This window comes from Mycobacterium kiyosense (genome assembly GCA_021654635.1).
In the GTDB taxonomy this organism is placed as follows: domain Bacteria; phylum Actinomycetota; class Actinomycetes; order Mycobacteriales; family Mycobacteriaceae; genus Mycobacterium; species Mycobacterium kiyosense.
Genome location: AP025179.1, coordinates 632,445 through 863,130 on the forward strand (window position 1 = coordinate 632,445; position 230,686 = coordinate 863,130).

Sequence of the window (230,686 nt, forward strand, 5' to 3'; positions counted from 1 at the left end):
CGCCCGCGCCGTGGCATGCGAAGAAACCGTCGGCAAGACGCTCTACATCGCGGGCGGAACGCAGTGTCGAATGACCTACCACGACTTCATCAATGCCCTGATGACCGCGATCGGGATCGGCCCGCTGCCCGCCGAGGCGTTCGCGCCCGGCGACCCGCCCCGCTTCGCCGGCGACTGGGTGGATACCGAGGAAAGCCAGCGCCTGTTGCGATACCAACAGCGTGGGTTGCGCGAACAACTCGACGACATGAAGAAAGACTTCGGCATCCTGGTGCCGATCATCCGGCTGGTGCGTCCGCTGGCGAATCGCTTTGTTGTCAGCAAATCCGCTTACCTGCAAGAGAATCGGCGCCGGGTCAGGTTATAGCCCGCCAGCCTGCTGGCACTCGCGAAATCTGAAGCCGAGGATTCTTGGGCCTCCGCAACCGTCATCGCAGGTTTCGGCGAACAGATCGGCACGTCTGAGTTTGTGTCCACGGGCGTCGCTCGGTGCTGTGGCTAGGCCACGCACTTCTGGGTGGCGTTGACGTCTCCATAACTCGGACCAACTCTGTCGTTAGTCCGAGTTATATCGATAAGTCGGACTGTCCCTCGGAGCTAATCGGGGTTTCGGGAGCATTGGCGCACCCGCGGTGGACTGCTGCGAAGCCACGTCTGTCGCGGTCGGTGACCTAGCGTCCACGTCGCTGACAGCGCGGTACCCAAACCGGCCGATTCGAACGGACCGAACCGCGCGTTGTCGCTGCTCAGCCGTGGAGCCGATGACGGGAATCGAACCCGCGTATTCAGCTTGGGAAGCCGTTTCTCGGACCGAACGGGTGAGCGATAAACGCTGGTCGGCGGGTTGCAAAGTGTGCGCGAATCCTGCTTCGACCTGCGGTTGCAGTCCGGCTGCGGGCGTTCTCGGTACGGGTCCGTACGACCGCAATACGGGTCCGGTCGGGGGTACAGCCGGGGTACGGGAAGACACGCACGCTGACACGCCGAGTTGTGTCGGTAGCCGCTGGGAGAATGCTGGACGTGAGCGCGTTGTCCGACTTCCTCACCCAGCCCGGCTTCTGGTGGGGTGTGCCGCTGGGGGCGGTCGTCACCGGAGTCATCGCGCCGCTCATCACGGCCCGGTCGGTGCGCGCCAGCGACGCACGCAAGGCGACGCAGGAGCGCGAGATGCTGGCGTTGAAGGCCGAGCAGGATGAGAAGGCTCAGGTGCGCAAGGAGGCGCGGGAAGACCAGGAGTCCAACCGCAAGATCATCCGCGAGACGGCGACGGCCTTCGGCGAGGTGTGCTCAGCGATCCTTGAGAAGGCGATGGACAACAAGAGCATCTTCAACGCCGTAATGGACGCGGCGCTGACGATGGAGGGCATGCCGGACAAGAAGGCTCTCGACAAGATCGAGTATTCGATCGACCTCATGGACGAGACCAAGAAGCTCACTACCGCGTACAACAACCTCCGCGTCGTCGCGCCGGTCTCGCTGCTCAGAAAAGCGACCGCGCTGAACGCGGCCATCATGGCTCTCGTCGGAGCGACGACGATGCCGCTGAAGAAGCCGCCACTAATGAACCAGGCGGGCAAAGCGTTCGATGAGTTCACCAATGCGGTCCGCGCAGAGCTGGGTCTCGACGCCTACACAGCCGAAGATGTTGAGCGGTCGAAAGCTACGTACCTTGACGCGCTGCAAAAGCAGGTGAGCGACTACATCAAGGAGACGCAGGACGAGGCCCGCCGCTTTGGTTTCCTGGAGCCTGGCTCGGTACCAATCACGACGATCCAGGCTGGCGACCTCACAGAGGAGCACGTCGGCAAGTTCGTTGGGTGCCACGATCCCGCCTCGGGGTTCAACTACGGCGCGAAGATTCTGAAGGTCATCCGCGTTGAGGAGGGGAGCCGACCGGGAATGCTCGTCCGCATCCAACACCCGCCGATTCCCGGCGGGAAGCCAGCGCATCAAGAGCGCATGCGGCTCCGGTTTGAACACGAGGTCCAGCTAGTGGACCTGCCGGACCTCAAACGGCCGAACGGGTCTGCCTAAGTTGACCGGTGATAGCGGGTTCGCGCTGCTGGCACCACTACCGCTACCACCGGGGTCATTGGGTAAGGCCTGGGCACAAGGACATCCTTCCAGCTTGCCCACGCTGGGCAAGCCAACTCAGATGACCTGACATACCTTTCGGGTTCCAGATTCGGTGACTAAGTGACGGCCTGTACGAAAGGTTGACTGTCATGCCACGCCCGTATCCGGCCGAGTTCCGTGCCCGCGCGATCGCGCTCGTGCGCGCCGGAAAGCCGCAGAAGCAGACCGCGGACGACCTCGGCATCCATCCCGTGACGTTGTCGAAATGGATCAAACAGGATGACATCGACCGCGGGGTGCGTCCCGGTGTCCCGACGAGCGAATCAACAGAGTTGCGAGCAGCGCGGCGAAGGATCCGCGAGCTGGAAACCGAGTTGGCCATCGTGCGCCAGGCCGCCGCGTTCCTTGGGGAGGACAAGCCCCGCCCAAAAGGATCTATCCGGTGATCGACCGACTGGTCGGCGCCGGGGCGCCTGCGGACCGCTGCTGCGTCATTCTTGGTGTGACACGCCAGAACTACTACAAACACAAGCGAAAACCGACCACAGCCACCCAACTGCGCCGGCAATGGTTGACCGGACTGATCCGCGAGATCCACGTCGCCTCACGGGGCACCTACGGCTATCGCCGCGTCCACGCTGAACTCACCCTCGGTATGGGGATCACGGTCTGCCCCCGCACCGTGTCGGTCCTGATGACCCTCGCCGGCATCTACGGTTTGCCCGGTCCAGTGCGGGTGAAACGGCTGCGCGGGGTGGTCACTGCTGATGATCTGGTCAACCGCAAGTTCCACCGACTCGCACCAAATGAGTTGTGGGTCACCGACATCACGCAACATAGGACCCGGGAAGGATGGCTGTACTGCTGTGCTGTTCTCGACGCGTTCAGCCGCAGGATCGTGGGCTGGTCGATGGATTCGAAGGCTGATGCCACGCTCGTGGTCAACGCATTGGATATGGCCATCCGTAATCGTCGTCCATCTCCCGGTGGAATAGTGCATGCGGATCACGGAACCCAGTTCACCTCTTGGGTTTTCGGCGAGAAGATCCGTTCTGCCGGGCTGGTGCCGTCGTTCGGGACGATCGGTGACGGCCTGGACAACGCGATGATGGAAAGCTTCTGGTCCTCGATGCAGATCGAGCTACTCGACCGCCAGACGTGGAAAACCCGGGTCGAGCTGGCCAACGCGATCTTCGACTACCTGGAGATCTTCCACAACCGTCAACGCCGCCACTCAGCACTCGGCTATCGCACCCCGATCGAGTACGAACTATCCTTCACCAACGACACCCTCACCGCCGTCAGTTAGCCACCGCGACTGGAACCCATTGGGTAGGGCAGGTCAAGATGTCACCTATTCGTGCAGCAGACCCATTCCTATTTCCTGGGGGAGCGTTCAGACCTACTACGTCGGCTACGCGGCGACTCAGCTCTGATCATCGCGGAAGGCCGGGCGAGACCAACGAGCATCCGAGAACACAGGATCAGGTTTGAGACGCTTTGGATTCCGGCCAGGTGCCGTCGCGCCGTTCTCGTTCGCTGCGTGGCCGGGGTCGGCGTCCAATCCCAGTGCGTACGCGAACGGCCCCGACGTCCGATTGACACATCGGTTCATCAATGGAAAGCCTGTGATTCGAACAATTGTGAGGATGTCCCGAGTTCCGTGGAACTTCGGTGGCGGCCCGGTGAACATCAGGCTGCGCTCCCCTGATCATTGTGCTGCACGACGGGTACGACAGTTTTGGCGACCTCGCGCTCGCCCAGGCTGAGCGCCGTGACCTTCGGGACTGAGCGGCTCCACCGGTCGGAGCACCGCAAACCGGAATAGCTCTTCCATTTCCCCAACCTAAATTAGATTAGCTTTGGTTAAATGAACACAATCCTGCCGCGCAGGGTCGTATTGTAGACGAGACGGCTAATCATTCCTAGTCCATCGACGTTGACATATGCGGAGATACTGTCGAATAAATTGCTCACTAGGTTTCCATCACGATCCGGTGCGCTGCTAAGGGACGTATCCCAGGCTAATCCTCCGTTGTATGTCCCCGTCGTTTCCATACCGTTGACGACCACGAATGTCGCCGGACCCGAATGAACCTGAAAAAAGGGAAAAGCCACTTCAGGCGGCGGGTACGCTATTCCGTAAAGATCCAAGGCATACGTCAGCGGACTCTGGAGGTCTTGATACCCGACTATCGGATAACTTGACCCAGGACGAGGATGTCCGTCGTTTCCCAGAAGGGTTAATTCATGCACACCCGACAGTGTGAGTATCCACTCCTGATTAGCAATTTGATCCGCAGGTAGTAACGGCGAAGCCGGCACGATGGTCCAGCTTGTCCCGGTCATGGGCACCCCATTCTACTTGAATCGTTACTCGCGCTCGGGTTTCCCAAGGAGTGAAATTTGTCCGACCATGGTGATGCTGTATGCGACTTCAGTAATGATGGACGGCAGTTCCACCGAGATATCTACGTCGATGCCTTGGAAGTTTCGATCTTGATTTGGAAGGAAGGGGGTGAGCCTCCATCCAGTCAGCTTAAAACCATTGTTGGCCTCTACGCCGGTCACAGCTGCGAAAGGTGCCCACATCTTTAGGTTAAGCGCAAGGGTCTGTCCGGCCAAGATCGGACCGCCAAATACGGAGGACAATGGACTATGCAGGTCTGGCACAATTCGCAATGTCTCAGAAATCCACGTCAAGGTCTCGCCATCTCCGCCAAAGCCCACGGAGCATAAGCCGGTAAGAACTACAAGCCATAGCTCGCTCGAATCGCCTGGCCGCTGTCCGCTGTCGGCGGCGGCCGCGGGAACGCCGACCGCAGGAGTAATCAGCCAATTCTGACTAGCAATAGGTACAACAACAGCCATCGCGCCTCCTACCGCCCGAATGCAAAATTTGAACCGCGATTATGCTTGCGCGCGCGGGGTCGACTTTACAGGACAACTATGGAACCCCCCGACGGTGACACGAAACCCAGATGCCTCAAGATGATCAGGACCCTACGGCGACGATGTGTAGCACGGGATCTCACCCCAACAGCGGCGAGATTACATTTCCAGCTGATTCACAGGGCGGAAACTGGTTCGTCGTATGATCGCCCCGGCGTGTTCTCGTTCAAGGTGTAGATGCCGGGACATCGAGATGGGTCGTGTAGTCGGCGAACGGGCGCATCGTGCCGGGGAACGAAATCTTGGGGTGCCGGAAGTACGTGTTGCCGGTGTAGAGCGTGATGCGGCTCCGGGTCGTGTCGAGAGGTTGCCCGTTTGCCGTAATGCGCGCCGGGCCACCTTGATGTCGACCGCGTAAAAGCCACCGGCGAACGCGGGTCCGTTGAGTTCAAGATCGGGATAGCCACGCTCAGTGCCCCGAGTCGCGTTGGCTCCGTCGAGCTTCTCTACTAAGTCAACAAGGGAGCTCACGCCTGAGTTAGGACATTTTGCTTAGTGCCCCGGTTGGGGGATGTTGAGGCTGGCCAGAATTTGTCGCTGGGGCTCGGGGACCTCGGGTGGGAATGTCTCGGTGGTCCCGTTGATGGCGATGGTTGCTGAGCGAAGGGGCCGCAGCTGCTTGATGACGTTGGCGATGGCCAGGCCGGTGCGTTCCTGGATGTTGTGGGCCACGGCCAGGGCGGTGACGACGATCGTGAGGTGGGCTTCGATGGCGTCGCGGGTGCGGTGGAACATCGGTCGGGCGCGAAGGTCGCTCTTGGACATGCGAAATGACCGTTCCACTCGCCACAACTCGTGGTAGTGGGCGATCACTTCTCCCGCGGGCATGACCGTGGTGGGGACGTTGGTGACGTATCCCTTGAGGCCGACCAGCGATTGCGCGCGGGCCAGGGCAGCCTCATCGAGCACGCGGTCTCCGGCAGCGGTCTTAACGAAGCGAGTGGATTTGGCGACACGGTCACCGTTGATCACCGCCCGCGCACGAGATTCTTGGGCGTAGAGGGTCTTCTGGTCGCGGCGTGCCCGTTTGGCCGAGTACGACCAGATCGCCCGCCAGGCGTTGGTGTGTTCGTCGGGATCCCAGACTGGCTCAGCGCGGTGCGTCACATCGTTGACGGTGCTGTTGGCGTGCCGAGGGCTGACAGTGTCGATGATCTGCCCGTCAGTGAAAACGTCGCCATGCCAATGGAAATGCGACTCCAGATCGCCGGGCGCTTTGGTCATCCGCGATCCGACGATGAACCCAGCGGCCTCTCATCCAGCGCGGCCAGGTTCGACGCCGACAGCATGCCGGCATCAGCGGCGTCACCATCGGCGTGTCACCGAGATCATGGCGGGCCGCAGACGCGGTAACGACCGGTCAGCGTGGTGGTCTCGGCGGTGTTTCCCTCGAAACAGCCGATCTCCAAAGGGAATCCGCTGCGGTCGACCAACAGCCCGACAACGATTTGAGGATCGACACGACGCTCCTTGGAGTTATGCCGAGCTCGGCATAATTCCAATTATCCCGAGGTCGTGATTATGCCGATCCCGGTGCCGGCGTGGCGATTCTCGTGCAGGTCGACGGAGGTTTCGGGGGCGGTTCGCGCGGCATAATCGTGCTCCGTGCTGCTGGTCGTCAGAGGTGTTGGAGGAAGTTGATGAGGTCATCGGCTGGCCGGTAGCGGCCGGGGGTGGTGTTCGGTCCGCTGACGCGGCTCAGGGCGCGTTCTTTGACGGTCATGTCGGCGTGCAGATAGATGTGGGTTGTGACCGGGCTTTGGTGGCCGAGCCAGAGGGCGATGACGGAGGTGTCGATGCCGGCATGCAGCAGCGCCATCGCCGCGGTGTGACGCAGCGTGTGCGGAGTGACGCGCTTGGCGGCGATCGATGGGCATGTATGGGCCGCTGCGGCAGCATGTTTGGTGACGAGCCGTTGAACCGCGTCTGCCGACATCGGTGTCGTGCGTTGGGTCGGAAAGGCTGGACTGCTGGCAGCAGTACCGGCCTCTGGCAGCCAAGCGCGCAGGACGGTCGTGGTGGGTTTGGTCAGCGGTGTGCTGCGTTCTTTTCGGCCTTTTCCGGTGGTGTGCACGGCGGCTCCCGGTGTCGTGGTGATGACATCGCTGATGCTCAGCGTGGTGATCTCTGAGACCCGAAGACCGGTCGTGACGGCGGTGAGCAGCAGCGCGTGGTCGCGTCGGCCGTACCAGGTGGTTCGGTCCGGCGCGGCCAGGAGCGCATCGGTCTCGGTGCTGGTCAGATACGACACGGTCGCTTGGTTATGGCGGCGTTGCGGGATCGCCAAGATCTGACTGGCCGTGTGAGCGCATTCTGGGGTCAGCGGCAGCGCATAGCGGTAGAACGAATGGATCGCGGCCAGTCGTGCATTGCGGGTTGCGGTGCTGTTGTGGCGTTCGGTGTCAAGGTAATTCAGGAAAGCTCCGATCATCGTGGCGTCGAGATCATCGAGTGTCAGCTGCGCCGGAGATCGCTTGGTCTGGCCGGCGGTGAAGGTCAGCAGGAGTTTGAAGGTGTCCCGGTAGGCCGCGATGGTCTGTGGACTGGCCTGCAGGTGGCGCATCAGCCGGTCGATGAAGAACCCTTGCAGCAGCGAACTCAGCGTCGGGGTGGTCATGGCGCCGGCTTTGCGGCAGAGGTTTGGGCGGCGTTGTCGAGGCGGTCGGCGGCAAGGGTGAGCAGTTCGGGCACTGCCTGCAGATACCAGTAGGTCGAGGCGGGATCGACGTGGCCGAGCCAGGTTGACAGCAGTGGCAGTCGCGCTTGAACGTCGTGGCCGTCGCGGTACCAGTGGATCATCGTGGTCACCGCGAAGGTGTGGCGCAGATCGTGCAGGCGGACTGGCCGGTGCCCCGGCGCGGTGGCCAACCCGGCGGCCGCGACGATCTCACGGAAGGTGGCAGTGAGCCGGTCCGGAGATATCGGTGCGCGCCGGGTGTTGAGGAAAACCGTTGCGCTGCTGTGTGTGCCGGCCCCGACCCATGCTTGGCGGGCCTGTAGGTAGTCGGCGATCACGGTGGCGGTGCTCGGGTGGATGAACACCAGCCGGGACTTGCCGAACTTCGTCTCCAGAACTTGAATCCTCCGCCGGCCAGGTTGACGTCGCTGACGGCCAGCCGACACGCTTCGCCCGGGCGTAGCCCGGTGGCGGCCAGCAGCCCGATCATTGTTCGCCACGTCAGCGCCTTGAACGCTGGCTCCAGGATGCCTGTCGCGGCCAGCAGCGCGCAGATATCGTTCTGGCTGAGAATATTTGGCGGCTTGGGCCGGTAGCGTCGCGGCCGGTGCTCTTCGGCTGGGATCTGGGTGAGCGGATCCAACGCATGCTGGTATCGGGCGAAGATCCGCACCGCGTCCAGTCGGCGAGCTATCAACGCGTCTCTGACCGGGACCTTGATCGGGGTGGTGGCCCATTGGACTGCGAGGTCGTTGTGGACCCGGGTGGCTCCACGTTGCTCGCAGAACTCGACGAAACTCCACAGCAGCTTGCTCAGGCCTTCGAGTTTGAATCCCAGCGCCCGGCGGGTCGCTAGGTAGTCAGTGACGTTCTCGCGCAATGTCTTCATGACCGTGCCCCCGGCCATGGGCGCGCCATGCCTTGACCGGCATCGGGATCTGTCTTCGCGGTGATCGTCGGCCAGGGCCGGGCCAAGGGCCGCAATGCGACGTCATCGACCTTGGCGTAGATGGCGGTGGAGCGCGCGCTGCGGTGGCGCAGCACCTGACTCACCTCCGGCAGTGAGGCCCCACAGCGCAGCATCTGCGTGGCCAGCGTGTGACGAACGGTGCGCGTTGATGCGCTCCAACCCAGCGTCTCGGCACGCCGCGGCCACCAGGTGAGCGATCACTGCGGTCGATATCGGACGCCCTGCGGGCTTGACGGTAGTGAACACCGATCGCGTCGCGCAGGCCGGCCTGCCGTCGACCAGCCACGCCGCGATCGCCTCACCGGGTTCCGATGGCAGAGGCAAACGCTCCACGTGGTTGCCTTTGCCGACGATGATCAGTTCTCCTGCCCGCCAATCGATATCGTCGAGACCAAGAGCGGCGATCTCGCCTCTGCGGAGCCCGAGTCGGGCCAACAACAGCAAGATTGCGTAATCGCGCCGATTGGTAGCAGTCCAGCAGTGACGCGACGCGACACCCAGGAGATGCTCAAGATCTGCAGCCGGTACTGCCTTGGGAAGCGACGCCAAATGCCATGCCGCCGACACTGGAACCGCCCCCGACAGATCGGCCGATATGCGGCCGGTCGCGTGGGCGAATCGCAGGAAGGAACGCACCGACCGCGCCATCGACTTCGCCGAATTCGTATTGCGGTCACTGCAGAACTCGACCATGAACTCAGTGACCATGCCGGCATCCAGAAGGCACACCGAGACCTCAGCGGGCTGAGCCAACATCCCGAGGAACTGCGCAACCGCCTTGCTGTAGTTGCTCACCGTCACTGGCGCCAAACCCCGCTGACGGTCCAGCCACTGCTCGTACTCGATGAGCAAGTCATCGATCCACGCCGGGCGATCACCGGCATCGATACTGCGTGTGCGATCCATGGGTTTCTCCTCCTGATAGGCAAATCAATGCACCATCAGGAAGGCACACCATGTCCTCGCGCAGCACGATTATGCCGCGCGAACCGCCCCCGAAACCTCCGTCGACCTGCACGAGAATCGCCACGCCGGCACCGGGATCGGCATAATCACGACCTCGGGATAATTGGAATACCCGACCTTGCGCAGGTCGTCCTCATTCTCGGCCTCGAAATACAGGGTGGTGACGTCAAGCAGAAGGCTCAGCCCGCCCCGATCCGGGGCGTGGGTGAAGCATTCGGCCGCGATCTGCTCCCGGTAGTTGCCGGTGTTGACCTTGGCGAGATGCCGTTGAACCGTCCTGTAGGACACGGTGTCTGCACCGAGGTCAGCGAGTACTCGAGGCAGCGTCGACGCTTGCTGAGTGGGCTCGACGTCGGGCGATCGCCAGTCCCGAAAGCACCACTCGACCCATCGAAGCCCAGCCAGTCATAAACCGTGCCGAGCACGTCGTAGAGCAACCGCGAATGTGTGGCCGCGGTACGCCCGGCCGGCACCGGAGCACCCTTGGACACACCTGGCGACAAGGACAAGGTGCCCGAGCGCCAGTCGGCGACGCCATCGATGGACTGGGTCCGAGCGGGCACCTCGATATCGAGAACGCCTTGATCCTCGGCCGCGATACGGCGGGCCTGCTCAAGCAAAATCCCCAGCTGAGCATCGGTGTGCGCCGATCCCACATGCGCCAGGATTGTCCGCTGACCTCGATGTTTCCGCACGACCTGCACCGCCACCGCGCCCGAGGCCGTGCGCACCTTCCGCACGTACGCCACCGCCCGAAACTACCCGCTTAGTGCCCCAAACAGGGCACTAAGCTAACAGAACTCGCAGGTCAGCGAATCGCAGTTTCAAAAGACGGCCGAAGGTGACCTAAGTCAGGCGGGACATCGAGATGGGTCGTGTAGTCGGCGAACGGGCGCATCGTGCCGGGGAACGAAATCTTGGGGTGCCGGAAGTACGTGTTGCCGGTGTAGAGCGTGATGCGGCTCCGGGTCGTGTCGAGAGGTTGCCCGTTTGCCGTAATGCGCGCCGGGCCACCTTGATGTCGACCGCGTAAAAGCCACCGGCGAACGCGGGTCCGTTGAGTTCAAGATCGGGATAGCCACGCTCAGTGCCCCGAGTCGCGTTGGCTCCGTCGAGCTTCTCTACTAAGTCAACAAGGGAGCTCACGATGCCGACCTCCATCACGTTGGCGAGTGCGGCGGGTTCCTTTGGGCAGCGGCAAGATATGGCAGCCGGTCTCCAGCCCCTGCTGGAGGTCCGCTTCGTCCTTCGCGACGAGCGGCCACTTGTACTCGCCTCGGAGGCGGTACACGCCGCCGATACCAAAGTCATATGCGCTGCACCGTGCACGAAGCCAATCCTCGACCGCCACCCGTTTCCCCACGGCTGGCAGCTTGCCGGCTTCGATTCAGCGCTACATAGCGAACCGGCTCACGGGACCGTTACGGGACCGTCCGCTTCAGCGGAGCACCTACTGGGCACGTCGGCCCTGCTAGACGTGGAGCCGATGACGGGAATCGAACCCGCGTATTCAGCTTGGGAAGCTGATGTTCTGCCATTGAACTACATCGGCACAGTGCTCAGAAAGGCTAGCACCGGCCGATCGAAACCGGGGCGGGGGTCGAACAATCCCGGTCGATTCCGGTGACTACCGGGAAGCCCTCCGCGGCCTCCTCGAGAGGGACGACCAGATGCCGATACGGTCCCGTGCGGCCGATCGTGGCCGTCAGCGGACGTGATGCTGGCCACTTGCACAGCACCGTCGGGCAGGCCGGGACCCACCCACCCGGCGGAGGCTCCGGGGCCCTCCGCGAGACCGTCGGCGAGGTCGACGAGCCCCGCTATCGCCGTTGAGATCTGCGGGGCCCACTGGACGCCGCTCAACCGGATCGACGGTGAATCCCCCTGCACTCCTGCAAGGATCCAAACGCGAATCACCTTGCGCTACAACATGTTTGCGCGCTCGCCCGTCGTCGCGCCGGCGCTGCCGGCCTCCGGTTGGTGCTGGCGAGGCTACGCGCGCCAGATGCCCAACGAGCTGTCGGAGCTGCGCGTCGACGTACCCCCGAAGCCGCCCGAATTACAGCGATGTAAGCCGCAACGACGATTCTCATAAATGGTCGAACATGAATGCGTTTACCCTTTCGTTATTATTCGTAACCCTCTATCGTGACCTTTTGTGGGCAGGCACGAGTTAGCCACGAAGAGGCGAAAGGCGCCAGCATGGCTGGCTAAGGCCATCGTCCCGGCGGCTGCGCTCTTCGCGGTGGCCGGCGCGCTCGGCGCCGACGTGAACCCCACCGCCGCCCGCGCAGAGATAAAGCCGGTCGCCACAAACAATTCCCGACCGCCATGCTGCATTCAGATTGCGACAGAAGAAGCGCAGGCGCTCGACACCTCTCGCATGCGGTTCGACATCGAAGAGATGGCCCCGGCGCAGCGCACCCGTGCCGACCGATCGCGTGTCGACCTGGGCAGCCGGGCGCTGCCCGCCGGACGCGCACCGGAGCAAGGCTTGCAGGTCAAGACCATCCTGGTGGAGCGCGCCATCAGTGCGATGTTCCCGGAGATCCACCAGATGGGCGGTGTTCGTCCCGACGCCCTGCGCTGGCATCCCGAGGGCCTGGCAGTAGACGTGATGATCCCCGACCCGAGCTCGGAGGAAGGCATCGAGCTGGGCAACGCGATCGTCACGTTCGTCATGCAGAACGCCGACCGGTTCGGCATCCAGGACGCCATCTGGCGCGGCACCTACTACACGCCCGGCGGCGGCGCACAGTCCGGCGGCTACGGGCACTACGACCACGTGCATGTCACCACCACCGGCGGTGGATACCCCACCGGAGACGAGATCTACGTCCGCTGACCCGGGGCGGCAGATACGCTCGTCGCGTGCTGCTCTCCGATCGTGACCTCAGAGCCGAAATCTCCGCCGGGCGGCTGCAAATCGACCCGTTCGACGACACTTTGGTGCAGCCCTCCAGCATCGACGTCCGTCTCGACTGCCTCTTCCGGGTCTTCAACAACACCCGCTACACCCACATTGACCCGGCCAAGCAGCAGGACGAACTGACCACCCTGGTGCAACCCGACGAGGGCGAGCCATTCGTGCTGCACCCGGGTGAGTTCGTGCTCGGCTCGACGCTGGAAACGGTGACGCTGGCCGACGATCTGGCGGGACGCCTGGAGGGCAAGTCCTCCCTCGGTCGGCTGGGACTGCTGACTCACTCGACCGCCGGCTTCATCGACCCGGGCTTCAGCGGACACATAACCCTCGAGCTGTCCAACGTGGCCAACCTGCCGATCACCCTTTGGCCGGGGATGAAGATCGGCCAGTTGTGCCTGCTGCGGCTCACCAGCCCGTCTGAACGTCCCTACGGCAGCGCTGGCGTGGGGTCCAAATACCAAGGTCAGCGCGGTCCCACGCCGTCACGCTCGTATCAGAACTTCATAAGTTCTACATAGCTCCCGAGGCTGCGCCGACATCGTTAGCAGGGCTACCATTTGAGGTTGAACCTGTCCTCCTCCAATTCGTGACGAGACCTTCGGGAGGGGTTGTGGATGTCGTACTAGGGGTGTCGATGGCCCCCAATGCTGTGCGCATCGCACTGGTCGAAGGCGAAGACGCGGACGGTGTCATCGTCGAGGAGGACAGCTTCCGCCTGGGTGACGATCCGGCCGCGATGCGGTCTTCTGACCAGGTGGTTCAGGCGATCCTCGGCACCCGTGAAGGCGCGGCCGACGCTGGACTGCGCCTAGCCTCTGTCGGCGTCAGCTGGACGGACCAGGAGCAGGCTGCGGCGCTGCGCGACGCGCTGGCGGCCCGCAAGATGGAAAACGTCATGTTGGTCTCGGCGTTTCTGGCCGCGGCCGCGATGGGTCAGGCCGTCGGGGGTTCCATGGGCTACCGCCGCACCGGCGTGCTGTTCATCGAGCCCGACACCGCGACCTTGGCGGTGGTGAACACCGCTGACGGCGCGCTGTGCGACGTGCTTCGCCAGCAGTTGGCCGCCGACGACGACACCGCGATCGCCGAGCTGCAGCAGCTGGTCGCGGGCGCCGAGTCGATGCCGACCCAGCCGGACGGCATCTATGTGATCGGTTCGGGAGTCGACGTCCCGCTGATCAAGCCGGCGCTGGATGCGGCGACGACGCTGGACGTGAGTGTGCCCGAGGAACCAGAGATGGCGCTGGCTCGCGGTGCGGCGCTGGCCTCGGGCAGTTCGCCGTTGTTCGCCGCGAGCACCGCCGCGCTGGCCTATGCGCAGGATGTCGATGCTGCGGACGCGGTCACCGGCCGCGACTTCGCCTACGACCCCTGCGCGACCGACGTCTTCGAGACCGTCGACGACTACGAGGACGACGACACCGCCGACACCGCCCGGCGCAGGCCCGCGCTGCTGGTCGGCAGCGGCCTGGCGGTGGCCGCCACTGCCGCCGTGGTGGCATTCGAGGTGGCCTTGGCGCTCGATATCCGCCCGACGGTCGCGTTGCAGCCGATACCCAGCCAAAACCACCTGGTCATGCCCACCCAGTCAGCGCCGGCACCGCCGGTGGTCGCCGCACCGCAGCAGCCGAAGATCAATCTGCCGAGCGTTCCGCAGGGTGGTACCCCGCAGGTGCCGGTCCGGGCCCCCGCTCCCGCCGCACCCGCTGCTCCCGTCGTGCCGGCTGCCCCCGCCATTCCGGCACCGGCCGCGCCGGCTCCGCGGGTGCCCGACGTGGTCCTGGCCCCGCCGGTAGTGGTGCCGCAGATCCAGGTACCTGGTCCCGCGACGCTGCTGCGGCCACCGGCGATACAGGCGCCCCAGCTGCAGGTGCCGGCCTCTCCGCCGCGCGTGGAGAACCCGGTGCCGCAGGCCCCGATCGTCAAGAGTCCGCCGGCTGAGAGTGTGCCCGGGCGCGGGCCGTCCAACCCTGCTCGGGGTCCGTTCGGTGGCGGCGGTCCCGGTGCGGCGGGTGTCCCCGGCATCCCCGGCAGGCATTCCCGGCATGCCGGGCGCGGCGGTGGTCCTGGGGGTGGGTTCGGTAGCGGTCCCCTGAGCGGGGTCCGTTCGGTGGTGGGCCCCCTGAGCGGGGTCCGTTCGGCGGGGGCCGGGTACCCGCGGTCCGTTCGGTGGCGGTGGTTCCGGCGGTGGTCCCGGTGGCCCCGCTGAGCGCGGTCCGTTCGGTGGCGGAGGTCCGGGTGGCGGCTTCGGCGGTGGGCCTGCTGAGCGCGGTCCGTTCGGTGGGGGCGGTCCGGGTGGCGGGTTTGGTGGCGGCCCCGGTGCCCGCGGTCCGTTCGGTGGCGGCGGTGGTCCCGGGGCGGCTTCGGCGGCGGCGGTCCCGGCGGTGGGTTCGGGGGCGGCGGCCATGGCGGCGGCGGCTTCGGCGGTGGCGGCGGTGGCTTCGGTGGCGGCGGCCACGGGGGCGGCGGCTTTGGTGGCGGTGGAGGCGGCCACCACTAGATAGCCCCAGGCCACAGCCGTGACTTTGCGGACAAAGCGTTCTCAGATGGATAAGCCGGGCCGCCCCTGGGTACCGTGGTGAACGGGTGGGGAAGCTGCGGAGTCGATTGGGGGAATTGTGGACACCGTCCTTGGTGTGTCAATGGCACCCTCGGCAGTCGGGATGGTCCTGGTAGAGGGCGAGAACGGTGACGGCGCCCTCGTCGACCAGGAAGTATTCGACGTCGCCGCCGACCCGGCGGTGGCCAACACCGACGCCGCCGAGCAGGTGATCTCGGCGATTCTGGGGACCCGCGAAGGCGCCGCCGAGGGCGGCTACCAGCTGGCGGCGACCGGTGTCACCTGGCGGGACCAAGAGCAGGCCGAGGCGCTGCGCGACGCGCTGGCCAACCGCAAGATCGAGAACGTCATGCTGGTCTCGGCGTTCCTGGCTGCCGCCGCACTGGCGCATTCGGTCGGCAACGAGACGAACTACGCGCAGACCGCGCTGCTGTTCATCGAGCCCGACACCGCGACTCTTGCCGTCGTGGACAGCGCCGACGGCTCGATCACCGACATCCACCGTCAGCCGCTGCCCGACGACGACGACGCCGCGGTGGCCCAGCTGGCCGAGCTCGCCGCCGGCGCCGAGGCGTTGGAGACGCGCCCCGACGCGCTGTTCGTGGTCGGCTCCGGCGTGGACATCCCGCTGATCAAGCCGACCCTCGAAGCGGCCACCACCTTGCCGGTGACCGCGGCCGAGGAGCCGGAGACGGCACTGGCCCGCGGTGCAGCGCTGGCGTCGGCGAACTTTCCGCTGCTCTCTTCGTCGACGACGGCGCAGGCCTACGCCCAGGCCCCCAGCACCGGCACTCTCGAGGCATACGCGCTGGAGCCCGCCCTGTTCGACGACGTCGACGACGGACTGGCATACAGCGCCTTGGACAGTGAACACGACCTCGGCGAGCAGGAGGACAGCAAGCCGTTCGCGCTGCTCGGCAGCATCCTGGCGTCGATCTTCGTCATCGGCGTCGCGTCCCTGGTGGTTTCACTGGCGGTGAGCATGCGTAGCACCTCCAGCACGCGGCCGGAGCCCGGGCAGGCCATCGTGGCACCCCACTCGCAGGCGCCCGAAGCTCCCGCGCCCCAGGCGCCCGCGCCGCAGGCACCCGCTCCCCAGCAGGTGCCCAGCCCGGCTCCCGAGCAGGCTCCGGCGCCGCAAGTGCCTGAGCAGGCTCCGGCGCCGCAGGCCCCGGTCAACGTCCCGCAGGCGCCGGCGCCGGTGCCCGAGGCGCCGGCCCCCGTCGAAATCCCGGCACCCGCTGCTCCCGCACCCGCGGCGCCCGTGCCGGTGCCGGTTCCGGTGCTGCCGCCGATCTTCACTCCCCAGCTCCCGATCAGTCCGCAGGGGCCCGGCGGTCGCGGTGGCGGGCCGCCCGGTTTCGGCAAGGGGCCAGGCGGCGGAGGCGGCGGCCACGGTGGCGGTCACGGTGGTGGCGGTCGTGGCGGGTTCAACATCCCATTCGTCCCCGGCATCTGATTTCGCCGGATAGCTGTCATCTGCCGTTCAGCGTCGCGATGCGGTCAGCTCATCGCGACGCCCTACACACGGTGGTATGAGGTGCACCGTTTTCGGCACGGGTTATCTGGGTGCCACGCACGCCGTCGGAATGGCGGAGTTGGGGCACGAAGTCGTCGGGGTCGACATCGACCCCGGCAAGGTGGCGAAGCTGGCCGGCGGCGACATCCCCTTCTACGAGCCCGGCTTGCGAAAATTGTTGACTGCCAACCTCGCTGCGGGACGGCTGCATTTCACCACCGACTACGACATGGCGGCGGAATTCGCCGACGTCCACTTCCTGGGCGTCGGAACCCCGCAGAAGAAGGGCGAATACGGCGCCGACCTGAGGCACGTGCATGCCGTCATCGACGCGTTGGTGCCTCGCCTGAGCAGGGCGTCAGTTCTGGTCGGCAAGTCGACGGTGCCGGTCGGCACCGCGGCCGAGCTGGCCCGGCGCGCGGCGGCGCTGGCGCCTGAGGGAGTCGACGTCGAAATCGCTTGGAACCCGGAGTTTCTGCGGGAAGGGTACGCGGTGCACGACACGCTGCACCCGGACCGCATAGTGCTCGGCGTCCAGGATGGCTCGGCACGCGCCGAGGCCGCGGTGCGGGAACTGTACGGGCCCCTGCTGGCGGCCGAGGTGCCGTTTCTGGTAACCGACCTGCAGACCGCCGAACTCGTCAAGGTATCGGCGAATGCCTTTCTGGCAACCAAGATTTCGTTCATCAACGCCATCTCCGAGGTGTGCGAGGCCGCGGGCGCCGACGTCAGCGTGCTGGCCGACGCGCTCGGCTACGACCCCCGCATCGGGCGCCAATGCCTCAACGCCGGTTTGGGTTTCGGCGGCGGCTGCCTACCCAAGGACATCCGCGCGTTCATGGCGCGGGCCGGCGAGCTGGGCGCCGACCAAGCTCTGACCTTCCTGCGCGAAGTGGACAGCATCAACATGCGCCGCCGCACCCGCATGGTCGAACTGGCCACCGCGGCATGCGGCGGCTCGCTGCTGGGCGCCAACATCGCGGTGCTCGGCGCGGCGTTCAAGCCCGAATCCGACGACGTGCGCGACTCACCCGCCCTCAACGTGGCCGGCCAGTTACAGCTCAACGGCGCCGCGGTGAACGTCTACGACCCCAAGGCACTGGACAACGCCAGCCGGCTGTTCCCGACCCTGAACTACGCGGTCTCGGTCGAAGAGGCCTGCGAGCGCGCCGATGCGGTGCTGGTGCTCACCGAATGGCGGGAGTTCGTCGACCTCGATCCCGCCGACCTCGCCGACCGGGTCAGGGCCCGCGTCGTCGTCGACGGCCGCAACTGCCTGGACGTGGCCCGCTGGGAGCGCGCCGGTTGGCAAGTCTTCAGGCTGGGAGCGCGTCGCCCGGCGCGGTGACCGGTTGCGGCACAGTGCGACTGCGCCGGCCGGCGCGCAGGAAGCCGCCGGTGCGCTGGCGCCCGAGGATCTCGGTGGGCCGACCGTCACGGAACACTTCCCGGCCGGAGACGAAGACGGCCTGCACCGTCGCGTCGTTGCGGTTCACCATCCGGGATAGTCCGTCGTAGGCTTCGACACCGGCCTCGTGGTAGGCGTCCAGCGAGTCGTCGAGGCGTTGCGGGTCGAGGACCACCAGGTCGGCCCAGTCGCCCACCCGCAGGTGACCGGCGTCCAGCCCGTACCAGTCGGCCAGTTCCCCGGTGAGCCGGTGTACCGTGCGCTCGGCCGACAGGAACGGCTTGCCCTCGCGCTCGGCGTCGCGCACGTGGCGAAGCAGACGCAGCCCGGAGTTGTAGAACGCCATGTTGCGCAGGTGCGCGCCGGCGTCGGAGAATCCGATCTGCAGGCCGTTCATCCGGGCCAGGCGGCGCAACATTTTGGGCCGGTGGTTGGAAATGGTTGTGCGCCAGCGGATCTTGGTGCCGTGTTCGAGAACCAGATCGAGAAAGGCGTCCACCGGGTGCAGGCCGCCGCGTTCCACGCCGACCTGCCCGAACGACTTGCCCACCACCGATTCGTCGGGGCACGACACGATCTCGGCGTCGAAGAAATCCCGATGCCAGGCGCGCGGCCCGAACTTGGTGTCGTAATCCTTGCGGAACTGCCGCCGGTACTCCTCGTCGCGCAGCAGCTCGTTGCGCTCCAGTTCGTCCTTGAGGTGCAGCGCGGCCGCCCCGGCGCCGAACTCCTCGAACACCACCAGGTCTATCCCGTCGGCGTACACCTCGAAGGGCACCGGCAGGTGCTGGAAGCGGAAGTCGCCGCCGAACCGGTTCACCATGGCCGCAAGGAAACTCGTGAGCCAGACGCTGCCCGGGGCGGACTTCATGTCGGCGGCGGCCAGCAGACTGGTTTTGAGGTGGGGGCGGCGAATACCCAGCGACTGCAGCGCCTGCGAGACGATGTTCTGCGGATGGCTGATGTCGGGCCCGGACTGCAGGGTTCGCCCGGTGCGGCGCAGCAGCGACTTCAGCCGCCGTAGTTCCCGTCCCTTCGCGTAAGTCGACGGCAGCGTCCGCGACCGGCAGGTTTCGCCGTCGATCTTGTCGAAAAGCAGTTGCTGCGAAGACATTCCGATGAAACCGGCGTCGAGTGCCTCGCTCAGCATCTGTTCCATCCGGTCCTGCTCGGCTTTGCTGGGGCGGACGTCGTGGCGGGTGGCCCGGTCCAGTCCCATCACCGCCGTGCGCATGTCCGAGTGGCCGATGAACGCGGTCACGTTGGGGCCCAGCGGCAGCGACTCCAACGCCTCGATGTACTCGCCGGCGTTGTGCCACGTCTTGTGTTCGCCGACGATGCGCACCACGTGCTCGTGCGGGATCGCCTCCACCCGCCCGAACAGGTCGGCGGCCTCGTGAGCGTCGACGTGCACGGTGGACAGCGAGCACGACCCCAACACGATCGTGGTGACGCCGTGGCGCAGCGATTCGGAGAGTTCCGGTGCCGCCAGCACCTCGGCGTCGTAGTGGGTGTGAATGTCGATGATGCCCGGGATAACCCATTTTCCTTGGGCATCAATGACATTCGGGCAACCCTCGGTGTCCAGTCGGGTCGCCGACACGGCTGCCACCCGGCCGTCGCGGATACCGATGTCCCGGATCGCCGACGGTCCGCCGGTGCCGTCGAACCATCGGCCGTTTGCGACCACTGCGTCGTAACTCACTGCCATCACCTCACTCGACTGGACAGCTTACCGAAGGCGTCAATTCGACGCCTGAGGTTCGGCCGCGCGATGCGGTGGCCGGCGATCTCGGCCGCGAGCACCGGCGCCACCCAGCGGCGCAGGTAGGCGCGCAGCACCGCGCCGGTGCGCGGCGGCCGGCCCGGGTCGATCATGAACGACTGCAGGATCCGCAGCGTGTATTCGGCCAGGTCGTCGAGGTCGGCGTCGTCGAGCCCGAGGCCGGCCCAGTCGACATCCAGGCCGGCCAGCAGGCCGTGGCCGAATCGGATGCCCAAATCCGACGTCACCCCGGTGGAGGCCCGGGTGAAGTCGTGGATCAGCATCAACTGCACGTGCTTGTCGCCGGGCAGCCACTTCCAGGGTGAACGCCAGGCTCTCCACCAAGGCGTCGATGGGGTCGGTGATCCCGGCGAGGTGCTCGGCGAGCCGATCGATGAACCGCATCCCGGACCGGGTGGCCGCTGCCTCCAGCAAAGTGTTGGTTCCGGGGAAGTAGTTGTAGACGGTCTGGCGCGAGACCCCCAGCGTTCGGGCTACATCTGCGATGCGGATGGCGCTGCCGCGTTCGTCGATCGCCTGGCTGGCCGCATCCAGGATGCGTTCGATCGCCTCTTCGTCCGACGCGGGCTTGGCGCCGCCCCACCCATGGGTGCGCATGGCTGAGACGTTACGTCCCCGGCCGGCTGGCGGTGCATGCGGGCGGCGCGTGGACGTCCGTGTCGTGGTCAAGCGATGGGGACGGCACGTCCGCGAATATCGCCGCTGTCGAGATCGTCTATGGCACACTGAAAGTCGTTCAGCCGGTATTTCCGGGTGAGCAGATTGACCGCACCGCGCGCGGCGCGCGCCATCAGGTCGCACAGGTCGTTGTACCGGTGGTCTGCGGCGCTGGGTGCTGCACTTTGGCGATACGCTCCCGCATCGGGTCTTAGTGAAGCGTCCACCCGATTTGCCAGTCCGAAAACTGCCCGTCCTGAACAGGGAATTCATTTCCGTCACGACTAATTCCGCTGTACTCGCAGTAATTCGCAGACGAGCCACCGCGTTGCCGCGCACCGGTGCTTTGTGAGACACTATCAGAATCCGTCTCACGACGGTTCGACGATTAGGCTCAACCTGCAACCCAGGAGGGAGTGGCGGTCATGGCCTTCGACACGATCATTCGCCACGGGCGCTGGTTCGACGGCACCGGAGCGCCGTCGGCGGTGCGCAATATCGGCATCAAGAACGGCAGGATCGCCGCGGTCACGCCGGACGAAATCGACGACGCCGGCTGCGCACGCGTCATCGATGCGACCGGGGCGTGGGTGGTGCCCGGCTTCATCGACATTCACACCCACTACGACGTCGAGGTGCTCAAGGGTCCCGGCCTTGCGGAGTCGGTCCGCCATGGCGTGACGACGGTGACGGTGGGGTCGTGCTCGATCTCCACCGTCCACGTCGACCCCGAGGACGCCGGGGACTTGTTCGGCCGAGTCGAGGCGATCCCGCGTGACCACGTCGTCAAGGCACTCGCCGAGCACAAGACGTGGGCCAACTGCGAGCAGTACATCAACGCATTGGAGTCATTTCCGCTGGGGCCCAACGTGTGTTCGTTCATCGGGCACTCCGACATCCGGACCGCGGTGATGGGGCTGGAACGTGCCACCGACCGTCGGGTCAAGCCGACCCGGGACGAACTCGAGCAAATGGAACGCATGCTTGCCGAGGCGCTGGACGCCGGTTTCGTCGGAATGTCGGCGATGAACCTGGAGTTCGACAAGCTCGACGGCGACCGCTGCCGATCCCGCGCGGTGCCCTCGACCTACGCCGGCGGCCGCGAGTTCCGCCGCCTCAAGGCGTTGCTGCGCCGCCGCGGCGCGGTGGTGCAGTCGGCGCCGAACATCCGCAAGCCCACTGACCTGCTGGCGCACGCACTGCACTCGACCGGTCTGTTCCGCAAGCCGCTCAAGACCAGCCTGCTGGCCGCCGCCGACCCAAAATCCAACCGGGGCAGCATCTTTGCGCTCAAGACGGTGTCGTCGCTGGCCAACGGACTCGGCGGGGACTTCCGGTTCCAGCACCTGCCGGTGCCGTTCACCGTCTACGCCGACGGCATCGACTTCGTCATCTTCGAGGAGTTCGGCTCCGGGGAAGAGGCGATGCACCTGGCCGACTGCGTCGAGCGCGACGAGCTGATGGCCGACGAGGCCTACCGTCGCCGGTTCCGCAAGGACTACGACAAGAAATTCGGCATCAAGGTGTGGCACCGTGACTTCTTCGACGCCGAAATCGTCGACTGTCCCGACCGCTCGGTGATCGGAAAGTCGTTTGGTCAAGTCGGATTGGAGCGTGGCGGGCTGCACCCGGTCGACGCATTCCTGGATCTGGTGCTCGAACACGGCAAGGCGGTGCGTTGGTACACCACCATTCAGAATCACCGCCCACACGTGCTCAACCGGTTGTCCAAAGATGCCCACGTGCAGATGGGGTTCTCCGACGCCGGCGCCCACATGCGCAACATGGCGTTCTACAACATGGGGCTGCGTCTGCTCAAACGGGTCCGCGACGCAGAGCGCGCGGGCACGCCGTTCATGACCGTCGAGCGTGCGGTGCACCGGATGAGCGGTGAACTGGCCGAGTGGTACGGCCTGGATGCCGGACACTTGCGTGTCGGTGACCGTGCCGACCTGGCCATCCTCGACCCCGAGCACCTCGACGAGTCCGTCGACGCCTACGCCGAAGCGCCCGCCGAGCAGTACGACGGCATGGTGCGAATGGTCAACCGCAACGACGACGCGGTCAAGGCGGTGCTCATCAGCGGAGCGCCCGTCGTCATCGACGGCAAGCCCACCGAACTGCTCGGCACGGTACGCACCGGAAGTTTCCTTCGCGCCGGGCGGCAATCACCGGCCGTTGTCCCCGACACCGCGCGGGCATGACGTCCGCACCGCAGGCCCTGATGTTCGATCTGCCCCACCTGCGGGTTTCGGCGCTGGCGTGGGGCCCGCCGGATGGTCGGCTGATCCTGTGCCTGCACGGCTATCCGGACACGGCCTGGACGTGGCGGCGACTCGGGCCGCTGCTGGCGGCGCAGGGCTATCGCGTAGTGGCGCCGTTCAGCCGCGGTTACTGCCCGACCGAGATCCCCAGAGACGGCGACTATCACATCGGCGCCCTGATGTTCGATTCGATCGCGCTGCACCGCCATCTGGACAGTCCCGCCGACGCGGTGCTGCTGGGTCACGATTGGGGTGGTTTCACCGCCGTTGCGCTTGCCGCGCATGACGATTCACCGTTCGCAACGGTGATCGCCCTGGCCACCCCGGTGCTCCACGGGTTCCGGCAGGGACTGGGAACCCGGCCGCTGCGGCGCCTGCCCGCGCAGACCCGCAACAGTTGGTACGTTGTCTACCAACAACTTCCGGGATTAACCGAGCGCACCCTGGACCGGGTGATCCCACGGTTGTGGCGGGACTGGTGCCCACCCGGATACGACACCAGCGCGGACCTAGAGTACCTGTGGGCCGCGCTGCCCGATCGCGCGCACCGCAAAGCCGCCGTCTCCTACTACCGTCACCAATTCCAGCCTCGGCGTCAGCATCCGGCCTACCGCCCGCTGCACCGGTCCTGGCGCAAAGCTGCGCTGCGGACCCCGATCCTGCTCGTGCACGGCGAAGTGGACGGGGCATTGGACGTCGAGTTGGCGTCGGCGAGCGCGGCCAGCCTTCCTGCCGGAAGTCAACACGAAATCATCTCGGGTGCTGGTCATTTCGTCCAACTCGACGCACCCGAGCAGTTGAGCAAATTGATCTCTCGTTATGTGGAGCGCTGACCACCACTGCGCGCCCGCAGTTGCCTGCTGAACTCCCGCTGCCCGGCGACGCTCCAGTTGTCGTGGTCCTCACCGAATGCACTGATGCCGTTCCAGTTCCATTCGGTGAGGCAGTTCCAGGTCCACAAATTCGGGTTGACCAGGAAGCCGAGCCGGTTCAGCGGCGTACCGGAGGCGGCCAGGGTGCGTCCGAGTTCGTCGACGGCTTCGACGCTCACCTTGGTCGGCGCCCCGGTCGACGGGTCGCGTTCGTCGACGCTGCGCCGGCCGCCGACCAGATTGGCTTTCTGGCCGCCGCGGATCAAGTACCCATGGATGACGATCGCCGATCCGTCGCCGAAGTCCAGGGTGATCGCCAGGAACGCCTCCTCGGCCGAGGCGGTCGCATAGCTGTAACCACCGGTCTTGCAGTGTGTTTCGTGAATTCCCGGGCCGTACTGAGTCCGTCGGCCCCATGACCGGTCGCGAAAGCCGAAGGAATCGACGGCGATCGACTCGCCACCCAAGACGATCTCGCCGACGCAGCGGCCGGGTTGATCGAGGTGATGCTCACCCAGCAGGTGTGGCGTGCTGAGCGCGGTGAAGGTGAGGTCCACGTGGAGCTCGTCGCCGTCGGGGTCGTCGTAGCCGATCGCGTAGCATACGCCCGGCTGCCGGACCCGATGCCGAATGCCGTTGGCCAGAGTCAGATCCGACAACGATGCATCGGGAAACGGCAGGTGCCAGAAGTTCTTGGCGTACCGGCAATTCCACACTTGATCGCCGGTGTCGTCCCAGACATACGCAGCCGCTGCGACGACTCCGAGCGTAGGTTTGAAGTAGCAGTACTGTTGACCGGACAGCCGGCGCTCGGGCACCGCGAAGGTGAACCAGCAGGTCTCCGCCCACTCGTGATCGTCGTCGTTCACCGGGGGATGGAACTCGTCGCCGGTGTCGGCATAAGGGCCCACTCTCATTGCTGCACCGCCGTCCGCTCGTCGAGAATCGCCGCGACCAGTGCGGTGGCCGGGTTATCGCGCCACAGCGTGTGGTCGTCGGGCAACTTTCCGTCCCGCACCCACCGGTCCATCACCGTCACGACGCTGGTGGCGAACCGGTAGGCCGCGAACAGTTCGTACCAGCCGAGTTCGCCCACCTGGACTCCGGCCGCTCGTTCGTACAGGGCGACTTGTTCGGGCCGGGTGGGTTCGCCGTCCAGACGCTCGGCGCCCGAACCCTCGTGCATCCAGCGGTCGGCCAGCAGCCACCAGCCCAGGTCGAGCTCTCGCTCGCCGACGGCGGCTCCTTCAAAATCGGTCACACACAACGGTTCTCCGGTGCGTGGGTCCCAGATGATGTTGCCCAGGCGGGCGTCGCCCCAGCTGAGCACCACCTCCTCGGCCGGCGGTGCCGATGGCACCGTCGCGTGCAGCGCTTGAGTAGCGCGCTCGAAGATGTCGGCACGGCGACCCCGTAACCCGCTGCGCAGCTTGGCTTCCCACAGCGCAAGCTGCCTGGCGGCGCCGGCGGGACGGGCTTCGTCGTGCAGGAACGACAAGCCGGCCGAGCGCCAGGGGGTGGTGTGTAATCGGGCGAGTGTCTCCAGTCCTGATCTGATCATGGTCGCACGTAGCCTCGGTGGCGCATCGGCGAAGAAGCCCTCGAGAGTGCACGCCGGGTACTCGATGGGCACAACGCCGGCCACGAAATCCATCACCATGAAAGGGACGCCCAGCACTGCCGGGTCCTGCTCGACCTGCACTCCGGTTGCCACCGGCACGATCCCGTCCAGTGCGCGCATCACCGCCGACTGCAGTGACACTCCGGTGCCCAGTCCCGGCGCCTGTTCGGGATACGGCGATTCGCCTTGACTGTCCCGGCGCAGGATGTGCTTGGTGGTGCGGCCGGCAACCGTAGCCGAGAAGACCAGGTTGTCGGCGGAGAAACCGCTGCCGGGTGCCGGGTGCGGTTGCAGTTCAACGGGACCGCCCAGGCGCTGCTGCAGCCAGGACCGCAACCGGTCGAGCAGTTCGGTGTCGTTCACGGTCGGGGCGCCGCCGGCGGCTAGATCTTGCCCCGCCGCAGGCTTGCCGCTGTCAATTTCGCGTAGTACCAGGCGGTCTTGGCGACCGTCGGTGCGTCGACGGTGCTGAAGACGGCGTCGGCGACGCCGAAGGCCATCATCGAGGGGATCGGGCCCCGCGCGTATTCCAGCATGTACGCCCCGCCCGGTGCGCAGTATCCCTTGACCCGACCGCGGCCCAGATAGGCGACGTCGCCGGGGTGATGTTCGGCCCGATCGAGTTCGCCCTCTTCGTAGCACCAGACCTGGCCGTCGAACACGAAGTCCCATACCTCGGTCGGGTAGCGCCCGGAGTGGCCTTCGGTGCCGATCGGGGTGCCGAACAGAATGAGGTATTCGGTGAGAGAGGCGTGCAGCAGCTTCATCTGCCCCATGGCGCCACCGGCGTTGTTCAGCAGCCAGGGGGATGTCGTCGCGAATGTGGTTGGGGTAACTGCGTTTCAGATCGGCGACGATCTGTTCGCATGCCGCCTTACGGTCGCCGAGTCCGACGGCGGCCTTGGCCACGCTGTGCAGGTCTTCGGGATTGAAGATGGTGGTCATCGGTCTCTCCTTGCGGCGCCGGATGCGCCGATAGTGGTGTCGGCGAACACCGTCGGCGTCCGTCGGTGGGTCGGGTGGCTGAACCGGTAGTCGGACAGGGGAGAGTGGCGGGCGAACCACCGCGAACCGAGGATCGTCTGCGGCCGGTAATAGAGCGTCTCGCCGTGGGAGTTGACGAAGTACGTCCGGAACTTCGGACTGCACTTGGTGACGTAGACGTGATAGGCCTTGGCGCGCCGGTCCATTCGCGCGTTCCACGCATCGAAGGCCTGCTGGGTGACCTCCACCGTGGCGGCGCCGATCCGGCGGGTGTGGTCGATCATCCGGACCGCGTGCAGAGCAGTCGTCTCCACCCAATCCGTCCACGCCAGTCCCACATAGCCGCGCGGTCCGACCAGATCCCAGCGGTTCGGGATGTTCGGATAGCAGCTGCCGGCATAGCTGCGCAGGCCGTGCGCGCGGAAATGCTCGGCCAGGTCGAACCCGTCGCGGCCGACAACCGTTGCGGGCCGGTAGGTCTCAGGGTCGGTGTACAGTTCGTATCCGGTTGCCAGCACCAGCAGATCGGTCGGGTAGTGCCGCGAATCCTCGGTCTTCACCCCGGATTCGGTGACGCGGCAGATCGGGCTGGTGACCAGCCGCACGGAATCGCGGTTCAGCGCCGGCAGGAACGCGCTGGAGATGACGGGCCGCTTGGCGTACATGCCGTAGCGGGGCAGCAGCGCCGCACGATAGGTCGCGTCCTTCACGACGGCGCGTAGCCAGGCGCGATAGAAGGCGCGCCAGCCGATGTCGTAGATCGGCAGGATTTTGGTCAGCCCCCTTTCGGGGAGCCGGGACAGCACGTGGATCAGCGGAGCCACGACGCCGACGTCCATGAGGATGCGGGCCAGCCAATTGAGCACCGCGACCAGTCCCGGGATGCGTTGCAGGCGTTTGAGGGCGGGTGGTACGTCGAAGTCGATCTTGGGCAGGATCCACGCCGGGGTGCGCTGGTAGACGTCCACGCTCGCGGCGACCGGCGCCAGGGCGGCCGCGATCTGGACGCCGCTGGAGCCCGTTCCGACGATGCCGACGCGTCTGCCCCGAACGTCGTAGCCGTCGTCCCACGCGTTGGGCCGCAGCACGGTTCCGGTGAAATCGTCGATCCCCGGGACTACCGTGGTGTGGTCGGCGTTGATGTAGCCGCCGACTGCATTGATCAGGAAGCGCGCCGAAATGGTTGGCCGGTCGGCGATTTCGAGTTCCCAGCGGTCGGTGTCGGCCGCCCAGGTCTGTCGGACGACGTTGCATCCGGGACGAAGGTGCGGGTAGAGGTTCAGCTCGCGCGCCGTCCGGCGCAGATAGGCATGAAGTTCGGGTCCGGTGGGAAACAGTCGCGACCAGTCCGGGTTTCGGGCGAAAGACAGTTGATAGAAGACGCCGGGCAGGTCCACGGCCAATCCGGGGTAGTGGTTGTCGCGCCATGTTCCGCCGAAGTCGTCGGCCCGTTCCAGGATCACGAAATCGGTGATACCGCGTTGCAGCAGCTGGTAAGCGGCGCAGATGCCGCCCGGGCCCGCCCCGATGATGGCGACTTCTACCTCGGTCGTCATCGCACCCCTTCGCTGTGAGACGATCTAGGAAAGAATCTCACGACGGCATCAAGCCGTCAACTGGGGGACCGCGGATCTGTTATCGTGAATCGCTCGCGGCGCAGGTCCGCGCCATAAAAGGGGAGATCGACCGGATGCCTGGCGACCTACGCGGCCGGCTGATCGCGGCCACCGCGGAACTGATCGACCAACGCGGCCCCCTGGGTGTGCGGGTCGACGACATCGCCGAGAAAGCCGGGTGCTCCAGGGCGACGCTGTACCGCCACGCCGCCGACAAGGACGAACTGATCCGCGAAGTCATCATGGCCCGCACCGCAACCATGGCCGGCATCGTCGCCCACCAGATCGAAGGCATCACTGACCCGACCGAACGAATGGCGCAGGGATTATTGCTGTTCAGCGACGCCTTGAGGTCTCAAAGCTGGTACAAGGCCCTGCAAGCGCACAGCCAGGGACCGCACGCTCTCGCCCGCGTGGGTGGCGGGCTGGAAGCGATGACATCGATAGTGTCTCCGCTGGTCGAAGCCCTGCTGCGGGAATACCGGGACGCCGGCCAATTGCGCGACGACGTCGACACTCACGACGCCGTCGAATGGCTCATCGGGATCCAACTCAGCCTGCTCGAGCCGTTCGCCGCTCACCCCCGCGAGCACCGATTGGCGATGCTCAAGCGCTACGCCATCTTTCCCCTGATCAAGCCGCTGTCGGAGTAGTCGGCTGCGCGCTGGGCGTGACTTGTCGCCTTGACAGCCGCCCGCGGCCTCCGCCATGCTGATGTGAGACGAAACAAGAAATCGTCGCATCCGGAGCCGCTGCGCCCATCGGATGTGCACCCGGGAGGCAGCGATGAGCACGTTGAAGATCCGAAAACCGCCGTTCAGCTTCGACGCGCAGTCCGCGCCTTATCTTTGGCAGCCGAACAACCCGGACTTCTCCGAGATGTGCAACGCGATCAGTTTCGCGGCGCCGGCCTTCGAGCGCTACATCGTGCAGGTGGTGCAGCTCGCCGCCCCCCGCCTGGCCGGCACTCCGATGCAGCAGGAGGCCGAAGACTTCCTGCGTCAGGAGGCCCAGCACGCTCGGATGCATCGCAAGCACGCCGCCACTCTGGTTGCGCGGTACCCGAAACTTGCTGAGACACAGAAGAAGATCGATCAGGCTTACACCGAGCTGCTGGAGAACGAGTCGCTGGACTTCAACCTCGCCTATGTCACCGATATCGAGGCGACCTTCACGCCGCTGTTCGGCATGATGCTCAACAACGAGCACACCTTGTTCCGGGGCGGCGCGGATCGGGTCGCGTCGCTATTCCTTTGGCATTTCATGGAAGAGATCGAGCACAGGTCCTCGGCGTTCGGCATCTACGACACCGCGGTGGGGCGGCGCTGGTATCGGGTGCGGGCCCTGCCGAAGGTCATGCGACACGTGACCGCGCTGATGAACACGATCATGGACGACTTCGTCCAGCACGTGCCCGAAGCCGATCGGGGAGCGGTGTCGGGGGCGGCCCTGAGCTTCGGATCGGCCGCCTTCCGCGACATTCCTCGTCGCCAGATGGCCGCCATGCTTTACCGACTTGCGTTGTCCCAAGCGCCCTTCCACCGCCCCGACCGCCAGCCGATTCCCCGCTTCACCGCCCTGTGGTACGACGCGGAGGACCAAGGCCGCGACATCACCCGGTGGTATGCGGCCCCGGCCGCTCCAAATTCCTAGTAAGCCAGGCGTCGATGTGGGCGGCCACCGCCGCCCAGCCAGGTTCCAGCATCATGTCGTGTCCCATAGCGAAGAAGGTGGCAGTGGTTTGGTAGGCGCGAGCGGTCGCGCTGACCTGCCGTAGCGAGAGCATCCCGTCCCACAGCGCACCGAGAACTAGCATCGGCGCGTCGATCAATTCGGTACGCACCATCTCGCCGCGGGTGACATCCACCGACAGTGCGCGATGGCTCTCCTGCTGCAGCCGTTCGCGACACCGACTGACGATCAGCTCGGGCGTGGCCGGGGTGAAGAACGCCTCCCGGGCCAGGCGCGGCGACTCGACCACCGCGAACATGTTGCGGCCCAACGCCGCCCGCAAGGTCTTCACCGGATGCGCGGCCGCGGTCCGCAACGCCGTGGCGTTCAGGCCGCCCGGCGGCGCCGACGCGACCAGGACAGCGGCGGGCGCACGGCGCACCTCGAGATACTTCTGGACGATGAAACCGCCCATCGAATGGCCGATCACGACGGGCGCGCTCGCCAGGGCGTCGGCCACCGAACAGATGTCTTGCACGTAGTCCGCGATCGAGCAGTCGTTGAGCCGCTGCGACAACGGGCTGCCGCCGTGCCCGCGCAGGCTCGGCGCCAGGACCCGGTACCCATGCCGCACGAAGAAATCCAGGAAGTGGTCGTCCCAGCACCAGGCAGCATGGTAGGCACCGTGCACGAAAAGCAAAGTATGCGGCCGTGTTTGGGTTTGCGCGCCCTTGTCCAGAATTTGGATTTCGTGAACCTCTGTCTATTTGCCGGTGAACCGGGGTTCGCGCTTGGCGGCGAAGGCGGCGAGACCTTCTTTGGCGTCGGCGGAGCCCATCACCTCGACGACGAAGCGCCGCTCGATTCTGCGGGCATCCTCCTCGTCGAGCCAACCGCTGCTGATCACCGAGGCCTTGGCGTTGCGGACCGCCAGCGGCCCATTGGCCGCGATGCGTGCGGCGATCTGCCGCGCTTTGTCCAAGGATTGACCGGTCGGCACCACATGGCCCACCAGGCCGAAGTGGTAGGCCTCGGCGGCGGTCAGCGGTTCGCCGGTCAGGATCATCTCCATGGCTTTGGTGTAGGGAATCTGGCGCTTGAGTCGCACCGTGGTGCCCGCGCCCGCGATCAACCCGAACTTGGCCTCGGGCAATCCGAACACCGCGTGTTCCTCGGCGATGCGAATATCGGTCTGCTGCAACATCTCACAGCCGCCGCCCAAACAAGGGCCGTTGACGGCGGCGATCAGCGGCTTGGTCAACGAACGGCTCAGCAACAACCCTTCACTGATGATGGTGCCCGTGGACTTGCCGGTCGGTGGCGCCGACTCGCCGTTGGCTTTGCTGCTGCGCACCATCCATCCGTCGGCAAGGTCGCCGCCGGTGCAGTACGACGATCCGGATCCGGTGAGGATGGCGACGCGGATCCCGTCGTCGGCGTCGATCTCGTCCCAGGCCTGCGCCATCAACGTGATCATGGCCGGGGTGAGGGCGTTCTTGCGCCGTGGGTTGTTCATCGTGAGCACGACGACTTCGCCGTCCCGCTCCACCTTCAAATGTGGTTCACCGGTTGCGGTTTCGTCCGGCATGTCCTTGCTCCGATCCGTCGCGTCCATCGTGTTCTATCATGTCGACGGTACGTCGTTGCGTGCGGTGATGGCCGCCGCCGGCACCAATTTCGCTGCGGTGCACTACAGGCCCGAAGGTTCACCGCATTGCTCGAGTCGCTGCACCCGCGCTGGTCGACGTTGACGGCGACGTTCGGGTTGTCCCAGGCGATGGGTGCCGTTGACCGCCCCGCGGCGGGTAGCGTCAACCGGGTGGACTACACCGCGGACTATCTGCAGGAAACCCGTGCGTTCGGGGAGCTGATCCGCACCGCCGACCCGTCGACCCCCGTGCCGACCTGTCCCGGCTGGACCCTGGACCAGCTGTTCCGGCATGTCGGTCGCGGCGACCGTTGGGCCGCCCAGATTGTGCGCGATCGGATGGACAGCTTCCTGGACTTCCGCAGTGTCGAGGACGGCAAGCCGCCACCCGGCCGCGACGACGCGATCGCGTGGCTGAACGGCGGGGCCCAGCTTCTGGTGGACGCCGTCGAGCAGACCGGCTCCGAAAGTCCGGTGTGGACATTCCTCGGCACCCGCCCCGGCGCGATGGTGGATCCGGCGCCGGTTGCACGAGAACCTGGTGCACCGAGCCGATGCCGCGCTGGCGCTGGCTGTCGGCTTCGATGTTGCCCCCGAGCTGGCCGCCGACGGCATCGACGAGTTCCTGGAACGCATCGTGATCCAGGCGGGCCGGGACGGCGCAGCGTTGCCGCTCGAAGGTGCCGATACCCTGCACCTGCATGCCACCGATCCCGGTTTGGGCGAAGCCGGCGAATGGACGATCGCTGTCCAGAACGCCGCAATCACGTGGTCGCACGAGCACGGCAAGGGCACCGCGGCGCTGCGCGGGGGCGCCACCGAGCTGTTGCTGGCCATGACCCGACGAGTCCCGCTCGCCGACACGACGATTGAGCTGTTCGGTGCCGAGCAGGTATGGCAGCGTTGGCTCGATCGCACTCCTCTCTAGACTTCTGGGTCATGACCACATCGGAGATCGCCACCGTGTTGGCGTGGCATGACGCGCTCAACAGCGGCGACATCGACACCCTGGTGGCGTTGTCCAGCGACGACATCGAGATCGGCGACGCGCACGGCGCCGCGCAGGGCCACCAGGCGTTGCGTTCGTGGGCCGAGTCGCTGACCGCCTCCTCCCAGTACAAGGCGGAGCCGGGCCGGATGTTCGTGCACGACGGCGTCGTCGTCGTCGAACAGACGATCCGTGACTCCGGCGGTGCCACCACGGCAGCCTCGGCGTTCCGGGTGGTCCACGACCACGTCACCTCCGTTTATCGGCACGAGAATCTGGCTCTGGCGCTGGCGGCAACCGAACTCACCGAGAACGACCTGGTCGACTGAGGCGGTAGGGAGTCACGCATGCGCGGGATCATCTTGGCCGGTGGATCGGGAACGCGACTGCATCCGATCACAATCGGCATCAGCAAGCAACTGCTGCCGGTATACGACAAGCCGATGGTCTACTACCCGCTGTCCACGCTGATGATGGCCGGTATCCGCGACATCCTGGTGATCACCACCCCGCACGATGCAGCGGGTTTTCGGCGGCTGCTCGGTGACGGTTCGCAATTCGGCATCAACCTGAGCTGGGTTACCCAGGACAGCCCGGACGGCCTGGCGCAGGCATTCGTTCTGGGCGCAGACCACATCGGCAACGAGTCGGTGGCGTTGGTGTTGGGCGACAACATCTTCTACGGCCCGGGCCTGGGCACCCGCCTGAGCCGATTCCAATCCATCAGCGGGGGGAGCGGTTTTCGCGTACTGGGTGGCCAACCCGTCGGCCTACGGTGTGGTGGAATTCGACGCCGACGGGATGGCGGTGTCGCTGGAGGAAGAAGCCGGAGAAACCGAAGTCCCACTACGCCGTACCCGGCCTGTACTTCTACGACAATGACGTGATCGAGATCGCCAAGGGCCTGAAGAAGTCGGCGCGCGGTGAGTACGAGATCACCGAGGTCAACCAGATCTATCTGGACCAGGGCCGGCTGTCCGTCGAGGTGATGGCCCGCGGCACCGCGTGGCTGGACACCGGAACGTTCGACTCGTTGCTGGATGCGTCGGACTTCGTTCGCACGCTGGAACTACGGCAAGGCTTGAAAGTCAGTGTGCCCGAAGAGGTTGCGTGGCGGCACGGCTGGATCGACGACGAGCAACTCGAGCAACGGGCCCGGACGCTGATCAAGTCGGGTTATGGGACGTACCTACTGGAGTTGTTGCAACGCCACTGAATTCGCCAGGTCTGGCCAGCAGCGCTGCGATACCCGTGGTCAAGGGCACCGAAAGTGCCAGTGCGATACCGCCGATCGCCGAACGAACAATCTCGATGGCCACGCTCTCGCTGGTCAGCACGTCGGCCAGGGAGCGGTTGGCCACGCTGAACAACAGCAGCAGGGGCAGCGAGCTGCCGGCGTAAGCAAGCACCAGCGTATAAACGGTACTGGCGATGTGGTCACGGCCAACCCTGATCGCCCCCAAAAAGATTGCGCGCCGCGACGTGTCGCTGCTGATGGCCGCGAGCTCGAACACAGCCGAGGCCTGGGTCACCGTGACATCGTTGAGCACGCCGAGCGATCCGATGATGAAGCCGGCCAGCAGCAGGCCGGTGATCGACACGTTGGCCAGATACGCGCTGACGTCGGAATTCTGTTCTTCGGCCAGACCGGTCAGGTGCACCATACCTATTGCCGCCCAGGATAATCCGCTAGCCAATAACAGCGCTGCCAAGGTGCCCAGCAGAGCGGCACTGGTACGCAGGTTGACGCCGTGCGCCAGGTACATGACCGCGTACAGGATTGCCGCCGAGGCGACCAACGCCACGGGGACGGCCGGAGCGCCGCTACGAAGCGCCGGCAGCAGGAACAACGCCAGCACCGTGAATGCGACGACGACACCGACCAGTGCCAGCAACCCACGCCAGCGGGCCACGGCGACGATCACGACCGCGAACGCGGCGGCGAGTGCGATCAACGGCCAGCCGCGCTCGAAGTCGTAGAACGCGTAACTGGTGGTGCCCTGCGCGTCCAGTTGCCGGATAACCCGGACCTTGTCACCGGCGGACAGCTTGGGCTGACCCGGCCCGGGGGTGAATTCGATCGCGGTGTTGGCGCCGGCATTCGGGCCGGAATCGATGGCAATCAAGGTGGATACGCAGGTGCCCGAGCCGGGGACGCCGGGCAGCGGCGGGCCGGTGAGCACCTGACCCGCCGACTTGCTGCCGCAGTCGGTGAGGCCACTGGACAGCACGTGCCCGGCCTCGGTGGTCACAGCGCCACCCGAGGCATTCTGGTAGGGCATCGGGATCTCGACGTGCTGCTTGCCCGGCCACAGCAGTACCGCCCCGGCGATCACCGCCACCCCGATCGTGACCAGCAGTCCGACGACGATTCGGGCGGTCAGCGGCGCCAGCGGCGACGGGCCCGCCGGCAAGTGCGAGTGTGCATGGGTCACCCGGTCCAGGTTAGAAGCAGGCGCCCACGCTACTGCCGGTAACTGGCCAGGAAGTTGCCCAGACGCTCGATCGCGGCCGCGAGGTCACGCGCCCACGGCAACGTCACGATGCGCAGGTGATCCGGTGCGGGCCAATTGAATCCAGTGCCCTGGGTGACCAGGATCTTCTCCTGCAGCAGTAGGTCCAGGACGAGTTGCTCGTCGTCTTCGATGTCGTAGACCTCGGGATCCAGCCGCGGGAACGCATACAGGGCGCCCTCCGGTTTGGTGCACGACACCCCGGGGATCTCGTTGAGTTTGCGCCACGCCACGTCGCGTTGCTCGAGCAACCGGCCGCCGGGCAGCACCAGGTCCTCGATGCTCTGATGGCCCCCCAGGGCAACCTGAATTCCGTGCTGCGCGGGGACATTCGGGCACAGCCGCATGTTGGCCAGCAGGCTGATCCCCTCGATGAAGCTGCTGGCGTGGTCCTTGGGGCCGGTGATCGCCAACCAGCCGGCGCGGTAGCCGGCCACCCGGTACGCCTTGGACAGGCCGTTAAAGGTCAGGCACAGCAGGTCGGGTGCCAGCGTTGCGACGTTGATGTGCTGGGCGTCGTCGTAGAGGATCTTGTCGTAGATCTCGTCGGCGAGCAGCAGGAGTTGGTGCTTACGCGCCAAAGCGACCATCTGCGTGAGGATTTCGCGGCTGTACACCGCGCCGGTGGGGTTGTTCGGGTTGATCACCACGAGCGCCTTGGTGCGCTCGGTGATCTTGGATTCGATGTCGGCGATGTCGGGTTGCCAGTCCTGGGTCTCGTCGCACAGATAGTGCACGGGTGTGCCGCCGGCCAACGACGTGGACGCCGTCCACAACGGGTAGTCGGGGGCCGGAATCAGCACCTGGTCGCCGTTGTCCAACAGCGCCTGCAGCGTCATCGTGATCAACTCGGAGACGCCGTTGCCCAGGTACACGTCGTCGACGTCGAACTTGGGAAAGCCGGGTACCAACTCGTAGCGCGTCACCACCGCCCGCCGCGCGGGCAGAATGCCTTTGGAGTCGGAGTAGCCCTGCGCATACGGCAACGCCTGAATCATGTCCCGCATGATCACGTCGGGAGCCTCGAAACCGAACGGCGCCGGGTTGCCGATGTTCAGCTTGAGGATGCGGTGCCCCTCGGCCTCCAGTCGCGCGGCGTGCTGGTGCACCGGTCCGCGGATTTCATACAAGACGTCCTGCAGCTTGGACGACTGCGCGAATGCACGCTGCCGGTGGTGCGCATGCGCGGGAAGCTGGTGAGTTGTCACGTCCACCATGCTCCCATCGCTGTCCACTGATATTTGCTGATCGATGTCGATCTGTGATCAGCGTTTACCCGGCGGACGGGCGCCGGGCGCCAGACCCAGGCCCTTCACCGGGGTCGCCGGCTCGGCGGGCGCGGCGGGCTCGGACTTGGTGGCCGCTTCACCGTTTGCCGGGGTGGACGGCTCCGACTTCGCGGCCGGCTCGGAGTCCTCGGGCTCGGCGTCGGGTTGCGGCGCGGGCTTCGCCTCAGCTTCGGCCGGCTTGGCCGCCGGGGTCTTCTTGGCCCCGGGCCGACGGGCGCCCGCGGCGATACCCAGACCCTTGACCGGCGCTTCCGGCTTGGCGGGCGCCTCGGGCTCGGCCGGCGTTCCGCTGGCCGATTCCTCGGCTTTCGCAGCCGGCTCGCCCGAGGTTTCGGCGGCCGGGGCGGACTCGGCCTTGGGCGCCGCCTTCTTGGCGCCTGGGCGCCGGGCACCGGCCGCTAAGCCCAGGCCCTTGACCGGGGCCTCGGGTTTGGCCGGTTCGGCCGGTGCCGCCTCGGTCTTCTCCTCGGCGGCCGGGGCGGCCTCGGCTTTGGCGGCCGCGGTTTTCTTCGCACCCGGACGCTTGGCGCCGGCCGCCAGGCCCAGGCCCTTGACCGGAGCTTCGGGGGTGGCCGGTTCGGCCGGGGCCGCTTCGGTCTTCTCCTCGGCGGCCGGGGCGGCTTTCTTAGCGCCGGGCTTCTTGGCGCCGGCGGCCATCCCGAGACCCTTTGTGGGCGCCGCAGCTTCCGTCGTCTCGGCAGCCGCGGCAGGCGCCTTCTTGGCGCCGGGCTTCTTGGCTCCACCGGCCACGCCCAGACCCTTGACCGGTGCGGCGGCGGCCGGCTTCTCGGCGGGCTTGGCCGGCGCGGCTTCCGTCTTCTCGGCCTGCGTAGCCTCCTCGGCGGGCGCGGTCGCCGTGGTGGCCTTCGGGGCAACTTTCTCCGCCTTGGCGGCCCGTTCTTCGGCTTCCTTGGCGGCGGTGCCCTTCTCGGGCAGCTTCACGCTGTCGCGGTCCAGCGACGCGAGCAACACCTGCGCCACGTCGAGCACCTCGACGCCTTCGCGGCCCGCTTCCTCCTGGCGGTCGTTGACGCCGTCGGTCACCATCACCCGGCAGAACGGGCACGCTACCGCGACCGTGGCGGCATTGGTGGCCAGCGCCTCGTCGACGCGCTCGTGGTTGATCCGCTTGCCGATGTGCTCTTCCATCCACATGCGCGCACCGCCGGCCCCACAGCAGAAGCTGCGTTCGGCGTGCCGCGGCATCTCGGTGAGGTTGGCTCCGGCCGCCCCGATCAGCTCACGCGGCGCCTCGTACACCTTGTTGTGCCGACCCAGGTAGCACGGGTCGTGATAGGTGATGTCCTGGGACACCGGGTTGACCGGGACCAGCTTGTCGTCGCGCACCAACCGGTTGAGCAGCTGGGTGTGGTGCAGCACCGAGTAGTTGGCGCCGAGCTGCCGGTACTCCCTGCCCAGCGTGTTGAAGCAGTGCGGGCAGGTGACGACGATCTTGCGGTCGACGCTTTCCACGCCCTCGAACACCCCGTCCACCGTTTCGATGGCCTGCTGGGCCAACTGCTGGAACAGGAACTCGTTGCCCGACCGGCGTGCGGAGTCGCCATTGCACGTCTCGCCGGTGCCCAGCACCAGGAATTTGACCCCGGCGATCGACAGCAGTTCCGCGACGGCCTTGGTGGTCTTCTTCGCCTTGTCGTCGTAGGCGCCGGCGCAGCCCACCCAGAACAGGTACTCGTAGCCGTCGAAACTCTCGACGTCCTCGCCGTAGACCGGGACGTCGAAGTCGACCTCGTCGATCCAGTTGGTGCGATCAGAAGCGTTCTGGCCCCACGGGTTGCCCTTGTTCTCCAGGTTCTTGAACAGCACCGACAGCTCTGAGGGGAACTCCGACTCCATCATCACCTGGTAGCGGCGCATGTCCACGATGTGGTCGATGTGTTCGATGTCGACCGGGCACTGCTCGACGCATGCGCCGCAGGTCACGCACGACCACAACACGTCCGGGTCGATGACGCCGCCCTGTTCGGCGGTGCCGACCAGGGGGCGCGCCGCCTGTTCGGGCCCATGCCCGGGGACTCGACCGAAGCCCGATTCCGGAACGTGGTGACCTTCTTCCTTGACGGTTTCGAGGTCCAGGCCCTCGAGTGGCTCGGCCGTCTTTTCCCCCAGCAGGTAAGGCGCCTTGGCCATCCAGTGGTCGCGGAGGTCCATGATGACGAGCTTGGGCGAGAGCGGCTTGGCGGTATTCCAGGCCGGACACTGCGACTGACAGCGCCCGCACTCCGTACAGGTGGCGAAGTCGAGCATCCCTTTCCAGGTGAAGTCCTCGATCTTGCCGCGGCCGAATTCGGCGTCGTCGGGCGGGTTTTCGAAGTCGATCGGCTCAGGCTTGCCGTCGACCACAGCCTCGATCGGCAGCAGCGGACCCAGACCGTCGGGCAGTCTCTTGAACGTGACGTTGATAGGCGCCAGGAAGATGTGCAGGTGCTTGGAATGCAGCACGATCAGCAGGAAGACGAGCGCCACCGCGAGGTGGCAGAGCAACGCGACCGTCTCGATCCATTCGTTGGCGGTGGGGCCCAGCGGATTCATCAACTTGCCCATGCCGTGCGAGAAGAACGCGCCCCAGCCGTAGGGGAAGTTGCCGGTGACCACCGAAGCACCGCGGAAGATCGCGAAGGTGAAGATGACCAGGAAGATCATGAACAGGATCAGCCAGGCGCCTCCGGTGTGCGAGCCGTAGAAGCGGGACTGCCGACCGTATTCCTTTGGCTCGGAACGCAACCGGATGATCGAGAACGTGATGATGCCGGCCAGCACGGCTAGAGCGATGAAGTCCTGCAGGAAGCCCAGGGCATTCCAGCGGCCGACGATCGGAATGTGGAAGTTGGGCTGGAACAGCACCCCGAAGGCCTCGACGTAGACCGTGGCCAGGATGAAGAAGCCCCACATGGTGAAGAAGTGCGCCAGGCCGGGGACCGACCATTTCAGCAGCTTGCGCTGGCCGAACACTTCGGCGATCTGAGTCCAGATCCGGGTACCGATGTCGTCGGTGCGTCCCGAGACCGGTTGGCCGGTCATCACCAGCCGGTACAACCACCAGACGCGCCTGAGCGCCAGCGCGCCCACCACCGCGGTCATGCCGAGGCCCACGATCAGCCGGATGAGGGTCTGAGTGGTCACCGAGGGTCACCCCAATTCGTCGTCAATCGGATACTGGTGCGCTCCCGCTGCGCTTTTGCTGCTTAACCTGCCCATACTGACACCCTTGTGGCATTCGCCGCGAGAAAGGCAAACCTAAGTTTGCGCAGATCACCAGCCCAGCGCAGCTGCGATGTGATCAGGCGTACATCAATTGCAGTTCGAGCCGATCGTCTAGCGCCACGTTGATAAGCGCCCGGCCGCGGGAATCGGCGAGCACGCTGTCGTCGCCCGCTCCGATGAGGCGATAGCTGGCGCCGGGCCGTAGCCGGGTGATCTCCAGGGTGGTCCGCACCGGGCCGGCGCCGGGGCGCAGTACCAGCTCCAGTCCGGTGCCGTCGGTCACGGCCTTGGCGACCAGCACGTCGGGGTAGGCCGCGGCACTCAACTGCGGGCCGGTCCGCCAGGTATGCGGCACCTGACCGGTCGCCAGGGCGCGCAGGCTTCCCTCGGTCACGAACTGCGTCAGGGCGAAGACGCCGTTAACCCACATGGACTGTCCGGCGAGTTTGCGCGCTCCCGAAGCGGAGTGATCCATGCTGAATTGTTCGGCGATGGCGGTCTGTGCAGCCTCGATCGCCTCACCGTCACCCATTTCCTTTGCGGCGCAGGCGATGTTGACCCAGGTCCAGGCGGTGCTCTTGCGGTAGGACCCGACGTCGACGCGGTCGACGGCACGGGTTTTCAGCTGTGCCACTCCGTTGTCAAGGCCTAAGCGGTGCTCACGCAACATCTGCCAGGTCCGTTCGGCCAGGTCGGGCATCACCCCGTCGAGCCAGTAGGCCATCACGGCGTCGTTGGACAGCGTGGGCGGCATTTTGAGTCCGAGCGGACCCAGGCCGAACCGAAAGCGTCCATTGGGCAACAAGTATTGGTGGCGATCGAACGACTCACGGATCTTGTCGGCCAGATCGCCGGTGAGATCGGTGCCGTGGATCCGGTCGTAGCCGCGGAGACCGTTGAGCGCGATGGTGTTGCACATCGGGTAAGTCAGGTGCGGCTCGCAGGGGTACAGCGTGAACGGACTGTTGCGCATGTTGCGCGCGATCGCGTGTGCGATCTTGGTGTACCCGTACTCATACCGACGCCGCTCGCTCCACACCAGCGGCAACGACCCGTCGGCGTCGAATCCGCGGTCGTCGTTGAGGGTCTCGTAGAACGCCAGCATGGCGGCGAAGAAGCCGGTGTACATGATGTTGGCGAACGTCATCGGATCGGGATTCCAGCGCCCGTACCCGAGCAACTGTTCGGATGCCCAGTAGCGCCAGACCCGTTTGTCACACATCTTGCGGATGGTGTTCGCCTGCGCTTCGGCGAGATATCCGGTGAAGGCAGGCGTGCGGGTGAACTGGGCCATCGACAGCGCGTAGCACACATAGTTGAGCTGATAGCGCAGGGCGCCGCCGCCGATCTGCTCGAGGCGGGTGAACCCGTCGAATCTATCCAGCGGTTGCAGTGCCAGATCCAGCAGAAAGCGCTGAGTGGCAAGGTCTTCCGGGCTGGACTCGACGACTTCCATGGTTCAGACCTCCTCCGAACGCTGCTGCGGTGACGGTAGCGCAACAGCTATTCCCGGCAACAGCAACCCGTAGCCGGCCAAGTGAATGGCATTGTGCAGGCTCGAGCTCATCACGTAGTAGGTCGACAGCAGATGCATGTCGAAACTCGTGCCTTCGATCAGCATGAGGCCCAACCCGATAGCCGCGTAGCCGGAGATCTCACGACCTGTCGAACGATCGGCGCCACGTCTGAAGATGTTGGTGGACAATGCCATTGCGATTCCGGCGACGGCGACCATGCCCAGAGTCCTAGCCGCCCAGATCGATACCGATGCGGTGGAGTGTGCCAGGCCAGATCGCAATGCCAGTGCCACGGCGGCAAAATAGACGCCGGCTCCAACCGCGACGAACCTGCAGATCCACGCCGACGCGGCCAGGTGCCGGGTCAGTGCGACCGATGGTTGGTGCTGCGGCATGCCGCACGACACCAGCCCTTCCCCGGGGGCAGGCCTGGTGGCCGGCGGAGCGAACCCCGCGACATCGGGCTTGCGTCGGCGCCACGGCGTCAGGCGATGCGCAATGGCCAACAGCAGTGCGGCGATGACGCAGCATGCCATGGCTTCCCCTTCCCGGTCCTCAGTGCCCGCGCTTGCTACACGCTATCCCTCGGGTGCCAGCATTGTCCGCAGCATCGACAGCATCTCCGAGCGCGAGCCGGCGCCGAGCCGACCGCGGATCCGGGCCACATGATGCTCGACGGTCTTGGCGGAGATGAACAGCCGGTTGCCGATGTCTCGGTAAGGCAGCCCCAGCAGCAACAGTTCAGCGACTTCGCGCTCACGATCGGACAGCCGGGTGCCCGACGTCGGCTGACGAGGCGCTGGCGCACCGGGCTTCGATTCGACGGAGGCCTCGCTTATTGCTGTGGTTTCACCAAAACCTGTGCTCAACTTCAGGTCTCTGGCCAGCTGCAGCATCGCGCCGGACACCCGCGCATCGGGCGTTTGCAGTGCGGCCTGACCCGCCAGTCGGGTGGCGTCCGAAGTCAGGCCTACGTGCGCCAGAGCTCGCGCCGCGGCGGTGACCTCGTCGGCGTCGACCTGATCCGCGAGCACCCGCAGCCAGGTACGGCCCGCACCGGAAAGAGCCTGTGCGAAAGCGCTGTCGGCGGCCGCTGCGCTGAGCGCCTGACCATGTGGCGCAACGGATTCCGGAGAACTGGCCAGGATCCCGGCGTGGACACCGGCCCAATGCAGCGAGTTCGACCACAGCGCAGGATTTCCCAACGAGTCGAGGAGTGCGAACGCCTGTTCAAGCTGGTGTCTCAACTGGCCCACCTGTCGCATTCGCGCGGCCGCGACCCACAACTCACCCAGCGGCAGCAGCGCGAACAGGTCCACAGAATACTCCGCGAGTACCTCCATAGCCGCGTACCAATGCTTTTGGAGCGCACCGGCCTCCCCGCTCCGGCGGGCAATCGCGGTCTGCAGGGCGGCGGCCCACAATGCGTCCCGGCGATGTAGGTCGGTGTCGGCAGTCGCCGCCGCGACGTCCGCCGCCGCAGCAGCCAGTTGGCCGTCCTGCATTTTGATCCACCCGGCCAGCAGGAGGTGCCGACGGTCGAAGAGTGCGTTGCCACCCCCGCGCACCGCCCGTCCGATCACACTGTGGGCGCGTACCGGATCGCCGCCGTGGATGGCGGCCAGGGTGATCAACGCGGTCGGACTGTCCGGGAAGGCCTCACCGATCGCTTGTTCGGCTCCGGCCTGGCTCAGCTTCGCCATTGCGGCGGGATAGGGCTGATCCATGGTCTGTAACAGGCCCTCGGCCAGCCCACGCGAAGCACGTGCGGCCATTGTCGGCGGACCGGAGTCCTTGAGGCGCAACGCAACTCGTGCGGCTGCGACATCACCCGTCGCAGCGATCACAATTGCGGCAGCGGAGCTGATCACGGCGTCCGGATAGGGTCCGAGCCAGGCGAACAACTCGGCCGCCTGGGCGGCGTTGCCGTCGTGCGTGGCGATGCTGGCCGCGATCCGAACCGCCGCGGCCCTTTCGGTGGAGTCGGACGAGCTCAGCAGCTCATCGGCCAACGCGGCGGCAGCTGCACAGTCACCGGAAAGTGCGAGCGCATCGGCCAGTCGCGACGTCAGACCCGCAGCGCCGGCCTGGACGGCCGCCCGGTACAGCCGCACGGCCTGAGCCGGATCGGTGCGGGTCTGGGCGGCGTGGCCGGCCAGGACGCCTGCCAGCCGGTCATCGCGTAACCCGTGTTCGGCCAGTCGTAGCGCGAGATCCGTTGACAACGTGGAGATGTCGAGCTGCGAACGCAGTAGCGAGGTTTCCAGCTCGTGGTGCCGCGCATTGCCCAGCACCTGGGCGACTGCTTCGTGGACGAGCTGCAGAAACGCCCGCGGGTGCGACGGCTCCACCAGCCCGCCCGCGCGTGTCCGGTCCACCAACACTCGCGCCTCGGAAACCGAAATCCCCAGTGCGCCGGCAACATCTGCGCCACCCAACTCGTGGGTCAGCGACATCAGCAGCAGCGTGTCCAAAGTGGGTTCGTCGATTCGGCGAATCCGGTTGCCGAGCGCGAGTCGGGCAGCGTCGACCGGCGGCTGACCCGCTGTGGAGACCGCGTGAACCAAGAACGTTAGGCCGCCGGTGCAATCTCGCAGCCGCTCCTCGACCGGCAGCGGCGATAGTGAGATCCGCGGGCGATGCCGTTCGATCGCCGTCACCAAGGACCGCAACCCCGGTCGCTGCTCATGGACCTCGGCGGCCACCACAACGGTGCCACGTCCGTCGGTGACCCGTTCGGTGAGCCGGGCCAGGTCGGCGTCGGCGAGCAGTTGGGCGTCGTCGACGACGAACGCGTCCTGGGGTGGATCGTCCTCCCGCGGCACGCGGCTGTGCGCGGCGAGCCCGGCGCGGTGCAATGCGTCGCGGACGGCGGCGAGCACGGTGGTCTTACCGGTCCCGATGCCGCCGCCGATCAATGCATGCACCGGCGCCGTCGCTGCGTTCGCGAGATCGTCGATCACAGCGCGCGCGGCTCGGGGAAACGTCGGGATGGACGCGCCCACACCGTCGCTCACCCGTCCGCCCCCCGCGTCGCATTCGCGGTTTCCAGCGGGCTTTCCCCACCACGCGGTCGTTCCATGCACTCCTGCCCGCTGCTCGGCCCCGCAACCCTATATTTCCCCTAACGCCGCACCCCCTAATGATGCCCTGGGGCCGGCGGGTTTCATACCGAACACGGCGGTCGAGTGAACCGATAGCATCTTGCTAGCGCGTGACGAATAGGCTGAAGAGGCAGAGAGGTGCGTGGTGGCAAACTCGTTACTCGACTTCGTCATCGCCCTTGTCCGCGACCCCGACGCCGCTGCCCGCTACGCCGCAAACCCTGCGCAGGCCATCGCCGACGCTCACCTCACGAACGTGACCAGCACGGACGTCAACAACTTGATCCCCGTCGTGTCGGATTCGCTGTCGATGGCCGGGCCGGTCGGTGGCGGTACCGGGGACCACGTCGGTGAGCACGGCAACGTCTGGGCGAGCGGTGCGGCCACCGCTGCGCTCGACGCCTTCACCCCGCACAACCCAGCGGTCGCCGGTTACGAGCATGCTCCGCTCAGTGGTGTCAGCGGCGTGATAAACCATCCCGCCCCCGTCCTTCCCCACGAATCGCCAGTGCACTCGCAGCCGGCGGCGATCGCCCATCACGAGGCATCCTCCCTGATCACAGGCATTGAAGGTGCACAGCCCGGCCTAGATCACGGTGGCTTACCGCTGAGCGATCCCAGCATCTGGGATCACGCGATCATCCATCCGGATGCCCATCAGCACGACCCTCAGCCCGATCACCACGGCTTCGGCATCCACGGCTGAGCTTCGCCGTTATCTATCGGCCCAGTCGTCTCTTGTGGTGGCCCGTGGGGGGCTTGATCTGCAGAAACGCGTCGCTGGGGTCGGTTTTCACGCAGTCTTTGGGGTACCCGAATTTCCCCTAATCCCCTAACGGGGTGGCCCGCACCATCCCGATGGGTACCCCCAAGGCTGGGGGATCTGACCCCGATTTGGGGAAACGGCGAAATCCATACCGTCTATGGCAGAGCGCCGGTCACTTCGGCGGAGAACTTCACAGTTTCGATTGAAGGGATAGAAGAATGACCTCGCTTATCGACTACATCCTGAGCCTTTTCAGCAACGAAGAGGCCGCGCAGTCCTTCGTCGCCGCACCCGGGCAGGCCCTCACCAACGCCGGACTGGTCGACGTCTCCCCCGCGCAGGTCGCCTCGGTGGCCGCCAACGCGGTGCCCGGACTGGCCCTTCCCTCCGACGACCCGATCGCAGGGCTGCAGGAAGCGGTTGCCGCGCAACACGGCTTCGCTCCGGCGTATGACCCGGGCTTCGCTTCCGGGTACGACCCCGGATTTGCGTCTGGGTACGACCCCGGGTTCGCGTCCGGGTATGCCCCGGGTTTCGTTGGACAAGAGGCAGCGCCGGTCCTCGACGAGGCCGGGTACGCGGCGAGCAGTGTGGTCGGAGCGGTGGCGAACGACGCGGCGATGGCAGTCAACGACGTAGGACTGGCCGGCACCGTTGCCAGCGACATCGGGTTCGGATTGGCCAACACGGTCGCCAGCGACGTCGGTTTCGGGTTGGCGAACGGGTTCAACGCCGGTTTCGCCGGACCTGGATTCGTGGGGCCTGGATTCATGGGCCCTGGGTTCGCGGGACCCGGTTTTGGGGCCTGGTCTGAGTTCGGGCCGGGGTTTGCGGGGCCCGGGTTCGGAGGGCTTGGGTTTGCAGGGCCTGGGTTCGGAGGGGGTTTGAGGGGCCTGGGTTCGGAGGGCTTGGGTTTGCGGGGCCTGGGTTCGGAGGACCCGGTCTGGCCATGCCGTTTACCGGTCCGGGATTTGCTCCGGGCCTGGCCTTTGAGCCCACCGGGGGTTTCGGCACCGGAGTGGGACTGGGCGCACAGGCCGGCCTGGGCTTCGGGTTTGGTGTGCAAGCCGGCTTCGGAATCGGCGCGGGCGTGCAGACGGGACTCGGCGTGCAAACGGGTCTCGGCGCGCAGACGGGTCTCGGCTTCGGGCTCGGCGGTCAGGCCCAGCTCGGCGGCGGTTTCGGTGTCATCGGCGGTGCCGGGCTTGGTGGCGGTGCCGGTCTTGGTCTTGGTGGTAGCGCCGGGCTTGGTGGTGGCGCCGGGTTAGGGCTCGGTGGCGGCTTGACCGGCCAGGCCGGCTTCGGCGTTGGGGGTCAGGCCGGTCTTGGGCTCGGCGGCGGTCTCGGTGGTGGCGCTGGATTGGGTCTTGGTGGTGGTTTTGGTGGCCAGGCCGGTTTGGGTCTGGGTGGCCAAGCGGGACTTGGTCTTGGCGGTGGAATCGGCGGCGAGGCAGGTTTGGGCGGTCACGTCGGCGCGGGGGTAGGCGCCGGTGTCGGTCTCGGCGGTCAGGCAGGGCTTGGTCTCGGCGGTGGAATCGGCGGCGAGGCGGGTCTGGGCGGTCAGGTTGGCGGCGGCTTCGGCGCCGGGGCAGGCGGTGAGTTCGGCGGCGGTCTCGGTGGTGTTGTCGGTGGTGGTGGTCAGGTTGGTGGCGGCGTTGGTGCTGGTCTCGGTGGAGGGCTTGGCGCTGGCGGTCAGGTCGGTGCCGGTGTGGGTGGTGAGTTCGGCGGCGGTCTTGGTGGTGCTGTTGGTGCTGGTGGTCAGGTCGGTGGCGGTCTTGGCGGTGGCCTCGGTGGTGGGCTGGGTGCTGGTGGCCAGGTTGGCGGCGGCTTTGGTGGCGCGGTTGGTGCTGGTGCTCAAGCTGGTGGTGGTGTCGGTGGTGGGCTTAGTGCCGGTGGCCAGGTCGGCGGCGGTGTCGGTGGTGGGCTTGGTGCCGGTGGCCAGGTCGGTGGTGGTCTTGGCGGCGGCTTTGGTGGCGCGGTTGGTGCTGGTGCTCAAGCTGGTGGTGGTGTCGGTGGTGGGTTGGGTGCTGGTGGCCAGGTTGGCGGCGGTGTCGGTGGTGGGCTTGGTGCCGGTGGCCAGGTCGGTGGTGGTCTTGGCGGCGGCTTTGGTGGCGCGGTTGGTGCTGGTGCTCAAGCTGGCGGTGGTGTCGGTGGTGGGCTGGGTGCCGGTGGCCAGGTCGGTGGCGGTCTTGGCGGCGGTGCCCAGGTCGGTGGCCGTCTTGGCGGCGGCCTCGGTGCTGGTGGCCAGGTCGGCGCTGGGGTCCAAGCGGGTGGCGCTATCGGCGGCGCTGCCCAGGCCGGTGGCGGCATCGGGGGCGTTATCGGTGCCGGGGGTCAGGCCGGCGGCGCTATCGGTGCTGGCGCTCAGGCTGGCGGGGCCCTAGGTGGTGGCCTCGGTGCCGGTGGTCAGCTCGGAGGCGGGCTCGGTGCTGGCGGTCAGTTCGGAGGCGGGCTGGGTGCCGGTGCTCAAGCGGGTGGCGCACTCGGTGGCGGATTAGGCGGCCAGGCCGCAGTCGGAGCTGGTGGTCACGCCGCTGTTGCGAGCCAAGCGGGCCTTGCGAGCCAAGCAGGTCTTGCGAGCCAAGCGGGATTTGCGAGCCAGGCCGGTCTTGCGGGCCAAGCGGGTCTTGCGAGCCAAGCAGGTCTCGCCGGCCAGGCGGGACTTGCCAGCCAAGCCGCTCTCGGCGGACAAGCCGCCGCGGGTAGCCAGGCCGGACTGATTGCCAGCGAAGGCGCGGCGCTCAACGGCGCCGGCACTGCTCACGTGGCGGGTCCGCTGGGCGGGGTCGGTGTGGGCGGTCAGGCCGGCGCCGCGGGGGAGCGGGTCTCGGCATCGGCGGCGGCGGCAACACCCCGTTCGCTGGTCACCCGAGTCCACAACCGGCCACTGTCTCCGGTGCTGCCGGCGCAGGCGCCGGCGCACAGGCCGGACCGGGCGGTGTCGCAGCCGGCGGAGCCGGCGGCGGAACGATCAACGCCGGAACAGGCGGGCCCGGCGGCGTGCCGACGGGTCCGGGCATCCACGCCGGAGCCGGAGCCGGAGCTGGGGCCGGGGGGCACGGCGACATCCTCGGACAGGAGGGCACGGTGCTCGGCGGCGGAGGTGCGGGCGCCGGCGCCGGCGTCGGAACCGGCCCGGGCGGGGTCACACCGGGAAGCCAGGGGCCAACCGTTCCCACCAGCCACGGCCCAGCCGTCCAGACGCCCGGCGGCGGCACCGGTGCCGGGACACCCCCTGTCGGCGGCAGCCACGGCCCGGTCATTCAGTCGCCCGGCGGCACGACGGGCCAGCCGGACGTGAGCCACGGCGGTGGAACTCCACCGGTGATCCACGCGCCGGCGCCGACGCAGCACACACACCGGCACCGCACGTGGACACGCCGACACCGAGTCACTCGCCGGCGCCGGTCGAACAGCACGCTCCGGTGTACACGCCGCAGCAGCACGAGCCCGTGCAGCAGCCGACTCACCAAACGCCGCAAAGCCCGTCGGTGTTCGGCCACGAGCCGCCCGCGACGCACGCGCCCGCGCACGTCGACCCGCCGGCTTCCCACGGCCCGGTCCTCGGCCACCACTGACGCTGATCGGCATCCGCGGAGCGACCGACCGGCGGGGACCTTCATGGTCCCCGCCGGTTTGTCCGCATACCGTGATCTCAAAGCACACGATCGAGAGAGGAGGGCATCACCGTGACCCAGGCCGATGACCCGCGCCGGGTCGGTGTGATCGTTGAACTGATCGATCACACGATCGCCCTCGCCGAGCTTCACCAACGCAATGATCTGGTGCAACGGCTGCGGCGTGCCCGCGATCGGATCGCCGATCCGCAAATCCGCGTGGTGATTGCCGGACAGCTCAAGCAAGGCAAGAGCCAATTGCTCAACTCGTTGCTGAACCTGCCGGTGGCGCGGGTCGGCGACGACGAAGCCACCGTGGTGATCACCATCGTCAGCTACAGCGTGCAACCGTGGGCGAGGCTCGTCGTCAAGGCCGGTCCGAACGGTGAAACCGCCACTGTCGACATCCCCGTCGACGACGTCAACTTCGATGTGCGTCGGTCGCCGCAGGCCGCCGGGCGTGAAGTGCTGCGGCTGGAGATCGGTGCGCCCAGCCCGCTGCTTCAGGGCGGTTTGGTCTTCGTCGACAGTCCCGGGGTTGGTGGACACGGCCAGCCTCACCTGTCGGCGACCCTCGGGCTGCTACCCGACGCCGACGCGATGCTGATGGTCAGCGACGCCAGCCAGGAGTTCACCGACCCGGAAATGTGGTTCCTGCGCAAGGCGTACCAGATCTGCCCGGTCGGGGCGGTGGTGGCGACCAAGACCGACCTGTATCCGCACTGGCGAGAGGTCGTCAATGCCAACGCCATCCACCTGCAGCGCGCGGGCGTTCCGCTGCCGATCATTCCGGTCTCCTCGCTGCTGCGCAGCCACGCCGTGAGCCTCAACGACAAAGAGCTCAACGACGAATCCAACTTCCCGGTGATTGTGAAGTTCCTCAGCGAACGGGTGTTGACCCGTGAGAACGACCGGGTGCGTGACGAGGTTCTAGCTGAGATACGTTCGGCGACAGAGCAATTGACGATGGCTATCAGTTCGGAGCTGGCGTCGGTCAACGACCCAGCACTGCGTGAACGTCTCGCCGACGACCTAGCCCGGCGCAAGAAGGAAGCCCAGGACGCAATCGAGCAGACCGCACTGTGGCAACAGGTGCTCAACGACGGATTCACCGACATGAGCAACGACGTCGACCATGACCTGCGGGCCCGGTTCCGTGCCGTCACCGACAACATCGAGCTGCAGATCGACTCCTGCGATCCAACCCTGCACTGGGCCGAAATCGGCCACGAGGCAGAAGATGCGATCGCCACCGCGGTCGGCGACAACTTCGTGTGGGCATACCAGCGCGCTGAAGTGCTGGCCCTCGAAGTCGCGCGCTCCTTCGCGGACGCCGGACTGGATTCGGTGATGTCGCCCGAGCTGACCTCGCGCCTGATGGGCGGTAACTTCGGTGCGCTCAAGGCCCTGGCGGAGCTGGAATCCAAGCCGCAGGGCAAGGGGCAGAAGGCGCTGTCCGGATTGCGCGGCTCCTACGGCGGCGTGGTGATGATCGGCATGTTGTCCTCGGTGGCCGGACTGGGGTTGTTCAACCCGGTCTCGGTGGGGGCCGGGCTGTTGCTGGGCCGGATGGCGTACAAGGAGGAAAAGCACAACCGGCTGTTGCGGGCACGCGCCGAGGCCAAAGCGAACTTGCGCCGCTTCGTCGACGAAGTGTCGTTCGTGGTCGGTAAGGAGTCCCGGGACCGGCTCAAGACCATCCATCGCACACTGCGCGACCACTACCGTGACATTGCCATCGAACTCAGCCGATCGCTCAACGAGTCGCTGCAGGCCATCGTCACCGCCGCACACATGGAAGACGTCGAGCGCGACACCCGGGCACGTGAGCTGGACCGTCAGTTGAACATCCTCAATCAGGTCGCCGACAACCTGGACAAGTTGGGAGCCCCGGAGACGGTGGGACAAGCGTGACCACCAGCGCCCGGGTACGCGCGATTCTGGGCGGAACCATCCAGGCCTATCGGGGCGAGCCGGCATACCGCCAGCGGCCCGACGTCTTCTACGAGCTGGACCGAATCGGCGCAAGGCTGAACGAGCCCATCCGCATCGCCCTCGCCGGCACCCTCAAGGCAGGCAAGTCCACCTTGGTCAACGCCCTGGTCGGCGATGATATCGCGCCGACGGACGCGACCGAGGCCACCAGGATCATCACGTGGTTTCGGCATGGGCCGACTCCGAAGGTCACCGCCATTCACCGTGGCGGACGGCGCAGCAACGTGCCGATCACCCACCGCGACGGGTTGAGCTTCGATCTGCGCAATTGCGATCCCGCCGACGTGATGCACCTGGACGTCGAATGGCCGGCCGAAGAACTGACCCAGGCCACGATCATCGACACTCCCGGTACGTCGTCGCTGACGCGAGAGGCGTCCGAGCGCACCCTGCAGTTGTTGGTTCCGCCCGACGGGGTGCCGAGGGTGGATGCGGTGGTGTTTTTGCTGCGCACCCTCAACGCGGCCGATATCGCGCTGCTCAAGCAAATCGGCGGGCTGGTGGGCGGATCGGCCGGGGCGCTCGGCATTATCGGCGTGGCCTCGCGGGCCGACGAGATCGGCGCCGGCCGCATCGATGCGATGCTGTCGGCCAACGACGTGGCCAAGCGGTTCACCAGCGAACTGACCCAAACCGGCATCTGTCAGGCGGTGGTGCCGGTTTCCGGGTTGCTTGCCATGACCGCGCGCACCTTGCGGCAGGGGGGAATTCGTGGCGTTACAGAAGCTGGCCGGATCGGAAGCGACGGAACTCAACAAGGCGCTGTTGAGCGCGGATCGATTCGTGCGGCCGGACAGCCCGTTGCCTATCGACGCGGCCATCCGCGCGCAACTGCTGGAACGATTCGGCATGTTCGGTATCCGGATCTCGATTGCGATGCTGGCCGCGGGGAGTGACCACCGCCGCCGGGCTGGCCGCCGAACTGTTGGAACGCAGCGGGTTGGTGGCGCTGCGCAATGTCATCGACCAGCAATTCGCGCAGCGTTCCGACATGCTGAAGGCGCATACCGCACTGGTGTCGTTGCGCAGGTTCGTGGAGGCGCACCCGGTGCTGGCCACTCCGTACGTCATCGCCGACATCGACCCGCTGCTGGCCGACACCCACGCCTTCGAGGAGCTTCGGCTGCTCAGCCTATTGCCAACGCGCACAATGACTTTGAGTGACGAAGACATCGTGGCGCTGCGCCGGATCATCGGCGGCTCGGGCACCGATCCGGCCAGCAGGCTGGGCCTGGACCCCCAGGAGTGCGCGGCCAACCCGCAGGAGGCCCCGCGGGCGGCGTTCGCCGCGGCGCAATACTGGCGCCGGCGCGCCGACCATCCGCTCAACGATCCGTTCACCAGCAGGGCGTGCCGCGCCGCGGTGCGTAGCGCCGAGGCGATGATCGCCGAGTTTCTCCGCTCGGCGCTGACGGTCTGGTCGCGGTGCTCAGACCACGCTTGGCTCAGCCCCAGAGGGTTAGCGGCCAGACGATTAGCGGCCCGGCGCGTTCGGATTCACCGGGAAGAGAGGTTGCCGGGTCGGCGGCTGCCTGGTGGGTCCGGGGGCGGGTGGTGGTCGGAGCTGTGGTGGTCGGCGGATTGGTAGTGGTCGGCTGGGTGGTCGTCGGTTGAGTGGTCGTCGGCTGAGTTGTCGTTGTGGTGCTCGAACTCGTTGTCTCTGAGGTCGACTGCGTGGTCGAGGTGGTGCTGGGTTCTTCGGTGGTTGTCGGGGTGACGGTTACCTCCGTCGTCACGACGACGGGCGGCGGTGTGATCACCGCCTGCGTGGGACTACCGTCCGGCCCCGTAGTGCTAGTGGTGATGGGCGGCGGCTGCGACGTGGTGACGACCGGCTTGGTATTGGTGCTCTGGCCCATGGTCAACGCCAGCACCACGGCGACCAGGATGGCCGCCGCCGCGCCGGCCAGGCTCAGCAGAATGGCCAGCCGCCGGTACCAAACCGGAACGTCGGTGTCCTCGGGTTCCGACTCTGGCCGGGCAGCCGGCGCATAGTCCGGGGCGGGTGCGGGCTCGTTCGGGCTGGTGTAGTCGGCGGGCCCGGTGTAGGGGACCGGCTCGCCGCCGGTGCCCGAGTCCTCGGACCAGGCCAGCGCGCGGTCGGTGCTTTGTCGGGTCTCGTCGGGGAAGGCTTCGGTAGGCACCGCGCTGGTAGGTTCGCCGGACGGCACCGCGGGCGCCGCCACGGTGGCCGGCGCGACTGCACCCACGACGCTGGTCGGTGCTCCGGCGGCGGGGGCCATGCCGGTGGCTGCTCCCGCCGACGTCTGCTCCTGCCCGAGCGCCGCGGCACCGATCGCCGCGCTGAAAAGCGGCTCCGGGGTAGTGAATACGGGCACCCGCAGACCGTCGGAGAGCCGGGTGGTGATCAGCGGGATGCTGGCGCCTCCACCGACCGCCCCCACGGCTTCGAGGCGGGTAACTCCGTTGCGCTGCAGCACATCTGCGATCGCAGCGACGAAGCGATCCAGCGGCGTGGCGATGAGTTGCTCGAACTCGCTGCGGGTCAGCTGCCGATCGCCGCCGGGGGTTCCGGTCGCGACGCTGGCCACCGTGGTCGCCGAGAGTTGTTCCTTGGCGGCGCGGCAGCCGCCCAGCATGCGCGTCACCGAACCCATCGACGTCGCGGTGTTGGAGACGCTTGAGTCGTCGACGCCAGGGGAGACGGTCAGCAGGTGATTGAGGATGAGTTGGTCGATGTCGTCGCCGGAGAACTCGCTGTAGCGGACCGTGCTGCCGACCTGCCGGAATTCGGGACCCGCGTCGGCCAGGGTGATGCTGGTACCGCCGGCGCCGAAGTCGCACAGCGCGATCACGCCGCTGGTGGGAAAACCGGGCCTGGCCCTCAGCGTGGCCAGGGCGGCGGCGGCGTCGGAGATCAGGGTCGGGGTCCCGCCCTTGACGGCAAGGTCGGGTTGGGCGAACAATTCCTGGCGCAGCGCGGCGACCTGGGTTTCCGACCAGTAGGCGGGGAAGGCGATGGTGAGCGGCGCTCCGTAACCGACGATGCGCGCCATCGCCTCGAGCGCCTCGATGGTCAGCGCCTGGCCCAAATATTTGGTGCCGTCGGCGGCCACCAGCGGTGACGGGTCGCCGACCCGCTCGACAAACCCGCGTAACACCAGCCCGGACTCGTTGAGGTTCGGGTTCTCCGCGGGCAGACCGACCTCCGATGGCCGGTGGTCGAACAGGGTAAGGACCGGTGTGCGGGCCACCGGGACGCTACCGCCGCGGGCCGCGACCAGGTTGGCAACCCCGATCGACAAACCGAGCGACTCGCTCATATCCACACCCCTGTGTCTCTCTTTTTGCTGGCGGTCGGCGGCCGTCCCCCACCATAGCCGCCGCCGATCGGGCGAGGACGGGTCACAGGCCGGGCGGCAAGTTGATGACGGTTGGTATCGACGGCAGCTTGATCTGCGACGGCAGACGGGGGATCAGGCCGGGCGCAGGGGAGTTGGCGGGCGTCGTTGTCTGCGAGCCCGACGTGGTGGTCGGCGACGTCGTCTCGGTGGCGGGCGTCGTCGTGCTGGTCGTCGTCGTCGTGGTCGTGGGCTGAGTCGTGGTGGTGGACGCCGGTGCCGTGGTGGTCGTCGTCGAGGTCACTGACGCCGGACTGGGGCGGCCTCGGGATAACAGCACGATGCCGTAGATGATCAGCCCGATCAGCACCGCGATCAGCACTCCCCACCCCACCAGGGCGAGCGGCTTGCGCCAGCCGGGGGTCGGCTCGGTTGTCGGGTCGTGCCCGTGCCCGCCGCCGTAGCCGTGGTTGCCGTACCCGGCCGGGTCGTGGGGGCCGAGTTGCGGCGGGTCGTACCTTGTCACGGCCGCTGATGCTAGCCGTTACGCGTTACCCCCAGACGCAGCCACGCGGGCCCGTTGCCGATCGGTGACCTGCGTCAGGGCAGGTGCGGCACCGTGATTGTCGGCCCGCCGGGAATGGTGATCGTCGACGGGATGGGGGGTAGATGCGGGGCGCGGTGCGTCGGTTGCTGGGTGGGCTGCGGACCGGGTGGCTGGCTGCGCGGCGGGTTGGCCGGTGGCGGTTCGCTGGCCGAGCTGCTCTCGGTGCTGGGCGACTCGGTGGTGGTCGTGGTCGTGCTGGTGGTTTCCGTGGTGGTCGTGGTGGTGGTCGACGTGGACGTGCTGCTCGGGGCGGGGCTGGTGCCGCCCCCGCTGCCGAACAGTTGCAGCACGCCGTACGCGATCAGTCCCAGCAGGATCAACACCAGTAGCGCCCAGCCGATCAGCGCCGCGGGCTTGCGGTACCACGGTCGCGTGCCGGCGACGGCGTCGGGATCGTCAGGGTCCAACGGGCCGAACTGGTCCGGTGGCGGGCCTTCCACAGTCGGCTGATACATCAGGGACGGATCGTCCTGCGGGTAGGCGCCAGACGGCGGCGGACCCTCCACCGTGGGCTGGTTCATCACCGACGGGCTCGGTGGCTGGTATGGACCGGGCGGCGGTCCCTGCACCGTCGGCTGATGCTGCAGCGGTGTGCCCGGGGCGGACCGTACGGGGGCCGCCGGGGGCGGGCCCTGAGGGGTGGCCCTGCGGTGGCGGGCCCTGCTGCGTCGGGCCCTGGGGAGTCGGGCCCGGATAAGGCGGCCCCTGCGGAGGTGGCCCCTGCGGAGGCGGACCTTGCTGAGTCGGGCCCTGGTGAGTCGGGCCCTGGTGAGTCGGGCCCTGGTGGGGCGGACCTTGTGGCGGCTGTGAACCGTAACCGCCGTATTGGGTCGGCTGCTCGTTGAAGTCGTCTGGTGGGCCGTAGCGTGCCACCGTTCGATCGTATAGGTCGCGGGGACCGTCGGCGCAGAACGTGTCGACCTTGGCGATGTGGAAAATAGTGACGTTGGGCAATCCCGTGCGTGTACGGCTGGGGAACGGCGATCCTGTGCATGACTGAAGCAAGCGTCAGCAAGAGGTTGTGGCGCACCTGCGCCGCGGCCGTCGTCGCGCTCTCAGCCACGGGATGCAGCGTCGTGGATTCGTTGACAGGACAAGTGTCGAATCCCCTGACGCCCGCACAGTCCAGAGCTCAGGTGGTGGACGCGGCCCAAGAGATCGTCCATGCGCTGGGTATTCAGGTCGTCAAATCATACTTCTGGCGCGCCTCCTGCAACGATGACGGTGATCCCCCTTTCCGGGGTCGAGCCAACATCACGTATCCGCTCGCGCCGAGTTTCGAGCAGTCCGATGCCGAGGTCGCCCATATGGTCGAACATCTCCAAACCCTTGGCTGGACTGGCGATTCCGGGTTCCACAGTCACTCCCCGGCGGTGAAGAAGGACAACGTGGTCGTTGTGTTCGACGTGCAGGCCGTCAGCGACCGCGTCAGAGGAATCGATCTGTACGGCGAGTGCCGGGACACCACAACGACCAAGGACACCAAAGGTTCGGACGAATTCCTTACCTACAGCTAGGTCCCCTGTTGACCGAGGCCCGAAAGTTTCTTGCGCGCAGCATATTTCGATCTGATCAACCAGTCAGAACGTATCGACCTTTTCGATGCTGACGAACATGCCGTGGTGGGTGTCGTTGTTCTCGAAACGCGTGCCGTCCTTGGTGGCAACGATGGTCCAGCCCTGCGCGTCGTAGGTCTTGTAGTCGATCTGGACGGTCGGAATGGCGCCGAGGTTGCCCAGAATCCACTGCACCTTGCCGGCAGAGGTGATGTGCACGCCGTTGGTGTGCTCGCCGTCCTGCATCGGGGAGTTGGTGAACGGCGCCTCGCAGCCCACGCTGTCCTTATTGATCTGGCAGCGCGTCACACCGGTCTTGGTTTCGATGAAGACGTACCCGTTGTCGTCCGGCTTGAGCGGGATCGCCCGGGGGCCGGGTTGGGGGTGGGTCCGGGGTTGGTGGGCGGGAGTGCCACAGGTGTCGAGGTTCCCGCCGGCGGCGGGATGATGCTGGGCCGGGGAGTCGGAAACGCGGGTTCGGCGGGTCCGACGGTCCCGTGCCCGCCCGGCGCGGCGATCGGTCTGCCGTCCACGGTGGTACTGCATCCGGCAAGAAGCACCGCGACGGCCAGCAGGCCGACTCGTGCCTTCGGCAACAACCGCACGCGCACTCCCCGGAATCTCAGATATCAGGAAGCCAGCGTAAGCGCGCGGGCATGCAAGTTGGTGCAGTGACGCGCGTTTGGAACGGCGCCGTAGGCAAAGTGTGACCAGTGCCCCGGCTACTCCGGTGGCAGCCCGGCCGCCGCGGCCCGCACCCGGTTGCGCACCAGGAACCAGCCGCCGATCAGCGCCGGGATGCCGACCGCCATCGCGGCCAGCATCCATTTGCCGTAGGTCTGGTCGAACATCATCAGCACCAGCACCGCCGCCAGGAACACCAGGGTGGCCCAACCGGTGTACGGCGACAACGGCATCCGGAAATTGGGGCGTTCCAGTTCACCGGCCTTGGCCAGCTGGTGGAACCGAAGCTGGCAGGCGACGATGGTCGCCCACGCCACGATGACGCCCGTCGCCGCGATGTGCAGCACGATTTCGAAGGCGTGCTTCGGGGTGACGGCGTTGAGCGCGATGCCGAACAGGCCGATCCCCGCGGTCAGCAGGATGCCGCCGAACGGCACCCCGTTCTTGGACATCACGGCGGTGAACTTGGGGCCGCTGCCGTTGATCGCCATCGACCGCAGGATCCGCCCGGTGGAATACAGGCCGGCGTTCAGGCTCGACAACGCGGCGGTGAGCACCACGAGGTTCATAAGGTCGTCGCCCCAGGAAATGCCGAGCTTGTTGAAGAACGTGACGAACGGACTCTCGCCGGACTTGTAGGTGCTGTAGGGCAGCAGCAGCGCCAGCAGGACCGTCGACCCGATGTAGAAGACCGCGATACGGAACACCACCGAGTTGATCGCGCGCGGCATCATCTTCTCCGGATCCTCGGCCTCCCCGGCGGCGATGCCCACCAATTCGACTGCGGCGTAAGCGAATACCACCCCCGCGGTGACTAGGACCAGGGACAGCAGGCCGGTCGGCAGCAGGCCGCCGTGGTTGGTCCACAGCGCCAGCCCGGTGTCGTGCCCGTCGATCTTGAACCGGCCGGCCAGAAACACCGTGCCGACGACCAGGAACGTCACCAGCGCCAGCACCTTGATCAACGCGGCCCAGAACTCGAGCTCGCCGAACAGCTTGACCGAGATCAGATTCATCGAGAGCACCGCGACCAGGGCGATCAAGGCGAGCAGCCATTGGGGGACAACCTGGAACGCATGCCAGTAGCGGCAGTACTGCGCAATCGCGGTGGTATCCACGATTCCGGTCATCGCCCAGTTCAGGAAATACATCCACCCGGCCGCGTAGGCCACTTTCTCACCGAAGAATTCGCGGGCATAGGAGACGAACGACCCCGACGACGGCCGATGCAGCACCAGTTCGCCGAGCGCGCGCAGGATCAGGAAGACGAAGACGCCGCAGATGCCGAACACGATGAACAGGCCTGGCCCGGCCTTTGCGAGCCGTTCGCCGGCGCCCAGGAAAAGGCCCGTGCCGATCGCACCGCCCAGCGCGATCATCTGCAACTGCCGGTTTTTGAGGGCCTTGTGATAACCCTCGTCTTCGCGGCCGAGTGTGCTTTCCGACGGTGTCATCCAGTTCCTTGTCGCCGTAGCTAGCGGGGGACGCCGCGAGACTGGGAGTCAGGCTATCCCACCGCCGCCCTTCGGGCCGCTCACCGGCCGGAATCGGAGCCGATAATGGCTGCGTGGAGCACGGTGTGCGGCCCGGCGAGGTACGCAATCTCGGGCCGCTCGCCGGAACGGGCGCATCGGGTGGAATACCAGGTATCGGTGCTGCGGACCTCGGCGAGGTGGTGCGGCTCCCGAACGGTTCGCAGGTGGCCGTTTTCGGCGATTGCTTCGGCGGCGACCGAGTGGGCGCCGGCCCGCACTACCCGTCGACGGCGGTGCCGGTGACATTCGACGAGGGGGGCCGGCCTGTGTTCGGTGCGCCGCTGACCGGCCCCAGGGGAAGCCGCAATCCGCTGTTCGTGCCCCCGCGCCGGGCGCGGGGGTTCAACACCCTGCCGGCGGGAGCCGTCGACCTCGCCGATCGGACCTACCTGCTGGTGGTCGGCACTCATGCGCTGAGACCAGCTGGTGGTTCCTGGCTGGTGAAGGTCACCGACGATCCCTCCAGCGGCTGGAGACCGGTCCGCGGGTCGTGGCGCCCCGGCGACTACGCCGGCGGCGGACAATCACAGATCAGCGGCTACCGGGCCGAGGACGGCTACGTCTACATCGTCGCCGACTCGTTCGATCGCACCCGGCCGGTCACCCTTTACCGCACCGAACCCGCTCGATTCACCAACCGTTCCGCCTGGCAACCGTATGTCCGGTTCGCGGACGGCGGCCTCGGTTGGGGTACGCCCAGGCAGGCGGCCGTCGGCCTCAGTGCCACCAACTTCGGTGAACTGAGCTTCCGGCAGGTCGACGGCGCCGCGGTGCTGGCCGGGTTCAACGTCCGCAGCGGTCCCGACGGTGCGGTGGAGATCTGGGTGGCCGACCACCCCACCGAGATTTTCCGGCGCGGCCGCAGGACCGTGCTCATGCAGCAGAGCGACCCGCACGGCCCGAACTTCGTGCCGCAGAACTACGGCGGGTACATCCTGCCCGGTTCAAGTCTGGATCGAATGAAAATCTTTGCCAGTCAATGGAATACGCTGACCGACGAACGCGGGGTGCCGCTGGGCGCGCCGTACAACACGCAGCTGGTCGTCGCCAACGTGCGCCGCTTCAGGAGTTCACCGCTGTGAGTGCGCGGGCGGCGGGCCCGAACATGGTGTGCTTGATGGCGCCCAGTGTGCCGCGGTCCTTGTGCCCCAGCGGTCGCAGCAGCTCGGTGGCCGCAGCGGTCACCTCGTCCGCACCGGCGGCGGCGTCCACGATCCCGATTTCTGCGGCGTCGGTACCGCCGAACCGCCGCCCGGTGGTCATCGAGGCGACGGCTGCGCCCGGGGTGAGTTTGGCCTGGATGATCGCGGCCATGCCGGGGGGTGAAGGGGATCCTGATGTCGACCTCGGGGAAGCAGAAGTAACCGCGGTCGGCACGCATTACCCGAAAGTCGTGTGCCAGGGCCAACATTGCCCCCGCGCCGAAAGCATGGCCCACGATCGCGGCGCATGTCGGTATCGGCAACGTCAGGATCCGCGCAAGCAGGGGTTTGGACCCGGCCGACGTACCACTGGGTCTGCTCACCGTGCGCGCCGAGCCAGTCCAGGTCCAGCCCGTTGGTGTAGAACTTACCGGTCGCCGTGGTGACCAGGCCCTGCGCGTCGCCGGCTTCGATGTCGTCGAGACGGGCGTTGATGTCGTCGAGAAACTCTGGTGAGAAACGGTTTTCGTCGTCACCGAGGTCGAGGACGGCGATCTTCTCGTCGTAGTCGACGGTGATGGTCATGGTTGTCTCCTGTTGCGGGGTGGTGGGCCGACGTCGAGCACGGCGTGCACGGCCGCGCGCAGATGCGCGCGGGCTGTCTTGCTGTTCAACCGATTACGGCTGAGCAGGATCGCGGTGGGAAGGTCGACTATGCATTCGGTGATGGTGTCGACCGCCTCGGCGTCCTTGCGGTCCCATAGCCTGACGGCGAGGCGGATCATCAGGTCAATCAGCTGGCCCTCGAGTTCTTCGATCGCACTGAGGGTTTCACCGGGCAGATCTATGTCCACCAAATCGGCGCGGGGCAGGGTCAACAGAAGACGGCCGGAGTTCGGATGGTGACTGACGAATTCCGCGGGCGCGTCCGCGGCGGCCAGCGCGGCCTTGACGCCGGCGTCTTGGGCGCGCGTCGACAGTGCGTCATCCACCAAGGCGGTTTGTGCGTCCCGGAATCGGCGGGCCGCCCGCAGCCATGCCTGCGCCAGCATCCGGCCCGCGACCCGAAGCTGTGGTACAGCGCGCCGTTGGAGACACCGACCGTCGTGCTGATCGCGCGGATGGTCACCGCTGCTGGGCCGGGGCTGACAGCCAGTGCCGCCACGGCATCGAGAACCCGATCGAGCTCATGGACGCGGGGTTGAGCTGCGCTGCGACGAATCACTGCGCTGGCGACGCTGGCGGGCGAGCGCCAAATTGGCGCTGCCCACCATCAGGCAGATCCCGGCCGGAACGATCAGCGCATACCCGTCGAACTTCGCCCCCGCCACCAAGCCGCCCACCGCACCGGTGATGAACAGCAACAGCGTCGCGGCCAGGACCGCAGCCTTCCACTTGTCGAATCCGTGCTGGCGGCTGCGGCCGAGCATCAACCCCAGGTCGGTGACCGTGCCGGTGAAGTGCGTGGTGCGGACGGCCATCTCGCGGAAGCTCGAGGTCAACCCGTTCTGCATGCCCAGCGCGGCTGCCGCGAAGAGTGCTTGCACCGCGGTTTCCTCGATCCCGAACAGAGCGATCTGGGTCTTGTCCGCGGTCACGCCCGCCGCGGCAGCAAGCAGGAGTACCGCCTCAAGGGTCAGCACCGTGGCGTGGCGAGTTCCCAGTGGCGTTCGGGGGGACACCAGCACGGACCCGGAAATGGCCGCTCCGATGAGGAATCCGAGCAGGATCGCCCCGAGCACATGGCTCTCGTAACGCCACGGATGGGCGGTGTCCATGCCGATCTGGGTTGTGACGCCGGTCAGGTTCCCTACCGGAACCGCCAACGTCAAAATGGCCACCGCATTTACCCAGCCCGCGGTCAGCGCCAGGACGGCGCTGTAGACGAGAATGCGCGCCGGCGCCGACAAGCCACGCATGCCGCGATCCCGCAGCCCCATGCCAACCCCACTCTCGGCGTTCGAGTTCGCCGACCCCGCAGCTATCTAAACAGCAGTCCAGCGGGTAATTCCGTGCTTCTGGTCGTCTTCATAGAGACGCACGAGCAGCTCCGCCGGCATCGGAGTGGCTGCGCACTGCCCGCGCAGGCTCGGCGATCGCCGACGCGGCGGCAGAGTTGGCCGGCGGGTGGCGTTCTTCAGCCGCCGCCAGGATTGTTGAAGAATGACCAAACGCATCCTGCATGTCGTCAGCAATGTCGCCCACTACGCGGATCCCGCCGAGCCGACCGGTCTGTGGCTCTCCGAGTTGACCCACGCCTACCACGTCTTCGCCGACGCAGGCTACGAGCAGAAGATCGCCAGCCCGAAGGGCGGCCGATCACCGCTCGAGCCGCGTTCGCTGAAGTTTCCGTACTACGACAAGACCGCGAAAGCGTGGCGCGCCGACGACGCCAGGATGGAACTGTTGGCCAACACCGCCTCTGCCGAGCAGATCGACTCGTCGGACTTCGATGCGATCTACTTCACCGGCGGCCACGCAGTGATGTTTGACTTCCCCGACAGCGAAGGTCTGCAGCGCATCACCCGGGAGATCTTCGAGCGCGGCGGAGTGGTGTCGTCGGTGTGTCACGGCTACTGCGGCCTGCTCAACACCAAACTGTCGGACGGATCGCTGCTGGTCGCCGGCCGCAAACTGACCGGGTTCGCCTGGGTGGAGGAAATCCTGGCCCGGGTCACCAAGTTGGTGCCCTACAACGCCGAAGAGGAAATGAAGAAGCGCGGCGCGCGGTATGAAAAGGGGCTGGTCCCCTTCCTGTCCCACGTCGTCGTCGACGGAAAACTGGTGACGGGACAAAACCCTCGCTCCGCCAAGGCGACGGCCAAGAAGGTCGTCTCCGTACTGCAGGGCTGAGCTGCAGGTAAGGGATGATGCGTGACCCGGGGAACAAACCCCGCCACGCTGCCGTTAGCATGATCGACAAGTTGAGTGCATCGGACTCAAGTCTCGGTTGACAGCCAAGCGTCGCCGGAGCAGGCTTGAGCGGGGTTCACTCAGCATAGTGCAGTAAACGAAGCTCAAGATATTCAGGAGGAATCACCATGGCTCGTGCGGTCGGCATCGACCTCGGGACCACCAACTCCGTCGTCGCGGTTCTGGAAGGTGGCGAACCAGTAGTCGTCGCCAACTCCGAGGGCTCGCGCACGACGCCATCCGTCGTCGCGTTCGCGCGTAACGGCGAAGTGCTGGTTGGCCAGCCCGCCAAGAACCAGGCGGTCACCAACGTCGACCGCACCATCCGCTCGGTCAAGCGGCACATGGGCACCGACTGGTCGGTGGATATCGACGGAAAGCACTACACCGCGCCCGAGATCAGCGCGCGGGTGCTGCAGAAACTGAAGCGGGACGCCGAGGCGTACCTGGGCGAGGACATCGCCGACGCGGTGATCACCGTTCCCGCCTACTTCAACGACGCCCAGCGTCAGGCCACCAAGGACGCCGGCCAGATCGCCGGCCTCAACGTGCTGCGCATCGTCAACGAACCGACCGCGGCCGCGCTGGCCTACGGCCTGGACAAGGGCGAGAAGGAACAGACCATCCTGGTCTTCGACCTTGGCGGCGGCACCTTCGACGTCTCGTTGCTCGAGATCGGCGAAGGCGTGGTCGAGGTGCGGGCCACCAGCGGTGACAACCACCTCGGTGGCGACGACTGGGACCAGCGCGTCGTGGACTGGCTGGTGGAGAAGTTCAAGGGCACCAGCGGCATCGACCTGACCAAAGACAAGATGGCGATGCAGCGGCTGCGTGAAGCCGCCGAGAAGGCCAAGATCGAACTTTCGAGCTCGCAGAGCACCTCGATCAACCTGCCCTACATCACCGTCGACGCCGACAAGAACCCGCTGTTCCTCGACGAGCAGCTGACCCGCGCGGAGTTCCAGCGCATCACTCAGGACCTGCTGGACCGCACCCGCAAGCCGTTCCAGTCGGTCATCGCCGACGCCGGCATCTCGGTCGGCGACATCGACCACGTGGTGCTGGTCGGCGGCTCGACCCGGATGCCCGCCGTCACCGATCTGGTCAAGGAGATGACCGGCGGCAAGGAGCCCAACAAGGGCGTCAACCCCGACGAGGTTGTCGCGGTGGGTGCCGCGCTGCAGGCCGGTGTGCTCAAGGGCGAGGTGAAAGACGTTCTGCTGCTTGACGTTACCCCGCTGAGCCTGGGTATCGAGACCAAGGGCGGCGTGATGACCAAGCTGATCGAGCGCAACACCACGATCCCGACCAAGCGGTCGGAGACCTTCACCACGGCCGACGACAACCAGCCGTCGGTGCAGATCCAGGTCTATCAGGGTGAGCGCGAGATGGCCTCGGCCAACAAGCTGCTCGGCAGCTTCGAGCTGACCGGAATCGCCCCGGCTCCGCGTGGTGTGCCCCAGATCGAGGTCACCTTCGACATCGACGCCAACGGCATCGTGCACGTCACGGCCAAGGACAAGGGCACCGGCAAGGAGAACACGATCCGCATCCAGGAGGGCTCCGGCATCTCCAAGGAAGAGATCGACCGGATGATCAAGGAAGCCGAAGCGCACGCGGACGAAGACCGCAAGCGTCGCGAGGAAGCCGACGTTCGCAACCAGGCCGAGACGCTGGTCTACCAGACGGAGAAGTTCGTCAAGGAGCAGCGTGAGGCCGAGGGCGGCTCCAAGGTCCCCGAGGAGACCTTGAGCAAGGTGGAATCCGCTGTGGCAGAAGCCAAGACGGCTCTGGGCGGCGACGACATCGGCGCGATCAAATCGGCGATGGAGAAGCTGGGCCAGGAGTCCCAGGCGCTCGGCCAGGCGATCTACGAGGCCGCTCAGGCCGAGGGTGCCGCGGCAGGCGGCGGCCAGCCCGGTGGTGGTTTCGACCAGGCCGGCTCGGCCGACGATGTCGTGGACGCGGAGGTGGTCGACGACGACCGGGAGTCCAAGTGACCGCGCGCCGCGACGATGCAGAGCGAAGCGATGAGGAGGAGCGGCGCCAATGACCGACGGGAATCAGCAACAGGAACCGGTGACGGTCACCGACAAACGGCGGATCGACCCCGAGACTGGTGAAGTGCGGCACGACCTTCCCGGCGCTGGTTCAGCGTCGGGAGGGCCGTTCGCCGGCGAATCGCCGGAAGAGGCCGGCAAGGCCGCCGAACTGCTCGGCGACCTACAGCGGGTGCAAGCCGACTTCGCCAACTATCGCAAGCGGGCGCTGCGCGACCAGCAGGTCGCGGCCGACCGGGCCAAGGCTAACGTGGTCAGCCAATTGCTGGGCGTGCTCGACGATCTCGAGCGGGCACGCAAGCACGGCGACCTGGAGTCGGGGCCGATGAAATCGGTCGCGGACAAGCTGACGAACGTGCTGACCGGGCTCGGGCTGACGGCATTCGGTGTCGAGGGCGAGGATTTCGACCCCGCCCTGCACGAGGCCGTGCAGCACGAAGGCGACGGCGGCCCGGGCTCCAAGCCGGTGATCGGCACCGTCATGCGGCAGGGCTACCAGCTCGGCGAGCAGGTGCTGCGGCACGCGATGGTCGGAGTGGTCGACACGGTCGCCGGCGAGACCGGCGAAACCGGGCCGGGCGACACGAGTGATAACGCCGACGACTCCGGTGACTAGGACACACAATCAACGAGAGAGCTAAGGAGGTGACGCGATATGGCCCAGCGTGAATGGGTCGAGAAGGACTTCTACAAGGAGCTCGGCGTCTCCTCTGATGCCAGCGCCAAAGAGATCAAGACGGCGTACCGCAAGCTGGCTTCCGATCTGCATCCGGATAAGAACCCCGCCGGAGCCGACCGGTTCAAGGCAGTGTCCGAGGCGTACAGCGTCTTGTCTGATGAGGCCAAGCGCAAGGAGTACGACGAGACCCGCCGGCTGTTCGCCGGCGGTGGTTTCGGTGGCGGCCGCCGCTTCGACACGGGCGGCTTCGGCGGTTTCGGCGGTGGCGGCGACGGTGCCGAGTTCAACCTCAACGACTTGTTCGAGGCGGCTGGGCGGTCCGGCGGCGCCAACATCGGCGACCTGTTCGGCGGCTTGTTCGGGCGCGGCGGTAGTCAGCGTCCCAGCCGGCCGCGCCGCGGCAACGACTTGGAGACCGAGACGGAAGTGGATTTCGTCGAGGCCGCTAAAGGCGTCGCGATGCCGCTGCGGCTGACCAGCCCGGCTCCGTGCACCAACTGTCACGGCAGCGGCGCACGCCCGGGCACCAGCCCCAAGGTATGCCCCAACTGCAACGGCGCCGGCGTGATCAACCGCAACCAGGGCGCGTTCGGTTTCTCCGAACCCTGCACCGAGTGCCGTGGCAGCGGCTCGATCATCGAGCACCCCTGCGAGGAGTGCAAAGGCACCGGCGTCACCACCCGCACCCGCACCATCAACGTGCGGATCCCGCCGGGGGTGGAGGACGGACAGCGGATCAGGCTGGCCGGCCAGGGCGAGGCCGGGTTGCGGGGGGCCCCGTCGGGAGATCTGTACGTGACCGTGCACGTGCGTCCGGACAAGGTGTTCGGCCGCGACGGCGACGACCTCACCGTGACCGTGCCCGTCAGCTTCACCGAATTGGCTTTGGGCTCAACGCTTTCGGTGCCCACGCTGGACGGCAAGGTCGGAGTCCGGGTGCCCAAAGGCACCGCCGACGGCCGCATCCTGCGGGTGCGCGGACGTGGGGTGCCCAAGCGCAGCGGCGGTGCCGGCGACCTGCTGGTCACCGTCAAGGTGGCGGTGCCCCCGAACGTGGAAGGTGCCGCCCAGGAGGCGCTGGAAGCCTACGCCGAGGCCGAGCGGGCCAGCGGGTTCGACCCGCGGGCAGGTTGGGCGGGTAACCGCTGATGGCTCCGATGTCCAACAACAACGAGGAATCGCGGACGTTCCTGATCTCGGTGGCCGCCGAGCTGGCCGGTATGCATGCGCAGACGCTGCGCACCTACGACCGGCTCGGCCTGGTCCGCCCGCAGCGCACCCCCGGCGGTGGGCGCCGGTATTCCGAGCATGACGTCAACTTGCTGCGTGAGGTGCAGCGACTGTCGCAGGACGAAGGCGTGAACCTGGCCGGCATCAAACGCATCATCGAGCTGACCAATCACGTCGAGGCGCTGCAGTCCCGGCTCAAGGAGATGTCGGAGGAGCTGGCCAGGCTGCGGGCCGGTCAGCGCCGCGAACTTGCGGTGGTGCCGAAGAACACCGCCCTGGTCGTCTGGCAACCGCGCCGATAATCCGGCCGGCGCCATCCGTGTCAGACGCGGATGGAGAAGACCGCTTCGGCCGGCTCGCCCGGACGGGCGCAGCGGTAGCCGGAGCGGCGCAGTGCGTCGGTCGGGGCGGCCATCGGCTCGAAGCACACCACGTCCTCACCCGGCGGCGCGAAGATCTGCGCCGCCGGGTAGCCGCGGTCGAAACACACTTCCAGTCGACGATCCCCGCCGCGCACCGCGAACACCGACCCCTCGGCAACCTGATCGTAGGCGTCGTCGAAACTGTTGTCGCCCAACCGTTCTGAGCGGGCGGTCTGCTCAGTGGTGCGGCCGGTCGGCAGGCCGTGCTGGTCAAGAGACAGGTGCCGCAGCGCCGGTGTCTCGATGACCCAGTCTGCGCGCTCGGTACCCGGCAGCTGAAGGTAGGGGTGATACCCGAAGCACAGCGGCACGGCGCGCTCCGCCGTCGCCGTCACGGTGGTGCACACCGTCAGGGTCCGCTGCGCGAGCCTGACGTTCACGGTCAGCAGGTGCGGGAAGGGAAAGCTGGCCAGCAGCCGCGGATCGGCACCGAAATCCACTTCGGCGGTCAGTTCATTCTCCGATTCGGCTGTCACGCGCCAGCCCGGGTACGCGGCCAGTACGCCGTGAATGGGCAGTCCGGCGGGGTCGGTCCGCACCCCGTTGGCGCCGGGCGTCAGCGTCACCGTCACGTTCTCGGCAGTAAAAGTGTTGCCGCCCAAGCGATTTGCCCACGGATACAGGATGGGGATGCCCATCGTCTTGCCCGCGCTCAGGTAGGCGTCTAGGCCGCGTCGCTGGCCGAGCAGTTCGACCCCGGCATCCTGCAGTGACGTGCCGATCATGCCGGCCTCGGGCACGAACTGCGCCGTGACCGGCGGGTCGCTCACGGTGATGACGCGCACCGGGCCAGCCTAGCCTTCAGCGCGACAACGGATCGTGCTGAATGCGTTCCGGGGGGGCGCCTTTGGCCATCAGGGCGGCCTTGGTCGCCTGCACCATCGCCGGTCCGCCGCAGATCAGGATCTGCCGGTCACCCCAGCTGCCGTACCGGGCGACGACGTCGGGCAGCCGTCCGGTTTGGCGCACGTGCAGTCCGCGGGGCGGGGACACGTCGGGGTAGTCGGCGGCCCAGGACGGGTCGCTGTTGTACTCCGATACCGGCGACACCGACAGCCAGGGGTTGTGTGCCGCGATCTGCCACAGGGTCCGCAGGTCGTAGAGCTCGCACGGGTAACGCGCGCCGAAGAACAGGTGCACCCGCGGATTCTCGGCGAAGCGACTGAGATCCATGATCAGGGCTCGCAGCGGCGCCAGGCCGGTGCTGCCGGCGACCATCAGCACGTCGTCGCCGTCGCGGTCGACGTGGAAGCCGCCGTGTGGACTCGACAACCGCCACCGGTCGCCGGGCCGCGTTTCGGTGACGACGGCGTTGCTGACCAGTCCGCCCGGCACCACCCGCACGTGGAACTCGATGCCGCGCGGGTCGGCGGGGATTGCGGGGGACAGGTAGCGCCAGCGGCGGGGCACTGCGGGACATGCACGTTGACGTACTGCCCGGGGTGATAGTCCAGGGGGCGGTCCAGGCGCAGCCGGACCACCGCGAGATCGCGCGACACCCGGGTGTGCTCGACGACGGTGCCGTCCCACCAGGCGGGCGAGTCGTCGGAATCCGCCGCCCCGCTCATCACCCCGACGAACAGGTTCAGCGACTGCTCGGCCGCCGCGGCAACGGCATCGGTCCAGGCGCCGGCCAGGTGAGCGCGCAGTGTTGCGTACAGTGCCCGGCGCAGCGTCTGGTAGTGCGCCGGCCGCACCCCGTATTTGCGGTGGTCGCGACCCAGCTGCGCCAGGAAGGCCACCGGCTGCTCGGCGCGCTGATCGACCAGCTCGCCGTAGAGCCAATGCATCGCGTGCGCGAAAGCGGCTCGCTGGCTGTGCATTTCGGGTGGGAACAGGTCGCGCACCGAGGTGTCGATGGCGAACCAGTGGGTGTAGAAGCGGTGCACCAGTTCTTGGTCCTCGGGGCCGAAGGCGTCGCGCAGCACCTGCAACGCATGCCGATCCTCGAGGCTCACGGACGCCGATTCTAGGCCGGGCCGCTGGGCCGCGGGCGCGCGCCGACAGCGGAGAGCCAGGTCGGGGGCAGGCCCCGGCGAACCGGCGGAAGTTGAGCGGAATAGACTCAACCTTGACGCGGTTCTACAACGCGACAAGATTTTATTAGCTACTAGAACGGAGGTGTCGTGGACTCTTTCAACCCGACAACCAAGACCCAGGCGGCTCTGACGTCGGCGCTGCAGGCGGCATCAGCCGCGGGCAACCCCGAGATCCGGCCCGCTCATCTGCTGATGGCGCTGCTGACGCAAAACGACGGCATCGCCGTGCCGCTGCTGGAAGCTGTCGGGGTCGAGCCCGCCACTATCCGCACCGAGAACCAGCGCCTGCTGGAGCGGTTGCCCCAGATCAGCGGCTCCAGCTCGCAGCCTCAGCTGTCCCGGGAGTCGCTGGCGGCGATCACCACCGCACAGCAGCTGGCCACCGAGATGGACGACGAGTTCGTCTCCACCGAGCACCTGATGGTCGGGCTGGCCACCGGTGACTCCGAGGTCGCCAAGCTGCTCACCGGCCACGGCGCCTCCCCGCAGGCGCTGCGGGATGCGTTCGTCAAGGTGCGCGGCAGCGCCCGCGTCACCAGCGCCGACCCCGAGGCCACCTACCAGGCGCTGGAAAAGTACTCCACCGACCTGACGGCCCGCGCCCGGGAGGGCAAGCTCGACCCGGTCATCGGGCGCGACAACGAGATTCGGCGGGTGGTGCAGGTGCTGTCCCGGCGCACCAAGAACAACCCGGTGCTCATCGGCGAACCCGGCGTCGGCAAGACCGCGATCGTGGAAGGCCTGGCCCAGCGGATCGTGGCCGGCGACGTGCCGGACAGCCTGCGCGACAAGACCGTCGTCTCCCTCGACATGGGCTCGATGGTCGCCGGCGCCAAGTACCGCGGTGAGTTCGAGGAACGGCTCAAGGCCGTGCTCGACGACATCAAGAACTCGGCCGGGCAGATCATCACGTTCATCGACGAACTGCACACCATCGTCGGCGCCGGCGCGACCGGCGAGGGCGCGATGGACGCCGGCAACATGATCAAGCCGATGCTGGCCCGCGGCGAACTGCGACTCGTCGGCGCCACCACACTCGACGAGTACCGCAAGTACATCGAGAAGGACGCCGCGCTGGAGCGCCGCTTCCAGCAGGTGTTCGTCGGGGAGCCGTCGGTGGAGGACACCGTCGGCATCCTGCGCGGCCTCAAGGACCGCTACGAGGTGCATCACGGCGTGCGCATCACCGACTCCGCGCTGGTCGCGGCGGCCACCCTGTCCGACCGCTACATCACCGCGCGGTTCCTGCCGGACAAGGCGATCGACCTGGTGGACGAGGCCGCCAGCCGGTTGAAGATGGAGATCGACTCCCGGCCCGTCGAGATCGACGAGGTCGAGCGGTTGGTGCGTCGCCTCGAGATCGAGGAAATGGCGCTGTCCAAGGAAGAGGACGCAGCCTCCAAGGAACGGTTGGAGAAGCTGCGCGCCGAACTGGCCGACCAGAAGGAAAAGCTGGCCGAGCTGACCACCAGGTGGCAGAACGAGAAGCACGCCATCGACGCCGTCCGCGAGCTCAAGGAACAGCTGGAGGAGTTGCGCGGCGAGTCCGAGCGCGCCGAACGTGACGGCGACCTGGCCAAGGCCGCCGAGCTGCGCTATGGCCGTATCCCCGAGGTGGAGAAGAAGCTCGAGGCGGCGGTGCCGCAGGCCGAGGCTCGCGAGAACGTGATGCTCAAGGAAGAGGTCGGTCCCGACGACATTGCCGACGTGGTGTCGGCCTGGACCGGCATCCCGGCCGGCCGGCTGCTGGAGGGTGAGACGGCCAAGCTGCTGCGCATGGAGGACGAGCTGGGCAAGCGCGTCGTCGGGCAGCGCAAGGCCGTGCAAGCGGTGTCCGACGCGGTACGGCGGTCCAGGGCCGGTGTTGCCGACCCGAACCGCCCCACCGGCTCGTTCCTGTTCCTCGGCCCCACCGGTGTCGGCAAGACGGAGCTGGCAAAAGCGTTGGCGGACTTCCTGTTCGACGACGAACGCGCCATGGTCCGCATCGACATGAGCGAATACGGCGAGAAGCACTCGGTGGCCCGGCTGGTCGGGGCGCCGCCCGGTTACATCGGCTACGACCAGGGTGGTCAGCTGACCGAGGCGGTGCGCCGCCGGCCCTACACCGTGGTGCTGTTCGACGAGGTGGAAAAGGCCCACCCGGACGTGTTCGACGTGCTGCTGCAGGTGCTCGACGAGGGCCGGTTGACCGACGGCCAAGGCCGCACGGTCGACTTCCGCAACACCATCCTCATCCTGACCTCGAACCTGGGGTCCGGCGGCACCGAGGAGATGGTGATGGCCGCGGTGCGCTCGGCCTTCAAGCCGGAGTTCATCAACCGCCTCGACGACGTGCTGATCTTCGAGGGACTCAACCCCGAGGAGCTGGTGCAGATCGTCGACATCCAGCTGGCCCAGCTGGCCAAGCGGCTCGCTCAGCGGCGCCTGCAACTCGAGGTGTCGCTGCCCGCCAAGCAGTGGTTGGCCCAGCGCGGCTTCGACCCGGTATACGGGGCCCGTCCGCTGCGGCGGCTGGTCCAGCAGGCGATCGGGGACCAGCTGGCCAAGATGCTGCTGGCCGGCGAGGTGCACGACGGCGACGTGGTGCCCGTCAACGTCAGCGCGGACGGCGACTCGCTGGTCCTGGGCTGACCCGGACGGGCGGATCCGGGCCGGGGCGTGCCCCGGCCCGGATTCTGGCCCGTCGACCGTGAACCCTGCGCGTCCCACCAGCGCGTCGCGTCGTGAATTCCACAAGTCGGCGGGCAACGGCCTGTCGGGAAGGGTTACCGAGGGCCGCCGACCTCGAAGTCCCTGGTCTGAGCACCGGCGTCGATCACGGCCTGCAGCCGTTGCCGGGCAACGGGCTGGGCCAGAGTCTGGCGGAACAGCTGATCTTCGGTGCGCAGTCCGGCGGCGAGATCGGTGGACAGCGCGGCGTCGACCGCGCGTTTGGCCGCCGCGATGGTGCCCACCGGCGCCGCGGCGACGCGGGCGGCGAGCTTGTCCACGAACCGCCGCAACTTCTCCGGTGGCAACGCGCGATTGACATATCCCCAGGCTTCGGCGGTCGCCGCATCGACGTCCCGGCAGCCCAGGATGACCTCCAAAGCACGCCCCCGGCCGACCAGCCGGGGCAATCGCTGGGTGCCACCCCCGCCGGGGATGATCCCCAGCGCGACCTCCGGCTGGCCGAAGACGGCTTGCCCGAGCGCCGCATAGCGCATGTCGAACGCCATCGCCCACTCGCTGCCGCCACCCCGGCAGATGCCTTCTATGACGGCGATGGTGGCCTTCGGCATGGTCCGGAAGTCCTCCATCACGGTATGGAAGAAGCTCAGCTCGTCGTGCAGTCCGGTGTCGTCCGTAGGTAGGTCCAGGATCATGCCGACGTCTGCGTGGGCGACGAAGAAGTCCGGGTCGGCCGAGTCGACCACCAGCACGCGCACGTCGTCGTCGGCCGCCACCTGCTGCGTGAGGCGGACGATCTCCTCAGCCAGCGGCACATCCAGCAAGTTGATCGGCGGATTGTCGATGGTGGCCCGGCAAATCCCGTCGACACTGGAGACGCGCAATAGCCGATAATCGGCGTAACTCATGACCGTCAACACTACGCAGCCGCCCCGCGGGGGTATTCACTCCTGTGATTCGGTTGTGACCTGCTCGGATTCTGTGTTCGGTACTGAGAGCAGATAGGCTGTTCGGGATGGTCCCGCTCTGGTTCACGCTCTCCGCGCTGTGTTTCGTCGGCGCGGCGGTGCTGCTGTACATCGATATCGATCGACGTCGCGGCCGCAGCAGGCGCCGCAAGTCCTGGGCCAGGTCGCACGGCTTCGACTACGAGCGCGAATCCACCGACATCCTGCACCGCTGGAAGCGTGGCGTGATCTCGTCGGTCGGCAACGTTCCGGCCCAAAACGTCGTCCTGGGCCAGATCCGCGGTGAAGCGGTCTACATCTTCGACCTCGAGGAAGTCGCCACCGTCATCGCGCTGCACCGCAAGGTCGGCACCAACGTCGTGGTGGACCTGCGGCTCAAAGGCCTCAAGGAGCCCCGCGAGAGCGACATCTGGCTGCTGGGCGCGATCGGCCCGCGGATGGTGTACTCGACCAACCTCGACGCCGCCCGGCGCGCCTGCGACCGGCGCATGGTCACCTTCGCCCACACCGCGCCCGACTGCGCCGAGATCATGTGGAACGAACAGCACTGGACGCTGGTGGCCATGCCGATCGCCAGTACCCGCGCCCAGTGGGACGAGGGCCTGCGCGCCGTCCGCCAGTTCAACGACCTGCTGCGGGTGCTGCCGCCGCTGCCCGCGGACACTCCCCAAGAGGTCGGCGAATCCGAGGGGCGTCGCGCCCCCGGCCGTCCGTTGGCCCCGGCTGCCCGTGCGGAGTTGCCGGCGCGGCGCACGCAGGCGGACCCGATCGCGGGCGTGCTGCCCGACCCGGCTCGCCGGGTGGCCGAGCCCGTTCCGTCGAGGAGAGCCGCTCGGAAGGCGTTCGGCGTCCACCGCGGACGGAACGCAACGGCCACCAGGCCAGCAACTACCAGCACTGAGAGCACATGCCCCGTCCTGTTGCGCTGATCACTGGGCCGACGTCGGGCATCGGTGCCGGGTATGCCCGCCGGTACGCCCGCGACGGCTACGACCTGGTTCTGGTCGCTCGCGACGCCGAACGGCTGAAACAGCTGGCGGGCGAGCTGGAGTCGCGGGTGGGCAGCATCGAGATACTGCAGGCCGACCTCGCCTTGGCCGCCGACCGCGCCAAGGTTGCCGAACGGTTGGCCGAAGGCGTGCGGGTGCTGGTGAACAACGCCGGGCTGGGCACGTCCGGTGATTTCTGGACGGCCGATCCCGCATTGCTGCAGCGACAACTCGACGTCAATGTGACCGCGGTGATGCACCTGACCCGCGCCGCACTGCCGGCCATGCTGGCCGCGGGTACGGGCACCGTCGTCAACATCGCCAGCGTCGCCGGCCTGCTGCCGGGCCGCGGATCGACCTATTCGGCGTCCAAGGCTTGGGTGATCTCGTTCACCGAAGGACTCGCCAACGGCTTGCAGGGCACCGGCGTCGGGGTGCACGCCGTGTGCCCGGGCTACGTGCGCACCGAGTTCCACAGCCGGGCCGGGCTCGACATGGCCGGGGTGCCGTCGTTCATGTGGCTCGAGGTCGACGACGTGGTCAACGAGAGCCTCGCCGACGTGGCGCGCGGCAAGGTGATCAGCATCCCGGGCCGCGAGTACAAGTTCCTGGTCGCCACCGGCCGTGCGATGCCGCGGCGGCTGGCGCGTCTGGTCACCAAGCGATTTGGCAGTGGCAGTGGCCGAACCTGACCCGCGGTCCGATGACCGCGCCGAACTGGCCGACCTGGTGCGGCGGCTGTCGGTGATCCACGGCCGCGTCACGCTGTCGTCGGGCAAGGAGGCGGACTACTACGTCGACCTGCGCCGTGCCACTCTCCATCACCGCGCGTCGGCGCTGATCGGCCGGCTGATGCGCGACCTCACCGAGGACTGGGACTACGCGCTCGTCGGCGGCCTGACGCTGGGGGCCGACCCGGTCGCGACTGCGATCATGCACGCTCCGGGCCGTCCGATCGACGCGTTCGTGGTGCGTAAGTCGGCCAAAGCGCATGGCCTGCAACGACTTATCGAGGGATCCGAGGTGGCCGGCCAGCGGGTGCTGGTGGTCGAGGACACCAGCACCACCGGGAATTCGGCGCTGACGGCGGTGCGCGCCGTCCAGGACGCCGGCGGCGAGGTCGTGGGCGTCGCGACCGTGGTCGATCGCGCGACCGGTGCCGCGCAGGCCATCGAAGCCGAGGGGCTGCCCTATCGCAGCGTGCTGGGCCTGGCCGAGCTGGGGCTGGGCTAGGTCGCTGGCGGTGCGCGTTCTCCTGGTGTTGGCTGTGGTCTTGGCCTGCCTGGCCGGATGCTCGAATCCGGGCCGTCGCAACGACATCTACGGAGCGCCTGACGCCCATATCGGCGAATCGCAGGCGGTGCTGGGCTGGAACGTCGCGGTATCGAATCTGCGCTGGTCGGATGACTACGTGCTGGTGGACGTCGACGCCTCGCCCACCGACCTCAAGGCGCCGCACGCCAAGGCCGAGGACATCCGCTTCGGCCTGTACGGCGCCCTGTCGCATCCGATGGAGGCGACCGGGCTGGGCAGCTGTGACGACGCGATGACCAAGGTGCACGACATCGGCTCGCCGCTGAACGCGCCGCCGGACCGGCTGACCGGCACGGTGTGCCTGGGCCCGCTGAAGGATCGCAGTGCGGTGCGCGGGGTGTACGTCTACTCGCCGCATGACCGGATCGCCGGCACCGTTGCCGCCTACCCGGCCGCGTTCCCGGTGGGGCTGCTCCCGACCCCGGAGAGCGACACCGGGCTGGTAGTGCAGAGCACCAGCGTGTCCGCTTGGCGCGCCGACGGCATGCCGGTGACCAAGGCCCAGCTGGGTGACCCGGCAGCGTTCAACGGCAACGGCTACATGCTGCTGGGCCTGCAGGCCGGCGCGGTGGCCGGCCGCTACCGCGACGACTCCGCCAAGCGTGGCGGGCCCATGATGCTGGCCGCCACCCCGACGCTGCCCGGCAAGGGGCTGAGCCCGGCCTGCGCGGCCTACGGCTCCACCGTGCTGGTGCTGCCCGACACGTCGCGCGACGCCGTCCAGGTCACCGCGTCGCTGTGTACGCAGGGCGAGATCAACCAGGCGCTGCTGTTCGCGACGGTGACGGTCGTCGGCACCCACGCCGCGGTGTGGACGTCCAAGTGACCGAGCCGGGGCCTACCGAGTGGGGTGCGCCCGCCACCGGCGTCGGACCCTGGACCGCAGACCTGCCCGACGACCCCCGCTACGACCCAGATCTGTTGCGCGACGGCGATTCTCGCAATGTCGTCGACGCCTACCGGTACTGGACCCGGGAGGCCATCGTCGCCGACATCGACCAGCGCCGGCACCCGCTGCACATCGCGATCGAGAACTTCGGCCATGACGCCAACATCGGCTCGGTGGTGCGCACCGCGAACGCGTTCGCCGTGCACACCGTGCACATCGTGGGCCGGCGCCGGTGGAACCGGCGCGGCGCCATGGTGACCGATCGTTATCAGCGCCTGTGTCACCACGACAGCACCGCCGAACTGATGGACTTCGCTGCCGGCGCGGGCCTGACGGTGGTCGCGGTGGACAACGTGCCCGGCGCGGCGCGCCTGGAAGAGACGGCGCTGCCCCGGGACTGCCTGCTGGTGTTCGGTCAGGAAGGACCCGGCATCACCGACGACACCCGCGGCGGTGCGGCGATCACCGTATCGATCGCCCAGTTCGGCTCGACCCGCAGCATCAACGCCGGGGTGGCCGCGGGGATTGCCATGCACGCCTGGATCCGGCAGCACGGCGACCTGACCCGGGCTTGGTGACGGCCTACCTGGCCCCGAAGCGGTAGGGCAGGATCTCAGGTATGGATCAGCTTTGGGCGAACCGGGCGGCCAGCTCCGAGGCCGCCGTCACGCAGCGCCACCTCCGAAAGCTGTGGGGGCTGCCCGGCACCCAGCTCGGCGTGGTGGCCTGGCCCTCCGAGCGCCGGGACCGGTTGTTCGGCGGCTGGCATTACTGGTGGCAGGCGCATCTGCTGGATTGCCTGATCGACGCGCAGCTGCGCGACCCGCGGTCCGAGCGGCACACTCGGATCAAACGCCAGATCCGCTCGCACCGGTTGCGCAACGTGATGCGCTGGACCAACGCCTATTACGACGACATGGCGTGGCTGGCGCTGGCGCTGGAGCGGGCTGCGATGTACGTGGGCGTCGAGCGCCGCGGGGCGCTGGCCAAGCTCGCCGACGAGTTCGTCGACGGCTGGGCCCCTGACGCCGGCGGCGGCATCCCGTGGCGCAAGCAGGACCAGTTCTTCAACGCCCCTGCCAACGGTCCGGCGGGGATCTTCCTGGCCCGCTACCCGGGCCGGTTGCGGCTGGCCCAACAGATCGCCGACTGGATCGACGAAACCCTGATCGACCCGGACAACCATCTGGTGTTCGACGGCATCCGGGACGGTTCGCTGGTCCGCCCGCAGTACACCTACTGCCAGGGTGTGGTGCTGGGGTTGGAAACCGAGCTGGCCAAGCGCACCCACGACGACCGGCATGCACCCCGGGTGCATCGCCTGGTGGCGGCCGTCGACAAAGAGATGGCTCCCGGCGGCGTACTCAAGAGCGGCGGCGGTGGTGACGGCGGGCTGTTCCCCGGCGTCACGGTGCGGTACCTGGCTCTGGTCGCCACCGATCTGCCGGGTGATTCCGCCGCGGATGTCGCCGCCCGGGAAACCGCCGCCAAGATCGTGTTGACGTCGGCCAAGTCGGCGTGGGACAACCGCCAAACATTGGATGGCCTACCGGTTTTCGGCGCGTTCTGGGATCGCGACGCCGAACTGCCCACCACCGGCGGCCAGCAGGCGCAGTTCGTGGCGGGTGCCGTCAACAGCTCGGAGATTCCCGAGCGTGACCTGTCGGTGCAGTTGTCGGGCTGGATGCTGATGGAGGCGGCGCACAACGTCGCGACGGCGAAATCAGTCGGGCAAGGGTAGCGGGTCGGGCTCGTCTTTGGGGGCCCGCCGGCGGGACCGGTAACCGCGCCAGGCGGCGATGAACGCCGGGATCATCGACACGAACAGGATGCCCAGGATGATCTTTTCCAGGTTCTGGTGCACGAAGGGCACGTTGCCCAGGAAGTATCCGGCGATCGTGACGCCGCCGCCCCACAGCACGCCGCCGACGATGTCGAAAGCCAGATACACCGGATAGCGCATGTAGGACACGCCCGCCACCACCGGGGTGAACGTTCGGACGAACGGCATGAAGCGGGCCAGGATGATCGCCCACGGACCGTACTTTTCAAAGAACGCGTGCGACTCGGTGACGTAGTGCTGCTTGAAGAAGCGCGAATCTTCTCGCTTGAACAGGGCCGGCCCGATGCGCCGGCCGATGAAATACCCGGTCTGATCACCCAGGATGGCCACCAGCGCGACCGACGGCGCCAACACCCAGATGTCGAGGGTGCCCTTGGCCGCGAGCAGCCCGCCGGTGAACAACAACGACTCGCCGGGCAGCAGCGGGAACAGCAGACCGGTCTCGACGAAGACGATGACCAGGATCGTCGGCAGTACCGCGGAGGCGAACAGGCCCTCGGGGCCGATCCAGAACATCGGGTCGAGGATGCTTCCCGACGCCACCAGAGTGGTGCTCATGATGCTTCAACATACCGGCGTTGCAATACTGAGTGGACCAGTCTTCGAGAGGAACCTTCCATGCCCATCGCAACGCCCGAGATTTACGCCGAGATGCTGGGACGGGCCAAGGCGAACGCGTACGCGTTCCCGGCCATCAACTGCACTTCCTCGGAAACCATCAACGCTGCCATCAAGGGCTTCGCCGACGCCGGCAGCGACGGAATCATCCAGTTCTCGACGGGCGGTGCGGAATTCGGCTCCGGGCTGGGCATCAAGGAGATGGTGACCGGCGCGGTCGCACTGGCCGAGTTCGCCCACATCATCGCCGACAAGTACCCGATCAACGTCGCGCTGCACACCGACCACTGTCCGAAGGACAAGCTGGACACCTACGTGCGGCCGCTGCTGGCTATCTCGGCCGAGCGGGTCGGCAAGGGCGAGAACCCGTTGTTCCAGTCGCACATGTGGGACGGCTCGGCGGTGCCGATCGACGAGAACCTGGAGATCGCCCAGGAGCTGCTGAAGCAGGCGGCGGCCGCCAAGATCATCCTGGAGATCGAGATCGGTGTCGTCGGCGGCGAGGAGGACGGCGTCGCCAACGAGATCAACGACAAGCTCTACACCACCCCCGAGGACTTCGAGAAGACCATCGACGCGCTCGGTCACGGGGAGCACGGGCACTACCTGCTGGCCGCCACATTCGGCAACGTGCACGGCGTCTACAAGCCGGGCAACGTCAAGCTGCGCCCCGACATCCTGGCCCAGGGCCAGAAGGTGGCCGCGGCCAAGCTGGGTCTGTCCGACGACGCGCAACCCTTCGACTTCGTCTTCCACGGCGGCTCGGGATCGGAGAAGTCCGAGATCGAGGAGGCGCTGCGGTACGGCGTGGTGAAGATGAACGTCGACACCGACACGCAGTACGCGTTCACCCGCCCGATCGTCGCGCACATGTTCACCAACTACGACGGCGTGCTCAAGGTCGACGGCGACGTGGGCAACAAGAAGGTCTACGACCCGCGCAGCTACCTCAAGAAGGCCGAGGCCGGGATGACCGAGCGGGTTATCGAGGCCTGCAACGACCTGCACTGCGCCGGCAAGTCGCTGGCCGGCTGACGCGCGCGGCGGGGTGCGTTCGACTTCGCCGCGCCTCGCCACTCTGCCTCGCCCTGAAACGACGGCGGAAATCGGCTGCGATTTGCGCCCTGGTTACACGCGAGGCGAGGCGAAACAGGCGCGGAGTCCTCAGTTGGACTGGCAGATCTTCCACTGGTCGTCGCGGAACTGCAGGTCCAGGCTGCGCGTCGAGCGGACCTGCGGGTCGTAGGCCATGAACGTGGTGACGTTGGCCTCGGCGTGCTCGCCGTTGACGACGATCTGATCGATGCTGGCGATCATCGGGTACTGCTTGGCCGCCGAGACCCGCCGGTAGGTTTCGGCCCACGCCTTTTCGTCGTAGTCCACATAGCCGTCGCGAGTGGTGCCGCAGGTGATGCTGCGCAGCGCGGTCAGGTCACCCCGTTGAATCGCGACGTCGAAATTCTGGATGGTCTGCCTGACCTGGTCCTCCTGCGAGGCCTTCTCGTGCTTGCCGCGGGTCAGCAGCACGGTCCCGAAGATCGCGATCGCGGCCAGCGCCAGCACGATGACCACGATGGCCAGCACCCAACCCCAGTTGCGATTCTTGGCCGCCTGGGTCTGGTTTACCCCGCCACGCGCCGGAATCGACTGCGCAGTAACGTTCGGTGGCAATGGCGGCGCCGGCGGGATGGGTGGAGCGGGTGACGCAGCGGTCGGCCCAGCCGCCGGCGCGGGACGCGTCTCGAAAACCTCGGTGGGCGCCTCGGTGGCGGTGGCGAACACCTGTGTCTCTTTTTCGTCGAAACCCGGTGCGGTGAACCGGCGCTCGGGCTGCCCGTCAGGCACCGTCGCCTCGGTGCTCTCCTCCGGTTGCCGCTTGACGATGGCGACGGTCTCGGTTTCGGCGTTGTCAGGGTTGCGCTGCGGGCCCGGTGTGCCGCTGGAACCTGTGCCGCCGCGATCTGGCTCGGGTGCGTTGGGCATGAAAGGAGCTTAGCGACCCAACCCGCGGTTGGCGTGATCCCCGAGGTAGCGGTGTTGGCACAATGTGTCCCATGACTCCGATGGGTGATCTGCTGGGACCTGATCCGATTCTGCTGCCGGGCGACAGTGAGGCTGAAGCGGAGCTACTCGCGAACGAGCGGCCGGGAATCGTGGCGGCGGCGCATCCGTCGGCTTCGGTGGCCTGGGCCGCGCTGGCCGAGGAGGCGCTGGCCGAGGACCGGGCCATCACGGCCTACGCCTATGCCCGTACCGGCTACCACCGGGGCCTGGACCAGCTGCGCCGCAACGGCTGGAAGGGATTCGGCCCGGTGCCGTTCTCGCACGAGCCGAACCGCGGTTTTCTGCGCTGTGTGGCGGCCCTGGCGCGCGCCGCCGACGCGATCGGCGAGACCGACGAGTATCGCCGCTGCGTGGATCTGCTCGACGACTGCGACCCCGCCGCCCGCACTGCGCTGCGCCTTTAGAACGTCTCCTCGCAGTGCCCGTCCGGACAGTCGATCTGGACGGTCGCGTGGTCCAGTCCGCGGGCCGACAGCACCGCGCGCGCGTCACTGAGTACCCGGGCGGATTCGCCGACGCTGGTCAGATGCGCGGTGGCCATGTCTTTGCCGGGCGACAGCGTCCACACGTGCAGGTCGTGCACATCGGTGACGCCGTCGACCGCGCCGAGCGCCGAGCGCAATTCCTCGACGTCGATATGAGCCGGCGACGACTCGGACAAGATGCGTAGCGCAGCGCGGGCCAGGGCGATCGCCCGCGGCAGCACCCACAGTGCAACCAGCACCGCGACCACCACGTCGGCGTACGGCCAGTGCGTGGTGACGGTCACGATGCCGGCGATCAGCACGCCGATGCTGCCGACGGTGTCGGCGACGACTTCCATGTAGGCGCCCTTGACGGCCAGGCTGGCCTCGGAATGCGAGCGCAGCAGCATCGCCACGGCGAAGTTCGCCGCCACCCCGGCCAGTGCGACCACGATCATGGGCACACCGGGTACCGCCGGCGCTTCCCTGAGCCGGTCGATCGCCTCGTAGAGGATGAACATCGCGACGCCGACCAGTAGTACCGCGTTGGCCACCGCGGTGAACACTTCGGCCCGATGCCAGCCGTAGGTGCGACCGGGCGACGAGCTGCCGCGGCGAGCCAGCACCACGGCAGCCAACCCCATGAACACCGCGACCACATCGGTGAGCATGTGTCCGGCGTCGGCCAGCAGCGCGATCGAGTTGATCAACAGCGCGGTGGTCAGCTCGACGACGAAGAACGTCGCCAGGATGGCCGCGGCGCCGACCATGCGGCGGATCATCCGCGACGCGTCCGCCTCGGCGGGGGGGTGTGGCTGTGTCCGGCGCCCATGCCGCTTAATATATGCGCAATTTCGCATATATCGCAATGGTCAGGCCCAGGCGCTCCAGAAGCGGGTCAATATCCCGCCGGCCTGAGCCAGCCGCGGCGGCACGCCGGAAAGGCCGAAAAGCCAGTACACCGACTCGAAGAACCACTGATTCAACCCCGGCGCCAACAGCACGACCAGCAGGACGAACAGGCCGAACTGCTTGGCCGGCGCCACCGCGCGCTGCGTCTGCGGGCTCAGGTGCGGCTCCAGCGCGTCATAGCCGTCCAAGCCCGGAATCGGCAACAGGTTCAGCACTACCGCGGTGACCTGCAGAAAACCCAGAAACGCCAGACCCGCCGCCAGCACCCAGTGCGCCGGATCGTAGAACACCCGTGTCGCCGTCAAAAGCAGCACTGCCAGAACAAGATTCATCGTCGGGCCGGCCAGGCTGACCAGGGTCCGGCGTGCCGGCGTCATGAACGAGGTCTGTAAATACACCGCGGCGCCCGGCAGCCCGATCCCGCCCAGCGCGATGAAGATCATCGGCAGCACCAGCGACAGCCCGGGGCTGGCGTAGCGCCGCGGATCCAGGTCCAGGTAGCCGCGGACGGCCACATCGTGGTCGCCGAAGCGCCAGGCGGTGTAGGCGTGCCCGAACTCGTGTAGGCACAGCGACACCAGCCACCCGGCGATGACGAGGATGAACACCCCCGCGTACGCCATCGGCCGCACCGATGATCCGGCGGTCCAGGCCAGCGCCGCACCCACGGCCGTCGCTCCGATCAGGCCGAGGAAGACCGGGCTGGGGCGCACCGGTCGAAACTACCGAACCTGTAGCCACCCTTCGACGTTGCGGTAGAACGTCGAGCGTCGCACCGCCCGCGGCGCCGGCACCCCGTCGCGCAGCACGGTCGCTCCGGTGGTGCCGAGCTGGGCCGCGCGCCCGCCGACCCAGCGTCTGATCCAGCGGCCCGGCAGACAGGCCCGCAGGCCCGGCACCGCCAGCGTCGGCTCGACCCACAGCTCGGCGGCCTCGCCGTCGAACAGCACCGCGTCGTCGACCACCGCCTCGCCGCGGATCGTCGTGGCCCCCTCGACCGGCAGCCAGCGGGCGCGCCCGACCAGCACCGTGCCGGTCTCGTCGCGGATCAACGGCACCCGGCTGGCGCTGCCGTGCCGCGCCCGACGCGCCGCACGCCGACCGGCCGGCAACCGGTAGGCGCGGGTGGCACGGGTCCGCCGCCGGGGCGCATACGCCACCTCGACATCCAGCCGGTCGGCGCGCAGCAGGCGACGCAGCACCATGGCCAGGTCGGCGTCGGAACCCACCACCACCAGCCGCTGGCAGTCGGCCAGCAGCGCGTCGACGCCGTCGGACGTCGCAGCGCGGTGGGTGGGCAGATCAGCCAGGCCGCGCGGCACCGGCTTGTCGTCGAACAGCAAGACGGCGGCGGGCGGCTGATGGTCGGCTTTCATGCGTTTTGGCAGCATTTTTGAGGTTCTCGGGGCACCGCAGGATAGGGTAGGTCACCGGCTGGACCACAATATGCGGGCACAACCCCGCCAGAGCAGGAGCAAGTCATGCCGGCAATCGTCCTTATCGGCGCCCAGTGGGGCGACGAGGGCAAAGGTAAAGCCACGGATCTGCTCGGCGGACGCGTGCAGTGGGTGGTGCGCTATCAGGGTGGCAACAACGCCGGGCATACCGTGGTGCTGCCTACCGGTGAGAACTTCGCCCTGCACCTCATCCCGTCGGGCGTATTGACGCCCGGGGTCACCAACGTGATCGGCAACGGCGTGGTGATCGACCCCGGTGTCCTGCTCGACGAGCTCAAAGGCCTGCAAGACCGCGATGTGGACACCTCCAAGCTGCTGATCTCCGCCGACGCGCACCTGCTGATGCCCTATCACGTGGCTATCGATAAGGTCACCGAGCGCTACATGGGCAGCAAGAAGATCGGCACCACCGGGCGCGGTATCGGACCCTGCTACCAGGACAAGATCGCCCGGATGGGCATCCGGGTCGCCGACGTGCTGGACCCGGATCAGCTCGCGCACAAGGTCCAGGCCGCGCTCGAGTTCAAGAACCAGGTGCTGGTCAAGATCTACAACCGCAAGGCCCTCGAGCCCGAGCAGGTGGTCGAGGCGCTGCTGGAGCAGGCCGCCGGGTTCCGGCACCGCATCGCCGACACCCGGCTGCTACTGAACAACGCGTTGGACGCCGGCGAGACCGTGCTACTGGAAGGCTCGCAGGGCACCCTGCTCGACGTCGACCACGGCACTTACCCGTATGTGACGTCGTCGAATCCGACCGCGGGCGGCGCGGCGGTGGGTTCGGGCATCGGCCCGACCCGGATCGGCACGGTGTTGGGGATCCTCAAGGCCTACACCACCCGGGTGGGTTCGGGCCCGTTCCCCACCGAGCTGTTCGACGAGAACGGCGAGTACCTGTCCAAGACGGGTGGGGAGTTCGGGGTGACCACCGGCCGGCGGCGCCGCTGCGGCTGGTTCGACGCCGTCATCGCGCGCTATGCCACCCGGGTCAACGGCATCACCGACTACTTCCTGACCAAGCTGGACGTGCTGTCCAGCTTGCAGACGGTGCCGGTCTGCGTCGGCTACGAGGTCGACGGCAAGCGCACCGACGAGATGCCGATGACCCAGCGCGAGCTCTGCCACGCCAAGCCGGTGTACGAGGAGCTGCCCGGGTGGTGGGAGGACATTTCCACCGCCCGCGAGTTCGACGATCTGCCGGCCAAGGCGCGCGACTATGTGCTGCGACTGGAAGAGCTTGCCGGAGCACATGTTTCGTGCATCGGTGTGGGGCCGGGGCGGGACCAGACCATCGTGCGACGCGATGTGCTGCGGGCTCGCCCGTGACCGAGGTTCCCGACAACCCCACCGATCTAGACCCCGAATACGAGCACCACGGCGGCTTCCCCGAGTACAGCCCGGCCACTCCGGGTCCCGGGTTCGGCAAGTTCGTGGCGGCCATGCGCCGTGTCCAGGACCTGGCGGTGTCCGCCGACCCCGGCGACGACGTCTGGGACGAGGCGGCCGAGCGCGCCGCCGCCCTGGTGGAGTTGCTCAGCCCGTTTCAGAGCGCCGACCCGGGAAAACCGCCGGCCGGTCGCACGCCCGAGCTGCCCGGGATGGGCAGCCTGCTGCTGCCGCCCTGGACGTTGACCCGTTACGGCGCCGACGGCGTCGAAATGGAGGGCCACTTCACCCGTTTCCACGTCGGCGGCAACTGGGCGGTGCACGGCGGCGTGCTGCCGCTGCTGTTCGACCACATGTTCGGCATGATTTCGCATGCCGCCGGGCGGCCGATCAGCCGCACGGCCTTCCTGCACGTCGACTATCGCAAGATCACCCCGATCGACCGGCCGCTGCGGATCAGCGGCCGGGTCACCCGTGTCGAGGGACGCAAGGCGTTCGTCTCCGCCGAACTGTGCGAGGACGACGGCACCCTGCTGGCCGAAGGTCACGGCCTGATGGTCCGCCTGCTGCCCGGCCAGCCCTGACAGCGCCCTAACGCCGCCCTGGGGTCCGGCGCGGTGATACGTCGCGGCTGGTCTCGAAGCACATTTGGCACTCATATGCGTCGCGAAATGAGTCAAGACGCGGCGTTCTCGCCCCCCGCACCTATCCTTGTCGGCGAGACAACTCACGACGGAGGGGGTGACTGCTTGACCGAGCGGCAGGAGACCGGCGCGCAGGATCGCCCAGCGGCTGAGGGTGCTACGGCGATCTGGTCCGTCGAGAAACCGACGGAAGCGCCCGCGACAGCCGAACCGCTCGAGCCGCAAGACCCGGAACCGGAAAACGAGGCCGGGCCGAGATTGCTGCTGCTGGGCACCGACGACGCCGGCGAGGAGTTGACCGTCGCGCTGCAGCGGCTTGGCGCGGAGGTAATGACCGCCGACGCCGAGACGCTCACCGACGCCGAGGAGCTCACCGCGGTGCTGGTTAGCCTGCAACCTGACTTCGTGGTGACGCGCACCGATGCGGTCGTGTTCGGGGCCCTCGAAGCGTTCGAGTCGGCCGAGGGCCAAGACGTCGAGTGGGTACCGAGTTTGCGTGCGGCCCGGCTCATCGCCGACCGCGAGGGCCTGCGCCGCCACGCCGCCGATGAGCTGGGCCTGCCGACTGCGCCGTTCTGGTTCGTCGACTCGCTGGCCGAACTGGAGGCGGTGGCCGCGCACGCCGGCTTCCCGTTGCTGGTCAAACCGGTCGCCGGTCCGAGCGGGCAGGGCCGATCGGTGGTGCGGACGCCCGAGGAGGTCGCGCCGGCCTGGGAGCGCGCGGGCCGGGGTGGCCGGGTGTGGGCCGAGACAGTGGTCGATGTCGAGTTTTTTGGTCACGCTGATCGTTGTCCGCAGCGAAGGCCCGTCCGGGCCGGTCATCGAGTTCTGCAGCCCGATCGGTCATCGCAGCAACGGCGCCGACGGGCTGGAGTCCTGGCAGCCTCAGCAAATGAGCACCGCCGCGCTGGACGCGGCCAAGTCGATCGCCGCGCGCATCGTTAAGTCCTTGGGTGGGCGCGGCGTCTTCGGCGTCGAACTGATGATCAACGGGGACGAGGTGTACTTCAGCGAGGTCGCTGCGGGTCCCAGCGACAGCGCCTGGGTGACGCTGCGTAGCCAGCGGCTTTCGGCGTTCGAGTTGCAGGCCCGGGCGATTCTGGGGGTAGCGGTGGACACCATGATGGTGTCGCCGGGCGCCGCCCGGGTGTGATCACCCGTGGCCCCTCCGCGCCGGGCGCCGCGCCCAGCGGCGATTTGCTCGCCGCGGCCCTGGCCGTGCCCGAGAGCGACGTGCGGGTGTTCGATCCGGCCGCCTCGGCTGGCTCGGATGCGGCGCCGCCCAGCTCGGGGCTGGCGCTGGCCACCGCGCCCGAGTTGGCCGTCGCCCGGGACCGCGCCCGGCAGGTCGCTGCCAGGCTGAATGTGCGAGACTCGCGCGCGTGAGTTACGCAGGAGACATCACGCCGCTCGAGGCCTGGAAAGTGTTGACCGAGAATCCGCACGCCGTGCTGGTGGACGTGCGCACCGATGCCGAATGGAGTTTCGTCGGCGTCCCGGATCTGTCCAGCCTCGGCCGTGACGTGGTGTTCGTCGAGTGGAACAAGTCCAGCGGTCAGCACAACGAGAATTTCCTCGCCGAGCTCCAAGAGCAGATCCCGGACTCCGGCGAGACCGAGCGGCCGCTGGTGTTCCTGTGCCGTTCGGGTAACCGGTCCATCGGCGCCGCCGAGGTGGCCACCGAGGCGGGCCTGACGCCGTCGTACAACGTGCTGGACGGCTTCGAAGGTCAGCTCGACGCCCAGGGCCATCGTGGCGGAACGGGGTGGCGCGCGGTCGGACTGCCGTGGAAGCAAGGTTGATGAACGGGCTGCCGGACGGTGTCAGCCAGGCCACTCTCGGGGTGCGCGGCGGCCTGACCCGCTCGGGGTTCGAAGAGACCTCCGAGGCGATGTTTCTGACGTCGGGTTACGTGTATCCGTCGGCGTCGGTGGCCGAGCAGTCGTTCACCGGCGAGGTCGACCACTACGTCTACTCGCGCTACGGCAATCCGACGGTGAACATGTTCCAGGAACGCCTGCGGCTGATCGAGGGCGCTCCGGCGGCGTTCGCGACGGCCAGTGGGATGGCCGCGGTGTTCGTGTCGCTGGGTGCGCTGCTGGGCGCCGGTGACCGGTTGGTGGCCGCGCGCAGCCTGTTCGGCTCGTGTTTCGTGGTGTGCAACGAGATCCTGCCGCGCTGGGGCGTGCAGACCGTGTTCGTCGACGGCGACGACCTGTCCCAGTGGGAGCAGGCTCTCTCGGTACCCACCCAGGCGGTGTTCTTCGAGACGCCGTCCAATCCGATGCAGTCGCTGGTCGACATCGCCGCGGTGACCGAGCTGGCGCATGCCGCCGGAGCAAAGGTGGTGTTGGACAACGTCTTCGCCACTCCTTTGCTACAGCAGGGTTTCCCGCTCGGGGTGGACGTGGTGGTTTATTCCGGCACCAAGCACATCGACGGGCAGGGCCGGGTACTCGGTGGCGCCATTCTGGGCGACAAAGAATACATCGACGGCCCGGTGCAGAAACTGATGCGGCACACCGGCCCGGCGATGAGCGCCTTCAATGCGTGGGTGCTGCTCAAAGGCCTTGAGACGCTTGCGGTTCGAGTCCAGTACAGCAACGCTTCCGCGCAGCGCATCGCCGAATTCCTGGAAGGTCATCCGGCGGTGAGTTGGGTGCGCTACCCGTTCCTGCCGTCACATCCGCAGTACGACCTCGCCAAGCGGCAGATGTCCGGCGGCGGAACGGTTGTCACGTTCGAACTTAAGGCCGACGACGGCGACTACAAGCAACGCGCCTTCGAGGTGCTGGACAAGTTGCAGTTGATCGACATCTCCAACAACCTCGGTGACGCGAAATCGCTTGTGACGCACCCGGCTACGACAACGCACCGGGCGATGGGACCAGAGGGCCGGGCCGCGATCGGGCTCGGCGACGGCGTGGTGCGCATCTCGGTGGGCCTGGAGGGCACCGACGACCTGATCGCCGATATCGATAGGGCGCTGCGTTAGCCCGCGTTGGACCGCGCGAGAGTCAGCCGTGCGTCGCTTCGGATGCCGCGGTATTGGCAGAACCCAATGTCGAACCGATGTCGGCGATCGTGCGCGACGCGGCGGCGAGCGCGTCGGGCGCAGCATTCAGAAAGGACATGTCATCCCCAGCCCGCTGTAAGCGATTGTGAACACCGTCCCGAAACGGTGAGCTGACGTTAAGCGCCGTCCGCGTTGCAAATGTCCGATTTCCGAACCTGGCAGGCTATCTCAAGCTGATTCACAGCAAACTGCCAAAGGCTCGGTCGGCCACGTTCCCGCGGTCCACCGCCCGTCGCAGGATGTGCAGGCGAACACCAGGCCGGCGGCGGGAGCGAGCTACCCCGCCGCCTTGCGTTCGGCCTCGTCGGTTTGTTCGGCGGCGGCCAGCGCCCCCTGCTCGGCTTGCTCCTCCATCCAGTTGGTCACCACGCGGGCGTAGATCATCTGGCTGGTGATGGCCATCTGCCCGCGGGTGCGGCCCAGGAACGAGATGCCCCAGGAGAACATGGCGGCGAGTCGGTTGCGGTGGCCGACCAGGTAGATGAGGTGCAGCAGCAGCCACGCCAACCAGGCGAAGAAGCCGGCGAACTCGATCTTGCCGATCTGCGCGACGGCGCTGTACCGCGAGACCAGCGCCATGCTGCCCTTGTCGTGGTACTTGAAGGGCTCGCGGGTGGCGGGATCGTCGTGGCCCTTGACGATGTGTTTGATGACATTGGTGACGTAGCGTGCGCCCTGGATGGCGCCCTGGGCCATGCCGGGCACCCCGGGTACCGAGGTGAGGTCGCCGACGACGAAGACGTTCGGGTGTCCCTTCACGGTCAGGTCGGGCTCGACGATCACTCGTCCGGCGCGGTCGGTTTCGGTGCCGTCGGACTGCTCGGCGAGCATCTTGCCCAGCGGGCTGGCTTGCACGCCGGCCGCCCAGACTTTGCAGGCGCAGCCGATGCGACGCTCGGTGCCGTCTTTGTCCTTGACGGTGATGCCCTGGTAGTCGACGGCGGTCACCATCGCGTTGAGCTGGACCTCGACGTCCATCTTCTCCAGCCGCCGCTGCGCTTTGAGGCCCAGCTTCTCGCCCATCGGCGGCAGCACCGCGGGTGCGGCGTCGAGCAGGATCACCCGGCAATCCGTGGGGGTGATGGTGCGAAACGCCCCGGCCAGGGTGCGCTCGGCGAGCTGGACGATCTCGCCGGCCAACTCGACGCCGGTGGGCCCGGCGCCGACCACCACAAAGGTCAGCCGTCGTTCCCGCTCGGCCGGGTCGAGCGCGACCTCGGCGGCCTCGAACGAGCTCAGGATGCGGCCGCGCAGTTCCAGGGCGTCGTCGATGGTCTTCATGCCGGGGGCGTAGGTGGCGAATTCGTCGTTGCCGAAGTAGGACTGCTGCGCACCCGACGCCACGATCAGGCTGTCGTAGGACGTCACGGTCCACATGCCCATCAGGTGCGACGTGACCGTCTTCGCGTTCAGATCGACCTCGCTGACCTCGCCCCACAGCACCCGCACGTTCTTCTGCTTGCGCAGGATGAGCCGGGTGGTGGGGGCGATGTCGCCTTCGGACAGAATGCCGGTCGCCACCTGGTACAGCAGCGGCTGGAACAGGTGGGTGGTGGTCTTGGAGATCAGTGTGACCCGCACGTCGGCCCGCTTGAGATTCCTGGCCGCGTTCAAGCCGCCGAACCCGCTTCCGATGATGACGACGTGATGGCGTTTGTCGGCCGAGGGTTCGCTGGCTACGGGCGTCATGGTCCTCCTTGGAGTCGCATCGGGTGACTGCGGCGCAGTTACACCGTACGTCGCCGCGCCGAGTGCCGTCTGCAGGCGGGTGCGCTCATATGGCCCGGTCCGGCCGGGCGGCGACGCGATTCGCGGCGGACTTCGCCGACACGGTAACTTAGGCATGCCTAACGAAAGGGTGTGACACGTTGACCGCTGCGGAAGAGCCGCTGTATCGGCCGTTCGAGCCGGCGGGCGAGGACACTCACGCGGACCTGCCGCCGGTGATCGCGCCCGTCGTGCCGGATGAGGGCCGGTTGTCCAGCGGCCGGCTCAGCGTGGTCGGTGCGCTACGGGAAGATCCGCTGTGGCCCACCCGGCTGTCGGTACCCACCCTGCTGGGCGCCGTACGCGGGTACGGGCGTCCGTTGCCGTTGCCGCCGGGACCGGCCGGGCTGCCGGTCGTCGGCTCCTTCTTCGAGCTGCGCCGCGACCCCTTCGAGCTGATCAGCCGCGGCGCCGCCACTTACGGCGACATGTTCCGCATCCCGATGCCGCTGCTGGACATGGTCGCGGTCACTCACCCGGACCTGTTGCGCGAGTTCATGGACGACGCCGACGGCCGGTACAGCCGCTACGACCTGCTGGGTCCGCTGCTGAAGGTGATCGGCGCCAACAGCATCATGCTGGAAGGCCCGAAATTGCGGGAGCGCCGCAAGATGCTGATGCCGATGTTCACCCGTCGGCACCTGACGACGATGGCCGACGTGTTCTGCAGCGAGTTCGACGAACGCCTCGCCGGCTGGTCGTCGTTCGCCGGGACCGGTCAGCCGGTGGACCTGCAGTACGAGATCTCGCTGATGACGTTGAAGGTCTACCTGAAGACGTTGTTCTCCGCCTCGATCGGGGAGCAGGAGTTGCGCCGGCTCGACGCCGACATGCGGGCCATCACCGGACTGCTCGGCCTGACCACGCTGATGGTCCCGTTCCCCAATCTCCTTCCGCGCAAAGGCCGTTCGAGTCTGCTGCCGGCGTTGGCACGGATCTACCGGCTGGTCGGCCGGCTGATCAAGGACCGCAAGAAACACCCGTCGGAGACGCCGGACTTCCTGGACACTTTGCTCGACGCGCGGTACGAGGACGGCTCGCCGATCAACCGGGCCGACCTGGCGGCCGAGATCGTCGGCCTGCTCGGCGGCGCCTACGACCCCACCGGCGCGGCCCTGACCTGGACGGTGGCCCTGCTGCTGAAGAACCCCGACAGCCTGACCAGGCTGTACGGCGAGGTCGACGCGCTGAACGGCGCGTTGCCCAACTTCGACGACGTGTCGCGGCTGAGCTGGACCAAAGCGTGCTTCGACGAGGGTCAGCGCATGCAGGGGCACCCGTTCTTCCCGCGGTTCTGCATGGCCGACAACGAACTCGGCGGCTACCGGCTGCCGAAACTCACGCTGGTGGGGGCCTCGATGTCGGTGGTGCACCGCGACCCGCGCTGGTGGCCGGAGCCCGACCGCTTCGACCCGATGCGGTTCCTGGACCCCGAGCAGGTGCGGGCGCGGCCGAGGCTGGCGTTCATGCCGTTCAGCTCCGGCCAGCATTTCTGCCTCGGCACCACCATGGCCTATATGGCGGCGCAGTTCTTCCTGACGATGCTGTTCCAGCGTTTCCGGCTCAGCGTGCCCGACGGCTGGCAGCCCGAGCCGCAGTTCACCTTCTCGGTGATGGTGAAGGGCGGTCTGCCGGCGGTCTTGACCCGCGCTTGATTTATCCCGCGAGTGTGACGATCCCGACGCACGCGCGGCGGGTTGCGACGTGAAATTCGCTGTCGGCCAGGCTAATCCGCTGGTTTCCACTCGTCCAGCTTGCCGCGGACGACGGCGCGGGTCACCTCGCCGAACGTCGCGGCGCCCGGCCGCCCCTCTTTCGACCACGCCACGAAGAACCCGATCACCTGTCGCCAGTGCTTGCGCCCGGCCTGCACCGGTGCGTCGTTCAGCACACAGCGTGCGTCGATCAGGTAGGGCCGTGGCGCGCCGATAGCCTCTTGGAAGGCGGCCCGGAAATCGCGAAGTGTGTCGACGCGGCGCGACTTGATCTCGACGGATGCGGCGTACTGCGCGAAGTTGATGTCCGGGATAGCCGAGCCGCGGTCCGGCCAGCCCATGATCTCGCTCTCGAACTTGATCGCGGCGAGCGCCAGATTGTTGACGACGACGAACACCACCGGTTTGGTGACGTTCACTGCCGACTGAATCTGGCTGAGTGTCACCGAGGTTCCGCCGTCGCCGGCCACCGCGACGGCCACCCGCGTGTCGGTGTTCTTCGCCGCCGCGATCGCCGCGGGCACCGCGAAGCCCATGGTCCCGAACGACGCCGACCAGATACTGCGCGTCATCGACGTGAGGTACCGGTACACCCACAGCGTATTCACGCCGACGTCCGCGCAGACCGTGCTAGAGCCGTCGAAGTCGGCCAGCTCCTCATCGATCGCCCGGGTCAGCCGCGAGGCCCGCAGCGGGGCCCGTTCGGCCCATCGGCTGCGCCTGCTGCGGCGGGGCGCCCGGGTAGCCCGTTGGGCACGTGGGGGTTCGCGCAGCGCACCGACCATCGTCTCCAAAGCCGCCATCGCGTCGCCCAGCACGCCGATATCCCGATCTCCCAGGCGCAGCATCGAATTGGGGTCGACGTTGACCACGATGGTTCGGCCGGCGGCGCCCAGATCGAACGCCGAGCCCCGGTTCGACACCCCCCACCAACAGCAGCACGCCGGCCTTGGCAACGTCGTGGTACGCCCGCAGATCGCCCGAGCCGCCGACCCTGCCGTGCGCGCGCAGGCCAGGGTCGTCGACCACCGAATCGCCACCCCATCGTCAGATGCACCTTGCAGTCCAGCGCAGCGGCCAGTTCGGCGAGCAACTCCGAGCAACCCGCGGCGCCGCGACCCGCGACGATGGCCACCCGTTCGGCGTCCCGCAGCGCGGTGATCGCCTCGGTGACCGCCGATTCGTCGGGCGCCGGTGGTCGGAAAGCAGCGGGTTGTCCTGCAGCGAAACCGATTTCAGGCCACGCTGAATTCAGCGCCGTGCCCCGCACCCGCAGATGCACCACGCCCGACCCCGGCGCGGCCGCGGCGGCGCAGGCCCGACGCACCGTGGCGGCGGCGGTCGCGGGGTCCTCGACGAGATAGGTTGCCAGGCTCACTTCGTCGAGCAGTCGACCGGCGTCGAGTTGCCAGCTCTGCGTTTCCACCGTGACAACCAGGATCGGGGCATGATCGAGTGCCGCATCGTAGATCCCGTTGAGCTGCAACAGAAGTGCGGTCCCGCTGGCCACCACGGTTGCCGCTGACACGCAGCCCGCCTTGCGCAGCGCGGCGGCACTCATCGACGGTGCCTGCGCGTTGGCGCTGCGCTGGGCGGTGTCGAAACCGGGCAGCAACGGTGCGCAGAATTGGCTGATCTGCACCGGCGCCGCCAGATTGGCGTCCAGGCAGCGGGCCAGCGAACGTTCGCCGGGTCGCGGCTCGCGACGAGTTGTCACCACCTCCCGAGGCACTGCGATGATGTCTTGCTGCAGTCCGAACGCGGTCCCCAGTTTGCTTAGGCCGCTGAGCTTTTCGGCGCGGTCGACACAGCGGATCTGCACGTCGGCGTCCGCGCTGACCAACGTGGCGATTTCGGCGACGAACTGGCCCAGCTGGGCATGGTCGGTGACGACCACGCTGCGCGTATCGCCGGCCAGGGCGGCGCCGATCCCCAACGGCAGTGCCGCGCTGGGAATGCCCGCCATGCTGGCAGCCTCATCGAGGTCACTGAACACGGTTTCGGCGACGTTCTCGAGGGGTTGCGGTTGGGAGTCCAGGATCGTGTGCAGGGTCGCTTCGACGTCACAGACGACCTGCCTGATGTAGGGCAGCCGTCTGCTGGTGAGGCGACGGTCGGTGAGCTCCAACAGGTTCGCGTGTGCCGGCACGCGTTGGTTGAGTAGCGGGCTGACGCGCCCCACCACCAGCACGTCGCCGGCGCTGAGTACACCGGTGTCGCGGACATCGGACAGTGGGCAGGCCAGGCGTTGCGAAAGCTGCTGAGCGAGTTGGGTTTGGCCGACCTCGGCACAGGACAGCACGATGGCCAGATCGTCGGATTCCAGGAACTCGGCGACCAAGCCCAGCTCTTCCTTGCTCGCCAGTCGCGGCTCCGGCGGCTTGGGGACGTGCCAGCCGGTGTCCGCCGCGCTGATCGGAGCGTAGAGCACGTCGCCGGGGATGGCCACATGGCATGCGGTGGACTCGTGCATTGCCAGCACGGCCGAACGGGCCAGGCGCTCAAACTGACTGGTGGCCTGGATCTGTACCGAGGACGCGGTGCACGGCTTGAACAGTGCTTCGGAGTCGATCTCCTGGAACGCGTCCCGGCCGATACTGGCAACCGGGACCTGACCACTGATGGCCAGCAACGGGACTCGCCCGAGATACGCCTCGTAGGCGCCCGCGACCAGGTTGGTGGCGCCCGGCCCGGCGGTGCCGAAGCACACCCCCAATCGCCCGGAAGCCTTGGCGTAACCGACCGCCATCAGGGCGGCGGCCGTCTCATGCCGGGTGGTGACCACCCGTATCTCGGTGCGCTGGCTCGCCGCGTGCACCAACGAATTCACCGACTCCGCAGGCATTCCGAAGATGTACTCGACACCGAGCGCGATCAGGTAGTCCACCAGCTCGTCGGCGAACCGCCGCCGCCCGAGCGCATTGGAGAACAGGTGCCGGTTATGCATTGACGCGACTATGCGTTGTCAGCGACCCGATGACGGCATCCACGGATGCTTCGGATTGCACGGTGATCCGCACGCCCAACCCCGGATACTCCCGCACCAGGATGCCGTCGGCGAGCACTTGCTGCGCCAGCGCGTGCGAGTCCGGGGTGGGCACCCACACGAAGTTTCCCTGCGAGACGACCCCGCTGAACAGGCCGTGCCGAAGCAGGAAGGCTTCCAGCCGTTTCCGGCTGCCGATCACGCGGGTTACCCGCTCGCGTAACTGCCGCTGATGCCGCAGCGACTCCGTGGCCGCGGTGATGCCGACCGAGTTGACCGCGTATGTCGGGACGGCGGCGCGGACCCGCGCGGCCAGTGCCCCACTGCTGAACACACCGAAACCGATCCGCAGCCCGGCCAGCCCGTAGGCTTTGGAGAAGCTCCGCAGCACCACCACGCCGTCCATATCGGTCACCAGTCGGCGCACAGCGCCGTCCGGCAGTGTCTCGTCGAACTCCGCGTAGGCCTGATCCACAACCAGCAGAACCGGTTTCGGCAACAACCGCCGGAACTCGACAAGCTCGTCCACTGTCACCGCGGCGCCGCTCGGGTTGTGCGGCGTCGCGATGATCACCTGCCGCGTGGACTCGTCGACTCGAGCCAGAATGGCCTCGAGCGACTGACCGCCAGGCGGGTCGCTGACCGCCCCGACCGGGAGACCCCCGGCCCGCGACACCAGGCTCGCGTACTCGTCGAACGTGGGTGTTCCGAATACCGTGGCGCCCTTGGCTTCCGCATGCAGCACCGCGTCCAGCACGCCGACACTGCCGGGTCCGACGACCACCCTGTCCTGCGGAACACCGTGCAGCTCGCCGATCTGCGCCGTCAACTGCATGACGCACTCGTCCTCGGGATAACAGCGGATCCTGTCCGCGCTGGACTCGAGGATGCTGCGCACCTGCGGCAGCGGGTCGAACGGCAGCTCGTTGCGCGACAGATCGAAATCGATTCTCATGGCACGTCGAAGTCTTCGGTTCTTCTGGTGTCCAGCCGCAGCCGGTCGGTGAGCAACATGATCGCGATGCCGACGACTACCACCGTCACCGACACAACCGAGATCCGCTCGATCAGGACGAGGGTCGACAGGTAGCCGACGGAGACGAACATGTCGTCGCGCAGCATGTCGTTCGACGATTTCTGGTCGACGGTGTGCACCAGACGCCAGGCCTGAAAACAGGCCACCGGCAACCAGATCAGGGCAAGAAGGTATTTCGGAGCGAGAAAGCCGAACACTACCGGGAGTACGACGGCGCCGTAGACCACGACCGTCGCCACCGCCGCGATGATCGCCGCGCGGCGCCGAGTGGCGCTCAGCGTCGCCGACGTGGTCACGTTGACTCGTTTGTCGCCTTCGTAATCGGGCACGTTCTTGGTCAGACCCTTGGCGCAGAACCAGCCGAACAGGTAGAGCGCCAGCGCGCAGTACTCGCGATTGGTCAGCACCTGCCACTTGAAATCGGATGCCAGCACCGCGCTCACGTACGGGTAGGCCACCGCGTTGGCGAAGTACAGAATCCCGATCCGGGGCCGCGCCTTCATCCGCAAGGGCCGGAACGAATACTGTTGGCAGCCAATCAATGCCAGGAAAGTCAGACCCGCGAACCACGGGTTCACCAGCAGGGACAGCAAGAAGTTGAAGGCGGCCAGCAGATGGGCGTGCCGCAGCAGCCGGTCGCGGCCGTAGCGGCTGAGTTCGTATACCCGCGACGGGATGTTCTCGTTGTCCTCGCTGATGTCGGTGTAGATGTTGTACAGGTTGGCGATCGCGGCGATGTGATAGGACACCACCATTCCCACCGCGAGCGCCAGCGGTGAGACGCCTCCGGCGACGACGCTGGCCAGGTAGAAGCCCAACATGCCCGGAATGCACGTCCTGGGGCGGGAGAACGCCACGAATTGTGCGAGCCGCCACGCGGGTGGCAGCGCGATGCCGGGGGATGTCTGGACCCACGCCAGCCGCTGTTCGCTGCTCATCCGCAGGAATCCGGGCAGCGAACTCGGTTGTGCCGGTTCGGTCCCGGTGCCGGACAACAGTTGACTCTTCTCCATTGGTCACTCCACTTCCAGCGCGTCCACGATCGTCGACTTCGCGGCCCGAGACGCGGGTAGCAATGCCCCGCTCCAACAAAGGATCACCGCCACCAGGACGGTGAGAAGGTCGAGAGGGGAGAACGAATACCGCACCGTGATGGCGGTCACCGAACTCATGATCAGCGTGCCCAACCGGTGCACCACCACGCTGGTCAGCATGCCGAGCACACCGCCCAACAGCGCAATGCTGGTGGCCTCCACCAGAATCGACTTCGTCACGTAGCGTCGCGAGGCACCCATGGCGCGCAGCACGCCGATCTCCCGGGTGCGCTCGATCACCGAGATCATGAACGCGTTGAACAGCGCCATCGCCGCCAGCAGTGCGACGATCCACTGCACGAAGACGGCCAGGGATCCGATCTGGGCGACTGCGCCCTTGCCCGAGTCCACTGCGTCCTGACCGCTGAATGCGTACAGCCCCCTTGCGGCAGCGATCTTTTCGAGTTGGTTCAGGATTGCGGGCGCATTCTTCGGGTTGTCGACGTGGACTTCCAGGTAGGTCGCCCCGTCGCGCTGGAACCATGACTTCATGTGATCCAGCGACATCGCGATCATGCCGCGCTCGGTGGTGAGATAGTCGACCACGCCGAGGATGGGCACCGCCTGCTCGCCGGAGGGGGTGCTCAGCGTCAGTTTGTCGCCGACCCCGCGGTGCAGGTGTCGGCTGAGTTGGCGGGAGATCACCACGCCGTCACCGGCTTCGACCTGGGCCCGCACCGACTTGTCCATGGCGGCGAAGGCGGGTGTCACGGTGCCGGGGTCGGAGCCCACCACCAGTACCCGGTCGCTGCCGACGTTGACGTAGGCGTACTGGACGGGCTTCACGGCGACGACGCCCGGGATGGCCCGAACTTCGCCGTCGGTGCCGTGGGGAATCAGCGGACTGATCGGGACGACGTCCTTGGACGCGGCGGACAGGTACATGTCCGCACCGGCCAGCGAGGAGAAGAAGCCACCGGTCGAGTCGACCACGTCGGTCAGCACGCCGCTGGTCACACTGCCCAGTGCCACGGCGATTGTGACGATCATCAGGTTCGCCCAGGTCCGCTTGGCCGACGCGGTCATGGTCGAGCGACTGACCTGACCGCTGGGCCCCATCAGCGCCGCGATCCGGCTACCGAGTACCACCAGCGTGGGCCCCAGCGCCCAACACAGTGTCAGGATGCCAGCCAGCACCAAAATGCCTGCGGCGAAAGTTTTTTCGTCGTGCAGCCGGGTTGCGGTGAAAAACGCCAGCGCCATCAGCAGCACGCCGACCGCCACGCCGGCCCGGTGCGGTTTGGTTCGATCGTCGCCCAGGCTCTCCAGCTCGACCGGGCGCATCGCGGCGATGGGCGAAGCCCGGAAGACCATCATCGCCGGCCAGGCGGCGCCCAGCACGCAGGCCACCACGCCCAAAGCGACCACCACGGCGATCGCGCTGCCCGGGAAGAAGTAATCCGGCTTGACGTCCACCGACTGCAGCATCAGCGGGGGCAAACGCTTGATCGCGAGGTAGCTCATCGCGGCACCCAGCGGCGCGCCCAGCAGTCCGCCGAGCAAGCCGAGCAGTGTCACTTCGGCCAGCAGGTCGCGGGCCAGGTCACCGCGTTTGGCGCCGAGCGCCCGCAGCGTGGCGATCATCGGGCGGCGTTGCACCACAGCCATGTTCATCGTGTTGAACACGATGAACATCGCGACGACCAGCGCGATCGACCCGACCAGCAGCAACGTGTCGCGGGTCAGCGAGACCGAGTTGTCGGTCTGGGCAACCCGGAACTGCGGTTCGGCCACCACTGCCCGGTGGTCGACCACCCGCACCAGGTCGGTGCTCAACGCGTTGAGGTCGGCGCCGGGCTTGGCCACCACGAACACCGACGTCACCCGGCCGGGCTGGTGTAAGAGGTTCTGCGCCAACGGAAGTGGGACGATCACGTAGTCGCCGGCGTTGTACTTCTCGGCGAGGTCGCCCTTGGGCACGAACACCACGTTGACGCGGACGCCGTTGACCTCGACCTGGCCGCCCGGCGCCGTTCCGAGGCCGGGACCGGCGATAGCCCCGTCCGCCAGCGAGCCGTGCGACTTGTCCTGATCCGCCTGCTGCACCAGCTCGTTGCCCACCCGGTTGTCCAGCACCCGGATGTCCGGGCCGACACCCAAAAGCGTTGTGCCGGAACGGGGAGTATTCACCGTGGCTTTCACGATCGGCTCGGCCGCGGCCACCCCGTCGACGGCGCGCAGCTGCGCGACCAGCGAGTCGGGCATGCCGCTGTCGGCCGCGCCGGTGACCTCGAAAGCGGCCTTGCCGTAGAGGTCTTCGGACATCGTGGCCACCGACTTGGTCAGCGAGCTGTAGATGCCGGCGATGGCCACCAGCAGCGCGGAGGCGATCATCACCGCAGCCACGCAGCTCAGCGATCGCTTCCAGTGCGCAACCGCGTACCGCAGGTTGAGCAGTTTGAAGCGGACGGCCGCCGAGGCGATCATGCGTGTTCGACGACCTTGCCGTCGCGCATCACGATCTCGCGGTCGGCCGCGGCCGCGATGTTCGGGTCGTGCGTGACCATGAGCACCGAGCACGCGCCGTCGTCGGCGATCTTGCGCAGCAGCGCCAGGATGTTGCGGCCGGACTCGGAGTCCAGGTTCCCGGTCGGCTCGTCGGCCAGCACCACGCCCGGCTTCATGATCAGCGAGCGGGCGATTGCGACGCGTTGCATCTGACCGCCGGACAGCTGCGAGGGTTTGTGGTCGATGCGGTCGCCCAGCCCGACCATCGCCAGCAGTTCGCAGGCGTCGTTGCGGGCCTCCTTGATCGAGGACCCGTCCAGAACCCGGGGCATCGCCACGTTCTCCCAGGCGGTCAGGGTGGGCAGCAGGTTGAAGAACTGGAAGATGAACGACACCTTGCGGCGGCGGTACTCGGACTGCTCGTCGTCGCTCTTGCGGGACAGCTCCTCGCCGTCGACTTTGATGGAGCCCTCGTCGGGCCGGTCGATGCCGCCGATCAGGTGCAGCAGCGTGCTCTTGCCGGAACCGGACTGACCGGTGATGGCGACCAGCTTCTCGTTGCCCAGCGTGAGGGTGACGTTGTCGACCGCCTTGACCAGTTCCTGGCCCCGTTGATAGGTCCTGCTCACCGCCGCGATCTCGATAAGCATGCAGCAGCCCCTGAGGTGTAAGTGACGAAGGTAAAGGCCGTCCCGGACGCGCAGGACAGGCTAACCTAACACACCTGCGTTACTTGCCGGAGCGAAATTGCCACTCCTGTAAACGAGTGGTTCGGCGACTGAAGACCCAGTTCGGGGCCAGCGTCATGCCTGTTTTGCGGCACCAGACCAGCACCGGGTTGCTCCACTGGCCGGCGATCCCGATGTTGTGCGATTCGCGGGCGATGCGCTGGGTTCGGGGCCGGCGCAGCCGGTCATAGCGGTGCAGCGCCGGTTCGATTTCGGTGCGGTCCTGCACCGGTGCCAGCAACGCGCAGAGGGTTGCTGCGTCTTCGAGCGCCTGGTTGGCGCCCTGGCCGAGGTTGGGTGACATCGCGTGCGCCGCGTCGCCGATCAACACGGTGCGGCCGTGCACGTAGGACCGCAGCGGGCCGTCGAGCTCCTCGCTGTGGGTGTAGTGCACGGCTTCGGGCTCGGTGGCGTCGATCAGCTCGGCGATCGGCTCGTGCCAGCCGCCGAACAAGGACCGGACCTCGTCGAGGGCGGCGGCGCCGGTTTCGTTGCGCGCGCTGGTCACCACGGCGAACCAGTAGACCCGGCCGTCCTTGAGCGGCACCAGACCGAACCGTTGGCCGCTGCCCCAGGTCTCCCCGCCGGCTCCCACGGGTACCGGCCGCGCGGTTATGGCCCGCCAGACGCCGTAGCCGCTACGCCGGGTCGGACGGTCCTGCGGCAGGCTGGCGCGGACGCGGCTGCGGATCCCGTCGGCGCCGACGATCAGGTCGGCTTCGGCGTGGTGCCCGTCGTCGGTGTGGACGCCGTCCGTTCCGGCTTCGGCTACTCGCTGTCCCCAGTGCACGGAGCCTGCACGCAGGGTGGCCAACATCGCCGCGTGCAGCTCGGTGCGGTCGACGGCGCGCAGGTTCTGATACGTCGTCGGGGCGAACGTGACCAGAAACCGGCCGTTCGGCTTGCGGATGCCCGACTTGGTGTAGGGGGGTTCGTCGGCGCTTATCGCCCGCACGGCAGAGCCCAGACCGAGCTCGTCGAGAGCGCGAAAACCGTTGCCGAATATGGATAATCCGGCCGGAGCCGGTTGTGAATCGGCCGCTCGCTCCAGTACGGAGACATCCCACCCGGCGCGCTGCAGTCCGCTGGCCACCGCGAGTCCGGCGATTCCCGCGCCCACCACGACAGCTTTCATGTGCCGAGAGCGTAATCAGTGGTTGGAGGTGCGCTGGCTCAGGGGCGCCTGCTGAGCTGCGGGTGCGGGCAGGACGACTGCCCGGCCGGGGCCACGGCCACCGCGCAGGACGCGGCCGAACTCTCGGCGGACTGGGTCCCCCGTTTACGGCCCTCCGGAACCCCTGCCCGACGACCCGCCGTTTTAGTGGACGGCCCGCCCGCTAAGTGGGCCAGGAACTCGCGGTGGTCCGCAGGTTCGCGTTCGGACCGGTGCAGAAGTCCGAGTTGGTTCCGGCCAGCAGGACGTAATAGCCCTCGCCCTTGCGACCGCTGAACGGGGGATAGGTCCACCCGCTGTTACACATCGACGTCGGCGTGCCAACCGAAGCCTTGCGCCAGCTGGATTTGGCGCAGGCGTTCAGCGCGTCGACGTCGGAGACAGCGCTCTTGGCGATCACCAACATCCCGCCGCCCCACTGCCCGTCGTTGCGACGATAGGCCCGCGCCCCGAACCCGGCCCCGTTCACCTGGCACCCCAGCATCCGTTGCAACGGCTGGAAGGGCGCGGCGAGGTCCCGATTGCTGACACCCGTTGCCGCATTGAAGAATTGGGCCGCGTCCGACCCGTCGACCTCCTGGATATTGGGGTCGTGGAAACTGAACAGCTGCTGGCCGATCGCCCCGCCGCTGCCCCCGCCGCCGATCACCGGGCCACCGCCGGTGGAGTTCATCGGGGGCAGCGTGGGGTCGGCCGTCGCAGCGGGCGCCATCGTCACCAGTACCGGCAGCAGCGCAGCGGCAAACACAAGAGCTTTCATGATCTGCTTTCTACCTGAACGCGGACAGTCCGGTAAACGCCTGCCCGAGGACCAGTTGGTGCATCTCCGGGGTGCCCTCGTAGGTGAGCACCGACTCCAGGTTCACCATGTGCCGGATCACCGGATACTCCAGCGATATTCCGTTGCCGCCGAGGATGGTTCGGGCCGTCCGGCAGATCTCGAGTGCTTCCCGGGTGTTGTTCAGCTTGCCGAAGCTGACCTGCTCGGGCCGCAGGCCCACGCTGTCCTTCAACCGGCCCAGGTGCAGCGACAGCAGCTGTCCCTTGTGCAACTCGACGGCCATGTCGACCAGCTTGGCCTGGGTCAGCTGAAATCCGGCGATCGGACGGTCGAACTGGGTGCGCTGGGTCGCGTAGTCCAATGCGGCCTGCCACGCCGAGCGGGCCGCACCCATCGCGCCCCAGACGATCCCGTACCGCGCCTCCGACAGGCACGACAGCGGTCCCTTCAAACCGCTGGCGCCGGGCAACATCGACTCGGCGGGCAGGCGCACGTCGTCCAGCACCAATTCACTGGTGATCGACGCCCGCAACGACAGCTTGTGATGGATGGTGTTGGCGGAGAAGCCCGCGGTGTCGGTCGGGACCAGGAAACCGCGCACGCCGTCATCGGTGGCGGCCCACACCACGGCTACGTCGGCGATCGAGCCATTGGTGATCCACATCTTGCGGCCGTTGAGCACCCAGTCGGATCCATCGCGCCGGGCCCGGGTTTTCATCGCGGCCGGATCGGAGCCGGCGTCAGGCTCGGTCAACCCGAAGCAGCCGATCAACTCACCGGCAGCCATCCCCGGCAACCACTGTTGCTTCTGCTCCTCCGAACCGTTGTTCCAGATCGCGAACATCGCCAGCGAACCCTGCACCGACACCAGCGACCTGATGCCGGAATCCGCAGCCTCCAATTCCAGACACGCCAGCCCGTAATGCACCGCCGAGGCCCCGCCGCACCCGTACCCCTCCAGATGCATACCGAGCAGGCCCAATTCGCCGAACTGCTTGGCCAGCTCGCGCGCCACCGGCAGGTCACCGTCCTCGAACCACCCGGCCACGTGCGGAAGTACGTGCTCGGCGCAGAACGCGCGGACGGTGTCGCGTACGGCGACCTCATCGCTGGACAATGATGCGTCCAGGCCCAGCGGGTCGTAGGGATCGAACGACGGCGGTGTGCTCATCCCTTAATCCTGCCCGGTGCCGGTAGTCTCGCTGCATGCAACCGCGGCGATCCCCGGCCTGGCTCGGGGTGGATGTGGTGGCCGTGGTGGTCTTCTGCGCCCTCGGGCGTCGCAGCCACGACGAGGGTGTCACCGTTTCTGGCCTGGCGACCACCGCCTGGCCGTTCCTGAGTGGGACCCTGGTCGGCTGGTTGCTGTCCCGCGCCTGGCGCCGGCCCACCGACGTGGCGCCGACCGGTGTGGTTGTCTGGGCGTCGACCGTGCTGGTCGGCATGTTGCTACGCAAGGCCAGCTCGGCCAGCGTGGCAGGGGCCTTCGTGATCGTCGCATCGACTGTGACCGCGGTGTTGCTGCTCGGGTGGCGCGCCACCGCGACACTTGTCAGACAGCGTCGCTCGGATAGCTGAGCGACGGACCCAGATGGCACGCACCGACGGCGACACCTGGGACCTGACCACCGGCGTCGGGATCACCGCTACCTTCAGCGCCGCCGCCCGGGCGGTGGCCACCACAAAAGGCCTGATCAACGACCCGTTCGCCGAGTCGTTGGTGCGCGCCGCCGGGGTGGAATATTTCGTCCGGCTGATCGAGGACCATGCGTATTCGACCGACGGCGGCATCGACCCGGTGACGACCGGAATGATCAATGTGCTGGCCGTGCACGGCCGATTCCTGGACGGGTTCCTGACTCAATCCGTGCGGGCCGGCATTCGTCAGGTGGTGAACCTGGGTGCGGGCCTGGATACCCGCGCGTATCGGCTGTGGTGGCCAGTGGGCACGACGGTGTACGAGCTGGACCGGCCCGACGTGACTGACTTCAAGGTTCGGATGATGCGCGAGTTGGGCGCCAAGCTGTCGGTGAACCGGTGCGCCGTGGGCGTGGACCTGCGGGACGACTGGCTGACCGCGCTGCTGCGCACCGGCTTCGACCCCGTGCAACCCACCCTGTGGATCGCCGAGAATCTGCTGCTCGGCTACCTGCCGCCGGATGCGCAGGACCGGCTGCTGCGCGACATCACCGGCGTGAGCGCCGCCGGGAGTCAATTTGCCGCCGATCACCTGCCCTGGACTCAGTTGCAGTTGCAGGAGGGACATGCCTTCATCGACTTGTGGCGTCGGCAGGGCTTGGACGTGGATTTGACCAAACTCACCTACACGGCCGAATTCCCTTCGGTCCCAGAGAATCTGGCTGCCCAGCGCTGGCAGATCTGCGACCGCGACATCGTCGAGTTGCTGGGGGTCGTGGGTCTGGGGGGACGCCGTCGGATGCGGCCCCGCGATATCGCGGCCAGCCCGCGCTACGTCACCGGAATGCTGCCAGGCGACACGCGTTAGACAGTTACGTGATGTCCGCACCGTCTTCACCTCCCACCGATTCCGACGCTGTGCAGTTCGTGCCCGTCGCGCTGGACGACCCGCTGGCGCAGCCGCTGCTCGAGGAGTTGGCCGACGAGTACGCGCAACGCTACGGCGGGGAGCGCCGGCTTTATCGGCAATGGATTGTCAGCGGGCCGGACGGCCAGTTCACCGCTCCGCACGGCGGAATGCTGATCGGTGTGCTGGATGGCACTCCGGTGACCGGGGGTGCCTTCTGCCGCTACGACGCCGAGACCGCCGAACTCAAACGGGTGTGGACGCACCGCGACCATCGGCGCCGGGGCTACGCAAAGGCACTGCTGCGGCAGCTGGAAGCCGAGATTGCGATCTGCGGTTACAAAAGGGTGTACCTCGTCACCGGTGACCGCCAACCTGAGGCCGTGGAACTGTATGCGTCGACCGGTTACACCCGGCTGGCCGAACCGCTGCCCGCCCGCGGCCCGGTACTCCCGATCGCCTTCCTGAAAGCGCTGGCATGACGTTTCACCTCGGTGTCGCGCTCGACGGCTACGGCTGGCACACGCAGGCGTGGGAGCTCTTCGACGAGCCGCGGTCGGTGCTCAGCGGCCGCTACTGGACAGATCTCGCCGCCACGGCCGAGCGCGGGCTGCTGGACTTCCTCACCATCGACGACACCCTGATGCCGCAGCCGGGACGGCGGGAACGGATCGACCCGAAGCGGCTGGCCGGACGCGGCGACGCGGTGCTGGTCGCTGCCCGCATCGCTCCGGGCACACGGCACATCGGGTTGATCCCGGTGGCCACCGTCACCCACACCGAGCCATTCCACATCTCCAAAGCCATTGCCACCCTTGACTTTGTCTCGCACGGGCGGGCGGGCTGGCAGCCTCGGGTCAGCGCCACCAGCCACGAGGCGGCGCTGTTCGGCCGCCGCACCGTCGATCCCGCCGAGTTGTTCGCCGAAGCCCGCGACTACGTCGAGGTGGTACGCAGACTCTGGCACAGCTGGGAGGACGACGCGGTGATCCGCGACGCAGCGACCGGACGCTACATCGACGTCGACAAGGTGCACTACATCGACTTCACCGGAAAGTACTTCTCGGTGAAGGGACCCTCGATCACGCCGCGCCCGCCGCAGGGTCAGCCGGTGGTCGCGGTGCTGGCACACGCCGGCCCGGTGTACGAATTCGCCTCCGACACCGCCGATCTGGTGTTCATCACGCCCGCTGACGCCTCGATAAGCGACCTCCTGAAGCAGGTGCGGGACGTCTCGGAGAAGCTAAAGGTCTTCGCCGACATCGTGGTTTCATTCCACGGTCAGGACGACTTCCGCTCCGACACCTGGGTGTGGTCGGGCAACGCTGCCGAGTTGGTCGACCTACTGCTGCAGTGGCAGCGCGTAGGTGTCGACGGCGCCCGGCTGCGTCCCGCCGTGCACGCCACCGACCTGCCGGTGATCGTCGACGAGGTGGTGCCGCTGCTGCAGCGCGCAGGCGAGTTCCGCGACAGTTACCGGGACGGCGAGACGCTGCGCGAAAGGCTGGGTCTGACAGCATGATTCCGCTCTCGATCCTGGACCTGGCGCCGATCAGCGCCGGCAGTGACCCGGCTACCGCGTTGCGCAACACCATCGAACTGGCTCAGCACGCCGAATATCTGGGTTACCGTCGCTACTGGGTCGCCGAGCATCACTTCGTCGCGGTCGCCAGCGCGGCACCTGCGGTGCTGATCGGACAGATTGCGGCCAATACCAAGCGGATTCAAGTGGGCGCCGCGGCGGTCCAGCTGGGTTACACCACCGCCGTCGCGGTGGTCGAAAGCTTCGGCATGCTCGACGCGTTCTACCCTGGCCGGATCGATCTCGGGATCGGCCGATCCGGGCAGCGTCGTTCCGAGGAGCGCAAACCGAAGCCACCCAGGGAGCACAGGCCGCCGCGTCGGTGGCACGAAGTCGACGGGGTGGTGGTGCCAACGCCTTTCGACGTGCGTGAGCTGCTCGACCTGGAACGGCTGCAGGCCACCATGGAAATCCTGCAACAGCCCGAAGCGCTGTCGCCGGACTTCGCCGAGCAGGTCGGCGACATCCTAGCGTTGCTCGAAGGCCGCTACCGGGTAGGCGAATTCGACGTGCACGCGGTACCCGGCGAAGGATCCGGACTGCGGCCGTGGATTTTCGGCAGCACCCGGGGGCAGAGTGCGCGGGTGGCCGGGGCGCTGGGGTTGCCGTTCGTGGCCAGCTATCACATCACACCCGCCACCGCCTTGGAAGCGATCGAGGCCTACCGCGACACGTTCCAGCCGTCGGCAGCCCTGGCCGAGCCCTACGTGGTGGTTTCGGCCGACATCGTGGTAGCCGAGGACACCGCGACCGCCCGGCAGCTCGCCACCGGCTACGGCCATTGGGTGTACTCGATCCGCACGGGCATCGGGGCCATGCCCTACCCCGCCCCCGAGGACTGCCCACCGCTGACCGACGAGCAGTACGAGGTGGTGAAAGACCGGCTGGCAACACAATTCGTCGGCGATCCCGACGAGGTCGCCGACCGGCTCGCCGCGCTGGCGCGGGTCTGTGGGGCCGACGAACTGGTCGTCACCTCGGTTACTCACCGGCATCAAGACCGACTTCGCTCCCATGAACTGATCGCCCGGCGATGGGGGTTGAACCCATGAGTCGCAAGCCGATTCACCTGGCCGCGCATTTCCCCGGTGTCAACAACACCACGGTGTGGACCGACCCGACAGCGGGCAGCCAGATCGAGTTCGAATCGTTCGTGCATCTGGCCCGGACCGCTGAGCGTGGTTTGTTCGACTTCTTCTTCTTGGCTGAGGGACTGCGGTTGCGCGAGCACCGCGGCCGCATCTACGACCTGGACGTGGTCGGCCGCCCCGACACCTTCACCGTGCTGGCCGCGCTGGCCGCCGTCACCGAGCGGATCGGTCTGACCGGCACCATCAACACCACCTTCAACGAACCCTTTGAAGTGGCAAGGCAATTCGCCACCCTGGATCACCTGTCCGAAGGAAGGTCCGGCTGGAACATCGTCACCTCGTCAGATGCCTTCACCGGGGCCAACTTTCGGCGCGGCGGTTTTCTGGCGCACTCCGACCGATATGCGCGTGCCGAAGAATTCGTCGAGGTGGCGCGCAGGTTCTGGGACAGCTGGGCCCCGGATGCGGTGGTGCGGCGTAACGGCGTCTATGTGGACCCGGCCGGGATTCGCAGGGTCGAATACCAGGGTGCGCATTTCGACGTCAGCGGTTTCGCGACATTGCCTGCCGGCCCGCAAGGCCATCCGGTGTTGTTGCAGGCCGGCGATTCCGACGAAGGGCGCAACTTCGGTGCCCGGTATGCCGACGCGCTGTTCACCCTGCACGGGTCGCTGGAAGACGGTCAGCGGTATTACGCCGACGTGAAGGGCCGGGCCCGGCGATTCGGCCGGGATCCCAACCAGCTCAAGGTTTTTCCGGCAGCGACGTTCGTGCTCGGTGACACCGCCGACGAGGCCCGCGAGAAGGCGCACCACGTGCGGCGCCAACAGGTGAGCGGTCCCACCGCGATAGCCATGCTGGAGCAGATCTGGGGTCGTGAACTGTCCGGCTACGACCCGGACGGTCCGCTGCCGGACTTCGATCCGGTGATCGACAGCGACATCACCCAGGGCCGGGTCCGGCACGGCGACCCGGTCGCGGTGGCGCGACGCTTCCGGGAACGCGCCGAGGCCGCGAACCTGTCCATTCGGGAAGTGGTGATCGCGATGACCAGCCGAGAGCAATTCGTCGGCACCGCAACGCATATCGCCGACGAGATCGACCGTTACGTCCAAGCTGACGCCTGCGACGGGTTCATCCTGGTGCCGCACCTCACCCCGCACGGCCTCGACGAATTCGTCGACAAGGTAGTGCCGCTGCTGCAGGAGCGCGGCGCCTACCGCACCGAGTACAGCGGTCAGACGCTGCGCGAGAACCTGGGCTTGGGTGCCCGGAGCCGCTAGATCGCGCCGGCCTTACGGAGCGCGGTGTCGGTGGCCTCGCGGATCGGGCCGCGCCACAGCGGTCCGTGCCCGGGAGCCAGGATCTCCGATTCCACCTGCGCCAGCGCCGACAGGGTGCGGATGCACTGTTGCTGGCTGTAGCTGAAGATCGCGGGCAGCAGCTGCGGCCCGTCGTGGACGATCAGCGGATGCCCGGTGATCAGGGCGTCACCACTGACCAGCACCCCGTCCACCAGATACGAGCAGTGCCCGTTGGTGTGACCGGGACTGAATACGGCGCGCGGGCGGCCGGGCAGTCCGGCGGCGACGTCGTCGGTCAGCGGCAGGGCGGTCGGGATGCCGGTGCGGTTCAGGCCGCCGCTGCGCACCACGTGCAGGGTCCACAACGCCCAGCGCGGCCGCCACAGTCGCAGTGCGAGCGCCGGTATGGACACCTGCTCCAGGTATTCGCGCTTGACGTGACCCACCTCGTCGGCGTGGCAGTACACCGGGGTGCGGTGCTCGCGGGCGAACCAGATCGCGGTGCCCAGGTGGTCGATGTGGGCGTGGGTGAGCAGGATGGCGCGCACGTCTGCGGGCCCGTAGCCGAGCCTGCGCAGCGAGGCCAGCACCTCTTCGCGGTCGCCGGGGTAGCCGGCGTCGATCAGCATGACCCCGGTGTGGTCGGCGACCAGCGTCCAGTTGACCGCGGGTCCCTGCGCGAGATGAACCCTGTCGGTGATCTGCACCAGCTGTGTCTGCTCACCCATTCCGGAGAGTGTAGGAGCGATCGCGAGCGCGGCGTAGCCGGGCGTAGCGGGTCGCGACCATGGGGGTAGGAGCGATCGCGAGCGCGGCGTAGCCGGGCGTAGCGGGTCGCGACCATGGGGGTAGGAGCGATCGCGAGCGCGGCGTAGCCGGGCGTAGCGGGTCGCGACCATGGGGGTAGGAGCGATCGCGAGCGCGGCGTAGCCGGGCGTAGCGGGTCGCGACCATAGGGGTAGGAGCGATCGCGAGCGCGGTGTAGCCGGGCAGTGCGGGCCGGTGCTGGTTCCTGCGAGGATTGCTGGGTGGCGGGGAACATCGTGCAGCGGTTGGCTGAGGACCGGGCCGTCACGGATCTTCTCGTGCGTGCACAGAGTGGTCCTGCGACGTTGCTGGTCGAGGGCGAGGCCGGTATCGGCAAGACAACCCTGATGCTCGACGCGCAAAGCCAGGCCGAGCGCCTGGGCTTTCGGGTCCTCTCGGCGCGCGGCTCGGCCGCGGAGGTGTTCTACGCCTATGCCGCGGTCGCGGACCTGCTGACGGATATCGACGCCGCGGTGGTCGCCGAACTGCCCGCGGTCCAACAGCTGGCGTTGAATCGTGCCCGCACCGGCGAGGCCGGTTCGAGCGGACCAGCAACCGACGAGCGCACCCTGGCGACCGCGTTCCTATCCGTGGTCGAACGCATCGGCGCGCAGTCTCCGGTGCTGTTGGCCGTCGACGACGCGCAGTGGCTGGATGCGTCGAGTCGTGCAGTGATCGGGTTTTGCGCGCGCCGGCTCCGCGGCTCCGTCGGGATGATGCTGAGTTTTCGGACCGAGGAGCCGGGCGCGGCGCGCTCGAACTCGTGGCTGGACTTTCGTAGTCCCGAGACCACCACTCGGGTGTGTCTACGGCCATTCAGCCTCGGGGGTGTGCACGCGGTGGTGGCGGCGCGGCTGGGTCGTACGCTGCCGCGCCCGGTGATTACCCGGATCTACGAAATGTCTGGTGGTAACCCGCTTTTCGCGATCGAGCTGGCTGCGAGCACGTTCGCCGACCCGACGTCCTCCGCGCCGGGCATGCCGAGCAGTCTGGCGGCGATGGTGCGCCGCAGGATCGGGGATGTCGGCGAGGACGTCGGGCAGGTGTTGCTGGCCGCGGCGACCGCCGCCGAGCCGACGGTGGAGCTGGTGAGTCGGGCGGCCGGCATGTCGCCGTTGCAAGTAATGCAGCTACTCGAGACTGTGGAAAGCCGCGGCGTGATCACCCTGGATGGACATGCGCTCAGGTTCACCCATCCGCTGTTCGCCGCCGGTGCGTACGCCACAGCCGGTCCAGCGCGCCGACGAGCCATGCATCGAACGCTCGCCTCGCTAGTCGAACAGCCAGAGCTCAGGGCACGCCATCTGGCACTGGCCGCGGTCACCGGCGATCCCGCCACGCTGTCAGCTCTGGATGCGGCGGCCGAGGCCAGCGTCTCCAGGGGCGCCCCCGCCGCGGCTGCCGAATTGCTGGAACTGGCTCTGAAACTGGGCGGAGACACCCCGCCCCGGCGCATCCGCGCGGCCGAGCATCATTTCCGCTCGGGCGACCTAGACGCGGCGCGCGCGCTGCTGGAGCCGACCATCGACAGCCTGCCGAGGGGCGCGATGCGCTGCCTCGCGCTGATGCTGCTCGGTGCGGTCCAGGGCTACGGAGATGACACGGTGGGAGCCGTGCAGACGCTGACCCAAGCGGCCGACGAGGCCGAAGACGGCACCGAACTGCGGCTGCATTGCCTGCTGCGGGTGGTGCTGGCCACCGTGATGATCGGGCGCGTCGGCCGAGCGGTCGACCACGCCAGGACCGCGGTTGCCCTGGCCGACCGGCTCGATGTCCCCGATCTGCGCAGCCGGGCGCTGTCGATCTGGGTCAGCGCCGCGTTCGTGTACGGGTTGGGGGTGGATGAGCCGGCATTGCGGACCGCGCTGGAGTTTGGAGGATCCGGCTGCTGGCGCGACCACCTGGTATCAGGCCAGTGCGGTGCGGGCAATAGTCTCCGCCTGGACCGGCGACCTGGCCGAGGCGCGCGATCAGATGAGCGCGGTGTGTCGCCGAATGCTCAACGGCGGCACCGAAATTGACATCATTTGGGCGTTCAACCACCTCGCGACCATCGACGTGTGGTTGGGGCGCTACGCCGACGCGGCGGAGGCTTCCCGCGAGGCGGTCGAGCGCGCGGAACAGACGGGCGGACGGCATCTGCTGGTCACGGCTTGGGGGATGGCGGGCGGCGGTCGCCGCCTACCGCGGCCTCGAGGACGAGGCGCGAACCGCTGCCGGCGCGGCGGTCGCCGCGGCAAACGAGATCGGCGCGATCTACCTTGCCGACGCGCCGTCGGCGACGCTGGCGTTCGTGGAGGTGTCCCTGGGCCGCTACGACCAAGCGATGACGGTGTTGGAACCGCTGTTGGCGACCTTCGACCCCGCCCACGACACCGAGATCATGCAGGGTGGCTACCTTCCCGACGCGATCGAGGCACTCGCCGGCCTGGGTCGTGTCGACGAGGCTGAACAGTTGTCAAATGCGTTGGCAGAAAACGGTACTCGACTGAATCGTCGGTGGATGCTGGCCATGGCTGCACGGGGCCGCGCGCTATGCCTGGCCGCGCGGGGCAACCTCGCCGCCGCAGAGGAAGCTGCCGTCGCTGCGATCGCGCATCATCAACTGCTTGCCATGCCGTTCGAGACCGCTCGTAGCCGGCTTCTCCTCGGCCAGGTACAGCGACGCCGCCGGCGCAGGCAGGATGCTTCGGCCTCGCTGCGTGCGGCTCTGCAGACCTTCGAGCAACTCGGCACGCCATGGTGGGCATCGCGGGCACGCTCGGAACTCGCCCGTCTGAGCAGTACCAGCGGGGGCAGCGATGGGCTGACCCCCGCCGAGCGGCGTGTCGCCGAACTCGCCGCGACGGGACGATCCAACAAGGAGATCGCCGCCGAGCTGTTCATCTCGGATAAGACCGTCGAGATGGCGCTGAGCCGCGTGTACCGCAAGCTCGGAATACGGTCCCGCGGCGGTCTGTCGATGGCGCTCCGATCCGGCGACATTTAGCAGGGGAGTAGAAAGAACACGTGGCTGAACTGAAACTCGGATACAAAGCGTCCGCCGAACAATTCGCACCTCGCGAGCTCGTCGAACTGGCCGTCCTCGCCGAAGCGCACGGCATGGACAGCGCCACCGTCAGCGACCACTTCCAGCCGTGGCGGCACGAGGGCGGGCACGCCCCGTTCTCACTGGCCTGGATGACGGCGGTGGGGGAGCGCACCAAGCGCCTACAGCTGGGCACCTCGGTGCTCACCCCGACCTTCCGGTACAACCCGGCCGTCATCGCCCAAGCCTTCGCCACCATGGGCTGCCTGTACCCGGGGCGCATCTTCCTGGGCGTCGGCACCGGCGAGGCGCTCAACGAGATAGCCACCGGCTACCAGGGCTCCTGGCCGGAGTTCAAGGAGCGGTTCGCGCGGCTGCGTGAGTCGGTGCGGTTGATGCGCGAATTGTGGCGCGGCGACCGGGTCGACTTCGACGGCGAGTACTACCGGCTCAAAGGCGCCTCGATCTACGACGTGCCCGAGGGCGGTGTGCCGATCTACATCGCCGCCGGCGGCCCCGCGGTGGCCAAGTACGCGGGCCGGGCCGGCGACGGTTTCATCTGCACCTCCGGGAAGGGCGAAGAGCTCTACACCGAGAAACTGATGCCGGCCGTCCTGGAAGGGGCGGCGGCCAACGACCGCAACCCCGACGACATCGACAAGATGATCGAGATCAAGATCTCCTACGACACCGACCCCGAGCTGGCGCTGAACAACACTCGGTTCTGGGCGCCGCTGTCGCTGTCGGCCGAACAGAAGCACAGCATCGACGACCCGATCGAGATGGAGAAGGCCGCCGACGCGCTGCCGATCGAGCAGATCGCCAAGCGCTGGATCGTGGCCTCCGACCCCGACGAAGCCGTCGAAAAAGTGGGCCAGTACGTGCAGTGGGGACTGAACCACCTGGTGTTCCACGCGCCCGGACACGACCAGCGCAGGTTCCTGGAACTGTTCGAGAAAGACCTCGAGCCCAGGTTGCGCAGACTTGGCTGACGCGGGGGCCCTGGCGAAGGCGATCTACATTGCCGCTCCCGAGGCGGAGACCGGCAAGTCCACGATCGCACTGGGCTTGCTGCACCGGCTGGCCGCCACCGTCGCCAAAGTCGGTGTGTTCCGGCCGATTACGCGGCTCGGGGAACAGCGCGACTACATCTTGGAGTTGCTGCTCGACCACGCCACCGCGGGCCTGTCCTACGAGCAGTGCGTCGGCGTGAGCTACCAGCAGGTGCACGACGACGTCGAGGCCGCGATCGCCACCATCGCCGACGCCTACCACGCGATGGCCGAGCAATGCGACGCCGTGGTGATCGTCGGCAGCGACTTCACCGATATCGGCGGGGCGACGAGCCCGGCCGGGTTCGCGACGAACGCCCGGATCGCGGTCAACCTGGGTGCGCCGGTGCTGCTGATGGTGCGCGGGTGGAACCGCACGCCGCAGGACGTCGCCGACGTCGTCGAGGCATGTCTGTCTGAGCTTTCAGCGCTGCGTGCGCACGCCGCGGCGGTGGTGGTCAACCGGTGCGCGCCCGACGAGCTGGACGCGGTTCGTGAGGCTTTGCGCAAGTTCACCCCGCGCGGCTACGTGCTGCCCGAGGCGCCGCTGCTGGCCGCGCCGACGGTGACCGAGCTCAAGGACGCGGTACAGGGGACGCCGGTAAGCGGAGACATCTCGCTGCGCGACCGCGAGGTGATGGGTGTGATGGTCGCCGGGATGACGGCCGACCACGTGCTGGAACGGCTGCGCGACGGCATGGCGGTGATCACCCCGGGCGACCGGTCCGACGTGGTGCTCGCGGTGGCCAGTGCCCATGCGGCCGAAGGGTTTCCGTCGCTTTCGTGCCTCATCCTCAACGGCGGCCTCGAGCTGCATCCCTCGATTGCGGCGCTGGTGGCCGGTCTGCACCTGCGATTGCCCATCATCGCCACCACACTGGGCACTTACGACACCGCCAGTGCGGCGGCATCGTCCCGCGGCCGGGTCACCGCGAGGTCGCAGCGCAAGATCGACACCGCCCTGCAGCTGATGGACCGCAACGTCGACATCGACGATCTGCTGGCACAGCTGGCCATTCCGATACCCACCGTCATCACCCCGCAGATGTTCACCCGTCGGCTGCAGCAGCAGGCCCGCGCCGACCGCAAGCGCATCGTGCTGCCCGAAGGTGAGGACGACCGGATCCTGCGCTCGGCCGGCCGGCTGCTGCAGCGTTCGGTCGCGGACCTCACCATCCTGGGCGACGAGACCCAAGTCCGTTCCCGGGCAGCTGAACTCGGTGTCAGCCTGGAAGGCGCGGCGGTGATCGATCCGCGCAGCAGTGAGCTGCACGAACAGTTTGCCGAGAAGTACGCCGAACTGCGTCAGGCCAAGGGTGTCACGGTTGAACATGCCCGTGAAATCATGAACGACGCGACCTATTTCGGCACCATGATGGTCTACTGCGGCATGATCGACGGCATGGTGTCCGGTGCCGTGCACACCACCGCGCACACCGTGCGCCCAGCGTTGGAGATCATCCGGACGGTGCCCGACGTGTCGACGGTGTCCAGCATCTTCCTGATGTGCCTGCCGGACAAGGTACTTGCCTACGGCGACTGCGCCATCGTCCCGAACCCGACGCCCGAGCAGCTCGCCGACATCGCGATCTCCTCGGCGCGTACCGCCGCGCAGTTCGGCATCGAACCCCGGGTGGCCATGCTGTCCTATTCCACCGGCGACTCCGGTTCCGGCGCGGATGTCGACAAGGTCAGGGCGGCAACGGAATTAGTGCGGTCCCGGGAACCGGAACTGGCCGTCGAAGGGCCGATTCAGTACGACGCCGCCGTGGACCCGTCGGTGGCGGCAACCAAAATGCGCGACTCGCCCGTCGCCGGCCGCGCCACCGTGCTGATCTTCCCCGACCTCAACACCGGCAACAACACCTACAAGGCGGTGCAGCGCTCGGCGGGTGCCATCGCGATCGGGCCGGTGCTGCAGGGACTGCGTAAACCGGTCAACGACCTGTCTCGGGGCGCCACGGTCGAAGACATCGTCAATACCGTTGCCATCACCGCCATTCAGGCGCAGGGCGTGTCCCGTGGGTGATCGTCTGGTGCTGGTCATCAATTCCGGCTCCTCGTCGCTGAAGTTTCAGCTCGTCGACCCCGACTCCGGGGAGTCGCGGGCCACCGGCGTGGTGGAGCAGATCGGCGAACCCGCCTCGCCCGTCGCCGATCACGAAGCGGCGCTGCGGCGGGCATTCGAGATCCTTGCCGACGACGGCATCGACCTGGGCGAGTGTGGCCTGGTGGCGGTCGGTCACCGGGTGGTCCACGGCGGCAAGCGCTTTCACCGCCCGACCAAGCTGGACGACGACGTGATCGAACAGCTCACAGAGCTCTCCCCGCTGGCCCCGCTACACAACCCGCCCGCTCTGCAAGGCATCGAGGTGGCACGCAAGCTGCTGCCCGACGTGCCGCATATCGCGGTGTTCGACACGGCCTTCTTTCACCATCTGCCCGCGGCCGCCGCGACCTATGCGATCGACCGCGAGGTGGCCGAGACCTGGCAGATTCGTCGGTACGGATTCCACGGCACCTCACACCAATATGTCAGCGAGCAGGCCGTGTCGTTCCTCGGCCGGCCGCTGGAGGGCGTGAATCAGATTGTGCTGCATCTGGGTAACGGCGCGTCCGCGTCGGCGGTGGCAGGTGGCCGGCCGGTGGAGACGTCGATGGGCCTGACACCGCTGGAAGGTCTGGTCATGGGCACCCGCAGCGGCGACATCGACCCCGGCGTGATCAGCTACCTGTGGCGCACCGCGAAGATGAGCGTCGACGACATCGAGTCGATGCTGAACCGGCGCTCCGGGGTGCAGGGCCTGGCCGGCGAGCGCGACTTCCGCCGGCTGCGTACCATGATCGAATCCGGTGACGCGGCAGCGAAATTGGCCTACGACGTATTCATCCATCGGCTGCGCAAGTACATCGGCGCATACTTGGCGGTGCTGGGCCACACCGACGTGCTGAGTTTCACCGCCGGTATCGGTGAGCACGACGCGGCGGTACGCCGCGACGCGTTGGCCGGGCTGGGAGAATTGGGCATCGAATTGGACTTGGAGCGCAACGGTTCCGGGACTGGTGCGCGGCGGATCTCGTCGGATCGTTCGCCGGTCACGGTGCTGGTGATACCGACCAATGAGGAGCTGGCAATCGCCCGCGACTGCCTGGGCGTGCTAAGCGGCTAAGAAGCCCAAGGCCTTTCGTCCAGTCCCCACCGACGGCGTCGGATCGGTTCCGACCGTGCGCGCGAGCACTTCGTAGTAGATGTCGCGAAAGTCTGTGGTGTACTTGAGGTCTCCGTTGTCGAGATCTTTCAGGCTGGGCTCGTCGCCGTAGAAGCCGCCCCGCACGGGAGCGCCCGCGACGAACATCGGGCCCGCGGTGCCATGATCGGTGCCTTGGGAGGCATTGGCCCGCACCCGACGCCCGAACTCGGAGTAGGCCATCAGCACCACATTGGTACCCGCGACCTGGCGCAGGAATCCGGTTACGGCCTCGTCGAAGGTCTGCAGCAGCCGCTGTTGGGTCTCTCGTTCGCCGGAATGGGTGTCGAATCCGCCGAGCTGCACGATGTACACCCGGGTCGGGACCCGGGCCTTGACGGCCGCGGCCACCATGTCCAGCTGTTTGGCCAGCGAGTTATGGTCCTCGCCAACCGGTTTGACCGACTTGAAGGTCTCGTCGGTGGTGCGGGCGGCACGGTAGGCCTTGGCGACGGCCGCCATGGCGGGTGTGTCACCGGGGTCGTCACGACCCAGCGCCGCCATGATCGAGGCAAATTCGTCGGCTTCGCGGGCGTCGCCGGAGTTCGTGGAAAGTGCTGCCGCCGTGTACTTCTGGCCCACCGCGAGCGGCGGCAGCACCGGCCCGATGTTGACCGCCCGCAGCGGGTCGTCGCCGGTGGCGTCGAGCCAGCGGCCGATCCAGCCGGTCGAGACGGGTTCGGCGGGCGAGGCCGTCTGCCAGATATCCATGGAGCGGAAGTGGCTGTGGTCGGGCTTGGGATAGCCGACGCCGCGCACGATCGCCAGCTGGTGTTGGTTCCACAGTTGGGCCAGGCCCTTCATCGCCGGATTGAGCCCCAGCTGCTGGTCGAGGTGCAGCACGTCGCCGGGAGCATAAGCGAGCTCGGGTCGGGCATCGTGATATGCGTTGTCGCCGTACGGAATCAGGGTGTTGATACCGTCGTTGCCGCCGTATAGGGACACGATCACCAAGACGCCGGCATTGGCCGGCAGCGGTCGATCCTGCGCCGCCTGCAGCAAGTCGGGCCAACTGGCCGCCACCGCGCCGGACAGCAGGCCGGCGGCGCTGATACCGGCGCTGGCGATCAGAAATCTGCGGCGATTCAACTCGGGCATGTGCACTCTCGCTAAGACGTCAGGTATTCGGGCGTGTTGACGGCGACCGCCACCAGCTGCGGCGGTCTGGCCACCACAGACGCGAGCACGCTCGCGCTTCGGTCGGACCATTTGCCGACGCCGATCAGGTACCCGACCGCGTCGACGCGATCACGGGGGGCGGTGCGCTCGATGGCGGACAGGTCGGCGGCGCGGGCCAGCTGGGACGCGGCACGCAACCGGGTACCCGCGCTGGCGGTGGACAGCCACACCTGGCCGCCCGGCCAGCCCCCGACACTGGGCGGATAGAACGGGCGTTGCCCGAGCGCGCGCATCGTCGCCTCGGCGGTCTTGAGGTGCTTGGCGTCATTCATCGGCACCCGCAAGGTGCGGATCACGCCGACGAGCCACTCCACCGGCGTGTTGACTCTGGCACTTGGGGTGCCGATGAATTCCGGATCGGTCAGGATCGCCGTGGTCAGCGCGCGCAGGTCGCGTCCCGGGCCGTACGCCGCCACAATGCGGCCCAGCGCTTGCGGGGACGGCGGATCGTCGGAGGCCAACTGCTGCCACAGCCGACCCGCGACGTACTCCGACGATTTGGGCTGCGCCAGCACGGTGTCGCAGAAACCGGCCGCATCGAAGTTGCGGGCCTGGCCGAACAACGTCTTGACGCCGGCGTCATGGCGTTTGGCCGTCAGCGACGTCTGGCCACTGCGGTCGACGACCCAGCCGGTGAGTGCTCGGGCGCCGTTGCGCACGTCTTCCTCCGTGTAGCCGTTGCCGTGTCCCAGTGCGAACAACTCCATGAATTCGCGGGCGAGATTCTCGTTGGGCGCTTTGGCGGTGTTGGTTTGACCGTCCAACCAGTGCAGCATCGCGGCGTCGGTCAGCATCGCGTAGGCCAGGGCGCGGAAGTCGCCCGTCGCCATGGTGCGAAGTTTCTGGTTCTGCGCGGCCATCTGCCCCGCCGTCCGCACCTTTGCCGCGGAGGTGGCAAAGTGGTTGTGCCACAACAACGTCAGCTTCTCGTGGATCGGCTGCCGGACTGCGACCATCCGCTGTAGCCACCAACGCGACAGCGTGTCCAACTGCTCGCCCAACTGCCGGTTGTACTCCTTGTGCGACGCCGGCGTCGCCTTCTTCCCGGGCGGCTGCAGCGGGGGGAACGTCGGCATCGGCGTCGCCGCCGCGCCGGGGTCGGCATCGGGGTTGCTCGCCAGCGCGGCATCGACATAGGAGGCCCAATCCTGGCCGGCCACCGCGTCCACCTGGGCGCCGGTCGTCCCGAACCCGGCGCGGCGCAGGGCGCGAGCCGTGGTGATCCACTGCGCGGACTCTCCGACCATGGGTTTGAGTGTCCACACGAACCTTTGAGCCAGCTATGACGCAGGCCGTGCGCGCCTGCGGGTTGCCTGTGGATATCTGAACGCGCCGGGTGCGGCAGTCGTGCGACTCTTCGCGGCGTGCAGGAACCTTTCGTCGGCTGCGACGCGCTGCAGCGTGGCGTGTTGAACCGCCACCAGTTGCGCACGCGGTATCGGGCACTGCTCCCCGGCATCTATCTGCCCGCGGCCGGTCAGGCTTCGCTCGAGCAGCGGATCGCGGCGGCCTGGCTGTGGTCGAAGGGCAGGGCGACCATTGCGGGTGCGGCTGCGGCGGCGCTGCACGGCACAAAGTGGATACCACGGGACGTGCCGATTGAGTTGGTATCCGGCAACTCCCGGCCGCCGACCGGTGTCCTGACCCGGCGTTGTCTGCTGCTGGACGGGGAAACGCAGGTGATCGATGGGCGGTCGGTCACTACCGCTGAGCGCACCGCGTTCGACATCGGCCGGGGTGGAGCGCTGCATTCGGCGGTGGCCCGGCTGGATGCACTCGCAGCCGCAACGGGTTTCAAGGTCGAAGATGTGCTGGATGTCGTGCGGCGGCACCCCCGCTCACCTGGGCTGCGGCGGTTGGAGACCGCACTCGAACTCGTCGACGCGGGTGCTCAGTCGCCCCGGGAGAGTTACCTTCGGCTGCTGCTGATCGAAGCGGGCTTTCCGCGACCGCAAACCCAGATTCCGGTATTGGGTGCGGACGGGATTCCGTTCGCTCACATCGACGTTGGCTGGGAGGAGTACAAGGTCGGTGTCGAATACGAGGGCGTGCACCATCAGACGGTTCGGGGCCGCTACGTTTACGACATTCAGCGGTTGGAGATGATCGAGCGGCAGGGCTGGCTCATTGTCCGGGTGGTGGCGGAGGAGCGGCGGGTCGGCATCATTGCGCGAGTGCGGGTGGCAATGGTGGATCGGGGTTGGGATGCGCCGGATGCGGATGTGTGTCCGGGGCTTTGGGTGTGAGTCTGCGGTTTTCGTTGTGAGCGTCGGGCGTTCGGTGTGAGGCTGTGGCGGGATTTTGGGCGATTTTGCACCCAGGGTTCACGTTTGGCGCCGAGGCTTCACGTTTGGCGCCCAGGGTTCACGCGCAACGCCGAGGGTTCACGCTCGACGCCGAGGGTTCACGCGCAACGCCTAGGGTTCACGCGCATCGTTCTGGGCTTCGCTTCTAAACTTGGGGCGGTGGCCGGTGTAGGCGCTTGCCGCATTGAGTGTGAATCCATGGCTTTGGTTGTGAAGCAATGGTTTTGAGTGTGAGCACAGGGCGGGATTTCGGGCGGATTGCCGCCCAGGCTTCACGCTCGACGCCCAGGGTTCACGCGCAACGCCGAGGCTTCGCGCGCATCGTCCTGGGCTTCGCTTCTGATCCTGGGGCGGCGGCCGGTGTAGGCGCTCAATGCATTATGTGTGAATCCATGGCTTTGGTTGTGAAGCAATGGTTTTGAGTGTGAGCATATGGCGGGATTTCGGGCGGATTGCCGCCCAGGCTTCACGCTCGACGCCCAGGGTTCACGCGCATCGCCGAGGGTTCACGCGCAACGCCTAGGGTTCACGCGCATCGTTCTGGGCTTCGCTTCTAAACTTGGGGCGGTGGCCGGTGTAGGCGCTTGCCGCATTGAGTGTGAATCCATGGCTTTGGTTGTGAAGCAATGGTTTTGAGTGTGAGCATATGGCGGGATTTCGGGCGGATTGCCGCCCGGGCTTCACACTCGACGCCGAGGCTTCACGCGCATCGCCGAGGGTTCACGCGCAACGCCTAGGGTTCACGCGCATCGTTCTGGGCTTCGCTTCTGATCCTGGGGCGGTGGCCGGTGTAGGCGCTCAATGCATTATGTGTGAATCCATGGCTTTGGTTGTGAAGCAATGGTTTTGAGTGTGAGCATATGGCGGGATTTCGGGCGGATTGCCGCCCAGGCTTCACACTCGACGCCCAGGGCTCACGCGCAACGCCCAGCCTTCACGCGCAACGCCCAGGCTTCACGCGCGACGCCCAGGGTTCACGCGCAACGCCGAGGGTTCACGCGCAACGCCGAGGGTTCACGCGCAACGCCCAGCCTTCACCCCCACCGCCCAGACACCGAGGCTTCACGCCCGAAAGCCCGAAAGCCCGAAAGCCCGAAAGCCCGAAAGCCCGAAAACCCCATAAGGGAGAACGCCAGACAGATCAAAACGTACTTGTCGGCCGGACGTTGTTGGCCATATCCACCAGGGTGTACCGATGCCGCTGGGTGGGCGCCACTCGGGCCAGACTGCGCAGCGAGGCCTCCACGCCCAACCGCAAACCGTGGTCGGTGAACGGAAACCCCAGGATGTGGTTGGTGCTGGGCTGCTTCTCAGCAGCGTTGTCCTGCAGCCAGTCCATCGCGCCGCCCAGCACCAAAGCCCTGATCTGCAACACCCGCGGTTCGGTGGCCGGCAACGCCTCCACCCGTCGGGCGGCGTCGCGGATCTGCTCCTCGGTGATCTCGCTCTGCGAGCGGCCGGACAGCAGGGTCACCGCGCTGGTCAGCCGCGCCGTGGTGAAATGCCTTGAGGTGGGCGGTACTTCGTCGAGCACCTGTACCGCGCCGTCGCGGTCGCCTGCCGCCGAGAGGGACCGGGCCAACCCGAAAGCCGCCGAGATCACACCGTCGTTGGTGCTCCACACTGTCCGGTAGAACTTCTGCTCGTCGGGTTCGCCGGCCAGCTCGGCGGTCGCGGCCAGCGCCAGTTTGGGCGCCAGCTCGCCGGGGAAAGTGTCCAGCACATCGGTGAAATCCTTGATCGCCGATTCGTAGTCGCCGGTGAGCAACTCCGACACCGCCCGGTACCAGACCAGCCGCCACTGCCAGCCCACCCGGGCCGCCAGGTCGTTGAGCTTGCGGGTGGCCTTGCTGACATCGCCCAGGTCCAGCAACGCCCGCACTTCCATCAGCGGCAGCTCCACCGACTCCGAGACATCGGCCCCGTCGGCGTCCAGCGAGCCGTGTCGCGCCGCCCGCAGCGAATCCAGGGTCTGCACCGGCTGCGACAGCACGGTGGCCTGCAACACCGGTGCGGCCACGTCGGCCGGATCCACCAGCGGCACCGACAGCGCCGTGACGATCTCCTTGGCGGTCAGCTTCTCGGAGTGCACCTGGCCGTCCAGGTACACGTCGGTGTGCGCGACCAGCAGGTCCACCCCGAACGTGGAGCGACTGGGGCTGAAGATCGTCGACAACCCGGGCCGCGGCACCCCGGTGTCCTGGGCGACCACTTCGCGCAGCACGCCCATCAACTGCCCGGACATCTCCTCGGCGGTGGCGAACCGCCGCCGCGGGTCGGGGTCGATGGCGCGCCGCAGCAACCGGCCGAAGGAGTCGTATTTGGCCAGCACCGGGTCGTCGTCGGGCAGTCCGTCCACGTAGCGGCCGTTGCGGGTGCGCAGATTCAGCGTCAGCGCGGCCAGCGTCCGTCCCACCGTGTAGATGTCGGTGGCGACGGTGGGGCCGGTCCGCACGATCTCGGGCGCCTGGTAGCCAGGTGTGCCGTAGAGGTAGCCGAACGAATTGATCCGCGACACCGCGCCGAGGTCGATCAGCTTGAGCTGCTCCTCGGTGAGCATGATGTTCTCCGGCTTGAGGTCGTTGTAGACCAGGCCGATGGAATGCAGGTAGCTCAGCGCGGGCAGGATTTCCAGGATGTAGGCGATCGCCTCGGCGACCGGCAGCTTCTGGGCTTTGCCGTTTCTGCGGCTGCGTTTGAGCGACTGCCCGCCGATGTACTCCATGACGATGTAGCCGACCGGATCGCCGTGCTTGTCGTTGTGCTCGACGAAGTTGAAGATCTGCACGATCGAGGGGTGCACGACCTCGGCCAGGAACTGCCGTTCCGCCATCGCGATGGCCTGCGCCTCGGCATCACCGGAATGCACCAGGCCTTTGAGCACCACCGGGCGGTCGTTGACGTTGTGGTCCACGGCCAGGTAGACCCAGCCCAGCCCGCCGTGCGCGATGCAACCCTTGACCTCGTACTGGCCGGCCACGATATCGCCGGGATTCAGTTGTGGCACAAAGGAATACGGGCTACCGCAGTACGGGCACCAGCCTTCCGAGGCACCCTTTTCCTCCGGACCGGACCGGCCCACCGGGCGACCGCAGTTCCAGCAGAACCGCTTGGATTCCGGGACCACCGGATTCTTCATCAGGGCGGTGAGCGGATCGATGTCGGGGACCCGGGGAATCTCCACCAACCCGCCGCCGAGCTGCCGGACCGCCGGCAACGCGCGCGTCGCGCCCGCGATCCGGTCCTGCGGCTGCGTGTCTATCGACCCCAGCGAGAAGGCGAACTCGTCGTCGTCATCGTCGTCGTCGAAATCGGGCCGGAACAGGGCCTGGGTGGCCTGCGGCCGGCCCGTCCTGGCCGTCGCACCCGTCTGGGCGTCCTCCGGCGGCGAGGCAGGCTGGCTACCGGGGGAGCCCTCCTCCTCCAGAACCGCTTCGCCCAGTTCGTCTTCCTGCACCGGCTTGCCCATCAGTCCACGTATTTCGGTTGCGGCGGCAGCGGCGCCGGCCCCAGAACCGTCAACCACTTGCGGTACAACGTATTCCAGGTGCCGTCGCCCCGGATGCGTTCGAGTGTCCCGTTGACGAACCGGACCAGGCCGGTGTTGTCCAGGTTGATCCCGATGCCGTAGGGCTGGGTCGCCATGTTCGGTCCCACGATGTGCAGGTAGGGGTCTTCCTCCACCAATCCGGCCAGGATCGAGTCGTCGGTGGACACGGCGTCGATCTGACGCTGCTGCATCGCGACCAGGCAGTCGGCCCAGTTCACCACCGACACGATGACCGGTGGCGGCGAGATCTCCCGGATCCGGCGTAGCGAGGTGGTTCCGCGGGCCACGCAGACCCGCTTACCGGACAGGTCGGACACCTTCGCGATCGGCGAATCGCGCGGGGCCAGGATGCGCTGGTTGGCATCGAGGTAGACGGTGGAGAAGTTGACCAGCTTGCGGCGCTCGCAGGTGATGGTCATGGTCTTGACGACGATGTCGACCTGAGACTTCTGCAGTGCGGTGATCCGCTCGTCGGCGGACAGGATCCGGTACTCGACGTGATTCGGGGCGCCGAAGATGTCGCGCGCGACCTCGCCCGCGATGTCCACGTCGAACCCGGTGATCTCCCCGGTGATCGGGTCGCGGAAGCTGAACAGGTTGCTGCCGATGTCCAGCCCCACGATCAGCCGGCCACGGGTGCGGATGGGCTCCACTGCGGCGTCGGCGTCGGCCCTGTTGGGAAACGGCCGCAGGCTGGCCGTGGGATTGCAGTCCTGGCTGTTGGAGTCGGGCGGCAGCGGGGACTCCATCTGCAGTTCCTGCATCCCCACCGGGGTCGGCAACGGCAGCGTCGGGGCGATCTCCACCTTCAGCGACTCGGAGTGACCGCAGCCGGCCAGCAACAGAGCCGCCAGCAGGAGACCTGCGCCACGGCGCATCACCGGTACTCCTTGAGCCGCGGCCACAGCCCCAGCGCGACCGCGATGGCGGCGCCCAGGCTCAGCACCACCGCGCCGACCTGCGCCCCGGCCAGCCCGCGCTTGGCGTTGAGGACGTCGTTGCGCAGGTGGTTGCGGCTTTGGATCATCGCCTTGTTGAGCGCTTCGTCGAGCTTGTCGAACGCGGGGGTGGAGTCGTCCTCGCCCTTGCCGAGCGCCACCTGCGTGGCGGCCCGGTAGTTGCCGACCGAGATGTAGGCGTTGATCCGGTCGTTGGCCTGCTGCCAGCGGACCAGCAGCTGGTCGGCGCCCTGCAAGTCGGGCTTGTCGACGGCGTCGTGGCGGGCCATGTACGCGTCGAGTTGGTGGTGCATGGCATCGATGCGCTGGTAGAACGCCTGCTTGCGCACCTCTTCGTCGCCGCGCCGGATCAGCGACAAAGTCTCATCGGCGCGAGCCTGTTGGGCGGTGATCGCCAGGTTGGTCACGGTCTTGAGCGACTCGGCGGCAGTGTCCTTCGCACTACGACTAGCTGTAGTGGAAATAGCCAACGCGGTTCCGACCCACACCACCATGACGAGGATACCGAGACCGCCGACGACCAGGCCTGGATTGATACGCCGCCGGGTGCGCCGGGCCAGCCAGCGGTGCGAGAACGCGCCGAACATCACCGTGGTCGCGACCACCAGGATCACCGGCGCCGGGATCTGGGTGGACGCGGTGGTTTCACTGTCCACCCGAGCCGACGTGGCCTGGTAGAGCTGCTGCGCGTCCGGCAGGATCCGGGACTGCATCAGCCCGGACGCCTCCGACAGGTACGACGAGCCCACCGGGTTGCCGGCCCGGTTATTTGTCCGCGCGATCTCGATCAGCCCGGTATAGACCGCCAGCTCGGCATTGATCCGGCCCAGCAGCTGCACCAGCGACTCGTCGGTGAGCCCGCTGGACGCGCGGGTCACCGCGCTCGCGGCGTCGGTGATGGCCTGCTCGTAGCGCACCCGGACACTGCGCGGCTCGGCCTGGGCGATGAACGCGGTCGCCGCCGCCGCGTCGGCCACCGACAGCGTGGTGTAGAGCCGGCCGGCCGCGAAGGACAGCGGCTCGGTGTGGTCGAGCACGGTGGTCAGCACCTGCTGGCGGTGGTTGATGGTGGTGGAGGTGGCGAACGCGCTGGACACACCGAGAGCCGCCAGCACGATGCCGATGGTCAGGATACGGCCGGGCGTGGTGGAGATGAACCACCAGCGCGGGTGGGCCGGTTCGGCGGGCGAGCGCAATCCCTGTGGCTCGGTCGACGGGTGCGCGAGCTCAACCGTCACGTCTGTTCCGACCTCATCTTTCGGCCATACCACGAACCTCTATAAGCGAAGTCTAAGAGCATTGCGCGGAGGATGTGGGGAGGCGGCACCAATCCGGGCGTGCATATCCTGAATCGGTGCAGGGTGACGGTGACGGATGGGTGATTTCCGAGCGCGGCATCCATTACTGGGGCAGGTTCGGCGCGGCCGGACTGCTGTTGCGGGCGCCGCGGCCCGACGGCACCCCCCGCGGTTCTGCTGCAACACCGGGCGGTGTGGAGCCACCAAGGCGGCACCTGGGGCTTGCCGGGCGGTGCCCGCGACAGCCACGAGACCCCCGAGCAGACCGCGGTGCGCGAGGCGCGGGAGGAGGCCGGGCTGGACGCCGAACTGCTGACCGTGCGGACGACGTTGGTCACCGCCGAGATCGCGGGACTGCGCGGTACGCGCTGGAGCTACACCACCGTCGTCGCTGATGCCGCCGAACTGCTGGAAACCGTGGCGAACCGGGAGAGCGCGGAGTTGCGCTGGGTCGGCGAGGACGACGTCGCCGAGCTGCCGTTGCACCCGGGATTCGCGGCCAGCTGGGAGCGGCTGCGCGGTGTCCTGGCCGGGTTGCCGCTGCGGGCGTGAGCTCAGCAGACCGCGCTGAGCGCCGAGGCGAGTTCCGTGGCAGCCGCCCGCGGGTCGTCGGCGGCGGTGATGGCGCGAACCACGACGATCCGCCGGGCGCCGGCTTCGAGCACCTCCGGCAGCCGCGCGGCGTCGATGCCGCCGATGGCGAACCAGGGCTTGTCGGTGTCCAGGCCGGCGACGGCGCGGACCAGCTCCAGCCCCGGTGCCGGGCGGCCCGGCTTGGTGGGGGGTGGGCCAGCACGGGCCGACGCAGAAGTAGTCGGCGGCTCCGCCGGCCGCGGCGGCAGCTTCGCCCGGAGTGTGACTGGACAGGCCGAGCAGCGGGCCCGCTCCCACGATCTCGCGGGCCACCTTGACAGGCAGGTCGCGTTGGCCCAGGTGCAGCACGTCGGCGCCGGCCGCGCGGGCGATGTCGGCGCGGTCGTTCACCGCGAACAGGGCGCCGTGCCGGTGGGCCGCGTCGGCCAGGACCTCGCAGGCGGCCAGCTCGTCGAGCGCCTCCAGCGGACCGAACCGCTGCTCACCGGGCGACCCTTTGTCGCGCAGCTGGATGATGTCCACCCCCCCGGCCAGCGCGGCGTCGGCAAACTCGGCCAGGTCGCCGCGTTCCCGGCGGGCGTCGGTGCACAGGTATAACCGGGCCTTCTGCAGCGCGGGACCGAGGCGGGGCTGATGCACACCGCGACGTTAGCGCGCTAGCGTAGAAGCCGAACAACACACGGGAGTCCCGGGTACCAGCGGGGCTGAGAGTGGGCTGACGAAGTCGCAGACCGGTCTGCGGGCTTGGACCTGCCCTTACCGTCACACCTGATCCGGGTCATGCCGGCGAAGGGAGGCAAGGATGTCAAGCACGCCCACCGGGACGGTCGCCGTGATCGGCGGCGGCGTCATCGGGTTGTCGGTGGCACGCCGCGCGGCCCAGGCCGGGTTTTCGGTGCTGGTGCACCGCGATTCCGATTTCGGTGCTTCCTGGGTGGCCGGCGGCATGCTGGCCCCGCACAGCGAGGGCTGGCCCGGCGAGGAGCAGTTGCTGCGGCTGGGCCTGGAGTCGCTGCGGCTGTGGCGCGAGGGCGGTTTTCTGGACGGGCTGGACCCGCAGGTGGTGACCGCGCGCGAGTCGCTGGTGGTGGCCGTCGACCGTGCCGACGTCGCCGATCTGCGGACCGTGGCGGACTGGCTGTCGGCCCAAGGCCATCCGGTGGTTTGGGAATCGTCCATGCGCGACGTCGAACCGCAACTGGCCCAAGGCATTCGGCACGGGTTCCGGGCGCCGACCGAGCTCGCGGTGGACAACCGCGCGGTGCTCGAGGCGCTGATCGGTGACTGCGAGCGACTCGGGGTCCGGTGGGCCGGTCCGGTGACCGAACTCGGTGCGGCGCAGGGCGAGACGGTGGTGATCGCCAACGGCATCGACGCCCCCGCGTTGTGCCCCGGGCTGCCGGTGCGTCCGGTGAAGGGCGAGGTGCTGCGGTTGCGCTGGCGCAAGGGCTGCACACCGTTGCCGCAGCGGGTGGTTCGGGCCCGGATACACGGCCGTCAGGTGTACCTGGTGCCCCGGGCCGACGGGGTGGTGGTCGGCGCGACCCAGTACGAACACGGGCGGGACACCGCGCCGGTGGTGTCGGGGGTGCGTGACCTGCTCGACGACGCGTGCGCGGTGCTGCCGGCGCTGGGGGAGTACGAACTGGCCGAGTGCGCCGCCGGCCTGCGGCCGATGACCCCGGACAACCTGCCCATCGTGCGGCGACTGGACGAGCGGACGCTGGTGGCCACCGGGCACGGCCGCTCCGGGTTCCTGTTGGCGCCGTGGACAGCTGAACAGATTGTGTCCCAACTCATTCCAATCGGAGTGCACTGATGATCGTGGTTGTCAACGAACAGCAGCTCGAGGTCGACGAGCAGACCACCGTGGCCGCGCTGCTGGAGTCGATGGGTTTTCCGGACCGCGGGGTCGCAGTGGCGGTGGACGCGGCCGTGCTGCCCCGATCAGCGTGGGCCTCACGGCTCGCCGAGTTGTCGGGGTTGAGCGGGCCGATGCGGCTCGAGGTGGTCTCGGCGGTGCAGGGTGGTTAGGCCGGACGACGGTACGGGCAAGCTGACGATCGCTGACCGTAGTTTCGCCTCGCGGCTGATCATGGGCACCGGCGGGGCGACCAGCCTGGCGGTGCTGGAGGAGGCGCTGGTGGCCTCTGGCACCGAGCTGACCACCGTCGCGATCCGCCGCGTCGACGCCGAGGGCGGCACCGGGCTGCTCGAGTTGCTCAACCGGCTCGGTATCACGCCGTTGCCCAACACCGCCGGCTGTCGTAGCGCGGCCGAGGCGGTGCTGACCGCACAGCTGGCCCGCGAGGCGCTGGACACCAACTGGGTCAAGCTGGAGGTGATTGCCGACGAGCGCACGTTGCTGCCCGACGCAATCGAATTAGTCAGGGCTGCAGAGCAATTGGTTGACGACGGGTTCGTGGTACTGCCCTACACAAACGACGACCCGGCGCTGGCCCGCCGCCTGGAGGACACCGGATGCGCGGCGGTGATGCCGTTGGGTTCGCCGATCGGCACCGGCCTGGGCATCGCCAACCCGCACAACATCGAGATGATCGTGTCCCGGGCGGGTGTCCCGGTGGTGTTGGACGCGGGGATCGGCACCGCCAGTGACGCGGCGCTGGCCATGGAGCTGGGTTGCGACGCAGTGCTGTTGGCCACCGCCGTCACCCGCGCGGCCGATCCGCCGACGATGGCCGCGGCGATGGCCGCAGCGGTCACCGCCGGATACCTGGCGCACCGCGGCGGCCGCATCCCGAAACGCTTCTGGGCCCAGGCGTCCAGCCCGGCGCTATGACCGGAAATGGTATGAAACGCTATGTCGCACTGGGTAGTTCGATGGCAGCCGGTCCCGGAATCCGGCCCCGGGCGGCGGGGGCGCCGCGGCGGGCCGGACGCTCGGCGCGCAACTATCCGCATCTGGTCGCCGGTCGGGCCGGCCTGGACCTGACCGACGTCACCTACTCCGGCGCCACCACCGCCCACGTGCTCGCCGACCGCCAGCACGGTGCGGCACCGCAGATCGCCGCACTGGACGGCACCGAGAGCTTGGTGACGGTGACCATCGGCGGCAACGACGTCGGCTATGTCCCGCTGTTGATGGCGGCGTCGTTGCCGTCGCCGCTGCGGTGTCTGCCGTTGCTGGGTAGCCGCCTGAACGAACTGCTGGATCCCGATGCCCGCGAGCGCGCGCTGGCCGTGGTGTTCGATTCGCTGTGCGATGTGGGCCGCAGCCTGCGCCGGCACGCGCCGCGGGCGCGGATCTTCTTCGTGGACTACCTGACGATCCTGCCGCCCGCCGGCGAATCGGCGCCGCCGCTCGCCGACGAGCATGCCGGACTGGGCCGGCATGTGGCGAGCGAGCTGGCCCGGCTGACGGCCGAGGCCGCCGCGGCCACCGACTGCGAAGTGGTGTCGGCGGCCGCGGCCAGCCGCGATCATCACGCGTGGTCGGAGCAGCCCTGGACCACGACGCCGGCCAGAACCGTTGTGCCACTACCGGGTCGGCCCGCACCGCTGCACCCGAACGGGGCAGGGATGCGGGCCGTCGCCGATCTCGTGTTGCAGGAGCTGTAGCCCCAGGGCGTCAGCCGTTGGCTTGCCACCACTTGTAGAGCGCGGCCGTGTCGCCGCCCGATCCGCGGACGAACGCCACCACGTTCTTGGCGTCCACGGTCCAGATGACCTCGGCCTTGCCGTCATCGGTTCCGCAGGCGACCTGCCCGGCCGAGTCGGTCGAGCTGCCCTGGTGCCAGGTGGTCGGCGACTTGGCGTCCCCGCAGTTCGCAAGCGTGTCGCCGGCGATGAGTTTGGTGAACGCGCTGGCCATGTCGGAGCTGTTGGGGAACAGGAAGTACTTGGCCCCCGACGGTCCACTGCTGTCGGAGTTCTGCCCACAGACCAGTACCGACTGCACCGTCGGGAAGGCGGACTGCACCTCCGAAACCGATTGGGAGGAGCAGTTACTCGAGTTGTAGCCCTTGGACAGCGATCCGGCGAACGCGTCGGTCGGGTCGGCCGACGCGGTGCCGGCACCGAAGCAGCCGAAACTGGCTACCACTGCCGCGGCGGTGATGCCGCGCAGTGCGTTGGCGCGATGAGTCATTGTTAGCTCCTTGCTTGTCGTTGGATTGAGTAACTATTGGACGAGTGATCCGGCTGCGCTGCTTGACGAAACAGAACAGTCCTTCGCGGCCCGAACGGAAAAATCAGCCGTTGGTGCGCCACCATTGGTAGAGCGCGGCGGTGTCGGTGTTCGAGGCGCGGATGAAGCTCAGTACGTTCTTCGCGTCGGTGGTCCAGATGACCTCGGCCTGGCCCTGGTAGGTGCCGCAGGCCACCTGCCCGGCTGATGTGGTGGCATTGCCCTGATGCCAGGTGGTGGGCGAGTCGGCGTCGCCGCACTTGGCCAGGGTGTCGTCTTTGATGCTGGCGGTGAATGCACTGGCCAGGTCGGTGGTGTTGCCGAACAACATGTACTTGCCGACCACGGGCCCACCCTCGAGCGAGTTCTGGCCGCATTCCATGACCGCGACCATGCCGCTGGACGGGTCTTTGGCGCTGCAGTTGCTTGTCGAGTAGCCCTTCGACAGCACGCTGACCAGCGTTTCGTTGGGGTCGGCATTGGCTGCGGCCATACCCGCGTAACTGACACTGCCCAGCACTGCCGCGGCGGTGGCGGCCCGCAACAACTTCGATAGGGGGGACATCGATGGACTCCTCGGTGGTTTGTGGGACCGGTGGTGCAACTGTGCCGATATCGGGGAAGTGTATTTGCGGTATACGACTTAAAACAGGGTTTTGCCAACATGGATAGTAGAGCGATGCCGCGCCGGCGCAATACATTCCGTTGCAAACTATCTTTCTTGGCATTAGTTTCCCATAAATCCCCGGTGCCGAGTCGATGGCGGACGCAGCCCTGCGATTTCGGGGTGAGGCCGCTTTCGGGCCGAATATGCTTCGGAGCGGTCTTATTCCGATGCGGCGCAGGCCGGCCGGGACCGGACGGATTTGGCGGCTAAAGAATATTGAAATCTGCAGTCTCTCAATAATTTTCACCCGCGCCGCAGTGGCTCGTCGGCAATTTGCGGAATCGGCTGATGGCCGCGCAGGTTGGAGAGCCGTGGCGACGGATTTCGGGTATGGTAAGCGTCGCTTCACGCCAGCTAACTTCTTCTGATCAGGAGAATTCATGACGCAACCACCTCCCGGTTACCCGCCGCAGCAGCCGGCCGGATCGCCGCCGAACAACTACTTGGTGTGGTCGATTTTGGCGACGCTGTTCTGCTTTCCCATCACCGGGATCATCGCGATCGTCAAGTCCAGCCAGGTGTCCGGATTGTGGGCGCAAGGGCTGCACGCCGAGGCGCAGGCGTCCGCCGACGCCGCCAAGAAGTGGGTGAAGTGGTCGGTCATCATCTGGGTGGTATCCGTCATCGTCTACGGAATCCTCATGGTCGTACTCGCGTCGAACACCCCGGACAACAGCGCTGCGATGGCCGCCGCGCTGTTCTGAGTCCCGGCTCGACATGACCCGCCACGTCGCGGAGCCCGCCCAGCTGGGCGCACCACTGTTGGTGGCCGGCGCCTCGGTGCTGGTGTGCTCCGCGATCTGGCTGGGCGACCCGACCACCCCGGGTGGGCCGCTGCCGACCTGCCCCACCAAAGCGCTGCTGGGTATCGACTGCCCCGGCTGTGGCAGCATGCGAATGCTCTACAGCCTGATGCACGGTGATCCGTTGGCGGCCGCGAGGTTCAACGCGCTGGGTCTGGTGGCTCTGGTGCTCCTGGTGTGGGCCTATCTGGGCTGGGCGTACGGCCGCGCGACGGGTCAGCGCATCCGGAGCTGGCAGCACGGGCGCTGGGCTCCGGCGGTCACCTTGACGCTTGTGATGGCCTGGTTTGTGGTGCGCAACCTGCCGTTCGCTCCGTTCACCGGGTTGTTCGTGTGATCGGGCCCGATCGCGCCACGCTGGTCTAGTCTGGGCGCGATGGCGAACAAATCGAAGACGATTCCTGCCGCGCTGGCTTTGTGGGTCGTGGTGGCCCTCGTTGCATTCCTGTCCGGTTGCACGCGCTGCTCGAACGACGCGCAGCCCGCCGGCAGCAACACCGCCGCGACCGAGTTCGCCACCATGATCCGCGGCAAGGTCACCACCGACGCGATGATGGCGCACCTGAGAAAACTGCAAGACATCGCCAACGCCAACAACGGCACCCGCGCCGTCGGCACGCCGGGCTACGACGCCAGCGTCGACTACGTCGCTGAAACGTTGCGCAGCAAGGGTTTCGAGGTTCAACTCCCGGAGTTCTCGGCGCGGGTGTTTCACGCCGACAAAGGTTCGTTGACCGTCGGCGACCTGACCGCCGAGGCGCGCGCGCTGGAATACAGTCGCAGCGCCCCCGACGGAGTGACCGGGCCGCTGCTGTTCGCGCCCGAGGGGGACAGTCCCGGCTGCACGCCCGGTGACTACGACCGGCTGCCGGTACAGGGCGCCGTGGTGGTGGTCGGTCGCGGCGCCTGCCAGTTCGCGCAGAAGGAAGACGCCGCCGCCCAGCGCGGCGCCGTCGCCCTGATCGTCGTCGACAACGTCGACGAGCAGTCGATGGGCGGCACGCTGGGGGCGAATACCGACGTCAAGATCCCGGTGGTCAGCGTCACCAGGTCCGTCGGCTACCAACTGCGCTCTAAGTCCGGCCCGGCGACGATCAAGCTGAACGCGGAGACCAAAAGTTTCAAGGCCCGCAACGTGATTGCCCAAACCAAGACGGGATCGTCGACCGACGTCGTGATGGCCGGAGCGCACCTGGACAGCGTCCCGGAGGGCCCCGGCATCAACGACAACGGTTCCGGGGTGGCCGCGGTCCTGGAAACCGCAGTGCAGCTTGGCAATTCGCCGCAGGTGCACAATGCGGTCCGGTTCGCGTTCTGGGGCGCCGAGGAACTCGGGCTGATCGGCTCCCGCAATTACGTGGAGTCGCTGGATCTCGAGGGGCTCAAGAACATCGCGCTGTACCTGAACTTCGACATGCTGGCCTCGCCCAATCCGGGTTACTTCACCTACGACGGCGACCAGTCGCTGCCGCTGGACCAACGCGGCCAGCCGGTGGTGCCCGAAGGGTCGGCGGGTATCGAGCGAATGCTGGTCAACTACCTGAAGTTGTCCGGCAAGACCGCGCAGGACACCTCGTTCGACGGCCGCTCCGACTACGACGGATTCACCTTGGCCGGCATTCCGTCCGGCGGGTTGTTCGCCGGCGCGGAGGCCAAGAAATCCGACGAACAGGCCAAGCTGTGGGGCGGGACCGCAAACGAGCCCTTCGATCCCAACTATCACCAGAAGGGCGACACCCTCGAGCACATCGACCGCACCGCGCTGGGCATCCAGGGTGGCGGCGTCGCCTACGCCGTGGCCCTGTACGCGCAGGACATCGGCGGACGAAACGGAGTTCCGGCCATGGCGGACCGCGTCCGTCACGTGCTCGCGAAGTCATGATCGGCCGGCTCGCCGCCCTGCTGCTGACCCTGCTGCTCGCGGCGTGCTCGACTCCGCATTCGTCCCCCACCCCGGCTGCCGTGCCGGATCCGGCCCGCGCGCTGGCGGCCAAGGTGACCGCCGACGCGATGTTCACCCATCTTCGGGCCCTGCAGAATATCGCCAACGCCAACAAGGGCAGTCGGGCTTCGGGAACGCCGGGTTATGACGCGAGCGTGGACTATGTGGCGAACACACTGCGCGGCAAAGGTTTCGAGGTCTCCACGCCGCAGTTCGAGCGGTTGCGCAACACCTCGCAGGGCAAGCCGACACTGACGGTTGCCGGGCGGAGCTTTCCCGTCGACCAGGCCTCGCTGCTGGTCAAGACGCCGGCGGGCGGGCTGAGCGGACAACCGGTCCGGCCCGCCCAGCCGGCCGGCTGCGCCGCCGCCGACTACCCGGCCACCCTGCCCAAGGGAGCCATCGCAGTCACCGACGACACCGGATGTTCGGTGGTCGACAAGCAGAACACGGCGGCGGCCAAGGGTGCGGCGGCGCTGATCGTGACCAGCCAGCCAGGCGGTCGCGGCGCTCCGCCCACCCTGTTCAACCCCGGCTACTACAACCAGCTGACCGTTCCGGTCGCCGTCGTCGGCGCCGAGGGAGCCGCCGCGTTGAGCCGTGCCACCGGGACGGTGCGCCTGGTGCTGGACGCGGAGAACCTCAAAGTCATCTCGCGAAACGTGCTGGCGCAGACCAGGACCGGAACAGGCAAAGACGTCGTGATGGTCGGCACCCACCTGGACAGCGCACCGGACAGCCCGGGCATCAACAACGCGGGGACCGGGGTGGCGGCGGTGCTCGAGACCGCGCTGCAGCTCGGGCCGCTGCCGGCGGTGACCAACGCCGTCCGGTTCGCGTTCTGGGGCGCCGAGGAGAACGGCACCAACGGTTCCATGGACTACGTGTTCGGGCTGGACAACGACGCGCTCAACGATATTGCGCTGTATCTGAACTTCGACATGCTGGGCTCGCCCAACCCGGGATTCTTCACCGACGACGGCGACCAGTCGGGTCCGCCCGGGACCGCGGTGGCATCCAGCGACGTGCCCGAAGGCTCGGCCGGCATAGAACGCACCCTGGCCGGTTACCTGAACCTGGCCGGCAAGCGACCGGACGACATGCCGTTGAACACCCGCACCGATTACCATCCGTTCCTGGCGGCGGGCGTGCCGGTGGGCGGCATGAACACCGGAGCCTCGCAGCTGAAAACTACTGTGCAGGAACGGTTCTGGGGCGGGCAGGCCGGTGCCGCGTTCGACCCGAACTATCGGAGCGCCCGCGACACCGCCGACGCCGTCGACCGGGAAGCATTGGCGGTCATGGGGTCTGGCGTGGCGTTCGCGGTAGCGACCTATGCGGCGTCGATCACCGGCGTCAACGGTGTAGCTCCGCGCGACAAGCGCCATCGGACGCGGATCTCCTGACGCCGATAGAGCCGTTGAGCCACAGGCATTTCAGCTCGCCGCGGCGCATTCGACTCAGTACCCCGCGCCGCGCTGTCTAGACTAAGGTTCCTCGCATGCAGGCCGGTCGGGACGGGGTTGTCAGATGATGTTGCGCTCACGCAGGGTGCTCGGGTCGCTTCGGGTCGTGACGGCCTGCCTGGGTGCGGTGCTGATGGTGGCCGGGTGTTCACCGACCGTGGTATCGGGCCGCGCAGTGTCGATTCTCAACGATCCGTTCCGGGTAGGCGGGCTGCCCGCTACCAACGGGCCCAGCGGTATCCGGCCGAACGCGCCGGCGCCCACCGGGACGGTGGTCAACACCGACAACGGGGCCATCGACAAGTTGGCGTTGTTGTCGATCAACGACATCGAGGACTTCTGGAAGGCCAACTACAAGGCGCCGCTGAAGGGTTCGTTCAAACCGGTCGACAAGTACGTGTCGTATGACTCCGAGGCCCGCAACGGCCCCACCGTGTGCCGCACCGAGACCTATCAGAACGTCAACGCGTTCTTCACCTCCCGATGCAACCTGATCGCCTGGGACCGTGGCGTGTTCATGCCGACCGCACAGAAATACTTCGGCGACATGTCCGTCAACGGTGTGCTGGCCCACGAGTTCGGCCATGCCCTGCAGGCCATGGCCAAACTCGTCACCCGACGAGACCCCACGATCGTCTATGAACAACAGGCGGACTGCTTCGCCGGTGTCTACCTCTTCCACGTCGCCGAGGGGAAGTCGCCGCGGTTCACACTCAGCACCGCAGAGGGACTCGACCACGTGCTCGCCGGGGTGATCACCACCCGCGACCCGGTGATGGACTCCGACGAGTCCAACGACGACGAACACGGCTCGGCCCTGGACCGGGTCAGTGCGTTCCAGATGGGCTTCGTCACTGGCACTTCGGCTTGCGCGACCATCACCAAAGCCGAGATCGAACAGCGGCGCGGCGACCTGCCGACCGCGCTGCGGGTGGACACCGGCGAGACCGGGGAGGTCCAGATCAACGAAGACACACTGAAAACGCTGATGGAGTTGATGGGCAAGATCTTCGCGCCCAAGAACCCACCCACCCTGTCGCTCAAGCAGGGCGGCTGCTCGGACGCCAAACCCAGCCCGCCGGCGTCCTACTGTCCGGCTACCAACACCATCGCGGTCGACCTGTCCGACCTGGCGGCGATGGGGAAGGTCGCCGGTGAGAAGCAGCACAGCCTGCCGCAGGGGGACGACACCGCGCTGTCGATCGTGATGTCGCGCTACGCACTGGCGGTGCAGCACGAGCGCGGCCTGCCGATGCAGAGCCCCTGGACCGCGCTGCGTACCGCGTGCCTGACCGGCGTCGCGCACCGCAAGATGGCCGAGAACATCGAACTGCCGTCGGGCAACTCGCTGGTGCTCACCGCCGGTGACCTCGACGAAGCCGTGGCCGGTCTGCTCACCAACCACATCGTCGCCAGCGACGCCGACGGCACCAGCGTGCCCGCCGGCTTCACCCGGATCGCGGCGTTCCGCTCCGGCGTAGTCGGCGACTTGGACGGTTGTTACTCGCGCTATCCAGGGTAGAGTTTGCCCCTGTGACCGACCAGCCACCGGGCTACCCGCCGCCACCGCCGGGTGGCTATGGGTATGAACCGATGCCACCGCAAGGCGGGTACGGCTACGAGCCGCCGTCACCGCCGATGTACGGTTATCCGCCGCCGATGGGCGGCTACCCCGTGCAGCAGGGCACCAACGGGATGGCCATCGCCGCGCTGGTGTGTGCCCTTGCCGGGCCTTTTCTTTGCGGCATCCCCACCATCTTGGGACTGATCTTCGGGTTCCTCGGGCTCAGTCAGATCAAGACGAGCGGACAGCAGGGGCGTGGCTTGGCGATAGCCGGGATCGTCATCAGTGCGGTCACACTCGTCGCCGGGATCATCCTCTCCATCGCATTGGTGGCCCTCAACCAGTCGGAATCGCGGCACCGCCACCAGCACGATGACGACTACTACAACAGCGCCCCCGCTGCGGCGATGATCTTGCCACGCCTGGGCGGTTAGCTCGCTTTCGCAATGCCGGAGAACGTCTCGAGTTCGGCACCCGCTGGCTCAGCGCCGAAAAGTTCGGGACCGCTTTCCGGTCGTGGCCGTGGTCGGCGGTGTGACAAATCTTCAGCTGTTCATCACGTTGGCAGCAGAGTTGAGCGGCCAGCTCGGCTGAATCTCACTTCCGTTGTAAGTCAATAGATCTCGGGGTGGGGCACCATGTGCTCGGGCTCATCGCTGAGCTGCTGGCCGTTGTGCACCCACATGATCGCCGCCCAGGTGAGCAGCAGCCAGCCGAGCGCGACCGTCGGGATCGCCCAGGCCCGCCGGATCAGCAGCGCTTTGCCGCATCCGGCAGTGGAGGCATTAACGTCGTGAGAGATGTGGGCGAGTTGGAAGCCGATGCCGTTCCCGCAGCTGATCTTGATGCCATAGGCGTCGTACTGATCCAGGTAGACCGGGAACCACAGCGCGGCCAAGCCGACGAAAGCGAGCAGCAAGCCGACGATTGCGACGTAGATCTGACGATGACTCACAGCTTCTCCAAGACGAATGTTAATTGTCGATTCGTTGCTCAACGCTCAAGTCATGCATACGTTGGAGAACAACAGCACGGGCCACGAGACGATGGACCCCAGGAACGACACCGCCAGGTCGGCACCCTGCATCTGGTGCAGGTGTTCGGTGTGCGTCGTCGACCATATCGCTCCCACCAGCAGGTATGGGGTCCCGACGATAATTCCGACGGCGATGAGCTGGGCCACACTGAGCTGAACACTCAGCACCCGGCGAATTGTGTCCAACACCTTGCCCCGCCAACCATCGGACCGCCCCTCGAATGCCGAATATGTTAATCGACATTCCGGCGGGATGGAAGTTCGGCCAGGTTTTCCCGGGCGCCAGGATCAGGCTCGTCGACCCCGGTCGCGGGGCAGCAGCCGAAGCGCCGCAGCCACCGCCAGGGCGGGGACGTCGAGCGTCTTCGAGCCCAGGTCGTGGCGTCCGCCGGTGATTTCGACGATCTCGGTCGGCGCTGAAATCAGCGCCGCCGCCGCGCGCAACTCCGACAGGGTGCCGAAGGCGTCCGACGAGCCGTGCGTGAACACGGTGGGCACCGTGATGCCCGGCAGGTGCTCGGTGCGGGCGCGTTCGGGCTTGCCGGGTGGATGCAGGGGATAGGACGACAGCGCCAACACGTCGACGGACGCGTCCCCGTCCGCGACCACCATCGACGTCTGCCGGCCGCCGTAGGAATGACCACCGGCGACCAGCGGACCCGCGGCGAGACCGCGGCACAGCTCGATCGCCTCGACGATGCCGGCTCGGTCGGCTGCCGCCGACCCGGACGGCGGGCCCTTCGGGCGGCGCCGCCGGTAGGGCAGGTTGTAGCGGACCGCCAGCCAGCCGTGACGCGCCCACTCGTCGCAAAACTGTTGCAGCAGTTTGGCATCCCGGTTTCCACCGGCGCCGTGAGTGAGCACGGCGATCCCTTTCGGCGTGCCCGCTGGTTCGTGCGCGATCCCGGCGATGGCTTCGAGATTCATAACCCGAGATTCATAACCCGAGACTCATATCCCGAGCCGAAACAGCGGCGAGACCGGGCCGTGGCCGTGGCCCAGCGGGTAGGCGGCGCGCAAAGATTCGGTGACCCAATGCTTCCCGAACCGGACGGCGTCGGGCACGGTGTAGCCGTGCGCCAGCGCACACGCCACCGCGCTGGCCAGCGTGTCACCACCGCCGTGGTCGCAGGCGGTGGCTACTCGTGCCTCGTGGAACTCGTAGAAATCCGCGCCGTCATACAGTAGGTCGGAGCTGAACTGCGAGCTCCGCAGGTGCCCGCCCTTGACCAGCGCCCACCGCGGGCCCAACGCATGCAGCGCCTTGGCCGCCGCCCGTTGAGATTCGTCGTCGACGACATCGATGTCGACCAACAGTCGCACCTCGTCCAGGTTGGGTGTCACCAGCGTGGCCAACGGAAACAGTTGGGAGCGAAGCGAATCCAGTGCTTCGTGGGCCAGTAGTCGATCGCCGTGCATGGACGCGCACACCGGATCGACCACCAGCGGCACCGTCAGGCCCAGCCGACGCCAGGTGTCCGCCACCGTTGCGATGATGTTCGACGACGCCAGCATCCCGGTCTTGGCGGCCTGAATGCCGATGTCCGTCACCACCGCTTCGATCTGGCCGGCCACCACGTCGTCGGGAACCTCATGAAAGCTCTTGACGCCCAACGTGTTCTGCACGGTGACCGCGGTGACGGCGACGCAGGCGTGCACGCCGAGCAGCGCCATCGTGCGCATGTCGGCCTGGATGCCCGCGCCGCCGCCGGAGTCGGATCCGGCGACGGTCAGCACCCGCAGCGGCGTCGCACCCGGCGCCGGCAGCGGCAGCGTCACTGCTGAGCGAGCGGGAGATACACCCGGTTGCCGTGATCGGCGAACTCGCGTGACTTCTCCTCCATGCCCGCGGCCAGCATGGCTTCGACATCCTCCTCGGTTTCCAGCCCGTGCTTGGCGGCGAAGTCGCGCACGTCCTGGGTGATCCGCATCGAGCAGAACTTCGGCCCGCACATCGAGCAGAAGTGCGCGGTCTTGGCGGGCTCGGCCGGCAGCGTTTCGTCGTGGTATTCCCGCGCCGTGTCGGGGTCCAGCGACAGTGCGAACTGGTCGTTCCACCGGAACTCGAAACGCGCGGTGCTCAAAGCATTGTCACGCTCCTGGGCGTGCGGGTGCCCCTTGGCCAGATCACCCGCATGCGCGGCGATCTTATAGGCGATCACACCGTCCTTGACGTCCTTGCGGTCCGGCAGTCCGAGGTGTTCCTTGGGGGTGACGTAGCACAGCATCGCGGTGCCGGCCTGGGCGATGATGGCCGCACCGATCGCCGAGGTGATGTGGTCGTAGGCCGGCGCGATGTCAGTGGCCAGCGGCCCCAGCGTGTAGAAGGGTGCTTCCTCGCACCACTCTTCTTCCAGGCGCACGTTCTCCACGATCTTGTGCATCGGGACATGTCCCGGGCCTTCGATCATCACCTGCACGCCATGGGATTTCGCGATCTTGGTCAACTCACCCAGGGTGCGCAACTCGGCGAACTGGGCGGCGTCGTTGGCGTCGGCGATGGAACCCGGCCGCAGGCCGTCGCCCAGCGAGAACGTGACGTCGTAGCGGGCCAGGATGTCGCAGAGTTCCTCGAAGTTGGTGTACAGGAACGACTCCCGGTGGTGCGCCAGGCACCAGGCGGCCATGATCGACCCGCCGCGGGACACGATGCCGGTGACCCGCTTGGCGGTGAGCGGCACATACCGCAGCAGCACCCCGGCGTGCACGGTCATGTAGTCCACACCCTGCTCGCACTGCTCGATTACGGTGTCGCGGTACAGCTCCCAGGTGAGTTGGGTCGGGTCGCCCTTGACCTTTTCCAGCGCCTGATAGATCGGCACCGTGCCAACCGGCACCGGCGAGTTGCGCATGATCCACTCGCGGGTCTCGTGGATGTTCTTGCCGGTGGACAGGTCCATGATGGTGTCCGCACCCCAGCGGGTGGCCCACACCATCTTGTCGACCTCCTCGGCGATCGAGGACGTGACGGCCGAGTTACCGATGTTGGCGTTGACCTTCACCGCGAACGCCTTGCCGATGATCATCGGCTCGCTCTCGGGATGGTTGTGATTGGCCGGGATGACCGCGCGGCCCCGGGCCACCTCGTCGCGCACCAATTCCGCGGGCATGCCCTCGCGGACCGCGATGTAGGCCATCTCGGCGGTGATCTCCCCGGCACGGGCACGCTGCAGCTGAGTGCCGCGGTCGCGAACCACGCCCGGACGCGGCGGCAGGCCCGCGCTCAGGTCGATCACCGCGTTGTCGTCGGTGTACGGCCCGGAGGTGTCGTAGAGGTCGAAATGATCCCCGGTGGACAGGTGTACCCGACGGAACGGCACCCGTGCGCCGGGGACCCCCTCGACCTCCCGGTAAGTCTTTCTGCTGCCCGCTATGGGGCCGGTTGTCACTGCGGCGCCGGCCATCTCCGGGGTCGTCGAAATCAGATCGGTCATCTTGGTTCTCCCTACGCCGGCATTACCCGGTCAGGTTCGTACGGTCGACGGCCCCGAGCCGTCCTCTCAGCGCACCGGGCGTGCGCTCCCGTGTGATTTTCGGTTGGGCGTCTTCCACGCTAGCGCAGCGCGGCGTCGGAAGGCAGCGGACGCGATGCTCAGCCGTGGGATGGCCACCGAGGTGGCCGCCCCGACTGCCGGGTGCGATGATGCCAAACGTGCAGCGTGCCGAGAACGACGCCGCGGCGCCGGGGGGCCGCGAGCAGTCCCCCGATCCCGTGCTCGCCCCCGGGGCCGGCCCGTATCTGAACGTGGGCAGCTTCCGGTTCTGGTTCGTCGGGCAACATTGGGAGTGGTCCGACGAGGTGGCCCGGATGCACGGCTACGAACCCGGCGACGTGCAGCCCACCACCGAACTGCTGTTGTCCCACAAACATCCCGACGACCGCGCGCACGTGCAGGATCTGCTCGACTATGCGCTGCGGTCGGGCGAGCCGTTCTCCAGTCGGCACCGGTTCATCGACACCGCCGGCAACGTGCACGACGCGATCGTGGTGGCCGATCGCATGGTCGACGACTCCGGCGCGGTGTTGGGCACCGCCGGGCACTACATCGACCTCACCGAGACCCTGGACGAGACGCGTCAGGAGGTGCTCGACGAGGCCCTGCCCGACCTCTTCGACAACCGCGCGGTGATCGAGCAGGCCAAGGGCGTGCTGATGTTCGTTTACCGGGTCAGTGCTGATCAGGCGTTCCGCGTGCTGCAGTGGCGATCGCAGGAGACGAACACCAAACTGCGCGGGCTGGCTACCCAGCTGCTCGCCGAGGTCGCCCGGCTGGAGAGCCCGTCGGCGTCCGTGCAGGGTCAGTTCGACCACCTGCTCCTGACGGTGCACGAGCGCATTCCTGCGGAGACCGAAACCGGCTAGGCTCGGAATCTGGGACGGGAGAGACAGCGGATTCGGGCTGGTGTGGCTCAGGCCTCCGGCCGATCCGACTCGAGGTGGGCTAAAGCGATGGAACTGTTGGAAGTCGCTCACGAGTCTGGTGAGGCGGCGGTGATCGTGCATGTCAGAGGCGACGTCGACACCAGCACGGTGGATCAGCTCAGGCAGGCGGGCACTGCCGCGCTCCGGATGGCCGCCGGCCACCCAGCGCGGCTGCTGATCCTGGACTTACAGGCGGTCAACTTCTTCGGCAGCGCCGGCTTGAACGCCGTCCTGGACTGTCATGAGGCGGGTGCGACTGCCGGCACCACGGTGCGGGTGGTCGCCGACCATAGCCGGGTGCTGCAACCGATCCAGGTCACCGAACTGGACCGTGTCCTCGACATCAGCCCGAGTCTGTCCGACGCCCTGCGACGATGACCGAGCTCCCGATGCGCGACTTCGCGGTCCAGGCCGCCGACTCGGTCACCGGGATCCTGACCGCCGTGCTGGCCTCGCCGCACGGGTGCGGCGGCGCCACCGCGGCTGCGGTCGGCGTGATGGTCGACGGTGAAGAGCACGTCCGCTTCGAATTCGCCGGCGCGCTCCCTGCCGAGCTCAAGGACCGGTACCACGTCGCCCGGCTGGACAGTCCGCTGGTGGGCGTCGACGTGATCACCAGCGGCCGGCGAATGATCATCCCCGACACGTTCGACCTGCCCCCGCGGTACGACCATGCCGTCCGCGACATGGCGGGTTCGGTGCGTGCCTGCGTGGCCCATCCATTGCACTCCGGCAGCGGAAATGTCATCGGCGTGCTGTTACTGCTGTGGTCGAGTGCGCGTACGTTCAGCGAGGCTGAACTCGACATGTTCGCCCGGATAGCCGATGTCGCCCAGGAGGTGCTGAACCGGCTCCTGCTGACTGCACGCGAACACCGCATCGCCGCCGACTTCCAGGACCACCTGCTCGACCTCGACCACGGGTCGACGGACGCCGTGGTGGCAGCCGTCTACCAACCGGCCGACGACGCCGCCCGGGTCGGCGGCAACTGGTATTCGGCGACCAAGCTGACGCCCGGCCGGATCGGTGTCTCGGTCGGCGACGTCGACGGCCACGGGCTGCCCGCCGCGATCGTGATGAGCAGGCTGCGTGCCGCAGTAACCGTATCCGCGCTGACCGCGGCCGACCCGGCCGCTGTGCTGGAAGCATTGGACAAATACGCGGCCACCGTCGCCGGCGCCCGTTGCGCGACGCTGGCATACGCCGTCGTCGACAGCACCGGTGAGCGGGACCGCATCAGCTATTCGTGTGCGGGCCACCCGCCTCCGCTGCTGGTGCCGCCGGAGGAGCATCCGGTCTTCCTCAGCGAAGGGCGGCGGCCGCCGATTGCCAGCGGCGCGGACCCGGTGCCCGGGCGGACCGCGACGGAGTACCTGCCGCCTGGCAGCCTCGTGCTGCTCTATACCGACGGACTGATCGAGCGGGCCGAAGAGAGCCCCAGCTACGGGTTCGACCGGCTGCGTGCCGCGGCGGCCGAGTGCGCATGGCTGCCGGTGGGATCGGTGTGTGCTGAGCTGCTGGCCCGGATGAAGCCACCCGGTGGCTACCGCGACGACGTCGTGGTACTCGCGCTGCGGCCCACCCACACCTGTGCGCGCAGTTTCGCCGTGGCGCTGCCCGCCACACCGGACCACATCCCGGTGGGGCGCGGCGCGCTGCGCGATTGGCTGCGGCTGATCACCGTCGACCCGGAACGCGAGCAGGACATCCTGTTGGCGACGGGGGAAGCGGTCACCAACGCGATCGAACACGGCAGTCGCTGCGAGTCGCGCCTGACGGTGACGATCGAGGCGTTCCATTCGCACGGAACGGTGTCGGTCACCGTCAGCGACTCCGGGTGCTGGACCGGCGACTCGTCCGCCAGTCAGCGCAGTCGACGGCGCGGCCGTGGCCTCACCATGATCAGCAGGCTGGCCGACCAGGTCGACACGATCCGGACCGCCAACGGTACCCGGGTGACACTGCGGTTCGACCGTGCCGTCGCCGGTTAGTCGGCTTCCTCCAGGGCTTCGCCTATTTCCTCGAGAATCTGATTGCGGTGGTTGCTGGCCAGCAGGTGTCCGGTCGCGATGACCAGCGCCACCGGCCAGTCGATCAGTTCGAAGGCCGTCAACGCGGCGATACCGGCGTAGTACGCCAGCTGCTCGGGGTGGGGGACCTGAAGTTTGCCCACCACCGGCAGGTTGATTGCGAACGTGTGGCCGGCCCGGACGTGTTGCACCGCTTCTCGCTGCGTGGTACCGCTGGAAGCCTTCTTTTCGGCCATCATTTGCCTTTCAGTAACGAAGGGTTTCCCGTCACGCCGGGTGATGGGGTCACCGTCGGAAATATGACGACGACAGATGCTCGGCTCGACCCGCTCGCCGCGTCATTAGCCGTTTTACTCAGGCGGCCCCTGACCGAACTCTATGCGCTGCTGTGGCGGGTGGGCGTGCTCGAGGTCGGCACCCGGGCGCAACGGGACGAGTTCCCCGGCCGATCCGCACCCGTATACCAACGCCGCCTGTCTAGTTAGTGCTGCGTAGATCGCTGGCGCCGGCGCGCCGGCCGGCGGTCTTCTTCGCGGGGGCCTTGCGCACCGCCTTCTTTGGCGCTTCCTCGGCGGCCGGCTCGGTGGGAACCGAGGCGAGCTTGGCCGGTGTGGCCACGGCACCCTGCTCGGGCTTCTTGTTCATCCGGCGCAGCAACAGCGCACCGCCACCGACGGCCAGCAGGATGGGCCACTCGACCAGCCCCGCCGCGCCGATGGCGCCGAGGGTCAGGGCCGCCGCCGGCGTCGACTTGCTGCCGGTGCTGATGCCGTGCTGGATTCCCTCGGCGGCGCCTTTGACCCCGCCGACGATGCCGTCGACCGCCGCTCCGCCGACCGCACCGGCGGCCGCCGTGGTAGCCGACGCCGCACGGCTAACCGTGCGCCCCACAGCGCGAAACGTTCCGTCGACGACACCCATGTTCACTCCCTGACCTCGGTTCTCCTGCTTGTATACCCCTCGGCCGCCGACTTCACCAGAAATTACAATGTGGTTCACAGAAGTTTGGGAGCATCACGGGGCCCGCAGGTCGACCAGCACCGGTGCGTGATCGCTGGGCGCCTTGCCTTTGCGTTCCTCCCGGACGATCTCCGCGTGAACCACTTTCTCGGCCAGCGCCGGCGAGCCGAGGATGAAGTCGATGCGCATGCCCTGCTTCTTCGGGAACCGCAACTGGGTGTAGTCCCAGTAGGTGTAGACGCCCGGCCCAGGAGTGAAAGGCCGCACCACGTCGGTGAATTGGGCTTCGACAATCGCTTCGAAAGCCTTGCGTTCCGGTTCGGAGACGTGCGTGCAACCTGCGAAGAACTCGGTGCTCCAGACGTCGTCGTCGGTCGGGGCGATGTTCCAGTCCCCGACCAGTGCGATCGGGGCCGACGGGTCTTCGCGCAGCCAGGATTCAGCCGTATCCCGCAGCGCGGCAAGCCAATTCAACTTATAGGCGTAGTGCGGGTCGTCCAGCGTCCGGCCGTTGGGCACATAAAGGCTCCACACCCGCACGCCCGCACAGGTGGCAGCCAGGGCGCGGGCCTCGGCCGCGGCGGCGACGTCGGGTTTGCTGCTCCAGCTGGGCTGGCCGTCGAAACCGACCTGCACGTCGTGCAGTCCGACTTTGGAGGCGATCGCCACCCCGTTCCACTGGTTGAAGCCGACGTGGGCGACCTCGTAGCCGAGTTCGTAGAACGGCAGCGCGGGGAACTGCGCGTCCGAGCACTTGGTCTCCTGCATGGCCAGCACATCGACCTCGGCGCGCTCCAGCCAGCTCAAGACGCGGTCCAGCCGGGAACGGATCGAGTTGACGTTCCAGGTGGCCAGTCGCAGCGTGTCGTGGGGCACGGCTCCTCCTATCTACTTGCGGGTGGGCTTGTGGGTGGACCACCGGGTGGCGCGAAGTATCGACGGCGATGATGCAGCCAATAGCCACCGGGCACGGGCGGCGACGCGTCGTCGGGCACGACCAGGAATTCGCCGGATGCCGCCTCGCGCAGCAAGAACCGTTCGGTGTGTTCGAGTACCCAGCCCGGCGGCGGGTCCAGCAGCCGGTCGGGCAGCGCCAGGCGCGGCGTCAGCCCACGGCTCGCAAACCAGTCGACGATCGCGGGCAGCGCGCCGATGTTTGCCGAAATATCCAGCGGCACAGCTGAATTGGTAGCAAGGTCGACGCCGCCGGCCGCGCGCAACAGCCAGCCGTCCAGCCAGATTTCCTCGGCGCCCGCCCGCGCCGCGGCGTCGGCGCGCTCGAGTGCCCGGATGTCCGCGGTGCGCACCGGCGCGTCGGTCAGCACGCGCAACGACACCACGTCGGCGGGCGAGACCTCGACGATCGCGCCCGACTTGGTTTGCAACCGCACCGTCGGGTCGAAGGCCAACAGGCGCCCGATCGCGTCGGTCAACGGCGGAACCGATCCGGGTGACCGGCGGTAGCGCAGCGCGATGCGGGTCCCGAGTTCCGGCCACGACGCCATCAGTGACCGAACGGGTCGGGCCCCTCGCCGGGCAGCCACGACAACCCGGGGACACCCCAGCCGTGCGCCTTGATCGCACGCTTGGCGGCCCGGGCGTGCCGGCCGATCAGGCAATCCACATACAGGAATCCGTCGAGATGCCCCGTCTCGTGCTGCAGCATGCGCGCGAACAGACCGGTGCCCTCGATGCTGACCGGTTTGCCGTCGGCGTCGAGCCCGGTGACCCGGGCCCAGTCCGCGCGGCCGGTCGGGAACGACTCACCCGGCACCGAGAGGCAGCCTTCGTCATCTTCGTGGCCCGCCGCCGGCATGGTCTCGGGGATTTCGGAGGTTTCCAGCACCGGGTTGATCACCACCCCGCGACGATGGTCGGTGAGTCCCCGGTCGTCGGCGCAGTCGTAGACGAACAGGCGCAGACTGTGGCCGATCTGGTTGGCGGCCAGGCCGACGCCGTGGGCGGCGTCCATCGTGTCGAACATGGTCTTGATCAATTCCGGCAACTCGGCAGGCAGCGATCCGTCGGCTCCGACGGGCACCGGCGTCGTCGCAGTGTGCAGGACGGGATCTCCCACGATGCGGATGGGTACGACTGCCATGGTCGGCTAGCTTACGGCCCGGCCGGGTGTCACCTTCGTCACGCCGTGTGACCAGCGTCGAGGCACGGCAACTCGACGACAATTCGGCCGACGCGCGGGTCTGCTTTCCGGCGCAACACATTGCGGCGTGGTTCAATATTCGCGCACGACAATGCCCGTATATAGGTCAAGTACCACGAGTAATCGACATTCGCCGGAAGGGTCCAGGGGAAGCAATATGGACAGCGCCATGGCGCGGGCAGAGCGAGCGGGCGACGACTCGGAAATTCCCGAAGGGCTGACCCGTCGCGAGCACGACATTCTGGCCTTCGAGCGGCAGTGGTGGAAGTTCGCCGGGGTCAAGGAAGACGCCATCAAAGAGTTGTTCTCCATGTCGGCAACCCGCTACTACCAGGTGTTGAACGCACTCGTCGACCGGCCCGAAGCGCTGGCCGCCGACCCGATGCTGGTGAAACGACTGCGGCGGCTGCGCGCCAGCCGCCAAAAGGCCCGCGCCGCACGGCGCCTCGGCTTCGAGGTGACCTGACGGCTCACGCGGCTTTGCAGGTTCCGGCCATCCGCTGGTTACAGTGGCTTCGATGAACGAGCGCGTACCCGACTCTTCGGGCCTTCCCCTGCGGGCCATGGTGATGGTGCTGCTGTTCCTGGGCGTCATCTTTCTGCTGCTCGGCTGGCAGGCGCTGGGGTCCTCCGGAAAGGCGGACGAGGACTCGTCGTCGGTTAGCACCGCGTCCAGCTCCGCCTCGCCCACCTCGACCAGCGCCAAGCCCGCGGCAGACGCCGAGGTGCGGGTGTACAACATCTCGTCGAAAGAGGGCATTGCCAAGTCCACGGCCGACGAACTGAAGGCCGCCGGGTTCAAAGTCACCGACGTGACCAACCTTTCGGTCTCCGACGTCTCGGCCACCACCGTCTACTACGGCGAAGACAGCGAGAAAGCCACGGCCGAAGCGGTGGGCAAGAAGCTGGGAGCTCCCGTCGAGAAGCGCATCCCCGCCCTCGCCGACCAGCCGCCGGGCGTCATCGTTTTGGTAATGGGTTGAGGCTGAACCCGCATCGTCGTCACGCTGGGTCGATTGCGCGACTCCTCAGCGGGTCATCGTTTCGACCCGCATCGTCGTCACGCTGGGTCGATTGCGCGACTCCTCAGCGGGTCATCGTTTCGACCCGCATCGTCGTCACGCTAGGCTCTCCGCTATGCCTAAGCCCGCCGCTCCCAAAGTTGCAGCCGTCACCGCCGCCCTGTCCGCGGCCGCCAGCGTCGCGCTGTTGAGCGCGTGTTCGTCGCCTCAACAGGCGTCGACGACACCCGGTACCAACCCGACGGTCTGGACGGGGTCGCCCGGCCCGTCCACCTCCGGTCACGCCGAGGCGGCGCCCAGCACCCAGGAGGCGCCCCCGGCCGGGCAGACGCTGACCACCGTGCTGAAAGGCCCCGGCGGCAACGAGGTCGCGACGGCCAAATTCGAGTTCGCCAACGGCTACGCCACCGTGACGGTCACCGCCAACAGCGGCAGCGGGCTCGCCCCCGGCTTCCACGGCATGCACATCCACAAAGTCGGCAAGTGTGAGCCCAATTCGGTGGCCCCCAACGGCGGTCCGACGGGTGACTTCCTTTCCGCCGGTGGGCATTTCCAGGCTCCCGGGTCCAGCGGCCACTCCAGCGGGGACCTGACCTCGCTGCAGGTCCGCAAGAACGGCGCGGCGATGCTGGTCACCACCACGGACGGCTTCACCATGGACGACCTGATCTCGGGCGCCAAGACTGCGATCATCATCCACGAAGGCCCGGACAACTTCATGAACATCCCGGACCGCTACCAGGTCAACGGCGTGCCCGGCCCGGACGAGACCACGATGACAACCGGTGACGCCGGCAAGCGGGTGGCCTGCGGTGTCATCGGGTCCGGGTAACGGCCCGGCCAGCCTGCCACCCAGCCGGGCCGCCAGTCGCATCGACTTCGCCCGCTCGGCGCGGCCCACCGTGGGCGTGGAATGGGAGTTCGCGCTGGTCGACGCGCAGACCCGCGACCTGAGCAACGAAGCGACCGCGGTGATCGCCGAAATCGGTGAAAACCCCCGCGTGCACAAGGAATTGCTGCGCAACACCGTCGAGATCGTCAGCGGGATCTGCGTGAACGCGGCTGAGGCGATGCAGGATCTGCGCGACACCCTGGCCCCGGCTCGACGCATCGTCCGCGACCGGGGCATGGAGCTGTTCTGCGCCGGCACCCATCCCTTCGCGCAGTGGTCCAGCCAGAAACTCACCGACGCGCCGCGCTACGCCGAGCTGATCAAACGCACTCAGTGGTGGGGCCGGCAGATGCTGATCTGGGGTGTGCACGTGCACGTCGGGATCTCCTCGCCCAACAAGGTGATGCCGATCATGACGTCGTTGCTCAACCAATATCCCCACCTGCTCGCGCTGTCGGCGTCGTCGCCCTGGTGGGCCGGCGTGGACACCGGATACGCGAGCAACCGGGCCATGATGTTTCAGCAACTACCCACCGCCGGATTGCCGTTCCAGTTCCAGAAATGGTCGGAATTCGAAGGATTCGTCTACGACCAGAAGAAAACCGGCATCATCGACCACGTCGACGAAGTCCGTTGGGACATCCGGCCTTCCCCGCACCTGGGCACCATCGAGGTGCGCATCTGCGACGGCGTGTCCAATCTGCGCGAGCTGGGCGCCCTGGTGGCGCTGACGCATTGCCTGATCGTCGACCTGGACCGCCGGCTGGAAGCCGACGAGTCGTTGCCGACCATGCCCCCGTGGCACGTCCAGGAGAACAAATGGCGGGCGGCCCGCTACGGCTTGGACGCGGTGATCATCCTGGACGCCGACAGCAACGAGCGGTTGGTCACCGAGGATCTCGACGACGTGCTCAACCGGCTCGAACCGGTCGCCCGCGCATTGCACTGCACCGACGAACTGGCCGCCGTCGCCGACATCCCGCGCCTGGGTGCTTCCTACCAACGGCAGCGCCGGGTGGCCGAAGAGCACGACGGCGACCTGCGCGCGGTGGTCGACGCGTTGGTCGCCGAACTGGAGGTTTGAGCAGGATGTCGCTGCCGTGGCCACTTCGTTGCTGCATAGTGGTCGCAGGGGGTGTACGTCCGTGAACCGTGACACAGTCGAGCTGCCGATGTTCCCGCTCGAGTCGGCGTTGCTGCCCGACGAGACGCTGCCGCTGCGCATCTTCGAGCCCCGCTACACCGCGCTGGTGCGCCACTGCATGGAAAGCGAGCGGCCCCGCTTCGGCGTGGTGCTGATCTCGCGTGGCCGCGAAGTCGGCGGCGGCGACGCGCGCAGCGACGTCGGGACGCTGGCCACCATCACCGAGTACGTGGACGGCGGCTCGGGCCAATTCGCGCTGCGCTGCCGGATCGGCGAGCGGATCCGGGTGCGGGAATGGCTGCCCGACGACCCGTTCCCGCGGGCCCGCGTGCAGGTCTGGCCCGACGAACCGGGGCTGCCGGTGACCGCCGCACAGTTCCGCGACGTCGAGGACCGGGTGCTGGCGCTGTACGAGCGGATCGCCGCGGTGCGCGGAATCGAGCTGCCGGACCGCGACGTGCTGTTCGATTATCCGCGCGATCCCGACGACAAGTCGAACATGTTGTACGCGTTGGCCGCTCGCGTACCGATGGGTCCGGCGGACCGCTATGCCGTGCTGGCCGCACCGTCGGCCGCCGATCGGTTGGCCGCCCTGCTGGAAGCCGTGGATTCGGTGACCGCGATGGTCGAGTTCCAGCTGTCCGATTAACCACGCGAGTCGTTGGCGAACGCGCGCAACGATTCCAGCTGCAGCGGATCCAGTGAGGGGCGCACCTTCTCGCGGGCCGCGGCCAGATCGGCCGCGGTGACGTCGGAGGCATCGATGGAGCGGCGCATCGCGGTCAGCGCCGCTTCGCGCAACAGGGCCACGCAGTCCGCGGCGCTGTAGCCGTCCAGGCCCGCGGCCACCTGATCCAGATCGACGTCATCGCTCAGGGGGATGGATTTGCCTGCGGTGCGCAGGATTTCGCGTCGGGCCTGCGTGTCGGGCGGTTCGACGAACACCAACCGCTCCAGCCGGCCGGGGCGCAGCAGCGCCGGGTCGATGAGGTCCGGACGGTTGGTGGCACCCAACACGACGACGTCGCGCAGCGGGTCGATGCCGTCCAGTTCGGTCAGCAGCGCGGCCACCACGCGGTCGGTAACGCCCGAGTCGAAGCTCTGGCCGCGCCGCGGCGCCAGCGCGTCCACCTCGTCGAGGAACACCAGCGACGGCGCGGAATCGCGTGCCCGCCGGAACAATTCGCGGACGGCCTTCTCCGAGGACCCCACCCACTTGTCCATCAACTCGGAGCCCTTGACGGCATGCACGCTCAACTGCCCGGTGCTGGCCAGCGCGCGGACCACGAACGTCTTGCCGCAGCCGGGTGGGCCGTAGAGCAACACCCGCGCGGCGGATCCACACCCAGCCGCGCGAACGTGTCGGGGTGCTGCAACGGCCACAGCACCGACTCGGTGAGAGCCTGCTTGGCCTCAGCCATGTCGCCGACGTCGGCGAGTGTGACGCTGCCGACGCTGATCTCTTCGCTGCCCGAGCGGGACAGCGGCCGGATGACGGTAAGCGCGCCGAGAAGGTCCTCCTGGTTCAGGGTGGGAGCCCGACCGTCGGCGCTGGCCCGCGACGCGGCCCGCAGCGCCGCCTCGCGCATCAGCGCGGCCAGGTCGGCGACAACGAAACCCGGTGTCCGGGAAGCGATTTCGTCGAGGTCGAGGTCGCCGGTGGGCACGTTGCGCAGCAGCGCCTCCAGCAGCGCCTTGCGGGTCGCCGCATCGGGCAGCGGCAGCGTCAGCTCGCGGTCGCACAACTCCGGGGAGCGCAGCCGCGCATCGATCTGATCGGGACGCGCCGTGGTGGCGATCAGCGCCACGCCGTCACTGGCCACCGCCTTGCGCAGCTCGGTGAGGATCAGCGCGGCCACCGGCTCGGCGATCTCCGGCAACAGCGCGTCGACATCGGTGATCAGCAGCACCGCGCCGCCCTGCGCACCGGCACCACGCACGTCCGCCACCGCCGCCGCCACCGACTTGAGGCGGTCGTCGGCCGCCAGCGCGCCGGTGGCCGGACCGTCCAGTTGCACCAGCCTGCGACCGGCGCACACCGCCCGCACCAGCGTCACCTTGCCGACCCCGGCCGGACCCGACACCAGCACACCCAGGTTGGTGCCGGCGCCAAGGCTCTTGAGCAGGTGCGGCTCGTCGAGGGCGAGTTTGAGCCATTCGGTGAGCTTGGCGGCCTGCGGTTGAGTGCCCTTAAGTTCCTCGACCTGCATCTCCGGGGTGGAGACGTCGACGGGCGGGATGATGCGTACCGAGTCCGGAATCCCCGGGCCCCAGCCGACCAGCGTGTTCGGCTGCACACTGACCGGCCCGTCCGGGTCGACCCCGGTCACCGTCAGCAACTCGGAGGTCCAGCTGATTCCGACCGAGGAAGCCAGCGCGCGGGTGGCGTCCGACGTCGAAGTGCCCGGCCCCAGGTCACGCGGCAGCAGCGACACCGCATCGCCGACCGTCATCACCTTGCCCAGCAACGCCTGGCGCAGCGTGGCCGGCGACAGCGATCGGGTGGCCAGGGTCGAGCCGCTCAGCGTCACCGTTCGGGCGCCGTACACGGTGACCGCGCTGACCAGCACCTCGGTGCCCTCGCGCAGACCGGCGTTGGACAGCGTGACGTCGTCGAGCAGCACCGTCAGCACTGGGATGTCCACGGTCGCCATGCCAGCCACCGCGGCGGTGGTCCGAGAACCGGTGAGCGACACCGCATCCCATTCCCGGATGCCCAGGGCGGCGATGGCGCTGGGGTGCAGGCGCACCACACCGCGGCGCGAATCGACCGCCGAGGTGTTCAGTCGCGCGGTGAGGGTGAGTTGCTGAGCCAACTCACGGCCGCCCGCCGGGCTTGCGCAGGCCGAGCCGTGCCACCGAGTGCCGGTTCGGCTGTGCCCGTCGGGTCGCGCGCCGGGCGGCGCGTCGTTCCTTGTTGTTGTCGTCCCACGCCTCGGGGTGCTTGGCCAGCCAGCGCTTGCTGCGCATCGCAAACGGGATGTGGCAGACGTAGGAGATGATGATCACCCAGATCAGGATGTAGGGGTAGACGACCGCGGCGGCCGCGGCCAGCGCCAGCACAGCCAGCAACGGGGCGGCCCAATTAGGCGGCACCGCCAGGGTGTGGAACTTCTTCATCGGCAGCGCGCTGACCATCAGCAGCGAGGTTCCCGCTATCCACAGCGACAGCGCCCAGACCGATGTCCACCAGCCCTCGCCGAACTGCAGTTTGAGGCCGATGGTGCCGATCATGGACACCGCCCCGGCCGGTGCCGGCATGCCGACGAAGTATTCCTTCGCGTACGGGGGCATGGTTCCGTCGTCCAACTGCGCGTTGTAGCGCGCCAGTCGCAGCACCACGCACACCGCGTACAGCAGCACCACCGGCCAGCCGACCGGAAACTTCGACAGCAGCGTCACGTAGACCACCAGCGCCGGCGCCACTCCGAAGTTCACCGCGTCGGCCAGCGAGTCGATCTCGGCGCCCATGCGGGACTGAGCGTCCAGGATGCGGGCCACCCGCCCGTCCAGGGCGTCCAGGATCGCGGCGACCGCGATCAACGCCATCGCCGGTATCGGCTTGTGGTCGAGGGCGAATTTGATCGAGGTCAGGCCCGCGCAGATGGACAGCACGGTCATGGCGCTGGGCAGCAGATGCAGGTCGACGGTTCGCCGGCGCGGCGGCTTGTTGATCATGACAGCTGGGCCAGTACGGTCTCGCCGCCGACGGCGCGCTGGCCGACCTCGGCCAGTGGTTGCGTTCCCGGCGGCAGGTAGGTGTCCAGCCGGGAGCCGAACCGGATCAGTCCGTAGGTCTGGCCGATGGCGAGTTTGTCGCCGACGTGGGCGTTGCACACGATGCGGCGTGCCACCAGACCGGCGATCTGCACGGCGACCACTTCGGCTCCGGTGGCGGTGCGGATCCGCACGCTGGTGCGTTCGTTGGCCTCGCTGGCCTCGGGCAGGTCGGCGGACAGGAAGGCGCCGGGCCGGTGCTGGACGGCGACCACCTCGCCACCGACCGGGGCGCGTTGTACGTGCACGTCGAAGATGGACAGGAAGATGCTGACCCGGGGCAGCGGTGTGGTGCCCATGCTGAGCTCGGCGGGCGGGACCGCGGTGTCGATCACGCAGATCGTGCCGTCCGCGGGTGCGACGACCGCGCCGGCCGCGCTGGGTGACACCCGCGCTGGGTGCCGGAAGAATCCCGCGCACGCGCCCGCCGCCAGCAGCCCCGTGCGGCGCACCCAGCGGTGCCGGTACCCCGCTGCCGCCACCGCCAGACCGGCCGCGACGAACGGCAGGCCGGCCGGGTGCAGCGGGGGAACGGTGGAGCGCACGAGTTCGATCAGGTGCGCCGGTCCTTCGGTGGAGCCAGGGCGTTTTGCCACGCGGGTCATCTTACGGAAGACGCTAGGCTCGCCGGAGGGGTCCGATCTGAATTCCACACAACATCCGCGCTCGCCGGAGCTTCGCCGCGCCAAGGTGGCCGTCACTGCAGCGTTCCTCGCCCACGCTGTGGTGTTTTCGTCGTGGGCCGCGCATATTCCGCAGGTGAAAGGCGATCTGGGGCTCGACGACGGGCAGCTGGGAACCGCGCTGTTCGGGGCTCCGCTGGGCTCGGTTGCGGCCACAGTGTGTTGCCACTGGGCGTTGCCACGCTGGGGCAGCCGCCGGTTGGTGCCGGTGCTGGTCGCCGGCTACGCCCTGGCGGCGATGACGGTCGGCCTGGCCACCTCGGGTCTGTGGTTGTTCGCGTCGCTGGCGCTGTGGGGCGCCTTCCAGGGCGGTCTGGACGTCGCGATGAACACCTCGGCAGGCACCGTGGAGCGCCTCGCGGGCTCCCCGATCATGGCCCGCTTCCACGGTATGTGGAGCGTCGGCGCCCTGCTGGGCGCGTTGATCGGCGCCGCATGCGTGACGGCGGGCATTGGGCTGGAGCCGCAACTGGTGTTCCTCGGGGTACTGGTCCTGGTGGTGGTGCGACCACTCACCCGGCACCTGGTCGCGGGGGAGGCGGTCGCTGCGTCGCCGGAGGCGCGTGGCCGCGCCCGGATCACCCCGACCGTCGCGATCCTGGCCGCGGTGGCCTTCGCCTCCTTTCTCTGCGAGGGCGCTGCCACCGACTGGTCGGCCAACTACGTGCACGACGTCATCGGTGCTGGGCCGGGTCTGTCGGCGCTGAGCTATGCGGCCTACACCCTGGCGATGGTCGCGGTCCGGTTCGGCGCGCTGCGGCTGCATGCGCGGGTGCCGGCCCGCCGGTTGCTGCCCGCGCTGGCGCTGATCGCCGTCGTCGCAATGGGCGTGACGCTCGCGACGGCCAACCCGGTGCTGGGTGTGATCGGGTTCGCCGGCCTGCGGGTTGGGGTGGCGCTGCTGGTGCCGACGGCATTCAGCGCCGCGTACGGGGCCGGCGGTGGGGGATCGGCGATCGCGATCGTGGCCGCGACCGGCTGGGTGGGTTATCTGCTCGGCCCGCCGCTGATCGGCCACCTCGCCCAGTGGGCCGGACTGTCGGCGGCGCTGGTCGTCATCCCGGTGGTGCTTGCAGTCACCGCGATTGCGATCCGATTCGGCACGGCGTTCGACGCGGCCGACGAGTTCCACCGGTCTTAACTCAGGTCCCACACCTGCAGCTCGGTTCCGGCGGGCACCTCCACGACATCCTCGGGAATGTCGAGTAGCCCATTGGCCGACGCCAGCCAGCGCAGATGGTGCGACGCCGGGGGGCCGTAGCTGGTGACGCGCCCCTCGTCGAGGACGGCCCGACGGAATTGCCGCTTGCCCCGCGGAGAGGTCACCGGCTCGGTGAGCACCGCGGTGCGCAGGGGCCGGTGCGGGTGCGGCAAGCCCATCGCCGCGCGCAGCGCGGGCCGGATGAACACCTCGAAGGACACCAGCGCGCTCACTGGATTGCCGGGCAACGTCACGATCGTGGTGCCGGCCACCGTGCCGACACCTTGCGGCATACCCGGCTGCATCGCCACCTTGACGAATTCGACACCCGCATCGCCGGCTCGGCCGAACGCGTCCTTGACCACCTCATAGGCACCGGCGCTGACGCCGCCGCTGGTGATGATCAGGTCGGCATCACCGGCGTAGCGGTCCAGCACCGCATTGAACTGTGCGATGTCGTCGCCGGCGGTCTGGGTCGCAAGCACCTGCGTGCCGGCCTCGCGCAGCGCGGCAGCCAGCATCACCGCGTTGGACTCGTAGATCTGCCCGGGTTGCAGTTCGGTGCCCGGCGCCACCAGCTCCGACCCGGTCGAAATCACCAGCACCCGCTGCCGCGGAGTCACCGTCAGCTCGGCCAGGCCCAGCGCCGCCACCAGGCCGAGCGCGGCCGGCGTCAGCACCGCGCCCGCGTTCAGCACGGTGGTGCCGGCCGCGACGTCCTCCCCGGCGCGGCGGATGTGCCGGCCGGGGGCGGCGGGCTGGTGGATCGCGACCGAGTCGACGCCGCCGTCGGTGGCCTCGACCGGCACGATGCCCGTCGCGCCCGCCGGCAACGGGGCCCCGGTCATGATCCGGTGCGCGGTGCCGGGCCGCAGCGTCAACGAATCGGTGCGCCCGGCCGGGATGTCCTCGGTGACCGGCAGCACCACCGGCTGCTCGGTAGTGGCGGCGGCGGTGTCGTCGGCGTACACGGCGTATCCGTCCATCGCGGAGTTGTCGAAAACCGGCAGCGACAGCGGGGCGACGACATCGGCGCCCAGCACCAGGCCCAGCGTTTCGGCGAGCGGGACCGTCGCGCCGGGCCTGGCCCGGATCAGTTCGGCGACGATGCGCTGGTGTTCGGCGACCGAGCGCATGTCAGACCGGGAAGCTGACGCCGGTGAGCTCTTCGGAGACCGCCCACAACCGTCGCTGCAGGTCTTGGTCGTGCGACTGGGCGCTGGACTGGACCAGCTTGGGGTGGCCGCGCTGCTCGGCGAAACCGTCGGGGCCGTAGTACTGGCCGCCCTGCACGCCCGGATCGGTGGCGGCCCGCAGCGTCGGCAGGGCACCCATTTGTGCGCTCTGGAACAGCAGCGGCCCGAGCGCGTTGAGCGGCCGCAGCAGCCGCGGGATGTTGCGGGCCAACTCCGTACTGGAGCCACCGGGGTGGGCGGCGACGGCGATGGTGGACACCTCGCGCGCCTTGCCCGCCGCTTCCAGTCGCCGCTGCAATTCGTAGGTGAACAGCAGATTGGCCAGCTTCGACTGCCCGTAGGCGCCGATCCGGCTGTAGCTGTGTTCCCACTGCAGGTCGTCGAAGTGGATCGCGGCGCGCAACCGGTGGCCGAGGCTGCTGACGGTCACCACCCGGGATCCACGGACCCCGAGCAGGTGATCGAGCAACAACCCGGTGAGGGCGAAATGACCGAGGTGGTTGGTGCCGAACTGCAGCTCGAAACCGTCCTCGGTGAGTTCCTTGGGCGTCCACATCACCCCGGCGTTGTTGATCAGCAGGTCGATGCGGGGGTGGCTGCCCCGGAGCGCGTCGGCGGCCCGGCGGACCGATTCCAGCGAGCTGAGGTCCAGTTCCTGCAGCCTCAGGTCGGCGTCGGGCTTAGCGGCCCGGATCTTGGCCAGCGCGGCGTTGCCCTTCTCCTGGTTGCGCACCGCGAGCACCACCTGCGCGCCATGAAAGGCCAGCTCAGCAGCGGTGTGATAGCCCAGGCCGGTGTTGGCGCCGGTGATGATGACGGTGCGGCCGTGCTGGTCGGGGATGTCGGCGGCCGTCCAGTTGCGGCCGTTCTCGCGGGAGCCCATGGCCCGAACATAGCTCAGCCCTGGGCGAACGGCGGTGGGCGATCTTGCACTCGGCATAGGCGAGTGCTAAGAATGACGTTGGCACTCGCGACCGGCGAGTGCTAGGTCGGGACGGTGAGGTCCAGCGCAAAGCCGCTTGGGTCGTCCGTCGCGGGCACTGCGCCCGGCCAGCGTAAGTAACGGGGTTGTCGTCACCCGGTAACCCCTCTCATTCCCAATCCGGAGGAATCACTTCGCAATGGCCAAGACAATTGCGTACGACGAAGAGGCCCGTCGCGGTCTCGAGCGGGGCCTCAACGCCCTCGCCGACGCGGTAAAGGTGACGCTGGGACCCAAGGGTCGCAACGTCGTACTGGAGAAGAAGTGGGGCGCCCCCACGATCACCAACGATGGTGTGTCCATCGCCAAGGAGATCGAGCTGGAGGACCCCTACGAGAAGATCGGCGCCGAGCTGGTCAAGGAAGTCGCCAAGAAGACCGACGACGTCGCCGGTGACGGCACCACCACGGCCACCGTGCTGGCGCAGGCACTGGTCAAGGAGGGCCTGCGCAACGTTGCTGCCGGCGCCAACCCGCTGGGTCTCAAGCGCGGCATCGAGAAGGCCGTCGAGAAGGTGACCCAGACCCTGCTGGCCTCGGCCAAGGACGTCGAGACCAAAGAGCAGATCGCGGCCACCGCGGGCATCTCGGCGGGCGACCAGTCGATCGGCGACCTGATCGCCGAGGCGATGGACAAGGTCGGCAACGAGGGCGTCATCACCGTCGAGGAGTCCAACACCTTCGGCCTGCAGCTCGAGCTCACCGAGGGCATGCGGTTCGACAAGGGTTACATCTCGGGCTACTTCGTCACCGACGCCGAGCGTCAGGAAGCGGTCCTGGAGGACCCCTACATCCTGCTGGTCAGCTCCAAGGTGTCGACCGTCAAGGACCTGCTCCCGCTGCTGGAGAAGGTCATCCAGGGCGGCAAGCCGCTGCTGATCATCGCCGAGGACGTCGAGGGCGAGGCGTTGAGCACCCTGGTCGTCAACAAGATCCGCGGCACCTTCAAGTCCGTCGCCGTCAAGGCCCCGGGCTTCGGTGACCGCCGCAAGGCGATGCTGCAGGACATGGCCATCCTCACCGGTGGTCAGGTCATCAGCGAGGAGGTCGGTCTCTCGCTGGAGAACGCCGACATCTCGCTGCTCGGCAAGGCCCGCAAGGTCGTCATCACCAAGGACGAGACCACCATCGTCGAGGGCGCCGGCGACTCCGACGCCATCGCCGGCCGGGTGGCCCAGATCCGCGCCGAGATCGAGAACAGCGACTCCGACTACGACCGCGAGAAGCTGCAGGAGCGCCTGGCCAAGCTGGCCGGCGGTGTTGCGGTGATCAAGGCCGGAGCCGCCACCGAGGTGGAGCTCAAGGAGCGCAAGCACCGCATCGAGGACGCCGTCCGCAACGCGAAGGCCGCCGTCGAGGAGGGCATCGTCGCCGGTGGTGGCGTGGCCCTGCTGCAGTCGGCTCCGGCGCTCGAGGACCTCGGCCTCAAGGGCGACGAGGCCACCGGTGCCAACATCGTGCGCGTGGCGCTCGAGGCTCCGCTGAAGCAGATCGCCTTCAACTCCGGGCTCGAGCCCGGTGTGGTGGCCGAGAAGGTTCGCAACTCGCCCGCCGGGACCGGCCTGAACGCCGCCACCGGTGAGTACGAGGACCTGCTCAAGGCCGGCGTTGCCGACCCGGTCAAGGTGACCCGCTCGGCGCTGCAGAACGCGGCGTCCATCGCCGGGCTGTTCCTGACCACCGAGGCCGTCGTCGCAGACAAGCCGGAGAAGGCCGCCGCTCCCGTCGGCGACCCGACCGGCGGCATGGGCGGGATGGACTTCTAAAGCAAGTCCACCGCAGCGAAAAAGCCCGGTCCCTCACGAGGGGGCCGGGTTTTTTCGTCGGCCTTGTAGGTTCGCAGTGTGGCACTTCCGACTCCGACACCAAGCAGCACCGCCGTCGTCACGGGCGCATCATCAGGCATCGGCGCCGACATCGCACGTGAGCTCGCCGGCCGCGGCCACGGCGTCACGCTCGTCGCCCGTCGCGAGGACAAGCTGCGGGCACTCGCCGAGGAACTCGCCGCCCGCGGCGGCAACGTCGAGGTGGCAGCCTGCGACATCGCAGACCCGCACGCCCGCGCCGGCCTGTTCGACGAGATCGGCGGGCGCGGCCTGACCGTCGACATCCTGGTCAACAACGCCGGCATCGGCACCATTGGGGCGGTGGCGAAAACCGACGTCGACAAGGAGACCGCTCAGGTCCGGCTCAACGTCGAGGCCCTCGTCGACCTCACCACCCGCGCCGTCCAGCAGATGGTGCCGCGCGGCCGCGGAGCGATCCTCAATGTCGGGTCCACCGCCGGCTTTCACCCCTTCCCCGGTCAGGTGTGCTACTCGGCCACCAAGGCGTTCGTGCATACCTATACCGAGGGCCTGCGCGGCGAATTGGCCGGCACCGGTGTCACCGTCGCGCTGCTGTGCCCCGGGCCGGTGCGCACCGAGTTCCTGGTGCGGGCGGGCATGGACGAACGCACCTTCGCCGACGCCTTCCCCAAGTTCATGTGGATGCCGTCCCGGGACGTGGCGCGGACCGGCGTCGACGCCCTCGACGGCGACCGCGGAACGGTCATCCCCGGACTGCCCAGCCGGCTCAGCACAAGGCTGTTCCAGTTCATGCCCCGGCGACTGTTGTTGCCGTTGCTGAACAGCCAGCACCCCGGCCTGAAACGGGACCGCTCGGCCTAGCCCGGCCAGCGCCGCATCCAGCCCTCCACCGGCAGCGCCAGGGCGTTGCACAGGGTGCAGATGGTGCGGTACCAGCCGACCGCGGTCAGCAACTCGATCCGTTGCTCGTCGGACAGGAAACCGCCCAGCGCCACCCAGGTGGCGTCCGTCCAGGAGCCGGTGCGCTCCAGTTCGTCGACTGCCTCGATCAGCGTCCGCTCGTCGGCACTCCAGCGCACGGCGCCGCCGGTGACCAGGGCGTCGCACTCGGTGTCACTGACGCCGGCGATCGGACCCCAGAACGCGGCTTGTCCACCCCACTCGTACCGGCAACCCAGCAACGCACAAATGCGCAGGATCGCGATGGTGCGGGTGCGCGGCGGCAGCAGCGCTGCCACGTACAGCGCCTCCCCGAGCTTGCGCAGCCGGGCGGCCAGCGCCGGATGGCGCTGCAGGCAGCGCACCAGCAGCAGCGGCTCATAGCTGCGGTCCGGATGCCCCCAGCTGTTGATACCGGCGGCGTCGTCCTCGCTCCACGGCGGAGCGAGTGGTTCGACGCGGCTCACGTGACCGGCAGGCTGAACACGACGCAGTCGTGCAGGCAGCCCTTGGCCGCGGACGGGTGGTCGGCGTTGCGGTGCAGCAGGGCTCGGGTGGGCGTGACTTCGCAGCGCACCGCGCCGGCGCCGGCCTCGCTGAGCTGGGCGCGGCCGTCGACGATCAACGAGTATCCGCCCGGCTCGGACGGCGGCCAGAGCAGCGTGACCCCGCCGCGGCGGGCCAGGTTGGTGCGGGTGCCGCCGCCGATCAGCCCGACGTCCAGGACGGTTCGGTCGCGCAGCACGGGTTCGACCGTCACGGTGTGCGCCCGATAGTCGTCGTCGACGGTGATCAGATAGGCGAACGGATAGTCCGACAGCGCGGCGGCCAGTCGGTCGAAGTCGACCTTCTTCGCGGTCTTACGGGTCATGGACCCTTACTACTCCGACCGCACCGGGAACTTGATGACCCGGTTCGCGCCGGCGGTGTCGCGGTCGATCTCGGGGTAGAAGTTCGACTTCGGGATGCTTGGTGTGCCCGGCCGCGCGGTCGGGTCGGTGGGCGGGCTGTAGAAGCCGGTCACGTTGCTGGCGCTGGCCCGCAGACCCGAATTGGCGGCCGCGCTGCTGGTCGGGTTGGCCGACACCGGGCTTGGGCCGGCGGAGTCCAGCGGGGCGGCCGGGGCAGGGGCCGCGGCGACGACCGGCGCGGCGCCGATTCCGGAGCTCAGTGCGCTCGCCAGACCGGTATGCAAGCCGCCGGTACCGGCCAGCGCCGAACCCAGCAGGCCCGAACCCAATGCTGCCGTTCCCAGGCCGCCGGTCGCGTAGTGCGCGGTGTTCGTCAACACGGCTTCGGCACCGCCCGGCACGCCGTTGTACATGCCCGACGCCCACGGGGTGAGACCGCCGGCGAAGCCGGTGGTGGCGCTTCCGGAGTTGCCGACGCCGGCGTTGAAGACTCCTGAGTTACCGATGCCGGCGTTGTCGACCCCAGAGTTGAAGAAACCGGTGTTCCCGGTGCCCGAGTTGCCGAACCCGACGTTGCCGCTGCCCGAGTTGAAGCCACCGAAGCCGACGTCGTGGTCACCGGTCAGCCCGAACCCGAAGTTCATGCTGCCGGTGTTGGCGAAGCCGAGGTTGTTGCTGCCGAAGTTGCCGAAACCGATGTTGCTGTTGCCGGTGTTGCCGATGCCGAAGTTGTAGCTGCCGGTGTTGCCGACGCCGATGTTGCCGCTACCGCTGTTGCCGCCGCCGACGTTGTAGTTGCCGGCGTTGTTGTTGCCGATATTGCCGAAGCCGCTGTTGCCGAAGCCGAAGTTGATGCCGTTCTTGCCGATGTCGATGCCGAGGTTGCGCAGCACCTGCTGCCACGGCGCCAGCTGCGAGGCGGCCATCGACGCGTCGAAGTGATAGTTAGCCATGGCGGCGACGTCGGCGGCCCACATCTGTTCGTAGGCGGATTCGGTGTCCATGATCGCGGGCCAGTTCATGCCGAAGAAGTTGGTGGACGCCAGCATCTGCACCAAGCCGCGGTTGGCGGCCACCACCGCCGGCTGCACGGTGGCCGCCACCGCCGCCTCGAACGCCGCCGCCGTCGCGGTGGCCTGCGCCGCGGCCTGGTCGGCTTGAACCGCGGCAGCGCTGAGCCATGCCATGTACTGCGTCGCGACTTCCATCATCGCCGCGGCCGACGGGCCCAGCCACGATGAGGTGGTCAGCTCTTGTGTGACAGCGGTGAACGAGGCCACCGAGGACGCCAGATCTTCGGCCAATCCGCCCCACGCCGAGGCAGCCGCCAGCAACGGTCCCGCGCCGGGACCGGCGAACATCAATGCCGAGTTGATCTCAGGCGGCAACCACGCGAAATGCGGGCTTGTCACCACCCAAACTTACCCGCCACATACTTTTGCCGTGGGCATATCGACTAACCGGTAGGCCCAATTCTCAGTCGCTTGACAGCAAGGTGTCAGGCCGGGACGGGCGCCGCTTGTCGCCCGCGTACCAGTTTGCCGGGGCGGGCCGAAGTGGGCACTCCGTTCTCGGCGATCACCTCGCCGGAAACCACCGTAGCGACGTACCCCTGCGCCGTCTGGTCCAGCCGGCGTCCACCGGCGGGCAGGTCGTAGGTGATGGTCGGTTTGTGCAGCCGCAGCCTCGCGTGGTCGATGACGTTGAGGTCGGCTTTGTAGCCGACGGCGATGCGGCCGCGGTCGGCCAGGCCGGCGATGCGCGCCGGCACCGACGTCAGTTCGCGGACCGCTTCGGGCACACTGAAGCGGCCCGTCGCGCGATCGCGCGCCCAGTGCGCCAGGAAGTACGTGGAGTAGCTGGCGTCGCAGATCATGCCGTAGTGCGCGCCGCCGTCGCCGAGCCCGAGCACCACGTCGTCGCGGTGCAGCAGTTCGCCCACGGTGTCCAGCGAGTTGTTCTGCAGGTTGCTGGTTGCGACCAGCAGCATGGCCCGGCCGTCCTCGTCGAGCATCCGGTCGTAGGCCTCCTCGATGGGCTCCACCCCGCGGGCCCGCGCCCGGGCCCCGATGCTTGTCGACATGTCCGGTTCGTAGCTGGGATTGTCGTCCAGCGGGAAGATCCAGTCCCACATCTGGGCGGCGTACAGGATCGGGTGACCCGCGCCGGGCTTGTCGGCCAGGATGCGGGCGCGCACTTCCGGCTTGCGCATTTCGGCGACGCGTTCGGCCAACGGCAGGTGCGCGATCTCGCGGTAGCTCGGGTAGAGCACGAACGGGTTGGCCGACAGCTGCAGCCCGATGATCAACCCGATGGGACGCGGCAGCAGCTGTGCGGTGACGCGGAGTTCGCCCGCGGCGCTGTTGGCCTTCTCGATCATGGTGATCGCCTCGGGCCAGGTGGGTTCGCCCGTGCTGGCGATCACCAGGGTGAAGGTCAGCGGCAGGCCGACGTCTTCGGCGACGTCGAAGACCGTCTGCAGGACGTGCTGATAACCCCTGGTCGGGATGTCGGGCACGAACTGCAGCAGCCCGCCGCCGCCGTCGACGACGCCGCGGGCGATCGCCTCGATCTCCTCGCGTCCCGCTTCGTAACTCGGAATCGGAGCGCCGCTTTCGGTTTTATGGATCATCAGCCGCGACGACGCGAAACCCAGCGCCCCGGCCTCGACGGCCTGCTTGGCCAGCGCGCGCATCCGGGCCAGATCCTCTTCGGTGGCGGGTTCGCGGTCGGCGCCGCGCTGGCCCATCACATACACCCGCAGCGGAGAGTGCGGCAGGTAGGCCGCGACGTCGATGTCCCGCCGTCGCGACTCCAGGGCGTCCAGGTATTCGGGGGAAGGTCTCCCAGGTCCAGGGCAGGCCGTCGGTCATCACCACCCCGGGGATGTCCTCGACACCGGCCATCACGTCGACCAGCACGTCGTGGTCCTCCTGGCGGCACGGCGCGAACCCGACGCCGCAGTTGCCCATCACCACCGTGGTCACCCCGTGCGCCGAGGACGGCGTCAGCCGGTCCGACCAGATGGCCTGGCCGTCGTAGTGGGTGTGCAGGTCGACGAAGCCCGGCGTGACCAGCAGCCCCGTCGCATCGATCACCCGCGCCGCCGTGGCCCCCTCCGGCGGGCCGACCGCGGCGATCACGCCGTCCCGCACCGCGACATCACCGACGAACGGCTCACCCCCCCGACCCGTCGACGATGGTGCCGTTGCGGAGGAGAAGGTCGTAGGTCATCTAAACAATCTACGACCCGTTCGGCGGGTGGTGCCAGAATCGCCGACGGCTCCGCCACGGGCCCCAACGGGAAGTCCACGTCGCATTCCACCCCGGCTACTTCGGTGCGTTCGTGCGTGATCCGCACGGCAACAACGTCGAAGCCGTCCGGCACGGCGCGACAGGGTAGCGTCGCCGCCATGGCAGCAAGCGACGAAGCGGCCCGGGAACTGCTCCGGGACGCGTTTACCCGGCTGATCGAACACGTCGACGAGCTCACCGACGGCCTGACCGACGAGGTCGCCGATTACCGGCCGACGCCCGAAGCGAACAGCATCGCGTGGCTGATCTGGCACAGTGCCCGCGTCCAGGACATCCAGCTGGCGCACGTCGCCGGCGTTGAGCAGGCGTGGACCGACTGGGTGGACCGGTTCGGGCTGGACTTGCCGCGCAATGACACCGGTTACGGGCACAGCGCGCAGGACGTGGCCAAGGTGCGCGCACCGGCCGATCTGCTGGCCGGCTACTACCGCGCCGTGCATCGGCTGACGCTCGAGTACGTGGCGACGGTGACCGCCGACGAACTCGCCCGTGTCGTCGACACCAACTGGGATCCGCCGGTGACCGCCAGCGCTCGGCTGGTCAGCATCATCGACGACTGCGCACAACATCTGGGCCAGGCCGCCTACCTGCGGGGCATGCAGCAGTAGGAGTCAGTCGTGCGATTGCTGGCCGGGCTCGTCAAGGCGTTGTGCTGGCTGCTGGCCACCCTGGCGCTGGCGGTGGCGGTACCGGCGGGCTGGGCGCAGGCCGACATCGTGGACGAGGACGGCTACGCGCGGCTGGCCGAGCGGGCCGCCCGCGACCCGGCGCTGCAGGCGGCGATGGCATCCGAACTCACCACTCGGGCGGCGGCGCTGATCAACGAACACAGATTCCAGGTTGACAGTGCGACGGTGCACGACGTTGCCGCCGCGTTCACGGCCGGCCCATCGTTCCCGCCGCTGTTCGCCGAGACGAACCGCGCCGCGCATGCCTGGCTGTTCACCGCCCCGTCGTCCGGCGGCGAGCGATGGACGGTCGACGTGGCCCCGATGCTGCGGGAGACGTCGATTCGGCAATTGCTGAACTCCTACCACGTGCAGGTGCCCGACACGTTGCGGGTGCCGGTGACCGTCTCCGGGCCGGTGCACCAGGGCGAGTTGCATCGCGCGGCGGTGTGGGGCCCGTGGGTCAGCCTCGGCGCCGCACTGGGCTGCGTGGTGTTCGCGCTGATCACCCTCGCCGCCGCCCGCGGCCGGGGCCGTGCGCTCACCAGCCTCGGGGTGTCGGCGCTGCTCGTCGGTGCGGCGGGCTGGGCCGGGATCGAGATCGGCCGGGGCTATCTGAACGAGCAACTGAACCGGACGACCGGTGACATCCGCCGGATGGCCGACGTGCTGGTCGGTCATGCCGAAGACAGCCTGCACCGGTGGCTGAACGTGACGCTGGCCGCCGGCGCCGCACTGGTGGTGGTGGGGTTTCTTGTCGCGATGATCGGCGGCGTGCTGGGGAAATCCCGGCGCACCGGCTGATCAGCCCAGCGGCAGCTGCGCCAGGATCGCCCCAGTAGGCTGCGGCGACCCGCTGCCCGATTCCACCGTGAACGCCAGCGCGCTCGCACCACCCAGGTTGTCCAGCGTCGCCTTGGTGGACGGCGCCACGGCCGCGGCATCCATCGTTCCCGCCGAGGCCGGACCGTTGCTGCGCATCAGCCACATCTGGTAGACGGTGCCCGGTGCCGGCGGAGCCACGTTGTTCATCACCAGCACCCCCGCGTTGCGCTCGCGGGAGAACATCACCGTGGCCGTCCCGGTGCCCAACGTGCCCGACACCGTGCGCACGTCAGGTGCGGCCAGAACCTGCTCGGCGACGCTCGGTGTAAGGGACGGCCGGCTCAGCACCCCGACGCCGAACGCACCCAGACCCACCACGATTGCCGCTGCGGCTGCGAAAAGCGCTGTGCGCCAGCGTGATCGGCTCTCAGCGCGAGCCGGGGCGGCCAGCGCCAGCACCGCTGCGCGCAGCCGATCCGGCGGTTCGACGGCGTCGGCCGACGACAGTGCCGCCATCGTCTCGCGAACGGCGCGCACCTCGGCGGCGAACTCGGCCGCCAGCGCGGCGGGCGCGTCCGCGACCCGGGCGTCGATCTCGGCCCGCTCCGCGGCCGACAAGGCGTGCAGCGCGTAGGGGGTGGCCAGCTCGAGCAGGTCGAAGTCGTCCGGTTCGGTCATGACACGTCCAGGCAGCTGCGCAGGCCGCGCAGCGCGTCCCGCATGCGTGACTTGATGGTGGACAGGTTAGCGGCCAACCGCTGCGACACCTCGGCGTAGGTGAGCCCGCCGTAGTAGGCCATCTCGATGCACTGGCGCTGGGCGTCGGTCAACGCGTCCAGGCAGCGGATCACCCGGCGGCGTTCGTCGCCGGCGATCGCCGAATCGGCGACGACGTCCGCGGCGGGGTCGACATTGGCTGCCCCGTAACGGGATTCGCGTTGTGTGCCGGCCTGCTCGCTGCGCACCCGGTCGACCGCCCGGCGGTGCGTCATGGTCATCAGCCAGGCCAGCGCGGAACCCCTGGCGGCGTCGAAGCCGGCCGCGGTCCGCCACACCTCGAGGTAGATCTCCTGGGTGGTCTCTTCGCTGTAGCCGGTATCCCGCAACACCCTGGTCACCAGTCCGTACACCCGGCTCTTGGTCTGGTCGTAGAAGTCGGCGAATGCCGCGTTGTCGCCGTCGGCGATCCGGCGCAGCAAGGCGTCCAGGTCGCGAGCCTGTTGCGGTGCGGTCATCGTCGGTAGCCTAACGCCAGGTCGCGTCCGCGCGAGCGGCCCGGCCATCACCCGGGCGCCCGGGTACGAATCAAGCAGTGCACCTTGGGTATTCGGAGTCCCAGGTCGGCCGGACGGGTACCTGTCTCAGCGTTCGCTGCTGAGCGCCATCGGCCGGGTCTGCTCGTCGGCGCGCAGCAGCGCGGGACTGCGCGCCGGACGTGTCCGCACCCGCAGCGGCCACCAGAACCAACGGCCCAGCAGTGCGGCGATCGACGGCGTCATGAACGCTCGCACGATCAGCGTGTCGAACAGCAGACCCAAACCGATGGTGGTGCCGACCTGGCCGATCATCCGTGCGTCGCCGATGATCATCGAGGCCATGGTGAACGCGAACACCAGGCCCGCGTTGGTCACGACCTTCCCGGTGCCGCCCATCGACCGGATGATGCCGGTGTTCAGGCCGGCGTGTATCTCCTGTTTGAAGCGGGACACCAGCAGCAGGTTGTAGTCCGATCCGACCGCCAGCAGCACGATGACCGACATCGCGATCACCAGCCAGTGCAGGGGAATGCCGAGGATGTGCTGCCAGACCAGCACCGACAGTCCGAAGGAGGCGCCCAGCGACAGCGCGACCGTGCCGACGATCACGGCGGCCGCGACGAAGGCCCGGGTGATGATCAGCATGATGATGAAGATCAGGCACAGCGAGGAGACGCCGGCGATCACCAGGTCCCATTTGGCGCCGTCGGAAATGTCCTTGAACACCGCCCCGGTGCCGGCCAGGTAGATCTTGGCGTCCTCCAGCGGGGTGCCTTTGAGTGCCTCCTCGGCCGCGGTGTGGATCTTGTCGATGCTGGCGATGCCCTCGTCGGAGGCGGGGTCACCGCGGTGCAGGATGATGAACCGCGCCGCGCGCCCGTCGGCGGACAGGAAGTTCTTCATGGCGCGCTTGAAGTCGGCGTTCTTGAACACCTCGGGCGGCAGGTAGAACGAGTCGTCGTTCTTGGCGGCATCGAACGCATGGCCCATCGCCGTCGCGTTCTCGCTCATCTCGTCCATCTGGTCGAAGATCCCCGACATGGTGCTGTGCATCGTCAGCATCATCGTGCGCATGCTGACCATGGTTTCGATCATCGGCGGGAAGGTGGCGATCATCTGGGGCATCAGCGTGTCCAGTTGCTTGATGTCGCCGACCAGCACGTCCAGTTTCTCGGTCAGCTGGTCGATGCCGTCCAGCGCGTCGAAGATCGAGCGCATCGTGAAGCACACCGGGATGTCGAAACAGTGCTTCTCCCAATAGAAGTAGGAACGGATCGGCCGGAAGAAGTCGTCGAAGTTGGCGATCTTGTCGCGCAGGTCGTTGGTGATCTGCTGCATCTCCTCGGTGTCGCCCACCATCTTGTGGGTGACACCGACGAGCTTGGTCATCAGCGCGTACATCTGCTGCATCAGGCCGATCGTCTTGGTCATCTCGTCGGCCTGTTTGAGCATGTCGTTCATCCGGTCGCGCTGGTACTTCATGGTCTGTACCTGGCCGGCGTTCTGCATGCTCATCTGGAACGGAATCGAGGTGTGGTCCATCGGCGTGCCGTCGGGCCGGGTGATCGCCTGCACCCGGGAGATTCCCGGCACCCGGAAGATGCCCTTGGCCAGCTTGTCCAGCACCAGGAAGTCCGCCGGGTTGCGCATGTCGTGATCGGACTCGATCATCAGGATCTCCGGCTTCATGCGGGCCTGGGAGAAGTGGCGATCGGCGACGGCGAAGCCGGTGTTGGCCGGGATGAACGCGGGCAGATAGGCGCGGTCGTCGTAGCTGGGTTTGTAGCCGGGCAGGGTGATCAGGCCGACGATGGCGATCGCCATGGTGACGGCCAGGATCGGCAGCGGCCAGCGCACCACGGCCGTTCCCACCTGGCGCCAGCCGCGCACTGACAACACCCGTTTAGGGTCGAACACCCCGAACTTGCCGGCGACCACCAGCACCGCCGGACCCAGCGTGAGTGCGACGAGGACCGCGACCAGCATGCCCACCGCGCAGGGGATGCCCAGTGTCTGGAAGTAGGGCATCCGGGCGAAGTGCAGGCAGAGGGTGGCGCCGGCGATGGTCAGCCCGGAGCCCAGGATCACGTGCGCGGTGCCGTGCCACATGGTGTAGAACGCTGTTTCGCGGTCCTCGCCCGCTTGGCGGGCCTCCTGATATCGGCCGATGATGAAGATGCCGTAGTCGGTGCCGGCCGCGATCGCCAGCGAAGTGAGCAGGCTGACGGCGAACGTGGACAGGCCGATGAGCCCGCTGTGACCGAGGATGGCCACGGTTCCCCGCGCGATGCTCAACTCGACGCCGACCGTGATGAGCAGCAGGAGCACGGTGAGGAAGGACCGGTAGATGAAGATCAGCATCGTGAAGATCACCACCACGGTGGTGATGGTGATCTTCGCCATGGATTTGTCGCCGCTGTCGTGCAGGTCGGCGGCCAGCGCCGACGCTCCGGTGACGTAGGCCTTGACCCCGGGCGGCGCCTTGATGCCGTCGACGATCTTGCGGACGGCCAGTACGGATTCGTTGGCCAGCGGTTCGCCCTGGTTGCCGGTGAGGATGACCTGGACCGTCACCGCCTTGGCGTCGTTGCTCTGGGCGCCCGCGGCGGTCAGCGGATCACCCCAGAAATCCTGGATGCTCAGGACGTGTTTCTTGTCGTCTCGCAGCTTGCGGACCATCTCGTCGTAATAGCGGTGCGCCTCGTCGCCGAGCGGTTTGTCGCTTTCCAGCACGATCATCGCGTAGCTGTCGGTCTCACCCTCGTTGAACGCCTTGCCGATGTGGCGCATCGCGACGAACGACGGCGCGTCTTTGGGGCTCAAAGAGACCGATCGCTCTTGCCCGACGACTTCCAGTGAGGGTACGAACAGGCTAAGCAGGATCACCACCCCGACCCAGAACAGGATGACCGGCACGGCCAGGGCGTGCAGCATGCGCGGGATGAACGGCCGGTGGCCGTTTTCGGCGGCGGCCGGGCCGTCGAAGCCGCGGGAGTAGGTGGTACTCACGCGGACTTCACCAGGCAGAAGGTGAAGGCGTTGACCGAGTTGGATATCCGCTCGGCCTTGACCACGTCGTCGACCAGGATCCGGCAGCCGATGCTGTCGCTATCGCCTTGTGCCACAAGGTTACTCACCATCGCCGCCTTGGTGGTGCTGATGTGTAGCGACCACGGCAGCCGCGCCCCGTCGACGCGTTGTGGGTCGGAGTTGACGTCGAAATAACTGATGTCCGCGACGGTACCCGGCGGTCCGAACACCTCGTAGGTGATGCGTTTGGGGTTGAACGGCTCGGGATTCTGCAGGTTGCTGTCCGCGTAGGACGGCCGCTTTTCCGAGCCGAAGTAACCGTGCACGCGGTACACGATGAAGGCGCCGACGGCCACCACCACCATGACGACCAACGGGATCCACACGCGCGACAGCAGCTTGAAAATCGCAAATCCCTTTCTCGGTCGTCATTTTCATGTCGTGGGTGGTCTGTGACCCGACGTGCTCGACCGCCCCGATGCCGTGGTGCGTCGCCGGGGACGGCCGTCCGGCAACCAAGGATTACCTAAGTAAAACATGTCGCCGTCGAGGGTCGAACAGCCGTTGCTCGCCGGCCGATCGGTCGGATGTCGGGGCCCGGTCGCTACTCCTTCTCCTCGCGCCAGATTGTAACGCATATCACGTGCGTAACGGGGGGCTGTCGGACGGCCGCTACCTGCACAAATCACGCTCTGTGCGTTATGCAAATCACATCGTGTGCGTTATCCTCAGCCGGTGGCGCAACTCGCTTTCCGACGCGCCCGCACCGCGGAGAACAAGCGCCAACGTGCGGCGGCACTCGTCGAAGCCGCGCGCTCGCTGGCCCTCGAGACAGGAGTCGCCTCCGTCACGCTGACGGCCGTGGCCAGTCGGGCCGGCATCCACTACTCCGCGGTGCGCCGATACTTCACCTCGCATAAAGAGGTGTTGCTGCAGCTGGCCGTCGAAGGCTGGGCGCGGTGGTCCACAACGGTGTGCGAGAAATTGGCCGAGCCCGGCGAGATGACGCCCGCGCGGGTCGCCGAGACGCTGGCCAACGGATTGGCCAGCGACCCGCTGTTCTGCGACCTGCTGGCCAACCTGCACCTGCACCTCGAGCACGAAGTCCAGATCGAGCGGGTCGTGGAGAACAGGCGGGCCATCTCGGCCGCGGCGATCGCGCTGGCCGGCGCCGTCGAGCAGGCCCTGCCCGACCTCGGGCGCTCCGGGGCCTTCGACATGCTGATCGCCGCCTACTCGCTGGCCGCGGCGTTCTGGCAGATCGCCAATCCGCCCGAGCGGCTCTCCGACGTCTACGCCGAAGAGCCCGGGGCGCTTCCGCCGGAATGGAACATCGACTTCGATTCCGCGCTCACCCGGGTCCTCACCGCGACTTGCATCGGTTCGCTCGCGGGGTCCCGATGACAAGCGCATGGACGCGGCGGTCCGAACCCGGCAGGCCGACGGCGACGTCTCGGGCGGTGGCGAAGGCCTTGAGGCACAAGGTTTTTGTGCACTACGCCGAGATTTTTCGCCGATCGTGCATTAGGTTAGAGGACCTAAGTTGACAAATAGGCTAAGTAATTGGCGGCTCAGGTCACAGGTTAGGAACGCGCCCATGACGACGACCGAGCCAAGGACCGACCCGGCGGCGGCTCCGGAGTCGGCTGACGGCAGGAACGCCACCGCGACTCGCCAGGGGGCCGAGCGGCGCGGAGGTCTGTGGAGCCTCGTCACCCGGTTCTGGCTCATCCTCACCGTGCTGGCCGTCGTCGCGCTGTCGGGATTCGTCGTCCACCGCCTGCACGGCGTCTTCGGCGTTCGCAGCGGTTCGTTCGGTGGCGGCTCATCCGGAGACGTCATCGACCAGTTCAACCCCAAGACAATCACGCTCGAGGTCTGGGGTGCACCGGGCAGCACCGCCACCATCAACTACCTCGACGAAAACTCCCATCCCCAGCAGGCTCTTAACGTGCCCCTTCCGTGGAGGACAGAATTGAAGTCAACCAAGCCCGGAATCCCGGCCAACCTGATGGCGCAGGGAACCGGCAGCTGGATCGCCTGCCGGTTCCTGGTCAACAACAACGACGGGCGCGGTGACGTCGTCAAGGCGCCGAATCATTCGCCGCCCGACCAAACGGTGAATGCCTTCGTCTACTGCTTGGACAAGTCGGCGTGAGCGAGACCACCGAGGCTCCGCCTCCGCCGCGCGTCGAGCAACCGCTGATCCCGCCGTTCCTGCCGCGAATGATCCACCGGCTGGCGCTGCCGATCGTGCTCGTCTGGCTGGGCATCGTCTTCATCACCAACACCGTGGCCCCGCAGCTGGAAGTCGTCGCCAAGACGCACTCGGTGTCGATGAGTCCGACCGACGCAGCGTCCTTCCAGTCGATGATGCGCGTCGGGTCGACGTTCAAAGAGTTCGATTCCGACAACTCGGCCATGATCCTGCTGGAGGGCGACAAGCCGCTCGGCGCCGAGGCGCACAAGTACTACGACGAGATCGTCCGGCGCATCGAGCAAGACAAGAAACACGTTCAGCACGTCCAGGATTTCTGGAGCGATCCGCTGACCGCCGCGGGCTCCCAGAGCCACGACCAGAAGGCCGCATACGTTCAGGTCTACCTCGCCGGCAACATGGGCAGCGGCCAGGCGAGCGAGTCTTCCGAGGCCGTCCGCAAGATCGTGGACTCGGTGCCCGCGCCCCCCGGGAATCAAGGCCTACGTCACCGGCGCGGGTCCGCTGTTCGCCGATCAATCCCACGCGGGTGAGAAGGGCGTCGCCGTGGTCACCCTCATCACCCTGGTGGTGATCGTGGTGATGCTGCTGTTCGTTTACCGGTCGGTGAGCACGGTTGCGATCATGCTGGCCATCGTGTTCATCGAGCTCGCCGCGGCCCGCGGCGTCGTCGCGACGCTGGGCAACTACGGGATCATGGGGCTGTCGACCTTCGCCAACAACATGCTGGTGCTGGTGGCGATCGCCGCGGGAACGGACTACGCGATCTTCGTCGTCGGCCGCTACCACGAGGCCCGTGGTCTGGGCGAATCCCGCGAAGAAGCGTTCTACACCATGTTCCACAGCACGGCGCATGTGGTGCTGGGATCCGGCCTGACGATCGCCGGCGCGATGTACTGTCTGAGCTTCTGCCGGCTGCCGTACTTCGAGTCGCTGGGGGTGCCGTGTGCCGTCGGCATTCTGGTGGCCGTTCTCGCGGCGCTGACCCTGGGTCCCGCGATGCTGACGGTGGCGTCGTTCTTCAAGCTGATGGATCCCAAACGCAAGCTGCAGACCCGGGGCTGGCGCCGCATCGGCACCGCAGTAGTCCGCTGGCCCGCACCGGTTCTCGCGGTGACGATCGCGGTTGCGCTGGTAGGTCTGCTCGCCCTGCCCGGGTACAAGACGGACTACGACAACCGGCACTATCTGCCGTCGGACACCCCGGCCCAGATCGGCTATGCGGCCGCCGACCGGCACTTCGACCAGGCTCGGCTCAATCCTGAGCTACTGATGATCGAAACCGATCACGACCTGCGCAACTCGGCCGACTTCCTGGTCCTGGACAAGGTCGCCAAGGCGGTTTTCCACGTCCCGGGCATCGGCCGCGTGCAGACCATCACCCGGCCGCTGGGCACCCCACTGGACCACAGCACCCTCGGTTTTCAGATGAGCGCTCAAGCCGCCGGACGCATCCAGACCCAGCACTATCAGGAGCAACAGGCGAACAATCTGCTCAGCCAGGCCGACGAGCTGCGCAAGACGATGGCAACCCTGCATCAGCAGATGCAGGTCACCCAGGACCTGAGCAATACGACGCACGAAACCACCCGGCTGACCAAGGAAACGGTGCAGATCACCGAGAAATTGCGCGACGACATCGCCACTTTCGACGACTTCTTCCGGCCGATTCGTAGCTACTTCTACTGGGAGAAACACTGCTACGACATTCCGATCTGCTGGGCGCTGCGGTCCATCTTCAATGCGCTGGACGGGATCGACCAGGTGGCGCAGAACATCGTTGCCCTCAGCGCGAACCTGGACAAGCTGGACCAGATTCAGCCCCAGCTCGTCGCGTTGATACCCCCGCAGATCGAGAGCCAGCAGCGCAATCTCGACACCATCATGTCGAACTATGCGACCACTGCGGGTCTCAACGACCAGGCGAGAGCGCAGTCCGACAACGCCACCGCCCAGGGGGACGCCTTCGACAGGGCGCGCAACGACGACACGTTCTACCTTCCGCCGGAAGCGTTCCAGAGCCCAGACTTCGCGCGGGGTCTCAAACAGTTCATCTCGCCGGACGGGCACGCTGTCCGGTTGATCATCTCCCATGAGGGCGACCCGGCGACGCCCGAAGGCATCAACCTCATCCAGCCGATCCAGCGGGCTGTCCACGAGGCGATCAAAGGCACGCCGTGGGAGGGCGCCAAGGTCTACCTCGGCGGTACCGCCGCCACGTACAAGGACATGCACGACGGGTCCAACATCGACCTGATGATCGCCGGAATATCCGCGGCCACACTGATTTTCATTATCATGCTGATCATCACCCGCAGCGTGGTGGCGGCGTTCGTGATCGTCGGCACCGTGTTGCTGTCGCTGGGCGCCTCGTTCGGTCTCTCGGTGCTGCTGTGGCAGTACATCCTCGGCTTCAAGCTGCACTGGATGGTGCTGGCGATGGCGATCATCCTGCTGCTCGCGGTCGGCTCGGACTACAACCTGTTGCTGATATCGCGGTTCAAGGAGGAAATCCGCGCCGGGCTGAAAACGGGGACGATCCGCGCGATGGCCGGCTCGGGCTCGGTGGTGACCTCGGCAGGTCTGGTGTTCGCCGCCACCATGGCCACCTTCATGTTCAGTCCGCTGCGGGTGATGGCCCAGGTGGGTACGACGATCGCGCTGGGCCTGTTGTTCGACACCTTGATCGTGCGGTCGTTCATGACACCGGCGCTGGCCACCCTGCTCGGGCGGTGGTTCTGGTGGCCGCAGCACGTGCGCCCGCGCCCGGCCAGCACCATGCTGCGACCGTACGGACCGCGTCGCGCGGTGCGCGAGCTGATTCTCAACGACGTCGACGAGCATCCGCCGGGCGGGCTGGTGCAAAAGCGCTAATACGCTGGTAGACAAGCGCATTAGCGAGTCCGAACACCGGCGAACACCGGTCGCTTCCCGGCCGCGCTACTGACTTCGCGGCCGCGGGGGTTTACCGTTGGCCTATGCCTCCACGGTAAACCCAACATCCTGGTGATCTGGGGTGACGACATCGGGATCACCAACCTGAGTTGCTACAGCGACGGCCTGATGGGCTATCGCACGCCCAACATCGACCGCATCGCCACCGAGGGCATGCGCTTCACCGACTCCTACGGTGAACAGAGCTGCACGGCGGGGCGGGCGGCGTTCATCAGCGGGCAGAGCGTCTACCGCACCGGGATGAGCAAGGTCGGCGCGCCCGGGTTCGACATCGGTTGGGCCGCAGAGGATCCCACCATCGCAGAGTTGCTCAAGCCGCTAGGCTACGCCACCGGCCAGTTCGGCAAGAACCACTTCGGCGACCTGAACAAGTACCTGCCGACGGTGCACGGGTTCGACGAGTTCTTCGGCAACCTGTACCACCTCAACGCAGAGGAGGAGCCCGAGCAGTACGACTACCCGCACGCCGCCGAGTTCCCTCGTCTCTACCAAGCGGCGCTGCCCCGCGGGGTGCTGAATTGCCGGGCCACCGACACGGTGTCCACCGAGCCCGACCACCCGAAATTCGGGCCGGTCGGCAAGCAGACCATCGAGGACACCGGGCCGCTGAACACCAAGCGGATGGAAACCGTCGACGACGAGATCACCGCCCGCACCGTCGACTACATCAAACGTCAAAATGATTCGGGCACACCGTTTTTCGTGTGGATGAACACCACCCACATGCATCTGTACACGCACCCCAAACCGGAGAGCCGAGGCCAGGCCGGACTGTGGCAGTCGGCCTACCACGACACCATGATCGACCATGACCGCAACATCGGTCAGGTGCTGGACTGTCTCGACGAACTCGGCATCGCCGAAGACACCATCGTCCTCTACTCCACCGACAACGGGCCGCACCGCAACAGCTCGCCCGACTGCGGGACCACGCCGTTCCGCAGCGAGAAGAACACCAACTGGGAGGGCGCCTTCCGGGTGCCGGAGATGATCCGCTGGCCCGGCAAGATCAAGGCGGGATCGGTATCGAACGAGATCATCCAGCACCACGACTGGTTGCCGACGCTGCTGGCCGCCGCCGGCGATCCCGACATCAGCGAAAAGCTCAGAGCGGGCTACCGGGTGACGCTGCAGGGTGAGGAGAAGGAATTCCGCGTCCACATCGACGGTCTCAACCTGCTGCCGTACCTCACCGGCGAAGTCGAGACCAGCCCGCGGCGCGGGTTCTTCTACTTCTCCGACGACGGCGACCTGATCGCGATGCGGTTCGAGAGCTGGAAAGCGGTGTTCATGGAGCAGCGCCTGCCGGGCACCATGGGGATCTGGGCCGAACCGTTCATCGCGCTGCGGATGCCGAAGCTGTTCAACCTGCGCACCGATCCCTTCGAGTACGCCGACATCACGTCGAACACGTATTACGACTGGCTGATTCACCACGCGTATTTCATCTTCTACATGATCGCGATGGCCACCAAGTTCCTCGAAACGTTCAAAGAGTTCCCGCCCCGGCACCCGCCGGCCAGCTTCACCATCGATCAGGCCGTCGAAAAGCTCAATCAGTACCTGGCCGCCGACTAGCTGATGCTGGACTCCTGGAACGACGGTCCTGCGAAGGAGGCGATCACCGACTTCGTCCGGCGCGTCGCCACGCCGGACGGGCCCGACTTCGTGGCACCCGAGGGGCGGGTGGCGGTGTTCGACAACGACGGCACGCTGTGGTGCGAGAAGCCGGCCTATATTCAGCTTGATTTCCTGGTGCGCCGCCTGGCTGAGCAGGCGTCAGCCGACGAGGGTCGCTCGCTGCGCGACACTCAGCCCTACCGGGCCGCCGTCGACGGCGACCTGGCCTGGTTCGACGACGCCGTCACCAAGCACTACCGCGGCGACGATTCGGCGCTATCGGTGCTTGCCGAAACCATCCTGAGGGCTTTTGAGGGATTCACCGTCGAAGAGCACGCCGAACGGGTACGGCGATTCTTCGCCGATGCCATGCACCCCAGCCTGAACCGCCCGTACCGCGCGTGCGGATATGCGCCGATGGTGGAGTTGCTGCGTTTCCTGGAGGCCAATGCGTTCGCCACCTACATCGTCTCGGGCGGCGGGCGCGACTTCATGCGACCGGTGACGCCGCAGCTGTACGGATTGGCGCCCGAGCGAGTGATCGGCAGTTCGGTGGGTCTGGACTACCGGGACGGTCAGTTGCGGACGACGTCGCGGCCGGAATTCTTAGATGACGGCCCGGTCAAGCCGGTGCGGATCTGGGGACGCACCGGCCGGCGCCCGATCCTGGCGGTGGGAAACTCCAACGGCGACATCGAAATGCTCGAGTACGCGCACGGGAGCAGGCCGGCTCTGTGCATGCTGGTCTGCCACGACGACGCCGACCGCGAATTCGCCTACGCCGCGGGTGCGGAGCGTGCCGGGGACCTGGCCAGGGAGAAGGGATGGACCGTGGTCAGCATGCGCGGCGACTGGCGCACCGTCTTCGGCGACTGAGCTGGAATCTGAGCTATAGAACGGCGACGTCGCGCATGATGTCGCGCAGTTCGGCCACCGGCGCTCCGCAGGTCAGGCAGTAGGTGCCGGAGGTGCGTCGGAGCTGACCGACCTGGACCAGCACTTCGGCCTCGACGCGCCACAGGCAGGCGATGCAGAGGATCTCGACGGTGTTGCCGAACGGATCCAGGTGCGGGTGGTTGCATTCGTCGACTGCGTGCCGATGGACGACGTGGGTGGCCCGGTTGGTACACCCGCCGTCGGACTGGCAGGTGATCGTTTGCCAGTCGAGGGCCGCAATCGTGCCAGGGATCTCGTTGCCAGTCGTTTGGCTCATGCGTGACCTTCCAGCTTCCGGAACGCAGTCGCATCCGTACTTGCTGGTCTTGCGGATGTTCGGCTGGCCGGAAGTCCCATTATGGATACCTGAGGCCCGCCGCGGCAAGAGTCGAGCGGATGTATTTGGCTGCGGTCCGGTAGTTACGGCACCCTGAGGAAACCGTACTTTTGTGTTCCGTTTCCCATATTCCCCTGGGTGCGGGGTTTGAAACATCCCCTAAACGGTCACCATGAGGATCAATTTCGGCTACTCCGATCGGGGGAACGCGGACACCGCAACCGACCGACGGAACCTGTCCCCCGAGAGCGGTCTAGGGACCGCCGAACGGGTCGTTCACGCAGAACGCCACACACATTGCGTTGGCGGGAATGGACACCCATTGCAGCTGTCCGTCCGGCTGTCGGGCGCAGAAGATCGGTCCGGGATTTCCCCACACCTTTGCCCCCTCAGGCGAACACTGCTTGCCGAGGTCGGTATCGGCGTGCGCCGAACCGCTGCCGAGGGCAACCACGATCGGGGCGATCGCCGCGGCTAACGACAACCCGATGAACTTGCGCACGGCTAGCCCGCCCAGTTCCAGACCGACATGTCGCCGGGCGGGTATTGGTTGCACACGTCGGTGCCTTTGGCGACGACGCCCTTGTTGTTGAAGAAGATCTTCATGTGGTTGACCCACGCGAAAGTCAGCGGGTCGCCGTTGTAGAAGTTCTCGGAGTAGTCCCTGCGCTCCGCCGGCGTCAGCGAGTAGAACCAGTGCGCCTTGTTGATCGTCGCTTCCTGCAGGTTCGGGTGGTTGTTGAAGTCGATCATGTACCGCTGGTAGTACACCGGGCTGGTGTCGCGCACCGCCGCAAGATACTGCTCGGCGTCGCAGGTGGTGGCGATCTGCCGCCGCGGGATCGGGAAGTCTTCGGTCGAGTCCGCCGAGGCGGTCGCGGGGAACATGGCAGCGGCCAGACCGAGGAGCATAGCGAAAGCGCCTGTGCGCAGGCTGTTATTTAGCCGAGACATATCGATAACCGTAGCACTTTCCGCGCCGTGACGGGCGGCCGGGTAAAAATCTGTAGCTGATCTCACTACCCATCGCGATCAGGAATTATCACGTGCGACGGATCCGGCCGTAGCCCCGGCGGGGCCTGGCTGTAATCGCCGAACGGGCCGTCGCGGTGCTGCACCGCGGCGCGCACGCCCTGCGTCTGGGCGGTGCGGATGAACTCGAGCGCGTCCGGGGTGTTGCGCATCAGTCCGTCCAGGATGCCGCCCAACAGCTGGGTGGACGCCAAGCCCATGTTCTCGTAGGCCTGGTTGACGATCAGCTTCTGCGCCCGCAGCTGCGACAGCGGGATCTGCGCCAGCTCGGCCGCGATCTCGGCGACCCGGGCTTCCAGACGCTCGAACGGCACCGCCTCGTTGATCAGTTCGACCTCGGCGGCCTGCACGCCGGTCAGCGGCCGGCCGGTCAGCGAGTGCCACTTCACCTTCGCCAGGCTCAACCGGTACAACCACATCCCGGTCAGGTAGGCGCCCCACATCCGGCTGTAGGGGGTACCGATCACCGCGTCTTCGCTGGCGATCACGAGGTCGGCGCACAGCGCGTAGTCGCTGGCTCCGCCCACGCACCAGCCGTGCACCTGGGCGATCACCGGTTTGGAGGCACGCCAGATGGCCATGAACTTCTGCGTCGGCCCGGTCTCGCGGGCGCTGACCATGGCGAAGTCCTTGCCGGGATCCCACTGGCCGTCGGTCGTCATCGACTCACCCCAGTGCTGGAATCCGCCGCCGAAGTCGTAGCCGCCGGAGAAGGCCCGCCCGGCGCCGCGCAGCACGATCACCTTGATGCCATGGTCGCGTTCGGCCAGGCCGATCGCGGCTTCGATCTCGTCGGGCATGGGCGGAACGATGGTGTTGAGCTGCTCGGGCCGGTTCAGCGTGATCGTGGCTACCGGGCCGGCGGTCGTGTACAGCAGAGTCTGGAAGTCGGGCGTCGCAGCGGCAGGCATAGCCGAAGCGAAGTCGCTGCACGGCGCGGGTGTCAAGCGTGGGCGGCGCGGCGTTTGAGCGCCCAGCCGGTCAGGCCCGCGGCCACGATCACCACGGCAGCGGCCAGCAGGTAGGGCTGGTATTGCTGGAATCCGCGGTAGAGCGCTCCGATGTGGTCGCCGGCCAGGTACCCGGCGAACACCCAGACGAGGACCCACACCGCCGAGCCCAATGCGTTGTAGAGCAGATAGCGGCGCCACCGCATCCGCGCCAGCCCGGCCGCGATGCCGCTGGCCTGTCGCAGGCCGTCGACGAACCGCCCCAGCGGCACCACGAGGCCGCCGCGCCGCTCGAAGAAGCGTTCGGTCTTGGCCAGCCGATCCTCGGTGAGAAACACATAGCGCCCGAACCGCAGCACCAGCTCCCGCCCGCCGTACCGGCCGATCGCGTAACCGGCGTTGTCGCCGCCGACCGCCGCCAACAGCCCGACCAGCAGCACCAGGATCAGATTCAGATTGCCGGTACCCGCATACATTCCCGCGGTGATCAGCACGATCTGGCCGGGCAGTGGAATGCCCACGCCCTCCAGTCCGACCAGCACCAGCACCGCCGCATAGCCGTACTTGTCGAGGGTGGGTGCAAGCGACTGCAGGGCTGCGGGCAGCTGGGAGGACATTGGCTACTGGGTGCCCAAAGTCGCCACGCAATAGACGTATCGGGCGTCACAGGCCCACCGGAGTCGTCCGGGCAGGTCAAGCCGGACCCAGCATCCGCCACAAGAACGAGTACGTCAGCGCCGACTTGAACGCGAGCTGCTCGTTGTCGGCCGCGCCGCCGTGGCCGCCCTCGATGTTCTCGTAGTACCAGACCCGGTGGCCGGCGGCCTCGAGCGCGGCGGCCATCTTGCGGGCGTGGCCGGGATGTACCCGGTCGTCGCGGGTGGAGGTGGTCAGCAGGATCGGCGGGTACCGGCGGTCGGCCGAGATGTTCTGGTACGGCGAGTACTCGGAGATGAACGCCCAATCGTCGGGGTTGTCGGGGTCACCGTATTCGGCCACCCACGAGGCTCCGGCCAGCAACAGGTGATAGCGCTTCATGTCCAGCAGTGGCACGCTGCACACCAGGGCGCCGAACTTCTGCGGGTACTTGGTCAGCATGATCCCCATCAGCAGGCCGCCGTTGCTGCCGCCCTGGGCGCCGAGTTGTGCGACGGTGGTGATGCCGCGGTCCACCAGATCGTCGGCTACGGCCACGAAGTCTTCGGCCACCTTGTGCCGTCCCTCGCGCATCGCCTGGGTGTGCCAGCCCGGTCCGTACTCGCCGCCGCCCCGGATGTTGGCCAGCACGTAGGTGCCGCCGCGGGCCAGCCACAACCGGCCCAGCACACCGCTGTAGCCCGGGGTGTTGGCCGTCTCGAACCCGCCGTAGCCGTACAGCAGCGTGGGACCCGGGGTGTCGCGGTCGGCGGGCCGCACCAGGAAGTACGGTATCGGCGTCCCGTCCGCCGAGTTCGCGAAATGCTGTGAGACGGAGATGTTTTCGGCGTCGAAGAAGGCCGGCGCGGACTTGATCGGCTCGAGCTCCGCGGCCGCAGTACCGCGCAGCAGCCGCGACGGCGCGGTGAATCCGCTGGAGTCCAGGAAGAACTCGTCGCCGCTCTCGTCGGCGGTGACGATCACCGTGTTGGTCGACGGCGGCAGCCCGGCGACGGGTTCGCGGACCCAACTGCCCCGTCCCGAGGGCGGCGTGACGATCTCCACCCGGCTGGCCACATCGGCCAGCGAGACGATCAGCAGCCGATCGCGCGTCCAGGCGTACTGGTACAGGCAGGTGTGTTCGTCGGGTTCGAAAATTACCGCGAAATCTCTTGCGCCATCGAGGAATTGGTCGTAATCGGTGGCGAGCAGCGATCCGGCCCGGTAGGTCTTGTCCCCGACGGTCCAGTCGGTGCGCAGCTCGATCAGCAGCCACTCGCGGTGCACCGACATGCTGCTCACGTCGGAGGGCACCTCGATCGGAATCAGGTCCGCGCCGCGCAGCTCGTAGCGCTGCCGGTTCCAGAAGTCCAGGGAACGGGCAACGAAGGTGCGCTCGAAACCCGGGGTGCGATCGGTGGAACCGCCGACGCTGACATCGGTGGGCTCGCCTTCGAAAACCGTGTCGGCCTCGGACAATGGGGTGCCCCGACGCCAGCGCTTGACGATGCGCGGGTACCCCGATTCGGTCATCGAGCCGGGCCCGAAGTCGGTGCCTACCAGAACGGTGTCCGGGTCGTCCCAGCCGATCTGCGACTTGGCCTCCGGCAACGCGAAGCCGTCGGCGACGAACTCTCTTGTCACCATGTCGAATTCGCGGACCACCACGGCATCGGACCCGCCGGGGGAGAGGCTGATCAGGGCGCGGGTGAACTCGGGCTCGATCACCTCGGCGCCGGCCCACACCCAGTTCTTGTCGTCGGCGCGACCCAATGCGTCGACGTCGATGAGCACATCCCAGTGCGGTGTGTCGGTGCGGTAGCTCTCCAGCGTGGTGCGCCGCCACAGCCCGCGCGGATTGTCCGCGTCGCGCCAGAAGTCGTACAGGTGCTCCCCGCGCCGGCGGACGTAGGGAATACGGGCGTCGGTGTCGAGCACCTCGAGCGCCTCGGTGCGCATCCGCTCGAAGTCGCTCCCGCAGAACTCGGCCTTGGTGGGTTCGTTGCGTGCCCGCACCCAATCCAGTGCCTCGTCGCCGGTGACGTCTTCGAGCCAGAGGTACGGGTCGTGAGCAGCAGATGCCATGAAAGTCATTGTGGCCCCAGCGGTAGTGTGAGCTGTATTACATGAACGAGGAGAAGCGAATGCCTGTCTTTGCCCGCCCGGGTTCGTCCGGAGCGTTGATGTCCTACGAATCCCGGTACGGAAACTTCATCGGCGGCGAATGGGTGGCGCCCGCAGCCGGCCGGTACTTCGAAAACCCGACGCCGGTGACCGGTGAATCGTTCTGCGAAATCCCGCGTTCGGACGAAACCGACATCGAGAAGGCGCTTGACGCCGCCCACGGTGCCGCGCCGGCCTGGGGCAAGACTTCGCCGGCCGAGCGTGCGGCGATTCTGAACAAGATCGCCGACCGCATCGACGAGCACACGCCGGCGCTGGCGGTCGCCGAGGTGTGGGACAACGGCAAACCGATCCGGGAGGCCCTCGGTGCCGATATCCCGTTGGCCGCCGATCACTTCCGCTACTTCGCCGCCGCGATCCGCGCCCAGGAGGGTGCGCTGTCCCAGATCGACGAGGACACCGTGGCCTACCACTTCCACGAGCCGCTCGGCGTGGTGGGGCAGATTATCCCGTGGAACTTCCCGATCCTGATGGGCGCCTGGAAGCTGGCGCCGGCGCTGGCGGCCGGCAACGCGGTGGTGCTCAAGCCGGCCGAGCAGACCCCGGCCTCGATCCTGTACCTGATGTCGCTGATCGGTGACCTGCTGCCGCCGGGGGTGCTCAACGTCGTCAACGGCTTCGGCGCCGAGGCCGGCAAGCCGCTGGCTTCCAGCAACCGGATCGCCAAGGTCGCGTTCACCGGCGAGACCACCACCGGCCGGCTGATCATGCAGTACGCGTCGCAGAACCTGATCCCGGTCACGCTGGAGCTGGGCGGCAAGAGCCCCAACATCTTCTTTTCCGACGTGATGGCGGCCAACGACGACTTCCAGGACAAGGCCCTGGAAGGCTTCACCATGTTCGCCCTCAACCAGGGCGAGGTGTGCACCTGCCCGTCGCGCAGCCTGATCCAGTCCGACATCCACGACGAGTTCCTGGAACTGGCCGCCATCCGCACCAAGGCCGTGCGGCAAGGAGACCCGCTGGACTCGGAGACCATGCTGGGTTCGCAGGCCTCCAACGACCAGCCTGGAAAGATCCTGTCCTACATCGAGATCGGCAAGGCTGAGGGTGCCAAGCTGATCACCGGCGGGGAGCGCGCCGAGCTGGGCGGGGACCTGTCCGGCGGCTTCTACGTGCAGCCCACGATCTTCTCCGGCAACAACAAGATGCGGATCTTCCAGGAGGAGATCTTCGGCCCCGTCGTCGCGGTCACCCCGTTCGACAGCTACGCCGAGGCGATGGACATCGCCAACGACACGCTGTACGGCCTGGGCGCCGGAGTGTGGAGCCGCGACGGCAACACCGCCTACCGGGCCGGCCGGGAGATCAAGGCCGGCCGGGTCTGGGTGAACTGCTACCACGTGTATCCGCCGCACTCGGCGTTCGGTGGCTACAAGCAGTCCGGCTTCGGCCGCGAGGGCCACAAGATGGCGCTCGAGCACTACCAGCAGACCAAGAATCTGCTGGTGTCCTACTCCGACAAGGCGCTCGGGTTCTTCTGATGGACGCCGCCCCGCCGGGGGCGGTGATCACCACCCCCGCCGCCGAATTGCTGGCGCGGTTGCAGGACCGGCACGGTCCGGTGATGTTCCACCAGTCCGGCGGTTGCTGCGACGGCTCCTCGCCGATGTGTTACCCGCTCGGTGACTTCTTGGTCGGCGATCGCGACGTGTTGCTCAGTGTGCTCGACGTCGGTGCCGACGGGGTGCCGGTGTGGATCTCCGGTCCGCAGTACGAAGTCTGGAAACACACCCAGCTGGTCATCGACGTGGTGGCAGGCCGGGGCAGCGGGTTCAGCCTGGAAGCGCCGGAAGGCATCCGGTTCCTCAGCCGCGGCCGGGTGTATTCGGACACGGAAAGCGCACTGCGGCAAGGCGAGCCGGTGATCACGGGTGCGGCCTATGAGCGTGGCGAGCGGCCGCCGACTCGTGGTCATGTTGTGACCTGGAAACCCGAAGGGCGCGCCGCAAACGTGCCCGAACCCGGCAAGGCGACTCGCTAAGGTCGTACACCGTGATTCCCCTTCCGCGCGCCTGGCTGCTTGCCGGCGGCATGCTGATCGGCAGCGCGGTCGGTCAGATCCTCGCGGTGGCGTGCAGCGTGCTGAGTCCGGCCCGGTAACGCCCGGACGTGGCGATCGCACTGGTGGTCAGCGTGCCCAGCGTGATCGGTCTGGCGGTGATCCTGTTCTCCGGACGCCGCTGGGTCACCCTGCTCGGCGCCGCCATCCTGGCGCTGGGACCCGGCTGGTTCGGCATGCTCGCCGCCCTACAGGTGGTCTCGCGTGGCTGAGCAGGAAAGCGAATCCAACCCGGGTACCGAACCGTTCGTCCCGGATTTCGACACCGGCGACGTCCCGGTGTCACCGAAGTACGACGCGGGCGAACCGTCGGTGGCGTTCGTGCCGAACTTCGACGACACCGACTCGCAGCCGTTTCTGCCGTTGGCCGGCCTGACGGCCGAGCAGATGAAGCCGGATGCGCCGCAGCAACCCGAGCAGCCGGAGTCCGCAGCGGCCACGATCACACCGCAGGACGGGCCGGCGGAACCGGCGGAACCGGCGGAGCCGCCCGGGCCGGTCACCGTGCCGGGGCGCTACGTCTACCTGAAGTGGTGGAAGTTCCTGCTGGTGCTGCTGGGCGTGTGGGCGTTCGCCGCGGTGTTCGGGCTCAGCCTGTTCTACTGGTGGTATCACGACCTGGACAAGACCCCGTCGGTGTTCGCGGTGTTCGGCTACGTCGTCGCCTGCACCGTGGCCGGGCTGATCCTGGCGATGGTGGAGTCCAAGCCGCTGATCGCGGCGCTGGCGATCGCGGTGATGTCGGCGCCGTTCGCCTCGGTGTGGGCCGCGGCCCCGCTGTACGGTTCGTACTACTGCGACCGGGTGACGACACCGTGCCTGTTCGGCGTACTTCCGTATTAGCCGCTTGAGATTGGCTGCCGGTGGCGACCGCGCCACCGGCCGTTAGGGTAGGGTCCGTGACCCACTATGACGTCGTCGTTCTCGGAGCAGGTCCCGGCGGATATGTCGCAGCCATTCGTGCCGCGCAGCTCGGGTTGAACACCGCCATCATCGAACCGAAATACTGGGGCGGCGTCTGCCTCAACGTCGGCTGCATCCCGTCAAAGGCGTTGTTGCGCAATGCCGAGCTCGCACACATCTTCACCAGGGAAGCCAAGGTTTTCGGCATCAGCGGCGAGGTCACCTTCGACTACGGTGCCGCCTTCGACCGCAGCCGCAAAGTGGCCGAGGGCCGGGTGGCGGGCGTGCACTACCTGATGAAGAAGAACAAGATCACCGAGATCCACGGATACGGCAAGTTCACCGACTCCAACTCGATCTCGGTGGAACTCAACGACGATGGCGGGACACAGGAAGTCACGTTCGACAACGCCATCATCGCCACCGGCGCCAGCACCCGGCTGGTTCCCGGCACGTCGTTGTCGGAGAACGTGGTGACCTACGAGAAGCTGATCCTGACCCGGGAGCTGCCCAAGTCGATCATCATCGCCGGCGCCGGCGCCATCGGCATGGAGTTCGGCTACATGCTGAAAAACTACGGCGTCGACGTGACCATCGTGGAATTCCTGCCGCGCGCACTGCCCAACGAGGACGCCGACGCGTCCAAAGAGGTCGAGAAGCAATTCAAGAAACTGGGCGTCAAGATCCTCACCGGCACCAAAGTCGAGTCCATCAGCGACGACGGGTCCCAAGTGACGGTGACGGTCAGCAAGGACGGCAAGTCCGAGGAACTCAAAGCCGAAAAAGTGTTGCAGGCCATCGGTTTTGCGCCGAACGTCGAGGGCTACGGACTGGACGCGGCCGGCGTGGAGCTGACCGACCGCAAAGCGATCGGCATCACCGACTACATGCAGACCTCGGTGCCGCACATCTACGCGATCGGCGACGTCACCGGTAAGTTGCAGCTGGCCCATGTGGCCGAGGCCCAAGGCGTGGTCGCTGCCGAAACCATCGGCGGAGCAGAGACTTTGGCGCTGGGCGACTACCGCATGATGCCGCGGGCTACATTCTGTCAACCCAACGTGGCCAGTTTCGGGCTCACCGAGGAGCAGGCCCGCGACGAGGGTTACGACGTGGTGGTGGCCAAGTTCCCGTTCACCGCAAACGCCAAGGCGCACGGCGTCGGGGACCCGAGCGGGTTCGTGAAGCTGATCGCCGACGGTAAGTACGGCGAACTGATCGGCGGGCACCTGGTCGGCCACGATGTGTCCGAGCTGCTGCCCGAGCTCACCCTGGCGCAGAAATGGGACCTCACCGCCACCGAGTTGGCCCGCAACGTGCACACCCACCCGACCATGTCCGAGGCGCTGCAGGAGTGCTTCCACGGGCTGATCGGCCACATGATCAACTTCTAAGAGTCCCGACTCCCGGGTGCCCCACCGGGTCGGCGCCGCACGCGAAACTCATTGATTGCAAGCGGTTGCTATGAATTGCGCTGTCGTGCGCGCAGCTTTGTAGAACAACGAGTCTCCGGAAACTAATGTCCGCATCAGGTGGGGACACAACCCGGAGGACGGAACCCCATGACAATCAAGGCTTTTCCCGCGGTGATCGCGCTAATGGCCGGACTGGGCCTGATTGCGGCCCCTGCCCCGGCGCAGGCCGAAGCCCTGATGGCGGACGGCACATACCACTACGCCGACGACGACGGTGACACCGGGACCTGGACCATCCGGACCACCTGCGCCCCGCACTGCGTCGCCCACGTGACGACCGCATCGGGACGAAGTTTCGATGCCCGATTGGAGAACGGCCGTTTCGTCAGTTTCCGGTTGATCCCGGACGGTCTGGAATGCCCGACGTACCTGGCCTCGGAAGTCGTGCTCGGCGGCGGAACGCATCCGGTGCTCGTCACGCAATGGTGGGATCCCATCACGCTCAGCGGGGAAGTCGAGTTCTCGCACAGCGCCCCGCCGTGCGCCCTCGACGATCAACACGACCGATTCACCCTGACCCGGATCGGCTGATCGGGGACCCAAGCCGTTCCGCGGGTGGCGCAGGCGGCCGCGCGAGATACCATCGCCAGGTGTTCATGTCCCGCAACGACGAGCCGCGGTACCCCGCCGTGGCGGTAGGCGTGATCGGCGGGTTGATCGTCGGCTACGTGCTGTGGCTGATCGCCATCACCGTCGGCGACGACGTCACCACAGTCGCCAAATGGAGCCTGGCGGTGCTGATCGGGTCGGCCGCGCTGGCCGTCGGGGCGGTTATCGGGGGCCTGGTGATGCGCCTGCGCCGCAAGCACGGCTGGGCGGCGTTCGCGTTCGCGGTGCCCGTGCTTCCGGTGTTGTTGACGCTGGCGCTGCTGGCCAACGTCTATTTGTGATCGGCCGGGTTGTCCAGCGGGATTCCCAGCGCCGAGATGGTCGCGGCCAGCCCGTCGTATTGCGTTGCTAGCAAGCAGAATTCGATGAGCCGGGGCCGGTTGAGATGCGCGGCCAGCTGCTGCCAGGTCCCGGCGCTGATGGTGCGGTCCTTGATCAGCTCGTCGGTCGCGTTCAGCAGCGCCTGCTGGCGGGCGCTGAGCACCTTGCGGGGTCCTTCGCCGTCCGGCGCGTCGGGCCAGGCGAAGATCGCGGCTTGGGCCTGAGCGTCCAGACCGGCCTTGCGGGCCATCCCGCGATGGTGCTGCAGTTCGTACTCGCAGGAGCGCAGATGCCCGACCCGCAGGATCACCAACTCGGTGTCGATGGTGGGCAGCCGGCCACGCATCAACCGACCGGAGTACACCGCCCAGGTCCAGAACAGCGCCTGGCGCGAACCCAGGGTGGTGAACAGGTGCATCTCCGGCGCCCGCACCTTGCGCGCGGCCAACTTCGCGACGACCCAGTTGAGCGGTCCCAGCTCACGCAGCCGGCCCGGTGGGATGCGCGCGACCTCGTTGCCGGTCATGCCTGCTGCACCAGGTAGGGCGACACCGTGCTGCGGTGCTCGTCTAGGTCCAGTGCGCGCCCGAGGGCCGGGAAGGCGCGCTGCGGGCAGTTGTCGCGTTCGCAGACCCGGCAACCCGTGCCGATCGGTGTGCTGACATTGCCCGACAAGTCGAGTCCTTCCGAGTAGACGAGCCGGTTGGCGTGGCGAAGTTCGCAGCCGAGCCCGATCGCGAAGGTTTTCCCGGGCTGACCATACCGGGCCGCCCGCCGCTCGACGGTGCGGGCCACCCACATGTAGTTGCGGCCGTCGGGCATTTGCGCGATCTGCACCAGGATCTTGCCCGGGTTGGCGAAGGTCTCGTAGACGTTCCACAGCGGGCAGGTGCCGCCGGTGGAGGAGAAGTGAAATCCGGTGGCCGACTGGCGTTTTGACATGTTGCCGGCCCGGTCCACCCGCACGAACGACAGCGGCACGCCGCGCATCGAGGGCCGCTGCAGGGTGGAGAGCCGGTGCGCGATGGTCTCGTAGCTGACCGAGTAGAAGGCGGACAGTCGCTCGACGTCGTAGCGGAAGTTCTCCGCCACGTCGTGGAACTGGCGGTAGGGCAGCACGGTGGCGGCGGCGAAGTAGTTGGCTAGCCCTAGCCGGGCCAGGGTGCGCGACTCGTCGCTGGTGAACTTGCCCTGCTCGACCAGGCTGTCGATGAGCTCGCCGAACTCCAGGTAGGCCAGTTCGGCGGCCATCTTGAACACCTGCTGCCCGGACGCCAGGTGGTTGCTCATCTCCAGCGTCTTGGTAGCAGGGTCGTAACGATGCAGCACGTTCTCGCCCAAATCGATGCGCCGGGTGACGTGCACCCCGTGCACCTCGGTGAGCCGGCGGGTGAGCTCGCGGGCCAGGTCGCCGTGGTGCATCCGCATCTTGACGGTCAGCTCTTCGGCGGCGGTGTCGAGTTCGTGCAGATAGTTCTGGCGCTGGTAGAAGTAGTCGCGCACCTCTTCGTGCGGCATGGTGATCGATCCGCTGCCGCTGCTGCCGTCGAAATAGCGCTCCTCGGTGGCGGCGGCCAGCTGGGCGGCGGTGATCCGGTAGCGCCGGTGCAGGTTCACCATGGCGCGGGCCAGGCTCGGGTGGGAGTTGACCAGCTCGGCGATCTCGGTGGGGTCGACGTCGATGTCCAGGTCGCGGTCCATCGTCACTTCGCGCAGCTCGGCGACCAGGCGGGTGTCGTCCTGGGAGGCGAAGAAGGTGGCGTCGACCCCGAACACCTCGGTGATCCGCAGCAGCACGGCCACCGTCAGCGGCCGGACGTCGTGCTCGATCTGGTTGAGGTAACTCGGTGAGATGCCCAGCATCTGGGCCAGTGCGGCCTGGCTGAATCCGCGCTCGCCGCGCAGCTGGCGGATCCGCGAGCCGACGTATGTCTTGGACACCCATCGGAGCCTAAAGGAACCCGAACCGGTTTGCGAAGGCCGTCTTCGCAGAGTTTGCAGTTGGTGTTTGCGCCCCGCCGTTTGGCATGATTCGCATCGGCTTTCCTGGGTAAACCCGAGGAGCACTACGAGGAGGGGACAGGGACCACCGCCATGAGCCTGGACAAAGAGTTGATGCCGGTGCCCGACGGTCACCCCGATGTGTTCGACCGCGAATGGCCGCTGCGCGTAGGCGACATCGACCGGACCGGGCGGCTGCGGCTGGACGCCGCGTGCCGGCACATCCAGGACATCGGCCAGGACCAGTTGCGGGAGCTGGGTTTCGAGGAGACCCACCCGCTGTGGATCGTCCGGCGCACCATGGTCGACCTGATCCGGCCCATCGAGTTTCAGGACATGCTGCGGTGTCGGCGCTGGTGTTCGGGTACCTCGAACCGGTGGTGCGAGATGCGGGTGCGGATCGACGGCCGCAAGGGCGGCTTGATCGAGTCCGAGGCGTTCTGGATCCATGTCAACAAGGAGACCGAGATGCCGGCGCGCATCGCCGACGACTTCCTGGCCGGTTTGCACAAGACCACGTCGGTGGAGCGGCTGCGCTGGAAGGGTTACCTGAAACCGGGCAGCCGGGACGACGCGGCCGAGATCCACGAGTTTCCGGTCCGGGTCACCGACATCGACCTGTTCGACCACATGAACAACTCGGTCTACTGGAGTGTGGTCGAGGACTACCTGGCTTCCCACACCGAGCTGATGAACGGCCCACTGCGGGTGACCATCGAGCACGAGGCGCCCGTCGCGCTGGGCGACAAGCTGGAGATCATCTCCCACGTCCACCCGGCCGGTTCCACCGACAAGTTCGGTCCCGGGCTGGCCGACCGGACTGTTACAACGCTCACATATGCGGTTGGCGACGAGACGAAAGCGGTCGCCGCGCTGTTCGCTCTCTAACAGTACGAGCGTCCCGTTAAAGCGTCCGTGACCTGCGGATTTGGGGTTACTGACCGGTAGCTTCTGAACCGGTTCAGTTCGTTGCCGCCTTCGCAATATTCGCAAAATGACCACAAGTCATAGCCGAAATTCGCAAGTGAAATGGGTGGACCAGCAGGAATGGGCTATGCCAAGGTCGTGTTAGCACACGAGTGAAGTCGAGGCTGGCACACCGCCGGGCAGCGGTCGCGGCCTCGAAAGATTCGGCAACGCAATCACCGGTAAGGAGCCGTCCAATGTCTGTCGTTGGAACCCCCAAGAGCGCTGAGCAGATCCAGCACGACTGGGACCACAACCCCCGCTGGAAGGGTGTCACCCGCACCTACACCCCCGCAGGACGTCGTCGCGCTGCAAGGCCACGTCGTCGAGGAGCACACCCTGGCCCGCCGCGGCGCAGAGGTGCTCTGGGAGCAACTGCACGAGATGGACTTCGTCAACGCGCTCGGTGCGCTGACCGGCAACATGGCCGTACAGCAGGTCCGCGCCGGCCTCAAGGCCATCTACCTGTCCGGTTGGCAGGTCGCCGGTGACGCGAACCTGTCCGGCCCACACCTACCCCGACCAGAGCCTCTACCCGGCCAACTCGGTCCCGCAGGTGGTGCGCCGGATCAACAACGCGCTGCTGCGCGCCGACGAGATCGCCAAGATTGAGAACGACCGCTCGGTGGACAACTGGCTGGCCCCGATCGTGGCCGACGGTGAGGCCGGCTTCGGCGGTGCCCTCAACGTCTACGAGCTGCAGAAGGCGATGATCGCCGCCGGTGTCGCCGGTTCGCACTGGGAGGACCAGCTGGCCTCGGAGAAGAAGTGCGGCCACCTCGGTGGCAAGGTGCTGATCCCCACCCAGCAGCACATCCGCACGTTGACGTCTGCCCGGCTCGCGGCTGACGTGGCCGGTGTCCCCACCGTCGTCATCGCGCGGACCGACGCCGAGGCCGCCACGCTGATCACCTCCGACGTCGACGAGCGGGACCGCCCGTTCATCACCGGCGAGCGCACCAACGAGGGCTTCTACCGGGTCAAGAACGGCCTCGAGCCCTGCATCGCCCGCGCCAAGGCCTACGCGCCGTACGCCGACCTGATCTGGATGGAGACCGGCACCCCGGACCTGGAGCTGGCCCGCAAGTTCGCCGAGGGCGTCAAGAGCGAGTTCCCCGACCAGCTGCTGGCCTACAACTGCTCGCCGTCGTTCAACTGGCGCAAGCACCTCGACGACGACACCATCGCGAAGTTCCAGAAGGAACTCGGTGCGATGGGCTTCAAGTTCCAGTTCATCACGCTGGCCGGCTTCCACGCCCTGAACTACTCGATGTTCGATCTGGCCCACGGCTACGCCCGCAGGCAGATGAGCGCCTACGTCGAGTTGCAGGAGCGCGAGTTCGCCGCCGAGGAGCGCGGCTACACCGCCACCAAGCACCAGCGCGAGGTCGGTGCGGGGTACTTCGACCGCATCGCCACCACGGTGGACCCCACTTCGTCCACGACGGCGCTGGCCGGCTCGACCGAAGAGGGCCAGTTCCACTGATCCGGTAGTTCGCCGAGCAGAGTCTGCTCGTGCGGGAAGGCCAGTGGCGAGCCGGGCGACCCCCGGTTCGCGCTGAAGTAGCATAGGCCCCGCCCGGTCACCCTGGGCGGGGCCTATTGCGGTGCAAGATAATTCGGGCGACGGAGATGACAGTGAGCGATGCAGCAATCCAGCGGGTAGGAGTGGTCGGGGCCGGGCAGATGGGTTCCGGGATCGCCGAGGTGTCGGTGCGGGCCGGTGTCGCGGTGACGGTGTTCGAGACCACCGACGCATTGATCACCGCAGGCCGCAACCGCATCGTCAAGTCGCTGGAACGCGGCGTCAGCGCGGGCAAGGTCACCGAGCGCGAACGCGACCGCGCCCTGGACCTGCTGACCTTCACCACCGACCTCAGTGACCTGGCCGACCGGCAACTGGTCATCGAGGCCATCATCGAAGACGAGTCGGTCAAGGCCGGCGTCTTCGCCGAGCTGGACCGGGTGATCACCGACCCCGATGCGGTACTGGCGTCGAACACGTCGAGCATCCCGATCATGAAGCTCGCCGCCGCCACCGAGAACCCGAAGCGGGTGCTGGGCCTGCACTTCTTCAATCCGGTCCCGGTGCTGCCGCTGGTGGAGTTGGTCAGCACCCTGGTCACCGACGAAGGCGCCCTGGCCCGCACCGAGCAGTTCGCCAGCGGGGTGCTGGGCAAGCAGGTGGTGCGCTGCTCGGACCGTTCGGGCTTCGTGGTCAACGCCCTGCTGGTGCCCTACCTGCTGTCCGCCATCCGCATGGTGGAGGCGGGCTTCGCCACCGTCGCGGACGTCGACAAGGCCGTTGTCGCGGGGCTGTCCCACCCGATGGGCCCGCTGCGGCTCTGCGACCTCGTCGGCCTGGACACCCTCAAGCTGATCGCGGACAAGCTCTACGAAGAATTCAAGGAGCCGCACTACGGAGCGCCGCCGCTACTGCTGCGGATGGTGGAGGCGGGAATGCTGGGCAAGAAATCCGGTCAGGGTTTCTATACCTACTGAAGCCGCGCAGGTCGGGCGCCGGCCTGTCCAGCCGAATGGGGTAATATTCCGGCGTTCAACATAGGAGAGGCGCCCGGCAAGCATGGCAGACTTGAGGCCGTTTTACGAAGAGTCGCAATCCATTTACGACGTTTCCGATGAATTCTTTGCCCTATTTCTAGACCCGACGATGGCGTACACTTGCGCCTACTTCGAGCGCGACGACATGACCCTCGAGGAAGCGTCCAATGCCAAGTTCGACCTGGCGTTGGGCAAGCTCAACCTCGAACCCGGCATGACGCTGCTCGACATCGGCTGTGGCTGGGGCGGCGCGCTGCAGCGGGCGATCGAGAAGTTCGACGTGAACGTGATCGGGATTACCCTGAGCCGCAACCAATTCGAGTACAGCAAGAAGCGGCTGGCGACGATTCCCACCGAACGCACCATCGAGGTGCGTCTGCAAGGGTGGGAAGAGTTCGACGACAAGGTCGACCGGATCGTCAGCATCGGCGCCTTCGAGGCGTTCAAATTGGAACGCTACGGCGCTTTCTTCGAACGGACCTACGACATTCTGCCCGACGACGGCCGGATGTTGCTGCACACGATTCTGGCCTACACGCAGAAGCAGCAGTTCGAGCGGGGAGTCTCGGTCACCATGACCGATCTGCGATTCATGCGCTTCATCGGAACGGATATCTTCCCGGGCGGTCAGTTGCCGGCGCAGGAGGATATTCCGAAATTCGCCGGCGACGCCGGATTCACGCTCGAACGGTCCAATTGTTGCGTGAGCACTACGCTCGCACCTTGCAGATATGGGCAGAGAACCTCGAGGCGAACAAAGACCAGGCCATCGAGATCCAGTCGCAGGAAATCTACGACAAGTACATGTACTACCTCACCGGATGCGAGAATTTCTTCCGCAAGGGTATCTGCAACGTGGGCCAGTTCACCCTGGTCAAGTGACCGCGCCGGTGGCTCGTCGAGCGGGCGTCACCACAAATTGAGAGATCGTCCGGCGCTGCAGAACTGCCGCTATTCCGGCGAAATGGGCGCAGGCCCGCGATCTTTCTGCTATGTCACACATATGAAGCTATCGGGCACTTCACATGAAACTCCTAACTATCTCCCAATGCGCTACCTGGCCGCGGCAACCGTGCTCGCCGGCCTTGTCGGCCTTGCTGCCGGCACAGTAGGTACAGCTCGGGCCGATACAACGATGAGCGGCCATTACACCTGGACGACGACCTCCCCGCAGGGCAGTACGAGCAGCGGCGATTTCTACTTCACGCCCTGCGGCGACGGATGCGCCTCAGCAGCACTCACAGCGGGTGGGCCGTCCGTTGGGCAGGCCAAGTTGGTCAACGGGCAATGGGTGATGAACGGCACCTGGCCCCAACGCTGCAGCGACGGTAGTACCACCGGACTGCCCTACGTGGACACGTGGGATCCGGTCACCCTGGCAGGCACCGAAACGATAACCTTCACCAGCACGGCGTGCGGTGCAACGGTGGGGTCCCAACAGGTGAGCAAACTGCAGTACACGCAAGCCGGGTCCTGACGCACACCCTGCGGCAGGATGGGGGCGGCTACTTCACCAGCGTGAACTGGTCGACGTCGGTGTAGCCCTGGCGGAACAGCTTGGCGCATCCCGTCAAGTACTTCATGTACCGGTGGTAGACCTTCTCGGACTGGATCGCGATGGCCTTCTCCTGCTCGAGCTCCAGCGCCGCCGCCCAGGTCTCCAAGGTGCGCGCATAGTGCAGCTGCAACGACTGGATGCGCTGCACCTTGAAGCCGGCCGCCTCGCTGTACTCCTGGACCGTGGGAACCGTCGGCAGGTCACCACCGGGGAAGATCTCGGCCAGGATGAACTGGCTGAAATGCACGATTTCGCGAGTCAACGGCAAGCCCTTGGCCCTGGCTTCGCGCATCGTCGGGCGCACGATGGTGTGTAGCAGCATGACGCCGTCGGTGGGCAGCACCTCGTACGCCAGCTTGAAGAAGCGCTTGTAGCGGTGGCGGCCGAAGTGCTCGAACGCGCCGATCGAGACGATGCGGTCGACGGGCTCGTGGAACTTCTCCCAGCCCTCCAGCAGCACCCGTCTGCTCCGGGGACTGTCCAGCTCGTCGAACGTCTGCTGCACATGGGCGGCCTGATTGGCCGACAAGGTCAGGCCGACGACGTTCACGTCGTACTTCTCCACGGCGCGGCGCATCGTGGCGCCCCAACCGCATCCGACGTCGAGCAACGTCATCCCGGGCTCGAGCCCAAGCTTGCCCAGGGCCAGGTCGATCTTGGCGAGCTGCGCCTCTTCCAGCGTCATGTCATCGCGCTCGAAGTAGGCGCAGCTGTAAGTCTGAGTGGGGTCGAGGAAGAGCCGGAAGAACTCGTCGGACAGATCGTAATGCGCCTGCACGTTGCCGAAATGTGGCGTGAGCTGCACGGCCATCCGATTTTCTGCCTTTCACTCGGTGGGCGGTGCCGGACGATCCTGACGGCATCGCAGGCACCACTGCCGACGCACCCCATGCATGCTAGCCGTTGTGACTGGGCGCGGTCGCCGGTCGTTCCGCCGCCCAGCCGGTGATCCGGAGTGCTTACTGCGGATTCGCGTCCCCGTCGAGCTGATTCCAGGCCGGCACGATCGGCGAGGGGATGCGGCTCGGCCCGGAATTTCTCCAGCGATCCGCCGGCCTCGACAATGCCGCACAACGCGCTCCAGCTCAGCATGGTCAGGTAGTCGATCAGCTCGTCGCTGCTCATCCGCGGGTCCGACATCCACGAGTGGGTGGCCAGCTGCACTACTCCGCCGACGATCAGGTACGCCCACGGTTCCACGCCGCCGGTGTCCATTCCGACTTCCCGCATCCGCCGCCGCAGCATCACCGCGATCATGCGGGCGATGATCCGTTCGGAGTCGGCGATCACCTTGCTCTTGCTGCCCGAGCTGTTGGCCATCACGAACCCGTACGGTTCGGGTTCGGCCGCCATCGTTTCGACGTAGACTCGGATGACTTCGCGGGTCAGGTCGTAGCCGTCCAGGTTCGACGACAATGCCGCCGCCATGTTGGGAATCAGGGTGGTCTGCGCGAAGCGCATCATCACGGCCGTCGTCAGGTCATTCTTGTCGACGAAGTAGCGGTAGAGCACCGTCTTGGACACCCCGATCTCGGCGGCGATCTCGTCCATGCTCAGAAAGCGGCTCTGTCGGCGGATCGCCTCGATGGTGCCGTCTACCAATTCATTGCGCCGGTCCACCTTGTGCTGGTGCCAGCGCCGTTTGCGACCGTCGGTCTTGGGGATGCGAGCCGGAATGAGCTGAGCCACTTTCGCCGATTTCCATTCGTCCAGACGCACCGATGATACGGCGTGGGACCGCCCGGCAAGCGGGATGTGCCGACGGGTGTGAGGGCTCCGACCAGTGTGGGTAACACTAACCGGTGGCGGCGATGGCGGATGATGATGTTGTGGTGACACAGGATCGAACGGTGCGATGACGCAGGATCGAACGGTGCGATGACGCACAGGGTTGACGGAGCGGGCGCGCACCCTGGGCGGGGTGCGGACGCGCAGCCGGTCGCGAGCCGCCCGACCGGCACGTCTTTTGCCGAATCGTTCGCCGGGGCCGACCCCGGGGCCGACGCCGAACGCCGCACCGCGCTGCGCCGGATGAAAGCGGTGGCGCTGGGTTTCCTGGTCGGCGCTACCGTCGTCTTTCTCGTCTGCCGCTGGGCCAACATGCACGGGACGGCTCCGGCGTGGGTCGGCTACGTGGGCGCGGCGGCCGAGGCGGGGATGGTGGGTGCCCTGGCGGACTGGTTCGCGGTGACGGCACTGTTCAAGCACCCGCTGGGCATTCCGATCCCGCACACCGCGATCATCAAGCGCAAGAAAGATCAGCTCGGGGAGGGGCTGGGCACCTTCGTGCGGGAGAATTTCCTGTCGCCGGAGGTGGTGGAGACCAAGCTGCGCGACGCGCAGGTGCCGAGCCGGCTGGGCAAGTGGCTCGCCGAACCCGCGCACGCCCAGCGGGTGGCCGCGGAGACGGCGACGGTGCTGCGGGTGCTGGTGGAGTTGCTGCGCGACGAGGACGTCCAGCAGGTGATCGACCGGATGATCGTGCGGCGCATCGCCGAACCGCAGTGGGGTCCGCCGGTGGGCCGGGTGTTGCAGACGCTGCTGGCCGAGAACCGACAGGAAGCGCTGATTCAGCTGCTGGCCGACCGGGCATTCCAGTGGTCGCTGAACGCCGGCGTGGTGATCCAGCGGGTGGTGGAGCGCGACTCGCCGACGTGGTCGCCGCGGTTCGTCGACCATCTCGTGGGCGATCGCATCCACCGTGAGCTGATGGATTTCACCGACAAGGTCCGGCGCAACCCCGACCACGAGCTGCGTCGGTCGGCGACCCGGTTCCTGTTCGAATTCGCCGACGACCTGCAGAACGACCCGGACACCATCGCGCGGGCCGACGCGGTCAAAGAGCAGCTGATGGCGCGCGAAGAGGTGGCCAACGCGGCCAAGACGGCGTGGGCGACGCTCAAACGTCTGGTGCTCGAGGGCGTCGACGACCCGTCCAGCGCGCTGCGCACCCGGGTTGCCGACGCGGTGATCCGGATCGGGGAATCGTTACGCGACGACGCCGATCTTCGCGACAAGGTGGACGGTTGGATGGTTCGTGCGGCCCAACACCTGGTCTCCCAATATGGGGTGGAGATCACAGCGATCATTACCGAGACGATCGAGCGCTGGGACGCCGCGGAAGCCAGCCGCCGCATCGAGCTCCATGTGGGCCGTGACCTGCAATTTATCCGGATCAACGGGACGGTCGTGGGGTCGCTGGCGGGGCTGGTGATCTACACGGTGGCGCAACTGCTGTTCTGAGGGAGGCGTCACAAGCGCTTGCAAAAGCAAGCACACGTTCGTACCCTGGTGGTCGTAAGCAAACACCCGACGCTGGGAGTAGCAACTGATGTCGCCGGAGGAAAAGCTGGGCGCCAAGGTGTCCACAAAAGCCTCTGACGTGGCCTCCGACATCGGCAGCTTCATCCGGTCGCAGCGCGAGCTGGCCCAGGTCTCGATGCGGCAGCTTGCCGAACGGTCCGGTGTCAGCAACCCATACCTGAGCCAGGTGGAGCGGGGACTGCGCAAGCCGTCCGCGGACGTGCTGGCGCAGATCGCGAAGGCGTTGCGGGTGTCCGCGCAGATCCTCTACGTGCGTGCGGGGATGCTCGAGCCCAGCGAGACCAGCCAGGTACGGGACGCCATCGTCACCGACACGGCCATCACCGAGCGTCAAAAGCAGGTTCTGCTGGACACCTACGCATCGTTCGTCCAGGAGAACGAAGCTGACCGTGAGGAGTGTCCCATCGAACCCGGCAGAGAAGCTTGATCCACCCCCTAGCGCCGACGCCGGCCTTGTGTCCGCACCGGACACCACCCCGGGTCCATCCGCCGGCCGCCGATCTACCCGGCCGCGGCGACGACATCTCAATAGTCCCCTACCGCAAGTCCCTTATCGCACCCCGCCCGCCGACCCGACCAACCAGGAGGTTCCCGCCAGCAGCGTGCCGAGCAGGCCACGTCAATCCGCGGGTCTTGACCGCCCCTCAGCCCTCCTGACCGAAGGAGCCGCCGCTTGCACCAACTTCGCAAATTGCAGGTAGTAATCCCGATATCGAAAACAATGAGAGGAAACATCAATGGCTGACAACACCAACATCGAGGAGCTCAAGGCCCCGCTGCTGGCCGCACTGGGCGCCGCCGACCTGGCCCTGGCCACCGTGAACGACCTGATCGCCAACCTGCGCGACCGTGCCGAGGAGACCCGCACCGACACCCGCAGCCGAGTCGAGGAGACGCGCAGCAGCCTGCGTGAGCGTGCCGAGGAGAGCCGTGCCCGGCTGAGCAAGCTGCAGGAGGACCTGCCCGAGCAGCTGACCGAGCTGCGCGAGCGCTTCACCTCCGAGGAGCTGCGCAAGGCGGCCGAGGGCTACCTCGAGGCCGCCACCACCCGCTACAACGAGCTGGTCGAGCGCGGCGAGGCCGCCTTGGAGCGGCTGCGCAGCCAGTCCGCGTTCGAGGACGCGTCGGCGCGTGCCGAGGGCTACGTGGACCAGGCCGTCGAGCTGACCCAGGAGGCGCTGGGCACCGTGGCGTCGCAGACCCGCGCCGTCGGCGAGCGCGCCGCCAAGCTGGTCGGCATCGAGCTGCCCAAGAAGGCCGAGGAGACCGCCGCGGCGGCGCAGAAGACCGTCGCCAAGAAGGCCGCTCCGGCCAAGAAGGCCGCCCCCGCCAAGAAGGCGCCGGCCGCCAAGAAGGCCCCGGCCAAGAAGGTCACCCAGAAGTAGTCGCGGCTCCCCGCCGCACCAAGTGACGATCGACTCCGGGCCGCCCCGGGACACTCCCGCGGGCGGCTCGGAGTCGACGTTTCTGCGCAGCCCCGCCTAGTCTTAGGGGCGTGCACGTAGTGAACGCCGTCATGGTCGTCTTGCAGATCGCCCTCACCCTGATGGCGGTGTACGCGTTCGTGCATGCCGCGATGCAACGAGCCGACGCCTACACCGCAGCCGAAAAGCTGACCAAGCCGGTCTGGTTGCTGATCCTCGGCGGCGCGGTGGCCCTGACATCGGTCCTGGCCTTCGTGTTCCAGATCATGGGACTGGCGGTGGCCGCGGTGGCGGCCGGCGTCTATCTGGTCGACGTGCGGCCCAAGCTGCTCGAAGTGCAGGGCAAGTCCCGCTAGCGGATGAAGCTTCTGCTGTGCGCGCCGGTAGCGGCGTTGGTTGCGCTGCTGGGCGCGGCGCCCGCGCCCGCCGACCCGGGGACGGCGGACACCGTCGGTGTGTCTCGTCAGCCGCCGTTCGTCGACCACACCGAATGGGTGTACTGGGGCCGGCTGCCCAGTCTGCGCGTGTATCCCACACCGGCGGCGCGCGCCGTATCCCGGGACACGGGAACCCAGGGTGCCGCTGAGGAGGCCTGGGCGGAGGTGCTGGCACGATCTCCCGACGCCCACACCCCCGGTATGTGGGAGCAGTTCCTCTGTCATTGGCGCTTCGCCGAGTTCGCCCGACCCGGCAAGACCAGCTGGAACCTGGAACCGTGGCGGCCCGTGGTGGACGATGCGCAGATGATCGCGGCCTCGTGCAACCCCGGCGGCCCGGAGGAGACGTTCTGATGCCCACGAACCTGACCCGCAGCCGGCTGGCCGCCCTGGTCGACCACACCCTGCTCAAACCCGAAGCCACCCGCGCCGAAGTGGCGGCACTGGTCGCCGAAGGCGCCGAACTCGGCGTCTACGCCGTCTGCGTCTCGCCGTCGATGGTGCCGGCCGCGGCAACCGTCGCCGAGGTGCGCATCGCCGCCGTGGCCGGATTCCCGTCCGGCAAACACCTACCCGAGATCAAGGCGCGAGAAGCGGCTGCCGCGCTGGCCGCCGGCGCCGCCGAGATCGACATGGTCATCGACGTCGGTGCGGCGCTGGCCGGCGACTTCGCAGCCGTGCAGGCCGACATCGCGGCGGTGCGCGAGGCGACCGGCGGCTCCGTGCTGAAGGTGATCGTGGAGTCGGCTGTGCTGCTGGGGCAGGGCGACGAGCACACGCTGACCGCGGTATGCCGTGCCGCCGAAGACGCCGGAGCCGACTTCGTCAAGACTTCGACCGGGTTCCACCCGGCCGGCGGGGCCAGCGTGCGCGCCGTGGAGCTGATGAGCGCCACGGTGGGCGGCCGGCTGGGGGTCAAGGCCAGCGGCGGCATCCGCACCGCGGCCGACGCGATCGCCATGATCGACGCCGGCGCCACCCGGCTGGGCCTGTCCGGCACCCGAGCCGTGCTGGACGGCCTCGACAGCTGAGTGCGTTCAGCTCACAGGTCGGCGAAGCAGGGATCGGTCTGACCGGCCGGGATGGTCGCGTTGCGGGAGGAGAAGTGGCCGACCACGCCGCTGTCGGTGACCTGCACGCTGTCCGCCTGAATGCCCAACGGCAGTTTCTTGTTCAGGCTCGTCGTGTAGTCGTCGAGCGACGATTGGATCAACTCCCGGGGCAGCTTGCCGAACAGCGTGTTGAACGTGACTATCTGCAGCTTGAGGGTGCCGTTGACCACCGACGGTTTGGCGACGATGTCGTTGACCATGCCCTTCAACTCCACGGTGTTGTCCTTGGGGTGGGTGGTCACGCTGGACGTCACGAAGTCACCCACGACCGGGATCGAGTTCTGCACCGTCTGTCTGATGCCGTCGGTGCTCCAGGTGACGGTGGCGTCGATCGCGCCGATGGTGCCTTTGGAGTCGGCGGTGTTGTCGAGCTTGATATCGGAGATGTTGAGCTGCAGCTTCATCCCTTTGGCGTCGCGCAGGTTGTTGCCGGCCGTCTCGATGCTGATGTTGGTGTAGTGATCGGTGATCACCTGCCAGGTCACCAGCGGCGTTACCCCGAACTTCGCGGTGGCCTGGTCCTGGGCGACGCACGCCGTGGCGGCCGCGATCTTGTTGGTCGCCTTGTTGCGGATGTAGAGCTCGACGCCGATCGCGGCGGACACCAGCAAGGCGAGCACGATGACCAGGATCAACACCACGTAGGACGCAGCGAACCCGAAGATGCGCCGCCGCTTGCGCGTCTCGTCCTGGTCCTTCGGCGTGGTCAGCGGCGTCGTCGCAGCGCCGGGCTGTTTGGGCGGCGCTTGGTCGGCGCCCCGCTGGGTGTAGGCGCCGGCCGCGGTCGGTGGCTGCGCGGGCTGCGTCGGCTGCCCGGGCGGCGGCTGACCGGCGCCCGGCTGCTGCGGGCGGCCCGATCCGGGCCGCAACTGCTCGGTGGGACTTTCACCGGGCGCCGGAGGCCGGCCGAGTGGGCTCTGGTTGCCGGGACCGGGACGCCCCCACCGGGGGTCATTCGGTGGGCCTTGCGGGGTGGTCACTCTCGAGATTCTGCCTTATCAATTCGGAGAAAGCTCGAGCGGTTACGCAGCACCGCGATGTTGTCCCGGGCCGCGGCCACCTTGTCGAGGTCGACGTCGGCGATCACCAGCTCGGGCTGTGCGCCCGCGGCCGCCACCACCTCGCCGAACGGGGAGGCCACCAGGCTCCCGCCGACACCGGTGGGGGCCCGGGAGTCGCTGATCTTGCCGCCCGGGTCGGCCTGGCCGGCGGCGGCGACGTAACAGCTGGAATCCACCGCCCGGGCGCGGGCCAGCAGCGTCCACTGCTCGAGTTTGCCCGGGCCCGAACCCCAGGACGCGCACACCGCGATCAGCTGGGCGCCGCGGTCGGCGAGCTCGGTGTACAGCGCAGGGAACCGGACGTCGTAGCACGTCGTCAACCCCACCCCGACGCCGTCGACGGTTACGACCACCGGTTCACGGCCCGGCGCGACGGTGCGCGACTCGGTGAAGCCGAACGCGTCGTAGAGGTGGATCTTGTCGTAGCGGGTGAGTGGCTGGTCGCCGGGGCCGGCCGCGATCAGCGTGTTCGTCACGCGCCCGTCGCCGGCCGGGGCGAACATGCCGGCGATGACGGTGACGCCGGCGTCGGCCGCGATCCGGCGGACACCGTCGGCCCAGGGCCCGTCGACCGGCTCGGCAATCGGACCGAGCGGAACCCCGAAGCGGCACATGGTCGCTTCGGGGAACACCACCAGCTTCGCCCCGGCAGCGGCGGCCCGCTCCGCGTACTCGCGCACCAGCTGCAGGTTTGCCGACGGATCGGTGCCACTGAGGATCTGCGCCAGGGCGATGCGCAGCGGGACGGAGCGCGGCTCAGGCATTTTTCGCCATCCACTGCGAGGTGTAGCGCTGTTCCACGTTGATCAGTTCGGGCAGCTGGGAACCGATGAGGTGCTCCAACTTCCCCCCGATCAGCGGGACACGCACCTGCACGGTCATGTTCGCGGTCAGCCGGGACCCGCCGGACTCGGTGTGCGGAGACAGGACCGCGGTTCCCCAGATGCTCACCGGTGCGTCCAGCAGCCAGCCGCGGATGGAGGCCGTCGCGACGCCGTCGTGAATCGGGCCCCAGCTTTCCTCCCGGCGGATGCACAGGTCGCCGCGATGCAACTGGGTCACCAGGGCCGGAAGGTTCTGCCGATACACGCGCTGCAGGGTGACCACCGCGACGGCGGCGTCGGCACCGGCCTCTGCGCCGACCCGTAATTCCTCGACTGCCGCGAGGTCGGTCGGCACCTCCGCCAGCCGGCCCACCCAATACTGCTCTTCGTGGAAAGCCCGGTGAATGTCCTCCACGCTGCCCTCGTAGACGGCCGACATGTCGAATGAACGCGGCATGACTGGCACGCTACCGTTACGGGCCAGGAATCGGAGCTTATGAAACAAGGACGGGTCGGTTCGTTGTTCGCCGGTGCGCGGGTCACCGAGGCGGTGCCGTTGGCTCCGTTGACCACCTTGCGGGTGGGACCGGTGGCGCGGCGCGTAATCACCTGTGGCAGTACCGATGAGGTGATCGCGGTGATGCGGCAGCTCGACACGCAAAGCCACGCTGATGCCGGTCCGGTGCTGGTTCTCGCCGGCGGCTCCAACGTGGTGATCGGTGGCGGTCTGCCGGATCTGACGGTGGTGCGGCTGGCCAACGACGGAGTCGTCGTCGACGGCAACCTGGTGCGCGCGCAAGCCGGCGCGGTGTGGGACGACGTGGTGCTGCGGTCCATCGAGCAGGGGCTGGGCGGGCTGGAATGCCTGTCCGGCATCCCGGGTTCGGCGGGGGCCACCCCGGTGCAGAACGTCGGCGCCTACGGCGTGGAGGTTTCCGACCGCATCACCCGGGTGCGGCTGCTGGATCGAAGCACCGGCGAGGTGCGCTGGGCGGCGGCCGAGGAGCTGCGGTTCGGGTATCGCAGCAGCGTGCTCAAGCGGGCCGACGGGCTGCAGCTGCCGGCCGTCGTGCTGGAGGTGGAGTTCGCGCTCGACCCGTCGGGGCGCAGCGCCCCGCTGCGCTACGGCGAACTGACCGCCGCGCTGGGGGGCCGCCAGCGGCGAGCGGGGCGATCCGCGTGCCGTCCGCGCGGCCGTGCTGGACCTGCGAGCCCGCAAGGGCATGGTGCTCGACGCGGCCGATCACGACACCTGGAGCGTGGGGTCGTTCTTCACCAACCCGGTGGTGTCGCAGCCGCAGTACGAGCGGTTGGCCGCCGTCACCGACGGGCCGGTGCCGCACTATCCGGCACCGGACGGCGTCAAGCTGGCCGCCGGGTGGCTGGTGGAACGGGCCGGATTCGGCAAGGGATACCCCGGCGAAAATGCACCCTGCCGGCTCTCGACGAAACATGCGCTGGCATTGACCAACCGGGGCGCGGCGACCGCGGAGGACGTGATGCTACTGGCCCGCACCGTGCGAGACGGGGTTCGTGATGTGTTCGGTTTCACACTGAAACCCGAACCTGTCCTGGTCGGGTGCGTCCTGTAGCTGCCCGTTTGGTGCCCAAACGGCGCTGCCGCGTGTCTTTGCGGTGCGGGATAGGGTGTTTGGCCCGGTATCTTTGGTTGTCGTGACCCCTCCCAGCGCCCCTCGAAGTCCAGGGCCGATCAATCGGCGCGCGGCTTTGGCGGCACTCGGGCTCGGGGTGTTCGCGCCGAGCGTGCTCGCCGCGTGTGGCGGCAAAAACACCCCGCAGGCCGAGAAGAAGGCGCCGCCGGCGGCGAAGCTGACCTTTCAGCCCGCCGACGCCACCCAGGACGTGGTGCCGATCGCGCCGATCAGCGTCACCGTCGCCGACGGCTGGTTTCAGCGGGTCGCGCTGACGAACTCGGCGGGCAAGCCGGTGGCCGGCACGTTCAACCAGGACCGCACCGTCTTCATGACCACCGAGCCGCTGGGCTACGACTCCACCTACACCTGGACCGGGTCGGCGGTCGGGCACGACGGCAAGGCCATCCCGGTGGCGGGCAAGCTCACCACGGTGACGCCGAAGAAGAAGATCGACGGCGGGTTCCAGCTGGCCGACGGCCAGACCGTCGGCGTCGCAGCACCGATCATCATTCAGTTCGACGCGCCGATCAGCGACAAGGCCGCCGTCGAGCGGGCGTTGACGGTGCGGACCAATCCGCCGGTGGAAGGCAGCTGGGCCTGGCTGCCCGACGAAGCCAAGGGCGCCCGCGTGCACTACCGGCCGCGCGAGTACTACCCGGCCGGCACCACCGTCAGCGTCGACGCCAAGCTCTACGGCCTGCCGTTCGGCGACGGCGCGTACGGCGCGCAGGATTTCTCGCTGAACATCCAGATCGGGCGCCGGCAGGTGGTCAAGGCCGAGGTCTCCTCGCACCGCATCCAGGTCGTCACCGATGCCGGGGTCATCATGGACTTCCCGTGCAGCTACGGCGAGGCCGACAAAGCGCGCAACGTCACCCGCAACGGCATCCACGTGGTCACCGAGAAGTACTCCGACTTCTATATGTCCAATCCGGCGGCGGGCTACAGCAACGTGCACGAGCGGTGGGCGGTGCGGATCTCCAACAACGGCGAGTTCATCCACGCGAACCCGTCCAGCGCCGGCGCGCAGGGCAACAGCAACGTCACCAACGGCTGCATCAACCTGTCCACCTCCGACGCCGCCGAGTACTTCCAGACCGCGATCTACGGCGACCCGGTCGAGGTGACCGGCAGCACGATCCAGTTGTCCTACTCCGACGGCGACATCTGGGACTGGGCCGTGGACTGGGACACCTGGGTGGGCATGTCGGCGCTGCCGCCGCCTGCCGCGCACCCGCCGGGCACCCAGATCCCGGTCACCGCACCGGCCACGCCGCCCAACGCGCCGACGCTGTCGGGCACGCCCACCACCACCACGTCGCCGACGAGCACGTCTTCGACGTCCCCGTCGACTAGTTCTGGGCCTGGTGGTTGAACCTTCGGGTCGCTGAGGCCTGGTCGCGGGGCCGGATGATGATCTGGTCCAGGTTCACGTGCGACGGCCGCGAAGCCACGAATCCGATCACCTCGGCGACGTCGGCGGCCACCAGCGGGGTCATCCCGGCGTAGACGGCATCCGCGCGCTGCTGGTCGCCGTCGAACCGGACCAGCGAGAATTCCGTCTCGACCGCACCGGGCGCGATCTCGGTGAGCCGCACCGGCTTGCCCAGCAGCTCCCCGCGCAGCGTGCGGTGCAGCGCGCCCTGGGCGTGCTTGGCCGCCGTGTAGCCCGCGCCGCCGTCGTAAATCTCAAGGGCCGCAATGGAAGTCACCGTGACTATCAGGCCGTCGCCGGATTCGATCAGCTTGGGCAGCAGTGCGCGGGTGACTCGCAGCGTGCCCAGTACGTTGGTCTCCCACATCCAACCGCCAATGCTGCAGGTCGGCTTGGGCAACCGGGGCCAGGCCTTTCGCGCCACCGGCGTTGTTGACCAGCACGTCCACCCGGTCCAGCCGCTCGGCCAGCGCCGCCACATCGTCGTCCGATGTGACGTCAGCCACAATCGGGGTGCCGCCGATCTCGGCGGCCAGCGCATTGAGGCGGTCCGCGCGGCGTGCCACGACAACTACGTGAAACCCTTGGGCGGCAAGCGTTTTCGCGGTAGCCGCGCCGATTCCGGAGCTCGCTCCGGTGACCACCGCGACTCGTCTCGGCGCTTCGGGGGAACTCACCAGGACAACTGTAATAAACGTGCTAAGTTTTCGGTGTGTACTGCAGCGCCTTGTTCGGCACCACGACCGCGTGTCTCCACGCGGGCGCGTGTTGTTGTCGCGCACTTTGCCGCGCCTGAACTGACGCAAGTCGGGGTGCGGCCAGGGACCCGGCCATCCGAACTCCGACAAGGACTATCCAGTGCACTCGACTACTTTCACCCACCATTCGCACAGCCGCAGCGGCCGCGTAGCCGGCCCGAACGCACCATTGCGCAGCTACCGTCAGGTGGTGCCGCCGGCACTGCACCTGTCCGACTCCGCGGCGGCGTCGGTGTTCCGGGCCGTGCGGTTGCGCGGACCGGTCGGCCGCGACGTCATCGCCAACGTCACCTCGCTGAGCATCGCCACGGTGAACCGGCAGGTCATCGCGCTGCTCGACGCCGGCCTGCTGCGTGAGCGCGCCGACCTGGCGGTGTCCGGGGCGATCGGACGTCCGCGGGTGCCGGTGGAGGTCAACCACGAGCCGTTCGTGACGTTGGGCATCCACATCGGCGCACGCACCACCAGCATCGTGGCCACCGACCTGTTCGGCCGCACGCTCGACACGGTGGAGACCCCGACACCGCTCAGCGCCCCGGGCACCGCGCTGACCTCGCTGGCCCACAGCGCCAGCCGCTACCTGCGGCGCTGGCACCGGCGCCGGGCGTTATGGGTCGGGGTCGCGATCGGCGGCACCGTCGACAACGCCAGCGGCTTGGTCGACCACCCCAGGCTGGGCTGGCGGCAGGCGCCCGTCGGACCCGTGCTGGCCGACGCCTTGGGACTGCCGATCTCGGTGGCCTCGCACGTGGACGCCATGGCCGGCGCCGAACTGCTGCTCGGCATGCGACGCTTCGCGCCGAGCTCGTCGACCAGCCTGTACGTGTATGCGCGCGAGACGGTGGGCTACGCGCTGGTGATCGGCGGCCGGGTGCACTGCCCGGCCAGCGGCCCGGGCACCATCGCACCGCTGCCGGTGCAGTCGGAGCTGCTCGGCGGGTCGGGCCAGCTCGAGTCCACCGTCAGTGACGAGGCCGTGCTGGCGGCCGCGCGCCGGCTCCGGATCCTGCCGGGCCTCGCCCCGGCGAACCGCACCGGCGCGTCGACCGCCGCGATGGCCGACCTGCTGCGCGTGGCACGCGCCGGCAACCAACAGGCCAGGGATCTGCTGGCCGAGCGGGCCAGGGTGCTCGGCGGTGCCGTCGCACTGCTGCGCGACATGCTCAACCCCGACGAGGTGGTGGTCGGTGGCCAGGCGTTCACCGAGTATCCCGAGGGCATGGAACACGTGGAGGCCGCGTTCGCGGAGCGCTCGGTGCTGGCACCGCGCGACATCCGGGTCACCGCGTTCGGCAATCGGGTGCAGGAGGCCGGCGCCGGTGTCGTCTCGCTGGACGGCCTCTACGCCGACCCGCTGGGAGCGATGCGCAGGTCAGGGGCCTTGGTGTCGCGACTGGACGACGCCGAGCCCGCGGTCGCGGCCAAGTAGGCACGGTCCGTCCCCCGGCGGCGTGCTGTAAAGATGAAGGGGTGCGGTTCCCGGTAGCTCGCGACGACGATTCCCTGGTGACCCGAGTCGGTCGTGGCGGCGAGGCTCCGCACCGGGTCGCCCTGCTGGCCGTACACACCTCGCCGCTGGCCCAGCCCGGCACCGGTGACGCCGGCGGGATGAACGTCTACGTGCTGCAGACAGCGCTGCACCTGGCCCGCCGCGGCATCGACGTGGAGATTTTCACCCGGGCCACCGCGTCCGCGGACCCGCCCGTGGTCCGGATCGAACCCGGGGTGCTGGTACGCAACGTGGTGGCGGGGCCGTTCGAGGGACTCGACAAATACGACCTGCCCACCCAGCTGTGCGCGTTCGCGGCCGGCGTACTACGCGCCGAGGCCGCCCACGAGCCCGGCCACTACGACATCGTGCACTCGCACTACTGGCTGTCCGGGCAGGTCGGGTGGCTGGCGCGGGACCGCTGGGCGGTGCCGCTGGTGCATACCGCGCACACCCTGGCCGCCGTCAAGAATGCCGCCCTGGCCGACGGGGACACCGCCGAACCGCCGCTGCGCACGGTCGGCGAACAGCAGGTGGTCGACGAGGCCGACCGGCTCATCGTGAACACCGAGGACGAAGCGCGGCAATTGATCTCGTTGCATCGGGCCGATCCGGCGCGGATCGACGTGGTGCACCCCGGCGTCGACCTGGACGTGTTCCGCCCGGGTGACCGGCGGGCCGCGCGGGCGGCGCTCGGGCTCGGCCAGGACGAGCCGGTGGTGGCGTTCGTCGGGCGCATCCAGCCGCTGAAAGCGCCCGATATCGTGTTGCGGGCGGCGGCGCGACTGCCGGGGGTGCGGATCGTGGTGGCCGGCGGGCCGTCGGGCAGCGGCCTGGCCTCACCGGACGGGCTGGCGCGCCTGGCCGGCGAACTCGGCATCGCCCAGCGGGTGACGTTCCTGCCGCCGCAGTCCCGACCCGAGCTGGCCAGGTTGTTTCATGCCGCCGATCTGGTTGCGGTACCCAGTTATTCGGAATCGTTCGGCTTGGTCGCGGTAGAGGCGCAGGCCTGCGGCACACCGGTGGTGGCGGCCGCGGTGGGCGGGTTGCCGGTCGCGGTGCGCGACGGCATCACCGGCACGCTGGTGTCCGGCCACGAAGTCGGTCAGTGGGCCGAGGCCATCGGCGAGCTGCTGCGCGTCGGCGCCGGCCCGCAGGGACGGGCGATGAGCCGTGCGGCGGCCGCGCATGCGGCCACGTTCTCGTGGGAGAACACCACCGACGCGTTGCTGGCCAGCTACCGGCGCGCGATCGGCGATTTCCGGGCCGCGCGTCAGCGGCGGTTACCCGACCTGGTCGCCAAGCGCAGGCCCCGGCGCTGGGCGGCACGTCGGGGGGTGGGCGCATGACGGTGCAACAGCTGATCGAGGACGCCCTGCGGGCCAGCGACCTGGAGTACGAGGAACACGAAGGGGCGCACGGCGGCCTGCCCGGCCTGATCGTGGCGTTGCCCGGCGAGCGCCGCCTGAAGACCAACACGATCTTGAGCATCGGCGAGCATTCGGTGCGCGTCGAGGCGTTCGTGTGTCGCCGGCCCGACGAGAACCACGAGGGCGTCTACCGGTTCCTGCTCAAGCGCAATCGCCGGCTGTACGGGGTCGCCTACACGCTGGATAACGTCGGCGACATCTATCTGGTGGGCCGGATGTCGTTGGCGTCGGTGAGCGCCGAGGAGATCGACCGAGTCCTCGGCCAGGTGCTCGAGGCGGTGGATGCCGACTTCAACACGTTGCTGGAGTTGGGTTTTCGGACGTCGATCCAGAAAGAGTGGGAGTGGCGGGTGTCGCGGGGGGAGTCGTTGAAGAACCTGGCGGCGTTCGAGCACCTGATCGACCAGGACGACTGACACCGGCCGCGATCGCGGTGCGGTTACGCTCGGCGCGGCTCAGGGGTGCCGTGAGAGACTGGCCCGCATGGGTGACACGGGCACGCTGGTGCTGCTCCGCCACGGCGAGAGCGAATGGAACGCACTGAACCTTTTCACCGGTTGGGTCGATGTCGGGCTGACGGAGAAGGGCCGCACCGAGGCGGTGCGCGCGGGCGAGTTGCTTGCCGAGCAGAACTTGTTGCCCGATGTGCTCTACACCTCGCTATTGCGGCGTGCCATCTCCACCGCGAACCTGGCTCTGGACGCCGCCGACCGGCTGTGGATCCCGGTGCACCGCAGCTGGCGGCTCAACGAGCGTCACTACGGCGCCCTGCAGGGGCTGGACAAGGCCAAGACCAAGGAACGCTACGGCGAAGAGCAGTTCATGGCGTGGCGGCGTAGCTATGACACCCCGCCGCCGGAGATCGAGCGGGGCAGTGAGTTCAGCCAGGACGCCGACCCCCGCTACGCGAACATCGGTGGTGGGCCGCTGACCGAATGCCTGTCCGACGTGGTGATTCGCTTCCTGCCGTACTTCACCGACGTGATCGTCCCGGACCTGCGGCTCGGGAAGACCGTGCTGATCGCCGCGCACGGCAATTCGCTGCGGGCGCTGGTCAAGTACCTGGACCAGATGTCCGACGAGGACGTCGTGGGACTGAACATCCCGACCGGTATCCCGCTGCGTTACGACCTGGATGACCAGTTGCGCCCGGTGGTGGCCGGTGGCACCTACCTGGACCCGGAGGCGGCGGCCGCCGGTGCCGCCGCGGTGGCCAGTCAGGGCGCGGCGAAAGCCTGATTTCAACCCGGGGCGGGCCCGTCGCTGAACAACGCGTTAACGCCAGCGGAACACCTTCGCCCAGGCTTGTGACTTGTCCGATTTCGGCCTCGTCCCGCTAGGGTGGCGTTCACCCGATTTGTAGGATTCCGCTTGTGACTGTGTTCTCGGCGCTGTTGCTGGCCGGGGTATTGTCCGCGCTGGCGCTGGTCGTAGGAGTTGCGGCCGGGATGCGGCTGTCGCGGCGAGTCGGGCAGCAGCGTCAACAAGCCACCACCGAGTGGACCGGCATCACCGTCGCGCAGATGCTGCAACGAATCGTGGCGCTGATGCCGATGGGCGCGGCGGTGGTCGATACCCACCGCGACGTCGTCTACCTCAACGATCGCGCCAAGGAGCTGGGCCTGGTGCGCGACCGGCAACTCGACGACGACGCCTGGAAGGCCGCCAGGCAGGCGCTCAGCGGTGAGGACGTCGAATTCGACCTGTCGCCCGGCAAGCGTTCGGGCTCGCGGTCCGGACTGTGTGTGCACGGGCACGCCCGGCTGTTGAGCGAGGAGGATCGCCGCTTCGCGGTGGTGTTCGTGCTCGATCAGTCCGACTACGCCCGGATGGAGGCGACCAGGCGGGATTTCGTGGCCAACGTCAGCCACGAACTCAAGACGCCGGTCGGTGCCATGGCATTGCTCGCCGAGGCGTTGCTGGCTTCCGCGGACGACACCGAGACGGTCCGCCGGTTCGCCGAGAAGGTGCTCATCGAGGCCAACCGATTGGGCGACATGGTGGCCGAACTGATCGAGTTGTCGCGCTTGCAGGGTGCCGAGCGGTTGTCCAACGTGACCGATGTCGACATCGATGCCGTTGTGGCAGAAGCGATTTCACGCCACAAGGTGGCGGCCGAGAACGCTCAGATCGAGATCCGCACCGACGCCGCCAGCGGACTGCAGGTGGTGGGGGACCAAACGCTGCTGGTGACCGCGCTGGCGAACCTGGTGTCCAACGCGATCGCTTACTCACCGCGGGGGTCGTCGGTGTCGATCAGCCGGCGCAGGCGAGGCGACAACGTCGAGATCGCCGTCACCGACCGGGGCATCGGGATCGCCCTGGAAGACCAGGAGCGGGTATTCGAGCGGTTCTTCCGCGGCGACAAGGCGCGGTCGCGCGCGACTGGTGGCAGTGGGCTGGGACTGGCCATCGTCAAGCACGTCGCCGCCAACCACGGCGGCAGCATCGGTGTGTGGAGCAAGCCCGGGACCGGGTCGACGTTCACGTTGTCCATCCCGGCGTCCGGTGGCGGCGCGGCGGCGGCCGCGCAGCAGGGCAAAGAGCAGGCTGAGCAGAATCTGAGCCGCGATTTCAGGCCTGGGCGGTCGCAACGAGAGGAAGAGCTGAGTCGATGACACGCGCTGATGCAGAGCGCAGCAGTGAGATTGCAGAGCGCAGCGATGAGGAGGAGTGGCGCAAATGACGCGCGCTGACGACGATGCAGAGCGCAGCGATGAGGAGGAGTGGCGCAAATGACTAGCGTACTGATCGTGGAAGACGAGGAGTCGCTGGCCGACCCGCTGGCCTTCCTGTTGCGTAAAGAGGGCTTCGAGGCCACCGTGGTGACCGACGGCCCCTCCGCGCTCGCCGAGTTCGACCGGGCCGGCGCCGACATCGTGCTGCTGGACCTGATGCTGCCCGGCATGTCGGGCACCGACGTGTGCAAGCAGTTGCGGGCCCGCTCCGGTGTGCCGGTGATCATGGTGACCGCCCGGGACAGCGAGATCGACAAGGTGGTCGGGCTGGAACTCGGCGCCGACGACTATGTGACCAAGCCTTATTCGGCGCGCGAGCTGATCGCCCGAATCCGTGCGGTGCTGCGTCGCGGCGGCGACGACGACTCCGAGATCAGCGACGGTGTGCTGGAGTCGGGGCCGGTGCGGATGGACGTCGAACGACACGTCGTCTCGGTCAACGGCGACACCATTACGTTGCCGCTCAAGGAGTTCGACTTGCTCGAGTACCTGATGCGCAACAGCGGCCGGGTGTTGACCCGCGGCCAGCTGATCGACCGGGTCTGGGGAGCGGACTACGTCGGCGACACCAAGACGCTCGACGTCCACGTCAAACGGCTGCGATCCAAGATCGAGGCCGATCCCGCCAACCCGGTGCACCTGGTGACGGTCCGCGGACTGGGTTACAAGCTCGAGGGCTGACCCGGCGACCGGTACCGGCCGTGCTCGGTGACGATAGCGGTGATCAGCTCGGCCGGGGTGACGTCGAAGGCCGGGTTGAACACGTCGGCGTCCGGCGGGGTGACCGTGGTGCCGCAAAGCGTCCTGAGTTCGTCGGGCGAGCGCTCCTCGATGACAATGTCGGCGCCGGAGGCCAACCCCGCGTCCACGGTGGACGACGGCGCTACCACGATCAGCGGCACGCCGTGATGACGCGCCGCGATGGCCAACCCGTAGGTGCCGATTTTGTTGGCCACGTCGCCGTTGGCCGCGATGCGGTCGGCGCCGACCAGGACGCAGTCGACCAGGCCGCGTGCCATGGCCGCCGCGGCCGCGCCGTCGGCCTGCACCCGGTAGGGCACGCCGGCCTGCGCCAGCTCCCACGCGGTGAGCCGGGCGCCTTGCAGCAGCGGACGGGTCTCGTCGACCAGCACCGACTCGATCAGCCCGCGTTCGTGCAGGTGCCAGACGACGCCGAGCGCACTGCCCCAGGCCACGGTGGCCAGATGACCGGCGTTGCAGTGGCTGAGCAGCCGCAGCGGGCGGCGGCCGCACTCCGCCAGCACGATCTGCGCGGCGTGTGACGATGCGGCGCGGTTCAGGCGTTCGTCCTCGTCGAGGATCTGCAGGGCTTCGGCCAGCACGGCGTCCGCGCCGCGGTCGAGTTTCTGCAGTGCCCGGGCGACTCCCCAGCTGAGGTTGACCGCGGTCGGTCGCGCTTTGGCGACCCGCTCGGCGGCGGCCACCGGGTCGCCGCCCTCGCGGACGGCGAGCACGACGCCCAGCGCTCCGGCCGCGCCGAGTGCGGGCGCGCCGCGCACGGCCAGCCGGCGGATCGCATCGATCAGCTCGTCGACGGTGCGCAGGCGTAGCACCCGATAGTCGGCGGGCAGCGCGGTCTGGTCGATGATCGTCACCGCCCCGCCGGCACTGCCGTCCCAGTCGATGGTCCTGCGCACCAGCCGACCCTAGTCGGCGGCTGCGGCCACCTGCTCGGCCACCGCCAGCGCCATCGCCATGATCGACAGTTGCGGGTTGACCTCCGGGCAGCTGGGCAGGATCGACGCGTCGGCCACCCACACGCCGTCGACGCCGCGCAACCGGCCGGCCTCATCGACCGGGCAGAGCTGATCGTCGGCGCCGGCCGCGGCGGTCCCGGTCGGGTGGAAAGCGGAAAGGTGAAGATTGCGAGGGTCGTTGCGGGACAACACATCCTGCAGCTCCGCCACCGACTTCACCGTTGTCGCACCGGGCATCGGGTTGAGTACCTCGACGGCACCCGCGGCGAACAGCAGTCGACCGATAGCATCCAACGCGACCCGCAGTTTGGCGACGTCGGCCGGCGCGATGTCGTAGCGCACCACCGTCTGGCCGCGGACCGAATGCACCGAGCCGGCGCCCCGGTCGGCCACCATCGCCCCGAACGTCGCGATCTGCGGTGCCCGCTGAAGCCAGTGCAGCAACTCGGCGCCGAAGCCGGGGTAGACGATGGACCCCATGCCCGGCGGGGTGGAGGTCGCCTCGATCAACACTCCGTGGGACTCGTGGAATTCGTGCACGGCCGCGCTCTGCAGCACGCCGCGCCAGGCGTAGACGTCGTCGTCGAAACGTCCGGCCAGCAGTGTCGCGGGATGCAGTGCGAGATTGCGGCCCAGCCGAGGATGCCCACCAATGCCGCTGCGCCGCAACAATATCGGTGTCTCGGTGGCGCCGGCTGCGACCACGACGGTGGCGGCCAGCACGTCGACGGCGGTGCCGTCCGGGCGTCGCGCCCGCACGCCGCGGGCGCGTCCGTTCGCAACAAGGACCCGTTCGGCGCGTGCCTGGGAGACGATCCGCGCCCCGGCCGCGCAGGCCTGCGGCAGCGCGTTGAGGTGCACGCCGAATTTCGCGTTGTGCGGGCAGCCGATCGCGCACTGGCAACAGCCTTCGCAGCCTGGGGCGTTGCGGGGGATGGGTGCGGCTTGCCAGCCCAGCGTGGCGGCGGCATCCAAGAGGAGATTCCCGTTGCGGCCCATGATATTTCGCGGCGTCGATGCCACCTGCAGGGTGTGTTCCACGTCGTCGAGGTGCCCGGTCAGGCGGTCGGGGTCGGCCAGCTCGAGGCCGAACTCGTCGCGCCAGCGCTGCTGCACGGCAACCGGCGGCCGGTAGCAGGTGCCGGAGTTCACGACGGTGGTGCCGCCCACCGCGCGTCCCATCGGCAACACCACCGGCGGTCGGCCCAACGCGATCGTGGACCCGGCGCCGCGGTAAAGGCCGGCGTAGCGGTCGATCGGGTGGGTGCTGCGGAATTCCTCGACGGTCCAGCGCCGGCCCTCTTCCAGGACGACGACGTCGAGTCCGGCGCGGGCCAGCGTGCGGGCCGCCATCGCGCCGCCGGCGCCGGAACCGACCACCACCGCGTCGGCGGTGACGACGGAGGCGCACTCGGTCGACGGTGTCACGTGCAGCGGCGCATCGGGGCGGGCAGCGACGTCATGCTGGGCCCGGGACAACAGCTCGGCGGCGTAGCTGTCGGCGCCGTTGGCCAGCAGCATGACCACCTTGAGGCCTTCCACTGCGGCACCGGCGTCCGGGTTGAGCGCGGCGATTCGGTGCAGCACCTGTGCCCGCCGTTGCGGGCTGAGCCGCGCCAGCGAGCGGCCGGTGGTCAGATAGCTCGCCGCCGACATCGACAGCAGCCCGGCCTGAATTGCCAGGCGTGAAGTGGCCGGCATCGCGGTGAGGTAGCGGTCGACCCGCTCGGCGAGCAGGGCCGCGGCCGGCCCGCCGTGCTCCTGCGGCAGCAGCGCCGTACCGAACGCGGCGACCGCGCGATCCGCCAGGCGATTCACCCGCGGCGCCCCAGCGCCCGTCCGAGCTTGAGGAACATCGGGTAGGTCGCGAAGATCGCCCCGGCCGCGGCGTGCGCTGGCCAGTCCAGCTCATTGGTGTCCAGGCTGAAAGCGCCGCTGTTCCACATGAAGTCGCGGCCGTTGCGGGCGCGGAACGGGCGCCACAGGAAGCCCAACCCGGGCACGTTGTTGTACAGGCCGAACGAACCGGCGAAGAACACGCCGAGGACGGCGGCCTCGGCGAGGTCGCGCCGCTGCGGGGGCAGCCGGCGCTCGAGCAGTATTCCGGAGGCGAACAGCAGCGGCGGGTCCAGGGCGAAGCTCATTACGGAGTCCTTTCGTTGACGGGAGGCGCCTGCGGTCCGCGCAGGCCCACTTCGGCGTGGCCGGTACCCAGTACCGACCAGTGGCGTTCGCCGAGATCGATGTGGACGTCGGCCTGCTCGGTGTTGGTGCACACGCAGGTGCCGCCGTCGGGGTCGGTGTATCGCAGGCTCACGCATCGCTGCGGCGGCTGGTCGACTCGGATCAACACGTCGCGACCGTCGATGCGGCCCTCCAGCTGCCAATGCCGCGGGCCGCCGGTGGTGCGCATCCGCAGTGCCGGGCCACGGCCCAAAAACCCTGCGGGCCAATCCTTTCCGTCGATCCGGAAGCGGACGAACGCCAGCGGCGGAAGCTTGCGCAGCCCGGGCTTGTGTGACTGGGCAGCGACCGCTTCGAGCGCGTTGCCGTCGCCGAGGTCGGCGTGTACCCAGCACCAGCGTTCGGCGTTGCCGTGGCCGTAGATGTGCGCGACGTTGCCGCGCCAGCCTTCGACGGGTCGGGTGGCACCGTCGATGGTGAGCCCGCCGGTGAAGTCGGCCGTCGGAGCCAGTACCACTTGAGCGCCGGGCAGCAGTTCGCGCTCCCACGCGAGGCGTGGAAACGTCCACAGCGGCGCCGCGGCGTCTTCCCAGGACAGGTCCCAGGCCAGCGATCTTGCCGCTCCGGTCAACCAGTGCGGACCTATCGACGCGCCTGCCGCGTCGAACCACGAGGTGCCGGGCGTGGGTGCCACGGGTTCGGGGCCGAACCGCTCGGTGCGCGGTGGCCCCTCGGCGGGAAACCAGGTGACCCAGCCGTGCGCATAGGGACTCCCGACGGTGGGGGCCACCGTCTCGCAGTGCACCCATAACCCCGCCCGCGTCACCGGATCCGACAGCGTGGCGTACCAGACCTCGAGGCGTCCTTTTGCGCCCCGCCAGCGGGGTTGCGCCGCCGAGGCCTGGTCGAGTGGCTCATCCACTGATTGCCTCCGTGAGCTGAAGGGCCGAAACACGCGGAACCGGATTTCGCCGGACGGCAGTCCGGTCGGCCTACTATATTGGTTGAGCCAATGAGCCAGTCAAGTCCGATACCCCCGCCCGATCGCCAGCGTGTCGACGAACAGATCGCTGCGTCGATCGCCGACGCCATCCTCGACGGCGTCTTCCCGCCCGGCTCCACCCTGCCGCCGGAACGCGAACTCGCTGATCAGCTGGGCGTCAACCGCACCTCGCTGCGGCAGGGGCTGGCCCGCCTGCAGCAGATGGGCCTGATCGACGTGCGGCACGGCAGCGGCAGCGTGGTGCGCGACCCCGAAGGTCTCACCCATCCGGCGGTGGTGGAGGCGCTGGTGCGCAAGCTGGGCCCGGAATTCCTGGTCGAGCTGCTGGAAATCCGCGGCGCCCTGGGGCCGCTGATCGGCAGGCTGGCGGCGCAACGCGGCACCCCCGGCGACGCGGACGCGCTGCGCGCCGCGCTGGCCGCGGTCCAGGAGTCCGACACCGCCGCGGCTCGGCAGAGCGCCGACCTGGCCTACTTCCACGTGCTGATCCACAGCACCCGCAACCGCGCCCTGGGATTGCTGTACCGGTGGGTGGAGCAGGCCTTCGGCGGCCGCGAACACGAACTCACCGGCGCCTACGCCGACCCCGAGCCGGTGGTGGCCGACCTGCGCGCGATCACCGAGGCCGTCGCAGCCCGCGACGAGGAGGCCGCCGCACACACCGTCGAGGCGTACCTCAACGCCAGCGCGCTGCGGATGGTGCTGGCCTACACCGGCACCTCCGGCCTGCCGGCTACTGCGCCGCCCGCGTCGCCGGATGCACCGCGATAAGCCCTAATTGGCTGCGGCGCTTACACATTGCGGCCAGCTCGGCGTACGCCTTCTCGCCGAGCAGCTCGGTCAGTTCGTCGGCCAGGCTCTGCCAGACCGGGGTGGCGCCGACGTGTGCGGCCGGGTCGCCGGTGCAATACCAGTGCAGGTCGGCGCCGCCGGAGCCCCAGCCGCGGCGGTCGTACTCGGTGACAACGGTCTTGAGGATCTCCGTGCCGTCGGGCCGCGTCACCCACTCCTGGCTGCGCCGGATGGGCAGCTGCCAGCACACGTCGGGCTTCATCGTCAGTGGCGGCACCCCCAGCTTGAGGGCTTTGCTGTGCAACGCGCAGCCCACGCCGCCGGCGAACCCGGGCCGGTTCAGGAAGATGCACGCGTTCTTGTGCTTGCGGGTGCGGTACTGCGGCTCGCCCTCGTACTCGTCCATCTCCAGGTAACCCTTGCGGCCCAGGCCTTTATCGCGGAACTGCCAGTCGTCGCCGGTCAGTTTCTGCACCGCGTCGTCGAGCCGGGCGCGGTCGTCGTCGTCGGACAGAAACGCGCCGTGCGAGCAGCATCCGTCGTCGGGCCGGTCGGCGACGGTGCCCTGGCAGGCCGGCGTGCCGAACACGCACGTCCAGCGCGACAGCAGCCAGGTGAGGTCGGCGGCGATCAGGTGCTCGGGGTTGTCGGGGTCGAAGAACTCCACCCATTCACGCGCGAAATCGAGTTCGACCTCTGTTCCGGGCAGCGAGTTGGCCACGGGTGCAACGTTAGTCCACAATTCGGCCCGCTAGCGGCCGCAACGCTCAGGTGGGCCGGGACGCCGGCCACCCCGGCCCAAGCGCGGGTCGCGAGACGAGCACTCCGCCAACCCGGCTAGTTTTGTTGCGTGCGATTGGGCGTGCTGGACGTGGGTAGCAACACCGTCCATCTGTTGGTGGTCGATGCACACCGTGGTGGGCATCCGACGCCGATGAGCTCGACCAAGGCCACCCTGCGCCTGGCCGAGGCGACCGACAGCTCGGGCAAGATCACCAAGCGCGGCGCCGACAAGCTGGTGTCCACCATCGACGAGTTCGCCAAGATCGCGGTCAGCTCCGGCTGTTCGGAGCTGATGGCATTCGCTACCTCCGCCGTCCGCGACGCCGAAAACTCCGACGACGTGCTGGCCCGGGTCCGCAAAGAGGCCGGCGTCGAGTTGCAGGTGTTGCGTGGCGTCGACGAGTCGCGGTTGACCTTCCTGGCGGTGCGCCGCTGGTTCGGCTGGAGCGCCGGACGCATCATCAACCTCGATATCGGCGGCGGGTCGCTGGAGCTCTCCAGCGGCGTGGACGAGGAGCCCGACGTCGCGTTGTCGCTGCCGCTGGGTGCCGGCCGGCTGACCCGCGAATGGTTGCCCGACGATCCACCCGGGCGCCGCCGGGTGGCGATGCTGCGGGACTGGCTGGACGCCGAACTGTCCGAAGCCAGTGCGGCCGTCCTCGACGCCGGTGCGCCCGACCTCGCGGTGGCCACGTCGAAGACGTTCCGTTCGCTGGCGCGACTCACCGGCGCGGCGCCCTCAGCGGCCGGCCCGCGGGTGAAACGCACGCTCACCGCGAACGGCCTCAGACAACTCATATCTTTCATCTCTAGGATGACGACCGCTGACCGGGCAGAACTGGAAGGAGTCAGCGCCGAGCGGGCGCCGCAGATCGTGGCGGGTGCTTTGGTGGCGGAGGCGAGCATGAGAGCGCTGTCGATAGAAACGGTGGACATCTGCCCGTGGGCGCTACGGGAGGGGCTCATCTTGCGCAAACTCGACAGTGAGGCCGACGGAACGGCCTTCATGGAAACTTCGACTGTGCGGACGTCGGTGCGGGATGCTGGAGGTCAGTTGGTTGATCGGCACGCGCGGTCGAGAGGCAGCAAAGCATGACTGACACGGAGGACACCAAGCAAATATCGGTGGCCGAGCTGCTGGCCCGGAACGGGTCCATCGGCTCACCGGCGGGTACCCGTCGGCGCCGCCGCCGACGCGGCGACGACTCGGTCAGCGTCGCCGAGCTGACCGGCGAGATCCCGGTCGTGCGTGACGATCGGCAGCCCCAAGAGCCCCGGTGCCCCCGCCGCGGCCGCCCGCGTCGCGGAGCCGGTTCCGGCGCCCGTCGAACACCGAGTCGCCGCGCCGACACCCCCGCCGAGGCTGCCGCCGCCGCCCCGGCCAAGCCGGTGGAACCCGACGCCAAAGCCGCGTACTGGGCCGAACCCGAGCCGCGCTGGCCCAAATCGGAGCCCGCCGCACGCCGCACACCGGGCCCGCAACGCAGTGAATACCCCCGCCCACTGCGACACGCCGGCAACTCCGGCGACGGGCCGCAGTCCGGTGCCGAGCACATGAGCCCGGACCCGGTGGGGCACTACACCGACTCGTCGGTCGATGTGATGGACAGCGAGGTCCGCGATCCCGAAACCGTGGTCGAGGACTCCGCTTACGTGCGCTCGTACCTGCACGGATCGGACGACGAAGAGACCGAGGACGGGACCCTGTTCGGGGGACAGTCCATCGCCGACGAGGTGGCCCGCCGGCGTCGGGAACCCGCCCCGGCGGCCCCGGCGGCCCCGCAGGACGAGTACGAGGACGAAGACCGGGCCGGCGCTGCTGCCTCAGGCCGAATGGCGGCGGTGGGTCGCGGCCTGCTGGTCGTGCTGCAGTCGATCCTGGCCGTGGTGTTCGGAGCGGGGTTGTTCGTCGCATTCGAGGAGCTCTGGCGCTGGGACGCCATCGTGGCGCTGGTGCTCTCGGTGCTGGTCATCCTGGGCCTGGTGGTCGCTGTCCGGGTGGTGCGCAAAACCGAGGACATCGGTAGCACGTTGATCGCGGTCGCCGTGGGTGCGCTGATCACCCTGGGGCCGATGGCCCTGCTGCAGACGAGCTAGGCGCCGGCAGAGGAGACCGTGCGCCCAGCAATCAAAGTCGGCTTGTCGACGGCCTCGGTGTACCCGCTGCGGGCCGAGGCCGCATTCGAGTACGCCGCCCGGCTCGGCTACGACGGGGTCGAGCTGATGGTGTGGAGCGAGGCAGTCAGCCAGGACATCGACGCCGTGGCCAAGCTGTCCCGGCGGTACCGGGTGCCGGTGTTGTCCGTACACGCCCCCTGCCTGTTGATCTCGCAACGGGTCTGGGGCGCCAATCCGATCGCCAAACTGGACCGCAGCGTGCGCGCGGCCGAACAGCTGGGCGCGCAGACGGTGGTGGTGCACCCGCCGTTCCGGTGGCAGCGCCGATACGCCGAGGGGTTCCGCGAGCAGGTGATCGCCCTGGAAGAATCCAGCGACGTGATGGTGGCGGTGGAGAACATGTTCCCCTTCCGCGCCGACCGCTTCTTCGGGTCCGAGCAGACCCGGGAACGGATGCGGCGGCGCGGCGGCGGCCCCGGGCCGGCGATCTCGGCGTTCGCGCCGTCCTATGACCCGCTGGACGGCGAGCACGCGCACTACACGCTGGACCTCTCGCACACCTCGACCGCCGGCACCGATTCGCTGGAGATGGCCCGCCGGATGGGCTCGGGGCTGGTGCATCTGCATCTGTGCGACGGCAGCGGACTGCCCGCCGACGAACATCTGGTGCCCGGCCGCGGCACCCAGCCCACCGCCGAGGTGTGCCAGATGCTGGCCAGCAGCGGATTCGCCGGTCACGTGGTGCTGGAAGTGTCCACCTCCGGCGCCCGATCGGCCACCGAGCGCGAAGCAATGCTGGTCGAGTCGCTCCAGTTCGCCCGAACCCACCTGCTGCGCTGACCATGGCAGCCCTGTTCACCGCCGCGATGGCGTTACGGCAGATCGAGTCCGGTCCGGGCGGGCCGGTGTTTGAGGGCGAGCTGGACGAGAACTGGACCATCGGGCCCAAGGTGCACGGCGGGGTCATGGTCGCCTTGAGCGCCAATGCGGCGCGGACGGCGTTCGGCGGCCCGGGCCAGCAGCCCGTGGCGGTGTCGGTGAACTTCCTGTCCGCGCCCGATCCGGGGCCGATGCGCCTGGAGACCTCGATTCGCAAGCGCGGCCGCCGCATCACGGTGGCCGACGTCGAACTGATGCAGGGCGACCGCACCGCGGTGCACTCCGTGGTCACCCTGGGTGAGCCCGAGCATCACCTGCCCGGTGAAAGCCAGCCGCTGTTGTCGGCCAACCCGGTGCTGGAGTTGATGCCGCCGGAGCCCCCAGCGGACCTGGCGCCGATCGGGCCCGGGCACCGGCTGGCCGGCCTGGTGCATCTCGGGGCGGGCTGCGACATCCGGCCGATACTGTCCTCGATGGAGGCGGTTGCGGGTCGGCCGCCGGTGATTCAGATGTGGGCCCGGCCCCGAGACCTAGCTCCGGACGCATTGTTCGCGCTGATGTGCGGGGATCTGTCGGTCCCGGTGACCTTCGCGGTGGACCGCACCGGCTGGGCGCCCACCGTTCAGCTCACCGCGCTGTTGCGGTCGCTGCCCGCCGACGGATGGCTGCGCATCGTCGCCACCTGCGTCGAGATCGGGCACGACTGGTTCGACGAGGACCACATCGTCGTCGACCGGTTGGGCCGCCTGGTGGTGCAGACGCGCCAGTTGGCCATGGTGCCTGCCCGGTAGCGGAGCCGCGCTGTCTGGAATGCTTTCCGGCATGGCACGTATCGCGATCATCGGCGGCGGGAGCATCGGCGAGGCACTGCTGTCCGGCCTGTTGCGGGCCGGCCGGCAGGTCAAGGACCTGGTGGTGGCCGAGCGGATGCCGGATCGGGCCAAATATCTGTCCTCCGCGTACGGGGTGCTGGTGGTGACCTCGATTAGGGATGCGGTGGAAAACGCGTCGTTCGTCGTCGTCGCGGTCAAGCCGGTGGATGTCGAGGCGGTGGTGGACGAACTCGCCGACGTCGCCGCCGACGCCGACAGCGACAGCGTCGAGCAGGTGTTCGTCACCGTGGCCGCTGGTATCACGCTCACCCTGTTCGAGTCCAAATTGCCGGCCGGGACGCCGGTGGTGCGGGCGATGCCCAATGCCGCGGCGCTGGTCGGTGCGGGCGTCACCGCCCTGGCCAAGGGCCGGTTCGTCACGCCGGAGCAGCTGACCGAGGTGTCCGCGCTGTTCGACGCGGTCGGTGGGGTGCTGACGGTTCCCGAGGAGCAGCTGGACGCCGTCACCGCGCTGTCGGGCTCGGGACCGGCGTACTTTTTCCTGCTGGTCGAGGCCTTGGTGGATGCGGGTGTGGCGGTGGGGTTGAGCCGGCAGGTGGCCACCGATCTTGCCGCGCAGACCATGGCCGGGTCGGCGGCGATGCTGCTGGAGCGGATGGACGAGGGGCGGAAACCGGCCGACGGCGAGCCGATCGGATTGCGCGTCGACGCGTCGGCGGCACAGCTGCGGGCGTCGGTCACCTCGCCCGGCGGTACCACCGCCGCCGCGCTGCGGGCGTTGGAGCAGGGCGGCTTTCGGGCTACCGTCGATGCCGCGGTTCAGGCCGCGAAAAGCCGCTCTGAGCAGCTGAGAATTACATCGGAATAATTCGGGAATTTCAACCGATTGTCTCTCACCAGTACCAGTAACCCCACTAGTCCCGCTATTCTCCTCTTTGTAAGCACGTGTGGGTGCCAGCGGAGGGGAAGCCGCTGGCATTGCGCGGGCCTGACACGATTGGGTTGCGATGACGTCAACGAACGGGCCGTCGGCACGGGACTCTGCTGGTAAAGGCGCACGGGACGGCGGTTCCGACGCCGGGCAGTCCCGGGCGCAATTTCTCACTGTCGCCGAGGTTGCGGCGCTGATGCGGGTGTCCAAGATGACCGTGTACCGGCTAGTGCACAACGGCGAACTGCCCGCGGTTCGGGTGGGGCGGTCCTTCCGGGTCCACGCCAAGGCCGTGCACGACATGCTGGAGACGTCTTACTTCGACGCCGGCTAGGCGGCGGCCGGCCGGCTCTTCCGCCGTCCGGCGGGACTAGACGCGCACCAGGTGACTCTGCAGCTGCGCGCCGGTGATTTGGTGTTGCCTGCCCACGGTTGGGTAAGGTAGCGGGGTCATTTCGAGTCAAGCCAAAAAGCTGGTCCGGGTCAGATAGCGGAGTTCATGGGTTCAGTAATCAAGAAGCGGCGCAAGCGTATGTCGAAGAAGAAGCACCGCAAGCTGCTACGTCGCACCCGGGTGCAGCGCAGAAAACTCGGCAAGTAGGTCCTCGGCCGCCGGCGCCGTCACCGGTCCGTAACGCCGTCGTCTCGCTCCGTGGCTAGGCTGTCGGGGTGGATTCGTCGGATAGCAAGGGTGGCGGTGACGCCGGCAGCGACAAGGTGCATTACCCCAAGGTCGTGCTGGTCACCGGCGCGTGCCGGTTCCTCGGGGGCTACCTGACCGCACGGCTGGTGCAGAACCCGTTGGTGAACCGTGTGATAGCGGTGGACGCGATCGCGCCGAGCAAGGACATGCTGCGCCGGATGGGCCGTGCCGAGTTTGTCCGCGCCGACATCCGTAACCCTTTTATCGCCAAGGTGATCCGAAACGGCGACGTCGACACCGTGGTGCATGCGGCGGCGGCCTCCTATGCGCCGCGCTCCGGTGGCAGTGCGGCGTTGAAGGAACTGAACGTGATGGGCGCGATGCAACTGTTCGCCGCCTGTCAGAAGGCGCCGTCGGTGCGCCGGGTGGTGCTGAAGTCGACCTCGGAGGTGTACGGGTCGAGTCCGCACGATCCGGTGATGTTCACCGAGGACAGCAGCAGCCGTCGGCCGTTCCGCGAGGGCTTCGCCAAGGACAGCCTCGACATCGAGGGGTACGTGCGTGGGCTGGGTCGGCGCCGGCCGGACATCGCGGTGACCATTCTGCGGTTAGCCAACATGATCGGTCCGGCGATGGACACCACGTTATCTCGTTATCTGGCAGGGCCTTTGGTGCCGACGATGTTCGGTCGTGATGCCCGGTTGCAGTTGCTGCACGAGCAGGATGCGCTGGGCGCCCTGGAGCGTGCGGCCATGGCGGGCCGGGCCGGCACGTTCAACATCGGCGCCGACGGAATCATAATGCTGTCTCAAGCGATTCGTCGCGCCGGCCGAATTCCGTTGCCAGTACCCAGTTTTGGCGTGTGGGCTCTCGATTCGCTACGGCGGGCCAACCGCTACACCGAGATCAACCGCGAGCAGTTCGCCTACCTGAGCTACGGCCGCGTGATGGACACCACGAGGATGCGCACCGAACTCGGCTACCAGCCGAAGTGGTCGACCGCGGAGGCCTTCGACGACTACGTCCGCGGCCGCGGCTTGACTCCCATAATCGACCCGCATCGGGTACGCTCCTGGGAGGGTCGTGCCGTAGCTGTGGCGCAGCGCTGGGGTAGCAGGAATCCCATTCCCTGGGTCGGGGTCAGATAGGTTTGGATAGATAACGTGGCGGGTGAGACCAGAGCGAATGTCATTCCACTGCACAGCAATCGGGGGCGCGTAGCGGCGCGTCGCCGTGCTGGTAACCCGCGCTCGGATGCGTCCGGTCAGCACCCCTCATCCTTTGCCGATCCCAGCGGCCGGGCGACGGCCGAGGAGATCGCCTCCGTCGTCCGCGAAATCGACGAGCACCGCCGCGCCGCCGGTGGTTCAGCGACCAGTGAGGCGCCACTCAACGATGTTGCTCAGCGCGTCGCTGCGGTCGCCGGATTCCTGCGGCAGCGACTGACCGGCGACTACAACGTCGACGAATTCGGCTTCGACCCGCACTTCAACGACGCGATCGTGCGGCCGTTGCTGAGGTTCTTCTTCAAGTCCTGGTTCCGGGTCGAGGTCAGCGGTGTCGAGAACATCCCGAGCGAGGGCGCGGCCTTGGTGGTCGCCAACCACGCCGGGGTGTTGCCGTTCGACGGCCTGATGCTGTCGGTCGCCGTGCACGACGAACACCCGGCCGAACGCGACCTGCGCCTGCTGGCCGCCGACATGGTGTTCGACCTGCCGGTGGTCGGTTCGACCGCGCGCAAAGCCGGCCACACCATGGCCTGTACCGCCGACGCGCACCGGCTGCTGGCCTCCGGTGAACTGACCGCGGTGTTTCCCGAGGGCTACAAGGGGCTGGGTAAGCGGTTCGAGGATCGCTACCGGCTGCAGCGGTTCGGCCGCGGCGGCTTCGTGTCGGCGGCGCTGCGCACCAAGGCGCCGATCGTGCCGTGCTCGATCATCGGATCCGAAGAGATCTACCCGATGCTCACCGACGTGAAGCTGCTGGCGCGGCTGTTCGGCCTGCCGTACTTCCCGGTGACGCCGCTGTTCCCGCTGGCCGGCCCCGCGGGGCTGGTGCCGCTGCCGTCGAAGTGGCGCATCGCGTTCGGCGAGCCGATCAACACCGCGGATTACCCGGCCAGCGATGCCGACGACCCGATGGTCACCTTCGAACTGACCGACCAGGTGCGCGAGACCATTCAGCAGACGCTGTACCGGCTGCTGGCGGGGCGTCGCAACATCTTCTTCGGCTAGGTCGGGTTCTCGGCGGCTTCGGTGATGAAGCTGCAGCGTCGGTTGTGGACGTGTGGCGTTTGACTGTGACGCTGTGGCGTTGAGTGTGAAGCTACGGCGTTGAGTGTGAAGCTACGGCGTTCGAGGTGTACACAGGGCGCGATTTCCGGGGATTTTGCGCCAAGGCTTCACACCGGACGCCCAGGCTTCACACCGGACGCCCTGGCTTCACACCGGACGCCGTAGCTTCACACCCTTGGCTGCACCCGCGACGCCCAGGCCGCACACCCGCCCAGGCCGCTACACCCGCAGCGCCCAGACCTCACCGTAACGGCCCTTAGCAACGTAAAAACGCCGCCGCGCTCAACCGCGGCGGCGTTCTTCGAACGTCGGGGTTTACTTGACCAGCGTGAACTGGCAGACGTTGGTGTAGCCGTCCCGGAACAGGTCCGAGCAGCCGGTCAGGTAGCGCTGCCAGATGTCGTACATCTCCTGGCCCTTGAGCTCGATGGCCTTTTCCTTGTGCTCTTCGAGCTTCTCGGCCCAGGCGTTCAAGGTCGGCACGTAGTTCTTGCCGATGAAGTGATGGCGCTCGATCTTGAAGCCGGCCTCGGTGGAGTAGCGGTCGACCTGCTCGACCTGCGGCAACTTACCGCCGGGGTAGATCTCCTTCAAGATGAAACTGATGAAGCGCAGCAGGCTCATCGTGGTCTTCAGGCCCATCTTCTTGCCCTCTTCGGCGGTGGGCACCACGATGGTGTGCAGCAAAAAGCGGCCGTCGTCGGGTAGCAGGCTGTAGTACTTCTTGAAGAAGGTGGCGTAGCGCTCGTATCCGGCGTCACCAGCACCGTCGGCGAAGTGCTCGAACGCGCCGAGCGACACGATCCGGTCCACCGGCTCGTCGAACTCCTCCCAGCCCTGCAAGCGCACCTCTTTGCGGCGGGGGCTGTCCATCTCAGCGAACTTTGCTTCGCAGTGGGCGACCTGGTTCTCGCTCAGCGTCAAACCGATGACGTTGACGTCGTAGTACTCGACGGCGTGCCGCATGGTCGAACCCCAGCCGCTGCCGATGTCGAGCAGCGTCATCCCCGGTTCGAGGTTCAGCTTGTCCAGCGCCAGCTTGCGCTTGGCGAACTGCGCCTCTTCGAGCGTCTTGGTCTGCGGCTGATCGATGTTCGGATTCTCATCGAAGTACGCGCAGCTATAGGTCATCGACGGGTCGAGCCACAGCTTGAAAAACTCGTTGGAACGGTCGTAGTGCGACTGCACGGCCTCTACCGGCGGCTTCAGCTGGGTGCCGCCCGGGTTGCTCTCTGATGTCATAAAAGTGACGCTACCTGCCGATATCAGATGGATGCAATTGCGGCCACGGTCGCCTCGGCATCGGCATCGTGGCGGGCTGCCTCGCCCAGCATGGTGACGATGCTGGTGACTACCGGGTTGCCTTCGCCGTCTGTCACTTCGCTTCGGATTTCGGCCAGCACGGTCCCGTGCGACTGGATCACCGAGTCCAGATAAGTGTCGAAGTGCAGCTTGTCGCCGACCATGATCGGCCGGTGGAACAGGAACTTCTGGTCCCGGTGCATCACCCGGGCGATGTTGATGGGGATGCTGAACTTGGTGAAGATCTCCAACTGCACGCGGCGTCCCGCGATGGCCAGGAACGTCAACGGCGCGACGACCGCGGGGTATCCGGCCTCCGCGGCAGCCGCTTCGTCGTAGTGGAGCGGATTGTCGTCCTGGACGGACTGCGCGAACTCCCGGATCTTCTCCCGTCCGACCAGGAAGTAGTCCTCCTGCCGGTAGTGCTTACCGATGATGCCTTCGGCGCCCTGAGGAACTGTCATGCCCGCCGCTTTCCCCTCGAATCGTTGCTAGCGGCGCAGCTTATCAGCGTGATTGACGTCGGGAGGCCAGCGCCGCCAGCGCGCCGCCCGCGGCTCCCAGCGCCAATGCCGACGGGACGCCGATTCGGGCGGCCTTTCGGGCGGTACGGAAATCGCGGATCTCCCAGCCGCGCTCGCGGGCCAGGCTGCGCAGCCGGGCGTCGGGATTGATCGCCACCGCGGTGCCCACCAGCGACAACATCGGGACGTCGTTGTAGCTGTCGGAGTACGCGGTGCAGCGCTTGAGGTTCAGTCCCTCCCTGATGGCCAGGGAGCGCACCGCGTGCGCCTTACCCGGGCCGTGCAGGATGTCGCCCACCAACCGGCCGGTGAAGACGCCGTCGACGGATTCGGCGACCGAGCCCAGGGCGCCGGTCAGGCCCAGCCGGCGGGCGATCGTCGCCGCCAGCTCGTAGGGTGTCGCGGTGATCAACCACACCTGCTGGCCGGCGTCGAGGTGCATCTGGGTGAGTTCGCGGGTGCCCGGCCAGATCTTGTCCGCGATGATCTCGTCGTAGATCTCCTCGCCGAGGCGTACCAGCTCGTCGACCGACCGTCCTTCGATGAAGGCCAGCGCCTTGCGCCGGCCGGCGGCAACGTCGTCGGAGTTCTCCCTGCCCAGAATCTGAAACTTGGCCTGCGCGTAGATGAACCCGAGCACATCGCGGTAGGTGAAATAGTCGCGTGCGGCCAGCCCGCGGCCGAAGTGCACCGCCGACGAACCCTGCACCAGGGTGTTGTCCACGTCGAAGAACGCCGCGGCGGTCAGGTCCACCGGCGGCGGCGGCCGATCGTCGGCGGAGTCGGCGGCATGCAGGTCGTCGAGGGCGCGTTCGGCGCTGGCGTTGGCCGCTACCGCCTCCAGGTCGATACGACCGGTGCGGTCCACGGGGTCGGAGGAAGTCATCGCCAAACCTCCCAA

General features: G+C 67.5%; 199 protein-coding genes, 1 tRNA gene, 29 pseudogenes and 1 riboswitch (1 of these 230 running past the window's edge). Of the genes and pseudogenes, 120 read left to right on the forward strand and 109 right to left on the reverse strand.

All coding sequences use genetic code 11. The features are described 5' to 3' along the window. The 3 genes and pseudogenes from L6444_RS02950 to L6444_RS02960 form a co-directional block, all read left to right on the forward strand. Nucleotides 1-367: the 3' portion of an NAD-dependent epimerase/dehydratase family protein gene (locus L6444_RS02950; protein WP_236980364.1), read on the forward strand. 164 nt of this gene lie to the left of the window's left edge; 367 of the gene's 531 nt are visible here — the last part of the coding sequence; the start codon falls outside the window, past its left edge; it ends in the stop codon at nt 365-367. Between the two features lie 653 nt (nt 368-1,020). Continuing rightward, the gene (locus L6444_RS02955) at nt 1,021-2,034 is read left to right on the forward strand and encodes a hypothetical protein (RefSeq protein WP_236980366.1); all 1,014 of its coding nucleotides are present in this window, start codon (nt 1,021-1,023) and stop codon (nt 2,032-2,034) included. Between the two features lie 191 nt (nt 2,035-2,225). Then, nucleotides 2,226-3,385 (forward strand): annotated as a pseudogene (locus L6444_RS02960) (IS3 family transposase). A 557-nt stretch (nt 3,386-3,942) separates the two neighbouring features. Here L6444_RS02960 and L6444_RS02965 read toward each other — a convergent pair. From L6444_RS02965 to L6444_RS03005, 9 genes and pseudogenes are all read right to left on the reverse strand, one after another. Continuing rightward, nucleotides 3,943-4,425, reverse strand: coding sequence for a hypothetical protein (locus L6444_RS02965; RefSeq protein WP_236980368.1), 483 nt, complete (start codon nt 4,423-4,425; stop codon nt 3,943-3,945). A gap of 24 nt (nt 4,426-4,449) precedes the next feature. Then, nucleotides 4,450-4,947 carry a hypothetical protein gene (locus tag L6444_RS02970; protein ID WP_236980370.1) on the reverse strand — a complete coding sequence of 166 codons (498 nt, stop codon included), beginning with the start codon at nt 4,945-4,947 and terminating at the stop codon, nt 4,450-4,452. Nucleotides 4,948-5,520: 573 nt separating this feature from the next. Further along, nucleotides 5,521-6,503: pseudogene (locus L6444_RS02975) on the reverse strand (IS1634 family transposase); the annotation flags it as partial. Nucleotides 6,504-6,646: 143 nt separating this feature from the next. After that, complete coding sequence (locus tag L6444_RS02980; protein ID WP_236980372.1) at nt 6,647-7,645, reverse strand: tyrosine-type recombinase/integrase; 999 nt, start codon at nt 7,643-7,645, stop codon at nt 6,647-6,649. Then, entirely contained in the window at nt 7,642-8,070 is a 429-nt protein-coding gene (locus L6444_RS02985) for a tyrosine-type recombinase/integrase (RefSeq protein ID WP_236980373.1), read from the reverse strand. Before L6444_RS02985 ends, L6444_RS02980 begins: the two co-directional genes overlap by 4 nt. Then, a complete protein-coding gene (locus L6444_RS02990; RefSeq protein ID WP_236980375.1) occupies nt 8,040-8,612 on the reverse strand; it encodes a hypothetical protein in 573 nt (190 codons plus the stop codon). Before L6444_RS02990 ends, L6444_RS02985 begins: the two co-directional genes overlap by 31 nt. Further along, a pseudogene (locus L6444_RS02995) lies at nt 8,591-9,581 on the reverse strand (tyrosine-type recombinase/integrase). The gene L6444_RS02990 and the pseudogene L6444_RS02995 overlap by 22 nt, the downstream one beginning before the upstream one ends. Nucleotides 9,582-9,725: 144 nt before the next feature. Continuing rightward, nucleotides 9,726-10,390: pseudogene (locus tag L6444_RS03000) on the reverse strand (IS1634 family transposase); the annotation flags it as partial. 729 nt (nt 10,391-11,119) lie between these two features. Then, a tRNA-Gly gene (locus tag L6444_RS03005) sits at nt 11,120-11,193 on the reverse strand. A gap of 606 nt (nt 11,194-11,799) precedes the next feature. Between L6444_RS03005 and L6444_RS03010 the strand changes: the two genes are divergently transcribed. The 5 genes from L6444_RS03010 to L6444_RS03030 all read left to right on the forward strand — a co-directional run bounded on the left by L6444_RS03010 (nt 11,800) and on the right by L6444_RS03030 (nt 17,994). Then, nucleotides 11,800-12,486 carry a hypothetical protein gene (locus tag L6444_RS03010; protein WP_236980379.1) on the forward strand — a complete coding sequence of 229 codons (687 nt, stop codon included), beginning with the start codon at nt 11,800-11,802 and terminating at the stop codon, nt 12,484-12,486. Between the two features lie 26 nt (nt 12,487-12,512). Further along, complete coding sequence (dcd, locus tag L6444_RS03015; RefSeq protein ID WP_236980381.1) at nt 12,513-13,085, forward strand: dCTP deaminase; 573 nt, start codon at nt 12,513-12,515, stop codon at nt 13,083-13,085. Between the two features lie 92 nt (nt 13,086-13,177). Beyond that, nucleotides 13,178-14,776, forward strand: coding sequence for a DUF7159 family protein (locus tag L6444_RS03020; RefSeq protein ID WP_459561270.1), 1,599 nt, complete (start codon nt 13,178-13,180; stop codon nt 14,774-14,776). Nucleotides 14,777-15,185: 409 nt separating this feature from the next. Then, nucleotides 15,186-16,586: a DUF7159 family protein gene (locus L6444_RS03025; protein ID WP_444980245.1), complete on the forward strand. Its 1,401-nt coding sequence runs from the start codon at nt 15,186-15,188 to the stop codon at nt 16,584-16,586. Between the two features lie 76 nt (nt 16,587-16,662). Further along, complete coding sequence (locus tag L6444_RS03030) at nt 16,663-17,994, forward strand: UDP-glucose dehydrogenase family protein (RefSeq protein ID WP_236980387.1); 1,332 nt, start codon at nt 16,663-16,665, stop codon at nt 17,992-17,994. Here the strand turns inward: L6444_RS03030 and L6444_RS03035 are convergent. From L6444_RS03035 to L6444_RS03045, 3 genes and pseudogenes are all read right to left on the reverse strand, one after another. Next, nucleotides 17,963-19,759 carry an N-acyl-D-amino-acid deacylase family protein gene (locus tag L6444_RS03035; protein WP_370653069.1) on the reverse strand — a complete coding sequence of 599 codons (1,797 nt, stop codon included), beginning with the start codon at nt 19,757-19,759 and terminating at the stop codon, nt 17,963-17,965. The genes L6444_RS03030 and L6444_RS03035 overlap by 32 nt on opposite strands. 5 nt (nt 19,760-19,764) lie before the next feature. After that, nucleotides 19,765-20,437 (reverse strand): annotated as a pseudogene (locus L6444_RS03040) (TetR/AcrR family transcriptional regulator). Nucleotides 20,438-20,505: 68 nt separating this feature from the next. Continuing rightward, nucleotides 20,506-20,724, reverse strand: coding sequence for a hypothetical protein (locus L6444_RS03045; protein ID WP_236980391.1), 219 nt, complete (start codon nt 20,722-20,724; stop codon nt 20,506-20,508). A gap of 198 nt (nt 20,725-20,922) precedes the next feature. On the opposite strand from L6444_RS03045, the gene L6444_RS03050 reads away from it, so the two are divergent. After that, nucleotides 20,923-22,701, forward strand: coding sequence for an N-acyl-D-amino-acid deacylase family protein (locus tag L6444_RS03050; RefSeq protein ID WP_236980393.1), 1,779 nt, complete (start codon nt 20,923-20,925; stop codon nt 22,699-22,701). Then, the gene (locus tag L6444_RS03055) at nt 22,698-23,594 is read left to right on the forward strand and encodes an alpha/beta fold hydrolase (protein WP_236980395.1); all 897 of its coding nucleotides are present in this window, start codon (nt 22,698-22,700) and stop codon (nt 23,592-23,594) included. The genes L6444_RS03050 and L6444_RS03055 overlap by 4 nt, the downstream gene beginning before the upstream one ends. Here L6444_RS03055 and L6444_RS03060 read toward each other — a convergent pair. The 4 genes and pseudogenes from L6444_RS03060 to L6444_RS03075 form a co-directional block, all read right to left on the reverse strand. Then, nucleotides 23,579-24,550 (reverse strand): hypothetical protein, encoded by a 972-nt coding sequence (locus L6444_RS03060; protein ID WP_236980397.1) that lies wholly within the window; start codon nt 24,548-24,550, stop codon nt 23,579-23,581. The two genes, L6444_RS03055 and L6444_RS03060, sit on opposite strands and share 16 nt — an antisense overlap. Further along, nucleotides 24,547-25,617 carry a phosphotransferase family protein gene (locus L6444_RS03065; protein ID WP_236980399.1) on the reverse strand — a complete coding sequence of 357 codons (1,071 nt, stop codon included), beginning with the start codon at nt 25,615-25,617 and terminating at the stop codon, nt 24,547-24,549. The genes L6444_RS03060 and L6444_RS03065 overlap by 4 nt, the downstream gene beginning before the upstream one ends. Before the next feature lie 20 nt (nt 25,618-25,637). Next, nucleotides 25,638-26,057 (reverse strand): annotated as a pseudogene (locus L6444_RS03070) (ERG2 family protein); the annotation flags it as partial. A 138-nt stretch (nt 26,058-26,195) separates the two neighbouring features. After that, on the reverse strand, nt 26,196-27,794 hold the full coding sequence (locus L6444_RS03075) for a flavin-containing monooxygenase (RefSeq protein ID WP_236980403.1): 1,599 nt from the start codon (nt 27,792-27,794) through the stop codon (nt 26,196-26,198). A 134-nt stretch (nt 27,795-27,928) separates the two neighbouring features. Between L6444_RS03075 and L6444_RS03080 the strand changes: the two genes are divergently transcribed. Both L6444_RS03080 and L6444_RS03085 read left to right on the forward strand, forming a co-directional pair. Further along, nucleotides 27,929-28,507: a TetR/AcrR family transcriptional regulator gene (locus tag L6444_RS03080; protein WP_236980405.1), complete on the forward strand. Its 579-nt coding sequence runs from the start codon at nt 27,929-27,931 to the stop codon at nt 28,505-28,507. 133 nt (nt 28,508-28,640) lie between these two features. After that, the gene (locus L6444_RS03085; RefSeq protein WP_236980407.1) at nt 28,641-29,507 is read left to right on the forward strand and encodes a metal-dependent hydrolase; all 867 of its coding nucleotides are present in this window, start codon (nt 28,641-28,643) and stop codon (nt 29,505-29,507) included. Here the strand turns inward: L6444_RS03085 and L6444_RS03090 are convergent. Then, the gene (locus tag L6444_RS03090) at nt 29,467-30,216 is read right to left on the reverse strand and encodes an alpha/beta hydrolase (RefSeq protein WP_236980409.1); all 750 of its coding nucleotides are present in this window, start codon (nt 30,214-30,216) and stop codon (nt 29,467-29,469) included. The two genes, L6444_RS03085 and L6444_RS03090, sit on opposite strands and share 41 nt — an antisense overlap. A gap of 72 nt (nt 30,217-30,288) precedes the next feature. Then, nucleotides 30,289-31,140: an enoyl-CoA hydratase-related protein gene (locus tag L6444_RS03095; RefSeq protein WP_236980411.1), complete on the reverse strand. Its 852-nt coding sequence runs from the start codon at nt 31,138-31,140 to the stop codon at nt 30,289-30,291. A 204-nt stretch (nt 31,141-31,344) separates the two neighbouring features. Between L6444_RS03095 and L6444_RS03100 the strand changes: the two are divergent. The 3 genes and pseudogenes from L6444_RS03100 to rfbA all read left to right on the forward strand — a co-directional run bounded on the left by L6444_RS03100 (nt 31,345) and on the right by rfbA (nt 33,377). After that, nucleotides 31,345-32,101, forward strand: a pseudogene (locus tag L6444_RS03100) (maleylpyruvate isomerase family mycothiol-dependent enzyme). Nucleotides 32,102-32,112: 11 nt separating this feature from the next. After that, complete coding sequence (locus L6444_RS03105) at nt 32,113-32,490, forward strand: nuclear transport factor 2 family protein (RefSeq protein ID WP_236980414.1); 378 nt, start codon at nt 32,113-32,115, stop codon at nt 32,488-32,490. A gap of 18 nt (nt 32,491-32,508) precedes the next feature. After that, a pseudogene (rfbA, locus tag L6444_RS03110) lies at nt 32,509-33,377 on the forward strand (glucose-1-phosphate thymidylyltransferase RfbA). Here rfbA and L6444_RS03115 read toward each other — a convergent pair. From L6444_RS03115 to iniR, 6 genes are all read right to left on the reverse strand, one after another. After that, entirely contained in the window at nt 33,328-34,596 is a 1,269-nt protein-coding gene (locus tag L6444_RS03115; RefSeq protein ID WP_236980416.1) for a YibE/F family protein, read from the reverse strand. The pseudogene rfbA and the gene L6444_RS03115 overlap by 50 nt on opposite strands. A gap of 29 nt (nt 34,597-34,625) precedes the next feature. Continuing rightward, complete coding sequence (locus L6444_RS03120; RefSeq protein WP_236980417.1) at nt 34,626-35,909, reverse strand: pyridoxal phosphate-dependent aminotransferase; 1,284 nt, start codon at nt 35,907-35,909, stop codon at nt 34,626-34,628. A 30-nt stretch (nt 35,910-35,939) separates the two neighbouring features. After that, a complete protein-coding gene (locus tag L6444_RS03125; RefSeq protein ID WP_236980419.1) occupies nt 35,940-39,107 on the reverse strand; it encodes a heterodisulfide reductase-related iron-sulfur binding cluster in 3,168 nt (1,055 codons plus the stop codon). A gap of 157 nt (nt 39,108-39,264) precedes the next feature. Continuing rightward, nucleotides 39,265-40,644, reverse strand: a complete 1,380-nt coding sequence (locus L6444_RS03130) for a linalool dehydratase/isomerase domain-containing protein (protein WP_236980421.1) — start codon at nt 40,642-40,644, stop codon at nt 39,265-39,267. A gap of 3 nt (nt 40,645-40,647) precedes the next feature. Continuing rightward, nucleotides 40,648-41,241 (reverse strand): hypothetical protein, encoded by a 594-nt coding sequence (locus tag L6444_RS03135; protein WP_236980423.1) that lies wholly within the window; start codon nt 41,239-41,241, stop codon nt 40,648-40,650. A 42-nt stretch (nt 41,242-41,283) separates the two neighbouring features. After that, nucleotides 41,284-43,710: an isoniazid response ATPase/transcriptional regulator IniR gene (iniR, locus tag L6444_RS03140; RefSeq protein WP_264990918.1), complete on the reverse strand. Its 2,427-nt coding sequence runs from the start codon at nt 43,708-43,710 to the stop codon at nt 41,284-41,286. A 244-nt stretch (nt 43,711-43,954) separates the two neighbouring features. Between iniR and L6444_RS03145 the strand changes: the two genes are divergently transcribed. After that, complete coding sequence (locus L6444_RS03145; protein WP_236980440.1) at nt 43,955-44,515, forward strand: Rv0340 family IniB-related protein; 561 nt, start codon at nt 43,955-43,957, stop codon at nt 44,513-44,515. A 278-nt stretch (nt 44,516-44,793) separates the two neighbouring features. After that, nucleotides 44,794-45,015, forward strand: a pseudogene (locus L6444_RS30970) (IniB N-terminal domain-containing protein); the annotation flags it as partial. 824 nt (nt 45,016-45,839) lie between these two features. On the opposite strand, the gene L6444_RS03155 reads toward L6444_RS30970, so the two are convergent. From L6444_RS03155 to L6444_RS03170, 3 genes are all read right to left on the reverse strand, one after another. Continuing rightward, the gene (locus tag L6444_RS03155) at nt 45,840-46,841 is read right to left on the reverse strand and encodes a hypothetical protein (protein WP_236984667.1); all 1,002 of its coding nucleotides are present in this window, start codon (nt 46,839-46,841) and stop codon (nt 45,840-45,842) included. Nucleotides 46,842-47,069: 228 nt separating this feature from the next. Next, complete coding sequence (locus L6444_RS03165; RefSeq protein WP_236980447.1) at nt 47,070-47,339, reverse strand: hypothetical protein; 270 nt, start codon at nt 47,337-47,339, stop codon at nt 47,070-47,072. 35 nt (nt 47,340-47,374) lie between these two features. Then, nucleotides 47,375-47,827 (reverse strand): hypothetical protein, encoded by a 453-nt coding sequence (locus L6444_RS03170; protein WP_236980449.1) that lies wholly within the window; start codon nt 47,825-47,827, stop codon nt 47,375-47,377. A 437-nt stretch (nt 47,828-48,264) separates the two neighbouring features. Between L6444_RS03170 and L6444_RS03175 the strand changes: the two genes are divergently transcribed. Together L6444_RS03175 and L6444_RS03180 are read left to right on the forward strand one after the other, a co-directional pair. Further along, nucleotides 48,265-50,106, forward strand: coding sequence for a dynamin family protein (locus L6444_RS03175; protein ID WP_236980457.1), 1,842 nt, complete (start codon nt 48,265-48,267; stop codon nt 50,104-50,106). Further along, nucleotides 50,103-51,583: pseudogene (locus L6444_RS03180) on the forward strand (dynamin family protein); the annotation flags it as partial. The gene L6444_RS03175 and the pseudogene L6444_RS03180, both read left to right, overlap by 4 nt. Before the next feature lie 49 nt (nt 51,584-51,632). On the opposite strand, the gene L6444_RS03185 reads toward L6444_RS03180, so the two are convergent. From L6444_RS03185 to L6444_RS03195, 3 genes are all read right to left on the reverse strand, one after another. Then, on the reverse strand, nt 51,633-53,471 hold the full coding sequence (locus L6444_RS03185) for an Hsp70 family protein (RefSeq protein WP_236980466.1): 1,839 nt from the start codon (nt 53,469-53,471) through the stop codon (nt 51,633-51,635). A gap of 82 nt (nt 53,472-53,553) precedes the next feature. Further along, nucleotides 53,554-54,015: an oligopeptide transporter substrate-binding protein gene (locus tag L6444_RS03190; protein ID WP_236980469.1), complete on the reverse strand. Its 462-nt coding sequence runs from the start codon at nt 54,013-54,015 to the stop codon at nt 53,554-53,556. 74 nt (nt 54,016-54,089) lie between these two features. Further along, nucleotides 54,090-54,617: a hypothetical protein gene (locus tag L6444_RS03195; RefSeq protein ID WP_236980471.1), complete on the reverse strand. Its 528-nt coding sequence runs from the start codon at nt 54,615-54,617 to the stop codon at nt 54,090-54,092. A gap of 471 nt (nt 54,618-55,088) precedes the next feature. On the opposite strand from L6444_RS03195, the gene L6444_RS03200 reads away from it, so the two are divergent. Beyond that, entirely contained in the window at nt 55,089-55,613 is a 525-nt protein-coding gene (locus L6444_RS03200; protein ID WP_236980474.1) for a hypothetical protein, read from the forward strand. A gap of 63 nt (nt 55,614-55,676) precedes the next feature. On the opposite strand, the pseudogene L6444_RS03205 reads toward L6444_RS03200, so the two are convergent. Next, nucleotides 55,677-56,257 (reverse strand): annotated as a pseudogene (locus tag L6444_RS03205) (hypothetical protein). 117 nt (nt 56,258-56,374) lie between these two features. Continuing rightward, entirely contained in the window at nt 56,375-57,790 is a 1,416-nt protein-coding gene (locus L6444_RS03210) for an amino acid permease (protein WP_236980476.1), read from the reverse strand. A 113-nt stretch (nt 57,791-57,903) separates the two neighbouring features. Here L6444_RS03210 and L6444_RS03215 point away from each other — a divergent pair, with 113 nt between their 5' ends. Then, nucleotides 57,904-58,953 (forward strand): DUF4185 domain-containing protein, encoded by a 1,050-nt coding sequence (locus L6444_RS03215; RefSeq protein WP_236980478.1) that lies wholly within the window; start codon nt 57,904-57,906, stop codon nt 58,951-58,953. On the opposite strand, the pseudogene L6444_RS03220 reads toward L6444_RS03215, so the two are convergent. The 4 genes and pseudogenes from L6444_RS03220 to L6444_RS03230 all read right to left on the reverse strand — a co-directional run bounded on the left by L6444_RS03220 (nt 58,934) and on the right by L6444_RS03230 (nt 60,953). Further along, nucleotides 58,934-59,598 (reverse strand): annotated as a pseudogene (locus L6444_RS03220) (enoyl-CoA hydratase-related protein). The gene L6444_RS03215 and the pseudogene L6444_RS03220 sit on opposite strands and share 20 nt — an antisense overlap. Continuing rightward, nucleotides 59,595-60,005, reverse strand: a complete 411-nt coding sequence (locus tag L6444_RS30420; protein WP_309297870.1) for a TetR/AcrR family transcriptional regulator — start codon at nt 60,003-60,005, stop codon at nt 59,595-59,597. Before L6444_RS30420 ends, L6444_RS03220 begins: the two are co-directional and overlap by 4 nt. Further along, nucleotides 59,888-60,238 (reverse strand): TetR/AcrR family transcriptional regulator, encoded by a 351-nt coding sequence (locus tag L6444_RS30425; protein ID WP_370653071.1) that lies wholly within the window; start codon nt 60,236-60,238, stop codon nt 59,888-59,890. Before L6444_RS30425 ends, L6444_RS30420 begins: the two co-directional genes overlap by 118 nt. Next, nucleotides 60,201-60,953, reverse strand: coding sequence for a YoaK family protein (locus L6444_RS03230; protein ID WP_236980480.1), 753 nt, complete (start codon nt 60,951-60,953; stop codon nt 60,201-60,203). The genes L6444_RS30425 and L6444_RS03230 overlap by 38 nt, the downstream gene beginning before the upstream one ends. 223 nt (nt 60,954-61,176) lie before the next feature. On the opposite strand from L6444_RS03230, the gene L6444_RS03235 reads away from it, so the two are divergent. The 5 genes from L6444_RS03235 (at nt 61,177) to L6444_RS03255 (ending at nt 66,197) form a co-directional block, all read left to right on the forward strand. Beyond that, a complete protein-coding gene (locus L6444_RS03235) occupies nt 61,177-61,866 on the forward strand; it encodes a type 1 glutamine amidotransferase domain-containing protein (protein WP_236980488.1) in 690 nt (229 codons plus the stop codon). A gap of 188 nt (nt 61,867-62,054) precedes the next feature. Then, nucleotides 62,055-63,926 (forward strand): molecular chaperone DnaK, encoded by a 1,872-nt coding sequence (gene dnaK / locus L6444_RS03240; RefSeq protein ID WP_236980498.1) that lies wholly within the window; start codon nt 62,055-62,057, stop codon nt 63,924-63,926. Nucleotides 63,927-63,975: 49 nt separating this feature from the next. Then, a complete protein-coding gene (gene grpE, locus L6444_RS03245) occupies nt 63,976-64,602 on the forward strand; it encodes a nucleotide exchange factor GrpE (protein WP_236980500.1) in 627 nt (208 codons plus the stop codon). Nucleotides 64,603-64,641: 39 nt separating this feature from the next. Then, the gene (gene dnaJ, locus L6444_RS03250; protein ID WP_236980502.1) at nt 64,642-65,814 is read left to right on the forward strand and encodes a molecular chaperone DnaJ; all 1,173 of its coding nucleotides are present in this window, start codon (nt 64,642-64,644) and stop codon (nt 65,812-65,814) included. Between the two features lie 8 nt (nt 65,815-65,822). Continuing rightward, nucleotides 65,823-66,197 carry a heat shock protein transcriptional repressor HspR gene (locus L6444_RS03255; protein WP_236984626.1) on the forward strand — a complete coding sequence of 125 codons (375 nt, stop codon included), beginning with the start codon at nt 65,823-65,825 and terminating at the stop codon, nt 66,195-66,197. 20 nt (nt 66,198-66,217) lie between these two features. On the opposite strand, the gene L6444_RS03260 is transcribed toward L6444_RS03255, so the two are convergent. Together L6444_RS03260 and L6444_RS03265 are read right to left on the reverse strand one after the other, a co-directional pair. Then, nucleotides 66,218-67,042 carry an aldose 1-epimerase gene (locus L6444_RS03260; protein ID WP_370653141.1) on the reverse strand — a complete coding sequence of 275 codons (825 nt, stop codon included), beginning with the start codon at nt 67,040-67,042 and terminating at the stop codon, nt 66,218-66,220. 76 nt (nt 67,043-67,118) lie between these two features. After that, a pseudogene (locus L6444_RS03265) lies at nt 67,119-68,275 on the reverse strand (FAD-binding oxidoreductase). 168 nt (nt 68,276-68,443) lie between these two features. Here L6444_RS03265 and clpB point away from each other — a divergent pair. Beyond that, the gene (gene clpB, locus L6444_RS03270; RefSeq protein ID WP_236980506.1) at nt 68,444-70,990 is read left to right on the forward strand and encodes an ATP-dependent chaperone ClpB; all 2,547 of its coding nucleotides are present in this window, start codon (nt 68,444-68,446) and stop codon (nt 70,988-70,990) included. 134 nt (nt 70,991-71,124) lie between these two features. Here the strand turns inward: clpB and L6444_RS03275 are convergent, their stop codons facing one another. Further along, nucleotides 71,125-71,937, reverse strand: a complete 813-nt coding sequence (locus L6444_RS03275) for an enoyl-CoA hydratase/isomerase family protein (protein ID WP_236980508.1) — start codon at nt 71,935-71,937, stop codon at nt 71,125-71,127. 107 nt (nt 71,938-72,044) lie between these two features. Here L6444_RS03275 and ttfA point away from each other — a divergent pair. The 6 genes and pseudogenes from ttfA (at nt 72,045) to L6444_RS03305 (ending at nt 76,930) form a co-directional block, all read left to right on the forward strand. Continuing rightward, nucleotides 72,045-72,898, forward strand: a pseudogene (gene ttfA / locus L6444_RS03280) (trehalose monomycolate transport factor TtfA). A 6-nt stretch (nt 72,899-72,904) separates the two neighbouring features. Then, nucleotides 72,905-73,678, forward strand: coding sequence for an SDR family NAD(P)-dependent oxidoreductase (locus L6444_RS03285; RefSeq protein WP_236980510.1), 774 nt, complete (start codon nt 72,905-72,907; stop codon nt 73,676-73,678). Continuing rightward, nucleotides 73,659-74,219 carry an orotate phosphoribosyltransferase gene (gene pyrE, locus L6444_RS03290; RefSeq protein WP_236980512.1) on the forward strand — a complete coding sequence of 187 codons (561 nt, stop codon included), beginning with the start codon at nt 73,659-73,661 and terminating at the stop codon, nt 74,217-74,219. The genes L6444_RS03285 and pyrE overlap by 20 nt, the downstream gene beginning before the upstream one ends. 10 nt (nt 74,220-74,229) lie before the next feature. Next, entirely contained in the window at nt 74,230-75,126 is an 897-nt protein-coding gene (locus L6444_RS03295; RefSeq protein ID WP_370653072.1) for a hypothetical protein, read from the forward strand. Next, the gene (locus L6444_RS03300) at nt 75,123-75,767 is read left to right on the forward strand and encodes a TrmH family RNA methyltransferase (RefSeq protein ID WP_236980513.1); all 645 of its coding nucleotides are present in this window, start codon (nt 75,123-75,125) and stop codon (nt 75,765-75,767) included. The genes L6444_RS03295 and L6444_RS03300 overlap by 4 nt, the downstream gene beginning before the upstream one ends. Before the next feature lie 41 nt (nt 75,768-75,808). Beyond that, nucleotides 75,809-76,930, forward strand: a complete 1,122-nt coding sequence (locus L6444_RS03305) for a glycoside hydrolase family 76 protein (RefSeq protein WP_236980515.1) — start codon at nt 75,809-75,811, stop codon at nt 76,928-76,930. On the opposite strand, the gene L6444_RS03310 is transcribed toward L6444_RS03305, so the two are convergent. After that, complete coding sequence (locus L6444_RS03310; RefSeq protein WP_236980523.1) at nt 76,913-77,590, reverse strand: DedA family protein; 678 nt, start codon at nt 77,588-77,590, stop codon at nt 76,913-76,915. The two genes, L6444_RS03305 and L6444_RS03310, sit on opposite strands and share 18 nt — an antisense overlap. Before the next feature lie 60 nt (nt 77,591-77,650). Here L6444_RS03310 and fbaA point away from each other — a divergent pair, with 60 nt between their 5' ends. Further along, the gene (fbaA, locus tag L6444_RS03315; protein ID WP_236980525.1) at nt 77,651-78,685 is read left to right on the forward strand and encodes a class II fructose-bisphosphate aldolase; all 1,035 of its coding nucleotides are present in this window, start codon (nt 77,651-77,653) and stop codon (nt 78,683-78,685) included. A gap of 129 nt (nt 78,686-78,814) precedes the next feature. Here the strand turns inward: fbaA and L6444_RS03320 are convergent, their stop codons facing one another. After that, nucleotides 78,815-79,633, reverse strand: coding sequence for an Rv0361 family membrane protein (locus tag L6444_RS03320; RefSeq protein ID WP_236980527.1), 819 nt, complete (start codon nt 79,631-79,633; stop codon nt 78,815-78,817). Nucleotides 79,634-79,704: 71 nt separating this feature from the next. On the opposite strand from L6444_RS03320, the gene L6444_RS03325 reads away from it, so the two are divergent. Further along, nucleotides 79,705-80,118: a DUF3151 domain-containing protein gene (locus L6444_RS03325; protein ID WP_236980529.1), complete on the forward strand. Its 414-nt coding sequence runs from the start codon at nt 79,705-79,707 to the stop codon at nt 80,116-80,118. Here L6444_RS03325 and L6444_RS03330 read toward each other — a convergent pair. The 3 genes and pseudogenes from L6444_RS03330 to L6444_RS03340 all read right to left on the reverse strand — a co-directional run bounded on the left by L6444_RS03330 (nt 80,115) and on the right by L6444_RS03340 (nt 82,481). Then, nucleotides 80,115-81,010, reverse strand: a pseudogene (locus L6444_RS03330) (cation diffusion facilitator family transporter). The gene L6444_RS03325 and the pseudogene L6444_RS03330 sit on opposite strands and share 4 nt — an antisense overlap. 40 nt (nt 81,011-81,050) lie before the next feature. Continuing rightward, nucleotides 81,051-81,803 (reverse strand): site-2 protease family protein, encoded by a 753-nt coding sequence (locus L6444_RS03335; RefSeq protein WP_236980531.1) that lies wholly within the window; start codon nt 81,801-81,803, stop codon nt 81,051-81,053. Nucleotides 81,804-81,812: 9 nt separating this feature from the next. After that, nucleotides 81,813-82,481, reverse strand: coding sequence for a peptidase M50 (locus L6444_RS03340; protein ID WP_236980533.1), 669 nt, complete (start codon nt 82,479-82,481; stop codon nt 81,813-81,815). Between the two features lie 90 nt (nt 82,482-82,571). On the opposite strand from L6444_RS03340, the gene L6444_RS03345 reads away from it, so the two are divergent. The 5 genes and pseudogenes from L6444_RS03345 to L6444_RS03365 all read left to right on the forward strand — a co-directional run bounded on the left by L6444_RS03345 (nt 82,572) and on the right by L6444_RS03365 (nt 87,569). Next, nucleotides 82,572-83,870 carry an adenylosuccinate synthase gene (locus L6444_RS03345; RefSeq protein ID WP_236980535.1) on the forward strand — a complete coding sequence of 433 codons (1,299 nt, stop codon included), beginning with the start codon at nt 82,572-82,574 and terminating at the stop codon, nt 83,868-83,870. Continuing rightward, complete coding sequence (locus L6444_RS03350; protein ID WP_236980537.1) at nt 83,867-84,514, forward strand: PaaI family thioesterase; 648 nt, start codon at nt 83,867-83,869, stop codon at nt 84,512-84,514. Before L6444_RS03345 ends, L6444_RS03350 begins: the two co-directional genes overlap by 4 nt. Before the next feature lie 225 nt (nt 84,515-84,739). Continuing rightward, nucleotides 84,740-85,960 (forward strand): annotated as a pseudogene (purT, locus tag L6444_RS03355) (formate-dependent phosphoribosylglycinamide formyltransferase). Further along, nucleotides 85,957-86,376, forward strand: coding sequence for a rhodanese-like domain-containing protein (locus tag L6444_RS03360; RefSeq protein WP_236980539.1), 420 nt, complete (start codon nt 85,957-85,959; stop codon nt 86,374-86,376). Before purT ends, L6444_RS03360 begins: the two are co-directional and overlap by 4 nt. Beyond that, nucleotides 86,376-87,569 carry an O-succinylhomoserine sulfhydrylase gene (locus tag L6444_RS03365; protein ID WP_236980541.1) on the forward strand — a complete coding sequence of 398 codons (1,194 nt, stop codon included), beginning with the start codon at nt 86,376-86,378 and terminating at the stop codon, nt 87,567-87,569. Before L6444_RS03360 ends, L6444_RS03365 begins: the two co-directional genes overlap by 1 nt. Nucleotides 87,570-87,591: 22 nt before the next feature. Here L6444_RS03365 and L6444_RS03370 read toward each other — a convergent pair whose 3' ends face one another. Together L6444_RS03370 and L6444_RS03375 are read right to left on the reverse strand one after the other, a co-directional pair. Then, a complete protein-coding gene (locus L6444_RS03370) occupies nt 87,592-87,708 on the reverse strand; it encodes a PE domain-containing protein (protein WP_236980556.1) in 117 nt (38 codons plus the stop codon). Between the two features lie 218 nt (nt 87,709-87,926). Further along, the gene (locus L6444_RS03375) at nt 87,927-89,339 is read right to left on the reverse strand and encodes an NAD(P)/FAD-dependent oxidoreductase (protein ID WP_236980558.1); all 1,413 of its coding nucleotides are present in this window, start codon (nt 89,337-89,339) and stop codon (nt 87,927-87,929) included. A gap of 179 nt (nt 89,340-89,518) precedes the next feature. On the opposite strand from L6444_RS03375, the gene L6444_RS03380 reads away from it, so the two are divergent. Continuing rightward, nucleotides 89,519-91,072: a cytochrome P450 gene (locus L6444_RS03380; RefSeq protein WP_309297869.1), complete on the forward strand. Its 1,554-nt coding sequence runs from the start codon at nt 89,519-89,521 to the stop codon at nt 91,070-91,072. A gap of 71 nt (nt 91,073-91,143) precedes the next feature. Here L6444_RS03380 and L6444_RS03385 read toward each other — a convergent pair whose 3' ends face one another. From L6444_RS03385 to L6444_RS03425, 9 genes are all read right to left on the reverse strand, one after another. After that, nucleotides 91,144-91,917 (reverse strand): thiamine pyrophosphate-dependent enzyme, encoded by a 774-nt coding sequence (locus L6444_RS03385; RefSeq protein WP_255731238.1) that lies wholly within the window; start codon nt 91,915-91,917, stop codon nt 91,144-91,146. Then, nucleotides 91,806-94,079, reverse strand: a complete 2,274-nt coding sequence (locus tag L6444_RS03390; protein ID WP_236980562.1) for a thiamine pyrophosphate-binding protein — start codon at nt 94,077-94,079, stop codon at nt 91,806-91,808. Before L6444_RS03390 ends, L6444_RS03385 begins: the two co-directional genes overlap by 112 nt. Then, nucleotides 94,072-95,073 carry a pyridoxal phosphate-dependent aminotransferase gene (locus L6444_RS03395; protein ID WP_236980570.1) on the reverse strand — a complete coding sequence of 334 codons (1,002 nt, stop codon included), beginning with the start codon at nt 95,071-95,073 and terminating at the stop codon, nt 94,072-94,074. The genes L6444_RS03390 and L6444_RS03395 overlap by 8 nt, the downstream gene beginning before the upstream one ends. After that, nucleotides 95,070-96,167, reverse strand: a complete 1,098-nt coding sequence (locus L6444_RS03400) for a UbiA family prenyltransferase (protein WP_236980572.1) — start codon at nt 96,165-96,167, stop codon at nt 95,070-95,072. The genes L6444_RS03395 and L6444_RS03400 overlap by 4 nt, the downstream gene beginning before the upstream one ends. A 3-nt stretch (nt 96,168-96,170) precedes the next feature. Then, nucleotides 96,171-98,675 (reverse strand): ABC transporter permease, encoded by a 2,505-nt coding sequence (locus L6444_RS03405; RefSeq protein WP_236980573.1) that lies wholly within the window; start codon nt 98,673-98,675, stop codon nt 96,171-96,173. Further along, nucleotides 98,672-99,346: an ABC transporter ATP-binding protein gene (locus L6444_RS03410; RefSeq protein WP_236980575.1), complete on the reverse strand. Its 675-nt coding sequence runs from the start codon at nt 99,344-99,346 to the stop codon at nt 98,672-98,674. The genes L6444_RS03405 and L6444_RS03410 overlap by 4 nt, the downstream gene beginning before the upstream one ends. Nucleotides 99,347-99,425: 79 nt before the next feature. Next, nucleotides 99,426-100,559 (reverse strand): FAD-dependent monooxygenase, encoded by a 1,134-nt coding sequence (locus tag L6444_RS03415; protein WP_236980577.1) that lies wholly within the window; start codon nt 100,557-100,559, stop codon nt 99,426-99,428. Between the two features lie 202 nt (nt 100,560-100,761). Next, complete coding sequence (locus L6444_RS03420; protein ID WP_236980579.1) at nt 100,762-101,358, reverse strand: hypothetical protein; 597 nt, start codon at nt 101,356-101,358, stop codon at nt 100,762-100,764. A gap of 10 nt (nt 101,359-101,368) precedes the next feature. Further along, nucleotides 101,369-102,550, reverse strand: a complete 1,182-nt coding sequence (locus tag L6444_RS03425; protein WP_236980581.1) for an acyl-CoA dehydrogenase — start codon at nt 102,548-102,550, stop codon at nt 101,369-101,371. 35 nt (nt 102,551-102,585) lie between these two features. On the opposite strand from L6444_RS03425, the gene L6444_RS03430 reads away from it, so the two are divergent. From L6444_RS03430 to L6444_RS03455, 6 genes are read left to right on the forward strand one after another with little or no spacing between them, the layout of a single operon-like run. After that, complete coding sequence (locus L6444_RS03430) at nt 102,586-102,957, forward strand: DUF3054 domain-containing protein (protein ID WP_236980582.1); 372 nt, start codon at nt 102,586-102,588, stop codon at nt 102,955-102,957. Between the two features lie 13 nt (nt 102,958-102,970). Further along, nucleotides 102,971-103,885 (forward strand): SAM-dependent methyltransferase, encoded by a 915-nt coding sequence (locus tag L6444_RS03435; RefSeq protein WP_236980584.1) that lies wholly within the window; start codon nt 102,971-102,973, stop codon nt 103,883-103,885. Nucleotides 103,886-103,896: 11 nt separating this feature from the next. After that, nucleotides 103,897-104,406: a GNAT family N-acetyltransferase gene (locus L6444_RS03440; protein WP_236980586.1), complete on the forward strand. Its 510-nt coding sequence runs from the start codon at nt 103,897-103,899 to the stop codon at nt 104,404-104,406. Then, entirely contained in the window at nt 104,403-105,446 is a 1,044-nt protein-coding gene (locus L6444_RS03445) for an LLM class flavin-dependent oxidoreductase (protein WP_236980588.1), read from the forward strand. Before L6444_RS03440 ends, L6444_RS03445 begins: the two co-directional genes overlap by 4 nt. Continuing rightward, entirely contained in the window at nt 105,443-106,558 is a 1,116-nt protein-coding gene (locus tag L6444_RS03450) for an LLM class flavin-dependent oxidoreductase (protein ID WP_236980590.1), read from the forward strand. The genes L6444_RS03445 and L6444_RS03450 overlap by 4 nt, the downstream gene beginning before the upstream one ends. Then, the gene (locus tag L6444_RS03455) at nt 106,555-107,880 is read left to right on the forward strand and encodes an NtaA/DmoA family FMN-dependent monooxygenase (protein ID WP_236980598.1); all 1,326 of its coding nucleotides are present in this window, start codon (nt 106,555-106,557) and stop codon (nt 107,878-107,880) included. Before L6444_RS03450 ends, L6444_RS03455 begins: the two co-directional genes overlap by 4 nt. Here the strand turns inward: L6444_RS03455 and L6444_RS03460 are convergent. Beyond that, nucleotides 107,877-108,629, reverse strand: coding sequence for an MBL fold metallo-hydrolase (locus tag L6444_RS03460; RefSeq protein WP_236980600.1), 753 nt, complete (start codon nt 108,627-108,629; stop codon nt 107,877-107,879). The genes L6444_RS03455 and L6444_RS03460 overlap by 4 nt on opposite strands. Nucleotides 108,630-108,929: 300 nt before the next feature. Here L6444_RS03460 and L6444_RS03465 point away from each other — a divergent pair, with 300 nt between their 5' ends. The 5 genes from L6444_RS03465 to L6444_RS03485 all read left to right on the forward strand — a co-directional run bounded on the left by L6444_RS03465 (nt 108,930) and on the right by L6444_RS03485 (nt 115,958). Continuing rightward, on the forward strand, nt 108,930-110,729 hold the full coding sequence (locus tag L6444_RS03465) for an AAA family ATPase (RefSeq protein WP_236980602.1): 1,800 nt from the start codon (nt 108,930-108,932) through the stop codon (nt 110,727-110,729). A 326-nt stretch (nt 110,730-111,055) separates the two neighbouring features. Further along, a complete protein-coding gene (locus L6444_RS03470; protein WP_236980604.1) occupies nt 111,056-111,697 on the forward strand; it encodes a helix-turn-helix domain-containing protein in 642 nt (213 codons plus the stop codon). Nucleotides 111,698-111,717: 20 nt separating this feature from the next. Next, nucleotides 111,718-112,728: a glucose-6-phosphate dehydrogenase (coenzyme-F420) gene (gene fgd, locus L6444_RS03475; protein ID WP_236980606.1), complete on the forward strand. Its 1,011-nt coding sequence runs from the start codon at nt 111,718-111,720 to the stop codon at nt 112,726-112,728. Nucleotides 112,729-112,738: 10 nt separating this feature from the next. Then, nucleotides 112,739-114,817, forward strand: a complete 2,079-nt coding sequence (gene pta, locus L6444_RS03480; RefSeq protein ID WP_236984633.1) for a phosphate acetyltransferase — start codon at nt 112,739-112,741, stop codon at nt 114,815-114,817. A gap of 7 nt (nt 114,818-114,824) precedes the next feature. Beyond that, nucleotides 114,825-115,958 carry an acetate kinase gene (locus L6444_RS03485; protein WP_236984635.1) on the forward strand — a complete coding sequence of 378 codons (1,134 nt, stop codon included), beginning with the start codon at nt 114,825-114,827 and terminating at the stop codon, nt 115,956-115,958. On the opposite strand, the gene L6444_RS03490 is transcribed toward L6444_RS03485, so the two are convergent. Together L6444_RS03490 and L6444_RS03495 are read right to left on the reverse strand one after the other, a co-directional pair. Beyond that, on the reverse strand, nt 115,947-117,134 hold the full coding sequence (locus L6444_RS03490) for a DUF1501 domain-containing protein (protein ID WP_236980608.1): 1,188 nt from the start codon (nt 117,132-117,134) through the stop codon (nt 115,947-115,949). The two genes, L6444_RS03485 and L6444_RS03490, sit on opposite strands and share 12 nt — an antisense overlap. An 11-nt stretch (nt 117,135-117,145) precedes the next feature. After that, on the reverse strand, nt 117,146-118,462 hold the full coding sequence (locus L6444_RS03495) for a DUF1800 domain-containing protein (RefSeq protein ID WP_236980610.1): 1,317 nt from the start codon (nt 118,460-118,462) through the stop codon (nt 117,146-117,148). A 117-nt stretch (nt 118,463-118,579) separates the two neighbouring features. Here L6444_RS03495 and L6444_RS03500 point away from each other — a divergent pair, with 117 nt between their 5' ends. Continuing rightward, nucleotides 118,580-119,461, forward strand: a complete 882-nt coding sequence (locus L6444_RS03500) for a hypothetical protein (RefSeq protein WP_236980612.1) — start codon at nt 118,580-118,582, stop codon at nt 119,459-119,461. 1,201 nt (nt 119,462-120,662) lie between these two features. Here L6444_RS03500 and L6444_RS03505 read toward each other — a convergent pair. The 3 genes from L6444_RS03505 to glnX are packed head-to-tail and all read right to left on the reverse strand — an operon-like array spanning nt 120,663 to nt 125,268. After that, entirely contained in the window at nt 120,663-122,990 is a 2,328-nt protein-coding gene (locus L6444_RS03505; RefSeq protein WP_236980614.1) for a serine/threonine-protein kinase PknG, read from the reverse strand. Next, nucleotides 122,990-123,949, reverse strand: a complete 960-nt coding sequence (locus tag L6444_RS03510) for a glutamate ABC transporter substrate-binding protein (protein WP_236980616.1) — start codon at nt 123,947-123,949, stop codon at nt 122,990-122,992. Before L6444_RS03510 ends, L6444_RS03505 begins: the two co-directional genes overlap by 1 nt. Next, entirely contained in the window at nt 123,949-125,268 is a 1,320-nt protein-coding gene (gene glnX / locus L6444_RS03515) for a protein kinase G-activating protein GlnX (protein WP_236980617.1), read from the reverse strand. The genes L6444_RS03510 and glnX overlap by 1 nt, the downstream gene beginning before the upstream one ends. 116 nt (nt 125,269-125,384) lie before the next feature. Here glnX and L6444_RS03520 point away from each other — a divergent pair. Next, nucleotides 125,385-125,880 (forward strand): annotated as a pseudogene (locus L6444_RS03520) (NUDIX hydrolase). A gap of 2 nt (nt 125,881-125,882) precedes the next feature. On the opposite strand, the pseudogene thiE reads toward L6444_RS03520, so the two are convergent. Then, nucleotides 125,883-126,561: pseudogene (thiE, locus tag L6444_RS03525) on the reverse strand (thiamine phosphate synthase). A gap of 163 nt (nt 126,562-126,724) precedes the next feature. Between thiE and thiO the strand changes: the two are divergent. From thiO to L6444_RS03545, 4 genes are read left to right on the forward strand one after another with little or no spacing between them, the layout of a single operon-like run. Continuing rightward, nucleotides 126,725-127,741 carry a glycine oxidase ThiO gene (thiO, locus tag L6444_RS03530; protein ID WP_236980619.1) on the forward strand — a complete coding sequence of 339 codons (1,017 nt, stop codon included), beginning with the start codon at nt 126,725-126,727 and terminating at the stop codon, nt 127,739-127,741. Continuing rightward, a complete protein-coding gene (thiS, locus tag L6444_RS03535; RefSeq protein WP_236980621.1) occupies nt 127,741-127,956 on the forward strand; it encodes a sulfur carrier protein ThiS in 216 nt (71 codons plus the stop codon). The genes thiO and thiS overlap by 1 nt, the downstream gene beginning before the upstream one ends. After that, a complete protein-coding gene (gene thiG / locus L6444_RS03540; RefSeq protein WP_370653074.1) occupies nt 127,949-128,722 on the forward strand; it encodes a thiazole synthase in 774 nt (257 codons plus the stop codon). Before thiS ends, thiG begins: the two co-directional genes overlap by 8 nt. An 11-nt stretch (nt 128,723-128,733) precedes the next feature. Further along, nucleotides 128,734-129,501: an SGNH/GDSL hydrolase family protein gene (locus L6444_RS03545; protein ID WP_236980623.1), complete on the forward strand. Its 768-nt coding sequence runs from the start codon at nt 128,734-128,736 to the stop codon at nt 129,499-129,501. A 10-nt stretch (nt 129,502-129,511) separates the two neighbouring features. Here L6444_RS03545 and L6444_RS03550 read toward each other — a convergent pair whose 3' ends face one another. Together L6444_RS03550 and L6444_RS03555 are read right to left on the reverse strand one after the other, a co-directional pair. Further along, nucleotides 129,512-130,030: a serine/threonine protein kinase gene (locus L6444_RS03550; protein WP_236980625.1), complete on the reverse strand. Its 519-nt coding sequence runs from the start codon at nt 130,028-130,030 to the stop codon at nt 129,512-129,514. 103 nt (nt 130,031-130,133) lie between these two features. Continuing rightward, nucleotides 130,134-130,634: a serine/threonine protein kinase gene (locus L6444_RS03555; protein WP_236980628.1), complete on the reverse strand. Its 501-nt coding sequence runs from the start codon at nt 130,632-130,634 to the stop codon at nt 130,134-130,136. Between the two features lie 482 nt (nt 130,635-131,116). On the opposite strand from L6444_RS03555, the gene L6444_RS03560 reads away from it, so the two are divergent. From L6444_RS03560 to L6444_RS03585, 6 genes are all read left to right on the forward strand, one after another. Further along, on the forward strand, nt 131,117-131,440 hold the full coding sequence (locus L6444_RS03560) for a CD225/dispanin family protein (RefSeq protein WP_236980630.1): 324 nt from the start codon (nt 131,117-131,119) through the stop codon (nt 131,438-131,440). A gap of 13 nt (nt 131,441-131,453) precedes the next feature. Beyond that, on the forward strand, nt 131,454-131,876 hold the full coding sequence (locus L6444_RS03565; protein WP_236980631.1) for a DUF2752 domain-containing protein: 423 nt from the start codon (nt 131,454-131,456) through the stop codon (nt 131,874-131,876). A gap of 39 nt (nt 131,877-131,915) precedes the next feature. Continuing rightward, complete coding sequence (locus L6444_RS03570; RefSeq protein WP_236980633.1) at nt 131,916-133,421, forward strand: M28 family metallopeptidase; 1,506 nt, start codon at nt 131,916-131,918, stop codon at nt 133,419-133,421. Beyond that, complete coding sequence (locus tag L6444_RS03575) at nt 133,418-134,887, forward strand: M28 family peptidase (protein WP_236980635.1); 1,470 nt, start codon at nt 133,418-133,420, stop codon at nt 134,885-134,887. The genes L6444_RS03570 and L6444_RS03575 overlap by 4 nt, the downstream gene beginning before the upstream one ends. A 127-nt stretch (nt 134,888-135,014) precedes the next feature. Then, nucleotides 135,015-136,469 carry a neutral zinc metallopeptidase gene (locus L6444_RS03580; RefSeq protein WP_236983747.1) on the forward strand — a complete coding sequence of 485 codons (1,455 nt, stop codon included), beginning with the start codon at nt 135,015-135,017 and terminating at the stop codon, nt 136,467-136,469. 11 nt (nt 136,470-136,480) lie between these two features. Further along, nucleotides 136,481-136,945 (forward strand): DUF4190 domain-containing protein, encoded by a 465-nt coding sequence (locus tag L6444_RS03585; protein WP_236980637.1) that lies wholly within the window; start codon nt 136,481-136,483, stop codon nt 136,943-136,945. 179 nt (nt 136,946-137,124) lie between these two features. On the opposite strand, the gene L6444_RS03590 is transcribed toward L6444_RS03585, so the two are convergent. The 5 genes from L6444_RS03590 to thiC form a co-directional block, all read right to left on the reverse strand. Then, nucleotides 137,125-137,466, reverse strand: a complete 342-nt coding sequence (locus tag L6444_RS03590) for a hypothetical protein (protein ID WP_236980639.1) — start codon at nt 137,464-137,466, stop codon at nt 137,125-137,127. A 45-nt stretch (nt 137,467-137,511) separates the two neighbouring features. Next, a complete protein-coding gene (locus L6444_RS03595; protein WP_236980641.1) occupies nt 137,512-137,736 on the reverse strand; it encodes a hypothetical protein in 225 nt (74 codons plus the stop codon). A 99-nt stretch (nt 137,737-137,835) separates the two neighbouring features. Continuing rightward, entirely contained in the window at nt 137,836-138,474 is a 639-nt protein-coding gene (locus L6444_RS03600) for an alpha/beta hydrolase family protein (protein ID WP_236980643.1), read from the reverse strand. A gap of 24 nt (nt 138,475-138,498) precedes the next feature. Continuing rightward, nucleotides 138,499-139,326 carry a bifunctional hydroxymethylpyrimidine kinase/phosphomethylpyrimidine kinase gene (gene thiD, locus L6444_RS03605; protein ID WP_236980645.1) on the reverse strand — a complete coding sequence of 276 codons (828 nt, stop codon included), beginning with the start codon at nt 139,324-139,326 and terminating at the stop codon, nt 138,499-138,501. Continuing rightward, the gene (gene thiC, locus L6444_RS03610) at nt 139,323-140,951 is read right to left on the reverse strand and encodes a phosphomethylpyrimidine synthase ThiC (RefSeq protein ID WP_370653142.1); all 1,629 of its coding nucleotides are present in this window, start codon (nt 140,949-140,951) and stop codon (nt 139,323-139,325) included. Before thiC ends, thiD begins: the two co-directional genes overlap by 4 nt. A 21-nt stretch (nt 140,952-140,972) precedes the next feature. Further along, nucleotides 140,973-141,083, reverse strand: a riboswitch (TPP riboswitch). A gap of 107 nt (nt 141,084-141,190) precedes the next feature. On the opposite strand from thiC, the gene L6444_RS03615 reads away from it, so the two are divergent. The 3 genes from L6444_RS03615 (at nt 141,191) to L6444_RS03625 (ending at nt 143,961) form a co-directional block, all read left to right on the forward strand. Beyond that, nucleotides 141,191-141,910, forward strand: a complete 720-nt coding sequence (locus L6444_RS03615; RefSeq protein ID WP_264960795.1) for a PAS and ANTAR domain-containing protein — start codon at nt 141,191-141,193, stop codon at nt 141,908-141,910. Between the two features lie 87 nt (nt 141,911-141,997). Beyond that, a complete protein-coding gene (locus L6444_RS03620; protein ID WP_236980649.1) occupies nt 141,998-142,348 on the forward strand; it encodes an STAS domain-containing protein in 351 nt (116 codons plus the stop codon). After that, on the forward strand, nt 142,345-143,961 hold the full coding sequence (locus tag L6444_RS03625) for an ATP-binding SpoIIE family protein phosphatase (RefSeq protein ID WP_236980651.1): 1,617 nt from the start codon (nt 142,345-142,347) through the stop codon (nt 143,959-143,961). The genes L6444_RS03620 and L6444_RS03625 overlap by 4 nt, the downstream gene beginning before the upstream one ends. On the opposite strand, the gene L6444_RS03630 is transcribed toward L6444_RS03625, so the two are convergent. Continuing rightward, nucleotides 143,958-144,239, reverse strand: coding sequence for a hypothetical protein (locus L6444_RS03630; protein ID WP_236980653.1), 282 nt, complete (start codon nt 144,237-144,239; stop codon nt 143,958-143,960). The genes L6444_RS03625 and L6444_RS03630 overlap by 4 nt on opposite strands. Nucleotides 144,240-144,299: 60 nt before the next feature. On the opposite strand from L6444_RS03630, the gene L6444_RS29995 reads away from it, so the two are divergent. Continuing rightward, nucleotides 144,300-144,485 (forward strand): Rv1535 domain-containing protein, encoded by a 186-nt coding sequence (locus L6444_RS29995; protein WP_238305369.1) that lies wholly within the window; start codon nt 144,300-144,302, stop codon nt 144,483-144,485. Here L6444_RS29995 and L6444_RS03635 read toward each other — a convergent pair. The 4 genes and pseudogenes from L6444_RS03635 to L6444_RS03650 all read right to left on the reverse strand — a co-directional run bounded on the left by L6444_RS03635 (nt 144,478) and on the right by L6444_RS03650 (nt 147,061). Beyond that, complete coding sequence (locus tag L6444_RS03635) at nt 144,478-144,921, reverse strand: hypothetical protein (RefSeq protein WP_236980655.1); 444 nt, start codon at nt 144,919-144,921, stop codon at nt 144,478-144,480. The genes L6444_RS29995 and L6444_RS03635 overlap by 8 nt on opposite strands. Before the next feature lie 93 nt (nt 144,922-145,014). Further along, nucleotides 145,015-145,821 carry an exodeoxyribonuclease III gene (locus L6444_RS03640; RefSeq protein ID WP_236983751.1) on the reverse strand — a complete coding sequence of 269 codons (807 nt, stop codon included), beginning with the start codon at nt 145,819-145,821 and terminating at the stop codon, nt 145,015-145,017. 89 nt (nt 145,822-145,910) lie between these two features. After that, nucleotides 145,911-146,465 (reverse strand): annotated as a pseudogene (locus L6444_RS03645) (GNAT family N-acetyltransferase, cg3035/Rv0428c family); the annotation flags it as partial. Continuing rightward, on the reverse strand, nt 146,465-147,061 hold the full coding sequence (locus L6444_RS03650; protein WP_236980659.1) for a peptide deformylase: 597 nt from the start codon (nt 147,059-147,061) through the stop codon (nt 146,465-146,467). The pseudogene L6444_RS03645 and the gene L6444_RS03650, both read right to left, overlap by 1 nt. A gap of 217 nt (nt 147,062-147,278) precedes the next feature. On the opposite strand from L6444_RS03650, the gene L6444_RS03655 reads away from it, so the two are divergent. The 5 genes from L6444_RS03655 (at nt 147,279) to L6444_RS03675 (ending at nt 150,828) form a co-directional block, all read left to right on the forward strand. Continuing rightward, entirely contained in the window at nt 147,279-147,587 is a 309-nt protein-coding gene (locus L6444_RS03655; protein WP_236980661.1) for a DUF3263 domain-containing protein, read from the forward strand. A gap of 52 nt (nt 147,588-147,639) precedes the next feature. Then, a complete protein-coding gene (locus L6444_RS03660) occupies nt 147,640-148,104 on the forward strand; it encodes a LytR C-terminal domain-containing protein (RefSeq protein WP_236980663.1) in 465 nt (154 codons plus the stop codon). A gap of 154 nt (nt 148,105-148,258) precedes the next feature. Continuing rightward, nucleotides 148,259-148,975 (forward strand): superoxide dismutase[Cu-Zn], encoded by a 717-nt coding sequence (sodC, locus tag L6444_RS03665; protein ID WP_236980665.1) that lies wholly within the window; start codon nt 148,259-148,261, stop codon nt 148,973-148,975. Between the two features lie 13 nt (nt 148,976-148,988). After that, the gene (locus L6444_RS03670) at nt 148,989-150,119 is read left to right on the forward strand and encodes a glutamate--cysteine ligase (RefSeq protein ID WP_236983753.1); all 1,131 of its coding nucleotides are present in this window, start codon (nt 148,989-148,991) and stop codon (nt 150,117-150,119) included. A gap of 88 nt (nt 150,120-150,207) precedes the next feature. Beyond that, nucleotides 150,208-150,828, forward strand: coding sequence for an LON peptidase substrate-binding domain-containing protein (locus L6444_RS03675; RefSeq protein WP_236983755.1), 621 nt, complete (start codon nt 150,208-150,210; stop codon nt 150,826-150,828). Here L6444_RS03675 and L6444_RS03680 read toward each other — a convergent pair. From L6444_RS03680 to L6444_RS03690, 3 genes and pseudogenes are all read right to left on the reverse strand, one after another. Then, nucleotides 150,825-152,995, reverse strand: a pseudogene (locus L6444_RS03680) (AAA family ATPase). The gene L6444_RS03675 and the pseudogene L6444_RS03680 overlap by 4 nt on opposite strands. 1 nt (nt 152,996) lies before the next feature. Next, on the reverse strand, nt 152,997-153,857 hold the full coding sequence (gene pssA, locus L6444_RS03685; RefSeq protein WP_236980674.1) for a CDP-diacylglycerol--serine O-phosphatidyltransferase: 861 nt from the start codon (nt 153,855-153,857) through the stop codon (nt 152,997-152,999). Continuing rightward, nucleotides 153,854-154,561, reverse strand: coding sequence for a phosphatidylserine decarboxylase (locus L6444_RS03690; RefSeq protein WP_370653075.1), 708 nt, complete (start codon nt 154,559-154,561; stop codon nt 153,854-153,856). The genes pssA and L6444_RS03690 overlap by 4 nt, the downstream gene beginning before the upstream one ends. A gap of 37 nt (nt 154,562-154,598) precedes the next feature. Here L6444_RS03690 and L6444_RS03695 point away from each other — a divergent pair, with 37 nt between their 5' ends. Further along, nucleotides 154,599-155,780 carry an MFS transporter gene (locus L6444_RS03695; protein WP_236983757.1) on the forward strand — a complete coding sequence of 394 codons (1,182 nt, stop codon included), beginning with the start codon at nt 154,599-154,601 and terminating at the stop codon, nt 155,778-155,780. On the opposite strand, the gene moeA is transcribed toward L6444_RS03695, so the two are convergent. Together moeA and L6444_RS03705 are read right to left on the reverse strand one after the other, a co-directional pair. Then, nucleotides 155,777-156,976, reverse strand: coding sequence for a molybdopterin molybdotransferase MoeA (moeA, locus tag L6444_RS03700; protein WP_236980678.1), 1,200 nt, complete (start codon nt 156,974-156,976; stop codon nt 155,777-155,779). The genes L6444_RS03695 and moeA overlap by 4 nt on opposite strands. 1 nt (nt 156,977) lies before the next feature. Beyond that, on the reverse strand, nt 156,978-157,919 hold the full coding sequence (locus tag L6444_RS03705; RefSeq protein ID WP_236980680.1) for an SDR family NAD(P)-dependent oxidoreductase: 942 nt from the start codon (nt 157,917-157,919) through the stop codon (nt 156,978-156,980). Nucleotides 157,920-158,157: 238 nt separating this feature from the next. Between L6444_RS03705 and groL the strand changes: the two genes are divergently transcribed. Together groL and L6444_RS03715 are read left to right on the forward strand one after the other, a co-directional pair. Beyond that, entirely contained in the window at nt 158,158-159,783 is a 1,626-nt protein-coding gene (gene groL / locus L6444_RS03710) for a chaperonin GroEL (RefSeq protein ID WP_236980689.1), read from the forward strand. A 78-nt stretch (nt 159,784-159,861) separates the two neighbouring features. Next, a complete protein-coding gene (locus L6444_RS03715) occupies nt 159,862-160,686 on the forward strand; it encodes an SDR family NAD(P)-dependent oxidoreductase (RefSeq protein ID WP_236980691.1) in 825 nt (274 codons plus the stop codon). Here L6444_RS03715 and L6444_RS03720 read toward each other — a convergent pair. The 4 genes and pseudogenes from L6444_RS03720 to L6444_RS03735 form a co-directional block, all read right to left on the reverse strand. Next, entirely contained in the window at nt 160,683-161,231 is a 549-nt protein-coding gene (locus L6444_RS03720) for a carboxymuconolactone decarboxylase family protein (protein WP_236980693.1), read from the reverse strand. The two genes, L6444_RS03715 and L6444_RS03720, sit on opposite strands and share 4 nt — an antisense overlap. After that, entirely contained in the window at nt 161,228-161,635 is a 408-nt protein-coding gene (locus L6444_RS03725) for a pyridoxamine 5'-phosphate oxidase family protein (RefSeq protein ID WP_236980695.1), read from the reverse strand. The genes L6444_RS03720 and L6444_RS03725 overlap by 4 nt, the downstream gene beginning before the upstream one ends. Before the next feature lie 9 nt (nt 161,636-161,644). Beyond that, nucleotides 161,645-163,087, reverse strand: coding sequence for a PPE family protein (locus L6444_RS03730; protein ID WP_236980697.1), 1,443 nt, complete (start codon nt 163,085-163,087; stop codon nt 161,645-161,647). Between the two features lie 86 nt (nt 163,088-163,173). Beyond that, nucleotides 163,174-164,909 (reverse strand): annotated as a pseudogene (locus tag L6444_RS03735) (N-acyl-D-amino-acid deacylase family protein). Nucleotides 164,910-164,994: 85 nt separating this feature from the next. On the opposite strand from L6444_RS03735, the pseudogene L6444_RS03740 reads away from it, so the two are divergent. The 3 genes and pseudogenes from L6444_RS03740 to L6444_RS03750 all read left to right on the forward strand — a co-directional run. Continuing rightward, nucleotides 164,995-165,078: pseudogene (locus L6444_RS03740) on the forward strand (VOC family protein); the annotation flags it as partial. 10 nt (nt 165,079-165,088) lie between these two features. Continuing rightward, on the forward strand, nt 165,089-165,598 hold the full coding sequence (locus L6444_RS03745) for a mycothiol transferase (RefSeq protein ID WP_236980698.1): 510 nt from the start codon (nt 165,089-165,091) through the stop codon (nt 165,596-165,598). A 9-nt stretch (nt 165,599-165,607) separates the two neighbouring features. Beyond that, nucleotides 165,608-166,462: a hypothetical protein gene (locus tag L6444_RS03750; protein WP_236980700.1), complete on the forward strand. Its 855-nt coding sequence runs from the start codon at nt 165,608-165,610 to the stop codon at nt 166,460-166,462. Here the strand turns inward: L6444_RS03750 and L6444_RS03755 are convergent, their stop codons facing one another. The 4 genes from L6444_RS03755 to L6444_RS03770 all read right to left on the reverse strand — a co-directional run bounded on the left by L6444_RS03755 (nt 166,463) and on the right by L6444_RS03770 (nt 171,134). Then, nucleotides 166,463-167,161, reverse strand: coding sequence for an anti-sigma factor (locus L6444_RS03755; protein WP_236980702.1), 699 nt, complete (start codon nt 167,159-167,161; stop codon nt 166,463-166,465). Next, nucleotides 167,158-167,718 (reverse strand): sigma-70 family RNA polymerase sigma factor, encoded by a 561-nt coding sequence (locus tag L6444_RS03760; protein ID WP_236980704.1) that lies wholly within the window; start codon nt 167,716-167,718, stop codon nt 167,158-167,160. The genes L6444_RS03755 and L6444_RS03760 overlap by 4 nt, the downstream gene beginning before the upstream one ends. A gap of 126 nt (nt 167,719-167,844) precedes the next feature. Further along, entirely contained in the window at nt 167,845-170,673 is a 2,829-nt protein-coding gene (locus L6444_RS03765) for an MMPL/RND family transporter (RefSeq protein WP_236983759.1), read from the reverse strand. A gap of 71 nt (nt 170,674-170,744) precedes the next feature. Next, the gene (locus L6444_RS03770) at nt 170,745-171,134 is read right to left on the reverse strand and encodes an MmpS family transport accessory protein (RefSeq protein ID WP_236983761.1); all 390 of its coding nucleotides are present in this window, start codon (nt 171,132-171,134) and stop codon (nt 170,745-170,747) included. 352 nt (nt 171,135-171,486) lie between these two features. Here L6444_RS03770 and L6444_RS03775 point away from each other — a divergent pair, with 352 nt between their 5' ends. The 5 genes and pseudogenes from L6444_RS03775 to L6444_RS03795 all read left to right on the forward strand — a co-directional run bounded on the left by L6444_RS03775 (nt 171,487) and on the right by L6444_RS03795 (nt 178,438). Further along, nucleotides 171,487-172,173 carry a TetR family transcriptional regulator gene (locus L6444_RS03775; protein ID WP_236980706.1) on the forward strand — a complete coding sequence of 229 codons (687 nt, stop codon included), beginning with the start codon at nt 171,487-171,489 and terminating at the stop codon, nt 172,171-172,173. A 193-nt stretch (nt 172,174-172,366) separates the two neighbouring features. Beyond that, nucleotides 172,367-172,927: an MmpS family transport accessory protein gene (locus tag L6444_RS03780; protein WP_236980708.1), complete on the forward strand. Its 561-nt coding sequence runs from the start codon at nt 172,367-172,369 to the stop codon at nt 172,925-172,927. Between the two features lie 68 nt (nt 172,928-172,995). After that, nucleotides 172,996-175,861, forward strand: a pseudogene (locus tag L6444_RS03785) (MMPL/RND family transporter). Nucleotides 175,862-175,990: 129 nt separating this feature from the next. Then, the gene (locus tag L6444_RS03790; RefSeq protein ID WP_236983763.1) at nt 175,991-177,520 is read left to right on the forward strand and encodes an arylsulfatase; all 1,530 of its coding nucleotides are present in this window, start codon (nt 175,991-175,993) and stop codon (nt 177,518-177,520) included. 3 nt (nt 177,521-177,523) lie between these two features. Continuing rightward, complete coding sequence (locus L6444_RS03795; RefSeq protein ID WP_236980710.1) at nt 177,524-178,438, forward strand: HAD family hydrolase; 915 nt, start codon at nt 177,524-177,526, stop codon at nt 178,436-178,438. Between the two features lie 13 nt (nt 178,439-178,451). Here L6444_RS03795 and L6444_RS03800 read toward each other — a convergent pair whose 3' ends face one another. The 6 genes from L6444_RS03800 to L6444_RS03825 form a co-directional block, all read right to left on the reverse strand. Further along, nucleotides 178,452-178,775 carry a hypothetical protein gene (locus L6444_RS03800; RefSeq protein WP_236980712.1) on the reverse strand — a complete coding sequence of 108 codons (324 nt, stop codon included), beginning with the start codon at nt 178,773-178,775 and terminating at the stop codon, nt 178,452-178,454. 313 nt (nt 178,776-179,088) lie between these two features. Then, nucleotides 179,089-179,337: a hypothetical protein gene (locus L6444_RS03805; protein ID WP_236980714.1), complete on the reverse strand. Its 249-nt coding sequence runs from the start codon at nt 179,335-179,337 to the stop codon at nt 179,089-179,091. Between the two features lie 2 nt (nt 179,338-179,339). Then, entirely contained in the window at nt 179,340-179,789 is a 450-nt protein-coding gene (locus L6444_RS03810) for a DUF5078 domain-containing protein (RefSeq protein WP_236980716.1), read from the reverse strand. 65 nt (nt 179,790-179,854) lie between these two features. Further along, nucleotides 179,855-180,778, reverse strand: a complete 924-nt coding sequence (locus tag L6444_RS03815) for a crotonase/enoyl-CoA hydratase family protein (protein ID WP_236980718.1) — start codon at nt 180,776-180,778, stop codon at nt 179,855-179,857. A 32-nt stretch (nt 180,779-180,810) separates the two neighbouring features. Further along, nucleotides 180,811-181,434: a DedA family protein gene (locus L6444_RS03820; protein WP_236980720.1), complete on the reverse strand. Its 624-nt coding sequence runs from the start codon at nt 181,432-181,434 to the stop codon at nt 180,811-180,813. Nucleotides 181,435-181,510: 76 nt separating this feature from the next. Next, nucleotides 181,511-183,547, reverse strand: coding sequence for a prolyl oligopeptidase family serine peptidase (locus L6444_RS03825; RefSeq protein ID WP_236980722.1), 2,037 nt, complete (start codon nt 183,545-183,547; stop codon nt 181,511-181,513). Between the two features lie 50 nt (nt 183,548-183,597). Here L6444_RS03825 and exaC point away from each other — a divergent pair, with 50 nt between their 5' ends. The 7 genes and pseudogenes from exaC to L6444_RS03860 all read left to right on the forward strand — a co-directional run bounded on the left by exaC (nt 183,598) and on the right by L6444_RS03860 (nt 188,967). After that, entirely contained in the window at nt 183,598-185,121 is a 1,524-nt protein-coding gene (exaC, locus tag L6444_RS03830; RefSeq protein ID WP_236980724.1) for an acetaldehyde dehydrogenase ExaC, read from the forward strand. After that, nucleotides 185,121-185,621 (forward strand): DUF779 domain-containing protein, encoded by a 501-nt coding sequence (locus tag L6444_RS03835; RefSeq protein WP_236980726.1) that lies wholly within the window; start codon nt 185,121-185,123, stop codon nt 185,619-185,621. Before exaC ends, L6444_RS03835 begins: the two co-directional genes overlap by 1 nt. A gap of 11 nt (nt 185,622-185,632) precedes the next feature. Continuing rightward, nucleotides 185,633-185,911, forward strand: a pseudogene (locus tag L6444_RS03840) (putative holin). After that, complete coding sequence (locus L6444_RS03845) at nt 185,904-186,542, forward strand: hypothetical protein (protein WP_236980729.1); 639 nt, start codon at nt 185,904-185,906, stop codon at nt 186,540-186,542. The pseudogene L6444_RS03840 and the gene L6444_RS03845 overlap by 8 nt, the downstream one beginning before the upstream one ends. Before the next feature lie 56 nt (nt 186,543-186,598). Beyond that, entirely contained in the window at nt 186,599-187,996 is a 1,398-nt protein-coding gene (lpdA, locus tag L6444_RS03850) for a dihydrolipoyl dehydrogenase (RefSeq protein WP_236980737.1), read from the forward strand. 168 nt (nt 187,997-188,164) lie between these two features. Further along, nucleotides 188,165-188,608, forward strand: a complete 444-nt coding sequence (locus L6444_RS03855) for a hypothetical protein (RefSeq protein WP_236980739.1) — start codon at nt 188,165-188,167, stop codon at nt 188,606-188,608. A 65-nt stretch (nt 188,609-188,673) separates the two neighbouring features. Next, nucleotides 188,674-188,967: a hypothetical protein gene (locus L6444_RS03860; RefSeq protein ID WP_236983765.1), complete on the forward strand. Its 294-nt coding sequence runs from the start codon at nt 188,674-188,676 to the stop codon at nt 188,965-188,967. Here L6444_RS03860 and L6444_RS03865 read toward each other — a convergent pair. After that, nucleotides 188,958-189,533: a carboxymuconolactone decarboxylase family protein gene (locus L6444_RS03865; RefSeq protein ID WP_236980741.1), complete on the reverse strand. Its 576-nt coding sequence runs from the start codon at nt 189,531-189,533 to the stop codon at nt 188,958-188,960. The genes L6444_RS03860 and L6444_RS03865 overlap by 10 nt on opposite strands. Further along, nucleotides 189,530-190,948, reverse strand: a complete 1,419-nt coding sequence (ramB, locus tag L6444_RS03870) for an acetate metabolism transcriptional regulator RamB (protein WP_236980749.1) — start codon at nt 190,946-190,948, stop codon at nt 189,530-189,532. The genes L6444_RS03865 and ramB overlap by 4 nt, the downstream gene beginning before the upstream one ends. A gap of 153 nt (nt 190,949-191,101) precedes the next feature. On the opposite strand from ramB, the gene L6444_RS03875 reads away from it, so the two are divergent. The 5 genes and pseudogenes from L6444_RS03875 (at nt 191,102) to L6444_RS03895 (ending at nt 196,013) form a co-directional block, all read left to right on the forward strand. After that, nucleotides 191,102-191,896 carry an acyl-[acyl-carrier-protein] thioesterase gene (locus L6444_RS03875; protein WP_236980751.1) on the forward strand — a complete coding sequence of 265 codons (795 nt, stop codon included), beginning with the start codon at nt 191,102-191,104 and terminating at the stop codon, nt 191,894-191,896. 275 nt (nt 191,897-192,171) lie between these two features. Further along, a pseudogene (gene aceA, locus L6444_RS03880) lies at nt 192,172-193,460 on the forward strand (isocitrate lyase). Between the two features lie 152 nt (nt 193,461-193,612). Beyond that, the gene (locus L6444_RS03885) at nt 193,613-194,476 is read left to right on the forward strand and encodes a 3-hydroxybutyryl-CoA dehydrogenase (RefSeq protein ID WP_236980753.1); all 864 of its coding nucleotides are present in this window, start codon (nt 193,613-193,615) and stop codon (nt 194,474-194,476) included. A gap of 82 nt (nt 194,477-194,558) precedes the next feature. After that, nucleotides 194,559-195,418: pseudogene (locus tag L6444_RS03890) on the forward strand (cyclopropane mycolic acid synthase family methyltransferase). Nucleotides 195,419-195,584: 166 nt separating this feature from the next. Beyond that, nucleotides 195,585-196,013 (forward strand): hypothetical protein, encoded by a 429-nt coding sequence (locus L6444_RS03895; RefSeq protein ID WP_236980756.1) that lies wholly within the window; start codon nt 195,585-195,587, stop codon nt 196,011-196,013. Nucleotides 196,014-196,041: 28 nt separating this feature from the next. On the opposite strand, the gene L6444_RS03900 is transcribed toward L6444_RS03895, so the two are convergent. Both L6444_RS03900 and L6444_RS03905 read right to left on the reverse strand, forming a co-directional pair. Beyond that, entirely contained in the window at nt 196,042-196,905 is an 864-nt protein-coding gene (locus L6444_RS03900; protein ID WP_236980758.1) for a cyclopropane mycolic acid synthase family methyltransferase, read from the reverse strand. 148 nt (nt 196,906-197,053) lie between these two features. Next, nucleotides 197,054-197,783, reverse strand: a pseudogene (locus tag L6444_RS03905) (TetR/AcrR family transcriptional regulator). 189 nt (nt 197,784-197,972) lie between these two features. On the opposite strand from L6444_RS03905, the gene L6444_RS03910 reads away from it, so the two are divergent. The 6 genes from L6444_RS03910 (at nt 197,973) to deoC (ending at nt 202,310) form a co-directional block, all read left to right on the forward strand. Beyond that, nucleotides 197,973-199,337, forward strand: a complete 1,365-nt coding sequence (locus L6444_RS03910) for a DUF445 domain-containing protein (protein ID WP_236980760.1) — start codon at nt 197,973-197,975, stop codon at nt 199,335-199,337. A gap of 88 nt (nt 199,338-199,425) precedes the next feature. After that, a complete protein-coding gene (locus L6444_RS03915) occupies nt 199,426-199,845 on the forward strand; it encodes a helix-turn-helix domain-containing protein (protein ID WP_236980762.1) in 420 nt (139 codons plus the stop codon). 310 nt (nt 199,846-200,155) lie between these two features. Continuing rightward, nucleotides 200,156-200,803, forward strand: a complete 648-nt coding sequence (locus L6444_RS03920; protein WP_236980764.1) for a heparin-binding hemagglutinin — start codon at nt 200,156-200,158, stop codon at nt 200,801-200,803. Between the two features lie 119 nt (nt 200,804-200,922). Then, a complete protein-coding gene (locus L6444_RS03925; RefSeq protein ID WP_255731242.1) occupies nt 200,923-201,198 on the forward strand; it encodes a DUF2516 family protein in 276 nt (91 codons plus the stop codon). A 3-nt stretch (nt 201,199-201,201) separates the two neighbouring features. Beyond that, a complete protein-coding gene (locus L6444_RS03930) occupies nt 201,202-201,633 on the forward strand; it encodes a DUF2599 domain-containing protein (protein ID WP_236980766.1) in 432 nt (143 codons plus the stop codon). Continuing rightward, nucleotides 201,633-202,310 (forward strand): deoxyribose-phosphate aldolase, encoded by a 678-nt coding sequence (gene deoC / locus L6444_RS03935; RefSeq protein ID WP_236980768.1) that lies wholly within the window; start codon nt 201,633-201,635, stop codon nt 202,308-202,310. The genes L6444_RS03930 and deoC overlap by 1 nt, the downstream gene beginning before the upstream one ends. 11 nt (nt 202,311-202,321) lie before the next feature. Here the strand turns inward: deoC and L6444_RS03940 are convergent, their stop codons facing one another. From L6444_RS03940 to L6444_RS03950, 3 genes are read right to left on the reverse strand one after another with little or no spacing between them, the layout of a single operon-like run. Next, nucleotides 202,322-203,371, reverse strand: coding sequence for an LmeA family phospholipid-binding protein (locus L6444_RS03940; protein WP_236980770.1), 1,050 nt, complete (start codon nt 203,369-203,371; stop codon nt 202,322-202,324). Further along, complete coding sequence (locus L6444_RS03945) at nt 203,368-204,192, reverse strand: carbon-nitrogen hydrolase family protein (protein WP_236983769.1); 825 nt, start codon at nt 204,190-204,192, stop codon at nt 203,368-203,370. Before L6444_RS03945 ends, L6444_RS03940 begins: the two co-directional genes overlap by 4 nt. 16 nt (nt 204,193-204,208) lie before the next feature. Continuing rightward, nucleotides 204,209-204,733, reverse strand: coding sequence for a DUF2505 domain-containing protein (locus L6444_RS03950; protein ID WP_236980772.1), 525 nt, complete (start codon nt 204,731-204,733; stop codon nt 204,209-204,211). 39 nt (nt 204,734-204,772) lie between these two features. On the opposite strand from L6444_RS03950, the pseudogene L6444_RS03955 reads away from it, so the two are divergent. Both L6444_RS03955 and L6444_RS03960 read left to right on the forward strand, forming a co-directional pair. Further along, nucleotides 204,773-205,868, forward strand: a pseudogene (locus tag L6444_RS03955) (UDP-N-acetylmuramate dehydrogenase). Between the two features lie 43 nt (nt 205,869-205,911). Beyond that, nucleotides 205,912-207,306: a L,D-transpeptidase gene (locus tag L6444_RS03960; RefSeq protein WP_236980774.1), complete on the forward strand. Its 1,395-nt coding sequence runs from the start codon at nt 205,912-205,914 to the stop codon at nt 207,304-207,306. Here the strand turns inward: L6444_RS03960 and L6444_RS03965 are convergent. After that, a pseudogene (locus tag L6444_RS03965) lies at nt 207,284-208,043 on the reverse strand (SDR family NAD(P)-dependent oxidoreductase). The gene L6444_RS03960 and the pseudogene L6444_RS03965 sit on opposite strands and share 23 nt — an antisense overlap. Nucleotides 208,044-208,224: 181 nt before the next feature. On the opposite strand from L6444_RS03965, the gene L6444_RS03970 reads away from it, so the two are divergent. The 6 genes from L6444_RS03970 to regX all read left to right on the forward strand — a co-directional run bounded on the left by L6444_RS03970 (nt 208,225) and on the right by regX (nt 214,462). Further along, on the forward strand, nt 208,225-209,553 hold the full coding sequence (locus tag L6444_RS03970; RefSeq protein WP_370653076.1) for an ROK family transcriptional regulator: 1,329 nt from the start codon (nt 208,225-208,227) through the stop codon (nt 209,551-209,553). Nucleotides 209,554-209,630: 77 nt separating this feature from the next. Then, entirely contained in the window at nt 209,631-210,962 is a 1,332-nt protein-coding gene (mshA, locus tag L6444_RS03975) for a D-inositol-3-phosphate glycosyltransferase (protein WP_236980776.1), read from the forward strand. Then, nucleotides 210,959-211,459, forward strand: a complete 501-nt coding sequence (locus L6444_RS03980) for a type III secretion system chaperone family protein (RefSeq protein ID WP_236980778.1) — start codon at nt 210,959-210,961, stop codon at nt 211,457-211,459. The genes mshA and L6444_RS03980 overlap by 4 nt, the downstream gene beginning before the upstream one ends. 67 nt (nt 211,460-211,526) lie before the next feature. Next, nucleotides 211,527-212,282 (forward strand): phosphoglyceromutase, encoded by a 756-nt coding sequence (locus L6444_RS03985; protein WP_236980780.1) that lies wholly within the window; start codon nt 211,527-211,529, stop codon nt 212,280-212,282. A gap of 134 nt (nt 212,283-212,416) precedes the next feature. Then, a complete protein-coding gene (locus L6444_RS03990) occupies nt 212,417-213,661 on the forward strand; it encodes a sensor histidine kinase (protein ID WP_236980783.1) in 1,245 nt (414 codons plus the stop codon). A 117-nt stretch (nt 213,662-213,778) separates the two neighbouring features. Next, a complete protein-coding gene (gene regX / locus L6444_RS03995; protein ID WP_236980799.1) occupies nt 213,779-214,462 on the forward strand; it encodes a two-component sensory transduction protein RegX in 684 nt (227 codons plus the stop codon). On the opposite strand, the gene mtnA is transcribed toward regX, so the two are convergent. The 4 genes from mtnA to L6444_RS04015 are packed head-to-tail and all read right to left on the reverse strand — an operon-like array spanning nt 214,444 to nt 218,605. Beyond that, nucleotides 214,444-215,439 carry an S-methyl-5-thioribose-1-phosphate isomerase gene (gene mtnA / locus L6444_RS04000; RefSeq protein WP_236980801.1) on the reverse strand — a complete coding sequence of 332 codons (996 nt, stop codon included), beginning with the start codon at nt 215,437-215,439 and terminating at the stop codon, nt 214,444-214,446. The genes regX and mtnA overlap by 19 nt on opposite strands. Before the next feature lie 9 nt (nt 215,440-215,448). Beyond that, entirely contained in the window at nt 215,449-217,317 is a 1,869-nt protein-coding gene (locus L6444_RS04005; RefSeq protein ID WP_236980809.1) for a GMC family oxidoreductase, read from the reverse strand. Next, nucleotides 217,314-217,643 carry a hypothetical protein gene (locus L6444_RS04010; RefSeq protein WP_236980811.1) on the reverse strand — a complete coding sequence of 110 codons (330 nt, stop codon included), beginning with the start codon at nt 217,641-217,643 and terminating at the stop codon, nt 217,314-217,316. Before L6444_RS04010 ends, L6444_RS04005 begins: the two co-directional genes overlap by 4 nt. Next, entirely contained in the window at nt 217,643-218,605 is a 963-nt protein-coding gene (locus L6444_RS04015) for a hypothetical protein (protein WP_236980813.1), read from the reverse strand. Before L6444_RS04015 ends, L6444_RS04010 begins: the two co-directional genes overlap by 1 nt. Nucleotides 218,606-218,695: 90 nt before the next feature. Here L6444_RS04015 and L6444_RS04020 point away from each other — a divergent pair, with 90 nt between their 5' ends. Continuing rightward, nucleotides 218,696-219,457 (forward strand): FadR/GntR family transcriptional regulator, encoded by a 762-nt coding sequence (locus L6444_RS04020; protein WP_236980815.1) that lies wholly within the window; start codon nt 218,696-218,698, stop codon nt 219,455-219,457. Here L6444_RS04020 and L6444_RS04025 read toward each other — a convergent pair. After that, the gene (locus L6444_RS04025) at nt 219,420-220,199 is read right to left on the reverse strand and encodes a hypothetical protein (protein ID WP_236980818.1); all 780 of its coding nucleotides are present in this window, start codon (nt 220,197-220,199) and stop codon (nt 219,420-219,422) included. The two genes, L6444_RS04020 and L6444_RS04025, sit on opposite strands and share 38 nt — an antisense overlap. A gap of 129 nt (nt 220,200-220,328) precedes the next feature. On the opposite strand from L6444_RS04025, the gene L6444_RS04030 reads away from it, so the two are divergent. The 9 genes from L6444_RS04030 to L6444_RS04070 all read left to right on the forward strand — a co-directional run bounded on the left by L6444_RS04030 (nt 220,329) and on the right by L6444_RS04070 (nt 227,899). Continuing rightward, on the forward strand, nt 220,329-221,357 hold the full coding sequence (locus tag L6444_RS04030; protein WP_236980820.1) for a Ppx/GppA family phosphatase: 1,029 nt from the start codon (nt 220,329-220,331) through the stop codon (nt 221,355-221,357). After that, nucleotides 221,354-222,358 (forward strand): hypothetical protein, encoded by a 1,005-nt coding sequence (locus L6444_RS04035; protein ID WP_236980822.1) that lies wholly within the window; start codon nt 221,354-221,356, stop codon nt 222,356-222,358. Before L6444_RS04030 ends, L6444_RS04035 begins: the two co-directional genes overlap by 4 nt. Nucleotides 222,359-222,376: 18 nt before the next feature. Further along, the gene (locus L6444_RS04040) at nt 222,377-223,219 is read left to right on the forward strand and encodes a sugar phosphate isomerase/epimerase family protein (protein WP_236980824.1); all 843 of its coding nucleotides are present in this window, start codon (nt 222,377-222,379) and stop codon (nt 223,217-223,219) included. Between the two features lie 2 nt (nt 223,220-223,221). Next, nucleotides 223,222-224,049 carry a thioesterase family protein gene (locus tag L6444_RS04045; RefSeq protein ID WP_236980826.1) on the forward strand — a complete coding sequence of 276 codons (828 nt, stop codon included), beginning with the start codon at nt 223,222-223,224 and terminating at the stop codon, nt 224,047-224,049. A gap of 31 nt (nt 224,050-224,080) precedes the next feature. Further along, entirely contained in the window at nt 224,081-224,959 is an 879-nt protein-coding gene (gene proC / locus L6444_RS04050) for a pyrroline-5-carboxylate reductase (RefSeq protein WP_236980835.1), read from the forward strand. A 139-nt stretch (nt 224,960-225,098) separates the two neighbouring features. Further along, nucleotides 225,099-225,356, forward strand: coding sequence for a cell division/environmental response transcriptional regulator (locus tag L6444_RS04055; RefSeq protein ID WP_236980837.1), 258 nt, complete (start codon nt 225,099-225,101; stop codon nt 225,354-225,356). A gap of 165 nt (nt 225,357-225,521) precedes the next feature. Beyond that, complete coding sequence (locus L6444_RS04060) at nt 225,522-225,623, forward strand: 30S ribosomal protein bS22 (protein WP_003402602.1); 102 nt, start codon at nt 225,522-225,524, stop codon at nt 225,621-225,623. A 68-nt stretch (nt 225,624-225,691) separates the two neighbouring features. After that, nucleotides 225,692-226,813, forward strand: coding sequence for an SDR family oxidoreductase (locus L6444_RS04065; RefSeq protein ID WP_236980839.1), 1,122 nt, complete (start codon nt 225,692-225,694; stop codon nt 226,811-226,813). A 6-nt stretch (nt 226,814-226,819) separates the two neighbouring features. Next, nucleotides 226,820-227,899 carry a lysophospholipid acyltransferase family protein gene (locus L6444_RS04070; RefSeq protein WP_236983773.1) on the forward strand — a complete coding sequence of 360 codons (1,080 nt, stop codon included), beginning with the start codon at nt 226,820-226,822 and terminating at the stop codon, nt 227,897-227,899. 375 nt (nt 227,900-228,274) lie between these two features. On the opposite strand, the gene L6444_RS04075 is transcribed toward L6444_RS04070, so the two are convergent. Genes L6444_RS04075 through L6444_RS04085 form a run of 3 tightly spaced genes read right to left on the reverse strand, consistent with a single transcriptional unit; the run spans nt 228,275 to nt 230,671 of the window. Then, nucleotides 228,275-229,201, reverse strand: a complete 927-nt coding sequence (locus L6444_RS04075; RefSeq protein WP_236980842.1) for a cyclopropane mycolic acid synthase family methyltransferase — start codon at nt 229,199-229,201, stop codon at nt 228,275-228,277. A gap of 23 nt (nt 229,202-229,224) precedes the next feature. Further along, nucleotides 229,225-229,725, reverse strand: a complete 501-nt coding sequence (locus tag L6444_RS04080; RefSeq protein ID WP_236980844.1) for an FAS1-like dehydratase domain-containing protein — start codon at nt 229,723-229,725, stop codon at nt 229,225-229,227. A gap of 43 nt (nt 229,726-229,768) precedes the next feature. Next, on the reverse strand, nt 229,769-230,671 hold the full coding sequence (locus L6444_RS04085; RefSeq protein WP_236980846.1) for an HAD family hydrolase: 903 nt from the start codon (nt 230,669-230,671) through the stop codon (nt 229,769-229,771). Between the last annotated feature and the right edge of the window lie 15 nt (nt 230,672-230,686).

Coding starts and splice junctions, on each gene's coding strand:
- L6444_RS02965 (WP_236980368.1), bottom strand. CDS start 4,425: ATGACCGGGACAAGCTGGACCATCGTGCCGGCTTCGCCGTTACTACCT.
- L6444_RS02970 (WP_236980370.1), bottom strand. CDS start 4,947: ATGGCTGTTGTTGTACCTATTGCTAGTCAGAATTGGCTGATTACTCCT.
- L6444_RS02980 (WP_236980372.1), bottom strand. CDS start 7,645: ATGACCACCCCGACGCTGAGTTCGCTGCTGCAAGGGTTCTTCATCGAC.
- L6444_RS02990 (WP_236980375.1), bottom strand. CDS start 8,612: ATGGCCGGGGGCACGGTCATGAAGACATTGCGCGAGAACGTCACTGAC.
- L6444_RS03030 (WP_236980387.1), top strand. CDS start 16,663: ATGAGGTGCACCGTTTTCGGCACGGGTTATCTGGGTGCCACGCACGCC.
- L6444_RS03050 (WP_236980393.1), top strand. CDS start 20,923: ATGGCCTTCGACACGATCATTCGCCACGGGCGCTGGTTCGACGGCACC.
- L6444_RS03055 (WP_236980395.1), top strand. CDS start 22,698: ATGACGTCCGCACCGCAGGCCCTGATGTTCGATCTGCCCCACCTGCGG.
- L6444_RS03060 (WP_236980397.1), bottom strand. CDS start 24,550: ATGAGAGTGGGCCCTTATGCCGACACCGGCGACGAGTTCCATCCCCCG.
- L6444_RS03075 (WP_236980403.1), bottom strand. CDS start 27,794: ATGACGACCGAGGTAGAAGTCGCCATCATCGGGGCGGGCCCGGGCGGC.
- L6444_RS03080 (WP_236980405.1), top strand. CDS start 27,929: ATGCCTGGCGACCTACGCGGCCGGCTGATCGCGGCCACCGCGGAACTG.
- L6444_RS03085 (WP_236980407.1), top strand. CDS start 28,641: ATGAGCACGTTGAAGATCCGAAAACCGCCGTTCAGCTTCGACGCGCAG.
- L6444_RS03095 (WP_236980411.1), bottom strand. CDS start 31,140: ATGGACGCGACGGATCGGAGCAAGGACATGCCGGACGAAACCGCAACC.
- L6444_RS03105 (WP_236980414.1), top strand. CDS start 32,113: ATGACCACATCGGAGATCGCCACCGTGTTGGCGTGGCATGACGCGCTC.
- L6444_RS03130 (WP_236980421.1), bottom strand. CDS start 40,644: ATGGAAGTCGTCGAGTCCAGCCCGGAAGACCTTGCCACTCAGCGCTTT.
- L6444_RS03135 (WP_236980423.1), bottom strand. CDS start 41,241: ATGGCATGCTGCGTCATCGCCGCACTGCTGTTGGCCATTGCGCATCGC.
- L6444_RS03185 (WP_236980466.1), bottom strand. CDS start 53,471: ATGAGCGAGTCGCTCGGTTTGTCGATCGGGGTTGCCAACCTGGTCGCG.
- L6444_RS03195 (WP_236980471.1), bottom strand. CDS start 54,617: ATGAACCAGCCCACGGTGGAGGGTCCGCCGCCGTCTGGCGCCTACCCG.
- L6444_RS03200 (WP_236980474.1), top strand. CDS start 55,089: ATGACTGAAGCAAGCGTCAGCAAGAGGTTGTGGCGCACCTGCGCCGCG.
- L6444_RS03210 (WP_236980476.1), bottom strand. CDS start 57,790: ATGACACCGTCGGAAAGCACACTCGGCCGCGAAGACGAGGGTTATCAC.
- L6444_RS03230 (WP_236980480.1), bottom strand. CDS start 60,953: ATGGGGCTGCGGGATCGCGGCATGCGTGGCTTGTCGGCGCCGGCGCGC.
- L6444_RS03235 (WP_236980488.1), top strand. CDS start 61,177: ATGACCAAACGCATCCTGCATGTCGTCAGCAATGTCGCCCACTACGCG.
- dnaK (WP_236980498.1), top strand. CDS start 62,055: ATGGCTCGTGCGGTCGGCATCGACCTCGGGACCACCAACTCCGTCGTC.
- grpE (WP_236980500.1), top strand. CDS start 63,976: ATGACCGACGGGAATCAGCAACAGGAACCGGTGACGGTCACCGACAAA.
- dnaJ (WP_236980502.1), top strand. CDS start 64,642: ATGGCCCAGCGTGAATGGGTCGAGAAGGACTTCTACAAGGAGCTCGGC.
- L6444_RS03255 (WP_236984626.1), top strand. CDS start 65,823: ATGTCCAACAACAACGAGGAATCGCGGACGTTCCTGATCTCGGTGGCC.
- L6444_RS03260 (WP_370653141.1), bottom strand. CDS start 67,042: ATGATCGGCACGTCACTGCAGGATGCCGGGGTCGAACTGCTCGGCCAG.
- L6444_RS03275 (WP_236980508.1), bottom strand. CDS start 71,937: ATGAGTTACGCCGATTATCGGCTATTGCGCGTCTCCAGTGTCGACGGG.
- L6444_RS03285 (WP_236980510.1), top strand. CDS start 72,905: ATGCCCCGTCCTGTTGCGCTGATCACTGGGCCGACGTCGGGCATCGGT.
- L6444_RS03305 (WP_236980515.1), top strand. CDS start 75,809: ATGGATCAGCTTTGGGCGAACCGGGCGGCCAGCTCCGAGGCCGCCGTC.
- L6444_RS03310 (WP_236980523.1), bottom strand. CDS start 77,590: ATGAGCACCACTCTGGTGGCGTCGGGAAGCATCCTCGACCCGATGTTC.
- fbaA (WP_236980525.1), top strand. CDS start 77,651: ATGCCCATCGCAACGCCCGAGATTTACGCCGAGATGCTGGGACGGGCC.
- L6444_RS03320 (WP_236980527.1), bottom strand. CDS start 79,633: ATGCCCAACGCACCCGAGCCAGATCGCGGCGGCACAGGTTCCAGCGGC.
- L6444_RS03325 (WP_236980529.1), top strand. CDS start 79,705: ATGACTCCGATGGGTGATCTGCTGGGACCTGATCCGATTCTGCTGCCG.
- L6444_RS03340 (WP_236980533.1), bottom strand. CDS start 82,481: ATGCTGCCAAAACGCATGAAAGCCGACCATCAGCCGCCCGCCGCCGTC.
- L6444_RS03345 (WP_236980535.1), top strand. CDS start 82,572: ATGCCGGCAATCGTCCTTATCGGCGCCCAGTGGGGCGACGAGGGCAAA.
- L6444_RS03365 (WP_236980541.1), top strand. CDS start 86,376: ATGAACGGGCTGCCGGACGGTGTCAGCCAGGCCACTCTCGGGGTGCGC.
- L6444_RS03370 (WP_236980556.1), bottom strand. CDS start 87,708: ATGTCCTTTCTGAATGCTGCGCCCGACGCGCTCGCCGCCGCGTCGCGC.
- L6444_RS03375 (WP_236980558.1), bottom strand. CDS start 89,339: ATGACGCCCGTAGCCAGCGAACCCTCGGCCGACAAACGCCATCACGTC.
- L6444_RS03385 (WP_255731238.1), bottom strand. CDS start 91,917: ATGGTCGGTGCGCTGCGCGAACCCCCACGTGCCCAACGGGCTACCCGG.
- L6444_RS03390 (WP_236980562.1), bottom strand. CDS start 94,079: ATGCATAACCGGCACCTGTTCTCCAATGCGCTCGGGCGGCGGCGGTTC.
- L6444_RS03395 (WP_236980570.1), bottom strand. CDS start 95,073: ATGAGAATCGATTTCGATCTGTCGCGCAACGAGCTGCCGTTCGACCCG.
- L6444_RS03400 (WP_236980572.1), bottom strand. CDS start 96,167: ATGGAGAAGAGTCAACTGTTGTCCGGCACCGGGACCGAACCGGCACAA.
- L6444_RS03405 (WP_236980573.1), bottom strand. CDS start 98,675: ATGATCGCCTCGGCGGCCGTCCGCTTCAAACTGCTCAACCTGCGGTAC.
- L6444_RS03410 (WP_236980575.1), bottom strand. CDS start 99,346: ATGCTTATCGAGATCGCGGCGGTGAGCAGGACCTATCAACGGGGCCAG.
- L6444_RS03415 (WP_236980577.1), bottom strand. CDS start 100,559: ATGAAAGCTGTCGTGGTGGGCGCGGGAATCGCCGGACTCGCGGTGGCC.
- L6444_RS03420 (WP_236980579.1), bottom strand. CDS start 101,358: ATGAAAGCTCTTGTGTTTGCCGCTGCGCTGCTGCCGGTACTGGTGACG.
- L6444_RS03425 (WP_236980581.1), bottom strand. CDS start 102,550: ATGAGCACACCGCCGTCGTTCGATCCCTACGACCCGCTGGGCCTGGAC.
- L6444_RS03430 (WP_236980582.1), top strand. CDS start 102,586: ATGCAACCGCGGCGATCCCCGGCCTGGCTCGGGGTGGATGTGGTGGCC.
- L6444_RS03435 (WP_236980584.1), top strand. CDS start 102,971: ATGGCACGCACCGACGGCGACACCTGGGACCTGACCACCGGCGTCGGG.
- L6444_RS03440 (WP_236980586.1), top strand. CDS start 103,897: ATGTCCGCACCGTCTTCACCTCCCACCGATTCCGACGCTGTGCAGTTC.
- L6444_RS03445 (WP_236980588.1), top strand. CDS start 104,403: ATGACGTTTCACCTCGGTGTCGCGCTCGACGGCTACGGCTGGCACACG.
- L6444_RS03450 (WP_236980590.1), top strand. CDS start 105,443: ATGATTCCGCTCTCGATCCTGGACCTGGCGCCGATCAGCGCCGGCAGT.
- L6444_RS03455 (WP_236980598.1), top strand. CDS start 106,555: ATGAGTCGCAAGCCGATTCACCTGGCCGCGCATTTCCCCGGTGTCAAC.
- L6444_RS03460 (WP_236980600.1), bottom strand. CDS start 108,629: ATGGGTGAGCAGACACAGCTGGTGCAGATCACCGACAGGGTTCATCTC.
- L6444_RS03490 (WP_236980608.1), bottom strand. CDS start 117,134: ATGCCCGAGTTGAATCGCCGCAGATTTCTGATCGCCAGCGCCGGTATC.
- L6444_RS03495 (WP_236980610.1), bottom strand. CDS start 118,462: ATGGTCGGAGAGTCCGCGCAGTGGATCACCACGGCTCGCGCCCTGCGC.
- L6444_RS03505 (WP_236980614.1), bottom strand. CDS start 122,990: ATGGGCAAGCCGGTGCAGGAAGACGAACTGGGCGAAGCGGTTCTGGAG.
- L6444_RS03510 (WP_236980616.1), bottom strand. CDS start 123,949: ATGCGCCGTGGCGCAGGTCTCCTGCTGGCGGCTCTGTTGCTGGCCGGC.
- thiO (WP_236980619.1), top strand. CDS start 126,725: ATGTCAAGCACGCCCACCGGGACGGTCGCCGTGATCGGCGGCGGCGTC.
- thiS (WP_236980621.1), top strand. CDS start 127,741: ATGATCGTGGTTGTCAACGAACAGCAGCTCGAGGTCGACGAGCAGACC.
- L6444_RS03545 (WP_236980623.1), top strand. CDS start 128,734: ATGAAACGCTATGTCGCACTGGGTAGTTCGATGGCAGCCGGTCCCGGA.
- L6444_RS03550 (WP_236980625.1), bottom strand. CDS start 130,030: ATGACTCATCGCGCCAACGCACTGCGCGGCATCACCGCCGCGGCAGTG.
- L6444_RS03555 (WP_236980628.1), bottom strand. CDS start 130,634: ATGTCCCCCCTATCGAAGTTGTTGCGGGCCGCCACCGCCGCGGCAGTG.
- L6444_RS03560 (WP_236980630.1), top strand. CDS start 131,117: ATGACGCAACCACCTCCCGGTTACCCGCCGCAGCAGCCGGCCGGATCG.
- L6444_RS03565 (WP_236980631.1), top strand. CDS start 131,454: ATGACCCGCCACGTCGCGGAGCCCGCCCAGCTGGGCGCACCACTGTTG.
- L6444_RS03570 (WP_236980633.1), top strand. CDS start 131,916: ATGGCGAACAAATCGAAGACGATTCCTGCCGCGCTGGCTTTGTGGGTC.
- L6444_RS03575 (WP_236980635.1), top strand. CDS start 133,418: ATGATCGGCCGGCTCGCCGCCCTGCTGCTGACCCTGCTGCTCGCGGCG.
- L6444_RS03580 (WP_236983747.1), top strand. CDS start 135,015: ATGTTGCGCTCACGCAGGGTGCTCGGGTCGCTTCGGGTCGTGACGGCC.
- L6444_RS03600 (WP_236980643.1), bottom strand. CDS start 138,474: ATGAATCTCGAAGCCATCGCCGGGATCGCGCACGAACCAGCGGGCACG.
- thiC (WP_370653142.1), bottom strand. CDS start 140,951: ATGGCCGGCGCCGCAGTGACAACCGGCCCCATAGCGGGCAGCAGAAAG.
- L6444_RS03615 (WP_264960795.1), top strand. CDS start 141,191: ATGCCAAACGTGCAGCGTGCCGAGAACGACGCCGCGGCGCCGGGGGGC.
- L6444_RS03620 (WP_236980649.1), top strand. CDS start 141,998: ATGGAACTGTTGGAAGTCGCTCACGAGTCTGGTGAGGCGGCGGTGATC.
- L6444_RS03625 (WP_236980651.1), top strand. CDS start 142,345: ATGACCGAGCTCCCGATGCGCGACTTCGCGGTCCAGGCCGCCGACTCG.
- L6444_RS03630 (WP_236980653.1), bottom strand. CDS start 144,239: ATGATGGCCGAAAAGAAGGCTTCCAGCGGTACCACGCAGCGAGAAGCG.
- L6444_RS29995 (WP_238305369.1), top strand. CDS start 144,300: ATGACGACGACAGATGCTCGGCTCGACCCGCTCGCCGCGTCATTAGCC.
- L6444_RS03635 (WP_236980655.1), bottom strand. CDS start 144,921: ATGGGTGTCGTCGACGGAACGTTTCGCGCTGTGGGGCGCACGGTTAGC.
- L6444_RS03650 (WP_236980659.1), bottom strand. CDS start 147,061: ATGGCAGTCGTACCCATCCGCATCGTGGGAGATCCCGTCCTGCACACT.
- L6444_RS03655 (WP_236980661.1), top strand. CDS start 147,279: ATGGACAGCGCCATGGCGCGGGCAGAGCGAGCGGGCGACGACTCGGAA.
- L6444_RS03660 (WP_236980663.1), top strand. CDS start 147,640: ATGAACGAGCGCGTACCCGACTCTTCGGGCCTTCCCCTGCGGGCCATG.
- sodC (WP_236980665.1), top strand. CDS start 148,259: ATGCCTAAGCCCGCCGCTCCCAAAGTTGCAGCCGTCACCGCCGCCCTG.
- L6444_RS03675 (WP_236983755.1), top strand. CDS start 150,208: ATGTTCCCGCTCGAGTCGGCGTTGCTGCCCGACGAGACGCTGCCGCTG.
- pssA (WP_236980674.1), bottom strand. CDS start 153,857: ATGATCAACAAGCCGCCGCGCCGGCGAACCGTCGACCTGCATCTGCTG.
- L6444_RS03690 (WP_370653075.1), bottom strand. CDS start 154,561: ATGACCCGCGTGGCAAAACGCCCTGGCTCCACCGAAGGACCGGCGCAC.
- moeA (WP_236980678.1), bottom strand. CDS start 156,976: ATGCGCTCGGTCGCCGAACACCAGCGCATCGTCGCCGAACTGATCCGG.
- L6444_RS03705 (WP_236980680.1), bottom strand. CDS start 157,919: ATGGGCTCCCGCGAGAACGGCCGCAACTGGACGGCCGCCGACATCCCC.
- groL (WP_236980689.1), top strand. CDS start 158,158: ATGGCCAAGACAATTGCGTACGACGAAGAGGCCCGTCGCGGTCTCGAG.
- L6444_RS03725 (WP_236980695.1), bottom strand. CDS start 161,635: ATGACCCGTAAGACCGCGAAGAAGGTCGACTTCGACCGACTGGCCGCC.
- L6444_RS03745 (WP_236980698.1), top strand. CDS start 165,089: ATGGCAGCAAGCGACGAAGCGGCCCGGGAACTGCTCCGGGACGCGTTT.
- L6444_RS03755 (WP_236980702.1), bottom strand. CDS start 167,161: ATGACCGAACCGGACGACTTCGACCTGCTCGAGCTGGCCACCCCCTAC.
- L6444_RS03760 (WP_236980704.1), bottom strand. CDS start 167,718: ATGACCGCACCGCAACAGGCTCGCGACCTGGACGCCTTGCTGCGCCGG.
- L6444_RS03765 (WP_236983759.1), bottom strand. CDS start 170,673: ATGCTGCACGCCCTGGCCGTGCCGGTCATCCTGTTCTGGGTCGGGGTG.
- L6444_RS03770 (WP_236983761.1), bottom strand. CDS start 171,134: ATGGTGGTGGTGGCCGTCGGCGCCTTCATCGTGTACCGCGTGCACGGT.
- L6444_RS03780 (WP_236980708.1), top strand. CDS start 172,367: ATGACGACGACCGAGCCAAGGACCGACCCGGCGGCGGCTCCGGAGTCG.
- L6444_RS03795 (WP_236980710.1), top strand. CDS start 177,524: ATGCTGGACTCCTGGAACGACGGTCCTGCGAAGGAGGCGATCACCGAC.
- L6444_RS03800 (WP_236980712.1), bottom strand. CDS start 178,775: ATGAGCCAAACGACTGGCAACGAGATCCCTGGCACGATTGCGGCCCTC.
- L6444_RS03810 (WP_236980716.1), bottom strand. CDS start 179,789: ATGTCTCGGCTAAATAACAGCCTGCGCACAGGCGCTTTCGCTATGCTC.
- L6444_RS03815 (WP_236980718.1), bottom strand. CDS start 180,778: ATGCCTGCCGCTGCGACGCCCGACTTCCAGACTCTGCTGTACACGACC.
- L6444_RS03820 (WP_236980720.1), bottom strand. CDS start 181,434: ATGTCCTCCCAGCTGCCCGCAGCCCTGCAGTCGCTTGCACCCACCCTC.
- L6444_RS03825 (WP_236980722.1), bottom strand. CDS start 183,547: ATGACTTTCATGGCATCTGCTGCTCACGACCCGTACCTCTGGCTCGAA.
- exaC (WP_236980724.1), top strand. CDS start 183,598: ATGCCTGTCTTTGCCCGCCCGGGTTCGTCCGGAGCGTTGATGTCCTAC.
- L6444_RS03835 (WP_236980726.1), top strand. CDS start 185,121: ATGGACGCCGCCCCGCCGGGGGCGGTGATCACCACCCCCGCCGCCGAA.
- L6444_RS03855 (WP_236980739.1), top strand. CDS start 188,165: ATGACAATCAAGGCTTTTCCCGCGGTGATCGCGCTAATGGCCGGACTG.
- L6444_RS03860 (WP_236983765.1), top strand. CDS start 188,674: ATGTCCCGCAACGACGAGCCGCGGTACCCCGCCGTGGCGGTAGGCGTG.
- L6444_RS03865 (WP_236980741.1), bottom strand. CDS start 189,533: ATGACCGGCAACGAGGTCGCGCGCATCCCACCGGGCCGGCTGCGTGAG.
- L6444_RS03875 (WP_236980751.1), top strand. CDS start 191,102: ATGAGCCTGGACAAAGAGTTGATGCCGGTGCCCGACGGTCACCCCGAT.
- L6444_RS03895 (WP_236980756.1), top strand. CDS start 195,585: ATGCGCTACCTGGCCGCGGCAACCGTGCTCGCCGGCCTTGTCGGCCTT.
- L6444_RS03900 (WP_236980758.1), bottom strand. CDS start 196,905: ATGGCCGTGCAGCTCACGCCACATTTCGGCAACGTGCAGGCGCATTAC.
- L6444_RS03910 (WP_236980760.1), top strand. CDS start 197,973: ATGACGCACAGGGTTGACGGAGCGGGCGCGCACCCTGGGCGGGGTGCG.
- L6444_RS03915 (WP_236980762.1), top strand. CDS start 199,426: ATGTCGCCGGAGGAAAAGCTGGGCGCCAAGGTGTCCACAAAAGCCTCT.
- L6444_RS03920 (WP_236980764.1), top strand. CDS start 200,156: ATGGCTGACAACACCAACATCGAGGAGCTCAAGGCCCCGCTGCTGGCC.
- L6444_RS03930 (WP_236980766.1), top strand. CDS start 201,202: ATGAAGCTTCTGCTGTGCGCGCCGGTAGCGGCGTTGGTTGCGCTGCTG.
- deoC (WP_236980768.1), top strand. CDS start 201,633: ATGCCCACGAACCTGACCCGCAGCCGGCTGGCCGCCCTGGTCGACCAC.
- L6444_RS03950 (WP_236980772.1), bottom strand. CDS start 204,733: ATGCCGCGTTCATTCGACATGTCGGCCGTCTACGAGGGCAGCGTGGAG.
- L6444_RS03980 (WP_236980778.1), top strand. CDS start 210,959: ATGACGGTGCAACAGCTGATCGAGGACGCCCTGCGGGCCAGCGACCTG.
- L6444_RS03985 (WP_236980780.1), top strand. CDS start 211,527: ATGGGTGACACGGGCACGCTGGTGCTGCTCCGCCACGGCGAGAGCGAA.
- regX (WP_236980799.1), top strand. CDS start 213,779: ATGACTAGCGTACTGATCGTGGAAGACGAGGAGTCGCTGGCCGACCCG.
- L6444_RS04010 (WP_236980811.1), bottom strand. CDS start 217,643: ATGAGCTTCGCCCTGGACCCGCCGCTGCTGTTCGCCTCCGGAATACTG.
- L6444_RS04020 (WP_236980815.1), top strand. CDS start 218,696: ATGAGCCAGTCAAGTCCGATACCCCCGCCCGATCGCCAGCGTGTCGAC.
- L6444_RS04035 (WP_236980822.1), top strand. CDS start 221,354: ATGACTGACACGGAGGACACCAAGCAAATATCGGTGGCCGAGCTGCTG.
- L6444_RS04045 (WP_236980826.1), top strand. CDS start 223,222: ATGGCAGCCCTGTTCACCGCCGCGATGGCGTTACGGCAGATCGAGTCC.
- proC (WP_236980835.1), top strand. CDS start 224,081: ATGGCACGTATCGCGATCATCGGCGGCGGGAGCATCGGCGAGGCACTG.
- L6444_RS04055 (WP_236980837.1), top strand. CDS start 225,099: ATGACGTCAACGAACGGGCCGTCGGCACGGGACTCTGCTGGTAAAGGC.
- L6444_RS04060 (WP_003402602.1), top strand. CDS start 225,522: ATGGGTTCAGTAATCAAGAAGCGGCGCAAGCGTATGTCGAAGAAGAAG.
- L6444_RS04075 (WP_236980842.1), bottom strand. CDS start 229,201: ATGACATCAGAGAGCAACCCGGGCGGCACCCAGCTGAAGCCGCCGGTA.
- L6444_RS04080 (WP_236980844.1), bottom strand. CDS start 229,725: ATGACAGTTCCTCAGGGCGCCGAAGGCATCATCGGTAAGCACTACCGG.
- L6444_RS04085 (WP_236980846.1), bottom strand. CDS start 230,671: ATGACTTCCTCCGACCCCGTGGACCGCACCGGTCGTATCGACCTGGAG.